Genomic DNA, 230,686 nt, shown 5'->3' on the forward strand with positions numbered 1-230,686 from the left:
CACATAATAAAACTTTTCTATATGGTAATTCTAAAAGTTGTAAAATTTTTTCTGCATGATTAGTTAAAATTTCTAACGTTTGCATAGATAATTCTGGTTTAACAATTTGTATTAGTTCTACTTTATCAAATTGATGTAAACGAATTAAACCTTTAACATCTCGTCCATAAGAAGATGACTCTGATCTGAAACAAGGCGTACAAGCAGTTAACATAATAGGTAAACTTGTTTCATTTAATATTTCATTTCTAAATAAATTAGTTAAAGGAACTTCTGCAGTAGGTATTAATATATATTTCTTTTTATCTATAGAATTAACATGAAATAAATCATTACTAAATTTAGGTAATTGTCCGGTACCGTACAAAGCATCATAATTTACTAAATAAGGTACATATGTTTCAATATAACCATGTTCGTTAGTGTGTATATCTAACATAAATTGAGTTAATGCCCTGTGTAAAAGTGCAATTTTTCCTTTCATTACAACAAATCTCGATCCAGATATTTTAGATGCTTCTTCCCAATTTATTTGATTAAAATTTTTTCCTATTTGTATATGATCTCGAATGATAAAGTTATATTTTTTCTTTTCACCCCAATATTTTATTATTTTATTATTACTGTATCCGGTTCCTCTAGGAACATCTTCAGATGGTATATTAGGTATAGACATAGAAAAATTATGAATTTTTTCTTTTAAAAGGTTTAATTTATTTTTTAAAATATCTAAATTTTCTTTAGATCTAATAATTTTATTTTTTAAAATATCATTATTTTCTTTTAAAATTTTTGATTTTCTAAATAAATCAGATAATAACTTATGTTTATATTGTAAATTTTCAGTTTGTACTTGTAATTTTTTTCTTTCGTTTTCCATTTTAGACATTAATGAAACATCTAAATTGAAACACTTTTTTGATAATTTTTCTGAAACTAAAAGTAATTCTTTTCTTAATAAATAAGGGTTTAACATAATATTTATATCTTTTAATAAAATAATAAAAATTTTTAACTATTGTGGATTATGCTTTATAATTAACGATTTAATTACATTAATCAAATAAATATTCAAAAAATTTTTATATTTATTATTTATTTTAAAAAATAAACAAAAGTAAGAATTAAATTTAATAGTAAAAATTTTAAAATTATTAATTATTCATAATATTTTAAGCATAAATATAGTGATATGTTTAATATTTCAAAATATTCTTCTAAGGAAATCAATATGAATATTGTAAAACACAACAAAGTTATTATTTTAGGATCAGGTCCTGCTGGATATACTGCTGCTATATACACAGCGAGAGCTAATTTAAATCCTGTACTAATTACTGGAGATAATAAGGGAGGTCAATTAATGAATACTAATGAAATTGAAAATTGGCCTGGAGATAAAAATCGAATTACTGGTTTAGAATTAATGGACCGTATGTATGAACATGCAATAAAATATCAAACACAAATTATATCAGATAAAATTATTTCAGTAGAATTCAATAAAAAACCATTTCTTTTATTAGGAGAAAAAAATACATATACTGCTGATTCAGTGATTATTGCTACTGGTTCCAATCCACGTCAATTAGGTCTTAAATCAGAAAAAAAATTTCAAGGAAAAGGAGTTTCTACTTGTGCAATATGTGATGGTTTTTTTTATAAAAATAAAGATGTTGCAGTAGTTGGAGGAGGAAATACAGCTATTGAAGAAACACTATACTTATCAAATTTCGTAAAAAAAATAAATTTAATACATCGTAAAGAACATTTTAAGGCAGAAAAAATACTAGTTAACCGATTACTAAAACTAGTAAAAAATAAGAAAGTGATACTTCACTGCAACCATTATATAAAAGAAATATTAGGAAATGAGTCAGGTGTTACAAATCTATTAATTAAAGATGTAAACTCATCTAAAAAAAACATAAAAAAAATTATTGTTTCTGGTCTATTTGTTGCAATAGGACATATTCCTAATACAAATATATTTATAAATCAATTAGAAATAGAGAATGGGTATATCAAAATTAAACATGAAAAACATGGAAACTATACACAAACGAGTATTCCAGGTATTTTCGCTGCAGGTGATGTAACAGATCATGTATATAAACAAGCAATTACATCTTCTGCCAGTGGTTGTATGGCAGCAATAGATTGTGAACGTTATTTAAATTCTATTTGTTAAAAATAAGATTTTTTTATTTCATCAAAAACATACTAGTCAAAATGACTAGTATCGGTTATAATTTAAACATAAAAATTTTTATTCTTATCTATTATTTTAGAGAAAAAAATGCCTAAAGAAGATAATATTGAAATGCAAGGAACAGTTATTGATACATTACCAAATACAATGTTTCGTGTAGAATTAGAAAACAAACATATTATTACTGCACATATTTCAGGAAAAATGCGAAAAAACTACATTAGAATATTAACAGGAGACAAGGTCACTGTTGAATTAACACCATATGATTTAACAAAAGGCAGAATTATTTTCAGAAGTCGCTAATTTAAATAAATTGTAATTATATTTAACAAATCTCAATTTAATAAAAAATTTATGAATCTACTATTTTTATTAAAAATATAATAATTTCCTAAAATTTTTTTAATTATCTCTTCTAAAAAATAATTGTTAATATAAACTGTTTTTAAGAAGATATTATTAAAAATAAATTTTACAGAGAATGTATGCGCACTAAATATTGTGGAAATATTAGAATTATTGATTTAAACAAATCTTTAATTTTATCTGGTTGGGTAAATAAAATAAGAAATTTTGGTCAATTCATTTTTGTAGACATGAGAGATTGCACTGGTATTGTACAAATTATTTTTGAATTAAAAAATGATGCTATTTTTAAAAAAGCATTAAGCTTAAAAAATGAATCATGTATTCAAGTTGTAGGAACTGTACGAAAAAGAAATAGTAAAAATTTAAATTTAAATACTGGAGAAATAGAAGTATTAGCTAATAAACTAAAAATTTTTAATATTTCAAAATCACTCCCGTTAGATTATTCAAATACTAATAGTGATGATTTAAGATTAAAATATCGTTATTTAGAACTTAGAAAATCTATTTTATTTAAAAATTTAAAAGTTAGAAGCCAAGTTATTTGTTTGATAAGAACTTTCATGACAAAGAAAAATTTTTTAGATGTTGAAACACCATTATTAACAAAATCTACTCCAGAAGGAGCTAGAGATTATTTAGTTCCTAGTCGAAACTATCCAGGCAAATTTTATGCTTTACCGCAATCACCTCAATTATTTAAACAATTATTAATGATATCTGGAATTGACAGATATTATCAGATAGTAAAATGTTTTCGTGATGAAGATTTAAGATCTGACCGACAACCTGAATTTACACAAGTCGATATTGAAGCTTCCTTTTTAAATGCAATACAAGTTCGAAAAATTATAGAACAATTAATAAAAAAAATTTGGCTTAAAATACTAAATTATAATTTAAATAAATTTCCTGTTATATCTTTTAAAGAATCAATGGAAAGATATGGATCAGATAAACCTGATTTACGTAATCCTATAGAAATAATTGACGTATTTGATATTTTTAATAAAAAAGAATTTTTTAAATTTTTTGAAATTAATACGTCTAAAAAAAATAGAATAGCTTTATTGTGTTTTTCTGAAGGAGAAAAAATAAGTCGAAAAAAAATTGAAAAATATTGCAATTACGTAAATAAATTTGGTGCTAAAAAACTATTTTATATAAAAATAACAAAATATGAAATAGGTCAATCAAATATTCAAAGTTCAATAAAAAAGATTTTAAACAACACTCTCTTGAATAAAATTATAAATAAAACGAATGCTAAAAACGGAGATATTTTATTTATAATGGCAGATAAAGAAGATATTGTAAATAAATCTCTTGGAATGTTACGTATAAAATTAGCAAATGATTTTAAAATTTTTGAAGAAAATATTTGGAAACCAGTATGGATTATCAATTTCCCAATGTTTAAAAAAGATAAATTTAAAAAATTATCTTCAGTTCATCATCCTTTTACTGCTTTTAAAAAAAATCATGAAAAAAAATACAATAATAATTTAGATAAAGCAATGTCAGATAGTTATGATTTAGTTATTAATGGATATGAAATTGGTGGCGGTTCTGTTCGTATTCATAATGCAGAAACACAAAAAAAAATCTTTGATATTATTGGTATAAATGAAAAAGATCAAACAGAAAAATTTGGATTTTTAATAGAAGCGTTAAAATATGGTGCTCCACCTCATGCAGGTATAGCTTTAGGATTAGATAGAATAATTATGTTATTAAGAAATACAAATAATATTAGAGATGTAATTGCTTTTCCTAAAACAACATCTGCATTGTGCCCAATGACTAATGCTCCTAGTATATTAAAAAAAGAAAACTTAAAAGAGTTAAGTATTAAAATCGTTAAAAAATGATAAACATCATATTTTTTTAAAAAAATTTTTTATGATACTTAACAAATAGAGAAAAGAAGAAAATAATACAATTGATGGACTTGTGGGTGTGTTAAAAAAAAGTGCTAAAATTATTCCTCCTGTAACAGAAAAAATACTGACTATAATACCAATTATTACCATTTTTTCTGGTGAATTAGCAAAATATTTTGCAGTAGCAGGGGGTATAACTAATAAAGAAGTAATTAATAACGCACCTACAAATTTAATTGAAATAGAAATAGTTAAAGCTGTTGTTAACATCAAAATTAAACGTGTATAAAAAATATTTATACCATCAATTTGAGCTAACTCTGGATTGATTGTTACTAATAAAATTGAATTCCAACGAATAATTAGAATAATTAAGACTATAATACTTCCTAAAAAAATAGTAATTAAATCAGATTTAGTGACAGTTAATAAGTCACCAAATAGATAATTATTAAAATCTATTGGTCGTGAAGTAGAAATAAAACTAATTAATACTATTCCCAAAGAAAGTGAACTATGAGATATTATACTTAATATGGTTTCCAGTGGAATTGGTAGTATTTTTTCTAACCATGCTAAAAAAATAGCAAGAAAACTTATAAAAATAAAAATAACATAAAAAGAATTAGTATTAAATGCTACAGATATCGCTAATCCAAGTAAAGAAGAATGTGATAATGTATCACCAAAAGATGACATACGACGCCAAACTATAAACGAACCTAAAGGTCCTGTAGCAAAAGAAAGAAAAATTCCTGATAACCATCCAGTAAAAATTGATTCAAACATAATATAAAAATACTCTAAAATTTTATTTTGTATATTTAATATTGATGGATATGATCATGATGATGATGATAAATTGCTATTTCTTGAATGCGATCTAAACCAAACATTGAAATAAATTCTAAATTTTTAAATACTTTTTTAGGACTGCCGAAACAACAAATATGTTTGTTTAGACAAATTACATGATCAGTATGAGCCATAACAAAATTTAAATCATGAGAAACTATTAAAATAGTACAATTTAATTCATTACGTATACAATGGATTAAATTATATAAATCTAATTGACCCATTACATCAACTCCTTGTACTGGTTCATCTAAAACAAGTAAATCTGGATTATTTAATAAAGCTCTAGCTAAAAGAACACGTTGTATTTCACCACCTGACAACTTTTGCAAAGACAAATATATTAGTGATTCTGCCTTAACACGTGTTAAAATTTTTAAAATATTTGTTGTTTTTTTATATCGAGATAATTGCATAAATCGTTCTACTGTAATAGGTAATAAATTATTAAGATATAATTTTTGTGGTACATAACCAACAGATATTCCATCTGTACGGAAAACCACTCCGGACGTAGGTTTTATTAATCCTAAAATAACGCGTATTAAAGTAGATTTTCCAGCTCCGTTGGGACCAATTAATGTAATTATACGATTAGAATTTAAAGATAATGAAACATCATGAAGAATTAAACGATTAGAGAGATTTACATACACATTTTTTAAAACAACCAATTCAGACATAATCAAATATTTTTTTATATTATTTTAATATTCTTTGATTATAAAATATTTTTATAAAAATGAATATCAATTTTATTCTAAAAATAAAAGAAAGTATTTAAATAGTAAATATGAATAATATTAAATTTATTTTTTAAAACATTCTAATGTCTTAAAAATATTTAATAAAAATAATTTAAAGAAATATTATCTAAGTAAATATAACAAATAAACAGTAAAAAGTACTTTACAAAATATTAATAAAATTCATAATATAACTAAAACAAACAAAAATAATAATAATTATTTGATTTTTTATATTTAATATACTAATCATATTTATGATAATCAAAAAATTTTATATACTAATAAACAAAGTTAAATATTACATAATTTTTCAAGAAATATAATTTAATTGGAAATATTATTAATCCTACAATACAATAGACAAAAATATAAATACAAATTTATAGATACAAATATATATATCTAACTTTTATTAATTTTATTTTTAATTAATGTATTAAGCTGCTTCAAACATTTAAGGAACAAAAAATGCAGCATATTTATAAACAGATTTATTTATATTTCAATTGTATATTTATATTTTTTATAAGAATCTCTTTTATTTCTATAATATTATCAAGTTGCACTATTATATCAGAAGAAAAAAAAATATTATTTAATCAAGTAATTTTTAAAAAAAATCATAATATTTCAAATAATGAAGAAAAAAAAATTATTTTATATAAAAAAAATACAAAAATTAAGTATAAAAACTTAAAAAATCATCAAAAAATTAAAAATTTATTTGATTTAATTCTAGATCCTTCAAAAAACAAATTTACACAAAAAATAATTCATATTAAAAAAAATTCTAATTTTTTTAATAGTGCATATGCATCAAAACTAAATTTATCTGATATTAACACTATTATTAAAGCAATAGAATGGCAGGTAAGTTTTCGTAAAATTAATGTCAACAGTACATTTCATTTAATTTATTTAAAAAAGAAAACAAATTCAAAAAAAAATAAAAATATATTATTAGGTATAAAAGTAAATAATTTAGATAAAACATATTATGCCATACGAGCACCTAATGGTAATTTCTATGATGAAAATGGTGTTAATAAATCAAAAATAATTATGAATTTTGCATTATTAAAAAAATATCGAATTTCTTCTCATTTCAATTTACATAGGTTTCATCCTGTTACTCAGCGTATCAGTCGTCATTTAGGAGTTGATTTAGCAATGCCTAAAGGAACCTTAGTACTTGCTACTAGCAGTGGTAAAATAATTAAAACAGGATTTAATAATATCTCAGGTTTTTATATAGTTATAAACAATCAAAACCAATGTATTACTAAATACATGCATCTCAAAAAAATTTTAGTAAAAGCAGGTGAAAATATACAAATAAATCAAAAAATTGCATTATCTGGAGATACTGGAAGAACAACAGGTCCCCATTTACATTATGAGATTTGGATAAATAAACACGCAATTAATCCAATATATGCTCAATCTTTTTTCGTTAACGAACTTACAAAAAAAGAACGTATTGCATATTTTAAAATATCTAAAATAATTTTATCAATATTAAAATAATATTTTTTTAAATATGTTTACTCAATATTAATAAAAGAACTTAAAAATAATTTAACAAACAACTTTTAAAATTCTACTAGTATTTGTTTTTCCTGTTTTACCCATTATATCACCTTGAGTAATAATAACTAAATCATTATGAAATAGAAAACCTTTTTTACATAATAAAATTATAGCTTCATTAGCCGCCTCAACTCCATCGTGTTTACTATCAAAATAAATAGGCACTACACCTCTATATAGAGTTGATAAATTCAAGGTTTTTTTGTGTTTTGATAAAGCATAAATAGGAAGTCCAGATGTTATTCTAGAAGTCATTAAAGCAGTTTTACCAGACTCTGTCATTGTAATAATTGCTGTAATACCATTTAAATGATTTGCTGCATACATAGCTGACATAGCAATAGCTTCTTCTATATCATTAAATTTTATATTAATACGATGTCTAGATACATTAATACTAGGTATTTTTTCCGCTCCCATACAAACTTTTGACATATTTAATACAGTTTCAGATGGATACTTACCTGAAGCAGTTTCAGCAGATAACATAACAGCATCACTTCCATCTAATACAGCGTTTGCAACATCCATGACTTCTGCACGAGTAGGTGACGGATTTAAAATCATAGATTCCATCATTTGAGTAGCAGTAATAACTACTTTGTTTAATTTTCGTGCACTTCTAATTAAATTTTTTTGGATACCTACAAGTTCTGCATCTCCAATTTCAACACCTAAATCTCCTCTCGCAATCATAATAGCATCTGAAGATAATATTATATCTTCAATAGAATCTTGATCTTTTACTGCTTCTGCTCGCTCTATTTTAGCTATAATTTTAGCTTGACTACCTGCTTTATTTAATAAAAATCTTGCTTTTTTTAAATCTTCGCCACATCTAGGAAAAGATACTGCTAAATAATCTACATCTATTTCAGAAGCAAGTATTATATCTTTTTTATCTTTTTCTGTTAAAGCATTTGCTGATAATCCCCCACCTAATTTATTAATTCCTTTATTGTTAGATAAAACACCTCCTATAATTACTTTAGTAAATATCTCAAAATTTGTAACTTTAAATACTTTTAGTTGTATTTTACCATCATCTAACAGTAAAATATCATTAACTTTTAAATCTTGTGGTAATTTTTTATAATCAATGCCAACTCTTTCTTCATTACCATTACTATCTTTTAAATTTGAATCTAATATAAAAATTTTATTTTTATCAAGAAAAATACTATTTTTTTGAAATTTGGAAATTCTAATTTTAGGTCCTTGTAAATCACCAAGTAAAGCAATATTATAATTTAACTCCAACATTATTTCTCTTGCTTTTTTCGCTCTTTCTTTATGTTCATCAGAAGTGCCATGAGAAAAATTTAAACGAAGTACATTTACTCCAGATTTAATGATGTTTTTAAGATTATTTCCTTTATCTGTAGAAGGACCTAAGGTAGCAACAATTTTAGTTCTTCTTAAACGAGTTAACATAAAACCTCCGCAATTTTATTTAAATAAAATATTATTAAATATAATATCTATTTTTTTAAAATATAGTGTAAAAATATTAAATATTTATTTATATTTATTTAGTAAAATTAATAAAATAGTTATAATTTTATAATACCTGATATCGAATAAAAAATCTTAAACAATATTTATTTTATTAAAATTATCTAAAAAAATTATCATATTTTTAAAAAATATATAAAAGAAAAATTTACCTTCAAAAAGAGAAAATTTATCATGAAAGAAATAATTCAAGCTTGTGATTTAGTTATTTTTGGAACAAAAGGAGATTTAGCTAGAAAAAAACTATTCCCTGCTTTATATAAGTTAGAAAAGTTTAAAAAAATACATCCAAATACGCGTATAATTGGTGCAGGTCGTGCTAATTGGACTCAAGAGGAATATATAAAAACAGTAAAAGAATCAATTAATAATTTTTTAAAAGAAGAAATTAATGAAAATATTTGGAATAAATTCAGTTTACGTTTATCTTTTTTTAATATTGATGTATATGAAGAGACTCAATTTTTAAAATTAAAAAAAATATTAGATCAAACACAAAATATTTCAATTTATTATTGTGCTGTTCCTCCAAATACGTTTAATTCTATTTTTACAGGATTAGGAAAAGTTAATTTAAATTCGTTACCATCAAGAATAATAATAGAAAAACCCTTGGGGGTATGTTTACAAACATGTAAAAAAATAAATGATCAAATTTCTAAATATTTTTTAGAACCACAAATTTTTAGAATTGATCATTATTTAGGAAAAGAATCAATCTTAAATCTTCTATCTTTACGTTTTGCTAATTCACTATTTTTTAATAATTGGAGTAATAAAACTATTGATCATATTCAAATTACTGTTTCTGAAGAAGTAGGCATCGAAAATAGATGGAACTATTTCGATGGAATGGGACAAACAAGAGATATGGTTCAAAATCATCTTTTACAAATATTAACAATACTTGCAATGAATCAACCAAAAAATATTTTACCAGAAAATATTAGAAATGAAAAAATAAAAGTTTTACGTGCACTGCAAACTATTAATTTAGAAAACATAAATAAAAAAACTGTACGAGGTCAATATATTTCTGGGCAGATTAATGGTATAAAAGTACCTGGTTATTTAGAAGAATTTGGTGCAAATCCAAAAAGTCAAACTGAAACATTTGTATCTATTAAAGCTGATATTAAAAACGAACAATGGTTTGGTGTACCTTTCTATTTAAGAACAGGTAAAAGATTAGCACATAAATATTCAGAAATAGTAATTGTATTTAAAAAAATGTCAATAAATTTATTTAAAGAATATTATTACGATTTATCTCCAAATAAATTAATTATACGATTAGATCCTAATGAAAATATTAAAATAAATTTTTTAAAAAAATCACCAGGATTAAGTGAAATATATAAATTAAAAAATGATAGTATCCAATTAAATTCTTCTATAAAAACTACTAATAACCAAATTGATGCTTATGAAAGACTTTTGTTAGAAGTTATGAAAGGAGTACAATCTTTGTTTGTATGTCGGGAAGAGGTAGAAATGGCATGGAAATGGATTGATCCAATTATAGAATCTTGGGGAAAAACCAATAAAAATACGCTTTACTTATATAAAGCAGGTACATGGGGGCCGATAAAATCAGATGAAATAATTATAAATGATGGCAGATATTGGAATAAATTTGATTAAAATATTTATAATAAAATCATCTATCTTGACTTAATTAAGAAAACTATGTTAGTTTAAAAATATTTTTTAAATATTTAAATTGAAAAGTAATATCTAAGTTTAAATTATTTTGTATAACTATTATTTTTAAATTAATTTCCAAAAAAATACTATTTTGTCTGAATTGAGGAAGATAATATCTTATGATACGTATTATTCTTTTCTTATTAACTAATTTAGCAGTAACATCAACATTCGCTTTAATTCTTACTTTAACTGGAATTAATTCTGATAGTATTTATGGCATATTGATTATTTCTAGTTTATTTGGATTTAGTGGATCGCTTGTATCGCTTTTAATTTCTAAATGGATTGCATTACGTTCCGTAAATGGTAGGATTATTAAATGTCCTAATAATGAAATAGAAATATGGCTTACTCAGACTATAAAAAAACAAGCAAAACAAAAAGGAATAAAAACACCTCAAATTGCAATATATGATGCTGTTGATATTAATGCTTTTGCAACAGGTGCTCGACGTAATTCAGCATTAATTGCAGTTTCCTCAGGATTATTAGAAAAAATGACTAAAAATGAAGCAGAAGCAGTCATTGGTCATGAAATTAGTCATATTTCTAATGGTGACATGATTACAATGAGTCTAATACAAGGAGTAGTAAACACTTTTGTTATTTTTATATCTCGTATTATATCTCAAATATTAAATAATATATTATCTAATAATCGTGATGAAAATAATGAAAATGAAAAATATTCATTCATACCATTTATCATTTCAACAATATTAGAAATAATATTTGGCATGTTAGCAAGCATTGTAACTATGTGGTTTTCTAGACATCGAGAATTTTATGCTGATGCTAGTTCTGCAAAATTAGTAGGTCGTGAAAAAATGATTTCTGCATTAAATAAATTAAAATCAAGTTATGAACCTCAAGAACCTGATAACGTTATTGCATTTTGCATTAATGGTAAATCTAAATCAATTATAGAATTGTTTGCATCTCATCCTTCTTTAGATAAAAGAATACAAGCATTAAACAATAAAAAATACATGTAAAAATTACTATAAAAGAAGTTTCTTCTCTTAGTAGAAATAGATCTATTAAGAGAAAAATATTGGATAAAATTTATTTTAGCTGTTTTTTTAAGCTTGTTTTTTAATAGAAAAAAGATTATAATTATCGTTGAAACATATAGTTGAAAAAAGCAACAATTCTGTTTATGAGTGTCATTTTAACATTACAAAATTTTTTAGAGTAGAAGGCGTTAAAAACTTTTCTTGAAAAAATCTTAAATTCATGCCTCATGCAGTAATGTTTCTAATTTCTGAATATGAAAAAGTTAATAATTTTAAAGGTAAAAAAATGAGTAAGATTAAAGGTCAAGTAAAATGGTTTAACGAATCTAAAGGTTTTGGTTTTATTACACCATCAAATGGAAGTAAAGATGTTTTTGTGCATTTTTCATCTATTCAAGGAAATGGTTTTAAAACATTATCTGAAGGACAAAACGTTGAATTTGAAATTCAGGACGGTCAAAAGGGTCCATCTGCAATTAATGTATGTTCTATATAAAGATAAATAAAATTAAAAATAAGTGAAATCTTTTTAAAAGACCTCTGTTAAATATCAGAGGACTTATTTTTTAAATATCAATGTGCTCAAACAAAACCGTCAAATAATCAATAATCCATAAAATTAAATATATTCAAGTATATGATATTTTAACTTCACAGATAAATTCTCTCAAAAATCTGTTCATTCAAATACATTATCTAGTTATATCTAAATTATTTTTAATCTTTTCAAAAAAAAATAATATTCATATATTTTAGATAAATTAAATATTATGCTGTCCTATTTTCTTTTACGGAGTTTTTCTGATGGATTTTTTTTTAGAACCGTCAACTTGGGCCGGCTTATTAACACTGGTTGTTTTAGAAGTAGTTCTAGGAATTGATAATTTAATATTTGTAGCAATTTTATCAGAAAAATTACCACCCAATCAAAGAGATAAAGCACGTTTAATTGGATTAAGCTTCGCATTAATAATGAGGTTAGGATTGTTATCATTCATATCTTGGGTTGTAACTTTAACTACTCCTATTATTCATAACAAATTTTTTGATTTATCAGTACGTGATTTAATTCTACTTATTGGTGGTTTATTTTTATTATTTAAAGCTACAATTGAACTTCATGAAAGATTAGAAAATGAAGATCATGAAAATACAGAAAATAAAAATTATGCTGGTTTTTGGGCTGTAGTTATTCAAATTGTTATATTGGATGCAGTTTTTTCATTAGATGCAATTATTACAGCAGTGGGAATGGTAAATCAGTTATTAATTATGATGATTGCAGTTATATTAGCTGCGATACTTATGTTATTAGCTTCCAAAGCATTAACTAACTTTATTAATTTACATCAAACTGTTGTAGTTCTATGTCTTAGTTTTTTGTTAATGATTGGATTTAGCTTGGTTGCAGAAGCATTAAAATTTTATATACCTAAGGGTTATTTATATACAGCAATAGCATTTTCAATTTTAATTGAAATTTTCAATCAAATAGCTCGACATAATTTTATGAAAAACCAATCTAGAAAACCTATGAGACAAAGAGCGGCTGAAGCAATTCTTCGACTAATGGTTAGAGAGAAAAACAAACATATAAACATAAAAAAAACACAAGTAGATAATAATAAAAAAATATCTATTATACCTTCATTAGAAACTGAAACATTTAAAGATGAAGAAAAATATATGATTAATGGAGTTCTTACATTGGCAGGAAGATCAATTAAAAGTATTATGACACCAAGAAGTAATATATCATGGGTTAATACAGAAAATAATACTAATGAAATTCGCAATCAATTATTAGATACACCTCATAGTTTATTTCCAGTTTGTAAAGGTGAATTAGATGAAATTATTGGTATTGTTCGTGCTAAGGAATTATTAGTAGCTATTGAAAAAAATATTGATGTTTACAAATTTTCATCTCAAATACCACCTATAATTATACCTGATACTCTTGATCCTATTAATCTTTTAGGAGTTTTACGTCGTGCTCAAGGAAGTTTCGTGGTTGTTAGTAATGAATTCGGGGTAGTACAAGGTTTAATTACTCCATTAGATGTTTTAGAAGCTATAGCTGGAGAATTTCCAGATGCTGATGAAACTCCAGATATAATAAAAGAACAAAATAGCTGGTTAGTTAAAGGAGAAACAGATTTACATTCATTACAACAATTACTTAATACAAAAGAACTTGTGAAAGAAAATGATTATGCTTCTTTAGGTGGTTTATTGATAGCTCAAAATGGTCAATTACCTATACCAGGAGAAATAATTAATATCAATTCCTTTTCTTTTCATATTGTTAAAGCAACAGAATATCGCATTGATTTAGTTCGCATTATTAAAAATATCAATTAAATTAAAAACTATAATTATTATAATAAAAAAATAAATTTTTAATACTGAGAAAATTATGTCTAATATAATTTTAGCAATTGATACTTCAAGTAATTATTGCTCAGCAGCTATATATATAAAAAAAAAAATATATACATTATGTGATAATTGTAATAAAAAACACACTATAAAAATACTACCAATGATTCAGAAATTACTGTTAACTGCAAATATAACACTTAAAGAAATTAATTATATAGCCTTTTCAAAAGGACCTGGTTTTTTTTCTGGAATACGAATTGGAATGATTATATCACAAAGTTTTGCTTTAAGCTTAAAAATTCCTATTTTAGGTGTTTCAACATTATCTATTATAGCAGAAAAAGCATGGCGAAAATACCAAAAAAAAAAATACTAATTGCAATGCATGCTAAAACTGATAAGGTGTATTGGGCAGAATACATTAAAAATGAAAAAATGTTGTGGATTGGAGAAAAAACAGAGTCTTTACTTCACGTTTCAGAAGTTGAAAAAAAAATAAAAAATTTTAAAAATAACTGGTTACTTGTTGGAAATGGATGGGATAAAATTAATCATATAAATTTGTTAAAGTTTGAAAAAATAAAAATTTTATATCCTAATGCAAAAGATATTATACCATTTTCTTTATTTAACATAAAAAATAATAATTTTTTAAATTCCACTGAAGTTACTTCAAATTATTTAGACAATATTTTTTAAAAAATGTATTTTGAATACTAAAACGTCAATACTGAAATACTAAATATACTTCAGTATTGATTTAATTATCATATATTAATTTTGATAAATTATTTTAATTTTTATTTAATTGTTTAAAATTATCAATCTGGTAAAACAACATTTAACTCTAGTATAGAAATTTCTTCATTTTTTTGTTCTAGCTGTATTGTTACCATATTTGGATCGATATTTACATATTTACAAATTACAGAAAGTATTTCACGTTTTAATTGTGGAAAATAATCTGGTTCACTTTGAAATTTTCTTCGTTCTGCAACAATAATTTGTAATCTTTCTTTAGCTACATGAGCAGTATTTTTGTTCCGGGATAAAAAAAAATCTAATAAAGCCATGTCTATCTCCCGAATAAACGTCGTAAAAAACTTTTTTTTTCTTCTTCAATAAAACGAAATTTCTGATTTTCACCTAATAGTCGATATACTGTATCGAAATAAGCATGTCCTGCATTAGAAGTATTATCTAAAATTACAGATTCTCCTTGATTTGACGCTCGCAATACAGCAGTATCTTCAGGAATTACACCAATAATAGGTATTTGCAATATTTCTAAAACATCATTCATACTTAGCATTTCACCATTTTTAACACGAGTAGGATTATAACGAGTTAATAAAAGATACTCTTTAATAGGAGTATTATTTTGCTCTGATCTTTTTGATTTTGATGATATAATCCCTAATATTCGATCGGAATCTCGAACTGAAGAAACTTCTGGATTTGTAGTAATAATAGCTTCATCTGCAAAATATAATGATAAAATAGCTCCTTTTTCAATTCCAGCAGGTGAATCACAAATAATAAAATCGAAATCCATTTTAGTTAGCTCATTTAAAACTTTTTCAACACCTAAATATGTAAGAGCTTCTTTATCTCGTGTTTGAGATGCTGGTAAAATAAATAAATTTTTTGTTTTTTTATCTTTAATCAAAGCTTGATTAATTCTAGCCTCACCTTGTATAACATTAACAAAATCATATACTACTCTACGTTCACATCCCATAATTAAATCTAAATTTCTCAATCCTATATCAAAATCTATAACAACAGTCTTTTTCCCTTTTTTTGCTAAACCAGTTGCAATAGCAGCACTTGAAGTAGTTTTACCTACACCTCCTTTCCCTGAAGTAACTACAATAATCCGTGTCATATAAAAATTTCCTAAAAATACACTTAACTAAGAGAATTTATAGTTAAAACTTTATTACTTAAATAAATTTGAGCTGATTTTCCAATAAATTTTAATGGTATTTGATCTGATAACCAATATTGACCAGATATTGATAGCAATTCAGCAAATAACGCCGTACAAAATATGTTACTTGTAATATCTCCATTAGCTCCTGCAAGCACTCTACCTCTAACTGTTCCATAAATATGAATATTTCCATCAGCAACTAATTCTGCCCCAGCACTTACATTATTTATTACTATTAAATCAGAATATTTAGCATATATTTTTTGACCTGAACGAACAGGTGTATTTATAATGTGAGTTCTATTTGTTTTTTTTGTTGTTTTTTTATTAACTATATTTTCAAAATTATGCTTATTATAAAAAAAATTAATATCTTGATTTACACTCTTTTCTGTATTTTCTATTTTTTTCCCTTCTAATAACACAGGTAAACCTGAATTAATAATAATTTTTTTAAAATGATTATCTTTACAACCAGTTACTCCTACAATGAAAAAATTATGTGAAATAATAACTTCTCGTATTTTTTTCCAATTTATTTCATTTAATGATAAATGTGATACATTAAGAATAACAGGTGCATTTTTAAAAAAATGAGGATATTCTTGAATTTTTTCATTTAGTGACTGATTAATTAAGTCTATATTATTACTTTTTATATACAATACTAATAATGTAAAGTTACTACCTTTTATTTCAATAGACGTTTTTTGCATATATATTGCTCAATAATTTATATTTATATGCATATTAAATGTACATGTATTATACTTTAAAGACATTAATAATAAATTTAATTAAATTATAATATAAATATCATTTGATAACAATTTCTATTTTTCAGATTTTTTGAATAATCCGTAATATTTAAATACAATTAATATAATATAAATCTAATAAAAAATTTATAATTAGCATTATAATTCAAGAAAATATTAATTATTTAAGCAATAAAATCAACTAATAAGGAAAATTAAATTTTGTTGTTTTCTAAAAATAGTCAACTGATATTACGTTATGCAAATGTTTTTAAAAATAAAAAAATTTTTTTTTCAGGTAATATACAAGATCATTTGCCAATATATTTATCTAGCATAAAAACAACTCTACACATTAGTAGAAAAAATAATTTTTATATAAATCAAATAAATACTAACAAAATTTATATATATTATAATTTACTTGTTTCGAAAGAAATTGTAAAAAATTACAATACATTAATTTACTATTGGCCTAAAGATAAATCAGAAGCAATATTTCAATTATGTAATTTATTATCTTGTTTTTCTATCGGTACGGAGGTGTTTATTGTAGGTAACAACTTAAGCGGGGTAAAAAGTGCAATAAAAATATTATCAAAGTGGATTAAATTAAATAAGTTAGAAAATGCAAAACATTCTATTTTATTTTCAGGAATTCTTGAAAGTAAAACAACGTTTATATTAAAAAATTTTTTTAAAACACATATTTGGGAAAATTTATATATAAAATGTTTACCAGGAGTTTTTGGATATAAAAATATAGATTTAGGAAGTAAATTACTTGCTTCTACTTTTTCTAAAAATATGAAAGGTGAAATATTAGATGTAGGATGTGGATCAGGAATTCTATCAGCATATTTGCTAAAAAAATCACCAAATTCTTTTTTAACTATGATAGATAATAAAGAATCTGCAATACTTTCAAGCCGAGAAACTCTTTATGCTAATAATTTAAAAGCAAACGTTATATTAAGTGATATTTACTCAAATATAGAAAATAAATTTGATTTAATTATATCTAATCCACCATTTCATAACGATTTAAAAGTAAGTTTTAGTATTATTAAAAGTATTATCACTAATTCTGTAAAATATTTAAAAAGAAATGGTGAGATAAGATTTGTAGTTAATAAATGTTTTAATTATGATTCTATTCTAAAAATAAAATTTAAAAAATACAAAATTATAGAAACAACAAATTTATATAAAGTATATCAAGGTTTATTAAATTGATTTTAAAATGGTACCCGGAGCGGGACTTGAACCCGCAAAGCTTTTAAAGCCGAGGGATTTTAAGTCCCTTGTGTCTACCAATTTCACCATCCGGGCTTTTATATTAGGCGTATCCCGGAATCGAACCGGGTTATACGGATTTGCAATCCGCTACATAGCCAATCTGTCAACACGCCTTTACTATACATATTATTATAGAAAAAAAAAAACAAAATTACAAATAAAATTTAATAAATATAAAAATATTCATACAAAAAGTTTTAATAAAATAAAAAAATTATCTTTACATTCAGCAATATAATGTTTTAATATTATAAACATTCTATAAATTACTTAATTTTATATTAAGTATTCTTAAATTATGGAGAGATGGCCGAGTGGTTTAAGGCAGCGGTCTTGAAAACCGCCGATGAGCAATCATCCGAGAGTTCGAATCTCTCTCTCTCCGAAAAAGTGCTAAATATATAAATAATTAATAATTTCACTCCAAAACTTTTAAATTAAAAATTTTTATTGATCAGCAGAAACCTCAATTTCTACACGACGATCAGGTGCTAAGCAACTAATTAATAGTGATCTACTTTCTATATCTTTGCATACTTGATCGGTTATAGGATACTGATTACCCATTCCTTGAATATTTATTTTATTTTCAGAGATCCCATGAGAAGTAAAATAATTTTTAATACTATATGCACGCTCTTCAGATAATTTTTGGTTATATTCTTTATTACCTAATCTATCTGTATGACCTGAAAGTGTAATATAAATATTTTTTGATTTAATATTATTTATTTCATTATCAATCTTTTTTAATTTATCATAAGATATAGGTCTTAATTCTGTACTATTAAAAGGGAAATTAATATTTTCATTTAATGCAATATATTGTTTATTAGGCGTTGTTTCTGGAGAGTATGTGTTAAACATATCATTAATATTAGATTTGCCAAATTTCCATGCAAATGAAATAACTGCATCTCCTAAAGTAGGTTTAGATAAATTCATAAGATTTTCAACACTGCTTTTCCATGTGTAATCGAATCTAGTAATAAATTCATCATTAAAAATATATTCAGCACCTAAAGAAAAACTAGGAAATAATAAACTATGTCTACTAAAAACATTTGTTAAATCTTGTTTAGAAGTCAAGTTTTCCCAAAACATCATTCCTCCTAATCGAGTATATACTCGAAAATCATCTGTAATAGGATAAGATAGTTTTGTTGAAATTTGAACGTTGTTAGCTTGTATATTTTCTTTAGATTTCTGAAACATTAAATGAGGAGTAAAACCAGTAGTATCATTTTCTATTTCTAAACCAAAATAAGGATTAAATTCATATCCTAAAAATAAACCAAAAACAGGTGCATTTATATTTTGATCGTGTTTTAAAGATTGAAGTTCTGTATATTTTAAAAGATTGAAATTAGACCAACCAACTTTAGCACCTAAATACCATCCATCATTACTTTTTGATTGAACATTACTGACTAAGCTTACTAATAGAACTAGAATAGTAATAGCTCGTTTTTTCATTTGAAAACTCCATTTTTAGATAAATTATAAATAATTAAAAAGTGCAAATATTTTTTTAGAAAAATAAAATATAATTTTTATTATATAATAAATATTATATTAATAATATAAATCAATATGAATAGTATAAATCAATACAATTATTTTATATTATTTATATAATATATAATTGTTTATAATTTACATGAATTATAATTTTTACTGTTATTTAAATGATTTAAATAAAGATATTCCTAAAAAATATAAACTAGTCAAATAAATTATTCCAGTAATAAATAAAATTGTAAACAAACGCATTATTTTGCTGAAAAGAGAACTTATATCATATATAGGAAAAAAATATAACATAAAAATTAAAATAAATATCATAGAAAGTATTGCAATAAATAAACGGTAAATAAAAATTAATTCATTAAAATTCAAACAAATTAGCTTTTTTTGATATAATTTCCAATATAATAAAAAAAAATTTATCCATCCAGATATACTAAAAGATAAAGCTAAACCTGCATGTTGAAAATAAAAAATTAAAAATGGATTTAATATTTGCGTTATAAACAAAGTAAAAAGTGCAATACGTGTTGGGATATTTACTTCTTGAGATGCATAAAAAGCTGCAGATAAAATTTTAACTAAAACAAAAGCAACTAAACCAATAGAATATAATTCTAATGCTTTTTGTGTCATTAAAACATCAAAACTTGTAAATTTTCCGTATTGAAATAAAATAATAATTAGGGGTTTAGAAAGAACAAATAATATAATACAGCTTGGCAAAGATAAAATTAAACCTATACGAAAACCCCAATTAATTAATTTTTTATATTCTTTTAATCTATTTTGAGAATAACTTTTTGATAAATATGTAAATAAAACTGTACTTAAAGAAACACCTAATATACCTATTGGAAATTCAATTAATCTATCGGCGTAATACATCCAAGATATAGATCCTGAACTTAATAATGAAGTAAATATAGTATTAAAAATTAAAGAAATTTGATTTGCAGATGCGCCAATAAGAGATGGTCCTATTTTTTTTAAAACTTTTAATAGACCAATATTTTTAAAATAAAAATTTGGAGTTATAAGCATATTTATTCTTAATAAATATGGAAATTGATATATCAATTGAATCATTCCACCTATAATAACAGACCAAGCCAATATAAGAATTGGAACTTTAAAAAAACTATTTAAAAAAATAGAAAAAATTATAATAGTAATGTTTAAAATACTTGATGCAAATGCAGGAACAGAAAAATAATTCCAACTATTTAAAATAGAGGAATATAAGGAAGACATTGAAACTAATAAAATATAAGGAAACATAATTTTCAACAAAGTACAAGCTATTTGAAATTTTTGAATCGATTTAGTAAAACCAGGTGCACTAAATTTAATTAAATCTTGAGAAAATATAATTCCTAATATTATTAAAATTGATAAAAATATAATAATTAAACCTAATAAAGAACCAATAAAATCTTTTACATCTTGTATTTTTTTATTTGATTTATAATATATTAAAACAGGAATAAAAGATTGAGAAAAAGCACCTTCGAAAAACAATCTACGTAATAAATTCGGAATTTTAAAAGCTACAAAAAAAGCATCAGTATAAATAGAAACACCAAAAATATGAGCAATTACAAGATCTCGAAAAAAACCTAATATACGTGATATTAATGTCATAAAACTAAGAGAAAATAAAGATTTCAAAAGATTCATGTTAAACTAACCTAAAAACGGTTAAAGACTATAATTTTAATTTAAAAAATACTTTATTTTCAATATTAATAAAATTTTCTTGATTATAAAATATTTAACATGTTATAAAACAACTCTAAATAATAATTATTCTTTATAAATAAAATAAATATTTCAAAAATGTCATCTTTAAAAAAAATTAAAATAATTAAACCTGATGATTGGCACGTTCATTTAAGAGACCAAGATATTTTAGAAAAAGTAATAAAATATACTCAAATGTTTTATCAACGTGCAATAATTATGCCTAATCTCAATGAACCAATTATAGATTGTAAAAAAGCGATTGCATATAAGAATAGAATTATAAATTTATCTAAAAACAAACAATTTACACCACTAATGACGTGTTATTTAACAAAAGATACTTCTTTAAAAGAATTACAACATGGTTTTACTGAAAAAATATTTATAGGATCAAAATTATACCCAAATCAATCTACAACAAACTCAAAAACAGGTATTAATAAAATTAGTGAAATTTTTCATATATTAGAATTAATGCAAAAAATAAAGATGCCATTACTAGTTCATGGGGAAGAAAATAATAATAACATTGATATTTATGATCGAGAAGCGAAGTTTATTGAAAAAACACTAGAACCATTACGAAAAATATTTCCAGAACTAAAAATAATATTAGAACATATTACTACTAAAGAAGCTGTATCATATATTGAAGAAAATAATTCACCATATTTAGCAGGAACTATCACACCACACCATTTAATGCTTAACCGAAATAATATGTTCGTGCATGGAATTCAACCAAATCTTTATTGCTTACCTATTTTAAAAAGAAAAATACATCAAAATGCTCTAAGAAAAGCTATATCTAACGGAAGCACAAAATTTTTTTTAGGAAGTGATAGTGCTCCGCATATTCAAAAAAACAAAATAAATCAAATAGGGTGTGCTGGAATATTTAATGCTCCATCATCTCTATTGTGTTATATTACTGTTTTTGATGAAATGAAAGCATTAAAATATTTTGAATCATTTTGCTCAAAAAATGGACCTAATTTTTATAATGTACCGATAAATAAAGAAAGTATTACATTAGTAAAAAAACCTTATAAAATCTTAGAAAAAGTTTCTATCGGGAAAGATTTTATTAAACCTTTCTTATCTGGTGAAACATTAACATGGTCTGTTCTTTAAATATTCTAAATAAAACATTAATCCTCTAAATTTCCATTACTATTATAGATAGTATGATTTTTATAAGATTTACAAAAATTTAAAAATTTTTGATTTATATAAAATTTATGTTGCATAAGATCTTTATTTTTGAGATTCATTTTATTTAAAACTATACATTTTTTTCTTATTCTATTTGAAAAATAGTTTAGTTTATCAAATTTTAAATAAGGTGCATAAATATTATAACTTTTTTCAAGAGATAATTGTATTTTTTTTTTATAAGCTAATTTATTTAATAAATAATTTTTTTTTTCTATTAACGAAAATAATTTTTTTATATTAACTTTAGATTCTAATAAATTTACATATTCTTTATGTATTATTTTGTGTAGTAAAAAAAGAATTTTATCCATCTCTTGAAAAATATCAATCAACTCGTTCATCTTTAAACCCTCTATTTATAGAAAATAATATGATTAACTTTATAAAATTACAACAATTTCTCCAATTTCATTAATTACTCCACTAACTACCTTTCCATTTTCTATTTGAACACGTATTTTTTCTTTAATACTACCGTTTTCTAACGCTCTTCCAATCGTAATAATTTCAAAACTAACACCTTTAAATTTTATAGTTACTTTTTGATTTATTTTAATTATCCAAAATTTATGCGTTATGAAAGATGTAATAGGTTGAAATGGCAAAATATCACGTACATTTATACGATTTATTACATCTTTTTTTTCTAAATAAGTACCATTGGGTAACTTGTCTAAACGCCCTGTTATTCTTATTAAATCTGACTTATTTATTTTTGTACCTCGAATAATTTTTTTATTTGCAACTACATATTTTCCTATAGCTTCTAATTTTATTTTTAAATGTTCATGTTGTTTACCACAAATATATAAAATATCAAATAAACCAAAATGATAAAAATTATGTGATAATAAAAAAGATGATTTTTTACAAATTTGTTTTCTTGTGAATGAATTATCCATTATTATTCTAAAATTATTTATATTAAAAGAATATTCTCTTTTAAAAAATATATTTAAATGACTTATTAAATCATTAGCATTAGTTTCATAAGCAAAATTAAATAATAAAATAAAAAATATTTTTGCTAATTTCATTGTTTCCCTTGTTGAATAAAGTATTAAATAATATTCAATTTATTAAGATTAATTAATAAGTATAATATATTTTAAATTATTTTTTTAAGAGAAGATATTTAATAAAATTTAAAATTTTCATAAAGTTATAATATAATCATAATTTACTAATTTAAATATTAAATAGATTTTTAAATATTAAATATTTGATATTGAAAAAAAAATAGAATATAACAATATTATTATTTTTAAATAATTTAATATAATTTTATTTATAAGGATAAATATATGTTTGAAAAAATAAATACAATGTTTAATTTAAATCAAAATTTATTAAATTTGTATGCTAAAAGAGAAGAAATTTTATCGTCAAATATAGCTAATTCTGAAACACCTAACTATAAATCAATGGATATTAACTTTAAAGATACATTCAAAAAAATATTAAAAAATAATATTAATTTTTCTAAAATTACATTACAACGAACTTCAGCGAACCATTTATTGCCGAAAATAAAAAAAAATAACATGTCTCTATTTACAATTCAACCAATTAAAACTCATACTATTAAAGTTGATGGAAATACAGTAGATATGGATAGAGAACGAATAGAATTTATTAAAAATACTTTAAAATATGAAGAAAATTTAATATTCATTAAAAATGAAATCAAAAATATAATGCATGTATTAAAAGGATAAAGAATTATGTCTTTGTTTAATATACTTGATATCTCAGGTTCTGCGATGACTGCACAATCAGAAAAAATTAATATCATTGCTAAAAATTTAGCAAATTCAGAAAGTATAATATATAAAAATGGAAAATATTATCCATATATTGCAAAAAGAGTTGTTTTAACATCATGTCGTTCAAACAAAACAGGAATAGGTGGTGTAAAAGTTGCAGCAATAATAAATGATAAAAATCCAATTCAAATAATATATGACCCTAATAATCCATTATCTAATAAAAAAGGATATGTTTTAAAATCTAACGTTAATCCTATTAGTGAAACAATAGAACATATTTCTGCTTCAAGAGCTTATCAAGCTAATATAGAAGTATTAAAAACTGCTAAATACATGATATTAAAAACATTATCTATTGGTGAATAAGGAAGAAAAAATGAGCAATATTAATATTAATTCTTCTATAAATAATAACATTATTCCTAAAAACACTAACAATTTAAATGATACTCATAATCCATTAAATTTACAAAATAATTTTTTAAGTTTATTAATGGCACAAATTAAAAATCAAGATCCTACCGATCCTATTAAAAATACTGAACTAACATCACAATTAGCTCAAATTAATACAGCAACAGGAATTGAAAGATTAAATAATACTGTAAGTAATTTTTCTGATAAAATAAATCAAAACCAAAATATACAAGTATCTTCATTAATTGGTCATCGAATTATGATACCTAGTTCTCAAGTTGTACATACTAAAGATATTAGTACAGAATTTGGAATAGATTTAATTAGTCATGCAACATCAGTTGAAATAAAAATATTAGATGAAAAAGGTAATCCTATATATATAAAAACAATAAAAAATGTTCAACCTGGTGTATATAGTTTTATATGGGATGGTTTAGACATAGATAATAATACTGTTCCTACTGGAAAATACAATGTTAGTGTAATCGCTAAAAATCAAGATAAAGATGTTCCTGTTCAATTTTTATCTGAAGCATTAGTAAATAGTATTATTACTTCTTCTATAGATCCTATAATAGACTTGGGTGCAATGGGGACTACAACATTATCAAAAATTTATAAAATTTTTAAGTAATACTATACACTTAAAAAATTTTAAACATTAATATAATTAAGGAATAAATAATATGTCAACTATGGAAGCAATTAGCGGATTAATGGCTAATAGTAATAATATAGATGTTGTATCAAACAATATAGCTAACGCTTCTACAATTGGATTTAAATCTAGTACCCCTTCTTTTTTTGATATAGTATCTAATTCATTTTGTTCAAATAAAATAATTGGATCTGGTGTTGGGATTTCTAATATAAGACAAAATTTTAGCAATGGAATCTTAATTCAAACAGGACGGAATTTAGATCTAGGCATTGTACAAGATGGATTTTTTAGAGTCTTAAATCCTAAAGGATATATATATTATACAAGAAACGGTCAATTTGTATTAGATAAAGATAAAAATATTGTTAATATGGAAGGAATGTATTTAACTGGTCAAAATCGATTTGATTTAAAAAATGATTTAAACAATATATCTAAATTAGAACCTATTAATTTAAAAAAATCTGAAATTCTTAAAACAAAACCAACAAGTATAATTGAATTAAATGCAGATTTAATTGAAAAAGCCAATTCTACTAATACTATAACAGGTTCAGATGATGATATATCAAATACAGAAATAAACAATATAACTATTTATGATCAAGATGGAAAAGATAAAAACATAAATATTTCTATTAATAAAAGTGATAATGAATGGATTTTAAAAGTTGAATCAAATGATGAAAATAGTGCAGATAATGAAAAAATTAATGAAAAAATTCATTTAAAGTTTAATTCTGAAGGCAAATTAATTTCTGATTCAAGTGTACCAATTAAATTAAAAAATTTTAAAAATCTTGCTTTAGATATTAAATGTAATCTTAAAAAATCAGAAAATAGTGATAATACAATAGAACTTTCTCAAAATGGATATCCAGAAGGTTTTCTGAAATCTTTTGAAATTTTAAACAATGGTGAAATTATTGGAGAATATACTAACCAAAGGACGGAAAAAATTGGTCAAATATTTTTGTCAAAATTTGTCAATCCAGAAAAACTAAAACCAGAAAGTGGAAATATTTGGTCTGCAACTCAAGAAGCTGGAAATGAAAATATTGGAATAGCAGGAGACAAAGGATTTGGAGTAATGATTTCAAAAACTTTAGAATCATCTAACGTCGATTTAAATAAAGAACTAATTAACATGATCGTAGCACAACGTAATTATCAATCAAGTGCTCAAGCTTTTAAAACAGAAGATAAAATAATTAGTACATTAGTTAATTTAAAATAATTTTAATAGTTAAGGATTTTAATGGAAAATATAATTTATCAATCAATGAAAGCTGCTATTCGAATATTAGAAAATCAAAATGTTATTGCAAATAATTTAGCAAATATTTCTACTACTGGTTTTAAAGAAACATTTAATCTAACAATAAAAAATGAAAACGTAAAAAATTTATACAAAACTCAAACACAAAAATATTATAATTTTTCAGAAGGTATACTGACTAATACACAAAGAAAACTAGACTTAATTGTTAAAAAAGATGGGTGGTTCGTAATAAAAGATATTAATGGAACAGAAGCATATACAAAAAATGGACATTTACAAATAAACTCACAAGGACAACTTACTATTCAAAATCATAAAGTAGTTGGAAATAAAGGAGATATAAAAATACCAAATAATATAAATGTAAAAATTTTGTCTAATGGTGTAATTAAAACAATAGATGAAAAACAAAATAAAAATTTTGAAAAAGAAATAGGATCATTAAAATTAGTACGTTTTCCAAAAAATAATTTAATTCAAAAATCTAATGGATTTTTTTATTTAAAAAATAAAGAAGTTGATCAATATTCAACAATTCCACATGATAATACTGTTCGTGTACAATCGGAAGTATTAGAAACAAGTAATGTTAATCCAACTAAAAATATGATTGATATGATATCCAATGCACGACAATTTGAGATGAATATGAAAATGATATCAATGTATGATCAAAATATAGAACATGCAAATCAGTTACTTAATGTTAATAATTAAAAGGATAAAAATATGATTCCTTCATTATGGATTTCTAAAACAGGTCTAGATGCTCAACAAATTAATATGAATGTTATTTCTAATAATTTAGCAAATGTTAGTACAAACGGATTTAAAAGATCTAGAGCAGTTTTCGAAGATTTAATGTATCAAACAATACGACAAGCAGGAACAAATTCATCTATTGATACAACATTACCATCCGGGTTACAAGTAGGTACAGGGGTAAGACCAGTAGCTACTGAAAGAATTCATAGTCAGGGAAATTTGTCTAAAACAGAATCTTCAAAAGACGTGGCAATAAATGGAGCTGGTTTTTTTCAAGTACAATTACCTGATGGGAATATAGCTTATACAAGAGATGGATCATTTCAATTAGATCAAAACGGTCAATTAGTAACTAATAGTGGATTTACTGTTATACCTGAAATAAATATTCCACCTAATTCAACAAATATCAATATAGCAAGAGATGGCATTGTAAGTGTAACTATACAAGGACAAACACAACCAATTTCTATTGGACAACTAAACTTAGTCAATTTTATTAACGATTCTGGATTAGAAAGCTTAGGAGAAAACTTATACCAAGAAACACAAGCATCTGGAAGCCCAATAGATACTACACCAGGATTAAACGGTACAGGTTTATTATATCAAGGATATGTTGAAACATCTAACGTTAACGTTGCTGAAGAATTAGTTAATATGATTCAAACACAACGAGCATATGAAATTAATAGTAAATCTATAAACACTTCAGATCAAATGTTGCAAAAATTATCTCAATTATAATAATTGAACTTTGTAGTAAAAATAAATTTAAAAATTGATATATTAAAATTTTTTTATTAAGGATCATGTTTCCGTGGTAAAGTTATTTAGTTGTAAAATTAAATATTATTTAACTACTCTTGCTTTATTAGCTATTCAAAGTTGCGCTTCTATTGAAAATCAACCCTTAGTGAGTGGAATTACTACATCTATAGTAGCTCCAAATATTTCTTCTAAAACTATAAATGGTTCTTTATTTCAAGAAAATATACCTGTTAATTATGGTTATCAACCACTATTTGAAGATCATCGATCTCATAATATTGGAGATACAATAACTATTGTATTACAAGAAAATATAAGTGCAAGTAACAGTTCTTCTTCTAATATGACTCGGAATGGTAGTACAAATTTAGGTATGACAATTACACCAGGACAACTAAATCCTATATTAGGATTTAATATTAATGAAAGTAAAACAGGGTTTGATAGTATAGGTAAAAATGATTTTTATGGAAAAGGAAGTCATTCTGCTAAAAATACTTTTACTGGACTCATCACAGTTACAGTACAAAGAGTACTACCAAATGGAAATTTACAAGTAGTTGGTGAAAAACAAGTTGCTATCAATGAAGGAATAGAATTTATTCGATTTTCAGGTGTAGTTAATCCTCATAATATTACTAAAAATAATTTAGTTGCTTCAACTCAAATTGCAGATACACGTATTGAGTATGTAAGTAATAGTCATATTAATGAAAATCAAAAAATGGGTTGGTTGCAACGATTATTATTAAAAATTTCTCCTGTTTAATATTTAAAATTATAAAAATAAAATTCTCAATATTATATAAACTCATAAAGGATTTCAAAAAATCCTTTATGAGAAAAGACTTCATATAAAACTTATTAAATTATTTATAAAAAATATATTATATATTGTATATATAATATATATTTAAGAAATAGAATTAATACAGTAAATGCAAAAGGTATTTTATGTTCAAGATAATATCGTTATTAAAATTTATTATTTGTATTTTAATAAGTTTTTATTCTTTTGCTCATGCGGAAAAAATACGTGATTTAACTAGTATTGAAGGTATAAGAGATAATCAATTAATTGGTTATGGATTAATAGTAGGTTTAGATGGAACTGGTGACCAGTCAACACAAGCTCCATTTACTAATCAATCCTTGTTTAACATGCTTTCTCAATTAGGTGTTACTATTCCACCAGATACTAATATGCATTTAAAAAATGTAGCAGCTGTCATAGTTACAGCAAAATTACCTCCATTTAGTCACGCAGGGGAAAAAATAGATGTAGTAGTTTCATCTATGGGTAATGCAAAAAGTCTGAAAGGTGGTACATTATTAATGACACCTTTAAAAGGAACAGATAATCAAATTTATGCTATTGCTCAAGGAAATATATTAGTATCTGATGTAATTGATTCTCAAAAAAAAAACAATCCTATAAGACTTAATCAAGTAAACTCAGGTAGAATTAACCATGGAGCAACAATTGAAAAAGAAATAAACACTGATTTTGGAAAGAAAAAAATAATTAATTTACAATTAAATCAAGAAGATTTTAGTATTGCACAAAAAATAAGTGATATGATCAATATGAAATATCCAGATACAGCAACAGCAATAAATTCTAAAACAGTTCAATTGAACACTTATGCTAATAATACGATACAAGTTCATATGCTTTCTAATATTCAAGATATAGATATTGCTATGCCTGAACAAGAAGCAAAAGTTATAGTTAATCCTAGAACTGGGTCCATTGTAATGAATAAAGAAGTAAAACTAGGAACATGTATTGTTGCTCATAAAAATTTATCTGTCATAATTAATAAAATAATTAATCAAAATGATCATTTAAATTTTTTACGATCACTATCAAATAATAAAAAAAATTTATTAAAAAATATTAATAATAAAAATTATCTTGAAATGGAAACATTAAATAGTGAAAGTTTAAATCATATAATACGAGCATTAAACTCTTTAGGAACAAAACCTGATGAATTAATATCTATTCTTCAATCAATGAAAATTGCAGGTTGTCTTCATGCTAAATTGGAAATAATTTAATGCAAAATAATTTATCTTTATTTAACGTAACAAATTATAATACTAAATTTATTAATGATTTAAAATATCAGGTTAAAAACAATCCTAAAAAATACGCATTAGAAACAGCTAAAGAAGTCGAAGGTATATTTATTCATATGTTATTAAAAAGTATGAGATGTTCTATTACAGAAGGAAATTTATTAGATAATAATCAAAGTCGTTTATATACAGAAATATATGATGAACAAATTTCAAAAGAATTAACTAAAAAGGGTCTTGGATTAACAACTATTATTTTGCAACAAATTGAACAAAAAAACTATATTTATAATAATTTTTAAGGGGAGCCATATGAGTTCCATATTAACTTCTACTATTTCTAGCCTTGATGCTATAAAAATATTAATAGATAATACATCGGAAAAAATTTTAAATCCAAAACATAGAAATGTATCAGAACGTATTGCAATAGAAAACAATACAAATGATGACAATGCAAATGCAGGAGTAAAAATACAAAAAGTATACGATAATTATAATGATTTTATTGAAGAAGAAAAACGAAAAACCAGTGAACGTATAGAAAATGAAGAAACAAAAATTGAACAATATTTAAAATTAGAAAGTTTATTTGTTAATAAAATGAATCTTTTTAATAATTTAATAAATAAATTGTTCTCTTCTATAGAAGAAAATATTGTTAATAAAAATCAAAATGTATTCAATGAAGAAATTGAAAGAAATTTAAAAAATGTTATATTTGAGTTGAAAGATTTTAATAATAAACTAACTGTTTTAGAATATGATATTAAGAGTAATATATCAGAAAAAATAAAGAAAGCAAATATTTTAATTAATAAGATTTACGATCTTAATGCCGATATTCGTTATTTTCCAGTAAAACAAGTACCTAATGGTATATATAAATATATTGATGAAAGAGATCAATTAGTTAATGAATTAAATGATATAATTGGTGTCACAGTAATTAAAAATAATAATAGTGTTGAAGTTCGTTTAAATAATGGAATGTGTATTATTAATGATAATAAAAAAACAAATTTAATTGTATTAACATCTAATACTGATGATAAATATATTAGTGTAGGTTGTTGGGATGATAACGAAAAGAAATTAAAAAAAATAGAACATATAATTCGGAGTGGATCTTTAGGCGCTCTTTTTACATTTCGAAGAGAAGATTTACAAAACGCTAGAAATAAACTTGGACAACTCACTGTAAATTTTGCTGATAGCATTAATGAACAACATACATTGGGATATGATATAGTTGGCAATCTTGGGGAACAAGTATTTAATATTAGTACACCAGAAATCATATCTAGTTCAAATAACAAATCATATCCTTTTACTAGTATTAAATGGATGTCTACTGCAAATGCAAAAGACACAAATTATGTAGTATCTATGGAAAATAATCGGTGGATAGTTAAAAGGTTAAATGATCAAACAACATTCGAGCCAGAAATATATCAAAATAGCAATAATACATATCTTACTTTTGATGGAATGGAATTAAAGATTGAGGGAAATAATAACGAAGGTAATATGTATATGATTAAACCATATAATAAAATATTAGATGAACTAGAACTATTAGTTGTAAAAAACACTTCATTTGCATTTTCTTCAACAGATGATATTAGTCAGCAAAACAAAAATAATGCAATTAAAATCTATAATTTAAATAAAGATAAATTAGTTGATAAAAAAGAAACTTTAGGCGAATCCTATCTAAAATTTTTAAAATCTATATCTTATAAATGTAATGATCTTGAAGAAAAAGTTCCTTTTAAACGTCAGATGCTTAGAATATTAAAAGATAAAAAATTATCAATATCTGATGATATAAATGAAGATTATAACAAGCTTAGTTATGAACAAAAATGTTACATTGCTAATGTTAAAGTATTAAAAATGGCAGAAAGCATTTTTAACGATATTATTGAATGTTATAGTTAATATTTGAATACGCTCTAAAAATAAAAACTTACTTTAAAAAGTAAGTTTTTATTTTTCATATTTATTTTTTATAAATAATTAATGTATTTTAAAATATTTAACATAAAATTAACTGATAAAAAACAATCTTATTCAGTTTTAGTAACAGGTGAATTAGAAAAATTAGTTGCAGAATGTGCTCCAGCGGAATTCTTTTTTTTATTTAATTTTCTTTGTAAAATAGAAGATTTAATTATTTTTTTATTTTTACTAAATAATGTATCATCAATAATTTTAGTAATAGGTGCAAAAGCTTGATTTTTTATATTTTCTTTATTTAAAAACTGATTATTTAAAAATTTTTTTTCATTTGATATTAATATATTGTTTTTTTTAAAAGATAGATTTAAGTTATTTCTTTCTTGAATTAAATTTTGTTTTTTAAAATTTTTTTTAATTTTATAAAAATAATATTTTTTATTTTCTTTAAAATTGTTAATTTTTTTTAATAATATACGTTTTTTAATAATCGTATTTTTTTTTAAAATAGATGAAATATTTATTTTTTTTTTAATAACTAAACTATGATTGTTATTTGTGGTATTTACTTTTTTAAATGAGTTTTTAGTATAAATTTTTGTTAATAGAAACTCTAGTGAATGAATAACATCAATATTAATAGATTTTGAAAACTGAGTAGAATATAGATTAAATAACTGATTTCTTAAAAGCATTAAATTTTTATAATTAGATTTTTTATAAATTTGCCAAATAATAAAAGAATTGTTTTTAATTAAATAATTATATTCATTTAAATATTTAGAATTGTTATTTTTTTGAGAAACAATGTCTTCAAACAATAATTTTTTTTTAAAAAAGTTATTATTTTTAATATAGTTTGTGTTTTTTTTAAAAAAATCAAATTGTTCGATATAATTAATAATATTAATTTTTTTAAAGTATTTATTATAATAAAATAAATTATATTTTTTTTTAACAAATAATTTAGATTTATTATTAAAACAATTTTGATTTTTAATTATGTTATTTTTAGATATAATTTTAACATTATTAGTATTTCGAATTGAAAAATTATTTTCTTTTTTAAAAAAAATATTATTTTTATACTGAAAAATATTTTTTTTTAGTATTCCGCTTTTAATGAAAATATTTTTTATAAATAAAGATTTTTTTATCCAAGAGATAAAGTTAATAAAAAAGTTATTTGGAAAATTTTTTTTACAAACTGTTTTTGAAACAACATTGTCTGGATTAATAGAATAATCAAATAATGTGCTTTTTTTTAAAAATGGTTTAGATTTTATTTTTTGTTCTATCACTTCCTGTTTAATATTTTTTAAATTTTTATTATTTTTAATATTAGAAAGATAATAACTCATCGATGGTATCTGCTCTCCTTTTCTAATTCTAGAAACGAGATAATGAGGAGTTTTCATATTTTTATTAGGTACAATAATTGTCTTTCCACCTGCTTGTCTTTTTTCAATTGCGTGTACTGCATTTCTTTTTTCGTTTAATAAATAACAAGCAATTTCTATAGGAACAATAGCATGTACTTCATATGTATTTTCTTTTAATGCCTCCTCTTCAATTAAACGCAATATTGATAGGGATAATGACTCGTTATCTCTAATAGTACCTGTTCCTGTACATCTAGGACATATATGATGACTAGATTCACCTAAAGATGAACTTAATCTTTGTCTTGACATTTCTAATAAACCGAATCTAGAAATATTTCCAATTTGAATACGAGCTCTATCTTCACGTACAATTTCTCGAAGCTTGTTTTCCACAGTTTTTTGATTGATTATAGATGTCATGTCTATGAAATCAATGACTATTAATCCACCTAAATCTCTTAATCTCAACTGTCTAGAAATTTCTTCAACTGCTTCTAAATTAGTATTAAATGCAGTTTCTTCAATATCAACACCGCGTGTTGAACGGGCTGAATTAATATCAATGGCGGTTAAAGCTTCTGTAGTATCAACTATAATCGACCCACCAGAGGGAAGTCGCACTTTTCTTTGAAAAGCAGAATTTATTTGAGATTCAATTTGATAATAACTAAATAAAGGAGTTTCTCCAGTATAGAGTTTGATTTTATTAATAAAATCTGGACGACCTAAAGCAGAAATATGTTCTCGAGCTGTGTTTAGTATTTTAGGATTATCAATTAAAATTTCACCAATATCTTGACGTAAATAATCTCTAAATGCACGAAAAATGACATTGGTCTCTTGATGAATTAAGAAAGGTGCAGATTTACTTTCTGAGGCTTTTTTAATAGCATCCCAATGTTTTAATCTAAGAGATAAATCCCATTGCAATGATTTTATAGATTTTCCAACTCCAGCTGTTCGAATAATTATACCCATGTCTTTAGGCAATTTTAAAGATACTAATAAATCTTTTAGTTCAGTCCGATCATTTCCTTCAACTCTTCTTGATATACCAGTAATATTAGGATTGTTAGGCATTAAAACTAAATAACTCCCTGCTAATGTAATAAAAGTTGTTAAAGCTGCTCCTTTATTTCCTCGCTCTTCTTTATTAATTTGAACTATAAGTTCCTGTCCTTCTTGCAAAATATTTTTAATATTTAAAGGTATATTAACATTGTATTTTTTTGGAAAATATTTTTTTGCAATTTCTTTTAAAGGTAAAAAACCATGTTTTTCTATTCCATAATTTACGAAAGCAGCTTCCAAACTAGGTTCTATTCGAGTTATTTTCCCTTTATATATATTCGATTTTTTTTGCTCTGATCCAGAATTTTCTATATCAAGATCATATAAACGCTGACCATCAACAAGAGCTACACGCAACTCTTCCTGCTGAGTTGCGTTGATTAACATTCTTTTCATTATAACATTTTCTCTCTTATTTTTATAAATAAGTAAATACATCAACAGGAAATATGTACTTTTAAAAAAATAATATTTTATTATCTAACTATGATTTTTATTTAAAATATATATAAAAATAAGTTGTTTTAAAATAGCATAAAAATAACTTAAAAATTAATAAATAAAATTTTTTAAATAATTACAAAATATTATTTATACTAATAATTTAAAATTTTAAATAATTTAATTATTGATACTAATATATTTATATATTTAATTATATTATAATTAATAAAAATTAAAAAAATTACTTAATTATAGAGATTTTTTTAATGACATATAAAACATTGTCTGCATCTATTATATATATTAATGAAGATATGATAAATCAACGAATTGATAATTTTTTGAAAAAAAAATTTAAAAATACACCTAAAAGTATGATTTATCGTATTATTAGAACAGGAAAAGTTCGAATTAATAAAAAAAGAATTAAACCAAACTATAAATTAAAAATTGGAGATTATCTAAAAGTTCCATCAATTAAAGTATTAATTCAAGAAAAAAAATATTTCAATGTTAAAAATTATGAAAAAAATTTATTAAATAACATTCTTTATGAAGATGATCATTTGCTAATAATAAACAAACCCTCTGGTATTGCAGTACATGGCGGAAGTGGTCTTAATTTTGGAGTTATAGAATATTTTCGAAACGTTCGGCCGTTAGAAAAATTTCTTGAACTTGTACATCGTATTGATCGAGATACATCAGGTATATTAATTTTAGCAAAAAAAAGAACATCGCTTGTAAAAATGCATCAACAAATCAGAGAAAATAAAATAAAAAAAGAATACATAGCATTAGTACATGGTTTATGGCCACATAATTTAAAAAAAATATCACAACCTTTATTAAAAATTACTTCAAATAACAAACAAAAAAAAGTTATCATTAACGATAATGGAAAAATTTCAGAAACTTATTTTCAGATAAAAAAACAATATTCTTTTACAACATTAATTTCTGTTTTCCCAAAAACAGGTAGAACGCATCAAATACGAGCACATACATCACATGTTGGTTGTCCAATATTATTTGATAAACGTTATGGAAATTTAGATTTAGATAAACTAATAAAAAACAAAGAAAGTTGTAATAGACTCTTATTACATGCTATTTCTATTAATTTTATACATCCTAGTAATGGTAATATATTAAATATAAAAGCACCACTAGATATGAATATTAGAAATTTTTTACAAACTCTTGTATGATATGTTTTAAAAACATTAAAATAAAATGATTTATTTTTATATAAATATTATATAGAGAGGGAAATTAAATGGCTGTACAAAAAAATAAACCAACTCGCTCTAAAAGAGGTATGAGACGTTCACATGATTCGCTAAAAAATATAACATTATCCATAGATAAAGTTTCTGGAGAAACACATATTAGACATCATATGACTCAAAAGGGATTTTATAAAGGTAAAAAAGTTCTTTAAAACAAATAGAAGCGGTATTTTTTAAAAGTACCGTTTTATAAAAAATTATTTTCGAAATACAATATTATTTATTTCAATAAATTTTTTGTTTAATAAAAAGGTTGTTTTAATGTGTTTATTTGCTATGTTATTTCCAGGTCAGGGTGTTCAATATATAAATATGTTGTCTTCTTACTTAAAAAAAGAAAAACTTTTTCAAAATACTTTTAAGGAAGCTTCAGAATATATAGGATATAATTTATTAAAATTAATAAAAGAAGGCCCTTTAAAAATACTTAATAATAGTCAATATACACAACCAATAATATTAACTTCATCAATTGCAATTTATAGATTTTGGAAACAATGCAATGGAAAAAATCCATCTTTAATGTCTGGACACAGCCTAGGAGAATATTCTGCGTTAGTTTGTTCTAATTCATTAGAATTTAGTGATGCATTAAAAATAGTGCATATGCGTGGTAAACATATGCAAAAAATTGCTTTAAATCAATCATGTTTAGTAAAAGCAATAATTGGTTTAGATCAAAATATTGTAAGAAAAATTTGTCAAAAATATACATCAAAAACAGTTTCTGTTGCAAGCATTAATTCTGATAATCAAATAATTATTTCAGGCTCTCAATTAGATGTCTATCAAGCTAGTTTAGATTGTAAAAAAAATGGAGCTAAGTTTATATTTGATATCAATCTTAATATACCAATACATAGTTATTTGATGCAACCAGTTGCTAAAAAAATTGAATCTATATTAAAAAATATTAAAATTAAACAACCTAAAATACCAGTTATAAATAATGTAGATGTAAAATGTGAAAAAAATAGTAATAAAATTAAAAATGCTTTAATAAAACAAATATATAAAACGGTAAGATGGAAAGAAATAATAGATTTTATACAAGAAAAAAATATTTTTATTATGCTAGAAATAGGACCAAATAAAATTTTAACAAATTTAAATAAAAAAAATATTAATCTAGTTTCTTTAAATACAAGTAATAAAAAATATTTTTTAGAAGCTTTTAAAAAAATTAATTTAAAATCATGAAAATTAAACAACGAACAGCTTTAGTAACCGGTGCAAATAAAGGAATTGGCAAAGCAATAGCCATAAAGTTATTAAAAAAAGGAATTAAAGTCATAGGAACATCTACTAGTAAGAATGGAGTAAAAACAATAAATGAATATTTAAAAAATAATGGATTCGGTTTTATTTTAGATTTAAAAGATACTGAATCTATTACAGAAAAAATAAAAGAAATTTACAAAAATAAATGTTCTATCGATATATTAATTAATAATGCTGCAGTTAAAGCAGATAAATTATTAGTTCAGATGAATAATAAAGAATGGGAAGATATAATAAAAATTAATTTAATATCTATATTTTATATTTCCAAAGCTGTTATTCCTTCTATGATTAAAAAGAAAACAGGACGTATTATAACAATTGGTTCTATAATCGCTTATATAGGAAATAAAGGTCAAGCTAATTATAGTGCTTCAAAATCAGGTCTTATTGGATTTCATAAGTCATTAGCATTAGAAGTTGCTTCTAAAGGAATAACTGTTAATATAATTGCACCAGGACTTATTAAAACAGACTTTATTAAAGATTTAAATAAAATACAGTACAAAAAATATTTATCTTATATTCCAATGAAAAGATTAGGAACAGTAGAAGAAATTGCAAATGCAGTAATATTTTTATCTTCTACGAATGCATCCTATATTACCGGACAAACACTACATGTCAATGGTGGCATGTATATGTAAAAAAATATATTAATTTATAATAAACACTTTAAAGTGAGTAATATAATATGAACAACATCGAAAAAAAAGTAAAACAAATTATTTCAAAAAAATTAGATATAAAAATAGAAAATATTGATATTCAATCTTCATTTTTAGAAGATCTTGGAGCTGATTCTTTAGATATTGTCGAATTAATTATGACTCTAGAAGAAGATTTTAATATAGAAATATCTGACGAAGAGGCAGAAAAAATAAAAACAGTAAAAAATGCCATTGATTTTATTAGTACTAAACTAAAAGATTAAAATTAGTTTAAATTAGAAATTTAAAAATAATGATAAAAAATAAATTTATTGTAGTTGAAGGATTAGAAGGAGCAGGGAAAACGCATGCGTGTACTTATATAAAAGAAATTTTAAAAAAAAATAACATTAAAAATGTTATATTAGTTCGACAACCAGGAAGTACACCTGTTGCAGAAAAAATAAGAAAATTAATTAAAATGTACCATACCGAAAAAATTATAAAAGAAACAGAACTACTTTTGATGTATGCTGCAAGAATACAACTTGTTAAAACAATTATCAAACCAGCATTGAAAAAAGGATATTGGGTAATTTCAGATCGTCACGATTTATCTTCTTTAGCTTATCAAGGTGAGGGTTTAGGTATTAACAAAAATATTATTAATCAATTAAAATATTTATTTTTAGAAAATTTTATTCCAGATTTAACTTTATATTTAGATGTTATACCTGAAATTGGTTTACAACGAGCATTAAAACGTAGTTCGTCGTTAGATAGAATCGAAAAAAGATCTTTAACATTTTTTCAAAAAACCCGGAAAGGTTATTTAAATAATATAAAATCAGACACGAAGACCATTAAAATAGATGCCAATTTAAACATTGAAAAAGTTAGTAAAAATATTAAAAAACAATTCTCAAAATGGCTTCAAAAACAATTCATATGAAATATTATCCTTGGTTAGTAAATCCATACAAAATAATTATTAAGCAACATCAAATAAAAAAACCACATCATGCATTACTAATTAAAACTACAAGAGGATTAAAAGTATTTAAATTAATTTGGTATATAAGTAAATGGTTACTATGTAATGAAACAGATGGAATGAAATTTTGTAATAAATGTCATAGTTGTAAATTAATGTCATCAGGAAATCATCCAGATTGGCACCAATATACAAAAAATAAAAATGAAATAATCACTGTCGATCACATTAGAGAAATTAATGAAAAAATATTTAAATATCCACAACAAGGAAAAAACAAAATAATATTTTTACCAAATATTCATAAATTAACAGAATCTGCAATAAATGCATTTTTAAAAACATTAGAAGAACCACCAGGAAATACTTGGTTTTTTTTAATAGATTATAATAATAACGTAACAATAAATTATACAATATATAGTCGTTGTTTAATATATAAATTATTTCCTCCACAAGAAAAACATGGTTTAAATTGGTTACATGATCAAAAATTGTCAAATAAAATATCTAATTTAATATCATTACGTACTAACCAGGGGTCACCAATATCTGCTAAAAAATTTATTACTAATGGGCTTTGGGAAGAAAGAAAAAATTTATTTATATATTTTTTAAAATCCATAAAAAGTAAAAACCTACTAAAAATATTACCAATCTTATCTATTAATAATACTTTAGTAAAAATAGATTGGATTTGTCTATTATTATTTGATTCTATAAAAACCTATTTTAATCAAACAAAACAATTAACTAATTTTGATCAATTAGAATTAATTAAATTTTTTTCTAATAATTATAATTATTTTACTTTAAATAAAAGTATTAAAATTTGGAATAAATGTCGATATAGATTATTTAACACACCGAGTGTTAACAACGAATTATTATTATTAGAACAATTGCTTAAATGGGAAAAAACTTTAGGTTTTATTTTTTAATCTTAATTTTATACTAATAGAGATAAAGTTATGTTTTTAATTGATTCTCACTGTCATCTTGACCAATTAAATTACAATTCATTACATAAAAATATAGAAGATATGATTAAAAAATCACATGAAAATTATGTGAAAAAATTTTTAACAGTATCCACTTCTATTAATAACTTTTATAATATACAAAAAATATTTGATAAATATAATTTTATTTTTTATTCCTGTGGTGTTCATCCCTTACATTGTCAAAAAGAAAAAAATTTAAATCAACTTAAATTATTATCAATGAATCAACGTGTCATTGCACTAGGAGAAACAGGATTAGATTATTATTATTCACCTGAAAATAAGAAGATACAACAATATTTTTTTCGAGAACACATACGCATCGCAATACAATTAAATAAACCTATTATAGTACATACAAGAAACGCTATAAACGATACAATAAAAATATTAAAAGAAGAACATGCAGAAAAATGTGGAGGTATTTTACATTCATTTACTGAAAATGATAAATCAGCATTTAAATTATTAGATCTTGGTTTTTATATTTCTTTTTCTGGAATAATAACTTTTAAAAATTCAATTGAATTAAGAAATACATTAAAAAAAATACCATTAGAAAATTTACTAATAGAAACAGATTCTCCATATTTAGCACCAATTCCGCATAGAGGAAAAGAAAACCAACCAGCATATTTACTTGATATTGCAAAGTATATTTGTTTGATCAAGAAAATATATTTAGAAGAATTTGCTGAAATTATAAAAAATAATTTTTATACATTATTTAAATTTTAAAAATAAAATATATTATTTAAATTAATTTTATATTTTATATATACCTAGGAGTTTTTCAATATGTTTAAAAATGTATTTGCAAGCCTTCAAAAAATTGGAAAATCACTTATGTTACCTGTATCTGTATTACCGATTGCAGGAATATTACTTGGTGTAGGATCCGCTCATTTTAGTTTAATACCAGATACTATGTCCGAAATTATGGCTCAAACTGGAGGGTCTGTTTTTTCAAATATGCCATTAATTTTTGCGATTGGGGTTGCTTTAGGTTTTACTAATAATGACGGTGTAGCAGCATTAGCTGCTGTTGTAGCATATAGTATTTTAATTAAAACACTATCTGTAATTGAACCAAACATATTGCATATAAATATAAACACAATAAAAAATAAAAGTTTATATGATATAGGAATATTAGGAGGTATTATAGCAGGTGCGGTATCTGCTTATATGTTTAATAAATTTTATAAAATACAATTACCTGAATATTTAGGATTTTTTGCAGGCAAAAGATTTGTTCCTATCATTTCAGGTTTATCAGCAATATTTATAGGATTAACATTAGCTTTTATTTGGCCATCGATTGCAAAAAAAATTCAAATATTTTCACAATGGGCTGCTTATCAAAATCCCATTTTTGCTTTTTCTTTATATGGTTTAGTAGAAAGAGCATTAGTACCATTTGGTTTACATCATATATGGAATGTTCCATTTCAAATGCAAATAGGAGAATATACTAATTCTATTGGACAAGTATTTCATGGGGATATCGCAAGATATATGGCAGGAGATGTTACTGCTGGAAATTTATCAGGTGGATTTATTTTTAAAATGTATGGACTTCCAGGAGCTGCTTTAGCAATTTGGCATACAGCAAAAAAAGAAAACAGAAATAAAATAGGTAGTATTATGGTTTCTGCGGCTTTGACAGCGTTTTTAACTGGCATCACCGAACCAATTGAATTTTCATTTATATTGGTTGCTCCGATACTATATGTCGTACATGCTTTATTAGCAGGTTTATCTTTTCCATTATGTATTTTTTTAAATATGCGCGCTGGGACAAGTTTTTCACATGGATTTATCGATTTTATAGTATTAAGCGGTCATAGTAATCAATTATTTCTTTTTCCTATTGTAGGTATTTTATACGGTTTATTATACTATATTATATTTTATTTTTTAATAATTACATTTGATTTAAAAACTCCAGGTAGAGAAAATAATAAAAATAAAGCTATAATAAAAAACAATATTGAAATAGCACCTTATATAATTGAAGCTTTAGGTGGAAAAGAAAATATCAAAAATTTAGATGCTTGTATTACTAGATTACGTATTACAGTATTAGAAGTATCAAAAGTAAATAAAATTGATTTAAAAAATCTTGGAGCAGCAGGAGTAGTAATATCGGGATCAGGAATACAAGCTGTATTTGGTACTAGGTCTGAAAACATAAAAACAGCAATGGATGAATGTATAAATAAAACATAAATTAAAAGGGGGTGAGTAAAAATTAACTCGCCCAATAATTCACATTATATATAAAAATATAAATACAAGAACTTTATTATGAATAAACATTCAATATTTCAAAAAATTATAAAGAAAGAAATTCAAGCAAATATTTTATATCAGGATAAAATAGTAACTGCTTTTGATGATATATATCCAAAAGCACCAGTACACATATTAATTATACCAAACAATATAATTAAAACTGCAAATGATATCAATATAAAAAATAAAAGTATTATCGCCCATATGTTTTTTATTGCTGTACAAATTGCTAAAGAAAAAAAAATTAGTCAGGATGGGTATAAAATAATTGTTAATTGTAATAAACATGGAGGACAAAAAATAGATCATTTACATATGCACCTATTAGGTGGTGCTAAATTAAAAGCATTATATTAATAAATATATTTTTTTAAAAGGTAATAATTTGAATAAAAATATAATATTTTTCTTGATTATTTTGTTATATATTAATAGTTGTTCATTTTTAAAACAAAACAAAAGTTATTTAAAAAAAAATAATAATTCTGAAAAAAACAAAAATCTTATTTTTTTAAATTTTGATAATGCGATAGAAAATATTATTTTAGAAATGTCTCATGATCAGAATATATTTTTTTCTAAAAAAATATTGCTATATATTAATATATTAAAAAATGAAAGTAATATTTTTTTAGAAAACAAAAAATTAACCAATTCTATAAGAGAAAAAATTAAAAAAATAAATAAAATTACTATTATTAATAGTAATCAAATTAAAAAAACAAAAAAAGAACTAGGATTATCTGAAAATAATAAATTTTTGAATACAAGTACTGCTATTTTAATAGCTCGTAAAAATAATGCAACATACTATCTTGATAGCAAAATTATTAAAAATAATAAATTACTAATATTAGAAGTTAAATTAATATTTGTAAAAACAGGAGAAATTATATTTCATAAAATAAAAAAATTTTTTATTTTATAAAATAAATGTTAAATATATTTAATATAGTAGATCTTTCTACTAAAATTTATATTATAAAATATATATTTTTAATGTTTCAATAAAAAGTATATTTTATTAATTATAAATCAGTAGAAAGTTCTAGTTCTTAATTTTTATTATTAAGATTTTTAAAAAATAATTTAGTATAAAAGTTAAAATTTATAAACTAAACCAGCACCGATAATATTGTCTGTAGAAATTTTATTAGTTTTAATAAAATCATTTTCTTTTAATAAGTTGATTTTATAATTCATATATGTTGAAATATTTTTATTAAATTCATAACGAGTAGAAATATTAATTTGCTTTGCCAAGCCTAATTCACTTTTATCAGCACCTCTAATATTATAACCTTTAGAATCTAAATAGCTCAAAGAAGGGCAAAATCCAGATTTAAAACTATATTCTGCTATTGCTTCAATGTTTTGTGTTTCATTTATATAACTATTACTATGAATATCATGCGGTGTTAAATTTCTTGCCGCACCATAAAAAGCAGCAATATATACATTATTAGCATCATATTTAAAACCTAATCCGTACGAACTTACAGATTCATTTTTTAACATTTTATCTGATGTTGATTGGATAGGTCTTTCAGATGTAAAACAAGAACCAATCGCAGTTAATCCTGATTTGCTCTCATATTTTAACGATGCACCCCAACCTACATTGTTTTTTTGATTTAGGCTTCTATTTTTAGTTTCATTTTGATATTGCAATGCAAAACTCATTCCATTAACTAAACCAAAAATATTATCATTCCTATAAGTTAATAGACTATTGTTTCTACTTACCATATAGTTATCATTATATGCAAACACGCTATTATTCGTAATATATGGAGTATGATTAGTTAAAGATTCCACATCATGGATAACACCATAATTTCTACCATAATCTAGAGATCCTAAATTACCATATTTTAAACCAGCATATCCTAAACGTATAGTACTAGGTTGCTGTTGGTTTCTTAATTCCTCAGGCATAAAAAAATCAGTTTTATATTCAATTTTTGCATAACTAGAAAGTTTATTAGTAATATTAATTTTTCCTGATAATCCTAAAATAGCATTTGTATTATCATCTTTCGAAGTTATTTTTGTAGATAAAAATCCATTAGAAAATTCATGATTAGGATTAATACTTCCATATAATTCTAATTTATTCCCATTTTTGTTGAAAATTTCTGCAGCTGTAACTGTACTTGTAGTTGCAAACAATATTGGTATTAAAATTGATAAAGATTTTTTTTTGTTCATAATTTTTTAAATTACCTTATTAGTAAATTTAATATAAATTAAATAATTATAAATAATTTGATGTAAAAGTTTATTTAGAAATGAGAACTTTTAACAGTACGAGGAAATGGAATAATATCTCTTACATTAGAAACTCCTGTAATATAAGAAATTAACCTTTCGAAACCCATTCCAAATCCTGAATGCTCAACAGTTCCATAACGTCGAAGATCACGATACCACCAATAATCTTCTTTTTTTAAACCAAATTCAGACAAACGTGAATCTAATATTGAAATACGTTCTTCCCGTTGAGAACCGCCTATTAGTTCGCCTATTCCTGGAACTAAAAGATCTATTGCTGCAACAGTTTTTTTATCATTATTTAATCGCATATAAAATGGCTTTAATTCTTTAGGATAATCAGTTATTATTACAGGTTTTTTAAAATATTTTTCAACAAGAAAACGTTCATGTTCAGTATTTAAATCAATTCCTAAAAAAACAGTTTTTTCGAATTTATTTTCAGAATTTATTAAAATATTTATAGCATCAACATATTTTATACGTATAAAATCGAATAATAAAATATTTTTGAGCCGATTTATTATATCACTATCAATATAATTTTTAAGAAAGTTGATATCTGTTGTGCAATCTTTTAAAACATATTTACAAATATATTTTAACATTTTTTCTGAAAATTTAGATATCTGATCTAAATTTGTAAAAGAAGACTCAACTTCTAACATCCAAAATTCTGCTAAATGACGAACAGTATTAGAATTTTCAGCCCGAAAGGTTGGTCCAAAAGTATATACTTTTGATAAAGAACAAGCATATGTTTCTAAATTAAGCTGTCCCGAAACAGTTAAAAAAGATTCTTTTCCAAAAAAATCCTTTTTAAAATTAACGGAACCATTCTTTTTCTTTGGAATATTTTTCATATCTAATGTCGAAACATTAAACATAGCACCAGCACCTTCAGTATTAAGACTAGTAATAATGGGTGTAGGAATCCAACAGTAACCTTTTTTATATAAAAATTTATGCAATAATTGAAATGTATAATTTCGTATTCTTGATATAACTCCAATTAAATTTGTTCTACTACGTAAATGTGCTACTTCTCGTAAATATTCTAGACTATGTTTTTTTGCAGAAATAGGATAAGTATTCGGATTTTCTACCCATCCTAATACTCGAACTTGTGTTGCTTTTATCTCATATTTTTGTTTTTCACCTAAAGACAAAACAAGATTACCACTAATTGATACAGAGCAACCAATAGTTAAATGAAGTATTTCTTTATCATAGTTACATAAAGTATTATTGGCAATAATTTGTATAGAATCAAAACATGAACCATCATATACTGTAATAAAAGAAAATCCAGATTTTGAACTTCTACGACTTCTGATCCATCCATATACAGTAATAGTAGTATTTAACATAACATCGTTTTGATATATTTTTGATATTGATACTACATGCATAATTTTTTCTCTTATATCTTATTTCTTTAACAATATTTATAGAAATAATTTTAATTAAAATTTTAAATATTATTCCATATTTTTAAAAGGTAAATTAAATGCTTGAAATAAAGAGTACATAAATTTTGGATCTATACAAAACATTTTTCCAGGACTATCAGAGATTTTTGCTACTGGTTTTCCATTACATTTAACTAATTTAATCACGATATTTAACGGTTTTACATTCGGAATATCACAAGTTAATTTTGTTCCAATACCAAATATAACATTAATTCTATTATTAAATTTTTCATATAAAGTTATAATTTTTGAAAAGTTTAAATTATCTGAAAATAACAATGTTTTAGTAGAAGGATCAATACCTAAATTTATATAATGTTTTAAAGCTTTTTCACCCCATTGTATTGGATCACCTGAATCGTGCCTAATACCTTGGTATGATTTAGATAAAGATAGATCAAAATCACGTAAAAATGAATCCATAGTAATACAATCTGTCAAAGCAATACTTAAATGTTTTTTATATTGACATAACCATATTTTTAATGCTAAAGATTGACTATATTTTATATTAGAACTAATTTGTTGATGTGCTTGAAACCATTCATGTGCTTGAGTTCCTACTGGAGATAGTTTTAAAATACGAGAAATATGATAATTACTTGATCCAACTAAAAAGGGAAACTTTTCTTTTAATCTTTTAATAATAGAATATTGTACATCATATGAGAATCTACGTCTTGTTCCAAAATCAACAATTTTTAAACGAGAAAGATCGAGATGTTTAGTATCCTTAAAAAACCTTTTTAACTTTAAATTTAAATAATCTACTGCAATGTTTGGAGTAATATTGGGATAATTACTTTTATGAAAAATTTCACTAATTAAGGATAAAATGGGTACTTCCCATAAAATGACTTCTTTCCATAGTCCTGTAATTCTAATATTTAATTCACCATAGCAGTTATTTACTTGTACTTGCGTAATGTTATAACGAAAATTTTTTAACCAATGCAAGTATTCTTTTTTAAAAAATGGAAAAGAATTCATATATAAATATTCTTCATTACTAAGAGATAAAGATTCCATCATATTAATCTGATCTAATAAAATATGTACATATGTTCCTAAAATATTAGGACCTCTACAGATAAATTCTGCAACAACATTTACATTTTTATAGCAAAAAAATACAGCTTGCTGCATGTGCAGTTTATACGCATCAGTATCTAATAATGTTTTTATTATCGGATAATTATATTTTTTCATAGTATATCTATTTTTATGCTACTGTCTTATATATTATGACGATTATTACATAATTTCATATATAAAATTTATATAAAAATATAACATAAATAAAAAAGTTATCAATTTTTCAAAATATTTGTTTATTATAACTTAATCACAATATTATTTTTTTTAATTTTTATAAAAATTATAACAAAACAATTACTATTTTTAATATATTACAAAAAAATAATTTAAAAAATATATATTTTCTTCAGTAATAAAAAGGAATTATAATGTTTTACTATTTAATTCGTAAACTTTTATTTTTAATAGATCCCGAAAAATCACATACATTGACACTAAAATATCTTAATTCCAAACATATTCAAACATTAATGGATTTATTTTTAAAACCTATTTCATCAATACCAACTAAATGCATGGGATTAGAATTTCCAAATAAAGTTGGTTTAGCTGCTGGAATGGATAAAAACGGAGAATATATAAATTTTTTTGATAAATTAGGATTTGGTTTTATTGAATTAGGTACAGCTACTCCATTACCTCAACTAGGAAATACAAAACCAAGAATGTTTCGAATACCTCCGATAGAAGCGATTATTAATAATATGGGATTTAATAATCTTGGAATAGAAAATCTTATTAATAATATTAAAAAATCAAATTTTAACGGTATAATTGGAGTTAATATAGGAAAAAATAAAAATACTTCTATTGAAAATGCAATAAATGATTATTTAATATGTATAGAAAAAGTATATTGTTACGCTAATTATATTGCTATTAATATTTCTTCTCCTAATACAAAAAATTTAAGAAATTTACAAAATGGAATATTATTTAAAAACTTATTAAAAAACATAAAAAAAAAACAAAAAGAAATGTATCGTAAATATTTAAAATATGTACCAATAGCAATTAAAATTTCACCAGATCTATCAAAAAATGAAATAATTTATATTTCTAATCAATTAATTAAATTTAAAATAGATGGAGTTATTGCAACTAATACTACTTTAGATCATTCTGTAATATTAAAAGAAAATAAAATTGAGGGCGGCTTAAGTGGATTACCTTTACAAAAAAAAAGTACTAATGTAATTTCAATATTATATAAACAACTTAATAATCAAATTCCTATAATTGGTGTAGGAGGAATTAATTCTTTAAATTCAGCTCAAGAAAAAATTGAATCAGGAGCAAATTTAATACAAATATACTCTGGGTTAATATATCATGGACCAAAATTCATTAGAAATATAATTAAAAATTTATAAAATATTATATTTTCAAAAATTTTAACCTAAAAAATTAACATTATATTTTTTAGAAAATAATTTACAAAATATTAAAGATAAATTAAAAATGAACTATTTATATGCTAGTACAAACTTAGGATGTGAAAAATTATTAGAACGTGAACTAATTTATTTAGGAGCAAAAAATTTAAATGTCATTAAAGGAGGTGTTTATTATGAAGCTGAAGAGTTGTTAATATATAAAAGTTTAATATGGAGTAGAATCGCTTCAAGAATTTTTATGTGTATAAAAAAATTTGTTATTAAAAATAGTAATGACTTATATCATAATATTTACCAAATTGATTGGAATAAAATTTTATTTTTAAATAAAACTTTCTTAGTAAAATTCAGTGGAAAAAATAATATTATTAGAAATAGTTTATTTGGAGCATTAGTTATAAAAGATGCTATTGTTGATCAATTTTATAAAAAAAATTTTATGCGTCCTAATATTAATCTTACTAATCCTGATATTCGAATTCAAGCCATATTAGTTCGTAATACGATAGAAATTATGTTAGATTTAAGCGGTAATTCTTTAAATCAAAGAGGATATCGTAAATTTTGTAATGTTACACCTATTAAAGAAAACTTAAGCGCTGCAATTGTATTAACTTCGACATGGAAAAAAAATTTTCCTTTAATAGATCCAATGTGTGGATCAGGTACATTACTGATTGAAGCTGCAATGATTTATTTAGATAGAGCTCCAGGATTGAAGAGAAAAAAATGGGGCTTCCAATCTTGGAAAGGATATAATAAATTTTTATGGGATATAGCTATTAAAGAAGCAAATAAAAAATTTGAAATTGGATTAAAAAAATCTATAAAAAACTTATTTATAGGTTACGATTGCGACAATAAAATTATAGAACAAGCTAAAGAAAATGCACGAAATGCAAATGTATTAGATATTATTAAATTTTTAACTTGTGATTTAAATAAACTTAATAATCCATATAAAAATAAAGAAACTGGTGTGTTATTAAGTAACCCACCATATGGAGAAAGATACAATACTGAAAATAGACTAGTAGCTTTATATGTTCAAATGGGATTTATATTTAAAAAATATTTTAAAAATTGGAAATTATCAATATTTTCTTCATCAAAATTTTTATTAAATTTTTTACAAATGCAATCATATGAAGATTTTTTTTTTAAAAATGGAGCAATAGATTGCTTATTGAAAAATTATGTAATATTTTCAGAAAAAATAAATCAAAAAAATGAAGAATATGAAAATAGATTAAAAAAAAATATTCAGAAATTAAAAAAATGGGACGACTTTGAAAAAATAGATTGTTTTCGTATATATGATAAGGACATACCTAATTATAATATTGTTATAGATATTTATAAAAAATGGCTAGTAATTCAAGAATATCAAACATCAAAAAAAATAAATACACATATCTCCCATAAAAGATTATGTTATGCAATTTACACTACTAAAGAAATATTATCTATTCCAATTAATAATATAGTATTAAAAATAAGAAAAAAACAAAAAAATAAATTACAATATTACAAATTTTATAATAGTAATAAATTTTTTATCATTAAAGAATATAATGCCAAGTTATTAATAAACTTGATTGATTATTTAGATACTGGATTATTTTTAGAGCACCGAGGTGTAAGAAAATTAATTTATACAATGTCTGAAGGTAAAGATTTTTTAAATCTATTTGCATATACTGGTAGTGCTAGTGTTTATGCTGGACTAGGAGGTGCTAATAGTACAACTACCATAGACATGTCAAATACATATATAAAATGGTCAATAAAAAATATGTCAATTAATAATTTAATAGGAAAACAGCATTCTTTTATTCAATCAAACTGTTTAGATTGGATTGCTTTAAATGATCAAATGTTTGATTTAATATATCTTAATCCACCTACTTTTTCAAATTCTAAAAGAATGAAAAAAGTTTTTGAAATAAAAAAAGACTATCTTAGTTTAATAAATAGTTTAAAAAAAAATTTACGAAAAAATGGTTATATTATATTTTCAAGTTCGACAAATAATTTCAAACTTAATTTTGATAAAATTAATAAGATGAAATTATATGTTAAAAATATTACTAATTCAGTAAAATCAAAAGATTTTATAAATAAAAAATATTATTCTTGGTTAATAAAACATATGTAAAAATTTTAAATGAGAAAATTATGAATTTAATTAGTGTAAAAAACGCTTATTTATCATTTAGTAATTTAGAAATATTAAAAAACGCTTCTTTTGATATAAATAACAATGAACGCATTTGTTTAACTGGTAAAAATGGAGCAGGTAAATCCACTTTATTAAAAATAATTAATAAACAACAAGATTTAGACCAAGGTTTAGTAATTTATAAAAAAAATATTAAAATTTCATATTTAAAACAAGAAAATTTAAAGAATTTAAATATTTCTATTTTTGAATTTATTAAACAGAAGTTTAAAAAAACAAATACCAATGAAATTATAAAAATAAAAAAAATTATCGAATTATTAGAATTGAATAAAAATAGCTTGCTTTCAGAAGTATCAGGTGGAATTTTAAGAAAAATTGCTTTAGGATCAGTTTTAGTTAAAAAACCTGATATATTAATACTTGATGAACCAACTAATCATTTAGATATTAGTACAATTATATGGTTAGAAAACTTTTTAAAAAAATTTAATGGAAGTATTGTATTTGTATCACATGATATATCATTTATTAAAAATATATGTACAAAAATTATTGAGCTTGATAGAGGTACACTAACATCTTTCCCAGGCAATTATACAAAATTTATTCAACTAAAATATAAAAATAATCAAATTGAGAAAATTAACAAAAAATTATTTGACCAAAAATTACAAAAAGAAGAAATTTGGATTAAAAAAGGTGTTAAAGCACGTACTACAAGAAATGAAGGAAGAGTAAGAAATTTAGAAATACTAAGAAAAGAAAACGAAAATTATCAAAAAATAGAATCTTTGAAAAACATTCAAATCAATGAAATTAAAGAATATTCTGGAAAAATAATTTTTGAATTAAAAAATATAAAATTTTCTATAAATAATAAAAATATCATTAATGATTTTTCTTCAATTATACAATACGGTGATAAAATAGGACTTATTGGGAATAATGGATCAGGTAAAAGTACTATGGTTAAAATACTCACAGGAGAATATAAAATTCAAAAAGGAAATTTTTACTCAGGAAAAAACTTAAAAATAGCATATTTTGATCAAAATAGATCAATATTAAATTCTCAAAAATCTATTTTAGATAATATAAATGAAGGAAAAGATAAAGTATCAATTAATGGTAAAGAACAACATTTAATAGGATATTTAAAAAAATTTTTATTTAAATCAAATGAATTAAAACGTTTAGTAAAAACTTTATCTGGTGGAGAATGCAATAGATTACTTTTAGCTAAATTATTTTTAAAAAAAAATAACGTATTAATTTTTGATGAACCTACAAATGATTTAGATTTAGATACTTTACAATTATTAGAAAAAATTATCATTCAATATTCTGGCACTGTTTTAATAGTCAGTCATGACAGAAACTTTATTCAAAATACAATGAATGAATTTTGGTTATTTGAAGGAAATGGATTAATTACTAAACATTTAGGTCCATATAACAATTCAATAGATAAAATAATTAAAAAAAATAAAACTGAAAAAAATGTATGTCTTTTAAATATAAATAAAAAAGAAAAATTATTAAATCAAAACAAACTTAAAAAAGAACTAAAAAATACATTAAATCAAATTGAAAAGATAGAAAAAAGTATTAAAGTTTTGCAAGATAAAATTAATGAACCTGGATTTTTTAAACAAAATATTATTAATCAATTACCTATATTAACGCAATTAAATTTAGAAGAAAAAAAATTAGAAAAAAAAATAATATCTTGGGAAAATTTAGAAAAAAAACAAATAAAAACTTAAATAATTAATTGTAAATTGAATATATTATTTATCACTAAATATTATATATATTTCATACAAGTAAAAGAACAACAATTTTTAAAATTAATTTGACAATTATGACATTGAATAAATAATACATGACATAAATTAAAAGCACAATTTACATAATCGTCTGAAGGTTGATTACATTGTTTACAAGAAGATATTACATCTTTTGATATTTTTTCTTTCATACGGTTGTCAAATACAAAATTACTTCCTTTAAATAAAATAGGTAATTTATTTTTTTTTGCTTGATTTACATATCCAATTATTCCACCTTCTATGTGATATACATGTTTAAAACCATTAAAAATCATCCAAGATGTAGCTTTTTCACAACGAATTCCTCCTGTACAATACATTACTATATGTTTATTTTTAGCATAATGCATTATTTTTACTACATTTTTTAATTGTTCTCGAAAAGTTTTACTTTGAATTTCTACAGCATTAGGAAAATGTCCTATTTTATATTCATAAGAATTCCTCATATCAATAAATATTGTTTTTCCATCATTTAACATTAAATTTACTTCACTAGCATTAATATATGTACCAATATTTTTAAATTTAAATAAAGGATTTTTAATACCATCATTTACAATATATTTTTTAACTTTTACTGAAAGCACCCAAAATACATTTATATTATTAATATTAAATCGTACATTAATACGTAAATTATTTAATGCTGGGTTAAATGTATACAAAAAATTTTTGAATTTTATATACATACAAGTAGGAATGCTAATTTGAGCATTTATTCCTTCATAAGATACATAAACCCTACCTAAAATGTTATATTGCGAAAAATTTTTATAAATTTTATCTCTAAATTTTTTAGGTTCTAGAATATGAAAATACTTATAGAATGAAAGGATTAAACGAGATTCATTCTTTAAAAATATATTTTTTTTTAATTCTTTTTTAGAAATTTGATTATGTAAAATTGACATGATCAACCTATACTATTTGAAATAAATATTATATTAATATGAATAAAAATTATTATGGATTTTCACAAAAAAAATTATTAAAGGTTTCTATTTGTGTAGATAATTTTAAATATACTTCATTTAAATTTTTTAATTTTTCTTTTTCTTTCTGAATAATATGTTCGGGGGCATAACGTAAAAAATTTTTATTTAAAGTTTTTTCTTCTATGAACAAAATTTTTAATTTTATATTTTTTATTTCTTTATTTAATCTTTCTATTTCAGTTTTTTTATCTATTATTTTATCTATAGGTATTAAAATTTCCACTTCATCAATTATTTTTTTTATAGAAAAAACAGATTCTTTCTGATATTTAGAAATGATTTCAATCTTATCTAAAAAAGCTATTTTTTGTAATAAAAATAAGTTTTCCTGAATAATTTTCTTTTTATCAAAAGAAACATTTTTTAAAAATAAAGATAATGATTTTTTAGAACTAATATTCATTTCAACTCTAATGCTTCTTAAAAAAGTTACTAGTTTTTTAATCCATTTCATATCCAATAAAATTTTTTCATTAAATAAAAAATCATCATATTCTGGAAAAGATTGAAGCATAATAGTTTTTTCTTTAATATTTTTAATTTCTTTAATACGTTGCCAAATAGTTTCAGTAATAAAAGGAATAATCGGATGTAATAGTTTTAAAAGTTGTTCTAAAATATGAACTAAAATATTTTTAGTAAAATATATATCTTCAGATGAACCAAATTTTATAATTAATTTTACAAATTCTAAGTACCAATCACAAAAGTTATTCCAAGTAAAATCATATAAAATATTTGCTGAAATATCAAATCGATAATTATCTAATGAACTTCTATATAATTTTATTACATTATTAAATTTTGTTAAAATCCATTTGTTCACAAATAACATTTTTTCATTTTTTTGGAAATCAAAATAATGATGATCTTTTACATTCATTAAAACAAATCTACTAGCATTCCAAAGTTTATTACAAAAATTTCTATACCCTTTTAATCTACTCATATCCCATTTTATATCTCGTGTATTAGAAGCTAAAGCACAAAAAGTAAAACGTAATGCATCTGTACCTGTCGGATTAATTCCATTTGGAAACTGATTTATAGTTCGCTTTTTAATTTGATCAGATAATTTTGGTTGAAATAAATGTTTTGTTCTTTTTTTAATTAAATTATCTAATGAAATCCCATCTATCATATCCAATGGGTCAATTACATTTCCTTTTGATTTTGACATTTTCTTACCTTCTTCATCACGTATTAAACCTGTAATGTAAATGTTTTTAAAAGGTATTTGAGATAATCCAGAGTCATCTTTAACAAGATACATAGTTAACATTATCATTCTAGCAATCCAAAAAAAGATAATATCAAAACCACTAACTAATACATCTGTAGGATGAAAAACTTTTAAAAATTTTGTTTTTTCAGGCCAACCTAATGTAGAAAAGGTCCATAATCCAGAAGAAAACCAAGTATCTAAAACATCTTCATCTTGAATTAAGATCGTATCATTTGATATATTATGTTCTTTGCGTACTTCTTTTTCATTATGTCCAACATATATATTTCTTTTTAAATCGTACCATACTGGAATACGATGTCCCCACCACAATTGACGAGAAATACACCAGTCTTCAATATTATGCATCCAAGATAAATACATAGTTTCATATTGAGATGGAATAAAATTAATTTTTTTATTTTTAACTGCAGAAATAGCCAAATTAGCTAACTTTGATGTTTTTAGATACCATTGATTTGTTAACATAGGTTGAATGATTACTCCACTTCTATCACCATGTGGTGTAAGAATTTCACATTCTTCAATTTTTTCTAACAGTCCTATTTTTTTTATTTCTTTAATAATTTTTGCTCTTGCAGAAATAATATCCAAATTTTGAAATTGAATTGGCACTAATGAATTATATATATTAGAAACTACACCTTTATAATCATAAACATCAAAATTCACTTTAATTTTTCCATTGAAATTAAAAATATTAATCATTGGTAACTTATGACGCAAAGCTACTTGATAATCATTAAAATCATGTGCAGGAGTGATTTTCACACAACCTGTTCCTTTTGTAATATTTGCATATTTATCCCCGATAATAGGTATAATTCTATTAACTAAAGGACACATAACAAATTGTCCAATCAATTGATTATAGTTTTTATCTTTTGGATTCACAGCTAAAGCTGTATCTCCTAATAAAGTTTCAGGTCTAGTTGTAGAAACTATCAAATATTTTATTTGATTGTCATTTTTTTTTTTGTTATAAACAATTGGATATCGAATAAAGCATTTTTTGCTTTTTATTAAATGATGTTCTACTTCTAAATCTGAAATCACTGTTTCTAATTTTGAATCCCAATGTACTAATCGCTTTTTTTGATATATTAAATTATTTTTATAAAAAACGATAAAAGCTTCTTTAACAGAAGAACAAATATCAGGATCTAAAGTAAATTTTTCGCGATTCCAATCGACTGAATTACCTAAACGTCGTATTTGTTTTTTAAGAATAGAATTATATTTATTTTTCCACAACCATATTTTGTTAATAAAATCATCTCTATGATAATCTTTCTTAGTTTTATTTTCTTTAATATATATATCACGTTCAACTAAAATTTGTGTTGCTATCCCAGCATGATCTGTTCCAACTTGCCATAATGTATTTTTTCCTTGCATTCTATTGTAACGAATTAAAATATCCATAATAGTCTGCTGAAATGCATGTCCCATATGTAAATTACCAGTAATATTAGGAGGTGGCATCATAATACAAAACGATGGTTGAGTTGAATTATTATTAGGTTTAAAATATCCATTCTTTTCCCAAAAATCGTATAAAGGTTCTTCAATATCTTTAGGGTTATAAGTTTTTTCCATTTTATTTAATCATTTTTGTTTAAAAAGCTAATATTGAAAATTGAATGTAAAATATTTAAATATTAATTAACATTTAATATTTTGATTTATTTAATAAAAATTGACATAAAAGCTCAACAGGACGTCCTGTAGATCCTTTATTTATACCAGATTCCCAAGCAGTTCCAGCAATATCTAAATGAGCCCAGTGATATTTTTTTGAAAATTTTGATAAAAAACAAGCAGCTGTTATCGCTCCTGCTCCGTTATTCCCAACATTTGAAAAATTAGCAATATTTGAGTTTATATCTTTTTCATATTCCTTAAACAAGGGTAATTGCCAAATCTTATCGTCTGTTTGTACAGCAGCTTTTTCCAAATCGTTAACTAAATCTTCATTATTTGAAAATAAACCAGTCACATAATGACCTAATGCAACAACACAAGCTCCAGTTAAAGTAGCAATATCAATAACTATATCAGGTGAAAAACGTTCTACATATGTTAAAACATCGCATAAAACCAAACGACCTTCAGCATCAGTATTCAAAACTTCTACTGTTTTTCCCGACATAGTATGTAAAACATCTCCAGGTCTAAAAGAATGACCTCCAGGCATATTTTCACATCCAGCCAGAATTCCTATAATATTTAAAGGTAAATTTAATTCAGCAGCTACAATTAAAATTCCATAAACAGAAGCTGCACCACACATATCATATTTCATTTCATGCATATTTTTTGATGGTTTGATAGAAATTCCTCCGGAATCAAATGTTAATCCTTTTCCTATTAATACAATAGGTTTTTTATTGATAGCGTTAAATCCAGAATATTGGATAACAGACATATACGGTTTGTTTTTAGATCCATTACCTACAGCTAAATAAGCATTCATACCTAAATTTTCCATTTCATTCATATCGATAGATGTTACACTAATATTATCTTTATATTTTTTAGACAATTTTTTTGCTTTCAAAGATAAATATAGTGGATTACAAATATTAGGAGGCAAATTGCTTAATTTTTTTGCTGCAGTAAGACCTAAATCAATCGCTAAAGAATGTTTTAGACCTTTTTCAGCTAATGAAATAAATTTTTCATCTGTAATATTAAATGAAATAGTATTTAAATATATATCTTTTTTCAAAAATGTATTTATATTAAAAATTTCTTTCTTAATAGAACCAATTATTTTACGAAAAAACCAGTATAAACTATCATTACAGATATTTAATTCAGTTAAAGAAAAAACAACATTATGAATAGATGATTTATTTAATATTTTAATACTACTTTTAATGATTTGTTCAATAGAACATAAACTAAAATGTTTTTTTTCCCCACATCCTACTAATAATATTCTCTTAGATATAATATTTGGAACATCATATAATAATAAATTACTTCCTATGTCTCCATCAATGTCTCCTTTACTCATTAATGAATGAATATAACCATTACTATACTTATTTAAAATATCAGCAGAAATCGTTAATTCAAAATATTTAAAAATACCAATAATCAAACAATCTGTTTTTTCTTGAGGTAAAAAAAAATTTTTTATAAAAAATTTCATAACGTATCTCTATAATTTTATTTTTTTAAAAATTGTTATATATTATTAACTTCAAATGAAAAGAAATAAAAAAATTAAACATAACAAAAATATCATATACTATAATATTATTAAAATCTTAAATTCTAATTATATTTATTTTTAATTTTGTTTTATATATTCATATAGATAAATTTTTCAAATTTACAACTAATTTAAAGAGAAATAAAATGATGAATTATTTTTATCAACGTGATTTTTTAAGATTATTAGATTTTTCTAATATAGAATTAGAAAATATTATCATATTATCTCAAAAACTAAAAAAAATAAAAAAAAATAATCAAGAAACCCAATTATTGAAAAGAAAAAATATTGCATTAATTTTTGAAAAAGAATCAACTCGTACAAGGTGCTCATTTGAAGTTGCGGCATTTGATCAAGGTGCTCATGTAACTTATCTTGGACCAGGTAGTACTCATCTTGGAACAAAAGAATCAATTGAAGATACAGCAAAAGTTCTGAGTCGTCTATATGATGGGATTGAATATAGAGGCCATAATCATGAAATAATAGAAATTTTAGCAAAATATTCAAACGTACCTGTATGGAATGGATTAACTGAAAAATTTCATCCAACACAAATAATTGCAGATTTATTAACAATGAAAGAAGTTTATCCAAAAAAGAAATTTTATGAAATAAAGTGTGCATATATTGGTGATTCTCATAATAATATAGCAAATACTTTAATAGAAGCTGCATCTATTTTAGGAATAGATCTACGTTTAATTTCTCCTAAGCAATATTGGCCTGAAAAAAATATTTTAAATACGTGCCAAGAAAAAGCTAGAAAAAATAAAACACAAATAACATGTACTGAGAATATTCAAAATGGAGTAAAAAATGTAGATTTTATTTATACTGATATTTGGGTTTCTATGGGAGAACCAGAACAAACATGGAAAGAAAAAATAGAATTGTTAAAAAACTATCAAGTTAATGAAAATATAATTAATATGACTAACAATCCTTCTGTAAAAGTATTACATTGTCTTCCTGCACTACATGACAAAAAAAATAATATAGTAAAATCAATATTAAAAAAATATAATTTAACAAATGGAATAGAAATTACAGATAGTATATTTCAAAAAAATGAAAAAATTATTTTTGAACAAGCAGAAAATAGATTACATACTATAAAAGCTATTCTTATAGCTACTCTTATTAAGACAATAAATTTTTAAAAAAATATTTATTAACTGTTTCTCATCTTTGTATACAAAATAACGCTAATTACTTTTTATCTATAGTTAAGGAATTTAGAAGTTGAGAAACTCTTTATATAAAAAAAATATAATTTCAATAAACGATCTTAAACGTGATGAATTAGAACTAGTATTAAAAAAATCTGCTATTCTAAAAAAAAAATCAGCACCTGATTTATTAAAAAATAAAATTATTGCTAGTTGTTTTTTTGAAGCATCGACTCGTACACGTTTGTCTTTTGAAACAGCAATTTATCGACTAGGTGCTTCAATAATAGGTTTTTCTGATGGAAATAATATCTCTTTATCCAAAAAAGGAGAAACATTAGCAGATACTATTTCAGTAATTAGTTCATATGTAGATGCTATTATTATTCGACATCCACAAGAAGGGTCTGCACGTTTAGCTGCAGAATTTTCTAATAATGTACCTATATTTAATGCTGGAGATGGATCAAATCAACACCCAACTCAAACACTTTTAGATTTATTTACTATTCAAGAAACGCAAAATCGACTAAATAATTTAAATATTGCAATGGTTGGAGATTTAAAATATGGTAGAACTGTACATTCTTTAACACAAGCGTTAGCTAAATATAAAAAAAACAAATTTTTTTTTATTTCACCTGATGTATTAACAATGCCTAATTATATTAATAATATGCTTTTAGAAAGGGGGATTAGCTATAGAAGATGTCAACATATAGAAGAAGTTATTTCTGAAATTGATATTCTTTATATGACACGTGTTCAAAAAGAAAGACTTGAATCTACTGAATATGCAAATGCTAAATCAAAATTTATATTATCTACTAAAAGTTTAAAAAATGCACGTAGTAATTTAAAAATACTACATCCTCTTCCTCGCATAGATGAAATTGATCATGATGTTGACTATACTCCTTATGCTTGGTATTTTAAACAAGCAGCAAATGGTATTTATGCGCGTCAAGCAATACTATCATTAGTATTAATAGAAAATCATTTCTAATAAGAAAAATATGCAAATAAATAAACTTCAAGTAGAAGCTATAAAGTGTGGTAGTGTAATCGATCATATTCCTTCTCAAATCGGTTTTAAACTATTATCTTTATTTAGATTTACAGAAACAGAAAAACGAATTACGATTGGTTTAAATTTGCCTTCGAAAAAATTAGGTAAAAAAGATATTATAAAAATTGAAAATACTTTCTTAAGTGGGGATCAAATTAATCAATTAGCAATTTATTCACCTTGTGCTACAGTTAACTACATTGATGAATATAATTTAGTTGGTAAAATATTTCCAACATTACCAAGAAAAATAGATCGTATTTTAATTTGTCCAAATGGTAATTGTATTAGTCATAATAACTGTATAAATTCTAGCTTTATTTTTATTAAAAAACCAAATAATAACATGAATTTAAAATGCAAATATTGCGAAAAAGAATTTTCTAAAAACATAGTATTATCATAAAAATTCAATTAAATAATGGTGTTATATGAAAATTATTGATACAAAAAATGCCCCAAAACCTATTGGACCATATTCACAAGCTATACAATTTGACAATTTTTTAATTACATCAGGTCAAATTCCTATTGATGTAAAATCTGGTAAAATACCAGAAAATATTGATGATCAAACATATACAGTATTAAAAAACATAAAATACATCCTTAAAAAAGCAAACTATGAAGTAACCGATATCATTAAAATAACTATTTTTACTGTAGATTTAAAAAAAATTCAAATAATTAATCAAATATATGAAAAATTTTTTTTTACAAACAAAGCATATTTTCCTACAAGATCTTGTGTAGAAGTACAAGCACTACCAAAAAATGTACAAATTGAAATGGAAGCCATTGCATATAAAAAATAAAAATTAAATTTATTTAAATCACTTATAAATATTCAATATGCCGCAAAGCGGCATAAAAAATTACACATTTTTACGACGGAAAAAAGATGGTTTAACTTCATTTTTACTAGAATAAGATTTATTAAAACGATTTTCAGAAAAACGACGATTAGTATTTATATCTTTATTTAAAATAGATCGATTATATAATTTATTTTGATAATTTCTAGTATCTCGTAACAATTTGATATTTATTGGTTTATTTAAAATTCTAGTTTTTGTCAGATGTAGTAATAATTCTTTAGATAAACCTTTAGGTAATTCAATAATAGAATAAGAAGAAAATAATTTTATATTTCCAATGCTACGACTATTTATATTCCCTTCATTTGCAATAGCACCAACTATATGACGTACTTCAATACCATCATTACGACCAACTTCAATGCGATATAAATCTATCTCTTTTATATCTTTTCTATCACGACGATTACGATTATTTCGATTTTCTTCACGTCTTCGATCATCTTTATAAAAAGATTCTCTAGTAGGACGTTTTAATAAATCTTTTTTAATAATTAAAGGACGACCTCCCTGAGCCATTTTTAATAAAGCTGCTGCAAAAGTTTTTATATCTAAATCGTCAGAGGAATATAATTTATCTAATAAAGCTATATATTCATCTAAATCTTTACTTTCGAGTTGTTGTTGAACTTTTTTTGCAAATTTCTGAATACGTTTTTCACATAATAACTCAATTTTAGGTAATTGAATTTCTGGAATCGATTGATTAATTGTTCGCTCAATATTACGTAATAGTCGACGTTCACGATTTTCAACAAATAATAATGCTCTACCAGCTCTTCCAGCTCTTCCAGTACGTCCAATACGATGTACATAAGATTCAGAGTCCATTGGAATATCATAATTAATTACAAAGCTAATTCGATCAACATCTAAACCTCTAGCAGCTACATCTGTAGCAATTAAAATATCTAATCTACCATTTTTCAAACGTTCTAATGTTTGTTCTCGTAGGGCTTGATTCATATCTCCATTTAATGCTGCACTATTATATCCATGTTTTTCTAAAGCTTCAGATACTTCTAAGGTAGCGTTTTTTGTTTTTACAAAAATGATTGTAGCAGAAAATTCTTCTACTTCTAAAAAACGGATCAAAGCATCAGTTTTTCTACCATATACCATCCAATAACTTTGTTTAATATCTGGACGTGTAGTTATATTAGATTTAATTTTTATTTCTTTAGGATCTTTCATAAATCTTTTGGAAATACGTCTTATTGCTTCTGGCATTGTAGCTGAAAATAAAGCAGTTTGATGTTCTTTTGGTATTTTTGACATAATCGTTTCTACATCTTCTATAAAACCCATTCTTAACATTTCATCGGCTTCATCTAAAACTAAAGCATGTAAATTTGAAAGATTTAGAGTACCTCTTTTTAAATGATCTAATAAACGTCCTGGAGTTCCTACAACAATTTGAGGTCCTTGTTTTAATGCACGTAATTGTAACTCGTATCTTTGACCTCCATATAAAGGTAATACATGTATGCCTACTATATATTTAGAAAATACTGAAAAAGCCTCAGCAACTTGTACAGCTAGCTCTCTTGTAGGAGCTAGTACTAAAATTTGAGGTGCTTTTAAAGTAACTTTTAAATTATGTAATAACGGTAATGAAAAAGCAGCTGTTTTACCACTACCAGTCTGAGCCATACCCAATACGTCTTTACCTTTTAAAAGTAATGGAATACATGCTAATTGAATAGGAGATGGTTTAACATATCCCATTTCATCTAAAGATTGAATAATAAACGAATTTAAACCAAGAAAAGAAAATGTTTTTTCAGTATGAGTCATGCAATAGATATGCCTTTTAAGTTACAGTGGCCAGTCTACATAGCTCATTATGAAAATATATATATTATTTATTCTCATTGAAAAGTGTGAACCGGCTCCAATTAAATAATCTAATAAATATAATACTAAATAAATGATATTTATTGCTTAATGATTGATAAAATACAACATTAGACAATAATTAAAAATTTAAAAAATAAAGTATTTAATTATTAGAGAAGAAAAATTAAGTAAAATGAATAATAACATTATTACTTATATATTATATTTAATATATAATATTTTTTTAAAAATATAAATTTATGTTGTTTTACAAATAAAATTTTTTTTTATTAAAAATAATTAATTCTAAATAATTATATCAGATATAAATATTATTTATAGATTTATTAGATATAATAGAATCTTTTACTTCTTTAATACTTAATCTTAATCGACCTTGTCGATCTATTTCTAATACTTTCACAGGAATAATTTGATCTAATTTTAAATGATCTGAAACCTTTTCTACTCTTTTATCGGCAATTTGAGAAATATGCACTAATCCTTCTTTACCAAATCCTATTGTAATGAAAGCACCAAAATCAACAATTCGAGTTACTTTCCCTGAATAAATGCGTCCTACTTCTATTTCAGCCGTGATTTCTTCAATTCTACGAATTGCATTTTTTGCTTTTTCTCCAATTGTAGCAGATATTTTTACTGTCCCATCATCTTCAATTTCAATTATAGTTCCTGTTTCCTCAGTTAACATTCGAATAACAGATCCTCCTTTTCCTATTACGTCTTTAATTTTTTCAGGATTAATTTTAATTGTATGAATTCTAGGTGCAAATTCAGAAATTTCATTTCTAGGTTTACTTAGTGCTTTTTGCATCACATTTAAAATATGTAATCTAGCAGCTTTAGCTTTGTTTAAAGCAATATGCATAATTTCATTAGTAATTCCTTCTATTTTTATATCCATTTGTAAAGCTGTAATACCTTCTTTAGTTCCAGAAACTTTAAAATCCATATCTCCTAAATGATCTTCATCGCCTAAAATATCTGAAAGTAATACATAATGATCACCTTCTTTTACTAAACCCATGGATATTCCCGCTACTGCAGATTTAATTGGCACTCCTGCATCCATTAAAGCCAAAGATGCACCACATACAGAAGCCATAGATGAAGAACCATTTGATTCAGTTATTTCAGAAACAATCCTAATAGTATATGGAAACTGATCAATTTTAGGCATTACTGCTAAAAGACTTCTTTTAGCAAGACGACCATGTCCAATTTCTCTTCTTTTAGGTGAACCAACTATACCAATTTCTCCAACAGAATAGGGTGGAAAATTGTAATGAAATAAAAAGTTATCTGTTTTATCACCTAACAATTCATCTAAATTTTGTGCATCTCTAGATGTTCCTAACGTTACAGAAACTAAAGATTGTGTTTCACCGCGAGTAAATAAAGCAGAACCATGGGTACGGGGTAAAACACCTGTTCTAATATCTAATGCACGAATCATATCTTTTTCTCTACCATCAATACGGTACTCATTATTTAATATACGTTGACGTACAATATTTTTTTCAATTTTTTGAAAAATTTCATCAATTTCACTTATATCAATACTTGGATTTTCACCTAAAATTAATTTTATTACATAGTCTTTAAGAAAGTTTAATTTTTCATATCTTTCTTGTTTGTTAAAAATCAAATAAGCATTGCTTATATCTTTTTCAATTAACTTAATAAGTCTAGATTCTAAATTAGTATTTATTTCAGGATAAGATATGGTCCAAGGTAATTTACTAGCTTCATTTGATAATGAACGAATATTATTAATGACTACTTGTTGTTGTTGATGTCCAAAGATAATTGCCCCAAGAACTTTTTCTTCACTTAATATTTTAGATTCCGCTTCTACCATAAGTACAGCATTTTGAGTACCTGATATAACTAAATCTAAAAAACTAGATTTCATATCTTCAGTTGTAGGATTTAAAACATATTGATTGTTAATTAGACCTACTCGAGCAGCTCCTACTGGGCCATAAAATGGAATACCAGATAAACTTAAAGCTGCTGAAGCGCCAATGATGGAAATAACATCAGGATTTATTTGTGGATTAACTGATACTACTGTGGCAATTATTTGCACTTCATTAAAAAATCCCTTAGGAAATAAAGGGCGAATTGGTCTATCAATTAACCGAGCAGTTAATATTTCACTTTCATTTGGGCGACCTTCTCTTCTAAAAAAACCTCCAGGTATTCGACCTACAGCATAGGTTCTTTCTTGATAATTTACTGTTAGAGGAAAAAATTTTTGGCCAGGATGAATTGTTTTATCTGCAACAACAGTAACAAAAACAGCAGTGTCATCCATACTAGCCATTACTGCTGCTGTTGCTTGTCTTGCCATGATACCTGTTTCTAATGTAATTGTATGTTGGCCATATTGAAATTTTCGTACAATAGGATTCAGCAAAATAATACCCTTAATATAAAATGAGTTTTTTGTTAATTATTAATTAATTTTTAAAATAAAAATTATATATAAATTATTAGTTAAATATTTATTTAATAATAAATTAATTTTACTCCTTTATTAATAAAATATTTTAATAAGATTGTAAAAAAAGGGCCAATCAAGCCCTTTATAAAAAATACATCCAAAAAAAAATCAAAATATTATCATAATTTTATGATATAAAAAATTATTTACCGTCTTAAATTTAGATTTTCAATTAATATGTTATAACGAGATATATCTTTTTTCTTAAGATAATTTAACAACTTACGACGTTTAGAAACCATATTTAACAAGCCTCTACGACTTGAATGATCTTTTTTATGCTGAGAAAAATGTAATTGCAGATGATTAATTTGATGTGTTAATAATGCAACTTGAACTTCAGTAATTCCGCTATCTTTATTATTTTTCCCATATTTTATAATTTTTTCTTTTGTGGTTGTTATACTAAGAGACATTTAATACCTCATATATTTTTAATTATATTAAACTAATATTTTAGTAAAATTATTTAAAAATAATATCACGCTACTCTTAAATTTAATAGAAAATAACTTAATTAGTACACATAGAAATTAATCGATATGGAATTAATGTTTCTTCAGTATTAATTTTTCCTAATCCAAGAAATAATTTTTTTTCTTTTTTTAAAACACGTACTAAACTATTTTTAATGTAAGATTTAAAATGAATTATTTGTCCTAATTTAAAACTCAAAGATTGATTTTCAGAAAGATACACTTTTGGTAAAAAATAAACAGGCGTGTCAACTGGCATTAATAAATTATTTAATTGTTTAATATTTTTTTTATTTAATAGTTCTTTTAAATAAGGTATTGTAACCAATTTAGAATAAGAAAATAATCCTACTTGTATTCGACGCAGTGAAATAACATGTGCACCACAACCTAATTTTTCTCCTAAATCATCAATTAATGATCTAATATACGTTCCTTTTGAACAATGTACATTTAATTCAATGAAATTATTTATATGTGCAATAAGAATTAATTTATATATTTTAATATGTCTTACATCCCGTTGAATATTCACACCCTTTCTTGCATATTTATATAGTGGAACACCTTTATACTTTATAGCTGAATACATTGAAGGGATTTGATTAATCAAACCAGTTAATTCTTTTAAAGATTGATTTAACTGAATACGTGTAAATGAAACTGTTCTTTTTTTTATAACCACACCATCAGAGTCAAATGTAGATGTTTTTTCACCTAATTTAGCAATAACATTGTATTTTTTATCTGAATTATTTAAATAACAAGAAAACTTTGTACTTTCTCCAAAGCAAATTGGCAACATTCCTGTAGCTAGAGGATCTAAAGTTCCAATATATCCAGCTTTTTTTGCATTGAAAATACTTTTTACTTTTTGTAAAGTATTATTAGAAGAAATTCCCATAGGTTTATCTATTAATAAAAATCCATTAATATTACGTGTTTTATAAAAAGGCATTTAACTATCCTTTATTCTATGACATTACCTTGCTTTAATTTATTCAATAATAAAGAAATTTTATTACCTTGTGAAAAAGAATTATCATAATAAAAAACAATATTTGGTATAATTCTTAATTTTACTTTTTTACATAATATTTTTCGAATATAACCAGATGCTTTATTTAATAAAATTAATAGTGTTTTTTTACTTAAATCATTATTTGATTTTAAAAAACTAATAAATACTTGAGCATGAGATAAATCTTTAGATAAAATAACTTCAGATATTGTTATAATTATTTTAAAACGTGGATCTTTAAGAAAACATTGAATAATAATTGCAATGTTTTTTTGTAATTCTTGAGCTATTTGAGAGCATCGACTAAATGATTTTTCCATATTTTATTACCAATGTTTTATATATTTTATAAACATAAATTTATTTATAAACGTTAATTTATAATATTCTTTTTACCTCCTTCATTTCAAAAACCTCTAAATTATCTCCGATTTTAATATTATTATAATTTTTTATTCCAATACCACATTCCATTCCATTTCTTACTTCATTTACATCTTCTTTAAAACGACGTAAAGATTCTAATTCACCTTCATATATTACTATATTATCTCTTAGTACACGAATTGGATTGCTTTTTTTAATAATTCCAGTAATTACCATACATCCTGCAATTAATCCAAACTTAGGTGATTTAAATGTATTCCTTACTTCTGCTAATCCAATAATATTTTGTTGATATTCAGGGGATAAAAGTCCTGCCATAGCATATTTTACTTCATCAATCAAATCATAAATAACAGAATAATAGCGAAGATCTAAACGTTCTGAATCAATTATTTTTTTAGCAGCTATATCTGCTCGAACATTAAAACCTAAAATAATGGCATTAGATGCTAATGCTAATGAAGCATCTGTCTCTGTAATACCACCTATACCTAAACTTATTATATTAATTTTTACTTCATTAGTTGATAACTTTAATAAAGCCCCAGAAATAGCTTCTAAAGAACCTTGAACATCTGATTTTATGATTACTTTTAATTCTGAAAAATTTGATTTTTTAATATTATCAAACATATTTTCTAGACTAGATCTATTTTGATTTGATAATTTTAATTCACGTGACTTATTTTTTCGATAACATGCAACTTCTTTGGCTTTTTTTTCATCACGAACTACAGTTACTTTATCACCAGCAGAAGGAACTTTAGATAAACCTAAAACTTCAACAGGTATAGATGGTCCTGCATTTTTTAGTAATTTTCCAGTTTCATTACGCAATGATTTAATACGACCGTATTCTAATCCACACAATATTACATCTCCTTTTCTTAAATTTCCTTTTTGAACTAATACAGTTGCTATTGGCCCTCTTCCTTTATCAAGAAACGATTCTATTACAACACCTTCTGCCATTCCTGTAGATATTGCTTTCAATTCTAACATTTCTGATTGTAATAAAATTGCATTTAATAGTGTATCTATACCTTTTCCAGTTTTTGCCGATATATAAACAAATATATTTTCACCACCCCATTCTTCTGAAATAATATTATGTTTTGTTAAATCATTTTTAATTTTATCTATATCAGAATCTATTTTATCTATTTTATTAATAGCTACAATAATGGGAACATTAGCTTCTTTAGCATGTTGAATAGCTTCAATTGTTTGCGGTTTTACGCCATCATCAGCTGCAACTACTAATACAACAATATCAGTTATTTTAACACCACGAGAACGCATTCCAGTAAAAGCAGAATGACCTGGAGTATCTAAAAAAGTAATCGATCCTGAGTCTGTTTTAACATGATAAGCACCAATATTTTGAGTAATACCACCTGCTTCATTAGAAGCTATTTTAGTAGAACGAATATAATCCAATAATGATGTCTTTCCATGATCCACATGTCCCATAATTGTAACTACTGGAGACCTTATAAAAGAAGTACAATTACCTAAATCACGATCCTTCATTATTGATTCTTCTAATTCATTTTCCTTATATAAAGTTACTTTGTGACCCATTTCTTCTGCTACTAATTGAGCAGTTTCTTGGTCTAAAATATGATTAATTGTAGCTATTATACCAATATTCATCATTGTTTTAATAACTTCAGAACTTTTAACCGCCATCTTATTAGCTAAATCAGATACTGTGATAGAATTACTAATAATTATATCTCTATTAATAAAAGATTCTGGTTTTTTAAAAACTTGTTGTAATAAAACGGATTTTTTTATTTGTTTAACATTTTTTTTGTTTTTGGAAATTCGAATTTCTTCTTTTTTATTTTTTATATTAATATTCTGTCTATTATTTTTCTTTTGACGATAATTTTTTAGGTTTCGATTGTAATTTCGTTTATTTTTTTCAATTTCAATGTGATTTTCATCATTTTCTATACTTCGAGTATGAAAAAATGTATTTAAACGATAATCTTTTTTTTCTTCTTTAAATTTTTTGTTTTCTAAATTTTCTTTTATTGTTTTTTTTGTATTTGAAGGATATTTATTTAAAACTACATTTTTTTTTACAATTTTATTATTTTCGTTGTTTTTCAAAATATCAATATTTTTAAATTGATTTAATTTATTTATAGGATTTTTATCAGATTGATTTTTTTTTATAATATTAAGACTTTCTGTAAAATTTTTTTCTTTATTTTGAGATAATATTTTATTTTTTAATAAAGATGAATTTTCTGATAAAATATTTTTAGTATATGTTCTTTTTTTTCGAACTTCTACTTGAACAGATTTATTTTTACCTCCAGCTAAAGCAACATTTAAAGTACTACGAGTTTTTCTTTGTAAAATAAACGTATTTTCAGAAATATTTTCTTTCTTTCTTAAATGTTTTAATAAAACTTTTTTTTCTGAAGAATTAATCAAATCATTTTCATTTTTTGAAATACCAATTTCAGAAAAATTTTTTATTAATTTTTTTACTGATATTTTAATCTCATCAGATAAAATCTTTAAACTCATATTAATCATATTATTTTTCCTATTATTAAACTTTACTACCAAACCAACAAATATTCCGAGCAGTCATAATTAACAAACCAGCTTGTTCAGAATTTAAATTTTCAATATCAGTTAAATCATCTACTCCTTGATCAGCTAACTCTTCTAAAGTAAATATATTTTTTTCAGCCAATTTTAATGCTAATGTTTCATTCATTCCTTGCATATTTAATAATTTTTTTTCTATCTTTTTGTTATTTATATTTTTTTTTTGATCCATTTCAATAAGATATAATCCATTTTTTGCACATTCTTGAACTAATTTTACTTCTTCTTCTGTTAAATTTTTGATTAAAGATAATTCACATAGTGGTATATATGCTAATTCTTCAAGTGATGTAAAACCTTCTTTAACTAAAATTGTGATAATTTTTTCGTTAACATTTAAATATTTTTTAAAAATATTCAAAGCTGCAGATGCTTCTTCTTTATGTTTGATACGTAAATCTTCGGTTGTCATAACATTTATTTCCCAACCGCTAATTTGAGAAGCTAAACGAACATTTTGACCATTTCTACCAATAGCTTGTGCTAAATTATTTGTATCTACAGCAATATCCATTGTATGATTGTCTTCATCAACTATAATAGAAGTAACGTCCGCAGGAGCCATTGCGTTGATAACAAATTGAGCTGGATTATCATCCCATAAAATAATATCAATACGTTCTCCACACAACTCACTAGATACTGCCTGTACTCGTGCTCCTCGCATTCCTACACACGCACCTACTGGATCAATTCGTTTATCATTAGTTTTAACTGCAATTTTAGCACGCGAACCAGGATCACGTGCAGCGGCTTTAATTTCAATAATTTCTTCACCAATTTCAGGAACTTCTATACGAAATAGTTCTATTAACATTTCAGTTTTGGAACGACTTATAAATAATTGAGAACCACGAGCTTCTGGATAAACTCCATATAAAATACCACGAATGCGATCTCCAGGACGAAAATTTTCCCGAGGTAACATGCCTTCTTTCAAAATAATAGCTTCTGCATTGTTTCCTAAATCCAATGTAAGATTGTCTCTATTAATTTTTTTAACAATACCTGTAATAATTTGTCCAATATGTTTTCGAAATTGATCAACTAACATAGCTCGTTCTGCTTCACGTACTTTTTGTACAATAACTTGCTTTGCAGTTTGTGTTGTGATTCTATCGAAATTTACAGAATCAATTTTGTCTTCTATATAATCGTTAATTGCAACTTTATCACCTTCAAAACATGCTGCTTCTAAAGTAATTTCTTTTGTTGGATGATTGACAACATCTACTACCATCCACCGCCTAAAAGTACTAAAATCACCAGTTTTTCGATTAATACTAACTCTAACATCAATTTCTTGTTCATGTTTCTTTTTTGTAGCTGTTGCTAATGCAACTTCTAAAGCTTCAAAAATCTTTTCACGTGGTAATGATTTTTCATTAGAAACAGCTTCTACAACAGCTAAGATTTCTTTATTCATCTTAGTAAACCTCTGAATAAATATTTTTAAATATTCTAATAAAAAACCCCGAGAATTCGGGGTTTTAGGTAATGCCACCCTGTAATTTTATATACTTTTAAATACAAGATTTTATTAATATCTTATATAAAAAATATATTTTTATTGTAAAAAATACAATAATACCGAGGATGGGATTTGAACCCATAAGCCTTCAGGCACTATCCCCTCAAGATAGCGTGTTTACCAGTTTCACCACCTCGGTGTATAATTTTTATTATATTATTAATATTAAATTTTTTAATAAGCAAAAATTTTAAATTAATGAGGTATTTCAGTATTTAACGTTTCATTTTTTTTAGAATTTAATATTTTTTCGTTTAATATATTATCATTATGATTCTCAAAAAAGTTTATATTCATTTTTTTATCATTAATATTACATAAAATAAGACTAACTATTAAAAATAAACATGCAAAACATCCAATGATATTTGTTGAAAGACTACTATTTCGAAAACTATTAAATAATTTAATATTATTTGATGTATTTGAATACATCATATCATTAACATTTTTACCTGGTTTTAATAAAATTAAAAAATTCAAAAAAATAGAAATAAAAATTAAAAAAATTAAAAAAAATAAATACATAAAAAATATTTTTCCTTTTTTTTGTATAAAAACAAAATAAAACTATTTTATTAAAAATTTTATTAAAATTTATATAAATATTTAAAAAATTAATATTTGAAAATTCATATTTTGTATAACTTAAATTAACTCATTGTATTTGAAATTTTATAGGCTATTTTTTTTATTTTATTATAATCTTTATCTTCTATCATAATTCTCAGATAAGGTTCAGTACCAGATTTTCGTATGAAAATTCGACCGTTTTTCCCTAAAATATTTTTTGATTCTTCAAGAATAGATTGAAATTTTACATTTTTTTTAAAATCTTGATTTTTTTTTAATGAAATATTTAATAATATTTGAGGAAATAATGTTACTTGATTAGATAAACAGTATAAAGATGCATTATTTTGAATCATACTTGATAATATTTGCAAACTAGCTATAATCCCATCACCAGTAGAATGTTTATCTAATAAAATAACATGTCCTGATTGTTCAGCACCAAGTATCCAATTTTTTTGTTTAATTTTTTTATATATAGCACGATCTCCTATTTTTGTTGCAAAAAATGGTATACCAATCTTTTTTAAACTAAGAATAAGCCCCATGTTGCTCATTATAGTTCCGACAACTCCACCATTTAATTGATTATTTTCTAAATACTGTTTTGCAATTATATAAATAATTTGATCTCCATTTACTTCATTTCCTAAATGATCTACCATAATAACACGATCTCCATCACCATCAAATGCTAATCCAATATCAGCTTTATTTAAAATAACTAATTTTTTTAATTCAATAGTATTAGTAGATCCTGAATTTTTATTAATATTAATTCCATTTGGATAAATATAAGAAGTTATTACATTAGCTCCTAAATCTTGAAAAATTTTAGGTGCAACGTGATAAGTTGATCCATTTGCACAATCTAATACAATGGTAAAATTAGATAAATTTATATTTTTAGAAAAAGTATTTTTACAAAAACTAATATATTTTTTTTTAGCATTACAAATGCTTTCAGAAAATCCAAAATTTTTTACGTAAGAGGAATCATAAGAAGGATCATTTAATGATTTTTCAATCAAAATTTCTATATCTCTAGTTATTTTAGACCCATCTTTTAAAAATATTTTTATTCCATTATCATGAAAAGGATTATGAGAAGCTGAAACAACAATTCCAGCTGAAGCATTTAAAGATTTCGTTAAATATGCAACTGCAGATGTGGGTATACAACCGGCTAATAAAGTAGAAACTCCTTTGGATAAGATTCCAAATTCCAAAGAATACTGTAGCATACATCCTGAAATACGTGTATCTCTTCCTATAACAATTTTTTTTTATCTTTACCCAAAATTGTACCAATAATTTGACCTAATTTTAACATAAATTCTGGAGTAATGGGTGGTATTCCTACTTTTCCACGTATTCCATCTGTTTTAAAATATTTAAAATCTTTCATGAAAATTTATCTCCATATTCAAATGAATTTATTAAGTGTAAATATAATATTTAAAAAATTTATTTTAAAAAACAAGATGAAGTTATGATATATACTTCATCTTATTTCAGTATAATATTAAAATATAATATTAATTATATTAAATTTATAGATTATTTAATATACAATATAATTGTTATATTTTATATAGAACAATAACATTAATAATACATTTTAATTTTTATTAGTTTCAGCCCATCCCTGTGGAGTTCTAACTTCTTTTCTTTCCATTAAATCATTAATTTGAAAAGCATCAATTGTTTCATATTTTATTAAAGCATCTTTCATAGCATGTAAAATATCAATATTTTGATTTAAAATATTTCTAGCACGATTATAATTCACTTCTATAAGTGACTTTACTTCTTCATCAATAATTCTAGCAGTTTCATCAGACATATGCTTCGCTTTAGCTACTGTTCGACCTAAAAATACTTCACCTTCTTCTTCAGCATATAATAAAGGACCTAACTTATCTGAGAAACCCCATTGAGTCACCATATTTCGAGCTAAATTTGTAGCTACTTTAATATCATTAAAAGCACCAGTGGAAACTTTTTCAGAACCATAAATAATTTCTTCTGCTAAACGACCACCATATAAAGTAGATATTTGACTTTCTAATTTTTGCCTACTAATACTAAATGTATCTGACTCTGGTAAAAAAAAAGTAATACCTAATGCTTGACCTCTTGGAATAATCGTCACTTTATGAGCAGGATCATGATCTGGAACTAATCTTCCAACAATCACATGACCAGCTTCATGATACGCAGTAGATTCTTTTTGAAAGTCACTCATTACCATTGATTTTCGTTCTGAACCCATCATGATTTTGTCTTTTGCTTTCTCAAATTCGTTCATAGAAACTATACGATTATTTAATCTAGCTGCAAAAAGTGCTGCTTCATTTACTAAATTAGCCAAATCTGCACCTGAAAAACCTGGCGTTCCACGGGCGATAATTATTGGATCAACATCTTTAGATAATGGAACTTTACGCATATGAACTTTTAAAATTTGTTCTCTTCCTCGAATATCTGGAAGTGCTACAATTACTTGACGATCAAATCTACCCGGTCTTAGTAAAGCTGGATCTAATACATCAGGTCTATTAGTAGCAGCTATTAAAATAACACCTTCATTTCCATCAAATCCATCCATTTCTACTAACATTTGGTTTAGGGTTTGTTCTCTTTCATCATGACCACCACCTAATCCAGCACCTCTTTGACGACCTACTGCGTCAATTTCGTCGATAAATATAATACAAGGTGCAGACTTTCTAGAATGTTCAAACATATCTCTTACTCTAGATGCACCGACTCCAACAAACATTTCGACAAAATCAGAACCAGAAATTGTAAAAAATGGAACTTTTGCTTCTCCTGCAATAGCTTTTGCAAGTAATGTTTTTCCTGTTCCAGGAGGTCCTACCATTAATATACCCTTAGGTATTTTACCCCCTAATTTCTGAAATCTACTCGGTTCTTTCAAATATTCAACTAATTCACTTACTTCTTCTTTAGCTTCATCACATCCTGCAACATCATCAAAAGTAGTTTTAATTTCATCTTCTGACAACATACGAGCTTTACTTTTACCAAAAGACATAGCTCCTTTTCCGCCACCCATCTGCATCTGTCTCATAAAAAAAATCCAAACACCAATGAGTAATAACATTGGAAACCAAGAAATAAATATAGAAAATAAAATACTCGGCTCTTCTGGTACTTCTCCTATAACTTTGACATTTTTTGTTATAAGATTATCTAATAACTTGGGATCATTCATAGGTATATAGGTAGTATATTTATTGCTATCTTTTTTAGTAACACTAATCATCCGACCATTAATATATACATCACGTATCTGATCTTGATTAACTTCTGATAAAAAAGTAGAATAATCTACCCTATGATTATTTGAATCATTATTATTAAAGTTTTGAAAAACAGACATTAAAATCACTGTAATTACTAACCAAAATATCAGGTTTTTAACCATATCACTCAAGGGAGCAACCTCTCATTACATCTATTTTAAAAAACAACACAGACTTAAAAAATCTAGAAATATATAAAATAATATTCTTATCTGGTTGCTAGAATGAATATTTCTCGTGATCTTGATCGAGAAGTTTTTGGTTTACAAATTTTAATTGTTGAAAACGATCTTTTAATTTCTGTAAAAAATTCATTGAAACCTTCTCCTTGAAAAGATTTTACTAAAAAAATACCATGTTTTGATAATAAATACTTAGATATTTTAAAAGCTATTTTACAAATTTCTATAATTCTTGGCATATCAATTGACCAACAACCTGTAATATTAGGCGCCATGTCAGACATAACTACATCAAAAATACTATTAGATAAATGATCTAATATAAAACTCAATCTATTTGGATTTAACAAGTCTACTTGTAAAAATTTAACTCTTGATATTTTTTCCATAGGTAATATGTCACATGCTATAACAGATCCTGTATTTCCAATTTTATTAATAGCGTATTGCGACCAACCTCCTGGAGCAGCACCTAAATCAATAATATTCATACCCGATTTAAATATTTTATTAATTTTATCAATTTCTTCTAATTTAAACCAAGATCTGGATCTAATATTATTTATTTTTGCTGCTTTAACATATTTATCTTTGAAATGTTCTGATAACCAACGTTTAGAACTATTTGATTTATTTTTAATAATCATAATTATATTAATTATTTTATAAGTAACAGATTTACTATTAATATAATTATTTTTTTTAAATAAATCTTGTTCATTTAAATATAATCTATTTTTAAAATTTTATATTCAATATTACCAGAAGGTGTAAATATGGTAGTGATAGTATTAACAGTTTTTCCAATCAAACCTCTTGACATCGGGGAATTAATTGAAATTAAATTTTTTTTAAAATCAGATTCATCATCACCGACAATTTGATAGGTAAATATTTCATTATTTTTTATATTTAATATAGTTACTGTTGAACCAAATACAACTCTTCCATCATTAGGTATTTTAGTAATGTCTATAATTTGGCAATTAGATAATTTTAATTCTATTTCTTTTATCCGTCCCTCACAAAAACTTTGTTCTTCACGAGCTGAATGATATTCAGCATTTTCTTTTAAGTCACCATGTTCTCTAGCTTTTGCTATTTCAAGAATAATACGAGGACGTTTTACATTTTTTAATTGTTCGAGTTCTTTACGAAGTTTTTCAGCACCTCTTACAGTCATTGGAATCAAATTCACCATATAACACACCTCATTTTTTTCTAAAGAATATAATTAATTGTTAATTTAAAAAATATTAAATTTTTTATATAATTTTTTTAAAATATATTTTTAAGAAAAAAAATTCAATTTTAATTAAATATTTAAAAAAATTAAATAATTAGCATTTTAAATAAAATAATTACAAGAAAAAATATAGTAATATTAATTTATCATTGATAATATCCAATGTATAAAAAAAATTAAAATTTTTAATAATTATACTTATAATATAATTTATTTTATGCTTAATAAATTTATAATTTTTTTGAAAATATTAATTTTTTATTTCAATATTAACTAAAATAATCATATCTATTTTAATGTAAAAAATAAAATTTATCAAAAATTTCAATTTTATAAATTTAAAATTTTCATAAATATTTTCTAAATATCAAAAACATATTTTAAACACATTTAAAATATTCATTTTTCACAAAAACAATATAAAGTATACTTAAAATGAACAATGAAAAAATAACATCAATATTAAATAAAAAACTTAATTTAGATAAAATATATGTTACAGGAGATTATAATCATATAAAAATAATCGCTATAGGAGATGTATTTAAAAATATTAATCACGTAAAAAGACAACAAATAATTTATGCCCCTTTGATCAATACAATTACAGAAAAAAAAATTCATGCGATATCTATAACAACATATACAAAAGAAGAATGGAAAAAAACAAAAAAATAATCATAAAAAATATTTAAGATAATTATAGAGATTCAGTACTAAATGAATAAATTATACATAGAAGGTAACAAAAAGTTAAATGGTAATGTATTAATTTCTGGATCTAAAAATGCAGCTTTACCTATTTTATTTATGACAATATTAACAAAAGAAAAAATTAAAATAAGTAATATCCCTCAATTAACAGATATTAATATAGCAATTAAATTACTTAAATCTTTAGGAACTAAAATAGTAAATAAAAATAAAATTTTATATATTGATCCAAGTACACTTAATACGTTTTCACCTCCATACTATTTAGTTAAAAAAATTAGAGCATCAATCTGGATGTTAGGTCCTTTATTAACACGATTTGGAAAAGCCAAAATATTTTTTCCAGGAGGTTGTAAAATAGGTTTAAGACCTATTAATTTACATTTAAATGGTCTTGCAAAACTAGGTGCTAAAATTATTAAAAAAGATAATTATATTATTGCATCTATTGATCAGCCTTTAATAGGAAAATATATCTATATGGAAAAAATTAGTGTAGGAGCTACAATTACTATTATGAGCGCTGCTACTTTATCAATAGGAATGACAATAATTGAAAATGCTGCAAAAGAGCCAGAAATCATTGATGTTGCAAAATTTTTAAATACTTTAGGTGCTGAAATAACTGGTGCAGGAAGTAATAAAATATATATAAAAGGAGTATTAAAATTACATGGTGGATATCATAAAATTATACCAGACCGAATTGAAACAGGTACATTTTTAATAGCTGCTGCGATTTCTAGAGGATTAGTTACATGCCATAATACTGAACCAAAATATTTAACGAATATATTAAAAAAACTATCTGAAGCTGGAGCTAACATAAAAACTGGAAAAAATTGGATACAATTAGATATGAAAGAAAAAAAACCAATGGCTGTAAATATTTCAACATCTCCATATCCAGGATTTCCAACTGATATGCAACCCCAATTTGCTTTACTAAATAGTATTTCTAAAGGAAAAAGTGTTATCATTGAAAATATCTTTGAAAATCGTTTTGCTTATACTTCTGAGTTAATTAAAATGGGAGCTAAAATAGAAATTAAAAAAAAATATATTATTTGTAACGGTGTTTCAAAATTATCTGCTGAAAATCTGATTGCTACTGACTTAAGAAGTTCTGCTACATTAATATTAGCAGGTTGCATTGCAAAAGGAATCACAGTAGTTAATAATATTCATCATTGTAAAAGAGGATATGAATCATTCCCAATAAAGTTAAATAAATTAGGTGCAAACATTCAACACATGCAATAATTAGTTTTTTAATTATATAACATATCTTTAAGTTGGAAAATATTAAGGAACTAGTAGTATTTTATAATTGAAGAATAAAAAAATAACTGGAGTTTTATATGTATGCAGTTTTTTTAAGTGGTGGAAAACAATATCGTGTTCAAAAAAACCAAACAATTCAACTAGAAAAAATAAATAAACCAACTGGTTCAATAATCGAATTTAATAATATTTTAATGATTTCAAACCAAAGCCAAACAAAAATAGGAAAACCTTTTTTAAATGGAAGTAAAATTAAAGCTTATATTGAAAATCACGGTAGATCTAAAAAAATTAAGATAATAAAATTTAACCGTCGCAAACATTATAAAAAACAGCAAGGTCATCGTCAATATTTTACTAAAGTAAAAATCGTAGATATTTATAATCATATAGAGAACTAAAATGGCACATAAAAAAGCTGGTGGTTCCACAAGGAACGGAAGAGATTCTAATGCTCAAAGATTAGGTGTAAAACGTTTTGGGGGAGAAATAGTATCAGCAGGTAGTATTATTGTAAGACAAAGAGGAACTAAATTTCATCCCGGTAAAAATGTTGGTTGCGGAAAAGATCATACTATTTTTGCAACTATTAAAGGGAAAATAGAATTTAAAAAAAAAGGAATTAAAAAAAGAACATATATTAATGTTCTTAATTAATAAAAAATAAAAGATTATTTTTTTAAAAGCCCCTTTTTTAGGGGTATTAATTTATAATAAATAAAATATTTTTTAAAAATTATAATTATTTTAAAAAATAAGGAAATCATATGAAATTTATTGATCAAACTATTATTCAAGTAATTGCTGGTAATGGTGGAAATGGATGCATTAATTTTAGAAGAGAAAAATATATTCCTAAAGGTGGTCCAGATGGTGGAGATGGAGGAGATGGCGGAAATGTTTGGATACAATCTGATAATAATTTAAATACTCTTATAGATTTTCGATTTAAAAAAATATTTCAAGCAGAACATGGAAGTAATGGACAAGGAAAAAATTGCTCTGGTAAAAAAGGGAATGATATCACAATTTATGTTCCTATTGGAACTAAAATAATTAATTATCAAACGCGTGAAATAATAAGCGATTTAATAGAAGATAAACAAAAAATACTTATTGCAAAAGGAGGATGGCATGGATTAGGTAATACTAGATTTAAATCATCTACAAATAGAACACCAATAAAAAGAACATTAGGATCATTAGGAGAGAAAAGAGACATACAGTTAGAATTAATATTGATAGCAGATGTGGGAACACTAGGTATGCCAAATGCTGGAAAATCAACTCTAGTAAAAAATATATCTGGTGCAAAAACAAAAGTTTCAGATTATCCATTTACCACTCTTAATCCAATTTTAGGAAGTGTTAAACTAGGAGGAAAAAATTTTATTATTGCAGATATACCAGGTATAATTCAAGGTGCATCTAGAGGAATAGGATTAGGTATACATTTTTTAAAACATTTAGAAAGATGCAAAATATTGTTACATATTGTTGATTTGTGTCCTACAGATGATTCTAATCCAATAGAAAATATTAAAATTGTACTAAATGAGTTAAAAAAATATAGTTTAAAATTATATAATAAACCAAAACTTTTAATCTTAAATAAAATAGATCTATTATCACATGTACAAATAGATAAACTGATAAAAAACATTAAAAATAATTTTAATATACAAGAACCTTATTATTTTATTTCTTCTCTAAAAAAAATAGGAACAAAAAAATTATGTTCCGATATTTTATCTTACTTAAATAAATAATTTTATTTTTTTAAAAAAAGTATAAAAATTATGAAAAAATTAATAAAAGAACTCGGCTTATTATAAAAAACCAAGTTCTTTTAAATTTGATTAATTAAATTTAACGTTTAGAAAATTGTATACGTTTTCTGGATTTGCGAAAACCTACTTTTTTTCGTTCTACTTGTCTAGAATCACGTGTAACAAATCCAGATTTTCTTAATTCAGATCGTAACAATTGATTGTAATTAATTAAAGCACGAGTAATTCCTTGTCGAATCGCACCGGCTTGACCAGAAATGCCTCCTCCTTTAACTGTGATATAAATATCAAAATTATTTGTCATATCTGTCAAGATTAACGGTTGACGAACAATCATACAAGAAGTTTCTCGTCCAAAGTAATCATTTAATAAACGTTTATTTACGATTATTTCACCTGTTCCAGGTCTAAGAAATACTCTAGCAGAAGAACTTTTACGACGACCTGTTCCGTAATTTTGAATTTTCATCATGTATTTTTTAATATACCCTTATTAAATGTTTAAAAATTGAGGACATTGTGCTGTATGATTATGATTTTTATCTGAAAAAACTTTTAATTTTTTAAACATAGAACGACCTAAAGGTCCTTTAGGCAACATTCCTTTAACTGCTGTTTCAATAATTTTTTCAGGATTTTTTGACATAATTTCTTCAAAATTAAATTTTTTTATTCCACCAATATAACCTGTATGATGATAATAAATTTTATTATATTTCTTTTTTCCTGTAACTAATATTTTAGAAGCATTTAAAACTATAATATAATCACCCACATCAAGATGCGGGGTATATTCAATCTTATGCTTGCCTCTAAGACGCATAGCTAAAGCACTAGCAAATCTTCCTAATACCTTGTTAGTAGCATCTACATAAAACCAACCTCGATTTATATTTTTTTCCTTAACTGAAAAAGTTCTCATTGAATAACTCACTTATAAGATTAATATACATATAAAAAAGAATACTATGATTAGAATTAATAAGATATAGTAATTATATTAATACCTATTACATATATTAATACATTTTAAAGATTTAAAATTAATCTATCTAAATAAAATTTTTTATAATTATTTTGTTTAAATATAATGAATAATGTTTTAAACAACAAAGGAACTTTTATAATTTAAAAATAGTATTATATAATTTGTTATTATTTTTTACATTTAAAAAACTAAATATTAAGTAAATAAAAATATTTTATTATAACATGAAACATATTAGATATTTGATAGGTAAAATAAACCATGATGTTCAAAAATGATTTATTAAGTTTTCGTAATGAAATTAATAATATTGATAAAAAAATAGTTACATTACTGGCAAAAAGAAAAAAATTAGTCTTAAATATAGCTCAATCTAAAATACAAAACAATCAACCTATACGAGATATAAATCGTGAAAAAAATTTATTGGATAAATTAACTATTTTAGGAAAAAAGAAAAATTTAAATCCAAATTATATAACACGTTTATTCGAACTAATAATTGAAGAGTCTGTACTTATTCAAAGTGAGCTATTAGAAAAACATCAAAACCATAAAAGCACAAATAAAAATATTTTTGCTTTTCTAGGACCAAAAGGATCTTATTCATATTTTGCTGCATTTGAATATGCAAAAATAAATTTTAAAATACTTATTGAAAAAGAATGTTTGAATTTTGAAGAAGTGATTCAATCAGTTTTAAACGACGAATCAAATTTTGCTATTTTACCCATAGAAAACACTTGCTCAGGTCCTATCAACGAACTATTTGATATATTAAAAAATATAAATTTGTTTATTGTTGGAGAAGTTAGTATTCATATAGACCATTGTTTGCTAGCAATAAAAAATGCCGATCTTAGTATTATCAAAAAAATATATAGTCATCCTCAACCATTTAAACAATGTAGCAATTTTATTGATCAATTTCCAAATTGGACAATTAAACATACTAATAGTACAAGTGATGCAATTAAAAAAGTTATTAAATATAATCAAATCACTAATGCTGCTTTAGGAAGTGAAATAGGAAATCAAATTTATGGATTAAAAGTTTTATCTAAAAATATATCAAATCAAAAAAATAATATAACTAGATTTATTTGTTTATCAAAAACACCTGCTAAAATTTCTTATAATACAGCAGTCAAAACAACAGTAGTATTTTTTCTAGAAAAAGAATCAAAAGAGCTTTCTAAAATAATTTTTAATCTAAAAGAAAATAGAAAAATTATAACAATATTAACTTTTTATAATATTAATTATAATAAAAAAGAAAAAATATTTTATCTTGATATTAAAGAAAGTTTATCATCTAATATAACACAAAATATTATTAATAAAATTCAAAAAATTACTAAATTCATTAAAATATTAGGTTGTTATCCTATTTGAAATATTTATGAAACTAAAATATTATTCATTTAAATATTTTAAATACTTTCATAATAATTTATAAAAGAGTAAAAAATATGTTTAGTAATTTAACTGAACGTCTTTCAAAAAGTTTACGTAATATCGTTAATAAAGGAAGATTAACAAAAGAAAACATTGAAAACACCATAAGAGAAGTAAGAAAAGCGTTATTAGAAGCTGACGTTACATTATCAGTAATCAAAACATTTATAAAAAATGTTTCACAAAAATCAATTGGTTCCGAAATCAATAAAAGTCTTACACCTGGTCAAGAATTTATAAAAATTGTTCGAAACGAACTAATTATTGCTATGGGTGAACAAAATAATGATTTGAATTTATCTATTCAACCACCAGCAATTATATTGATAGTGGGTTTACAAGGAGTTGGAAAAACAACTACTGTAGCAAAAATAGCTAAATGGATACAAAATAAATATAAAAAAAAAATACTTGTTACATCTACTGATGTTTATCGTGCTGCTGCTATAAAACAACTGGAAGTTTTGTCTAATCAAATCAATATAAATTTTTATTCATCTAATATTAATCAAAAACCAATTGAGATAACAGAAAAAGCAATTAAACATGCTAAATTAAAATTATATGATATTTTGATAATAGATACAGCAGGACGTTTACATATTAATGATACAATGATGAATGAAATAAAAGAAATACAAATATTATCGAAACCTATTGAAACATTATTAGTAGTAGACTCAATGATGGGTCAAGATGCAATTAATATGGCAAAAGTTTTTAATGAATATTTATCTATATCAGGTATTATATTAAGTAAAACTGATAGTGATTCTAGAAGTGGAATTGCATTATCTATGCGTTATATTACTGGAAAACCTATTAAATTCATAGGAACAGGTGAAAAATTAACAAATTTAGAAATATTCAATCCAGAACGTATGGCTGATACAATTTTAGGAATGAATAAAGTTATATCGATTATTAAAGATATTGAAGAAAAAATCAATAAATCTAACATACAAAATTTAAGTAAAAATTTCAAAAAAGGTCATGATTTTAATTTAAATGATTTTTTAATTCAAATAAAAGAAATAAAAAAAATGGGTGGATTAAATTATTTTATAGAAAAATTTTCAAGTAATAAAATGATAGCTAATAATCCATTATTAGGAGGAAACAATAAAAACGATTTAAATAAAATAGAAGCAATAATATACTCAATGACTATACAAGAAAGAAATAACCCAATAATTATTAAAGGATCTCGAAAGCGTAGAATTGCCTTAGGATCCGGAACACAAATTCAAGATGTAAATAAGTTATTAAAAAATTTTGATAATATGAAAAAAATAATGAAAAAAATTAAAAATAATGGAATTGGTAAAATTATTCGTAACATAAAAAATATATTACCTAAAAATTTTTAAAAAACATAACAGTAATTATATATTGATTTAATACAGAAAAAATAATTTTTTATTTTAAAAATTAAAGGAAAAACGAAATGGTAAAAATTAGATTAGCTCGACATGGAAATAAAAAACGACCATTTTATAAAATGGTAGCATCAGATAGTCGTTTTGCTAGAGATGGTCGTTTTATCGAACAATTAGGTTATTTCAATCCACTTTCTAAAAACATATCTACTGCAATAAAATTAAATATTGATCGTATTATATATTGGCAAAAAAATGGAGCACAAATTTCAGAACGATCAAAGAATTTAATTAAATTGTTTAGAAAAAATAAGGAAACATTATAAATATTAAATCAAATAAACTAATTGAGCCCATTTTAGTAGGAAAAATTGGAAAAGTTTATGGAATATTAGGTTGGCTCAATTTTTTTTCATTTACAGAAAATAAAGATAAAATATTTAATTATCTTCCATGGTTTATTTTAAAAAACAAAAAATGGGAAATTATTCAATTTCAAAAATGGAAAAAACACAAAAATCATTTTATTATTCAAATTAACAATATTATAGATCGATCAATTGCTCAAAATCTCGTTAATACAGATATTTTTATAGATAAAAATCAACTTCCAAAACTTGAAAAAGATGAATATTATTGGAATGATATTATTCAATGTAAAATATTTAGTACAAAAAAAAAATATTTAGGTCTAGTAATCAATTTAATAAGTAATGGATATAATGATATTCTTGTTGTACGAAATGACTTACAAAAAAAAATAATGATTCCATTTATTATAAAAAAAATAGTGAAAAATATAGATATTAAAAACAAAGTTATAATAGTCAAATGGAATTAAAATATGATATATAAATTTAAAAAAAAAATAATCAAACGTTAGCATCGTTTTATATAGTTACCATATTTCCAGAAATGTTTTATGCTTTCTCAAATTATGGAATAACAGGAAAAGCAATTCAAAAAAAAATTATTAATCTTAATTATCTAAATCCGAGAGATTTCTCTGAAAATAAATATAAATCTATAGATGATCGTCCTTATGGAGGAGGACCTGGAATGTTAATGAGTGTCAAACCATTATATTTATCAATACAACATGCTAAATCTTTACTAAAATCTGCAACAGTGATTTATTTATCTCCACAAGGAAAAAAGTTAAATCAAAATAATATTTTTAAATTAATTAAGAAAAAAGAAATTATTTTTGTATGCGGAAGATATGAAGGAATAGATGAAAGAATTATTGATTCTTTAATAGACGAAGAATGGTCAATAGGAGATTATATACTTACTGGTGGAGAGCTTGCAGCAATGGTAATAATAGATTCTATTGCTAGATTTATTCCAGGTGTTGTAAAAACAAAATCAGTAGAAGAAGAATCTTTTTACAATGATTTACTTGACTATCCAAACTACACTAGACCAAAAACAATTTACAACATGAAAGTTCCAGATATATTACTTTCTGGTAATCATAATAAAATTCGTTTGTGGCGTTTGCAAAAATCTTTAGAAAAAACTTTAAAAAAAAGACCAGATTTATTAGACGGAAAAAAATTAAAAAAAGCAGAACAAATAATTTTAAATATTGTCAAGAAAAATAAAAAATAAAAATATTATTAATTTATAATGATTTTATATAGAGGTAAAAATGACAAATATAATTCAAAAAATAGAACAAGAACAACTCAAAAAAAATATACCTAATTTTAGGCCTGGAGATACAATAGAAGTAAAAGTATGGGTAATTGAAGGAACAAAAAAACGTTTACAATCTTTTGAGGGAATAGTAATTGCAATAAAAAATAGATCTTTAAACTCTTCTTTTACTGTTCGAAAAATTTCAAATGGGGAAGGTGTAGAACGAGTTTTTCAAACTCATTCTTACAATATTGATAATATCATTATTAAAAGAAAGGGATTAGTTAGAAAAGCAAAATTATACTATTTAAGAGCACGTACTGGAAAATCTGCTAGAATTAAAGAAAAAATTAAATAAATTATTTGTTAAAATAATTAATATGCAGTCACGACGTTATTCTTGACTGCACTAATATTTTTTTATATTTTTATTTGCTTAAAATACTAAATAGTGCCACCTATAGTTAATTTATCTATTTTTATAGAAGGTTGTCCTATTCCAACAGGAATATTTTGACCTTCTTTACCACACATCCCCATACCTTGATCCATTTTTAAATCATTACCAACCATAGATATTTTTTGCATAACTTCTAAACCAGATCCTATTAACGTAGTATTTTTAATTGGATTCAAAATTTTTCCTTGTTTTATTAAATATGCTTCTGAAGTTGAAAAAACAAATTGACCTGAAGTTATATCTACTTGACCACCTGAGAAATTAATGGCATATATTCCGTAGTCGATACTTTTGATAATATCTTCTATTTTTGACTTACCAGATAACATATATGTATTAGTCATTCTTGGCATTGGCAAATGCGAGTAAGATTCACGACGGCCATTACCAGTAGATTGAGTACCCATTAGACGCGCATTGAGTTTATCTTGCATATATTTTTTTAAAATTCCATTCTCAATCAATATATTGTATTGTCCAGAAACCCCTTCATCATCAATGTTTAATGATCCACGCTGATTTTGTATGGTTCCATCGTCAATGATCGTACATAATTCTGAAGTAACTTTTTTTCCTATCATATTAGCAAATACTGATGTTCCTTTTCTATTAAAATCACCTTCTAAACCATGTCCTACGGCTTCATGTAATAAAACACCAGGCCAACCAGACCCTAAAACTACTGGAAAGGTTCCAGACGGCGCTTCTTTTGAAGATAAATTTAACAAAGCTATACGAACTGCTTCTTTAGTCCAAAAATCAATTCTAATTTGTTCTAACGATTTATCTTCATCTAAGAAAAAATTATAATTAGTACGACTTCCTCCTCCACTTCTGCCTCGTTCTACTTTACCGCGTTCTTCTACTACAACACTTACTGAAAACTCAACTAATGGTCTAATATCTGTATCTAAATTACCATCAGTAGAAACAACTAAAATTTTTTCATAAGATCCACTTAAAGTAGCATTCACTTGTACTACACGATGATCACAATTACGAGCAATATGATTTACTCTATAAAGTAAATTTATTTTTTCATTAGAAGTAAATTTTTTTAATGGATTTAAAATATCATAGAAAAAATTTTTCTTTTGTTCTGTAAATATTTTCTTTTTTATTTTTTTTTCTTTACTATCAAGGATACTTTTTGCTATTTTAGCATTTTTTCTTAAAGCTTCTATTGATATCTGATCTGTATATGAAAATCCTGTTCTTTCACCAGAAATTGCTCTAATTCCAACACCTTGATCTAGATGATAAGTTCCTTCTTTAATAATACCATTTTCTAAAGACCAAGATTCACAAATACGTGATTGAAAATATAAATCTCCATAATCTAAACTATGATCAGAAATATCTTTTAATATTTCAAATAAATCTTGACGATTTATTTTGTTTGCAGTTAATAAAGATTCACTAACTAATTCCAACGTCATTTGAACTCACTTATAATTTAAAATATTATGATATTTATATTATAAAATATAAAAATAAAAAATAAAAAATATTTTTCATAAAAATATTATATAATTTTAAAAAGTTATTATAAAATAGAATTTTAAATTTTTTAAACTAATTTGATTACTATTGAGTGAAAAATGAACAAAAAAATAAATGTTTTACTAATAAATGGACCTAATTTAAATCTTTTGGGTACTAGAGAACCAAATATATATGGAAATAGTACTTTATTAGATTTAACAAATAAATTAACAAAAAAATCAAAAGAATTAAATATATCATTAAATCACATACAATCTAATGCAGAACATATATTAGTTGAAAAAATACACTCTGCGAAAGAAGATAATATTCATTATATAATAATTAATCCAGCAGCTTTTACACATACTAGTATAGCAATTAGAGATGCTTTAATTGCAGTTTCTATACCATTTATTGAAGTTCATATTTCAAATATCTATAGTAGAGAAAACTTTCGTTCTCATTCATGGTTTTCTGATATTTCTCAAGGTGTAATCACAGGGTTAGGTTTGGAAGGTTATTATTGGGCACTTAAAACAATACATAAAAGATGTCTAATCAAAAAATAAAATTTATTTTATTAATTGTAATTTGCACCTTCTTTATTCTGAATTTATAGAAAGTGCAATTAAATTTAAAAATTAATTCATACCATATTTTTTAAATTTTTTCCTAAATTACTACTATTTATACCTATCATAACAGCATCTTTAGTTTTATTGTTACGTGTATATTGTATAATTGCATTTAATAATAATCCTTCAAGTTAAGACAATATTAATAAAGATAAATTATTAATATATTCTATATTATCTAAATTTAATAAATAATTTTCTAAATATTATTTAACTAATAAACACAACGCTTTTCGTATGAAATTTATTTTAATTATTTACAGTATAGTTCACTCAAAAATTTTTATCTATTAAATCTTCTGACATAAAATTATCAACTCTTTAATCTTCTTATGTTTTAATTAAAGTTAAGATTATTAAAAATAAAAAAATATTTTTTTAAAACCAATAAAATATTTTAGAATAGCTATTCTAAATCTAAAATAATATTTTTCATATCATTAGGTAAATCAATTTTCCAGCTCATTAACTTTTTATTAGTAGGATTTACAAACTCAATATAATGAGAGTGTAGTGCTTGACGAGGAAAAAAAATATTTTTATAAATATATTTTTTATCAAAATTATTATAAGAATAATTAATTCCGCTATATAAAGGATCGCCTAACAGCGGATATCTGATATGTAACATATGAACACGAATTTGATGTGTTCTACCTGTTTCTAATCTTAACAAGATATGTGTATGAAATTTAAAACGTTTAATTATTTTATAATGTGTAATAGCAGTTTTTCCTAATGGATGTGCTATCATACATATTCTTTTAGTAGGATGTCGCATTATAGGACAGTTAATAGTTCCACCAGAAATTATATTTCCTTTCACAATAGCTTGATATTCTCGAATAACTTTTCTAGATTTTAATAAATTTACTAAATAATAGTATGCAAAAATTGTTTTTGCTATAACCATCAAACCACTTGTATTTTTATCTAAACGATGAATAATTCCACAACGCGGTAAATATTTACTATTTTTATAACGATATAGTAATGCATTTAAAACTGTACCACCATTATTTCCAGCTCCAGGATGAACAACTAAACCAGGGGGTTTATTTATAATTAATAAATTATTATCTTCATAAATAATATTTAAAGAAATATTTTCTGGTAAATCCAATATTATTTTTTTAATAATTGGATAAATAGTAATTATTTCACCTCCTAGTATTTTTTTATCGGGCTTATTTTCTATTTTTCCATTAATATATACATGATTCATAAGAATCCAATATTTTATGGAAGAACGTGAATATTGTATTAAAATTTTAGAAATAGTTTTATCTAATCTTTTTCCAGAAGCTGTAGTATAAGGAGCTAATATACTTAATTTTTTATTCAATGATAAAAACCCTTATTTTTTAAAAAATATTTATTTAATCTAAATTTTCAATTTATATAAAATATAATATTCTAATACATGTTAATAAAATAAATATTATTAATATAAAATTTCATTAAATTATAGAAAACATATATTATGATAAAAAAAAATATTTTAATCGTTTTGATACTGTTTATATATTCTTCAGCATATTCTCAAAATGTACAAAAAAACAAAATAATTGGAGAAAAAATATTTTATGAATATTGTAGAAAAAAATTAAAAAACAATGAATTTAATAACGCAATATTTTATCTAGAAAACATGCAAAAAAAAAATACTTCTAATATATACTTTGATAAAATTCAAATTAATTTAATTTATGCCTATTATAAAATTAAAAATTATAGTATGGCTCAAAAAAATATAGAGGAATTTATACAACTATATCCGAAACATCCAAATATTGATTATGTTATTTATATAAAGAGTCTAATATATATGTCACTGGACAAAAACATTTTTTTAAATATTTTAAACATAAAAAATTACAAAAGTGATCCTATTTATGCAAAAAAAGCTTTTTTTGAATTGAAAAATTTTTTATATTTTTATCCAAAAAGTATATATATTATAAATGCTAAAAAAGATTTATTTAATTTAAAACAACGTTTATCAAAATATGATTTTGAAATATTGAAATACTATTTCAATCATAAACACTATATAGCAGCGATTAATCGTGGCGAAGACATACTTAAAAAGTATCCAGAAACTTCAGTTGCAGTAGAAACACTAAAATATATTAAAAAATCTTTTGTCGAATTAAAAATATTCAATGCTGCTGAAAAAATATCTAAGATTATTTCATTAAATAAAGTTTAAAATACTTATATTAAATATAATATAAAAATTTTTTATATTATAATTTATAATTAAAATAATTTTAATTTTTAATAATTAAATTTTATTTTCAAAACACTTTGATAGTTTAAACGTTATTTTTAAAAAAATTAAAAACATGAAAAATACAACAAATGAAATACGACAAAAATTTTTGAAATTTTTTGAAAAAAAAGGACATACTATTCTTCCAAGCAGTTCTTTAATTCCAGCAAATGATTCTACATTACTATTTACTAATGCAGGTATGAACCAATTTAAAGATTTTTTTTTAAATACCGAAAAAAAAAAATATTCTCGTATTACTACTGCACAACGTTGTTTAAGAACAGGTGGTAAACATAATGATTTAGAAAATGTTGGATATACTGAAAGACATCATACATTTTTTGAAATGCTTGGAAATTTTAGTTTTGACGATTATTTCAAAAAAGAAGCAATTATGTATGCATGGGAATTATTAACTTCTAAAGAATGGTTTAATATTAATAAAAACAAATTATGGATTTCAGTATATAAGGATGATGAAGAAACATATAATATATGGCTTAATGTTATTAAAGTTCCCGCTGAACGTATTATTAGAATAGGTGATAAAAATAATACTAAATATAATTCTGAAAATTTTTGGCAAATGGGAGATACTGGACCATGTGGTCCATGCACTGAAATATTTTATAATTATAATATAAAAAAACATTATAATAGTAATGATTTTTTAGAAAATAAAAACGAATATTTTATTGAAATCTGGAATATTGTTTTTATAGAATATAATCGTATTTCTTCTACAAAATTAATACCACTAAAATATAAATCTATAGATACAGGAATGGGGTTAGAAAGAATTGCTTCAGTGTTACAAAACGTCAAATCAAATTATGAAATTGATATTTTTCAAAAATTAATCCACAATATATCTCATTTTAGTAATATAAAAAACTTAAATAATATATCTTTAAAAATAATTTCTGATCATATCAGATCTTGTATATTTCTTATATATGAAAACATAATTCCATCAAATGAACATAGAGGATATATTTTAAGAAGAATTATTAGAAGAATGTTAAGGCATGCTTACAAAATTGGAATAAAAAAAAATTTTTTTTACAAAATCGCACCTGTTTTAATTGAAAAATTAAGTGAAAATTTTAAGTTTTTAAAAGAAAAAGAAAAAAAAATTAAAGAAATATTAAAAATAGAAGAAATTCAATTTTCTGAAACTCTTGAAAAAGGTTTAAAAATATTAAACACAGAAATAAATAAAACCTCTAATAAAAAAATTTCTGGAAAAACTGTTTTTCATCTTTATGATACATTTGGATTTCCTGTAGATCTAACATTAGATATTTGTCGTGAAAAAAAAATCAAAGTTGATCTTAATAGTTATTATTTAGAAAAAGAAAAACAAAAAAAACAATCAAATATAGGAAATAAATTTTATGAAAATTATAATAATATAATAAATATTAATGATAACTGTATTTTTGAAGGATATAAAAAAAATATAATTACAGCATCAATAAAATATATTTATGTAAATAAAAATTCAGTTTCATCAATATCAGAAGGAGAAGATGGAATAATTTTTCTTGATAAAACATCTTTTTATCCAGAATCCGGTGGTCAAATAGGTGACATCGGTGAATTATATTATAAAAATTCACGTTTTATAGTTGAAAATACGAAAAAATATGGAAATACAATTGGACATATCGGTAAGGTTATTATAGGAACATTTAAAATTAATAACGTTTTATATACTAAAATTAATAAATTACATAGACATCAAATTCAAATTAATCATTCTGCTACTCATTTGCTCCATTCTGCGCTACGCAATATACTAGGAGAGGTAGTTGCCCAAAAGGGATCATTAGTAACTAATACACGTCTAAGATTTGACTTTTCTTATCCTAAAATTTTAAATTTATCTGACATACAAAAAATTGAAAATATTGTAAATACAGAAATACAAAAAAATAATTTAATTAAAGCTCAAAATTGTAGCTTAGAAGAAGCAAAAAAGAAAAAAGCAATAGCATTATTTGAAAATAAATATGATTCTATTGTTCGTGTCGTATTTATTAAAAATTTTTCAATCGAACTATGTGGTGGAACACATACAACACGAACAGGCAATATTGGATTATTTAAAATAATAGAACATTCAAGTATATCCTCTGGAATTAAAAGAATAGAAGCAATAACAGGATTTAAAGCAATAAAATTTCTTCATGATCAAGAAAACAATATAAAAAATATATCTATCTCTTTAAAAACCAAAAGTACTAATATTAAAGAAAAAATAGAAAAACTAATAATAAAAATTAAATATTTAGAAAATAAAGTAAATATGTTACAAGCAAAAGAAAACAGATATCAAATTAAAAAAATGATTAAAAATATTGAAAATATAAAAGGAGCAAAATTATTAATTAATACATTTAAAAATTATGATTATCAATCATTAAGATCCATAATTGATCAATTAAAAAAAGATTTAAAAAGTGCAATTATTATACTTATAAATAAAAATAATGATAATTTTAATATAATTACTGGAGTAACTAAGGATTTAATCGAACAGATAACTGCATTAGAAATCATTAAAAATTTTATTCAACATACTAATGGAAAAGGAGGTGGTAAAAAAGAAATTGCTGAAGGTGGTGGCTGTCTTAATATAATTAATTTATCTAAAATTTTAAAAATTATTAAGTCATGGATTAATTCCAAACTAAAAAATAAAAACACTTAGTTTAAAACTACATTAATATATTCTTTGATATATATCAATATAGTATAATAACATATTATTTAAAATATTTAATAGTCTATATTTGGCTCTGTATTATTTTAATTTTAAGAATCAGATAGGATGAACTCTTTTATTTCAAGGAACAAAGAATGCTTATTCTAACTCGTCGAGTTGGCGAAACATTGATAATTGGCGATGAAATAACTGTAACAGTACTAGGAGTAAAAGGTAACCAAGTTCGAATTGGTGTAAATGCTCCTAAAGAAGTTTCAGTTCATCGTGAAGAAATATATCAACGTATTCAAGCGGAAAAAAAACAACAAAAAAATCAATAATAAATACTGCATCTTACTATTTTTAAGTAAGATGCATTTTTTATTAATATAAAACAATTTATTATTTATCTTAAAAAAAAATTGACTTATATTTAAAAAAAAGTAAAATTATATAATAAAAAACAGGTGAAGTGGCCGAGAGGATTAAGGCGCTCCCCTGCTAAGGGAGTATGTAGAAAAACTCTGCATCGAGGGTTCGAATCCCTCTTTCACCGAAATCATATTGCATCCGTAGCTCAGTTGGATAGAGTACTCGGCTACGAACCGAGCGGTCGGAGGTTCGAATCCTTCCGGATGCAAAATAACTAATTCTAACCAAGTATTTATCATCCTAAATAATAAAAAGTTTTTTAAAATTAATTAAAAATTAAAACTTAGGAGAAAAAATTGATAGAGGATATCTCAAAAAAAATTAATTGGCTAGAAAAAAATTCATTTATATTAAAATACATTAATCGAGGCATTGAACGAGAAACTTTAAGAATTAAAAAAAATGGAGATTTTTCTAATACTCAACATCCACATAACATTGGTGCTGCATTAACACATAGATGGATTACAACTGATTTTTCTGAAAATTTATTAGAATTCATTACTCCTGTAACTAATAATATAGATTATTTATTAAACTTTTTAAAAGATCTTCATTCTTTTGTAGCATTTAAAAACCAAAAAGAACTAATGTGGCCTTTTAGTATCCCATATATTTATAAAAAATCAACAAATATACAAATAGCAAAATATGGAAAATCCAATTATGGAGCACTTAAAACTATTTATCGAAAAGGTTTGAAAATAAGGTATGGTGATTTAAAAAATACTATTTCAGGTATACATTATAACTTTTCATTACCAAAAATATTTTGGAAAAAAGATAATATAGATAATATATCATCTGGTTATTTAAATTTAATTCGTAATTACTATCGATTTGGTTGGATTATTCCATATTTATTTGGATCATCACCTGCAATATCAAAATATTTTTTGACAAATCAAAAATATACATTTCAAAAAAACAAAGAAGGTTTATTATATTTACCTTGGGCAACTTCTCTCCGTATTAGTGACATGGGATATACTAGTACTTCTATTACTGATTTAAAAATAACATTCAATGATTTAGATTCATACATAAAATGTTTAAAAAAAGCAATGAACACTCCCTCAAAAAAATTTGCTGATTTAGGATTAACTGATAAGTTAGGAAAATTACAACAATTAAATACTAACATATTACAATTAGAAAATGAACTATATACACAAATTAGACCTAAAAGAACAATTAATTATGGAGAATCACTTCTAGATGCGTTAAAAAATAGAGGGATTGAATACGTAGAAATACGTTCTTTAGATATAAATCCATTTTCATCAATTGGAATCAATAAAAATCAAATACTTTTATTAGATTTATTTTTAATTTGGTGTGCTTTAATTGAAGCCCCAAAAAACAAAAAGACAGATTTTCACTTTATTGATAAAAATTGGAAAAAAGTTACTTTTGAAGGTAGAAAACCAAATCAAAAAATTTATATTAATAATAAAAAATACAAACTAAAACAAATTGGAGAACGAATATTTAAAGATTTAAAAAAAATTGCTATTATCTTCGATAATCAACAAAAAAATTCAGAATATCAACAAGTATGTGATAAAAAAATACTTTTCTTCAAAGATCCAGAATTAACTTATTCAGCTCAATTTTTAAAGTTATTTATTACAACAAATAAAATAAATAAAATAGGATTAAATTTAGCTAATACATATCATAATCAACTAATTAATGAATTCAATTATAATACACACATAAAAAATTTTGAACATGAAACTATTAATTCTCATAAAAAACAAATAGAAATAGAAGAAAAAGAAATATTATCTTTAAAAGATTATTTGAAAAAAAGATAATTTATTATCCCATGCTAAATTAACATGGGAAATTATTAATAATTTGATAATTTAATATAATTATTCATGTTAGTATTAAGACACTAAAAATATTCTTAAAAATAGATATGAAATATCTATAAAAATTTTACTGAGATAACTCATCTACTTTATCTAATTTTTCCCATGGAAATTCTTCTCTTCCAAAATGTCCATAAACAGACGTTTGCAAATAAATAGGTTTAAGTAAACCAAGCATTTTAATTAATCCATATGGTCGTAAGTCAAAAATATCTCGAACTAAATTAATTAATGCTTTATTACTAACTTTGCCAGTTTGAAAAGTTTCAATCATAATGGAAGTAGGTTTAGCAATTCCAATTGCATATGATAATTGAATTTCACAACGATCAGCTAAACCTGCAGCTACAATGTTTTTAGCTACATATCTAGCAGCATATGCTGCAGATCGATCTACCTTGGAAGGATCTTTTCCTGAAAAAGCCCCTCCTCCATGTCTGGACATACCACCATATGTATCTACGATAATTTTACGACCTGTTAAACCGCAATCTCCCATCGGACCTCCAATCACAAATCTTCCGGTAGGGTTAATAAAAAATTTAGTATTTTGTGTTAACCATTTTTTCGGTAAAACTGGTTTTATAATTTCTTCCATTACAGCTTCTTTTAAAATATTCTGACTAATATTTTCCTCATGTTGAGTTGAAAAAACAACTGTATCAATTCCTACTATATTCCAATTTTTATATTTAAATGTTACTTGACTTTTAGCATCAGGTCTTAACCAAGGTAAAATATTTTTTTTTCTTAATTCAGACTGTCTTCTAACTAATAAATGAGCATAAGTAATAGGAGCAGGCATTAAAACATCTGTTTCATTAGTAGCATATCCGAAAATAATTCCTTGATCTCCAGCACCTTGTTCTAGGGGATCAAAACGATCAACTCCTTGATTAATATCAGGTGATTGTTTCCCTATAGCACTTAATATTGCACAAGAATTTGCGTCAAAACCTGTATCAGAATTAACATAACCAATATTATTAATAGTATTCCGGGTGATTTCTTCAACGTCGACCCAAGCAGTAGTAGTAATTTCACCACCAATTAAAACCATTCCTGTTTTCACATAAGTTTCACAAGCAACTCTTGCTTTAATATCTTGCTTTATAATTTCATCTAATAAAGCATCTGAAATTTGATCAGCAATTTTATCTGGATGACCTTCTGAAACAGATTCAGAAGTAAAAAGATATTCATTCATTATATTTTGTATTCCTTTTCATTTAAAAATCTATTAAAATTAGTAAAAATACATTTAATTTAATATTTTTTATATAAAATATTTAAGTTAAAATGTATGCTAATATATATATTATTTTAAATATACTTATTTAAAGTAATACTTAAATAAAGTGTTTTAAAAATAAATAATTAATACCTTATAAATATAATTAACAGTACAAAAACATGATAAAAAAAATATTTCTTATCCTAATTAGTATATTTTTTTTTTAATTATAATTAAAAAAAACAATGTTAAAAAAAATAATGTAAAAAATTTTCAACAAGCAAAAATTTTAGCAATTAAAATACATAAAAATGCTCCTGGAACATTTTATTGCGGATGTAAAATTATTTGGAAAAACAAAAAAGGTATACCCAATTTATCATCATGTGGTTATAAAATTCGAAAAAATAAAAATCGAGCCACAAGAATTGAATGGGAACATGTTGTTCCAGCATGGAAATTTGGGCATCAAAAAAAATGTTGGAAAAAGGGAGGTAGAAAAAAATGTATTAAAGATAGAAATTTTCAAAAAATTGAAATTGATTTGCATAATTTACAACCTTCTATAGGAGAAATTAACGCAGATAGATCTAATTTTATGTACACTGAATTAAATAGTAAAATTCAACAATATGGTAAATGTAGCATGAAAATTGATTTTAAAAAAAAATTAGTAGAACCACCTAAAATAGCTAAAGGTGCTATAGCTAGAACTTATTTTTATATGAGCAAAATATATAATATTAAATTATCTAAAAAAGAAAAAAGACTATTTAACAAATGGAATATAAATTTTCCAGTAACCAAATGGGAATGTATAAGAGAAAATTTAATATTTAAAATACAAGGTAATCACAATAACTATGTTTACAAAAAATGTCATAAATAAAACATTATTTTTATAAGAAAATGAAAAAACGTATTCCACGTGTTTATATTGATAAACATTTTAAAATCAATGAAACAATAATTTTAGATTCATCTAATACACACTATATAATAAAAGTATTACGTATGAATTCACAAGATATATTAGAAATATTTAATAATACAAATTATATTTTTTTATCTAAAATTATCAGTATACGAAAAAATATAGCAACTATTTTAATTTTAGATAAAGAAAAAAAAAATATCGAATCACCATTGTTTATTCATTTAGGTTTAGTTATTTCGAAAAATAAAAAAATGAATTTTGCTATTCAAAAATCTGTTGAATTAGGCGTTAATATAATTACTCCAATATTTTCAAGATATTCCAATGTTAGTAAAAGTAAAAAAAATATTTTAAAAAAAAATATTTACTGGAAAAACGTGATAATTTCTGCATGTCAACAATGCAAACGTAATATTATTCCACAAATTAATAATGCAGAAGAAATTGATATATGGTGTGAACAATCTAATAAAAAAGAAATAAAAATTGTTTTAGATCCAAAATCTACTAAAAATATCAACCAAATTTATAAAAATGTCAATTGTGTTAGATTACTAGTTGGTTCTGAAGGTGGTTTTTCATTATTAGAAATGGAAAAAATAATTCAATATAAATTTATTCCAATTAAATTAGGACCAAGAATTTTAAGAACAGAAACAGCAGCGATTGCAGCAATAACTGCTTTACAAATAAAATTTGGTGATTTATAAAAAATTAAAATATAAAAATATTTAAAAAACTTATTTCAAAATAAATATTTATAAAATACATTTAAATAATTTAAATATAGATGATTTATTTTTTTATAATTTTTACACCATTATTTGTACCCATTAATACTATATCTGCACCTCTTAAAGCAAATAAACCAACAGTGACCACTCCTGGTAATAAATTAATTTTTTTTTCTATTGAAATAGGATCATGAATATTTAAATTATATATATCTAAAATTATATTTCCATTTTCTGTAATAACATTTTTTCTTATTTTTGGATGTCCACCTATTTTAATTATTTCATTTGAAATAAACGATGAAGCTATAGGAATAACTTCAATAGGTAATGGAAAAGTGCCTAAAACATCTACTTTTTTTGTTTTATCTATAATACAAACAAATTTTTTAGCAATAGCAGCTATAATTTTTTCTTTAGTTAAAGCTGCACCTCCACCTTTTATCATTTGCATATTACTATTTATTTCATCAGCACTATCAATATAAACTTCTAATGAATTAAAAGTATTTAAATTTAAAATATTATTAATTCCTTTTTCTTTTAATAATAATGTTGAAGCATTTGAACTGGAAATTACTCCAGATATTAAATGTTTTATTGTACTTAAGGCTTCAATAAAATAAAATACAGTACTTCCTGTACCCACTCCAATGACTGTACCTGGTTTAATATAATTTAATGCAGCCCATGCTGCTTTTTTTTTAAACTCATTTAAATTCATAATATAAAAACCTATTTTATTTTACATAAATATTCTAAAATAAAAAGATCATAAATTTTTAAATATAAAAAAATATTATTGTCAAAAAATATAATAAAACGATACTAAATTTAAATAATTTATATTTATTAGAAATTTAAAAAAGAATTATTTAGATGGCTGGGGTACCTGGATTCGAACCAGGGATGCCGGTATCAAAAACCGGTGCCTTAACCACTTGGCTATACCCCAAAAAAAGGAAAATAATTTAAATATACGGGAGGCGAGATTTGAACTCGCACACCTTTCGGCGCCAGAACCTAAATCTGGTGCGTCTACCTATTTCGCCACTCCCGCATAATAATAAAACTTTAATTTATAGCTACGACGGGATTTGAACCCATGACCCCAGCGTTATGAGTGCTGTGCTCTAACCAAACTGAGCTACGTAGCTATATAAAATAAATAAAATATTATTTTATTTTTCGAATTAATTATTTTTTTATTTTATAATAAATAGAATGAATTATCAATATAATTATTAATTTAAAATTTTCTCAAATAAAATATTTATTTTTTAATTATATTTGTAAACAAATTAGATTGTAGGAAAAAATGAAAAATAAAACTAAAAAATATAGTAATAATTTTATTCATAATATAATAGAAGAAGATTTTAAAAAAAACAAATGTGTATTACTACATACTCGTTTCCCTCCAGAACCAAATGGATATCTTCACATTGGACATGCTAAATCAATATGTTTAAATTTTGAACTAGCAAAATTATACAATGGGTTTTGTAATCTTCGTTTTGATGATACTAATCCAATTAAAGAAAATGTTAAATATGTAAAAGCAATTAAAAATGACATTAAATGGTTGGGTTACCAATGGAATAAAAAAATTTATTATACTTCTGAATATTTTTCAAAATTATATAAATTTGCAAAAGAACTAATTAAAAAAAATTTAGCATATGTTGACCAATTAACAAAAGAACAAATACGTGAATATAGAGGTACATTAATTACTTCTGGTAAAAATAGTCCTTATAGAAATAGAAGTATTAAAGAAAATTTAAGATTATTTAAAGAAATGAAAAAAGGCTATTTTAATGAAGGAGAAGCTTGTTTACGTGCTAAAATCGACATGAGTTCTCCATATATTATAATGCGTGATCCTGTATTATACCGAATTATTTTTTCGCAACATCATCAGACAAAAAATCAGTGGTGTATTTATCCTATGTACGATTTTGCACATTGTATTTCTGATTCTATAGAAGGCATTACACACTCTTTTTGTACTTTAGAATTTCAAGATAATAAATGTTTGTATAATTGGATTTTAAAAAATATTAGTGTTACCAATCATCCAAAACAATATGAATTTGCTAGATTAAATCTCAAGTATTCAATTTTATCAAAGAGAAAAATAAGCACACTTATTGAAAAAAAAATAATTAACAATTGGGATGATCCGAGGATACAAACCATTTCAGGATTAAGAAGAAAAGGATATACACCATCATCTATTCGAAAATTTTGTGAAAAAATTGGTATTACTAAACAAAATAATTTAATTGAGTTTTCTATGTTAGAATATTGTATTAGGAATGAGTTAAATGAAGAAGCTATACGCACTATGGCTGTCTTAGAACCAATAAAATTATATTTATACAATATTGATGATCAATATCAAGAAACTTTTGTTGTTCCGAATCATCCTAAAAGACCAGAATTAGGTACTCATGAAATTATTTTTACTAACACCATATATATTGAAAAACAAGATTTTAAAGAAACATATGATCAAAATTATAAAAGATTAAAAATTGGAGAAGAAATACGTTTAAGATATGCATATATAATTAAAGCAGAAAAAATAGAAAAAGATAAAAATGGAAATATTACACAAATTATATGTTTTTGTGACTTAAATACATTAGGTAAAAAACCAATTAATAAAAAAAATCCTGCAGTAATACATTGGATTTCAAAAAATAATTCATTTGCTTCAGAGTTTAGATTATATGATAAATTATTTAATATAGACAATCCTGAACAAGAAAAAAATTTTTTATCTTTTTTAAATCCTAATTCTATAGTTATTAAACATGGATTTATCGAAAAAAAAATAAGTGAAAAAATACAAAAAAAAATAAAAAGTTTTAAAATACAACAAACAAATTTATTTTTTCAATTTGAAAGAATTGGATATTTTTGTATAGATTTAATTGATTCCAAAAAAAACAAATTAATATTTAATAGAACTGTTAGTTTAAGAGATAAATGGAAAATAAAAAAAGAAAAAAATAACTAATAAAACCTTTATATTTTTAAAAATTATATAGGCTAATATAACTAATCAATCATTCATACACATAATTCAATTAAAGATTTTAATCTTTAAATTACTTCTTATTTTAACTAATATTTTTACATTTAGAATGACTAAAAATTATATTTTCATCACTGGTGGTGTAGTTTCATCTTTAGGAAAAGGTATTGCAGCAGCTTCTTTAGGAGCTATATTAGAAGCTAGAAATATTAAAATAACAATTATGAAGTTAGATCCATATATTAATGTTGATCCAGGTACCATTAGTCCAATACAACATGGAGAAGTATTTGTTACTGAGGATGGCGCTGAAACTGATTTGGATTTAGGACACTACGAACGATTTATTCGAACAAAAATGACCAGTTTAAATAATTTTACAACAGGTAGTATTTATTCTGAAGTATTAAAAAAAGAAAGAAGAGGAGATTACTTAGGTGCTACTATTCAAGTAATACCACATATTACTAATGCGATTAAAGAACGAATTAGGTTATGTTCTAAAAATAGCAATGTTATTCTTGTAGAAGTAGGTGGTACAGTTGGAGATATTGAATCTTTACCATTTTTAGAAGCAATTCGACAAATAGCGGTTGATATTGGTCGAAAAAACGTTATTTATATACACTTAACTCTTGTACCTTATATTCAAACAGCTGGAGAAATTAAAACTAAGCCAACACAACATTCTGTAAAAGAATTATTATCTATTGGAATACAACCAGATATTTTGATTTGCAGATCTCAAAAAGATATACCATTAAATGAAAAAAAGAAAATAGCTCTTTTTTGCAATGTACCAGTTAATGCTGTTATATCATTAAAAGATGTTAGTTCAATATATACAATTCCAAAATTACTAAAAGACCAAAAGTTAGATAACTACATTTGTAAATATTTTAAATTAAATGTGCCTGAAGCTAATCTAACAGAATGGGAAAAAGTTATCTACGAAGAAAAAAATTCTAAAAATACAATTTTAATTGGTATTGTTGGTAAATATATTAAATTACCTGATGCATACAAATCTGTGATAGAAGCATTAAAACATGCCGGTTTAAAAAATAAAATTAAAGTAAACATACAATTAATTAACTCTCAAGAAATAGAAAATAAAAACTTTCAATGTTTAAAAAATCTTAATGGTATTTTAATTCCTGGAGGTTTTGGAGATCGCGGGGTAACAGGTAAGTTATTATCAGTTCAATATGCCCGAGAAAATCATATTCCATACTTTGGAATTTGTTTAGGAATGCAAATAGCAATTATAGAATTTGCACAAAATGTCATAGGAATTGAAGATGCAAATTCTACAGAATTTGATCCTAAATGTAAGTTCCCAGTAATTGATTTAATCAAAAAACAAAATAATGATATAAAGTATACAATTAATAATAAAACAAGAAGCTATTCTAATTTAGGAGGTACTATGAGATTAGGTAGTCAACCTTGTAAATTAACTTTTAACAGTTTATCACGAAAATTATATAAAAAAGATATAATTGTAGAAAGACATCGTCATAGATATGAAGTAAATAACATTTTATTAAAGAAAATTGAAAAATTTGGATTTAAAATTGCAGGACGATCAGAAACTACTAACGTAGTAGAAATTATAGAAATATCTAATCATCCATGGTTTCTTGGTTGTCAATTTCATCCTGAATTTACTTCTACTCCGCGTGACGGACATCCATTATTTATAGGATTTATAAAATCAGCCGAACAATACAAAAATAAACATAACAAAAACATAAAGGTAAAAAATGTCTAAAATAATAAAAATTATAGGTCGCGAAATTATAGATTCTAGAGGTAATCCTACAGTCGAAGCTGAAGTACATCTAGAAGGAGGATTTATTGGTTTAGCATCAGTACCTTCTGGTGCTTCTACTGGATCTTTAGAAGCTTTAGAATTACGTGATAAAGATAAAAATCGCTTTATGGGAAAAGGTGTACTCAAATCAATTGAATTAATTAATAATAATATTTATAATGCTTTAATAAACAAAAATGCTTGCGACCAGAATTATATTGATCAAATTATGATTGATTTAGATGGTACTAAAAATAAATCTAAATTAGGTTCTAATTCAATTTTATCTGTATCTTTAGCAGTAGCAAAAGCAGCTGCATCCTTCAAAAAAATGCCTTTATATCAACATATAGCAGAACTCAATAATTCTTCAGGTATTTTATCAATGCCGCTTCCAATGATTAATATTATTAATGGTGGTAAACATGCTAATAACAATATTGATCTTCAAGAATTTATGATACAACCTATCAGTGCGAAATCTATTAAAGAAGCTATACGTATAGGTTCAGAAATATTTCATTCGTTAGGAAACTTATTAAGAGATAAGGGAATAAGTACAACTGTTGGTGACGAAGGTGGATATGCACCTAATTTAAAATCTAATGAAGAAGCTTTAAATATAATTCAAGATGCTATAAATAGAACTCAATATAAATTAGGCAAAGATGTTACATTGGCTATAGATTGTGCGGCTTCCGAACTATATAATAAAAACGATAAAATATATCATTTCAATGGAGAAGACACAAAATTTAGTTCTGTAGAACTAACTCATTATTTACAAAAATTATGTAAAAAATATCCTATTGTTTCCATTGAAGATGGTCAAAATGAATCTGATTGGGAGGGATTTTCATATCAAACTAAAATCCTAGGAAAAACTACACAATTAGTCGGTGATGATTTATTTGCTACGAATACAGAACTTTTAAAAAAAGGAATACAACAAGGAATTGGAAACGCTATTTTAATAAAATTAAATCAAATTGGAACATTAACTGAAACTATTAAAACTATAAAAATGGCTAAAAAAGCTAATTATAGTACTATTATTTCTCATCGTTCTGGTGAAACTGAAGATACTACAATAGCAGATTTATCTGTAGGAACAGCATCTGGACAAATTAAAACTGGTTCTATGTGTCGTTCTGATCGAACAGCTAAATATAATCAATTGATTAGAATCGAAGAAACTTTAGGTACCAAAAATGCTCCTTTTTATGGATTAGAAGAAGTTAAAAGATCTTTTTTATAATTATAAATATTTTTAAAGAAAGAGAATCAGGTATTCATAAAATATACCTGTTTCTCATTAATTTTAAATTTAACAATTAATTGATGAATATAACAATGTATTATCCAGTAAACGAAATTTTTCAAAGTATACAGGGTGAAGGTTACTACACTGGTACACCTTCTATTTTTATTCGACTTCAAGGATGCCCAGTTCATTGTAATTGGTGCGATACCAAATATACATGGATCTGTTCTGATAAAGATCGTACTTCTGTAGAAGAAGTAATAAATAAAAATCAAATTAGTAAAAAATGGAGTTTTATATATATAAAAGATATATTAAAAATATTTAAAAAATGGACTGCTAAACACGTAGTTATTACAGGAGGCGAACCATGTTTATATGATCTTGTAAATCTTACAACAAAATTAGAAAAAAGTGGTTATCACTGTCAAGTAGAAACTAGTGGAATAAAAAATATAAAATGTTCTTTAAATACTTGGATTACTATTTCTCCTAAAAAAAATAAAAGACCAACACATGAATCGATTATACGTTCTAATGAAATAAAATTTCCAATTTTAAAAAAAGAAGATATATTATATATATATGATATTTTATCAAATATAAAGGATAATAAAAAACGTATTATTTGTTTACAACCTGTTAATCAAAACAAAGAAGCACTAAGTATATGTATTGATTTATGCACAAAAAAAAATTGGAGATTATCAATACAATTACATAAATATCTTAAAATTGAATAATAAAATTTTTAATTATTTAAATTTCTTTGTATCTACATCCAGATGTACATGTTTCTTTAACCATAACCGAACTTAACATTGATAAATTAGGTTTTAAACGATCCCATATCCATTTAGCTAAAACTTCACTAGTAGGATTTTCTAATCCAGAAATATTGTTCAAAAAATGATGATCAAGCTGTTCATAAATAGGTTGAAATAATAATTTTATTTCTTTATAATCCATAATCCAACCTTTATCTTTATCAACTTCTCCTTTAATTTCTATACGAACAAAGAAAGAATGACCATGTAATCTTCTACATTTGTGTTGTTTAGGAAGATTTGGCAAATAATGTGCAGCTTCAAATTGAAAATCTTTAAATATAGTAGTATTTGTCATATTTTTATAAATCTGATATATAGAATCAATTAAACATTCAGTTTTTTTTAAATTTTATACTGGGAAATAAACTTAATAAATTAACCGAATTACCTTTCAATCTTACTTCAAAATATAACCGTGCTAAATTATTTTTTGATAATCCCATGGTAGATATTTTTTGATGTGCATATACTTCATCATTTAGTTTTACAAAAATATTCTTATTAAATCCATACATACTCAAATAGTTGTTATTATGTTTAATAATAATTAAATTTCCATAATTTTTAAAAAAATCACCAACATATACCACTGTACCTTTACAAGATGCAAAAACAGATTCTCCTTGAATACCAGCTATTTCAATTCCTTTATTATTAATAGAATAATTATAAAAAAATTGTGCACGTAAATTTTTTAAAGGCCAATACCAATGATTATAAAAAGTACTTTTTCTTAAAACATTATAATTTGTATTGTAAAAAAAACATATTTTAGTTAATGATTTATTTCTATTTAAAATATTTAGAATGTTTAATTTATTTTTAAAAAAATTGCTATATAAAATATTTTTTTTATATCGATCACTATAAATTATATAATTTATTTTTTTATTATTAATTACAGAAATATTATTTACTAATATTTTTTGACCAATTAATAATTTATAAGGTTTATCAAAATTATTATATTTTAATAATGTTTTAAAATTATAATTAAAGCGTTTCGAAATGGAATATAAAGTATCATTTTTTTTTACAATATAAAATATATTAAAAGTATCATTATTTAAAAATCCAATATAATCTGCATTTTTAATAATAACTTGTTGTTTTTTAATATATTTTTTATTTTTGTATAAAAATAAAAAACATTCTTTTTTTTTTGATTTTTTTTTATATTATTTTTAACATCTATAGATTTTTTATCATTTAAATAAATATTTTCTTTTTGTTTAAATAAATTATTGGCAAATATATATTTGTTATAAAAAAAAAGCATAAATATTAATAAAAATAATTTACTTTTAAGAAAATTAAATTGCATTAAGCTATACCATTTGATTATATAAATAATAAAATTTAATGTCATATATAACTATTTAAAATTAAAAATTCTACTTATTTTTTAAAAGCATTACAATAGATTGACATGCGATCCCTTCTTTTCTGCCAATACATCCTATTTTTTTAGAGGTTGTTGCTTTAATACTAATATTATTTATTGTGGTATTTAAATCGTTAGATAAATTTAATTTCATAAATGAAATATAAGATAACATCTTAGGAATTTCAGTAATAATAGTACTATCTGTATTACATACGTAATAATTTTTTAAATAAATTTTTTTCCAAATACATTTTAATAAAACTCGACTATCAATATTTTTATATTTCTTTTTCGTACTTGGGAAAAAAGTTCCAATATCCCCCATAGCAACTGCACCTAATAATGCATCTATTAAAGAATGTACTAATACATCGCCATTAGAATGAGCAATTAAACCTTGATGATTAGGTATGTTGACACCACCAATAATTAATGGTTTTGAACTCCCAAATGCATGTACATCAAAACCATATCCAATTCTCATATTATAAATATATCCTTTAAATATTAGATAATTTTTTTAGATAAACTTCAGCAAAAATAAGATCTTCAGGAAAAGTGATTTTAATATTTTTATAACTCCCTAAAACTATAGAGGGATGATATCCACAATATTCTAAAGCTGAAGATTCATCTGTTACATCTATATTATCTCGAATAACCTTTTTTAAACAAAATAATAATAAATTTCTTGGAAATATTTGAGGAGTTAAAGCATGCCACAATTTTTTTCTGGAAATAGTGTGTGATATTTTTTTAGTTTGACTAATAATATATTTTATAGTATCACATGTTGGACGTGCTAAAATACCACCTATTTTATTTTTTTTAACAACAGATATTAAATTTTCTAAATCTTTATAACTTAAACAAGGCCGAACAGCATCATGTACTATTACCCAATTTGCATTTTTTGGAACAACAACTAACCCTGATAAAACTGAGTTGATTCTTTTATGACCACCAATCACAGAGGTTATTCGAATATTAGATGCTATAGATAAATTATGAAAATAATGATCTTTTTTATGTAAGCTTACAATGACATGAACTATACTAGGATGTGATAATAATGTCATTAAAGTATATTCAAGAATAGTATGATTTTGAATTTTTATATATTGTTTAGGAATATCTAACAACATTCTTTTGCCTATTCCAGCAGCTGGAACAATAGCTACAATTTTTATTTCGGAACTATTCTGAAAAGCCATTTTCTACCTGAATATATTGGTTTGAAATATGATTTTATAAAAATAAACAATTTTTAACTATTCATTTTATTGTTTAAATCTTGAATTTCTAAAATTAATTTATTATTTTCAACATCAAGATTTTTATTTATTTTTTTTTGAACTATAATTTTTTTATAAACTTTAATATAATCTAAAACACCATTTTTACCAATCCAAAGAGAATATTGCAACCAAATAAATAATAAAAATAAAAACATTTTTAATGTTCTCATATAATTACTCTAAATAATTTTATTTCAATTAAAAATAATTTATTAATTATGTAGAAAAAAAAATAACATTATTTGTATATAATATTTTTACTAATTTTTTAATATTTTCTTTTAAAGAATATGTTCCATCTAAATAAATATCTGGTTTTTCTGGAAATTCATATAAAGAATCTATACCAGTAAAATTTGATATTTTATTAGAACGAGATTTTTTGTACAATCCTTTAGGATCTCGTTCTTCGCATATATGAAGAGGAGTATCAACAAATACTTCTATAAAATTGTTTTTTCCTAAAATATTAGAAGCTAATAATCGTTGTTGTCTATATGGCGAAATAACAGATACTAGAACAATAATACCTGCATCTAACATTAATTTAGCTACTTCTGCAATGCGTCGAATATTTTCATTGCGATCAATAGAAGAAAATGTTAAATCTGAACATAATCCAGATCTCATGTTATCTCCATCTAATATATATGTATTAATATTATTTTTAAATAAAATTTTTTCTAACATGTTAGAAATAGTAGATTTGCCCGATCCAGACAATCCTGTAAACCATATTACTTTAGATGTATAACCATTTTTGTTTTCTCGTTTTATACGAGTTATTTCATACTTTTGAAAAATAATATTTTTTTTAAAGTTATGCTTCATTTTAATAAAAACCTATTATTTATTTCTTTATATCCCAATGTGGAAAATGTTTTAAAATTAAATTATATAAATCTAATTCAAAACTTTTTATGCTACTTTCGATAATAGTATTTGTATTTTTTAAATTCTTTTTAATCATACCTGCTCCTACTGTAGTATTATTTAAAAAATCAATAAAAATTAAATTACCTGTAAATTTATTTTCTTTATAATCATCAAATAACATGGACTCGCTAAATTTAATTTTAATTCTACCAATAGCGTTTAATTCAAGTGAGTTAGATTTATTTTTAACTAAAGTGTTGATATTTATTTGAAATAAAATATCTTCAATATAAGCACGTGTTTTTTTTCCTGATAGTTTTATATTATATGATTTACCTATTTTTAAAGGATCATCAGACATCCAAACTATATCAACAATAGCTTCTTGAGAAGCTTGTAAATTCGAATTAATATTTACAAAAAAATCACCACGACTAATATCTACTGCATCTTGTAAAACTATTGTAATTGCTTGTCCAACACTAGCAGTTTTTAAATCTTCATTAAATGTTAAAATACGTGAAATACGTGAAACAATATTAACAGGTAATATTTTTATTAACTGGCCTACCTGAATTGTTCCAGAAAATAAAGTACCTGAATAACCTCTAAAGTTTGAATTTGGACGGTTTACATACTGAACAGGAAACCTGATTTCTTTTGAATCAACATTATCTTTAATTTCTATTGTCTCTAAAAGTTTTAATAATGTATTATCTTTATACCAACTCATAAATTTACTTTTAAAAACTATATTTTCACCTACTAAAGCAGATATAGGTACAAAAAAAATTTTTAAATTTTTGGGAAGTTTTTTAGAAAATAAAAGAAAATTTTTTTTTATATATAAAAATATTTCTTCATTATAATCAACTAAGTCCATTTTATTCACTGCAACGACTAAATATTTTATACCAAGTAAAGCAGAAATAAAACTATGACGATATGTTTGTTCTGAAATTCCTTTTTTTGCATCAATTAAAATTATAGATAAATCGCAAGTAGAGGCACCTGTAACCATATTACGTGTATATTGTTCATGACCCGGTGTATCTGCTATGATAAATTTTCGTTTTTTAGTTGAAAAATAACGATATGCGACATCAATTGTAATACCTTGTTCACGTTCTGACTGTAATCCATCAACTACGAGAGCAAGATCAATATTTTCTCCTTGTGTTCCATGACGTTTACTATCTTTTTTTAAAGAAGATAATTGATCATCATAAATCTGCTTAGTATCATGTAACAAACGGCCAATTAATGTACTCTTACCATCATCTACACTGCCACATGTTAAAAATTTTAATAACGTCTTTTTTTCATTTGAATATATCCAATTTTCAAATTGATCAAAAAAATTGATGTTTTTTTTATTAATATTAGTATTCATTTTTTTAAATTCAACCTATATTAAACATATTTTTAAAAGTAACCTTGTCTTTTTTTAAATTCCATTGAATTTTTTTGATCATAATCAATAGATCGACCTGTTCGCTCACTAGTTTTAGTTACTAGTGTTTCTTTAATAACATCTTGAATAGTTTTAGCATTAGATTCAATTGCACTAGTTAAAGGCCAACAACCTAATGTTCTAAAACGAACCATTTTATGACTAATTTTTTCATTTTTACCTATTTTAATGCGTTGATCATTAATTACTAAAAGAAGACCATTTCTTTTTAAAACTGGACGTATAGCAGCAAAATAAAGAGGAACAATTTCAATTTTTTCTAAAAATATATACTGCCAAATATCTAATTCTGTCCAATTTGATAATGGAAAAACACGGATATTTTCTCCTTTATTTATTTGACTATTATAATTCCACCATAATTCTGGACGTTGTTTTTTTGGATCCCATTGATGAAAAGAATCACGAAATGAATAAATACGTTCCTTAGAACGAGATTTTTCTTCATCTCTTCTCGCACCGCCAAAAGCGGCATCAAATTTGTATTTATTTAAAGCTTCTTTTAATCCTTCTGTTTTCATAATATCAGTATATTTTGAACTATTATCTTTAAAAGGATCTAGACCCAATAATTTTCCTTGTGCGTTATAATGTACAATTAGTTCTAAATTATTAGTTTGAGCAACATTGTCTCTAAAAGTATACATTTCTTGAAATTTCCAACCAGTATCTATATGTAATAATGGAAATGGCAAACGCCCAGGATAAAAAGATTTTTTTGCAAGATGTAACATAACAGAAGAATCTTTTCCAATTGAATAAAGCATTACAGGATTTTCAAATTCTGCTATTACTTCTCTAATTATGTATATACTTTCAGATTCTAATTGACGTAAATGAGTAGCATTTTCACTTAACATTATCTTTTCTCATATATTTATTATAGAAGAATTGTTTTTAATATTATTAAAATTAATAGCACTTTTAAACCATTCTAATTTTTTATGCAATAAAACTACTTTTCCAATAATTAGTAAAGATGGACTTATAGAAAATTTAAATATTTTATGAATTTCATCTAAACGTCCTATAATAACATTTTGATTTAAAGTTGTACCTTGACTAACAATTGCTATTGGAGTAGATTTTAAACGACCATGTAAAATGAGTTGTTTAGAAATTTCTGAAGCTTTTAAACTAGCCATGTAAACTACTAAAGTATAAGAATCATCAGATAAAATTGACCAATTATTTGCAATATTATCAACACGCTTACAACCAGTAATAAATATTACTCCTTGAGAATAATATCTATGTGTTAATGGTATACCAGAATAAGCAGAAACACCAATTCCAGCAGTAATTCCAGGAACAACTTGGATATTGATATTTTCATTTTTTGCAGCTTCTAACTCTTCACCTCCACGACCGAATATAAATGAATCACCACCTTTTAAACGAACAACTCTTTTACCTTGTTTTGCTAAAAAAATTAATAATTTGATAATTTTTTCTTGTGTAATGCTTTTAAGACCAGCACGTTTACCAACATAAATACATTTTGCATCTCGACGAATCAAATTTAATACATCTTGAGAAACTAAATTATCATATAAAACTACATCAGCTTCTTGCATAACTTGTAAAGCTCTTAAAGTTAATAAATCACTGTTTCCAGGACCAGCTCCCACTAAAATAATTTCTCCTATTAATTTATTAGGATTTTTTATCATTTTTTTTAAATGAGAAACTGCTTTTTCTTTTTTACCATTAATAGCATATTGGACAAAAATACTATTAAATAAATTTTCCCAGAAACGTCTTCTTTCTAAAAGATTAAAAAAATATTTTTTAACTGTTTCTCTCCATTTTTCAGCAATTTTAGCTACATTACCTAATCTTATTGGAAGTATACCTTCAATTTTTTCACGTAATAAACGAAGTAGTACTGGTGCTGTACCTCCAGAGGATATAGCAACTACTATAGGAGATCGATCAACAATAGAAGGAAAAATAAAAGAACATTTTGATTTATCATCGACTACATTAACTAATATTTTAAATTCGCTACATTTTTTAAAAATTTTTTTGTTTAATTTAGTATCATTTGTAGCTGCAATAACTAAATAAACATTTCTTAAATAGGATGTTTTAAACTCTTGATCAAGCCAAAATGCTTTTTTTTGATTCAATAAATATTTAATTTCTGAACAAATATCTTTAGCAATAATATTAATTATTGCATGTGCACGTACTAATAATTTAATTTTATTAAAAGCAATATTACCAGCACCTACTATTAGTATGTTTTTATTTTTTAAATCTAAAAAAATAGGTAAATAATCCACGTTAATCCTGCTAAATATAATTTTAAAGAATCAATATTTTAGAAGTAAATAAAATATTTAATAAAAAAATTTACATTAATATTTCAAATACTTTATAAGAAGCATTTATGAAATATTAATGTATAAAATTAAATATTGAAAATTTTTATTATTTACTATTATGCAATCCACATTCACGTTTTAAACCAAAAAATCGTGTTTCTTCTTCGAGCATACCAGATTTAAATTTTTCAGTAGTATGAATATCTCCTACAGATATATAACCATTTTTTAATAAAGGGTGCTCATCTAATTTATTTTTTTTTATATATTCATCAACTTCATATTTTGACCAATCTAAAATTGGAAGTATTTTAAATACTTCTTTTTGAATAGAAATATATGACAAATTACTTCTACTTTTAGATTGTTCACGACGTAATCCTGCAAACCATGTTTGTACTGATAATGTTTTTAAAGCAATATCCATTGGTTCTATTTTGTTTATTTTATTGTATAAATTAATTCCTTTTAATCCTTGTTCCCATAATTTTCCATATCTTGCTTCCTGCCATGCTGGAGAAATATTTGATCGAAAAATTTTTAAATTTAAATTCATTTTTTTTTGTAGTCTATCAATAAAATGATAAGTTTGAGGAAATAAATATCCTGTATCAATTAATATAATAGGAATATTAGGTTTTTGTTTAACTACAAGGTGTAATAATACAGTTGACTGGATACCAAAACTAGATGACATAATATGTATGCTAGGTAATTTTTTTAAAGCCCAGGATATACGTTCTTCTGCTGAATATTTTATCATTAACATATTAGATTTAGATACAAACTCTTTTTTTTTTTCAAAATTTAACAAATTTATATTTTTATAATCAAAATTAGACATTTTTTCTCGCTATTAATTCCAAAAATCATGAATAGGATTGATAACTTCTTTAACAATTTTTTTTCTAATAACAAAATCACCGAAATCTTCATTTTCTTTACGATAAATTGACCAATTTTTTATTAAAAATTCTAAATGTACTAAAATTTCTTTTTCTGTAATATTTTCTTTATATATTTTTGGAATTCTACTACCTATTCTATTTCCACCTATATATAAATTATACCTACCTATAGATTTTCCAATTAAGCCAATTTCAGCTAATAAAGATCTCCCACAACCATTAGGGCATCCTGAAATACGTAAAATAATTATTTCTTTTTCTACACCATATTTTAACATGATATTTTCTACTTTAGTAATAAACAAAGGTAACATACGTTCTGCTTCTGCCATTGCTAAAGGACAAGTTGGAAAAGAAACACATGCCATGGAATTTTCACGTAATTTGGTGGATTTTTTAATTAATCCATGAGATAAAGCTATTTTTTCAATTTTAGTTTTATTTTCATTAGATATTTCTGAAATAATTATATTTTGATTAGATGTTAATCTAAAATTTCCATTATGAATAGTTGCAATTTTCAATAATCCTGATTTTAAAAATTGATTATTATTGTCACATATACGTCCATTCTGTACAAATATTGTCAAACTCCAATTATTATTAATATCTTTTTTCCATCCTATTTTATCACCTCTAGTATTAAATGAATAAGGACGAACCGCTTCAAAAACTATATTAGATCTTTTTTCAACTTCTTTTTTAAATACATTTAACCCTACGTTTTCTATAGTATATCTAGTTTTTGCATTTTTCCGATTAGTTCGATTCCCCCAATCCCGTTGTACTGCAACTATAGATTCAGCAATAGATAAAGTTTTTTCAACACTAATATAACCTAATTCTAACGCAAGAAAAGGCCAAGTTTCTTTATTTCCATGTGTAATTGACAAGCCTCCTCCTATTAATACATTAAAACCGACTATTTTATTTTTTTCTATAATAGCGACAAAATTCATATCATTCGCATATAAATCTACATCATTATGAGGAGGTATTACTACTGTTGTTTTAAATTTCCTTGGTAAATATGTTTTGCCAAGTATAGGTTCGTGATCAGTACTAAAAATTTTTTTTTGATCTAACCAAATCTCTGCATATGCTTTTGTATGAGGTAATAAAAAATTAGAAATTTTACAAGCCCATTCATAGCATTCTTGATGAATTATAGATTCCATTGGATCAGATGTACATAGTACATTTCTATTAACATCATTTGCAGTTCCTAAAGAATCCAAACCTATTTTATGTAATATTTGATGAATATCCTTTAAATTTTTTTTTAAAATACCATGTAATTGAAAAGTTTGACGATTAGTTAATCGAATAGTTTTATACAAAGTGTGATTGGTTGCAAATGAGTCAATTTTCAACCATTGTTTTGATGAGATAATTCCACCAGGTAATCTACAACGTAACATCATTGCATAACGAGGTTCTAATTTTTGTTCATTGCGTTCTACACGAATATCACGATCATCCTGTTGATACATACCATGGAATCGAATTAATGAAAAATTATCTCCGCTAAAACCATTAGTAATTTCATTCTTTAAATCATTAACAATAGTCCCACGAAGATAATTGCTATTGTTCTTAATATGTTCTTCTTTAGTAAGAGGTAAAGATGATTTTTTAAAATTTTTTTTCATTAATATACGTCTCTTTGGTAACGTTTATTTAAACGCAAATTATCTAAAAATTCATTTGAATCTTCCAAATTCATTTTTCCATTTTCGACAATAACATCCAATAGTGCTTTTTCGACATCTTTTGCCATCTTAGACGCATTTCCACACACATATATATAAGCATCATTATTAATCCAATCCCATATCTCTTTGCTATTTTCTCTTATTTTATCTTGTACATATATTTTTTCTTTTTGATCTCTCGACCAGGCTAGAGTCATTTTAGTAAGCAACTTGTTTTTTAAATACTTTTGCCACTCTATTTGATATAAAAAATCTTCTGTAAAAGTAGGATTTCCAAAAAAAATCCAATTTTTACCAGCAGATTTATCATTATCTCTCTGTTGTATAAAAGATCGATATGGAGCTATGCCAGTTCCTGAACCAATCATAATAATTGGTTTATCTGTATTGGAAGGTAATCTAAAATTATTATTTTTTTCTATAAAAATTTTTATTGAATCATCAATATTTAATAATTCAGATAAATATCCTGAAGCACCACCTAAATGTAGCTGACCGGATACAATTCTTTTTACCACACTTACTGTAATATGAATTTCATTATTAGTTTCAGCTTGTGATGAAGAAATAGAATATAATCGAGGTGTCAAAGGACGAAGAATATTAATAAGTTCTTGAGCAGAAATTTTTTTGGGATGATCATTAATCATATTAATTAATGGAGTGTTTTTTACATAATTATCTAACTCTTTATCATCTAATATAATTTTTTTTAAAAATTTATTTTTTGTAATATTTGCATATTTTTTTACAATATTTTTAGTATTATTAGTTAATTCAAAATGATTTTTTAAAGCATTAAAAATATTTATATTTTTGCTTTTAATATAAATTACGTCAGATTTGTTAATAGATAGTAATTCTAATACTTTTTTTATTAAATCATGATTATTTTCATACCATACTCCTAATGCATCGCCAGGGATATAATTAATATTTAAATCTGTAATATCTAATTCAATATGACGAATATCTTTAGTTGAATTCCTACCAGTAATTTTCTGATTGCTTAACACAGTTGCTATAGCAGGATTATATTTAGTATAATTACTAATTTGATTAGAACTAGCTTCTTTATTTAAAAAAATAGCAGGAGATAAAGAAAGATTTAATTTGTTAATTAATAATAATAATTCTTTAGACCATTTAATGTAGTCATTTTCATATTCAATATCAGCATCTAATCGATTAAGTAATTTTTTAGCTCCTAACTCATGAAATCTTTTATCAAAATCTTTTCCAGCTTGACAAAATTGATCATAAGAACTATCTCCTAATGCAAATACACTATACTGAAGATCATTTAATTTAGGAGCTCTTTTAGACATAATAAACTTATGCAAAGATAAAGCTTCTTCAGGAGGTTCACCTTCACCTTGAGTAGAAATGATTAATATTAAAAATTTTTCATTTTTTATTTTTTTAAAATTATAATCAGAAGCATTAATTAAATAAGATTTTTGATTATTATCATTTAAATACTTATTAAGACGTTCTGAAAGTGATCGTGCATTACCAGTTTGAGAAGCTGATATAATGGTAATTATATTGTTTTCTATTTTTTTTTTATCTAAAAATAATGTATTTTGAGAGATTTTATTAGATACATCTTGATTAGCTAAATGCCAAAAATACCCTGAAAGCCAAGCAAATTGAACGTTTGAGCAGTTTTTTTCAAAAATTTTCAAAAGATCTATTTGCTCTAGGCTTAATGGAAACATAGAATCAAAAGGATTTTTTTTGTTCATTATACTAAATACCTAAATTTCATTAAATTAAAAATAAATACAACTAATTTAATATAATTTACAGAAATTATTAGATTATATCTACTAAACTAATAAAAAAATCAAAGTTTTAATATAAAAAAGTTATATTTTATTTTTTTTTAATTCAATTAACTTTAATTTTGCATTTTTTATTACGATATCTGGAATTCCAGATAATGAAGCTACTGATATGCTATAGCTATCTTTTGATATTCCATTTTTAGACTTATATAAAAATACTACACTACCTTTATACTCAACTGCAGAAAAATAAATATTTTGAATATTTTTATAAAATAATTCTAATTTTGTAAGTTCAATAAAATGAGTTGAAAATAAAACCATTGATTTATTTTGAGAAATAAGATATTCAGAGCATGACCAAGCTATAGCTAATCCATCATTAGTAGATGTTCCTCTGCCCAATTCATCTATTAAAACTAAACTAAAAGAAGTTGCATTATTTAAAATATTAGAGATCTCTATCATTTCCATCATAAATGTTGAGTATCCATTAGTTAAGTCATCTCCAGCTCCAATACGTGTGAAAATTTTATCAACTGGTCCAATAGATGCATACTTCGCTGGAACAAAACTACCAATACAAGCCATAATAACAATAATAGCTATCTGTCTCATATAAGTACTTTTACCCCCCATATTGGGTCCAGTAATGAGTAACATTCGTTTTTTTTTTGATAATAAAACAGTATTACTTATAAATGGATTGTTTGAATAATATTCTACAACTGGATGACGACTATCTAATAAAGAAATACCATATTTAGATGTCATTTTAGGACATACATAGTTTAAAGATATGGCACGTTCAGATAAATTTGTTAATACATCTAATTCTGATAATGCTAAGGCGCTATTTTTTAGCTTACTTAAAAAGGGTTCTATAATATCAAATAATTCGAAATATAATTTTTTTTCTAAAGCTAGAGACTGAAATCTTGCATGTATCACTTTTTTTTCATATTCCTTTAATAATGGAATATTATAACGTTCTATATTTTTTAATGTTTGTATTTTAATATAGCATTTTGGAACTAATGAAGTATGACGTTTGCTTACTTGGATATAATATCCAATAATACTATTATAACCAACTTTAAATGACTCAATCATTAACTTCTTTTTTTCTTCGCTCTCAAAATTTTTTAAATATTTCTGTGAATTTTCTTTTAAAGATCGCAAATTATCAAGTTCTTTACTATAATAAGATGCTATTACATTTCCATCACGAATAGATGCAGGTGCTTTTAAATTAATAGATTTTTTTAACAAAATTTTTATTTTTTCAAAATTTCCAATATTAATACGTATTTTTTTAACATATTTACAATTTATTTTTTTTAATATTAAATTTAAATCAGGAAGTACATCCAATGTAGAACTAAGACGTATAAAATCCCTAGGTAGTGCAGTACGTAAAGCTAATCTTGAACATATTCTTTCTAAATCACTGACTTGATGAAGCAAAATTTGTATTTCTTGATAGTATGGTTTAAGTAATTCAATTATTTTTTGACGACTTTTAACTAACTTATAGTTTTTTAATGGAGCTTTTAACCATCTATTTAATAATCTACTACCCATAGCAGTTACTGTTTTATTTAATACAGAAAATAAAGTATTATTAGTTTCACCTAAAATATTTTCAGTAATTTCAAGGCTTTTTCGAGTACTAAAATTTATATCAATATCATCTTTCATATAATTAAATTTTATTTCTCGAATATGTGGTAAAAGATTTATATGCATTAATTTAATATATTGTAATAAACAACCAGCTGGACGTATTATAAAACTATTTTTTTTAATACCAAATCCATCTAAGCTACAAGTTTTAAATTGTAAATTCAATAATTTATAAGAGGTGTTTAAATCAAAATCAGATCTTGGTCGTTTACGTGTACAAATTTTTTTTGAGATTATTTGAATATCATCAAAATCATCAGGATATAGTAATTCTTTAGGATTTGTACGATGAATTTCTGAAAGTAAAGAATTTATAGAAAAATGCTCAGAAACACCAAAAAAACCTAAAGAAAGATCTAAAATAGCATATCCAAATTTATTATTTTCTTTCCAAATTGAACCAATAAAATTATCTTGATTATCTTCAAGAAAAGCTTCATCTGTAATAGTTCCTGGTGTAATTATCCGAACTACTTTTCGATCAATTAATTTATTTTTAGAACATTTATCTTTAATTTGATCACATATTACAATAGATTCACCTAGTTTGATGAGTTTTGAGAGATAATATTCAGCAGTGTGACAAGGAATACCAGCCATAGGTATAATGTTATTATTTGAATATCCTTTTTTTGTTAATGTAATTTGCAAAAGTTTTGAAATACGTTTTGCGTCATCATAAAATAACTCATAAAAATCACCCATCTGATAAAATAATAGCATATTAGGATATTTTGATTTTAAAGATAAATACTGTTTTATCATGGGAGTATGCTTATTATTTTCAGAAATAAAATTATTTTTTGTCATATTATGTTTTATTAATATTAAAATTATTTAAAATCAATCTTGATTAAAAAAAAAAAATTAAGTTAAACTATTTAATAGTATATAAAAATATTTTTTTTAATACATTATTTTAAATAATATTTATTTGCTAAAAAATTAAAAAAATAAATTCGGACCATAAATGAAAAAAATATTAATTTTTTTATTTGGTATAATTTTTTCTTATACTACTTTAGCATTGGAATTTACTAACTCAAAAGAATACAATATAAGAAATAAACATATTTCTAAAACCCCTAATATAATGAGATTTTTTTCTTTTTTATGTCCATATTGTTATAAACTTGAAAAAATATATAATATTAGAAATTTAATACAAAAAAAAATAGACAAACATATAAGTATAAAAACTTATCATGTTGATTTTTTAGGAGGAGAACTTGGAGAAATTTTAACAAAAACATGGATTATAGCAGAACAAATGGGAGTTGAAGAAAAAATAATAATGCCTATTTTTCAAGGTATTCAAGAAACTCATACAATCAATAATATTGATAATATCAAAACTATTTTCTTGGAAAAAACAGGCATTAGCATAAAAAAATATAATCAATTTTGGAATAGCTTTGTTATACACATGTTAATTCAAAAAAATAAAAATGATATAAAAAAAGTACAATTAAATTATGTTCCTACCATGTTAATAAATGGAAAATATATAATTGAATATTCTAAATTAGAAATGTTATTTAAAAAAAATTTTTCAAAAAAATACATACAACTAATTAAATTTTTATTATTTAAAAAATAAAACTATTTTTAAAATTCATATATTCTTTGCATAATTTAGTAAGGTACAAATGTATTATATAAAAAAAAAACCAGTAATCATAATAGATGGAACGTTATATTTATATAGATCATATTTTACATTTCAATATTTTAAAAACGATCAAGAAAATCCATATGGAGCAATATATGGCATATTAAAAACAATAAAAAATATTTTAATGAAATATTATAATTCAAGTAAAATTATCGTTATATTTGATTCATCTAAAAAAACATTTAGAAATAAAATATTTGCTGCGTATAAAAACAATAGACCTAAAATGCCTAATGCGCTTTATATTCAAATAAAACCCCTATTTCATATATTAAAAGAAATTGGGATTAAAACATTAAGTATTCCTGGAATAGAAGCGGATGATATCATCGGGAGTTTTGCTCATAAATTAGAAAAGTCTGGAGAAAAGGTTCTAATTGTAAGTCATGATAAAGATATGATACAACTATTAACTAATAATATTAATATATTAAATATAAGTAAAAATGAAATTATAACTCCCAAAAAAATACACGAAAAATATGGTATTTATCCTCAAGAATTTATTGATCTTTTAGCGCTCATGGGTGATAAATCAGATAATATTCCAGGAATCCCAAAAATAGGAATAAAAACCGCATTATTTTTATTACAAAAATTTTCAAATATTCAAAACATTTATAACAATATTGAAAAAATACAATTTTTATCTTTTAGAAATGCTATAAACATTTCAAATCAATTAAAAATTTATAAAAATGATGCTTTTCTTTCATATGAATTAGCTAGAATTAAATTAGACATTCCTATACATATAAATTCTAATGACATTATTTTACAAAAAATATGTTTAAAAAAAATATCTAATATGATTGAGATATACAATATCCAACAAAAAAAAATATAAAAAATTATCCATATTCTTTATACCAAATATTTAATTGAGATTGTAATTTTTTAATGCCAATTTTTTTAAATGATGAAAACAGTTGTATATGAAATTCTTTTAAAAAAAACTTTAATTTTTTATGGACAATTTGAAATTGAATTTTTTGCTGGCTTGATGTAAGCTTATCACATTTAGTTAACAGTATCAAAATAGGTATATTTTTTTCTAAAGCTATATTAATAATATGTTTATCATAAAATTTTAAAGGATTTCTAATATCCATTAAAAAAACTAAACCTTTTAAAGGTTTTCTTTTTTTTAAATAACTGTCTATTAACTTCTCCCATTTTAATTTTATTGATATTGGACATTTAGCATATCCGTAACCAGGAAGATCGACTATTCTAAAATTATTAACTACTTCAAAAAAATTGATCAACTGAGTACGACCTGGTGTTTTACTAGATCTGGCTAATTTTTTTTGGTTTGTTAAAGAATTAATAGCACTAGATTTTCCTGAATTAGAATATCCAATAAAAGCAATTTCAACTCCATATTCAATATTTATGTCAGAAATTTGAGAAACACTTTTTAAAAAACAAGTTTTGTTATAATTTATAATATTCAAAATTTAACCTTAATTTTTAAAATTAAAATTTATTTAAAATACTTTAATTAAAAATACATTTTTTGTTACTTAATATTATTTAGATAATAATTTTTAAAATTTTATTTAAAATTTTATTAAAACGCCTAAATTATATATTCATATTCTAAAAAATGAAATTTTAAAGGTAAAAAAATGCATCAAAATATAAGAAATATTGCTATTGTAGCACATGTTGATCATGGAAAAACTACCTTGGTTGATCAACTTTTACAACAATCTGGTACTTTTAAGAAACATGAAGAAAAAACTGAACGGATCATGGATTCTAACGAGTTAGAAAAAGAAAGAGGAATTACAATATTATCTAAAAACACTTCTATTAAATGGAAACAATATAAAATAAATATTGTAGATACTCCTGGTCATGCTGATTTTGGTGGTGAAGTAGAACGAGTAATGTCAATGGTTGATTCTGTTTTATTAGTAGTCGATGCTTTAGATGGGCCTATGCCACAAACACGATTTGTTACTAAAAAAGCATTTAAATATGGATTAAATCCTATTGTAGTTATTAATAAAATTGATCGAAAAAACGCTCGTCCTGATTGGGTTGTAGATCAAATACTTGATTTATTTATTAATCTTGATGCTAATGATACGCAACTAGATTTTCCTATTATATATACATCTGCAATATTTGGAACTTCTGGTGTTAATTATCTTAAATTAGAAAAAAATATGACACCATTATATGAAACCATTATTAAATATGTACCTGCTCCTAATGTAAATCCGAATGAAAAATTTCAAATGCAGATTTCACAACTTGATTATGATAATTATTTAGGTTTAATAGGAGTTGGTAGAGTCAAACAAGGATGTATAAAAAATAATGAATTAGTTACTGTTATTGATTGCCTAGGTAATCATATAAATGGAAAAATTAATAAAGTACTAAATTATTTCGGAATACAACGAATAGAAGTAGATAAAGGAGAAGCTGGTGATATAATAGCTATTACAGGTATTAACAAATTAAATATTTCCGATACGATTTGTCATCCAGAAAATTTAAAACCTCTTCCAAGGTTAAATATTGATCAACCTACCGTAAATATGTTTTTTTCAGTTAATACCTCCCCTTTCTCTGGAAGAGAAGGAAAATATATTACATCACGTCAAATATTAGAACGATTAAAAAAAGAAACTATGCATAATGTTGCTTTGCAAATAAAAGAAACAAAAGATGCTAATATTTTTTCTGTCTGCGGACGAGGCGAATTACATCTATCTATACTTATCGAAAATATGCGTCGTGAGGGATTTGAATTAGAAGTATCTCGTCCAAAAATAATTTTTAAAGAAACTAATGGTGTTATAAAAGAACCTTTTGAATATTTACACTTAGATATTGAGGAAAAACATCAAGGTAATATTATGCAATTTATAGGAGAAAGAAAAGGTGAATTAAAAAATATGATTGTAGATGAAAATAAAAGAGTACGTCTCGAATATATTTTATCAAGTCGAGCACTCATAGGATTTCGTTCAGAATTTATGAATATTACTTCAGGAACAGGGATATATTGTACATCTTTTAGTCATTATGAAAAAAATCAAGCAAATGAAATTGGACAACGAAAAAACGGTGTTTTAATTTCCAACGGAAATGGAATAGCTGTAGGATTTGCTTTATTTAATTTACAAGAAAGAGGTAAATTATTTTTAGGACATGGTTGTGAAGTATATGAAGGACAAATAATAGGACTACACAATCGATCTAACGATTTAACTGTAAACTGTTTGACAGGTAAAAAACTAACTAATATGAGAGCTTCAGGTACAGATGAAGCTATAGTTTTAACAACTTATAAAAAATTTACTCTAGAAGAAGCATTGTCTTTTATAAATGATGATGAATTAGTTGAAATAACCCCTAATTCAATACGTTTACGAAAACGATATTTAAAAGAAAACGAACGTAAAAAAATAAATCGTAATAAAAACAATTTAATTAATTAAAAACATTAAATCTTATAAATTTTTATTAATTATATAATTCTATTTTATCAATAGAATTATATAAATAATTTTAAAATGAAAAATATGTTTATATAAATTAAAAAAACTATTTTTTTAAATAATTTATATTTTATAAAATTAACTATTCAATAATTGAGAAATTAAAATGTTATGTTTTTTCTTTTGATGAAATAAACATAAATGTTCGGCAATAATAATAGTTTTCAGATCATTTATAGCTTTTTCAAAATTATCATTAATAATTAAATAATCATATTCTGAATAATGAGCCATCTCATCTACAGCTTTTTCCATTCTTTTTGAAATTACTATGTCACTATCTTGACCTCTTTCCCTTAATCTTTTATATAATACATCTTTAGATGGAGGTAATAAAAAAATACTTTTTACATTAGGTATTTTATATCTAATTTGATTAGCTCCTTGCCAATCAATATCAAGAAAAACATCTATTCCAGATAGTAACATTTTTTCAATAAATTCACGTGAAGTTCCATAGTAATTATTAAAAACTTTCGCATATTCTAAAAAAGACTTTTGTTCAATCATGACTCTAAATTCTTTTTTAGATATAAAATAATAATGCTTTCCATGAGATTCACCGGGTCTCATAATTCTAGTAGTATGAGATATAGAAACTTGAATATTACACAAACATTTAGTTTCTAATAATCCTTTAATTAAAGTTGATTTTCCTGTTCCGCTAGGTGCTGAAATAATAAAAAGAATACCTTGTGACATGATATTTTAAAAAGTATATTCTAAATTTTTAATAAGTGATTTTATAAATATAAAAAATATTATATAGATTATAAAATTTTTATAAAATAAAATATTTAAACAGTACTAAGATTGAATTAAAAAAATATTTTCAAATCCACTAACTCTAAAAATATTTTGAATATTTATAGATTGATTTAGCACTGCTTGTATCCAAATTTCGTCAGAAAAAACATGAACTATAGATAATAAAAAACCAATTCGAAACCATTTTGCTAATTCTTTTGTTTCGATAATTGAACCAATTTTAGGGTTAATTTCTCCTTTACTTGATAATAAATATAATCCATGTTTATTTAAATTTTTATAAAAAACACGAGTTATTATTTCTTGTCCATAATAACATCCTTTATTAAAGCTTATAGCTTGGAGTTGGACTAAATTAAGAGATTGAGGCAAAAATTTTTGAGACATGGTTTTTCCGATGATTGGATATCCTGCTTCAATATCGAGTGAAATCCACTGCTTACTATTGTTAAATAAAATTTTTTCATTAATTTTTTGTTTTAATAATAAAAAATTTTTTAAAGATAAAATTAATAAAAATCGTTCACATGGATTTAATAGACGAAGTATAGTTGTTTCATCCTTAGAAATAACCAAATTATTATTGTATTCTATATCTGAAAATTGATTTGATAAAAACAATTTACAATCTTTTCCAGATAATCCTAATAAAAAAACATTATCTAATTGATATATTTTAATTTTTAAAAAAATAGCATATTTTTTAAATTCTTGAATTTGTAAATCACATAAGCTTCTTCTTATAATACAAGCATAGCCTTTTCTATAATGTAATATCAACATAGTACTATATACTTTTCCATTTAAATTACAATAAGCACCGATTTTATATTGTTTTTTTCTTAGTTCATTCATATCAATTGTTAATTGATTTTGGAGAAATTTTTTACTATCCGAACCTTCTATATAAATAACAGTCCATTTTTCAAGAGAAATTAATGTTAAAGGTAATTGATTTGATTTATAAATAGTATTTTTTGGAAAACTAAATGATGACATTGTTTCTCCCAAACATAGGTAAAATATATTAAGCAAAAACAAATACATTTGTATAATTAAATATATAATAAAAAGTAAATTAACTATAAAGTTAAAAAATTTTTATAAATTATTATGTATAATAAATTTTTAGAAGAATAATAAAATTATGATAGATATTAATATAATTAGTAATCAAATTAAAACATTAAATCATCGAAAAAATGATTTGAAGAGGTATCTTTGACTACAACACAAAAAAATTAAGAATTTTAGAAATAAATTTAGAATTGTTAACACCTGAAACATGGAAAACAAAACAATCTATATATCAATTAAATAAAGAAAAAAACTCATTAAACATGATAGTTGAAAAAATTGAAAAAATTGAAAAAAAAATAGAAGAAACATCCATTTTTATAGAATTAGCTCAAGAAACAAAAGATTACACAATCATAAAAGATATTATTATAGAAATTGAAAAAATAGAAGAAAAAATTAAAAAACTTGAATTTTATCGCATGTTTTCTAAAAAACATGACAATTGTAATTGTTATATTGATATACAATCTGGATCTGGTGGAACAGAAGCGCAAGATTGGTCAAAAATATTATTAAAAATGTATTTAAAATGGTGCGATAAAAAAGGATTTAAAACCGAAATTATTGAAGAGTCTATCGGTGAAATAGTAGGCATTAAATCTGCTACAATTCAAGTATTTGGGGAATATGCTTTCGGATGGTTAAGAACTGAAACTGGAATTCATCGCCTTATTAGAAAAAGTCCATTTGATTCAGGAAATAGAAGACATACTTCATTTAGTTCAGTTTTTATATATCCAGATATAGAAGAAAAAATAAACATTGAAATTTCTTTATCTGATTTAAGAATAGATGTATATAGAGCTTCTGGTGCGGGCGGACAACATGTAAATAGAACAGAATCCGCAGTTCGAATTACTCATATTCCTACTAATCTTGTTACACAGTGTCAAAGCAATAGATCTCAACATAAAAATAAAGAACAAGCAATTAAACAAATGAAATCAAAATTATATGAATTGCAAATTCAAAAAAAACGAAAAGAACAAAAAAAAATAGAGAATAATAAATTAGATATCAGCTGGGGAAATCAAATACGTTCTTATATATTAGATCATTCAAAAATTAAAGATCTTAGAACTGGAATAGAAAAACATGATATTCAATCAATATTGAATGGTGATTTAGATGATTTTATTGAACAAAGTTTAATATTAGGATTATAGAGGTTAAAATGTTTAAAGAAAAAAATACACCTATAAATATGAGTAACGAAAATAAAATAAGAAAAGAAAAATTAGCAAATATGAAAAAAAATGGGTTTGATTTTCCAAATAATTTTAAAAAAACTATAAGTTCTATGAAAATTCATAAATTATATGGAAATAAAACAAATAATGAACTCAAAATACAAAATATCCAAATTTCTGTTGCTGGTCGTATGATACAAAGAAGGATTATGGGTAAAGCTTCTTTTTTTATACTTCAAGATATAGAAGGTAAAATACAAGTATATATAACAGAAAAATCAATTACATCTAAATTTTATTATGATAATTTTAAAAAATGGGATATTGGAGATATTTTAGGTGTACATGGTTATTTATTCAAAACGAAAACAAATGAATTATCTATTTATGCTCAAAAAATTATAATACTTACTAAATCTTTAAGAGCTTTACCTGATAAATTTCACGGTTTATCTAACCAAGAAAAACGTTATAGACAAAGATATTTAGATTTAATTAGTAACAATCAACTTTTTAAAATTTTTAAAAATCGAGCAAATATTATTCAATTAATTCGAAAATTTATGATAGAAAATCATTTTATAGAAGTAGAAACACCTATGTTACACAACATTCCTGGTGGTGCTTCTGCACGACCTTTTGAAACCTATCATAATGAAATTAGTAAAAAAATGTACTTACGAATAGCACCTGAACTATACTTAAAAAAATTAATTATTGGAGGATTTGAACGTATTTTCGAATTAAATCGAAATTTTAGAAATGAAGGCGTCTCTGCACGACATAATCCAGAATTTACTATGATGGAAGCATATGTTGCTTATTCTGATTATCAATATATGATGAAATTTACAGAAAAATTGTTAAAAAATATAATAAGTTGTCTATTTAATAGCAATATCATCCAGTATAAAACATATGATCTAAATTTTAAAAATTCATTTTCTCAGTTAACCATGAAAGAAGCTATTTTAAAATTTAATTCTAATATTTGTTTATCTGATTTAAAAAATTTAAAATCTCTACAAAAAATTGGAAATAATATTGGTATAGAAATAAATAAAGAGTGGAAAATCGGTAAAATAATTAACGAAATTTTTGAAAAAACAGTGGAAAAAAATTTAATACAACCAACGTTCATTACAGAATATCCAGTAGAAGTTTCTCCGCTAGCTAGACGTAATAATATTAATCCTGAATTTACTGATAGATTTGAATTATTTATTGCAGGATATGAAATAGGTAATGGATTTTCTGAGTTAAATGATGCAAAAGATCAAAAAAATAGATTTTTAGAACAAATAAATACGACAGAAAAAGAAAAAGATAAAAATATATTTTATGATTCAGATTATATAGAGGCACTAAAATATGGATTACCTCCTACTTCTGGATTGGGAATTGGAATTGATCGTTTAATTATGATATTAACTAATCAAAAAAGCATTAGAGAAGTAATTTTATTTCCAACTTTACGTCCATCTTTAAAATAAAAATCATATTTTTAAATATAATTTCATTATAAACTACACAGAATGGAATATAGAATGCTTAAATCAATTAATACAACTAAAAGTAATTTGAATCTTAAAAATATTAAATTACTCATTAAAAAATATCAATCTCCATTTTGGGTGTATGATGCAAACATCATTCGAAATAAAATTCGATTATTAGAAAAATTTGATATTATTAGATATGCTCAAAAAGCTTGTTCTAATACTCATATTTTACGACTAATGAGAAAAAATAATTTAAAAGTGGATGCTGTATCATTAGGAGAAATAGAACGAGCTTTATTGGCTGGTTTTAAAAAAAATAGTAATGAAATTATTTTCACTGCAGATTTATTCGATCAAGAAACATTATATAAAGTCATTGAATATAATATTCCAGTTAATGCCGGATCATTAGATATGTTAACACAATTAGGAGAAAACTCTCCAGGTCATCGTGTTTGGTTAAGAATTAATCCTAAATTTGGTTATGGACATAGTAAAAAAACAAATACTGGTGGGGAAAATAGTAAACACGGTATTTGGGATCCTAATCTAGCAATACCTATTATAAAAAGACATAAATTAAAACTAATTGGTTTACACATGCATATTGGTTCAGGTGTAAACTATAAACATTTAAAAAAAGTTTGTCAAGCTATGGTAGAAAGTGTAGTACAAATAAATGAAAAAATACAATTTATTTCAGCAGGTGGTGGACTTCCAATACCTTATCAATCCAATGAAAAACCTATTGATACAATTAAATATTATACTTTGTGGAATGAAGCAAGAAAAAAAATTTCAAAATTTTTAAATAAAAAAATTCAATTAGAAATTGAACCAGGTAGATTCTTAGTAGCAGAATCTGGGATATTAGTTGCTCAAGTCAGAGCCGTTAAAAAAATGGGTAATAAAAATTTTGTTCTTGTAGATGCTGGTTTCAATGATTTAATGAGACCTACGATGTATGGAAGTTATCATCATATATCTGTAATACCTAAAGATGATAGAAAAGTTGAAATTAATGAAACAATTGACACAGTAGTAGCAGGACCACTATGTGAATCAGGGGATATATTTACCCAAGAAGAAGGAGGAAATATACAAACCAGAAAATTACCACATATAAAAATAGAAGATTACTTAATTTTTCATGATACAGGCGCATATGGTTCATCAATGTCATCTAATTATAATACTAGACCACTTATTCAAGAAATATTAATAGAAAATGATGGTTTTAAAGTTATTAGAAGAAGACAAAAAATTAAAGAATTATTAAATTTAGAAGAGTAATTAAATATTAAAAAACTATTAATTGTAAAAGCGAATAAAAAAATATGTATATTCATTTCCCAAAATTTAATCCTATTATTTGTTCTATTGGTCCTTTCTCTGCACATTGGTATGGGTTTATGTATGTTATTAGCTTTATTTTTGCTATTATTTACGGGAAAAAATTAATAAAAAAAAAACAAAAAAATTCAAGTGGAATCATTTTTATATACTATTTTTTTAGGTTCTTGCATCGGTGGTAGAATAGGATATATAATTTTTTATAATTTCTCATATTTTTCACAACATATACTATGTTCATTTCATATTTGGGAAGGTGGAATGTCATTTCATGGAGGTTTAATAGGAGCAATTATTAGCATGTATTATATTTCTATAAAAAATAAAATCAATATGTTAATTGTTTCAGATTTTATAAGTCCTCTTATACCTTTTGGTTTAGGTGCGGGTAGATTAGGAAATTTAATTAATGGAGAATTATTCGGACGTTTTGCACCTAACTTTCCATATGCCTTTCTTTTTCCAAATACAAAAAATCAAGATTTAGCATTAGCATTTAAATATCCTCAATTACAACCAATTATAGAAAGATATGGAGCGCTACCTAGACATCCTTCTCAAATATACGAATTAATTTTAGAAGGTATTTTACTTTTTTTAATCATTTATTTATTTGATAAAAAAAATACACCAATAGGTATTACTAGTGGTGTTTTTTTAATTTTTTATGGGGTATTCAGAATTATTGCTGAAATATTTAGAGAACCTGATGCTCAAATTGGATATATTCAAAAATATTTTACAATGGGTCAAATACTATCAATTCCAATGATTATATTTGGCTTCATCATTATATTTTTTTCTTTTTATAAAAAAAATAAATTTTGAGAAGTTATGAAAAAATACTTACAATTAATACAAAAAGTAATTAAACATGGAAAACCTAAAAAAGACAGAACTGGTACAGGAACATTATCTATTTTTGGACATCAAATAAGATTTAATTTAAAAAAAGGTTTTCCTCTTGTCACTACCAAAAAATGTTATATACCAGCTATTATTCACGAACTTTTGTGGTTTCTTCAAGGAGAAACCAATATTAAATATCTTAATGAAAATAAAATATTTATTTGGGATAATTGGGCAGATAAATTTGGAAATTTAGGACCTATTTATGGCAAACAATGGAGAAGCTGGAATGCATCAGATGGTAAAAAAATTGATCAAATGAAAAATATAATAAATCAACTAAAACAAGATCCAGATTCTCGTAGAATATTAGTATCTAGTTGGAATGTTGGAGAGTTGAATGAAATGTCCTTACCTCCTTGTCATCTATTATTTCAGTTTTATGTCTTTAAAAATCGATTAAGTTGTCAATTATATCAACGTTCTTGTGATGTTTTTCTCGGATTGCCATTTAATATAGCAAGTTATGCAATTCTTATACATATGATAGCACAACAATGTAATTTTGAAGTAGATGAATTTATCTGGACAGGTGGTGATATTCATTTATATACAAATCATATTAAATTAGCAAACAAACAACTTCTTAGAAGTCCTCGTAAATTACCAAAATTAATAATATCAAATAAACCTAATTCTTTATTTAATTATTCTTTTGAAGATTTTAAAATTATTAATTATAATCCATATCCTTCAATTCACGGAAAAATATCTATATAAAATTTTTTAAAAAATTAGTTTTTCTATTTAAATCAAATATTATTTGAATAATAACTAGGATTAATACAATTAAACAAATGAAACAAACATACATTAAAACTTGGGGCTGTCAAATGAATGAGTATGATTCATCAATGATAGCAAAATATTTAGAAAAAACAGGACAGTATTCAATGACTACAAATTCTGAAAAAGCAGATATTTTAGTATTGAATACTTGTTCAATTAGAGAAAAAGCTCAAGAAAAAGTTTTTCATCAATTAGGTAGATGGAAAAAATTAAAAAATAAAAATCCTAATGTTATAATTGCTGTAGGCGGCTGTGTTGCAACACAAGAGGGTGAAGAAATCTTTAAAAGATCTAAACATGTAGATATTATATTTGGCACTCAAAGTTTACATAAATTGCCTAAAATGATTTCTGAAATAGAAAAAAAACGTAAATTTTTAATTGATATTAGCTTCCCAGAATTAGATAAATTCAATTGTTCTTTGCCAGTTCAGAAAAAAGGATATACAGCATCTGTTTCAATAATGGAAGGATGTAATAAATACTGTACATTTTGTATAGTTCCATACACAAGAGGTAAAGAAATTAGTAGGCCATCTGATGATATTTTATTTGAAATTTCAAATTTAGCTGAAAATGGTATTAGGGAAGTAAATTTATTAGGTCAAAATGTAAACGCATATCAAGGACCAACTTTTAATGGAAAAACTTGTTTTTTTTCTGAATTATTAAGATTAATTTCAGAAATCGATGGTATTGATAGAATTCGTTTTACTACAAGTAATCCACTTGAATTTACTGACGATATTATTGAAGTATATAAAGATACCCCTAAATTAGTTAGTTTTTTACATCTGCCTGTACAAAGTGGATCTAATAAAATATTAAAATTAATGAAACGATCATATACTACAGAAAAATATGAAAAAATTATTGAAAAACTTATTGAAGCACGTCCAAATATTCAAATTAGTTCTGATTTTATTGTAGGTTTTCCAGGTGAATCAAAAGAGGATTTTCAACAAACTATAAATTTTATAAAAAAAATAAATTTTGATATGAGCTATAGTTTTATATATTCAAGTAGACCAGGAACCCCCGCTTCAGAAATGAAAGATGAAATTAATCTTAAAGAAAAAAAAGAACGTTTATATATATTGCAAAATTATATTAATAAACAAACGATGTCTTGGAGTAGAAGAATGTTAGGAAGTATACAATCCGTTTTAGTAGAAGGTATATCAAAAAACAACCCTATGGAGCTTTATGGAAAAACAGAAAATAATAGAATTGTAAATTTTTATGGATCATCAAAAATAATTGGAAAATTTGCACAAGTTAAAATCAATAAAGTACATACTCATAATTTAAAAGGTACATTATTATAAAAAATATGAATATAAAAGATTGCTTTATTTTAAACATACAAATAAATTGCAATAATAAAGAAAAAATACCATCAAAAAACATGTTTAAGAAATGGATAGGAAGAGTTTTAAATAAAAAAAAACACTAAAATTATTACAATTAGAATTGTAGATGAAACAGAAATAAAAAATTTAAATTTAAAGTACAGAGGAAAAAATTATTCAACAAATATTTTATCATTTAAATCAAATATTTTTATAGAAAAAAATATAAAATTATTAGGGGATTTAGTTTTATGTAAGAAAATTATAGAAAAAGAATCTATAAAATATAATAAAACATTAGAATCTCGTTGGGCACATATGATTATACATGGAACACTTCATTTAATAGGATATGATCATAAAAATTTTATTGAACAAAAAATTATGGAGAACATAGAAAATAACATCATGCTATCTCTAAATTATAGAGAACCATATTTTTTTAAAAACTAACAATTATTCATAAAATTATTTTAACCTAAGATTTTATAACATAGAATAATAAAATATATTTTAACAAAGATAACTAATATTATGAGTGATAAAGATGCGAAAAGTTCAGAAAAAATTAACAAAAAAGGTTTTTTTTCTATTTTATTAAATCATATTTTTCATGATGAACCTAAAAATAGAGAAGAATTGCTCGCATTAATTCGAGATTCAGAACAAAATGAACTTATTGATCAAGATACATGTGATATGTTAGAAGGTGTGATACAAATAGCCAAGAAAAAAATCAAAGAAATAATGATACCTAGAACACAAATGATAACATTAAAATTAAATTATAATTTAAATAAATGTCTTGATATTATTTTAGAATCTGCACATTCACGATTTCCGGTAATGAATAGTGATAAAAATTATGTAGAAGGATTTTTAATTGCTAAAGATTTACTACCTTTTATGAAAAACTCAAACAAAAATTTTCATATAAAAAACATCTTAAGACCTGCTGTTGTTGTTCCTGAAAGTAAATATGTAGATAGAATGTTAAAAGATTTTCGTTTAAAAAGAACACATATGGCAATAGTAATAAATGAATTTGGAGCTGTTTCGGGATTAGTAACTATAGAAGATATACTTGAACTAATAGTTGGTGAAATTGAAGATGAATATGATGAAGAAGAACAAATAAATATCCGAAAATTACAAGAACATGTATTTTCTATTAGAGCTCTAACAGAAATAAGAGAGTTCAACGATTTTTTTAAAACTTGTTTCTGTGATGAAGAAGTAGATACTATTGGAGGATTGGTGATGAAAGAATTCGGACATCTACCAACTCGTGGAGAACATATTAATATTAATGGATATAATTTTAAAATATCTTCAGCAGATAGTAGAAAAATTATACAAATACATGTAACTATTCCAGAAAATAAAATTATAGAAAAAATATAAAAAATAAAAATATTTTTTAAAAAATGTATTTATGTTTTTATGAAATAAAATATTTAAAATTTTTATTTATTTTTAAAAAAATTAAAAATTATTATAGAGAAAACTATGGAACAAGAGTATTGTCCAAAAGATATTGAAAAATATGTACAAACATATTGGGAAAATAATAAAACCTTTCATGTTTATGAAGATGAATTAAAAGAAAAATATTATTGTCTTCCAATGCTCCCATATCCTTCTGGAAAACTACATATGGGTCATGTTAGAAATTATACTATAAGCGACGTAATTGCAAGATATCAAAGAATGTTGGGGAAAAATGTTTTACAACCTATAGGTTGGGATGCCTTTGGATTGCCTGCAGAGGAAGCAGCTATTAAAAATAATATAACACCATCATGTTGGACATATAAAAATATAAAATACATGAAAAAACAACTTAAATCACTAGGATTTAGTTATGATTGGAGCAGGGAAATAACCACATGTGAACCAGAATATTATAAATGGGAACAATGGTTTTTTATACAATTATATAAAAAAAAATTAGTTTATAAAAAAAATAGTTTAGTTAACTGGTGTCCACATGATAAAACTGTATTAGCTAATGAACAAGTAATAAATGGATGTTGTTGGAGATGTCAAAGTACTGTAATAAAGAAAAAAATACCACAATGGTTTCTAAAAATTAGAAACTATGCTGAATGTTTACATAATGATTTAAATCAATTAAAAAATTGGCCTGAAAAAGTTAAAAATATGCAAAAAAATTGGATTGGAAGATCAGAAGGATTTGAAATATCTTTTAATATTAAAAATAGTAATAAAAAAATAAAAATATTTACTACTAGACTAGATACAATAATGGGAGTCACATATATTGCTATATCTCCACTTCATCAATTTTCTGTATCTCTTTCAAAAAAAAATAAAATATTAAAAGAATTTATTCAACAACAAAATTATGAAAATTGTTCTATAGAAGAAATTGAAAAAATAAAATTTAATGGAATAAATACTAACATATTTGTTAATCATCCTATCACAAAAAAAAGCATACCGATCTGGATAGCAAATTTTGTAATAAACGACTATGGAACAGGAGTAGTTATGTCAGTCCCTGGACATAATGAAAATGATTGGATTTTTGCTACAAAACATAATTTAAAAATAAAATATGTGATTCATCCATTTAATATAGAAAATATGAATTTAGTTAAAAAAAATTTTTTATCTGAAAAAGGAATATTAATGAACTCTGGAGAGTTTAATAAACTTGATTATTACAATGCTACTAAAGAAATAAAAAAAAAACTATCAGAACAAAATAATATAAAAATTAAAATTATTTATAAATTAAAAGATTGGTGTATATCTAGACAACGTTATTGGGGTACACCCATTCCTATGGCGACAACAAAAAATGGAGAAATTGTACCAATACCAGAGAAAGATTTACCTGTATTATTACCAGAAATAAATAATTATTTAGATCTATTCAAAAAACCCTTAAAAAAACAATCTAATTGGTCTAACACTGAAATTAACAATCAATCTGCTAACCGAGAAATAGACACATTTGACACATTTATGGAATCTTCTTGGTATTATGCAAGATATACTTGTCCTAATTTTAAAAAAGGTATGATTAATCCTATAACATCAAAATATTGGTTACCTGTTGATCAATATATTGGAGGAATAGAACATGCTATTATGCATTTAATGTATTTTAGATTTTATCATAAACTACTACGAGATTTTAAATTACTACAATTTGATGAACCAGTAAAAAACTTAATATGCCAAGGAATGGTTTTATCAGAAGCATTTTATCAAATTGGAAAAGACAATAAACGAAATTGGATTAGTAAATCTAATGTATATATTGAGAAAAATAATCGAGGAGAAATTGTTAAAGCATATGATAAAAAAGGTAAAAAAGTTACATATGCAGGAATGATTAAAATGTCTAAATCTAAAAATAATGGAATTGAACCAGAACTAATAATTAATGAATATGGAGCTGATACTATTCGATTATTTATTATGTTTGCTGCCCCTATAGAATCATCATTAGAGTGGAATGAATCTGGATTAAAAGGAATTTACCGGTTTTTGAAAAAATTGTGGAAATTATCTTTTAGTTATATTCAAATACAACATAAATATAAAAATATAGATTTAAATCTTTTAAACAAAAAACAACGAACAATGTATCATTTATTACATAAAACAATTGCTAAAGTTTCTGATGATATTGGCCGTAGAAAATCTTTTAATACCGCTATTTCTGAAATTATGAAATTAGTGAATATTCTTGTAAATTTTAAATTAGAAAATGAAGAAGATAAATGTATTATGAAAGATTCATTAATATCAATTATCAAAATGCTTTATCCATTTACACCACACTTCTCTTTTATATTATGGAAATATTTAAATAAAAACTGTTTCATAGATAATGAGAAATGGCCTGTTTTTGAAAAAAAATTTTTACTAAAAATAAATAATATATTAATTGTTCAAATTAATGGCAAAAAAAAATGTATCATAGAAATTCCAAATAATTTAACAAAAGAAGAAATTTTATCTTATGTTAAAAACAGCACGCTATTACAAAAAAAATTAAACAATGAAAATATACATAAAATTATTTATATTCCTAATAAAATAATTAATTTTATCATATAAAACATTTAAAAATGGTATTTTTATTCATATGAAATTTATATATACAGAAGAACTAAAAAAAAAATAATTGAAAAATTAAATTTTTTTTATATCCTTTTAGGAGAAGATTTAATATTATTAAATAAAAATAAAAAAATAATATTAAACTTTGCTAAAAAACAAGGTTTTATAGAAATTTACATGATTAATATTGAAAAAAGCACAGATTGGAATAGAGTAATTAATTTTTATCATTCAAATAATTTATTTTTTCAAAAAAAAGTTTTAATTATAAATTTAATTTTAAAACAATCAAATTTTTTATTAGTAAAAAATATAAAAAAAATATTTTTTTTAAAAAATTTAGATATATTAACAATATTTCAAATTAATCAGTTATCTAATCATTTTAAAAATTACTTATTAAATGAAAAAAATATATTAAAAATTGATATTATATGGTGTTTTACACCATATGATGTAAATTTTAAATACTGGTTAAAATGTGAAATAAAAGAAAAAAAAATAAAAATGACCCAAAATGCTTTTTTATTATTGTATAAATATTACGAAGGAAATACTCTTTTTGTAAACCATGTATTAAATATGATAATACTTATATGGAATAATAAAAATATTACATCAGAAAACATAAAAAAAATTATCTATAAATTTGCTATTTTTGATCCTTTAGATTGGATCAATAAAATTTTTCAAAATAATATGAAAAAAGCTTTATATATATTAGATGCTTTTCAAAAACAAAAATACAACCCTCTTGTTTTAATACGATTATTACAAAAAGATTTATTAATATTATTGAATATGAAACGTCAAAAAGAATTACATACAAATGTATTCTTTAAGCAAAAAAATGTTTCTTTAAATAGAATTAAATTTTTTAATTACGCAATTAAATCAATTAATTTTAATAATTTCTTAAAAGTCATCAGAATTTTATTACAAATGGAAATAAAAATTAAAATAGAATATAATTCTGATGTTTGGATCGATCTAAAAACAATAACATTGTTATTATCTTCAAAAATATAAAAAGACAAAAATACAATAAAAAAATGAAAGAAATATATGCAATCTTCGGAGGTAATTTTGATCCAATTCATTATGGACATATTATCTCTGCAGAAAAATTAGCGAAAGAAATTTCAATAAAAAAAATAATATTACTACCTAATCAAAATCCTCCTCATAGACCTAAAACTAAAACATCTTTAAAACATAAAATAAAAATGATTAAATATGCAATTAAAGGTAATAATTTATTCGAAATAAGTTTATTAGAAACAAAAAAAAAATTTTCTATACTATAGAAACATTAAAAAAAATCAGATTAAAAATTGGTTTTTTAAAACCGCTCTGTTTTATAATAGGAGAAGACAATTTAAATAATTTTAATCTTTGGAAAAATTGGAAAGAAATATTATTATATGCTCATTTATTAATTCTACCAAGAATCAGCATTAAAACAAATAACATTGAATTAAAAAAATGGATTACATTACATACTATCAAAAATAAAGATTGTCTGCGTCAAAAACCATTTGGATTTATTTTTTTTTCATCTATACCTATTATAAAAATTTCTTCTACACAAATTAGACAAAATTTTATTAATGATAAAACTTCACACAAGTTATTACCAATAGAAGTAGAAAAATATATTTTATTAAAAAAATTATATTAAAATCTAAACTATTTTTAATAACATGAAAACATTCCATTTATATAATATGAAAAAAATAAACATAATGTTAAATTTAATTGGACTTAGATGTCCAGAACCAATTATGATCATTCGAAAAAACATTAGAAAAATAAAAAAAAATGAAACTATTTTAGTTTTATCAGACGATCCATCTACTAAAAGAGATATTCCACATTTTTGTAATTTTATGGAACATCAACTGATCGAGTGTTTAACTAGTATTAAACCTTATCGTTATCTATTAAAAAAAGGGATTTATTAAAATATTATACAATTAATTAAAACTAGTATTTTAAAAAATAAAAAAATTTTAATATACACACCATGTGTGTATATTAAATAAATATTTGATAAAATGTTAAAAAAATAATTTAAATATTAATTAATAAATTCAACATCCTTCTTAGAGGTTCTGCAGCACCCCATAACAACTGATCTCCAACAGTAAAAGCTGAAAAATATTTATTACCCATACTAAGTTTTCTCAATCTTCCTACTGGTATTCTTAATGTACCACTTATTGCAGATGGAGTTAATTTACATATTGTTTCTTCCATATTATTTGGAACAAAATCAACCCATTTATTATGATTAATTAATATTTCTTCTATATTTTTTTTTGAAAGATTTTTATTTAATTTTATAAAAAATGATTGACTATGACATCTTATTGAGCTTATTCGAACACATGTTCCATCTATTATTATTTTATTTTCTGATCCTAATATTTTATTTGTTTCAAATTGTCCTTTCCATTCTTCTCGACTTTGACCATTTCCCATATCAACATCTATCCAAGGTATTAAACTTCCAGCTAATGGTACAGAAAAATGTTTTAATGGAAAATTATTATTTTGGATTTGAGTTATAACTTTTTTTTCAAGATCTAAAATTGAAGAAAGATTATTTGATAAATCATTACATACAATATTATATATTGCACCCATTTGTTTTAATAATTCAATTACATATTTAGCACCTGCACCTGATGCTGCCTGATAAGTAGAAACAGAAATCCATTCTATTAAATTTTGTTCAAATAATCCTCCTAAGGCCATTAACATCAAACTTACAGTGCAATTACTTCCTACAAAAGTTTTAATTCCACTATCTAAAGCATTTTGTATAACTTTTAAATTGATGGGATCTAAGACAATAACAGAATCATTGTTCATTCTTAAAGTTGAAGCAGCATCTATCCAATAACCTTTCCAATTATTTTTACGTATTTTAGGATAAATAGAATCAGTATAAGATCCTCCTTGACATGTAATAATAATATCCATTTCTTGCAATAAATTTAAATTGTAAGCGTCTTTTAAATCTTTAAATAATGTATTATTTATAATAGGACCATTTTGACCAGATTGAGAGGTTGAAAAAAAATGAGGAATAATATTTGAAAAATCATTTTCTTTTATCATTCGATTTAATAAAACTGAACCTACCATACCACGCCATCCAACAAAACCTACAGATTTCATCATTAATAAATATACGGAGTTTTTACAAAAGATAATTTTATTTTATAAAATTAAAAAAATTTCAGCAAAAACTTTCCGACCTCCAAATAAACATAATTATTGTATAAATTTTATGAAAAATAGTTTTTTTAAAAATATCAAATTTTATTAAAAATTTTAATATACTATAAAATTATAAAATTTTCTTAAAAACAACATTTTTATATAAATTAAAGAAATAATATTAAAAATTTATATAGTGTAAAAAATTCATAATATTTTATATATATGTTATATAGTTAAAAAATATATCTTTTTACAAGGACATAATAAATTAAAATGACTGAAATAATCTCTACAACTATATTATTAATTTTAATAATGGATCCTTTAGGTAATCTGCCTGTTTTTATGACGATATTAAAAAATTTAAATGCAAAAAGAAGAAGAATAGTAGTTATACGAGAAATGATTATAGCTTTAATTGTTATGCTATTATTTTTATTCCTTGGAGAAAAAATACTGAATATTCTTAATTTAAAAACTGAAACAGTATCTATATCTGGTGGAATAATTTTATTTTTAATCGCTATTAAAATGATTTTCCCATCGGAAGATAATAATGGAATATCTTCAAATGAAGAACCTTTCTTAGTTCCACTAGCAATTCCATTAGTTGCAGGACCATCTTTATTAGCCACATTAATGTTATTGTCACATCAATATTTACATCATATGTCATATTTAGTAGGATCTTTACTAATAGCATGGTGTTTTACTATTATAGTACTATTATTATCAGGTTTTTTTTTAAAATTGTTTGGTTCTAAAGGTGTAAATGCTTTAGAACGATTGATGGGTCTAATATTAATTATGCTTGCGACTCAAATGTTTCTAGACGGAATTAGAACATGGTTCCAAAATTAATGTATTTATTCTTGCACTTAATTTTTTAAAAAAATAAATTATTATAAAATTTTATATCACCTGTTATTATAAATAACTGATAACAGGTCTAAAAAAATTTTAAAATTATAAAAAAATATACAGGTATTCTATGAAAATTAAAAATGTAAACGAGATAGATATAACAGGAAAAAAAGTATTAATAAGATGTGACTTAAACGTACCAATTAAAAATGGAATTATTCAATCTGATGCTAGAATATTAGCATCTCTTCCTACAATTGAATTAGCACTTCGGAAAAAAGCAAAAGTTATTATTATGTCTCATTTAGGAAGACCAAAAAATGAATGTTACGAAAAAAAATATTCATTACTTCCTATATTTGAATATTTTAAAAAAAAAATAAATTATACTAAAGTATATTTTTCTAACGATTTTTCAAATATTCTTCCGATTAAAACAGGTGAATTATTAATTTTAGAAAATGTTCGTTTTAATTCAGGGGAGTTAAAAAACGATGAAATTTTGTCTAAAAAATATTCTAATTTATGTGATATTTTTATTATGGATGCTTTTGGTAGCGCACATAGAAAACAAGCATCAACATATGGAATTGGGAAATTTGTAAATATTGCATGTGCTGGTCTCCTTTTCATGTCTGAAATTAATAATCTTAAAAAAGCACTAAAAAATCCAAAACGTCCTATGGTATCTATAGTAGGAGGAGCTAAAGTTTCCACTAAATTTAATATATTAAATAAATTGTGCAATATTTCAGATACTGTAGTAGTAGGTGGTGGAATCGCAAATACTTTTTTAGCAATTAATTATAATATTGGTAAATCATTACATGAACCAACATTTATATCAAAAGCAAAAACATTAATTAATAAATATAATAATATTATTATACCAATTGATTCACGTATAGGAAAAAATTTTTCTCAAAATGAACCATCTATAATTAAACTACCATCAAAAATTCAAAAAAATGAAGAAATTATGGATTTTGGCGATGAATCTATAAAAAAAGTCGTTAAAATAATTGAAAAAGCAAAAACAATAATCTGGAATGGTCCTGTAGGAGTATTTGAATTTCCTAATTTTAGAAAAGGAACAGAAACAATTGCTAAAGCAATAGCAAATAATACATCTTTCTCAATAGCTGGTGGGGGTGATACACTATCTGTTATTGATATGTTTTCTATTAAAAATAAAATTTCTTATATTTCAACAGGTGGTGGTGCATTTCTAGAGTTTATTGAAGGTAAAAAATTACCTGCAATACACATGTTAGAAAAACATTTTTCTCATTAAGTACTAAAAAATATCTTTTAATTAAATAAAATTTAAATAGGAAATAATTTGAATAATTTAAACTCCATCAAACCTGGTGTTGTAACCGGTGATGAATGCCAAATGATATTTGAATTAGCTAAAAAAAAACAATTTGCAATACCAGCAGTAAATTGTATAGGTACTGATTCAATAAATAGCGTATTACAAACAGCTTACAAAATACAATCTCCTGTTATTATACAATTTTCTTATGGAGGATCTTATTTTATTGCAGGTGGTAAAAAAATATTTAAAAAAGATTATGAACAGGCTATTAAAGGAGCTATATCAGGAGCCCAACATGTACATTTAATGGCAAAGCACTATAAAATTCCAGTAATACTGCATACTGATCATTGTCATAAAGAAATATTACCATGGATCGACGGTTTAATTAAAGAAGGAGAAGAATATTATAAAATTTATAAAAAACCTCTTTTTACATCTCATATGATTGATTTATCTAAAGAATCAATAAAAGAAAATATTTTAATTTGTAGCTCATATTTTAAAAAAATCAAAAAAATTAATATGATGTTAGAAATTGAATTAGGATGTACAGGAGGAGAAGAAGATGGCATAGATAATAATAATATAAAAAAAGAATTGCTTTATACAGAACCTAAAGATGTTAACTACGCATATGAAAAATTAATCAAGATTAGTAAAAATTTCACTATAGCAGCTGCATTCGGAAATGTACATGGAGTATATAAAACTGGGAATGTTAATTTAAAACCCAATATTCTAAAAAAATCACAAAAATATATTAGCATTAAACATAATTTAGAAAAATTACCATTAAACTTTGTATTTCACGGTGGATCAGGTTCAGATTTAAAAGAAATCCAAAAATCTATTAAATATGGCGTAGTTAAAATGAATATTGATACAGATGTACAATGGGCTGCTTGGAAAGGTGTATTAGATTTTTATAAAAAAAACAAAGATTTTTTACAAAACCAACTAGGCAATAAAGAAGGAAAAAATCAACCTAATAAAAAATATTACGATCCAAGAACATGGATAAGAAAATCTCAAGAATCAATATCTATAAGATTAGAAAAAACATTCCAACAATTAAATGCTTTAAATATTTTAAAATTATAATAAATACTTTATATTATAATCCGGGGAATAAATAAAAATATTCTCCGAAAAAATTAAACAATAATTATATATTATAAAAAATATATTTTACATAATTTAGATGTTTTTAAATTACATACTTACTTTTTAAATTATATATAAAAAAGAGATTAAAATGGATGAACTAAATGTAGTAAGTGATATTAATCATGCAGGTAATTGGTTGATACGAAATCAAGAGCTATTATTTGGATATATCATTAATTTAACATCATCAATTGTTATTTTAATTACAGGTATGTTTGCAGCAAAAATAATATCTAATGGTGTTAATAAAATACTAATTACTCGACGTATCGATGCGACTATCGCAGGTTTTCTTTCTGCGTTAATGAGATATATTATTATTACTTTTACATTAATTGCCTCACTAGGAAGAATAGGGGTTCAAACTACTTCTGTGATTGCTATATTAGGCGCTGCAGGAATGGCTATCGGATTGGCTTTACAAGGTTCTTTGTCTAATTTTGCAGCTGGTGTATTATTAGTAACACTAAGACCTTTAAAAACAGGAGAATATGTTAATTTAGGTAGTGTAGCAGGAACAGTTTTAAATATTCATATTTTTTATACAACTTTACGTACTTTAGATGGTAAAATTGTAGTTGTTCCAAATAACAAAATAATTTCTGGAAATATTATTAATTATTCAAGAGAACCAGCTAGAAGAAATGAGTTTTGTATTAGTGTTTCATATAATACAGATATTGACTTAGTTATAAAAGTTTTAAGACAAGTGATAGAAAAAGAAGATAGAGTTATAAAAGATAGAGATATTATAATTGGTTTAAGTGAATTAGCACCATCTTCTTTAAATTTTATCGTTAGATGTTGGAGTAATACCGATGAATTAAACTCAGTATACTGGGACTTAATGTCAGAATTTAAAAAAGCATTAGATAAAAATAATATTAATATTCCTTATCCACAAATAGACGTACATCTTTATAAAAAAAATAAACATTAATTTAAAAAATTTATAATTTTAAAAAAGGTTTTTTATGTTTTATTTATATAAATTTAATCAACTAAAAATACTATGTTTAAAAATATGTAAAATTATTCAAAAAGATCCACTTCATTCTATTTTTGAGAAAGAAATTATTATCCATGATAATGAAATATTATTCCAGTATTTAAACATATTTACAGCTAATTATACGGGTATTTCAGCAGATTTTAAATTAATCCACCCAAATAGATTTATCTGGAAAATATTTAAAAAAATTATTCCAGAAAAAAAAATAAGTGAAATCTTAAAAAAAACAACTAACATTTGGAAAATAATTAAAATTATTGAAGAAAAAGATTTTATTAAATATATTAAAAAAAATGATAGCAAAATAAAAAAATTTGAGTTTGCATCACTAATGGAGAATTTATTCCAAAAATATATTCTATATAGACCCAAGTGGGTTTATCAATGGAAAGAAAAAAAAAACAAAACATTAATAATTAATTCAGAAAAATCATGGCAAATAAAGCTATGGAATGAGATTATAAATGACAATAAAAAACTTAATCAATCAAATAACAATTTTTCAAATTTATTTTATACATTTAAAAACATAATTAAAAAAAAAACAAATTACCAAAAAGAGTTTTTATTATTTGGTCTATTTCTATAAATCCATCATATATAGAAATATTTCATAAAATAAGTAAATATTGTGATGTGTATTTTTTATATTTAACAAGCTGTCAAAATGATATAATTATTCATAAAATTAGTTCATATAATAATATATATAATACAGACTCAAAAAATGATTTTAATAATAAATTAGAATTATTATGGGGAAAATATGAACATATTTATTTACTTTTCATACAAAATCTTAAAAATATTCAAATCAATCATTTCTTTAATAAACATTCTAAAGATAATTTATTAAATAATATTAAAAATAATATTTTAAACTTTAAAATAAATAAAAAAATACCCAAAAAAACTATAAATTATAAAGATAATTCAATAGCTATTAATATTTGCTATAATAAACAGCATGAAATTGAAGTTTTATATAAAACATTAATAAAAATTCTAAATACAAATAAAAATATAAAACCTCATGATATTGTAGTCACTTGTTTTTCATTAGAACATTACGTAACATATATTAATTATATATTTAAATCAAAAAATAAAGATAAAAATATACCTTTTTATATTTCTCATAAAAATTGTAAAAATAAACACAAAATATTATATATTTTTAATAAAATATTAAATTTATCTAATATTCGATTTAACAATGAAGAAATATTAGAACTACTTAATATTCCTACTATAAGAAAAAACTTTAATATATCAGAAGAAGAAATAAATATTTTACATAATTGGGTAGAATGTACAAATATTAGATGGGGTATAAATGAAAAACATAAGAATGATTTAGGTTTTCTAAAAATTGATCAAAATACTTGGTTTTATGGGATTGAAAAATTACTATTAAGTTATGCAATAAATAAAAAAAATAAAATTTGGAATAATATTGCATCACCGATTTATATTGATTTTTCTAAATCAGAATTAATAGGAAAACTATTATATGTAATTAATATACTAAATAAATGGCGTATAAAATTATCAACATCAAAAAAAATTAAATACTGGAAATTATTATTTAAGCATTTTGAAAACGATTTTTTTAATAATATAACAAAACCAGATAAAATTCTTAAAGTCATGCATAAAAATTGGGAAAAAATGATAGACGAAATTATATTATCTCAATATGAAAGAAAAATATCTATTAATGTTTTACAAAAAAATTTTTTATCTTTTATAAATTATACAAGTATAAAAAAAATAGAAATAGGATCTATAAATTTTTGCCATCCTTCTCTAGTATGTTATATTCCATTTAAAGTAATGTATATTATAGGATTAGACTATAAAGAACCGATGAAAAAAAATAGTATAGATCATCATATTAATCTTTTAAAAAAATATCCATTAATAACTGATATTAATATGTACGACATGACATATTATTTATTTTTACAAAATCTTGTATCTGCTACAGAATATTTTTATATTAGTTATATTGGGTATTCACTAAAATATGAAACTAAAATATATCCATCTATATTAATTGAACAACTAATAAATTATATAACATTATATTTTTGTTTTAAAGGAGATGAAAATTTAAAAATAAAAGAAAACATAAAAAAAATATCTCAACATATTTATAAAAAACATACAAAAGAACATATTTATAATAGTTTTAAGATAAAAAAATCAAAAAATACAAACAAAAACAAACTTAAAAATATTCAAAAATTTTTTTTTACGAAAATAATTAAATTAAATTCTTTCAAAAAACCAAGTTCTTTGATTAATTTAGAAGATCTAATACTATTTTGGAAACATCCAATACGATATTTTTTTAATTTTATATTAAATACAAAATTTTCAATAAAACAAAAACTATCTATAACAGAACCATTTATAATTCACCAATTAGAAAATTTTAAAATAAGTAACCTTTTACTGGATAAAATGATAAAAAAAGAAAAATTAAAAAATACATTAGAAAAAATAAAATTATCTGGAACATTACCATTTTCAGGTTTTGGAGAAATAGCTTTAAAAAAAAAATATAAAGAAATATTAGAAATAGAAAAAACAATTAATCAATACAGAATATTTCCTCAAGAAAAAAGTTTTGATTTTAAAATAGAACAATATCATTTCAAGGGAATTTTAAAAGAAATACAAGATACTGGCTTACTTCGATGGAAAGCAACTTCAATTAACTATTCTGATCGCATGTCATTATGGTTAGAACATTTAGCATACTGTGTTTTAGGAGGTATAGGAGAAAGTAAAATTATAGGACAAAAAAAACAAATATTTGCATTTCATTCTTTACCATATAATATTGCATATAATTATTTATTAATATATATCAAAGGATATATCAATGGTATGAAAAATCCTTTATTGTTAACAAAATCAGGTGCTGCTTGGCTGGATAAAGTATATGATATAAAAAATCATTGTATTTATAAAGATTCTAATATAAAAAAAGAAGCATATAAAACATTATGCAATACATGGATAGGAAATTCTTATATGAAAGGAGAAAAAGAAGATATTTATATAAAAAAAATTATTTCAAAACTAGATGTAAAAAAAATCTGCAATATTTCTAAAAAATGGTTGTCTCCATTATTAAAGTATAAAAAAAATAATGAAAAAAAAATTAAATATATTTAACATACCATTTAATAATATAAATTTAATTGAAGCGTCTGCTGGAACTGGTAAAACTACTGCAATTGTATTAATGTATTTACGTTTATTATTAGGAATAGGAAATAAAAAAAATACCAAACCTTTATTAGTACAAGAAATATTAATAGTAACTTTTACTAATTTTGCAAAAGAAGAAATACATAAAAGAATTAAAAAAAATATTGAACAATTATACTCGTTTTGTATTACTAAAAAAACTAATAACCTTATTTTAAAACCATTTTTAGAAAAAATTAAAAATATAGAAGAAACTATATGTATTTTAGAAAAAGCAAAAAGAAATATAAATCATATGTCTATTTATACAATACATGGATTTTGTAAAGATATTTTACAACTATATTTTTTGAACGTTAATAAAGAAATAATTAAAAATGAAGAACTTTTATTTTTACAATCTATAGAAGACTTTTGGAGATCTTATTTTTATAAATTACCCGAAAAAATAATTAATATAATTTCTCAATATTATAAAAATCCAGAATCGCTTTTAACTGAATTAAAACCAATATTTAATTGTAGTAAAGTATATTTCACTGAAAAATTTAATAAAAATAATAATGATATTATAAAATATCATGAAAAAAACATTCAAATCATAAATATTTTTAAAAAAAAATGGCTATGTTATAATGTAGTAATTTTAAATTTAATAGAACAATTAAAACCTAATAAAAAAATATATAATGAGTCAAATATATCTAGATGGATAAAAAATATTACAAATTGGGCAAAATCTGAAACTGAAAACTATCAAATACCAACTTCATTAAAATATTTTTCAAAAGAAATAATCATAAAAAATATAAAAAACCAAAAAATTCCATATCATATTTTTTTTGAAAATATTGAAGAAATACTGAAAAAAAAACTTTCTTTAAAAAATATTATTTTATTTCAAGCTATTAAAAAAATAACTAAAATTTTAAAAAAAGAAAAAAAGAAAAAACTTTTATTAGGATTTAATGATTTATTAGATACTCTTTTAAAGCATATTAAAAAAGAAAAAGAACTAAGAAAAATAATTATTAAAAAATATCCAGTAGCTTTTATTGATGAATTTCAAGATACTGATATTAAACAATATCAGATTTTCAATATTTTATATAAAATAAATAATAAAAACACAGCATTATTTCTGATAGGTGATCCAAAACAATCAATATATAGTTTTAGAGGAGCAGATATTTTTTCTTATTTAAATGCTAAATCAAAAATTAAAAACCATTATTATCTTGATACTAATTGGAGATCTGCAAGTAATATATGTAAATTTATAAATTATTTATTTTCACGTAATAAATATCCATTTTTTTTTAAAAATATTTCATTCGAAAACATTGTTTCGTGCAATAATAAAAACATGCAATTTAAAATACGAGGAATAATTCAAAAATCTATTAGTTTCTTTTTTAAAAAAAAAGAAAAAACATATATTGAAGAATATCAAGATTGGATTGCAAAACAGTGCGCTAATGAAATTTGTTATTGGCTGACATGTGCCAAAAAAGGAGAAGCAACGCTAATTAATCAAAATACAGAAACAGTTTTAAAAGCAAGTGATATTGTAATATTAGTAAGAAATAAAAAAGAAGCTGGTATTATTAAAAATGCATTAAAAAAAGTTAATATCCAATCTTTTTATTCATCATCTAATAAAAATATATTTCAAACTAATGATGCATATGAACTTCTTATTATACTTCAGTCTATCTTACAACCAACTAATATACAATTGTTAAAACAATCTATTTTTACTCATATTTTTTACCAAATTTTATTGGAAGGTGAAAAGGAAATAAATAAAAAAACATCACATTTTATAGTAAATAAATTATATGAATATCGTAACATATGGAAAAATATAGGAATTTTCTGTACTATTAAAAACATTATACTAGACTATCAAAAATATTCTAAAAATTCAGATAAATTTCAATATTATCAAAAAAATATAAATTTTTTACATATAGCAGAACTATTAGAAAAACAAGCTACATATTTCCATCAAAAATCATCTTTAGTAAGATGGTTAGAAAAAAAAATATCAGAAAAAAAAGATATATCAGAAGATGAAAACATTAGATACTTTAAACAATCAGAAGTCATTAAAATAATTACCATACATAAATCTAAAGGCCTAGAATATCCCATAGTTTGGATTCCTTTTGCTGGAACATACAAAAAATCAAAATTATATTTATATCATGATAAAAAGACTTTCAAAATGTTTTTTGACTTATCTCAAAATAAAGAAACTCAAAAAATAGTAGAAAATGAAAGATTATCTGAAGACTTGCGTTTTTTATATGTTGCTATAACTAGATCTATTTATCATTGTTGTTTAGGAATGGGAGATGTTATTAATAAAAAAAATCAAAAAAAGAACAAAAATCATAAAAGTGCATTGGGATATATTATACAACGTGGATGTTATATGGATTATAACAGTCTATTAAAAGAAATAAATTTATTAAACATAAAATCATATATTGCAATTAAATATGATTCAATGAACATTGATCGACCTTACATTAAAAAAAATATATACTTATTATCTCCGCCTGAATTTTTAATTAAAAAACCACAAAATTATTTCCAAATAACCAGTTTTACCAAATTAAAAAAAGAAAGCATTTGTCTTGATCAAAATCAAAATTTTAATATAAATAATATTTTTGATTACAAGGAAAATAATAAAAAAGAAATAATATTTAAAAACTTTCCTAAAGGAAAAAAAAGTGGAATTCTTATTCATTATATATTAAATAAAATTAATTTTATAAAAAAATTAAATATTAATTTTTTTTATCAAGTTTTAAAAAAATATGAATTTTCAGAAGAATGGGCCCCAATATTAATGTCTTGGATAAATAATATTATTAATGTAAAATTTAAAAAAATAAACTTTAATTTATCTATGTTAAAACCCAATCAATATATAAAGGAAATGAATTTTTTTTTACCGATACAAAAAACGTTAAATAGTATAGATCTTAATAAAATTATTCAATCTTTCGATCCTATTTCTTCTTTAACTCCTAAATTTTCTTTTAATCCAATTAATGGAATTCTAAAAGGATCTATTGATTTAGTATTTCTATGGAACAAAAAATATTATATAATCGATTATAAATCTAATTATCTGGGTGATGATAAAAATTATTACTCTTCAAAAAATATAAAAAAAGAAATAATAAAAAATCGTTACGATCTTCAATATCAAATATATACAGTAGCATTACATCAATATCTAAATAAAAAAATCAAAAAATATAGTTATGAAGATAATTTTGGTGGCATTTTTTATATGTTTTTAAGAGGAATAGACAATATAAATAAAACTAATAGTATTTTCTATACCATGCCAAATTATTTATTAATTAAACATTTAATTGATTTATTGATAATAAAAAATTAAATAATATAATTCATATGAAAAAATTACTACAAGAACTAGTAAAAAAAAAAATTATACGTATGATTGATTTTGTTTTTTCACAATTTATATCTAAAAAAAACAACGTTATTATGTTAGTAGCAGCATGTGTAAGTTTTGAAAGTAATAATGGATGTATTTTTTTATCTCTTAAATATTTCGAAAAAAATAATTTTTTTTCTACTGGTGACAAGAAAATTATTAAAAAAATATTATTTATTTTAAATAACAAAAAAATAAATTGGTCATTGGAATTATTAAAACATCATGCTTTTGGTAATGGAAATACTATAACACCATTAGTTTTATTAGAAAATCAAGTATATCTTTATAAAATATGGAAAGCTGAACAAAATATTTTAAAAATTTTATCTAAAAAAAAAATAAATAATGAATTTAACTTAATAAAAACTTGTAATTTATTAAAAAAATTGTTTCCTAATAAGGAATATAATGCCCAAAAAATAGCAGTAGCATTAAGCTTAATTAATCAAATAACTTTTATTTTAGGAGGTCCTGGTACTGGAAAAACTACTACAATAATAAAAATTATTATCGTATTAATAAAAAATACAAAAAAAAATATTAAAATACAATTATCATCACCGACAGGAAAAGCTACTGCACGTTTGATTGAAATATTAAACAATTATAAAATACTTAATTCACATCTCTCTGAAAAAGAAAAAAAAATTTGCATATTAAAACCTGTTACTATACATAAATTATTAGGAATATCAAAAATATCTAATACAATTTTTTTTAATAAAAATAATCGTTTGAATATAGATGTTTTAATAATTGATGAAGTATCTATGATAGATATTTTAATGATGAATAATATATTTTCTTCTATTGAGAAAAATGTTAAAGTTATTTTTATTGGAGATCATAATCAATTATCGCCAATAGGAGCAGGATCTATTTTAAAAAAAATTTATAATTATTCATATTATGGATATAGTTTAGAAACTATATCTATCTTGAAAAAAATTACAAAGTATTCAAAATTGTACAACAAAGAAAATAAATCTAATAAATATTTAATAAGTGATAAAATATGTATTTTAAAAAAAAACTATAGATTTAAAGAAGATTCAGGAATTTGTATATTATCAAATGCAATTTATGAAAATAAAAAAGATATTTTTAATCAACTTTTTAATAATTTTATAAAAAATGTTATATTTTACAATATTAATTGTGAAATACAATATAAAAAAATGATAAATAAAATCATTTTTTACTACCAAGGATATTGGGACAAAATTATACAAAAAAAAAATATCGAAACTATTATAAATACATTTCAAAAATATCAGGTATTATGTGTTGTACGAGATGGTTTATTTGGAATTAATAATATAAATTATATTTTAGAAAAAATGATGTACAAAAAAAATATTATTAAAAAATATTTTTATATTAACAACCAAATATGGTATGTAGGAAAACCTATTATTATAACTAAAAATAATAAATATTTAAATTTATCGAATGGTGATATAGGAATTACTAGTTTAAATAAAGATAAAGAACTACAAGTATATTTTTTAATAGGAAAAAAAAATATTAAAAATATTCCTATTAATCTATTAGAAAATTATGAAACTGCTTGGTGTATTACTGTTCATAAAGCACAAGGTTCTGAATTTGATCATACAACATTAATACTTCCGAATCAAAACTTAGAAATATTAAATAAAGAAATTTTATATACAGCAATCACAAGATCTAAAAAAATGTTAAGTATATTTTCAAATAAAAAAATATTTATTTCAGCAGCAAAAAAACAAAAAAAATTTGAATAAATTAAAATAAATCCATCATTAAAACTTTTGAACAACGTTGATAATTATACATTTTTTGTTTGCTTTCAGGTAGCATGTCAACATTAACAATAATAAATCCTCTTTCTTGAAACCAATGAATACTATGAGTAGTAAGTACAAATATTTTTTTTAAATTCATTTTTTTAGCATTTAATTTAATTGTTTTTAATAACCAATCGCCTCTAGATGAATTACGATAATCTGGATGAACTGCAACACATGCCATTTCTCCTAAACTTTCTTTAATAAAAGGATATAATGCAGCACATCCAATAGTTAAATTATCACGTTCAATAATTGTGAATTTATCTACTTCTATTTCTAACTGTTCTCTTGATCTACGGACTAGAATTCCTTTTTTTTCTAAGGGACGAATTAACTCTAAAATTCCGCCAATATCATTAATATTAGCTTCTCTAATTTTTTCAGCAGATTCCATTACAATCTGTGTTCCAATGCCATCTCTAGAAAATAATTCTTGTAACAAAGCACCATTTGTATGGTAACTAATTAAATGACTTCGATTTACACCATTTTTACAAGCTTTTATAGATCCTTTTAAAAAACGTACTGTTGAAGAAATATAATCCCCATTTTTTTCTAATTGCATAATTTTACTGTTTATATCATCAGGTAATAATTCAGAAATAGTTTTTCCTTGATTATCAAGTACACCTTGATTATTGCAAAATCCTATCATTTTTTCTGCTTTTAATTTAATACTAACTTGAGTAGCAATTTCTTCAGAAGTTAAATTAAAACTTTCTCCTGTAACAGAAACAGCAACAGGCCCAATTAAAACTATAGCATTATTTTTTAATTGACAGTCGATAGCTTTTTTATCAATCCTTCTAATACGTCCAGTATGTGCATAATCTACGCCTTCATCTATTCCTAACGGTTGTGCGATGATAAAATTTCCACTTACAACATTAATATTTGCACCTTGTAATGGAGTATTACTTAAACTCATAGAAAGACGCGCAGTAATATCAAGTTGTAATCTTCCTGCTGCTTGTTTTACTTGTTCTAAACATAATAAATTAGTGACACGTATATACTTGTGATATGTTATTTTAATTTTTTTTTCATTCAAATTTGAATTGATTTGAGGACAAGCTCCATATACAACAACTAAACGAATACCTAAACTATGTAATAAACCAATATCATTAATAATACCAGTGAAATTTCCATATTTAATTGCTTCACCACTCATCATGATTACAAATGTTTTTCCACGATGAGCATTAATATAAGGAACACTATGGCGAAAACCCTGAACTAATTCAGTAGTACGCTCTTGCATGATAATCCTCTTGATTTTTTACTTGAATCTATATATTATTTTGAAACTAAACTAATAATTTACATTATTTAAATTAAAATCCATTATGATAAATTTTAAAATATCATAATAAAAGCGAAATTTTGGAAGATTTTTTTTAAAGATGGGATGTATTTTTTGGTTGCGGGGGCCGGATTTGAACCAACGACCTTCGGGTTATGAGCCCGACGAGCTACCAGACTGCTCCACCCCGCTTTAGTTAATAAAGGATACATCTTTAATAAAAAAAATGCAATCTTTTTTTAAATATAATTTAAAAAATTTTTAAAAATAATTTTTTAAAAATCAATTTAATAAATATTAAACAACATTACTATAATTAATAGTAATATTTTAAAAATTTAAAATAATATAAATATGCAAAAAATAATAATAAATTTAATGCTTATATTTGTAATTTCATGTAATAATTATGATTCTACAAAAGGACAACAATATAAGAAAAAATTGATTAAAAACTTTACTGAAATAAAAAAAATAGATATTAAAAATAAATTAATTAATCAAGAAGATTTTCTTATACAATTAGAAAAAATTAAAAAATTTTCTCCAAATTTATATTCAAAAAATTTATATCTTTATAACAATCTTAAAAAATGGTTAAAAAAACCAGATTTTAATACATTAAATAAATTTGGAATTAAAATATATCAAATGAAAGGCGTAGATAATTATGGAAATATTAAAATCACTGGATACTATACACCTATATTAAAAGCAAGAAAAACAAAGCAAGATAACTTTATATATCCAATATATCGAACACCATCTAATTTAAAGAAAAATAAAATTTTTCCACAAAGAAAAGATATATATAATGGTATTTTAAAAAAAAAATATATTTTAGCTTATACTAGATCTTTAGTAGATAACTTTATTATGGAGATCCAAGGAAGTGGTTTTATAGACTATGGACATGATAATCCATTAACTTTTTTCAGTTATTCTAGTAAAAATAATTGGCCATATACAAGTATAGGAAAGATTCTGATAGAACGAGGTGAAATAAATAAAAAAGATATTTCTATGAAAAGTATTAAAAATTGGTGTAATAAACATACAAAATTAGAGGTTCAAAAGTTACTTGAAGAAAATAAATCTTTTGTTTTTTTTAAAGAAACTAAAAAAACAGAAGTATTTGGATCTAGTTCTGTACCATTAGTTAAAAAATCAGCAATAGCAGTAGATAAATCTATAATAAAAAATGGAAGTATTTTGCTAGTTCAAATGCCTTTACTTAATAAACAAGGTATATTTACTCATAAATATGAAATACGATTATTATGTGCTCTAGACGTAGGAGGAATGATTAAAGGACAACATTTCGATATTTACCAAGGAATTGGAGAAAAAGCCGGTATACAAGCAGGTTTTTATAATCATTATGGATATGCTTGGATATTACAAACACATTTGAAAAACAACTAAAAATTTTAAAAAATGAATATTATTCAATCAGGCATTACAAACGAAACAGCATCTATCGCTATTATTATTTCTAGATTTAATCAATTTATTAATAATCACTTATTATCTGGAGCATTAGATACATTAACTAGAATAGGTCAAATAAAAGAGGAAAATATTTTAAAAATATATGTTCCTGGCGCACATGAAATACCTATAGTGGCAAATTATATCGCAAAATTTAAAAAATATAATGCAATTATTGCTATAGGCACAATAATCAAAGGTAATACAGACCATTTTAAATATATTGCAAATGATACATATAAAAATCTTTCTAAAATTAGTATAAAATATTTAATACCAATTACAATGGCAATATTAACTACAAACAATCTAGAAGAATCTATTGAAAGATCAGGTTTAAAAATGGGAAATAAAGGCTCTGAAGCTGCACTAGCAGCATTAGAAATGATTAATGTTATAGAAAAATTAAAAAATAACGATTAAATCATGAAATATAATGAATTTGAAATTATTTCTAATTTTTTTAATAAACATCAAAAAATAGATAAAAATCTTATTAAAGGTATTGGGGATGATACTGCCTTAATAAAAATACCAAAAAAAAATGTACTTGCAATTAGTACTGATACTTTAGTAGAAGGTACTCATTTTTTTAAAAATATACATCCAAAAAATCTAGCATACAAAACAATAGCTGTAAATTTAAGTGATTTAGCTGCTATGGGTGCACTTCCAAAATGGATGACATTATCTATTACCATGCCTAAAGTAGATAGTGAATGGTTAAAATGTTTTAGTCAAAGCTTTTTTCAAATTTTAAATCAATATAAAATTACACTAATAGGTGGTGATACTAATTGTGGGCCTTTAAGTATTACACCAAGTGTTTATGGATTAATTAAAGGAAGCAAAACATTATTACGAAAAAACGCTAAAGAAGGAGATTTAATATATGTTACAGGATATCTTGGAGAAAGTGCTGCTGGTTTTTTTTTACTTCAAAAAAAGAAATATCCAATAAATATTAAAGTAAGAAATTATCTTATACGAAAACATTTAAACCCTACACCCCGAGTTTCTGAAGGCATAATCCTAAGGAATTTTGCTAATTCAGCAATAGATATATCAGATGGATTAATTTCTGATCTAGGACATATACTAGAAGAAAGTCAATGTGGAGCTGATATTGAACTAAATAAATTACCTATTTCTAAAAATTTAATAAATAATTTTAAAAAAAATAATTATTTTAACTGGTCGTTATACTTTGGAGAAGATTATGAATTATGCTTTACAATATCTAAAAAAAATATTAAAAAATTAAATTCAGCTATTAAAAATAAATTAATTCAATGTAAACACATTGGTTATATCACTTCAAAAAAAAGAGGCTTTAATTTAATGCAAAATAAAAAAAAGATAAATTTTAAAAAAATTGGTTTTAATCATTTTGATGTAAATAATTTTTAACATTTTTGGAAAAATATGAAAAATATATTTTATATGAGAAGAGCAATACAACTTAGTAAACTAGGAGAGTTTACAACTGCTCCAAATCCTAATGTTGGCTGTGTAATTGTAAATAACAACGATATTGTCGGAGAAGGATGGCACAAAAAATATGGCGATCATCATGCTGAAATTAATGCATTAAATATGGCAGGCAATAAATCAAAGGGAGCAACTGCATATATCACATTAGAACCATGTAACCATTTTGGAAAAACTCCTCCATGCTGTGATGCCATTATTAATTCCGGTATTAATCATGTAATAATATCTAATTTAGACCCAAATCCTAAAGTATCCGGTAAAGGAGTGATCTATCTTAAAAAAAATGGTATTTCTGTAGAAACAGGATTACTTGCAAAAGAATCTCAAAAATATAATCAAGGTTTTTTAAAACGTATGAAAACTGGATTGCCATGAATACAACTTAAATTAGCAATGTCAATAGATGGAAGAATTGCAATGAAAAATGGTGAAAGTAAATGGATTAGTTCTAAAAGTTCTCGTCAAGATGTGCAAATATTTCGAGCAAAAAGTTCCGCAATATTAAGTACCAGTAAAACAATTTTATATGATAATTCTCAATTAACTGTACGTACAAAAGAATTTAATAAAAAAATACTATCTAAATTTCCTAAAAAAGATTTTAAACATCCAATAAGAATTATTATAGATAGTAAAAATAGAATGAAAAAAACACATAAAATAATGCAAACAAAAGAAAAAATTTTATTGATAAGATTAAAACCAGACAATGAATTATGGCCAGAAAACATAAAGCAAATTATAATAAAACCAAACGAAAAAAAAATTGATATTATATCTACATTAAAATTTATAGGAAATTTAGAAATTAACAACCTATGGATAGAAGCTGGTAGTAATTTTTCTGGTCATTTATTAAAGATGCAGTTAATAGATGAAATAATTATATATATAGCACCTAAAATATTAGGTCATGAAGCAAAACCATTATTTTTTTTAAAAAATAATTTAACATTATTTGAATGTATAAAATTTAATTTTTTAGATTTCAGAAAAATAGGACCAGATATAAGATTAATATTAAAGCCTCAAAAAAAATAAAAAACTAGGAATATTTATGATAAATCCATATTTTCGCAGAAAAGCACGTGCATGTGCTTTACAAATGCTTTATTCTTGGGAGATTTCACAAAACAATATTCAAGATAATGTAATAGAATTTTTAAAAGAAAAAAATCAAAGAAACATTGATCTAAAATATTTTTATGATTTGATTTTAGGAATAACTAATAACTGTAAAAACATAGATGATTTAATGAAACCATATTTGTTTCGTTCATTAAAAAAATTAGGACAAGTAGAAAAAGCAATTCTAAGAATTTCATTTTATGAACTATATAAAAGAAATGATATACCATATAAAGTCTCTATTAATGAAGGTATCGAATTAGCAAAATTATTTGGATCAGAAGATAGTCATAAATTTATTAACGGAGTTCTGGATAAGGCTGCATTAAAAGTAATAAAGAAAAAAAGATAGTAGTGTTTTTTACTTTAGTATACAAAATATTTAATTTATTTAAAAAAAATTATATCATAAAAAATATTTTAATATTTAACATGATGATGAAATCCAAGAAAAAATTTTTTTTTCAATCCCATCAGCATCTAACTCGTAACAATGTCTGATTTCTTGTTGAGTACCTTGAGAAATAAATGTATCTGGTAGTCCAATATTTAAAACTGGAAGAAAAAGTTTTTTTATCATAATAAATTCATTTACTGAACTTCCTGCACCTCCTGAAATAATTCCTTCTTCAATGGTTACTAAAAATTGATGTTTATAAGATAATTGAGTAATTATATTAGTATCTAATGGTTTTACAAATCGCATATCAACCAATGTTGCATTTAAATTGTTCGCTGCTGATAAAGCAGCTTCTAATAAAGCACCAAAATTTAAAATTGCTATTTTATGACCTACTCTTTTCAAAATAGATTGACCTAACGGTATTAAATTCATAGGTTTTAATGGTACACCTATGCCTTCACCTTTAGGATATCTTACTACCGTGGGACCTATTTTATACATATATCCAGTATATAACATTTGTCTACATTCATTTTCATTACTTGGTGTCATAATAATTATACCAGGAATACATCTTAAATAAGCCAAATCAAAAAGACCTTGATGTGTTGGTCCATCATTTCCAACAATTCCTCCTCTATCAATAGCAAATAAAATAGACAGCTTTTGCAATGCGACATCGTGTATAATTTGATCATAAGCACGTTGTAAAAAAGTAGAATATATTGAAACTACAGGTTTATAACCAGCAACAGCTAAACCAGCTGCAAAAGTAATTGCATGCTGTTCAGCAATAGAAACATCAAAATATTGATTAGGAAATAAACGAGAAAAATTTAACATACCTGAACCTTCACACATAGCAGGTGTAATCGCTATCAATTTTTCATCAATACTTGCCATATCACAAAGCCAGGAACCAAATACTTCAGAATAAGTAAAAATTTTTTTATTAGAATATGAAAAATTATTTTTAGGAACAGTATGCCATTTAATTGGATCTAGTTCTGCTGGGGGATAACCTTTACCTTTTTTTGTAATCAAATGCAACAAACAACTCCCTTTTTTATTTTTTAAATTTTTTAAAACTTTAACTAAATTAAATATATCATGACCATCAAATGGTCCAAAATATTGAAAAGATAAATTTTCAAAAAATGAATTTTTTAATAGATGATTAAATTCAATATTTTTTAAATTTTTCAAGTGTTTATTTAAAGCACCTACATTTTTAGAAATAGACATTTCATTATCATTTAATATTACTAGTAAATCAGATTGTATTTCGCCAGCATGATTCATAGCTTCAAATGCCATACCAGATGTTATTGCTCCATCACCAATAACACAAACAGTTTTTCTATTTTTTCCTTCTTTTTGAGCTGCTATTGATAATCCTAAACCTGCACTAATTGATGTTGAAGAATGACCTGTACTAAAAACATCATATTTACTTTCTTCACGAAATGGAAATGGATGCAATCCATCTTTTTTTCTAATACTAACTATTTTTTTTGCTCTACCAGTTAATATTTTATGAGGATAAGATTGGTGTCCAACATCCCATAATAAATTATCAAATGGTGTATTATAAACATAATGTAAAGCCACTGTCATTTCAACGACACCTAAACCAGATGCACAATGTCCTTCAGTAATAAAAATTATGTCTAACAAATATTTTCTCAGTTCTATACATAATTGAGGTAATTTTTTAATTGGTAAACATCTCAAATTTTTAACTGAATGAACCCAAGACAAAATTGGATATTTTTTTACATCAAAATTCATTAGGAACTCATTATTAAATTTATTGTAAACGTTGTATTATAAAATCTGTTAATAATTCTAATTTATTAGTAATAAAAAAATTTTTTTTTAAAAAAGCCAAAATAGATAATGCTTCTTCATGTAAAATTTTTATTTTATTTTTAGATTGTTTAATTCCAATTAAATATGGATATGTTTTACATATATTATCACTTTTATAATTTTTTATTTTTTTAAAGTCATTTTCATAATCAAAAATATCATCTTGAATTTGAAAAGCTAAACCAATAGAAATAGAAAAACGATCTAATAATAATAATATTTTTTTAGAACAAAAATTTGCAGATAAATATGACAAACGAACAGAGGATCTAATTAAAAATGCAGTTTTATATAAATTAATTTTTTCTAATTCAGTGATATCAAGTTCTTTTGTATCTTTTTGCAAATCTAATGTTTGTCCAATACACATACCAGCGCATCCAATAGAATTGGATAATTCAGAAATAATTTTCAAACGACTTTTATGAGAAACCCCAGGCATAATATGTGTAGATAAAATATTAAATGCTAAACTTTGCAACGCATCTCCAGCGAGTAGAGCAAAATTTTCACCGTATTTTATGTGACAAGCAAGTTTTCCTCTTCTAAGAGAATCATCATCAATACATGGTAAATCATCATGAATTAAGGAATAAGCATGAATTAATTCAACTGCTATAGATATAGCATCTAATGTAATAATATTTACTTTAAACATTTCTCCAATGACATAAATTAAACATGGACGTAATCTTTTACCTCCCATCAAAGTTCCATATTTCATTGATTTAATAAGAATTGAATTTTGAAAAGGTAAATTGTTTAATATATTAAATAGTTTTTTATTTATACGATTTTGATAAAAATTAAAAAAATTCACATTTAAATACCTAAAAAATTAAAAAAATAATATAAATTTTTATTAATTATACCGATAAACATTATTTTTTACAAAAACAATTAAATACAAACCATATAAAAACTAAACATACTTCACAGAAGAAAATTTTTGAAACATTTAAACAACTATACAACCATCCATTTAAAATTCCCCCCAAACATATTCCTAAGTATTGACTAGTAGAATAAATACTCATAATACGACCTTTATAATTATTAATAGATATTTCCCTACTTAAATATGAAGGCAAAAATACTTCTAATATATTAAAAGCAATAAAAAATATTTGTAACGACAATATTAAATATATTAAATGATTATCAAAAAATAAAAAAATTAATGATGACAAAAAAATAAAAAAAATACATATCTCAATAATATTTTTAAAAAATAAATAAAACTTACTATAAAACATTATGAAATATAAAATAAAAAATGAAAATATTATTGTTATTAAATAAACAACCCAATGATAATTAAATTTTACTCCAGAAAGCTCTAATTGATTAGGTATAATTAAAAAATGCATTGTTAATAAAAAATGTAAGGAAAAAATACTAAAATAAAATCTACAAAATTTTTTATTAAAAAGATATTTAATATTTTTTTGATGAAAAATTTTTATGTCTTTTTCAAATTTTATATTTTTACTATTAGGCACAATAAATAAAATAATTAAAATACAAAGAATTGAAAATATAGCAGAAAACCAAAAAATAAAAGAAAAACTAAATTTTTCAATAATAAACGAACCAAAAACAATAGAAATCAAAAAAGAAACAGCAAAACTTGCACCTATAGCAGAAATAGATTTAATATGATTTTCCTTTCTAACTAAATCAGATAATAAAGCCATAGAAACACCAGAAATAGCCCCTGCACCTTGTATAGCTCTACCAATAATTAATCCCCAAATAGAATTTATATTTGCAGCTATAATACTACCAATTAAAAAAACAAAAAGACCAAATATAATTATTTTTTTTCGATTAAATCTATCAGATAAAATTCCAAAAGGAATTTGAAAAATCATTTGCGTAGTAGCATATACACTAACAGATAATCCAATTAAAAATTTATTTCCTCCAGCTAAATATAATCCATATTTACTTAATGCTGGAATAATAGAAAATACACCTAACATACGCAGTAAAAAAATAATACAAAAACTTAATGTTACTTGTAATTCAAAAAAATTCATTTTATAATTTTTCATATTTAACTCAATATTTTTTGTAAACTTTTTATATTATAAAAAATTATGTCAATAATAAAAAACTCTAAAAAACATTTAAATTACGAAAAAATAGAAAAAGATTTAGAAGGTTATTTAAAAAATAACAAAGATTGGAATACTTCCTTAGCGAAAGAAATTGCAAAAAAAGAAAATATTATACTTACATATGAACATTGGGAAATAATATATTTTATAAGAAATTTTTATTTCAAGTACAATATTACACCATCAATGCGTATGCTAATTAATAGCATGAATAAAATACTAAGTAAAAAAATTCATAGCGTTTATTTATTTCAATTGTTTCCTAAAGGTCCAGCAAAACAAGCCAGTAAAATAGCTGGAATACCGAAACCTTCACAATGTTTATAAAAAATATTAAAATCTAAAATCAATTGAAATTAATATATTAAAAAATAAAATAACTAAAATCGATAAATAAAATATTTGACTAGAGTATTTAAGAGATTTTTTCTCTTTAATATTCAAATATGATACATATAACCAATAAAAATTTAAAACAGAAGTAAAAAATAAAAAAATAGCACCCAAATATCCTAAGAATGTTAATACAAAACTAGATAATATAAAACATATTATATAATAAAAAATATGTTTCTTTGTTTTTGAAATACCTTTTATTATAGGAAAAACAGGTAAATTAGCATTTTTATAATCTTCTATATAAATTAGAGAAATAGCATAAAAATGAGACATTTGCCAAAATATAAAAACAATAAATAATATAACACAAACTATATTAATAGTATTATTAGCAGCAGTATAACCAATTAAAGACGGAATCGAACCTGAAAAACTTCCAATAAAAGTAGAATATATTGATGTTCTTTTTAAGAAAGTATACATAAAAACATAAATAATAAATCCAATTATTGATAAAGACATTGATAAAAAATTGACTAACAACCCTAATATAGATATACCTAACGTTCCTAAAACAATTCCAAAAATACAAGCTGATATAGGTTTGAGTCTTTTTTTGACTAACGCTCTATTTTTTGTTCTAATCATTTTTGAATCTATTTCTATATCAATTAAATTATTAAAAACACAACTAGAAGCAATAATTAAAGATGTTCCCAAAATAGTAAATACAAATAAAAAAAAATTAAAAGAAAAATGAGATGAAAATAAAAAACCACCAACTAATAAAATTATATTTCCTAAAATAATACGAGGTTTTGTTATTTCTAAATAATATTTTAACATATAAATATATTTTCAAATGATTTTACATCATAATATGATGATTTAAATTTAACATAATCCATATAGAACCAAAAATGACAATAAATATAATGATTATTATGAATAATAAAGACGTTAAATACCAATAATGCTTTTTAACACTATTTAAATGTAAAAAATATATAAAATGAATAATTATTTGAATACAAGAACAAAGAATAATAATTAACCGATTTAAAGTGTTAGAAAAATATTGATTTTTAATAATAAAAAATGGAATTATAGTTAATAGTATAGAAAATAAAAAAGTATATATATAAGATTGTATCTGTTTATTAAAACAAACATTGAGTTTAAAACATTTGCGCATTAAATCACTCCATTTAAATAAATAAAAGTAAAAATACAAATCCATATAATATCTAGAAAATGCCAAAATAAACTAAAACATAAGATGCGAACTTGAACATTATAAGTTAGTCCTAATTTAAAAATCTGATAAATAATTGATAATATAAAAACCAAACCAAAAATAATATGAATGCCATGTGTTCCAATAATTGTGAAAAAAATAGAGAAAAAAGCATGTTTATTAGGCATATAGTTTTCTATAAATAAATTATAAAATTCATTGATTTCCATCACAAGAAAAACCATACCTAAAAAAAAAGTAACTATAAAATAAAAGTAAATCATTTTTATATTTTTTTTATTTTGTTCTATAGTCAACATGGCACATGTTAATGAACTTAATAATAGAATAAATGTTTCAAATAAAACATAATATAAATTAAAAATTTTATGACTAATAAAATTTAAAGGTAAATTGTTAAAAATAATTGCATATACAGCGAATAAAACAGCGAACATAATGCAATCACTCATTAAATATATCCAAAATCCAAACAATTTATTACTTTTTATGTGTTCATCTTTTTTTTTTAAAAAAGGATATAATATTTGACTATTTATTTTTTTTGTCATTTTAAACCTACTTTTTAATTTTTAAAAACTTTTGTTTTTCTATTTTTTCAATTTCTTTTATAGAAACAATATAATCGTTATCTTCATTTACACTTTTTATAATTAAACTTATGACTATCAATAAAAAAGAAATTGAACATAACCAAAAAATATGCCAAACAGCAGAAAAACCAAATATTAAAGATAAAAAACCAATAAAAAACCCTGATTCTGTATTCTTTGGCATATGAATCGAGTGATAATTAATATTTTTTAGACATTTACTTTGTTTTTTTGTTTCCCAAAAATCATCTTTACTTTTAATATTAGGAATAATTGCAAAATTATAAAATGGAGCAGGAGAAGAAGTAGACCATTCTAAAGTTCTTCCGTCCCATGGGTCACCAGTAACATCTAAATTATCATTTCGATTTTTTATTGAAACCCAAAATTGAATTACTTGACATATAATACCTATACCAATAAAAATAGCACCTATAGCAGCAACACATAATAAAAAATGAAACTCTAAATCAATATTTTGACTTAAACGACGAGTCATACCCATAAAACCTAAAAAGTATAAAGGCATAAAAGCAGTAAAAAAACCTGTTATCCAAAACCAAAATGCACGTTTTCCCCAAGTTTCATTTAAAATGAAACCAAATAATTTTGGAAACCAATAATTAATTCCAGCAAAACAACCAAAAACAACACCACCAATGATAACATTATGAAAATGAGCAACTAAAAATACACTATTATGTAAAATAAAATCAACTGGAGGAACAGATAACAATACGCCAGTCATTCCACCAATAGAAAAAGTTAACAAAAAACCAATAGTCCATAACATTGATGAATGCATATGAACACGACCTTGATACATAGTAAATAACCAATTAAAAATTTTTACACCAGTAGGAATTGCTATAATCATCGTAGTAATTCCAAAAAAAGCATTAACATTTGCTCCTGCACCCATAGTAAAAAAATGATGTAACCAAACAATAAAAGATAAAATAGTAATAGCTAATGTCGCCCATACCAGAGAAACATACCCAAACAAACGCTTTTTTGAAAAAGTAGCGACTACTTCTGAAAAAATACCAAATACTGGAAGAACTAAAATATATACCTCAGGATGTCCCCAAATCCATATTAAATTAATATACATCATAGCGTTTCCACCAAGATCATTAGTAAAAAAATGAAAATTAAAATAACGATCTAGAGTTAATAAAAAAAGAGTAATAGTTAATACTGGAAAAGATATAACTATTAATACATTTGTACATAATGATGTCCATGTAAATACAGGCATTTTAAATAAACTCATTCCAGGAGCTCTCATTTTTAGAATAGTTACTAAAAAATTAATTCCTGTTAAAGTTGTTCCAACTCCAGAAATTTGAAGACTCCAAATCCAATAGTCTACTCCAACTCCAGGACTATATTTAATACCAGATAATGGTGGATAAGCTAACCAACCAGTTTGTGCAAATTCACCTACTCCTAAGGAAATAGTTAATAATATAGCACTGCTTACATTTAACCAAAAACTCAAGCTATTAAGAAAAGGAAAGGCTATATCACGGGCGCCAATTTGCAATGGAACGACTAAATTCATTAATCCGATAACAAGAGGCATTGCTACAAAAAAAATCATTATCACACCATGTGCGGTAAATATTTGATCATAATGATGTGAAGGTAAAAAACCATGATTTCCTGAAGATGAAATCACTTGTTGAGCACGCATTAATATTGCATCTACAAATCCTCTGAACAACATAATAAAAGATAATATCCCATACATGATAGCTATTTTTTTATGATCAACAGTAGTAAACCATTCTGACCATAAATATTTCCATTTTCCATAATAAGTAATACCTAAAGTTAAGCACAACCCAATCAAAATAATAAAGAAATACGTTATCATGATGATAGGTTCATTGTAAGGTATAGCATTTAATGTTAATTTTCCAAACATATTTTTCTAATCCTGTATTTATTCAAAAAATTATAGTAAATATTTATTTTAACAATATTAATGAATTATTTTACTCAATAATGTTTTATCAACATGCGAAAAATATTCTACATAATGATTTTCGTTAGGAGAAGATACTTTGTTAAACATTTTCATGGTATTTAACTTTTTTGGTGAATTTTTTACTTTGTTAATCCAATTTATAAATGTTTTTTTATCTGGTAATGAGATTACAGTAAATTTCATATTAGAAAACCCTTTACCACTATAATTAGAAGATATTCCTTTATATTTTCCTGAATCATTAGAAATTAAATTTAGTTTTGTTACCATTCCAGGCATAGCATATATTTGACTGCCAAGTGATGGAATAAAAAAAGAATTCATAACAGAGTTTGAAGTGATACGGAACATCACTGGTTTATTTGTAGGAAAAGCTATTTCATTTATACTTGCAATACCATATTCAGGATAAATAAATAACCATCTCCAATCTAATGCAATAACATCTATTTTGATAGGTTTATATTTCGAGGATATAGGTTTTTGAGGATCTAATATATGACAATAATTCCATGTTAAAAGTGCTAAAAAAGAAATTATCAAAATAGGAACAATCCAAACTATAATTTCTATTATTTTAGATTCAGACCAATTTGGTTTGTATATTTCATTTATATTAGATGCACGATATTTAACTGAAAAATATATTGTCATAAAAAACACAGGAATGATAACAAACATCATCATTACAAATGATATCAAAATTAATGAATATTCTTGTTTAGCAATTATGCCATGTTCAGTTGAAAACATATTATTACAACCATTTAATATAAAAATAATTGAAGTTAACAATAATATTTTAAAAAATTTGTTAAAATTTATATATATCATTTTTTAAAACCTCAAAATTTACTAATTTAAAATTTTTTATCATTATTTTTACTTAATTACAATTTTCAAATATCCAAAAGAGTAATAATTTTTGAAATAATTGAATTATTTTTCAAAAATTGATAAAATTTAAATAAAAAATATATTTATATTAAGTATTTTATTATAGTTAAAGAAACTTTTATTACTTGCAAAAATATATTTTATAAAAACTGAAAAAAAATTTTATAAGTATTTTTTCAATTAGGAAATCAAATTAATTCTATGTGTTTAGAAAAAATAAAAAAATATTTAACATCAAAAATTAATATCAAAAATATTAAAATTTATAATGATAGTAAATTTCACAGACATACTAAAAATACTCTCACACATTTAAAAATAATTATTATTAGCAATGATTTTATAAATAAAACAACAATTGATAGACATCGTTTAATTTTTGAAAAATTAAATGAAATATATAAAAAAAATATATATTCAATTACATTATATACTTATACTTTACAAGAGTGGAAATATAAAAAATATAAACAAATTAATTCAATAAATTGCTTTAAAAAAATACAATAAAAAATACCATACTCGTATTACAATAAATAACTTTAATATGTTTATTTCAAATAAAAATATTTTGTATAATAAAATTATAAAAAAATCACGTATAATTTTTTATACAATACTCCAAAAATATCAAAAATTTTGTCGTTATAAAAAATAAAAAATATAAAATATTTAAAACTCACTGATAAATGTAATTTTTAAGGTAATAAGATGAAATTTCTTATGGAAAAAAATAAAGATGCAGGTCATCGTGTTACAATCAATATTCCGAAAATAACAATCGATAATACTCTTCTAAAAGAATTTACTAAAATTAATAAAAAAACAAGTATTAATGGTTTTAGAAAAGGGAAAGTACCTATTAAAATAATACAGCAAAAATATGGAAATAGTGTTTATTATGATGTATTTAATAAACTAATGCAAAAATTTTTTTTTGAATTTTTAAATACACAAAAAATTAACATTATTGGTCAACCTAAATATTATATAAATGAAAAAGAAGAACAAAATGAACATTTTAAATATTCTGTTGATTATGAATTATACCCTGAAATTAAAATAAAAGAGCTTAGTTTAATTCAAGTAGAAAAAATTGTTGTTAATATCAATGATGAAGATATAAAAAAAAACATATTAAATAATCAAAAAAAACTAAATATATGGAATCCAGTTAATAGAGCTATTAAAATTAATGATCGAGTAACAATTAGTTATTCATTATTTGAAAATGATACTAAAATAAAAGAATTTGATACAAAAAATATTCAATTTATTGTTTTTAAAAATTATTTAATAAATGAATTAAATAATAAAATAATTAACCATTACGTTAATGATATTATTTTTATAAAAGTATTTTTTTCTTCATTCCATCCAGAAAAAAAACTTAACAATAAAAATATTATATTAAAAATTAAAATAATAAATATTGAAGAGGAAAAAAGTGAAGAATTAAATAAAGCTGTTAAAAATTTTAATTTTAATAAATTCAACTTAGAATCTATAAAAGATAGAACAATTAAAGATATAAACAAATTAACTCAAAATTATTTAAAAAATCAAATTATACAAAAATTAATAAAAGAAAATCCAATTAAAATACCCCCTGTTTTACTAAAAGAAGAAACTAAAATATTACATAAAAAATTAATAAAAGAATATAAATCAGAAGTTAAAAATATTTTATATAAAAAATATCATACTAATCTTTTAGTAGAAGCTAAAAAAAGATTATGCGCTAAATTAATTTTAGAAAAAATTATTAACGATAATAAAATTTTAGTAGATACAAAAAAAATAGAATCAACAATCAAAAAAATATCTTTAAAATATAATAAACCATTAGAAATTATTAAAATATATAATAGAAATGAAACATTAAGAAAAACAATACAAAATTTGGAATTAGAAAAAGAAGTTATAAGATTTTTAAAAAGAGAAATTAAAATTATAGAAAAAAAATATACTTTTAATGAATTTGTAAATTATAACTTAAGTTGTACAGAAACATTATTTTTTTGAAAAACAATAATTATTAATAATTGTATATTATATAATTTTTTAAAAATATTTAAATAAAAAAAATTTTAATATCTTGATTTATAAATTTATCTTTTCTTATTGAGAGAATACTAAACAATGTCTAATTCGATATTAATTCCAATGGTTGTTGAACAACATTCAAGAGGAGAACGTTCATATGATATATATTCAAGATTATTAAAAGAACGTATAATATTTATGAATGGTACTATAGAAGATAATATGGCTAATAGCATTATAGCTCAAATGCTTTTTCTAGAAGCTGAAAACCCAGAAAAAGATATATTTTTATATATTAATTCACCCGGCGGTGTGATCACTTCAGGCATGTCTATTTATGATACTATGCAATTTATTAATCCAGATATAAGAACTATTTGTATAGGACAAGCATGTTCAATGGCAGCATTTTTATTAGCATCTGGTGCTAAAGGGAAAAGATCTTCTTTGCTCAACTCTAGAATTATGATTCATCAACCATTAGGTGGATTTCAAGGTCAAGCATCAGATATTGCTATTCATGCAAAAGAAATTATAAAAATGAAAAAAAAACTAAACCAATTGTTTTCTTTACATACTGGTCAGTCTATTAAACAAATAAATAAAGATACAGAAAGAGATTGCTTTTTTTCAGCGCATGAATCTATTCAATATGGACTGATTGATTTAATCCTAACTGATCGAAAATAAAAAATTTTTATAAAATATTTTTTTATACTAAAAAATCAAATAGAATCAATTTACTCAAAAAATCAATAAATAGTAAATAAGAGGTTAAAAATATGACAGATAAGAGTAAAGATGATTCTAAAAAATTACTTCATTGTTCTTTTTGTGGAAAAAACCAAAAAGAAGTAGAAAAATTAATAGCTGGCCCATCGGTATGTATATGTAATGAATGTATTAAATTATGCAATAATATTATTGAAGAGACAAAACTATCAAAAGATATTCCAAATGATGATTTAAAAAATTTACCTACGCCATGTGAAATAAAAAAATATCTTGATAGTTATGTAATAGGACAAGATCACACAAAAAAAGTTTTATCAGTAGCTGTTTATAATCACTATCAACGTATTCGAAATATTCATAAAGATTCTGAAAAAACTGAACTTGGTAAAAGTAATATTTTATTAATTGGACCTACTGGAAGCGGAAAAACTTTATTAGCGAAAACATTAGCAAAACTATTAAATGTACCATTTAGTATTGCAGATGCTACTACTTTAACTGAAGCAGGATATGTAGGAGAAGATGTTGAAAATATTATACAAAAATTATTACAAAAATGTAAATATAATATAAAAAAAGCCGAATTAGGAATTATATACATAGATGAAATTGATAAAATTTCAAAAAAGTCCGACAATCCTTCTATAACTAGAGATGTATCAGGCGAGGGAGTACAACAAGCTTTATTAAAGTTGATTGAAGGAACTTTAGCATCTGTACCTCCTCAAGGTGGTCGAAAACATCCACAACAAGAATTTTTACAAATTGACACTTCAAATATATTGTTTATATGTGCAGGAGCATTTTCAGGATTATCTAACATTATTTCAAAAAGAATTAATATAAATACTGAAATTGGATTTAATGCAGCAATTGATAATAAAAATCAAAAACAATCAGAAAAACAATTATTAAAACAAGTTGAACCAAAGGATTTAATAAAATTTGGATTAATTCCAGAATTTATTGGTCGTTTGCCTATTATTACAATAGTTAATGAATTAACAGAAAATGCACTTGTTGAAATATTATGTAAACCTAAAAATGCTTTAATTAAACAATATCAAACATTATTTAATTTAGAAAAAGTAAAATTAGAATTTGATAAAAAATCAATTAAAGCAATTGCAAAACAAGCAATGTTTAAAAAAACGGGCGCAAGAGGATTAAGATCTATTATTGAAAAAGTTTTATTAGATATTATGTATGAATTACCATCAATGCAACATGTAAACAAAGTATTAATTAATGAATCAGTAATACATTCAAAATCATCACCTAAAATAATATATGAAAAAAATAAATCAAAAAAAGCATCTGGTGAATAAAGAAATCTGGATAATGTTTTATTTTAAATTAATTTTTTAAAGTAAAATAAATATTACATATAAAATGATTATTCATATAAATTAAATCAATTATAAATATAACTGTATATTTTTTATATATCTTGCAGTTTTCAAATTTACACACAGTATCGGAAATTCAACTAAAGAGAGAGCTCTATGAATTCTGAGCGTTCTGAACGCATTCAAATTCCTGTTTTACCATTGAGAGATGTAGTTGTGTATCCTCATATGGTTATTCCATTGTTTGTAGGTCGTAAAAAATCAATTAAATGTATTGAAACATCTATGAATAATGATAAAAAAATTATGCTAATTGCACAAAAAGAAGCATCAAAAGATGAACCAAATACAAATGATTTATTTAATATAGGTACTATTAGTTCTATTTTACAAATGTTAAAACTTCCAGATGGTACAGTAAAAGTATTAGTTGAAGGTTTACAACGTGCATCTATTATAAATTTAATTAATACTGGAGAACATTATATAGCTGAAGCAAAATTAATTAAGATATCTAATATCTTAAATAAAGAAAACAAAGTATTAATTAGAACAACAATTAATCAATTTGAATCTTATATTCAACTTAATAAAAAAATTCCATCAGAAATACTAAATACTCTTAATAATATAACAAATTCAGAAAAACTAGCAGATACTATTGCAGCTCATATGCCATTAAAATTAATTGATAAACAATCAGTCCTTGAAATAAACAATGTAAGCAAAAGACTAGAGTTTTTAATGGCTATTATGGAATCAGAAATAGATTTATTACAAGTAGAAAAAAGAATTAGAAACCGTGTTAAAAAACAAATGGAAAAAAGTCAAAGAGAATATTATTTAAACGAACAAATTAAAGCTATACAAAAAGAACTTGGTGATATGGATGAAATTCCTGATGAAAATAAAATTTTAAAACGGAAAATTAAATCTTTAAAAATGCCCAAGGAAGCCAAAGAAAAAACAGAATCAGAATTGCAAAAACTAAAAATGATGTCGCCGATGTCTGCAGAAGCTACTGTAGTAAGAAGTTATATTGATTGGATGTTACAAGTACCATGGAATACAAAAACAAAAATTAAAAAAGATATTCAAGAAGCTAAAGAAATTCTTGATATTGATCATTTTGGACTTGAAAAAGTTAAAGAAAGAATACTAGAGTACCTAGCTGTACAAAGTAGAACAAATAAAGTAAAAGGCCCTATTCTATGTTTAATTGGTCCACCGGGTGTAGGTAAAACATCATTAGGAAAATCTATTGCAAGATCTACAGGTAGAAAATATGTACGTATGGCATTAGGTGGAATCAGAGATGAAGCAGAAATTAGAGGACATCGTAGAACATATATAGGATCGATGCCAGGAAAAATCATTCAAAAAATGATTAAGGCAAAAGTAAAAAATCCATTATTTTTACTTGATGAAATCGATAAAATGTCTTGTGATGTTAGAGTAGATCCAGCTTCTGCATTATTAGAAGTTCTTGATCCAGAGCAAAATATTAATTTCAACGATCATTACTTAGAAGTAGATTATGATCTTTCTGACATAATGTTTGTAGCAACATCAAATTCCATGAATATACCTGCTCCATTACTTGACAGAATGGAAATTATTAGATTATCTGGATATACAGAAAATGAAAAACTAAATATAGCAAAAAACTATTTATATCCAAAACAACTTGAAAGAAATGCTTTAAAAAGAAAAGAACTAACAATTACCGATTGCGCTATCATGCATATTATTCATTATTACACACGAGAAGCCGGCGTACGTGGTTTAGAACGTGAAATATCTAAAATATGTAGAAAAGTAGTAAAAAAATTAATCTTAAATAAATCTTTAAAACATATTGAAATAAACAAAAAAAATATAAATAATTTTTTAGGAATTAAACGATTTGATTATGGAAAAACAAATCATTTAAATCAAATCGGACAAGTAGTTGGATTAGCATGGACTGAAGTAGGTGGAGAACTTCTAACAATTGAAACAGCATGTGTTTCAGGAAAAGGAAAACTTACTTATACAGGTTCTCTAGGTGAAGTAATGCAAGAATCAATTCAAGCTGCACTAACAGTAGTTCGATCACAAGCTAAAAAACTAGGAATAAAAAAAGATTTTTATGAAAAATGTGATATTCATGTTCATGTTCCCGAAGGTGCCACTCCAAAAGATGGTCCTAGCGCAGGTATTGCAATGTGTACTGCAATAGTATCTTCTTTAACGAAAAATCCTGTAAGATCTAATATTGCTATGACAGGAGAAATTACTTTACAAGGAAAAGTACTTACTATAGGAGGACTAAAGGAAAAATTACTAGCAGCGCACCGAGGTGGTGTTAAAACAGTTTTAATACCATATGAAAATCAACGACATTTAGAAGAAATACCAAAAAATATTATTGATGGATTAACAATACATCCAGTTAAACATATTGAAGAAGTTTTAAAATTATCGTTAGAAAATATTCCTTATATATAAAACGTATTTATATAAAATAAATTTGGCTGGCAAAAAGTTGTCAGCCTTTATAATATGGATAAAAAAATTATAAAATTATAATGTAAAATTTAAAATATTTAGGATCATTGTATTATGATAATATTCTCAAAATTACAATCAAAAAAAATTGTAATTAAATGTATTTTAGGAATAATTATTTTATCAATAATATTTGGCACTTTAAATAATTATATTCATAAAGAAAAAATAAAATATGTAGTAAAAGTTAATGAAGAAAAAATTAGTTTTGACACATTAAAAAACATGTTTAATATTGAATTAAATAAACAGAGAAAAATATTAGGAAAAAATTTCAATATAGTTAGTCACTACAAAACACTTAAAGAAAAAATATATAATTACGTATTATCTCAACTAATAAATAATATTTTATTAGAACAATATACAAAAAAAATTCAATTTAATCTCAATGATAATGAAATTAAAAAAATAATATTAAATTCTAATATGTTTCAAGAAAACAATACATTCAGTAATAAAAAATACTTAAAATATTTAGAATCAGTTAACTTAACAAATTATGAATATATAGAATTAATTAAAAAAAAATTAAATACAATAAATTTAATTAACACTATTGCAGAAACAAATTTTATATTAGATGGGGAAAAAAATCATATAATTAATTTATTATCTCAGAAACGAACAATAAAAAAAGTCATCTTTAAAGTTAACTCTATAAAAAATCAAAGTGTAAATAATTTAGAAATATTAAATTATTTTAATAAAAATAAAAATAAATTTTATAATCTCGAAAAATTCAAAATTAGTTATATTCATATACAACCAAATAAACTAAATGTGAAATGTAACGATAAAGAAATTAAAAATTGGTATAAAAAAAATATTGATAAATATTCCACAGAAGAAAAAAGAAATTATAGTATTATTCAAATAAAAACTAAAAAAGAAGCAAATTTAATATTATTAAAATTAAAAAACGGAGAAAAATTTTCAAAATTAGCAAGAGAAAAATCAATTGAACCCATGTCTTCTAAAAAAGGAGGAAATATCGGATGGATACCAATTAATTTGATACCTGAAGAAATTAAAAAATCTAATTTAAATCAAGCTAATCAAATTTCTGATATTATTGAATTTAATAATGAATTTCTAATTGTAAAACTAAATAAAATATTATTTAAGAAAATAAAAAAAATAAATGAAGTATATCATATAATTCAATCTGAAATAAAACATAAAAAAGCTTTAGATGAATATTATAATACTAAAAAAAATATTTTAATTTTATCTAAAAAACATAAAGATCGATTTGATTTAATTGAAAAAGAATCTAATATTAAATCTATAGAAAGCAAGTGGTTTGATAAAAATTCTGTTCCAAAAATATTTGAAAATCCTATTTTAAAAAAAATAATTTTTAAATCAGGATTATTAAATAGAGAAAACAAAATGAAATCACATTCAGGACTAATTGAACTAAAAAATAATCAACTATTTTTATTAACTATAAAAGATTTTAAAACAAAAAAATTTAAAAAATTAGAAGAAGTTAAAAATAATATTATAAATATTTTAAAATATAAAAAAGCATTTATAAAAACTAAAGAAAAAGTTAAAAAAATTTTATTTGAGTTAAATAATGGAAATAAAGAAATATTTAAAAAAGAAAATTTAATATTTAATCATTCAGAAACATTGTCTAGATATGATCATAATCCAATAATATCTAAAATTTTCTCTATGTCATGTAAAAATAACAGTAAAAAAATTTATACTATGTACCAAGACAAAAATAAAAATTTTATAATTGCATATATATCAAAAGTGTATAATGCAGCATTCTCAAAAAATGAAGAAGAAATGATTAGTAAATATTTAGAAAAAAATAATATAGAAAAAATATTTAATTGTATACTTGAAAATCTTCATAAAAAATCAAAAATTGTATATAGCAAAATGAAAAAAATATAAATATCTTTCGATGCTTATTTAAATAAAATATGTTTTAAATATATGAATAAGATATAATTAATTATAAAAATCAAATTTATCTTTTAATTTTTTCATATAATATGAAGGATTAGATTTCCATTTGTTAAATCCTTCATATCGAATAATACATGCTCGACATTGACCACATCCATTTCCTATTATACCTTTATAACAAGTAACTGTATGATTAAGAATAAATTTACTTAAATTCCAATAATCTGATAACGACCATATCTCCGCTTTACTTAAATTCATTAAAGGAACTTTAAAGCTAATTTGACAATCCATTCCAATTTGAACAACATGATTCATTGTTTTAATGAATTCATTTCTACAATCAGGATAACCAGAAAAATCAATTGTATTTACACCTAAAACAACAAAATCAATTTTATGATTGAAAGCATACATAGAAGATAAAGTTAAAAATAAAATATTTCGACCTGGAACGAAAGTACTAGGCAAAGATAGATTTAATGGATGGTTATTATAAATTGAAATATTTTTATTTGTTAAACTACTTTTAGAAAGATTCTTTAAAAATCTAACATCTATAAATATATGTTTTTTTACTTTAAAATATTTAGATATAAAACGAGAAGCATTAATTTCAGATTTATGCATTTGATCATAATCAAAAGTAATACAATAAACTTCTTTATATAAATTAGCATAATGTATTAGACAAGTTGTTGAATCTTGTCCACCGCTAAAAACTATTAGTATTTTTTTGATTTTTTTATTCATATTTTTATATTTAACTTCTGAAAAAAATTTTTAATTAATATTATATATTATTATATAAAAAAATGTTTTTAATTTATTAATTTTAAAAATAAAATTTAATCAAAAAGATATAATATAAAAATACACATTTTCAATATTTACATTTTAGGATTATTTTGTGAGATTGTTTAACCAATTAAAATGGTACTTTGTACAAGAATGGAAACGTTATTTAGGATCTATTATTTTATTAGTAACAATAGCATTTTTACAATTAATACCACCTAAAATAATCGGAATTTTAATTGACTTGATTATTAAAAAAAAAATGAGTGGAATAAAAATATTACCATGGATTTCAATTATTTTTTTAATTGCAATTACTGTATATATATTAAGATATTTATGGAGAATTCTGTTATTTGGAGCGTCTTATAACCTTGCAACGGAATTACGAGTCAAATTTTATTCGCATCTTAGCAATCAAAGTCAAATATTTTTTTTAAAAAATCGAACTGGAGATTTAATTGCTAGAGCAACGAATGATGTTGATCGTGTTGTATTTGCAGCAGGAGAAGGCGTTTTAACACTTATAGATTCATCTATTATGGGTTTATCTGTATTAATAGTAATGATTACTCAAATTAGTTCTTTATTAACAATAATTTCTCTTATACCAATGCCAATTATGGCTATTTTAATCAAAAAATACGGAAGAGAATTACATGATAGATTTAGAAATGCACAAAATTCATTTTCTTTATTAAATAATCAAACACAAGAAATATTAACTAGTATTCGTATGATTCGATCATTTGGATTAGAAAAATATCAATTAAAAAAATTTAATAATATTGTTAATGAAGCTGGTAAAAAAAATATGCAAGTAGCAGAAATAGATGCACGTTTTGATCCTGTAATTTACTTGTCAGTAGCTTTTTCTAATTTATTAGCTATAACTATAGGTGGATATTTGGTATGGAATCAAAAAATCACAATAGGACAGCTAACAAGTTTTATTATGTATTTAGGTTTAATGATTTGGCCAATGTTAGCACTAGCATGGATGTTTAATATAGTAGAAAGAGGAAGTGCTGCATGGGAAAGAATTTATTCAATTATTAATAAAAAACTATATATTGAAGATGGCAACAAAACAACATCTAATATTGCAAAAATTATACATGTTGATATTAATACTTTTTTCTATCCAAAACGAAATACACCGTCTTTAAAAAAAATCAATTTTACTCTTTTACCAGGTAAAACTTTAGGTATTTGTGGACCTACTGGTTCTGGAAAAAGTACTTTGCTAAAGCTTATTCAAAGACAATTTAAAATTACTAAAGGAGAAATAACTTACAATTCAATTTCATTATTGCAATTAAAGATTGATTATTGGAGAAGTAAAGTTTCTGTTGTCAATCAAACTGCATTTTTATTTTCAGATAATATATATAATAATATTGCTTTAGGAAGACCTAGTGCATCTAAAAATGAAATTGAAGAAGCAGCACGATTAGCAGATATACATAAAGATATCATACGATTCCCTCGGGGATATCAAACACAAGTTGGTGAAAGAGGTGTAATGTTATCAGGTGGTCAAAAACAAAGAATTTCTATAGCTAGAGCACTATTGTTAAATTCAGAAATATTAATTTTAGATGATGCGTTATCTGCAGTAGATGGAAGTACTGAAAATAATATTTTGAATAACTTATACCAATGGAAAAAAAAAGGACACTCTCTAATAATTGTAGCACATCGTTTATCTGGATTAATAAATGCAGATGAAATTATTGTAATTGAAAAAGGTATAATTATTCAAAAGGGTAATCATAAAACATTAATAAAAGAAAAAAATTGGTATCAATCTATGTATTATTACCAACAATCAGAAAAAAATGAGGATTATTAGAATAGATGAGAAATTTATAATATGAATCGTTTAATAGAATTTTGGCCAATTTTAAAGCGCTTAATAAAATATGCAATACCTTACAAAAAAAAAATTATTTTATCATTTTTTTTACTTATAAGTGGTGCAACTGCTGAGGTTTTAGGACCTATATTAATTAGTTATTTTATTAACAATATTTTATCTCAACATAAATTTTATCTTCAAGTAATACTGATAATTGTAATTACATTTATTATATTACAGATATTATCTGTTTTTTTTAATTATTTTCAAAGTATTTATTTTAATAAAATATCTGTAGGAATAATTAATAAATTACGTCATGATGTTATGAATTCAGCAATAAAACAACCGATTTATCAATTTGATTCGCAACCGATTGGTCAAATTATTTCTAAAGTAACAAATGATACTGAAGCAATTAAAGAGTTATATGATACTGTTGCTCCTACTTTATTTCGAAGTGTAACATTAATTGTTATTATATTATGTGCAATGTTCACTCTTGAATGGCATATGGCAATAATTGCAATGTTTATTATTCCATTAGTAATAATTATTATGTCGATTTATCAATATTATAGTACTCCATTACTTAGAAAAGTTAGATACTATTTAGCAAATATAAATAACAAATTTAATGAAACAATTAATGGTATGAACGTTATACAACAATTTAGGCAGCAAAATAGATTTAAAAAAAGCATTCAAAATAGTAGTCAATTACATTATTTAGCACGAATGAAAATATTAAAATTAGATGGATTTTTATTACGTCCATTATTAAGTTTAATATCAGCTTTAGTTTTATGTAGTTTTATTTTATCATTTAGTTGTTTAAAACATGAAGTATTTGAAGTAGGTATATTATATGCTTTTATTACATATCTTGGACGTCTTAATGAACCTTTAATTTCAATTACTATTCAACAATCCATACTACAACAAGCAATCGTGGCTGGAGAAAGGATATTTTCTCTTATCGATTCACAAAAACAAGCATATGGAAAACATAAAAAAAGGTTAAAAACTGGAAAAATAAATATAAAAAACCTAAGCTTTAGTTATTTAGAACCTCAAAAAAATATACTTGATAATATTAATATAGATATTCCATCTAAAAGTTTCGTTGCATTTGTAGGTCACACGGGTAGTGGAAAAAGTACTTTAGCTAATTTATTAATGGGATACTATCCAATTAAAAATGGAGAGATATATCTTGATAATAAACCCATTAAATCTATAAGTCATTGTATCTTAAGAGAAAGTATATTAATGGTACAACAAGATCCAATAATTCTCGCAGATACTTTTCTTTCTAATATTGCATTAGGAAAAGAAATATCAGAAGATAAGATATGGGAAACATTAAAAATAGTTAATCTTGATTCACTGGTAAAATCTATGCCACGAGGTTTATATTCAATTTTAGGAGAGGAAGGGAACACTTTATCAGTTGGACAAAAACAACTACTTTCTATTGCTAGAATACTCGTAAAAAATCCCAAAATACTTATATTAGATGAAGCAACTGCTAATATTGATTCTGGAACTGAACAACTAATTCAAAAAACTTTAACTTTAATTAGAAAAAATACCACATTAATTATTATAGCACATAGACTTTCTACAATAATTGATGCAGATGTGATTGTAGTTCTAGATAAAGGGAAGATTGTAGAATGCGGAAATCATAAAACATTACTACAAAAAAATGGTTATTATTCAAAAATGTATAATTTTCAATTATTTAAACATTAAATTTAAAAGATTCTGTTAGTTTTAACAAAACACCTGTATTAATTGATATAGCTGCTTCTTTCCAGACCTGACTCATTTTTCAATTTAACAGTGTTCAGGACTAACAGAATCTTTTTTATTATATTTTAATATAAGAAAATTGCATTTCATATTCTATACACTAAATGTATAATTTACAACTAATATTTTAAAAAATTTTTTAATATTTAAATAAAATTAACATTATAATAACATTATAAAAAATATGAATTATCAAATATTAGCAAGAAGATATCGTCCTCAATATTTTAAAGAAATTATTGGTCAAAAACACATTATAACTTCTATATGTAATGCAATTTCTATGGGAAGAATTCATCATGCATGGTTATTATCTGGAAGTAGAGGAACAGGTAAAACTACTCTTGGTCGGTTATTAGCTAAAAGCTTAAGTTGTCAAAAAAATATTACTTTACTACCTTGTAGAAAATGTATTACTTGTAAAGAAATAGAAAAAGGATCTTGTCTTGATTTTATTGAAATAGATGCTGCTTCAAAAACAAAAATAGAAGACATGAGAGAAATTTTAGATAACATTTATTATGCTCCAATTAAAAGTAGATTTAAAATATACTTAATTGATGAAGTTCACATGCTTTCTAGACACAGCTTTAATGCACTTTTAAAAACACTGGAAGAACCACCTTCCCATATTAAATTTATTTTAGCAACAACAGATATAGAAAAAATACCTAAAACTATTATATCTCGTTGTTTATATTTTAAACTAAATATATTATCTGAAGAAAATATTTTTAATTATTTAAAATTTGTTTTAAATAATGAAAATATTAATTTTGACGAAAATGCTTTAAAAAAAATATCTACATATGCTAAAGGTAGCATGAGAGATGCATTAAATTTAGCAGAACATGCTATAAGTTTTAGTAAAAATAAAATTAATTTAAAAAATGTAAATGAAATGCTTGGGATACCAAGCGATAAAAATATATATTTATTAACTAAATTTTTATTAGAAAAAGATATTAAACAAATAATGTTTTTATTAAAAAAAATGAATAAAATAAATATAGAATGGGAAAATATTTTAATAGAAATGTTACGTATTTTACATCATATTGCTATGATCAAAACATACCCATTAGAATGGAGTGAAAATATCTATAAAAATTACCAATATGATATACAAAAAATAGCAGATCAAAAAAATATAAAAGATATTCAAATATGTTATAAAATTTTACTAGCTGGAAGAAAAGAACTAATTTTTACACCTAATCATAAAATTGGTGTAGAAATGATTTTACTTCTAGCAATTACGGAAATAAATAAAGAAGAATTATAAAAAATAAGTAATAAATTTAATTCTTATCAAAATATTTTTAAAATTTTAAAAAGTGAGAAAACTATGTTTAGTAAAGGCGGATTAGGAAATTTAATGAAACAAGCTCAACAAATGCAAGAAAAAATGACACAAATACAAGAAGAAATCGCAAAAATGGAAGTGACGGGAGAAGCTGGTGCTGGATTAGTTAAAGTAACTATTAATGGAGCTCACAATTGTAGACGTGTAGAAATAGATCACAGCTTGTTGAAAGGTGAGGATAAAGATATGCTAGAAGATTTAGCAACTGCTGCATTTAATGATGCAACCAGAAGAATATCTGAAGTTCAAAAGAAAAAAATGTCTGCCATATCTTCAGGTATTCCAATTCCTACAGGATTCAACATTCCAACATAAAATATAAAATTTTTATTTTTTAAACCAAATATTTAAAAGATATTTTAATTTATTACAGGATTTTCTATGAATATACAAAAAAAAGAAACACATAGTTTTCAATCTGAAGTAAAGGAACTTCTACATTTAATGATTCATTCTTTATATTCAAATAAAGAAATTTTTTTAAGAGAATTAATATCTAATGCATCAGATGCAATAGATAAAATACGATTTGAATCGATATTATCACCAGAACTACAAAAAATAACACCAAAAATTCAAATTTCTATTAATAAAGCTCAAAGAACATTAATTATCAATGATAATGGCATTGGTATGACGAAAAAAGATGTCATTGAAAATTTAGGAACAATTGCAAAATCAGGTACTAAATCATTTTTAAAATCTTTAGAGAATAAAAAAAATAGCATAAAAAACGAATTAATTGGTCAGTTTGGAGTAGGTTTTTATTCATCTTTCATAGTTTCAGATAAAGTATTAGTTAGAACAAAATTTGCCAAAAACACATCTAACGAAGGAATATTATGGGAATCATCAGGAGAAGGTGAATATAATATAACAAATATTATAAAAAAAACACAAGGTACTGAAATTATACTATTTTTAAAAAAAGAAGAAGATGAATTTTTAGAAACATGGAAAATTAAAAATATTGTTAATAAATATTCAGATCATATTACAGTACCAGTAGAAATACAAATATATGATGAAAAAAATAAAACATATCTTTGGGAACAAATAAATAAAGCTCAAGCATTATGGGTAAAAAATCAATCTTCTATTAGTGATCAAGAATATCAAGAATTTTATAAGTATCTCACTAATGATCAAAACAATCCCCTTGTTTGGAGTCATAACCGTGTAGAAGGAAATCATGAATATATTAGTTTATTATACGTACCAGAAAAAGCAGCTTGGGATATTTGGAATAGAGAAAATAAACATGGTTTAAAATTATATGTCAAACGTGTATATATTATGGATAATTCTCAAGAATTTTTACCAAATTATCTTAGATTCATTAGGGGTATAATAGATTCGAATAATTTACCTTTAAATGTTTCAAGAGAGATATTACAAAATAATTCTATCACACAAAATTTAAAAAAAGCATTAGTAAAAAGATCATTAAAAATGCTAGATAAATTATCTAAAAATGATAATAAAAAATATCAATCTTTCTGGAATCAATTTGGATTAGTTTTAAAAGAAGGGCCCGCAGAAGACAGTGAAAATTTAAATTTAATTGCTAATCTTTTACGTTTTACATCAATAAATAATAAAATTGCAGAACAAACAATTTCATTAAAACAATACATATCTAATATGCATGAAAAACAAGAAAAAATATATTATATAACTGCTGATAGTTATATATCTGCAAAAAACAGTCCTCACCTTGAATTATTTAAGAAAAAAAATATTGATGTTTTATTGTTATCAGATAGAATTGACGAATGGATGATGAATTATCTTGTTGAATTTGAAGGTAAGAAATTCCAATCTATTAGTAAAGAAGATTCTTCATTAAATAAACTTGTAGAAGAAAAATCAGTAAATACAGAAGATACATCTAAAGAAATAGTTGATTTTTTAAATAGAGTTAAAAAAGTATTAGGTAGTAAAGTAAAATCTGTCAGATTAACTAATAGATTAACAGAAACTCCATGCATTGTTTTAAGTGATTCAAATGAAATGACTACTCAAATGGCTAAACTTTTCACTGCTGCAGGACAACCTGTTCCAGAATTAAAATATATATTTGAAATTAACCCAAAACATGAATTAATCAAAAAAATATCTAAAATAAACGAAAGCGATAATTTTGAAGAATGGATAAAATTATTATTAGATCAAGCATTATTTGCTGAAAAAGGAAATCTAGATAATCCACACAAATTTATTTCTAGAATGAATAAATTATTTATACAAATATAAAAAAATGATTACTACTTACTTATAGTAGTAATCTGAACTTTAAAATACTTTAATAAACATAAAAATAATCATGCATATTATTTTATTAGGTGCTCCAGGTACTGGGAAAGGTACTCAATCTAAATTCATTATAGAAAAATATCAAATACCACAGATCTCTACAGGAGATATATTAAGAGATTCTATTAAATTAAAAAATAAAATTGGGAAAAAGATATATAAAATTTTAAAAAATGGTCAATTAGTTTCAGACGATATTGTTTGTAATCTTGTTTATGAAAGAATAAAAAAAGCAGATTGTGCTAATGGTTTTTTATTAGATGGATTTCCTAGAACAATTAAACAAGCAAAATATATATCATATTTAGGTATTAAAATAAATTTTGTTTTAGAATTCATTGTTCCAGATGATTTAATATTAAAAAGAATATCAGGTAGAAGAATACATCCTGAATCAGGTAGAAGTTATCATATCTATTTCAACCCTCCTAAAGAAGAAGGAATCGATGATATAACGAAGGAAAAACTTATTACTAGAGAAGATGATAAAATAAAAAGTGTTAAAAATAGACTTGAAAATCATAAAAAAAATATTGACTTATTAACTAAATATTATTTAAACCAAGAAAAATTAAAAAATTTAAAATTTTTTAAGATTGATGGTACAGAAAAACCAGAAATTATTCAAAAAAAAATAAAAATAATTTTAGAAAAAAAAGAATAAATTATGATTGTTTTATGCGTTCTACAGGATTCGAACCTGTGACCTACGGCTTAGAAGGCCGTTGCTCTATCCATCTGAGCTAAGAACGCATTACTCAATATATAATATGAAATTTATAACATTAAAATAATATATATGCAACTAAATTAACATTATATTAAAAAATATATTAAATACTAATAATTTTAAATCATATTGAAAAAATTAATCGAGTTACTAAAAATGTCCGCAATAATTATAGATGGTAAAAAAATAGCTAAAAATTTAGAAATCAATATTGCAAAAAAAATAGAAAAAAGAAAAATAAATGGAAAAAGAATTCCAGGATTAGCAATGATTTTAATAGGAAGTCATTCTGCATCTGAAATTTATGTAAATAGAAAAATATTAGCTTGTGAAAACGTTGGATTAATTTCTAAATATTGGAAATTTTCTAATAATGTAGATGAAGAAAAAATATTAAATCTCATTAATAAATTAAATAATGACATTAATATAGATGGTATTTTAATTCAATTACCTATTCCTAAAAAAATCAACCATTTCAAAATATTCACAAGTATTAGACCAGATAAAGATGTAGATGGATTTCATCCATATAATACTGGGTTATTATGCCAAAGAAATCCTACTTTAAGAGCATGTACTCCAAAAGGGATAATTACTATGTTAAATTATATGAAAATTAAAACACATGGGCTTAATGCAGTTGTAATAGGTGCTTCTAATATAGTAGGAAGACCTATGAGTATGGAATTATTATTAGCAGGATGTACAACAACTATCACGCACAAATTTACTAAAAATTTAATAAGTCATGTAAATAATGCTGATTTATTAATTGTTGCTGTTGGAAAACCAAAATTTTTAAATGGAAATTGGATTAAAAAAAATGCTATTGTTATTGATGTAGGTATCAATAGATTAAAAAATGGATCTATAGTTGGAGATGTTGATTTTAAATCTGCATCTATAAAAGCTTCTTATATTACTCCAGTTCCAGGTGGTGTAGGACCTATGACTGTAGTAACATTACTTCAAAATACTTTAGAAGCTTGTGAAAAATATCATGATATTTAAGTATTTAAACTTAAACTAATTATTTTTTATATTTCCAAAATGTTTTATTTATAGAATCTTCTAAAATTACATCTAATTTCATTATTTCATTTCTTAATTGATCTGCTTTTTTCCATAATTTTAAATTTCTAAAAATATTTCTTTTTTCGATTAATCTTTCTATTTCATTTATTTTTTCTTTACTAAAAAAAGATTTTTTTTGTAAAAAATCTTCAGGTTTTTCTAATAAAAAATTTAAAATAATCGCTAATTTTTTTAATCTATAAGCAAATAAATTAGATTGATATAAATCATAACTTTTAAAAGAATTAATTTTACGAGCTATTTTAATCAAAATAACAAAAGCTTTCGGAGTATTAAAATCATCATTTATAGCATCATAAAATAATAATTCTAAATCTATACCAGCGGTAGAATTAGGAATGGGATTTGTATTATACAATGCATTATATAAATATCTTAATGAGATTTCTGCTGCTTTTAAATTTTTTTCAGAATAATAAATAGGATGACGATAGTGAGTAGATAATAAAAAGTAACGTAAAACTTCAGGTTGATATCTTAATAAAACATCTCTTAAAAAATATACATTACCTAGAGATTTAGACATTTTTTGATCATTTATTATCACCATACCAGAATGCATCCAAAAATTAATTTTAAAATTATTATTAAAGCATCGTGATTGCGCAGCTTCGTTTTCATGATGAGGAAATAAAAGATCAGAACCACCTCCATGAATATCTATATAATTTTCAAAAGAAAAATTTGTAATAGCTGTACATTCGATATGCCATCCAGGTCGACCTTTTCCCCATGGAGATTCCCAAAAAAATTTATCTTTTTCTTGAGACCGTTTCCATAGCACAAAGTCTAATGGATTTTTTTTTATTCCATTTAAAATAGGACGTGTTCCGGAAATTAATTTTTTTAAAAATTGACCGGATAAAGAACCATAAAACATATCACTATCTATTGAAAAAACAACATCACCTTGACTATTTATATATGCATTTTTATTTTTAATTAAGATTTTAATAATCTGAATTATATAATTGATATATTCTGTAACTTTTGGTTCTTGATTAGGAAAATCAATACCTAATCGAAAAAAATCTTGATTCATTTCATGTATCATTTGTTCTGAAAAAGTTTTAATATCTAGATTTTTTTCTAATGATTTAGTAATAATTTTATCATCAACATCTGTAATATTTCTTACATATTTTACTTGAAAACCTAAAAATTTTAAATAACGTACTATCATATCAAAAACAACAAAAGTACGTGCATGACCAATATGACAAAAATCATAAACAGTAATACCACAAACATATAAATTAACTTTTTTGCTTTTAATAGGTTTAAATTTTTCTTTTTTTCCAGTTAATGTATTAAAAATTTTTAACATAATTTTCCTATAAAAATTTTAAAAAAATAATATAAAATATATTATTTTCTATATTGTCAATATGATAAACTAATTAAATTAGTCATCATTTTAATATTTTAAAAATTTTAAAATATATAAAAATATTGCAATATACATTAATTGTTTAAATAATTATATATTATTTATAGAATATTTTATAAAACTTATTAATAAAAAATAAAAATTTTATAAAAAATAAAACCGGGATTAATTAATGAAGACAAAATTACGAGAAATGTTAAAGTTCCCTTGTTTTTTTACTTATAAAATCATTGGTTTAGCACAACCCGAACTTATTGATCAAATAATAAAAGTCATTCAAATTCAGATTCCTGGAGATTATACACCTCAAGTAAAATCAAGTAACAGAGGAAATTATGTTTCTGTTTCAATTACAATATGTGCTAAAAATTTTAAACAAATTGAAACATTATATCATGATATTAGTCGAATAAATATGGTTAGAATGGTTTTATAAAACAACTTATAATCATCATAAAATATATTTCATATAGTACAGCTCGATAAAGAGCCGTACTAAAAAACATTTATTATATATATTTATTTTTCATGTTAAAAATAAAAAATAAAATATTCTATAAACTAGTAACATTTGCAGCAGATGGTCCTTTTGCTCCTTCAGTAATTTCAAACTCTACACTTTGACCTTCTGCTAAAGTTTTAAATCCGTTACTTTGTATAGCTGAAAAATGAACAAATACATCTTTACTTCCATCTTCTGGAGTAATAAAACCAAAACCTTTAGATTCATTGAACCACTTAACATTACCTTTAATCTTGGACATCTATATTACCTTCACATAAAAATATACTAAATTAAAAAAAGAACTAAAATAATTATAAATGATTTTTATCATAAAAAAATAAAAAATCAAAAATAATAGAAAATTTTTAATAGATTAACACGTAAATCTATTATTGGCTATAAAGCAATTTATTTTAAAAAAATTATTTTTATTTTAAATAAATTAAATTTTTTTTATAATATATGAAATATTTTTATAATTACTTATTTAAAATATTTTTTTTAAGTATAAAAAAACCCGAAAAAATTTTTTCGGGTTTTTTTCAGCCTGGAAATTACCTACTCTCACACGGGGAGACCCCGTACTACCATTGGCGATGAAGCGTTTCACTTCTGAGTTCGGAATGGATTCAGGTGGTACCACTACACTATTTTTACCAGGCATTTCAATTTTATAATGCTATTATAATATATATATATATTAATACAACAATAAATTCAGTAAAACAAGCTTTTATTAAATTTATTTAATTTCAAAAACACCTCTGGTGTTGTAAGGTTAAGCCTCTTGGGTCATTAGTACTAGTTAGCTCAACATATTACTATGCTTACACATCTAGCCTATCAACGTTGTAGTCTTCAACGTCCCTTCAGTAAACATTTCTGTTTCAGGGAAGATTAATCTTGAGGCAAGTTTCGTGCTTATATGCGTTCAGCACTTATCTTTCCCGCATTTAGCTACCGGGCAATGCCATTGGCATGACAACCCGAACACCAGTGATGCGTCCACTTCGGTCCTCTCGTACTAGAAGCAGCCCCTCTCAATCTTCCAACGCCCACGGCAGATAGGGACCGAACTGTCTCACGACGTTCTAAACCCAGCTCGCGTACCACTTTAAATGGCGAACAGCCATACCCTTGGGACCTGCTTCAGCCCCAGGATGTGATGAGCCGACATCGAGGTGCCAAACACCGCCGTCGATATGAACTCTTGGGCGGTATCAGCCTGTTATCCCCGGAGTACCTTTTATCCGTTGAGCGATGGCCCTTCCATACAGAACCACCGGATCACTAAGACCTGCTTTCGCACCTGCTCGCATTATCATGCTCACAGTCAAACTGGCTTATGCCTTTGCACTAAACTCACGATGTCCGACCGTGATTAGCCAATCTTCGTACTCCTCCGTTACTCTTTGGGAGGAGACCGCCCCAGTCAAACTACCCACCAGACACTGTCTCTACACCGGATAACGGCGTTAGGTTAGAATACCAAATTTCAAAGGGTGGTATTTCAAGATTGGCTCTATCAAAACTGGCGTTTTAATTTCATAGCCTCCCACCTATCCTACACATTCAAATTCAGAATTCAGTGTCAAGCTATAGTAAAGGTTCACGGGGTCTTTCCGTCTTGCCGCGGGTATACTGCATCTTCACAGCAATTTCAATTTCACTGAGTCCCAGGTGGAGACAGCCTGGCCATCATTACGCCATTCGTGCAGGTCGGAACTTACCCGACAAGGAATTTCGCTACCTTAGGACCGTTATAGTTACGGCCGCCGTTTACCGGGGCTTCAGTCTAGAGCTTCAAGTTACCTTTAACTCCTTCGATTAACCTTCCGGCACCGGGCAGGCGTCACACCGTATACTTCCACTTTCGTGTTTGCACAGTGCTGTGTTTTTAATAAACAGTTGCAGCCAGCTGGTATCTTCGACTAGCTTTAGCTTAAGGAGTAAATCCTTTTACCTAAACTAGCGTGCCTTCTCCCGAAGTTACGGCACTATTTTGCCTAGTTCCTTCACCTGGGTTCTCTCAAGCGCCTTAGTATTCTCTACCTAACCACCTGTGTCGGTTTAGGGTACGATTTAATTTTATCTGAAGCTTAGAGGCTTTTCTTGGAAGCGTGGTATCAGTTACTTCATCACCTTAATGATTCGTTTTCATGCCTCAGATTAAAGATAACCGGATTTACCTAGTTATCATACCTACACATTTAAACCAGGATAACCGTCACCTGGATAACCTAACCTTCTTCGTCCCCCCATCGCAATAAAATTAAGCACAGGAATATTAACCTGTTGTCCATCGACTACGCTTTGCAGCCTCGCCTTAGGTGTCGGCTTACCCTGCCCCGATTAACGTTGGACAGGAAACCTTGGTTTTTCGGCGAGCAGGTTTTTCACCTGCTTTATCGTTACTCATGTCAGCATTCGCACTTCTGATACCTCCAACATATTTTACAATATATCTTCAACGGCTTACAGAACGCTCCCCTACCCAGCAAAAAAAATTAATTTCCGCTGCCGCAGCTTCGGTGCATAGTTTTAGCCCCGTTACATCTTCCGCGCAGGCCGACTTGACCAGTGAGCTATTACGCTTTCTTTAAATGATGGCTGCTTCTAAGCCAACATCCTGGCTGTTTATGCCTTCCCACATCGTTTCCCACTTAACTATGACTTTGGGACCTTAGCTGGCGGTCTGGGTTGTTTCCCTTTCCACAACGAACGTTAGCACCCGCTGTGTGTCTCCCGTGATAGCATTCTACGGTATTCGGAGTTTGCATCGGATTGGTAAGCCGGGATGGCCCCCTAACCGAAACAGTGCTCTACCCCCGTAGATGAATTCACGAGGCGCTACCTAAATAGCTTTCGGGGAGAACCAGCTATCTCCCGGTTTGATTGGCCTTTCACCCCTAGCCATAGGTCATCCGCTGATTTTTCAACATCAGTCGGTTCGGTCCTCCAGTTGGTTTTACCCAACCTTCAACCTGCCCGTGGCTAGATCACCGGGTTTCGGGTCTGTACCCTGCAACTTAACGCCTATTTAGGACTCGGTTTCCCTTCGGCTCCCTTATTTAGTTAACCTTGCTACAGAGTACAAGTCGCTGACCCATTATACAAAAGGTACGCAGTCACATTTCATATTTCCAAATGCTTCCACTGCTTGTACGTACACGGTTTCAGGTTCTATTTCACTCCCCTAACCGGGGTTCTTTTCGCCTTTCCCTTACGGTACTAGTTCACTATCGGTCAGTCAGGAGTATTTAGCCTTGGAGGATGGTCCCCCCATATTCAAACAGGATTTCTCGTGTCCCGCTCTACTTTTCGAACTCACAAAATATTTTATTTCGTATACTGGGCTATCACCATGTATCGCTGAATTTTCCAAAATCATTCTACTATAAAATATTTTGATTATAGTTCTGGGCTTTTCCCCTTTCGCTCGCCACTACTAAGGGAATCTCGGTTGATTTCTTTTCCTCAAGGTACTTAGATGTTTCAGTTCCCTTGGTTTGCTTTATTAATCTATTTAATTCAATTAATAATGATACAAAAATGTATCGGGTTTCCCCATTCGGATATCGACGGTTATATCGCTTCATATCAGCTTACCGACGCTTTTCGCAGATTAGCACGTCCTTCTTCGCCTCTGACTGCCAAGGCATTCACCATGTACGCTTATTTGCTTAACCTTACAACCCACAGGTGTTTTTTGCAAAATAAAAATATATGCTTGTTTTCCGAATTTTTAAAGAGCTTTAATTTATATACGTTTTAACATTTTTTAAAGAATAACATAATAATTTAAATTAGTATATAATTAATTTTAAAAAAATTATTTTTATTTCGTCCCCTAGGGGATTTGAACCCCTGTTGCCGCCGTGAAAGGGCGATGTCCTAACCTCTAGACGAAGGGGACTGTTATATAAAATTGCTATCTTAAAAAAAATATTATATTAAATAATACAGATCGAAAAAAAAGAGTCAAGTATTTTCTTTAATATTACATAAATATAAAAATTTTATTAATAAATTTTAAATATTTTTAAAATTAATTTATATTAAAAAACTACTTTTTATTAAACATATCAATAATGTAGTCTGTTTTAGGAAAAACACCATGCCATTGTAAAAATGAATGAGCAGCTTGAAATACTAACATTCCTATCCCATCTGAAACATATTTAAAACCCATTTTCAGACACCAATTTATAAAAGATGTATTTTCAAAACTATAATTCATATCATAAAAAAAAGTTTTAGAAGAAAATAAATGCAATGGAATATAAGTTTTACTGTTATATTGAATATTTCTAGATACAGCATTAATCACTAAATTAAAACACTTATTTTTTAAATCATGTTCTTCAAATATTTTGATATTTCCATAACATTTAAACTGATCAACTAATTTTTTAGCATTTAAAGTAGTTCTATTTAAAATATAAACTGAACATCCTAATAATAAAATTGATAAAAGAATGCCCTTAACCGCACCACCAGCTCCTAATATTAATAAAGAAAAATTTTTTTCTATAAATTTTAATCTATTTAAATCAGATAATAATCCAATACCATCAGTATTATCTCCTAAAATACATTTATTATGTATTTTTTTAAATGTATTTACAGATTGAGCAATTTGTGCTCTTTTAGTTAATTTATCAGAAAAAAAATATGCTTCTTTTTTAAAAGGAGAAGTAATATTGGCGCCTTGAATATTATTTTTGAAAAATTTAGAAACTAATAAAGAAAATTTATCTAATGGGACGTTAATAGCTTCATAAATATGTAAAATACCTGTTTGTTTTGAAAAAAAATCATGAATTTGAGGAGATTTACTATGATTAATAGGATTTCCAAATAAAGCATAATTAAAATTTTTATTTTTAAATTTAAGCATAACGAATTAACTTTCCATTCATAATATTAATTATTTTCGAGGGATTTTTTTCACTTCCTATATCACCATTCAGTAATGGAAAATCTTTTCCAAAATTCTTCAGAACACTTTCTTTAGTCCGACATGGGGGCATATTTGCAAAATTAGCGCTGGTCGATATTAATGGCTTGCCAAAAATAGTGCACAATTTAACTATACTGAAATGATTACTAATACGTACTGCTATAGTATTAAAATTGCCAGTTAACCAATTAGGAACTAAAGGTTTTGGTGGTACTAAAAAGGTAAAATGACCTGGCCAATAATTTAACATACTTTTTTTCTGCTCTACTGAAATTTGAGTTTCATCAATATATGCCTTTATTTGTTTGTAATTAGAAGCTACTAATATAAAACCCTTGTTGATACTTCTTTTTTTTAAATCTAACAATTTTTTTACAGCTGTTTTACTATCAGGATCACATCCCAATCCAAACATAGACTCTGTCGGATATGCAATAATATTTTTACAATATAATTTTTGTATACAACAAACTAATGAATTTAAATAAAAATCTTTAATCATCAAATAATTCTCATATTAAAAAATATTATTTATTTTAAAATTAATGTATTATTTCTGTTGTAAAATTAAATAATAAATTTTCAAGCTTCTTATAAACTATTTCACACCCAGAAACATTAAATAAAACAATTAAAACAATCCATTTTAAATCTTCTAGATTTAATTCATTAATTTCTAAAGCCATAACTCTTTCAATAATCATTTCACGTGTATCTAAAGTTAATATTTCTAGTTGTTCTAAAAAAAGTATAAAACCACGACAATCAGCGTTTAACTTTAGTAATTCTTCTTGATTATAAATTCGTGTAGAAATTTGATCTGAAGATAAACTAATAGATGTAACATTACTTTTTTTATAATAAGATAAATTTTTTAACCAACGTAATGCATTATAAATATCTTTTTCTTGGAAACCCATATCTGATAAATCATTTGTTAGAATTTCATAATCAATAGATATTGCTGATTCATTATGAACATAAGTTTCAAATAAATATATTAATATTTCAAACATTATATCCTCAATTATATATTAAAAAAATTTAAATATTTAATAAGATATTTTACATATTAATTTTTATAAATATTTTAACTATATAATATATAAAATTTTATAATATACTAAAAACTAATAAATTATTTTAACAAACATTAGTTTTATATTTTAATAAAAATTAAAAATTTTAAAAAGTACTAAAAGTTCACTTTTAATTATATTAAAAGCGTTTATACTATAAAATTAAACAATTTTACAATAACTAATATAATTAAATATATGTCTGTTTTAACAATATTACAATACCCTAATCCAAGATTAAGAATTATTGCTAAACCCATCAACATAATTAATAAAGAAATTAAAATACTAGTTTCTAATATGTTAGATACTATGTATGTAAAAGAAGGAATTGGTTTAGCAGCAACACAAGTTAATGTTCAATTACAAGTTATAGTAGTTAACACAAACCAGATTAAAAAAGAACATTTAATACTTATTAATCCAGAAATTATTGAAAAAAAAGGAAATATTAGCATTGAAGAAGGATGTTTATCTATTCCAGAATACCGCGCTTTTATACCACGTTCAGATTATATAAAAGTAAAGGCAATAAATTTATCTGGAAAAGAAATAGAAATAGAAGCGAAATCAATATTATCTATTTGTATACAACATGAAATTGATCATTTAAAAGGAAAATTATTTATAGATTATTTGTCGTCATTGAAAAAAGAAAGAATCAAAAAAAAATTAAAAAAACAAATAAAAAAAATGAAATATTTCGAAAGGATATAAATTAATTTGAAAAAACTAAAAATTATTTTTGCTGGAACATCCAATTTTTCTGAAAAATATTTATCTGCCTTAATAAAATATCAATATAATATACAAGCTGTTATTACTCAACCAGATCGTCCATCTGGAAGAGGACAAAAAATAGTTTTTTCTCCTGTAAAAAAAATAGCTATTACAAAAAACATCCCTATTTTCCAACAATTACAATTAAATGATAAAACATTTCAAAAAATAATATCAAAATTTTCTGCAGATATTATGATAGTAGTTTCATATGGTCAAATAATACCTGAAAAAATATTATATATGTTTCCAAAAGGATGCATTAATGTTCATGCTTCATTATTACCTAGATGGAGAGGACCTTCACCAATTCAGTCCGCAATTTTATCTGGAGATAAAAAAACTGGCATTAGTATTATTAAAATGAATAATAAAATTGATGCTGGAAATATTATAATGTCAAAGGAATGTACAATATCTCCTGAAGAAACATCATCTACATTATCCGAAAAACTAATTAAAATTGGTATCAAAGCTTTAATAGAAACTTTAAATCAAATAAAAGATAACATTACTTTAGAAATTCAACAAAATGAAAAATATGCAACTTTTTCAAAAAAAATTTTTAAAAAAGATGCATTATTAAATTGGAATAAAAGTGCTGATTTTTTAGAGCGACTAATTCGAGCCTTTAATCCCTGGCCAATATGTTATTTTATTATAGATGACATACCTATCAAAGTATGGCAAGCAAAAGTAATTCAAAACACTATTTACTATAATAATTCAATAGGAAAAATTATTTCTATTGATAAAAATGGATTACAAATAAATACAAAAAATAAAATATTAAATATTGAAAAAATACAACTACCTAGTAAAAATATTGTAAATATTAAAGAAATAATACTTTCAAAAAAACACAACTTTAAAGTTGGAAAAATATTATTATAAAAATAATTTTAATTTTTTAATAAAAACAAAATAGCAAACGGGAATTTTCCGTTTGCTTAAATATATTCAAGTTAATAAAATTTAAATTAGCTAAATATTAACTTTTAATCTTTTTAATATTGTTATCTTTTGTATCGATTTTTTTAACACGATCAACTAATTCAATATAAGCCATAGGGGCTTTATCTCCAGATCTAAATCCACATTTTAAAATACGAGTGTATCCACCATGCCTATTAGAAAATATAGGACCTAGATTTTGAAATAATTTAGCAACTACTTCATTATTTCTAATTCTGGAAAATACCAATCTTCTACGAGCAACATTATCTATTTTCGACAAAGTAATCATAGGTTCAACAAACCGACGCAATTCTTTCGCTTTTGCTAAAGTAGTTTTGATAATTTCATTAATAAATAATGAACATGCCATATTTTTAAATATAGCACTACGATGACTACTATTACAATTCAACTGACGACCAATTTTACGGTGTCTCATGATTTTTATACCTTTACAAAAAATACGAATAAGTAATATAAAAAATTTACCAATAAAAATTACTCTTCTAAAATATTCAATGGAGGCCATTTTTCTAATTTCATTCCAAGAGATAAATTTCGTGAAGCTAATATATCTTTGATTTCAGTTAGTGATTTTTTTCCTAAATTAGGTGTTTTTAAAAGTTCAACTTCAGTTTTTTGTACTAAATCACCTATATAATGTATAGCTTCGGCCTTAAGACAATTAGCAGATCGTACAGTTAGTTCTAAATCATCTACAGGGCGTAATAAAATAGGTTCAAACTCAGGTTTTTCTTCTTTTATTTCAGGTTCTTTTACATCTCTTAAGTCAACAAATGCTTCTAATTGTTCTGATAAAATAGTTGCCGCACGTCTTATAGCTTCCTCAGGATCAATGGTTCCATTTGTTTTCATTTCAATAATTAATTTGTCTAAATCTGTTCTTTGTTCAACTCGTGCTGCTTCAACATTATAAACAATACGATTTATTGGACTATAACATGCATCTACTAATAAACAACCTATGGGTCTTGAATCTTCTTCTATATGTACTCTAGACGAAGCTGGAATGTAACCTCGTCCACGTTGAACTTTAATTCTCATTTGAATAGATGCATTATGATCAGTTAAATTACAAATAACATGATCTGGTTTTATGATTTCAACATCATTATCATGTATAATATCTGCAGCGGTAACACAACCAATACCTGATTTTTTAAGAGTTATAAAAACTTCATCTTTTCCATGTAATTTCACTGCTAATTCTTTCAAATTTAATAAAATTTCTAAAATATCCTCTTGAATTCCTTCTTTAGTACTATATTCATGAAGAACACCATCAATTTCCACTTCTGTTACAGCACAACCTGGCATAGATGATAATAAAATTCTTCGTAATGCATTACCAAGTGTATGTCCAAAACCTCGTTCTAGTGGTTCTAACGTAACTTTAGTATGAGTTGGAGTAATTTGTTCAATATCAACTAAACGTGGTTTTAAAAAATTTATAATAGAATTCTGCATAATAAACCTCTATATCTAATAGTAAACTTATCACTTAGAATAAAGTTCAACAATCAAATGTTCGTTAATTTCTGCAGATAAATCTGAACGTTCAGGGAAATTTTTAAAAACCCCTTCCATTTTAATAAAATCTACTTCAATCCAAATTGGTTTTTCTCGTTGTTCACTAATTTCTAAAGCAGCTTTAATTCGAGATTGATTTTTTGATTTTTCTTTAATAGATATACGATCATTAGGAGAAACTTGGTATGATCCAATGTTAACAATACGATTATTAACTTGAATAGACTTATGACTAATTAATTGTCTTGCTTCAGAACGTGTACATCCAAATCCCATACGATAGACTACATTATCTAGTCTTCTTTCTAAAATTTGTAATAAGTTTTCTCCAGTATTACCTTTTAAACGTGAAGCTTTTTGATAATATATTCTAAATTGTTTTTCTAAAACACCATAAAGACGACGCACTTTCTGTTTTTCACGTAATTGAATTGCATAATCGGACAACCTAGGTTTACGAATACCATGTTGTCCAGGTGGATGTTCTAATTTACATTTTGATTCTATTGAACGGAAGCCAGATTTTAAAAATAAATCAGTTCCTTCACGTCGACTTAATTTTAATTTAGGACCTAAATATTTTGCCATTTTGTTCTCCAATAATTCCTAAAATTTAAACACGACGTTTTTTAGGAGGACGGCAACCATTATGAGGAATAGGTGTTACATCAGTAATATTTGTGATACGAAATCCAGCAGCATTTAAAGCTCTAATAGTAGACTCTCTACCTGGACCAGGACCTTTTACCATAACCTCTAAATTTTTTATACCATAATCTTTTACTATTTCAGCACAACGTTCAGCTGCAACTTGAGCTGCAAAAGGAGTAGATTTTCTAGAACCTCTAAAACCAGAACCTCCAGAAGTTGCCCAACCTAAAGCATTACCTTGTCGATCAGTAATAGTAACAATTGTATTATTAAATGACGCATGAATATGTGCTATACCATCTGTTATTTGTTTTTTTATACGTTTACGATTTCGAACAACTTGATTTTTTACCATAATTTAAATTACCTAAATTATTTTTTTATAGCTTTTCTAGGGCCTTTGCAAGTACGAGCATTTGTTTTAGTTCTTTGCCCACGAACAGGCAGATTTTTTCGATGACGTACACCACGATAACAATTAAGATCAATTAATCGTTTAATATTTAAAGTTTTTTCTCTTCTTAAATCACCTTCAACAACATATTTAGAAACATTTTCTCTCAATAATTCAATTTCTGATTCTTTTAAATCTATAATTTTGACAGTTTCTGAAATATTAGATTTATTACAAATAATTTTAGAACGTTTTTTTCCAATTCCATATATTGCTGTTAATGCAACTATAGTATGTTTATTTTCAGGAATATTAATACCTGCAATACGTGCCATTCTATATAATCCTTAAAATTCATTAAAATAGATGAAGATAATAAATGTATCAATATATATTATTGATAATATTTGTAAAATTTATAAAATTTAACCTTGACGTTGTTTGTGTTTAGGATCATTACTACAAATCACTCTGACAACGTTATTACGTCGTATAATTTTACAATTTCGACACAGTGTTTTAACAGAAGCCTTTACTTTCATTAAGATTACCTTTGACTATTAATAAAAAATATTTAATTTAATTTAGCTTTTTTTAGGATAGAATCATATTTACTAGACATTATTAAAGTTTGAATTTGTCCAATAAAATCTATAATTACTACAACTACAATTAATAATGATGTACCACCAAAATAAAATGGAACATTCATAGCACTTCTCATAAATTCTGGTACTAAACAAATAAATGTAATATATACAGAACCAAATAATGTTAATCGCAACATAATTTTATTAATATATTTAGCTGTTTGTTCACCTGGTCTAATACCTGTAATAAAAGCACCTGATTTTTTTAGATTATCTGCTGTTTCACGAGGATTAAAAACTAATCCAGTATAAAAAAAACAAAAGAAAATAATAGAAATTATATATAATATTAAATATAAAGGTTGATTAGGTTGAAAATAAAATGCAATTTTTTTTAAAAAAATATATTTTTTATCTATACCAAACCAGGATATAACAGTAGCTGGAAATAAAACAACACTAGAAGCAAATATTGCAGGTATAACACCAGACATATTTATTTTTAAAGGTAAATGAGTACTTTGTGCCGAATAAATACGACGACCTTTTTGACGTTGAGCATAATGAACAATAATTTTTCTTTGACTTCGTTCAATAAAAACAACTAAAAATACCACTAAAAAAATCAATATTAAAACACATAAAAATAATAAAAAATGTAAATGTCCTTGTCTAGTTTCTTCAATTGTATGTATAATAGATGAAGGTAAGCCTGCTATTATACCAGTAAAAATTATAATAGAAATACCATTACCAATACCGCATTCTGTAATTAATTCACCTAACCACATTAAAAACATAGTACCAGTTACTAATATAATAATTGCAGTAAAATAAAAATAAAAATCTGCATTGATAATAATAGGTCGTACACTAGATATACTAGACAAACTTGTAACAACTCCAATTGATTGAAAAAAAGCTAATATTAAAGTAGCATATCTCGTATATTGATTAATTTTATAACGACCACTTTCTCCATCTTTTTTTATTTCAGCAAAAGAAGGAATTATTAATGTCAATAATTGAATGATAATAGATGCTGATATATAAGGCATAATACCTAATGCAAAAATAGAAGCACGATTAAGAGAACCACCAGAAAACATATTAAACATTTCAAAAATAGTACCTTTTTGATTATTTAATATTCTAGATAAAATTGTAGTATCAATTCCAGGTATAGGAATAAAAGAACCAATACGAAAAATAATCAATGAAATAATTACAAAAATAATTCTACTTTTTAATTCATTGATACTTTTTTGAGAATTTTTAAATTTCATTCCTAATTTATTAATCATTATTTACTAATTATCCTTCAATTTTACCACCATGATTTTCAATGGATAAACGTGCACCTTTAGTTACACGTAAACCACGTAATATTAAAGGCACTTTTAATTTTCCTGCAAGAATAATTTTTACATGTTTAATATTTTTATTAATAATATTTTTTGCTTTTAAAAATTTTAAATCAATTACTGTATTTGATAAATCTGATATTTGAGATAATCTTACTTCAGTAGTAATCTTTTGTTTCTTAGATTTAAATCCAAATTTAGGTAATCTTCTATATAAAGGCATCTGTCCACCTTCAAAACCACGATTTATACTACTACCAGATCTAGATTTTTGACCTTTATGTCCTCTACCAGCAGTTTTACCAAAACCAGATCCAATACCACGACCTAATCGTTTTCTATTTTTTTTAGATTTAAATGATGGGGATAAAGTATTTAAATGCATAAATTATGTCTCTTGTATTTTTAAAATATACGATACTTTTTTAATCATACCTCGGACTGAAGGGGTGTCTTGAAGAATAATAGTATGTCCAATATAACGTAATCCTAAACCAGATAACGTTTTTTTATGCTTAGGAATTCTTCCTATTGAACTTTTAATTTGAGTAATTTTAATAGTCTTCATTGATTAAAATTTATCCTCCTAATATATATTCAATAGACTTATTTCTCTTTGCTGCTATCATTTCTGGAGATTTCATATTAATTAAACCATTTATAGTAGCACGAACTACATTTATAGGATTAGTCGATCCATATGTTTTAGCTAATACATTATGTATACCAGCAACTTCTAAAACTGCTCGCATAGCACCACCTGCAATAATACCAGTACCATCTGAAGCCGGTTTCATAAAGACATTAGATCCAGTATGTGAACCCTTGATAGAATGTTGTAAAGTTTTATTAGATAAGGGTATACTAATCATATTTCGTTTCGCTTTTTCCATTGCTTTTTGAATTGCTGCTGGAACCTCACGTGCTTTTCCATATCCAAAACCAACTCGTCCATTACCATTACCCACTACCGTTAAAGCTGTAAATGAAAAAATACGACCACCTTTAACAGTTTTTGAAACACGATTAACAGTAATTAGTTTTTCCTGTAATTCATTATTATTTTTTTTTTCAATATTAGCCATTTTATATTTCACCTTAAAACTTTAATCCAAAATTTCGAGCAGAATCTGCTAATACTTTTATACGACCATGATATTTAAAACCAGAACGATCAAAAGAAATATTAGATATTCCTTTTAATAAAGCTCTTTTAGCAATAGTTTTTCCAATAATTTCTGCAGATTCTTTATTACCAGTATATTTTAAACTACATTTTATTTTTTTTTCTACAGTTGATGCACAAACTAAAACTTTTGATTCAGCAGAAATTATTTGAGCATACATGTGACGAGAAGTACGATGTACAACTAGACGAATTACCCCTAATGATTTCATTTTACAACGTGATTTTTTGAATCGACGTATACGAGAGTTTATTTTGGAATTTTTAGAAACAATCATGTTATTTTTTCTTAGCCTCTTTTACACGAACAGTTTCATCTGAATATCGAATGCCTTTTCCTTTATAAGGTTCTGGTTTACGATACGATCTTAAATTAGCAGCAACTTGTCCGACTAGTTGTTTATCTATTCCTTTAATTATAATCTCTGTAGTAGACAAACATTCTACTTCAATATAAGGAGGTAAAGAGTATAAAATTGGATGAGAATATCCTAGTGACATATTAATAATATTATCTTTTGTCATTGAAACACGATAACCTACTCCAGAAAATTGCAATTTTTTGCTAAATTTTTCTGAAACTCCTACAATCATTGAATAAACAAGAGCCCTAGATGTACCAGCTTGTGCCCAGCCATCAGAAAATCCTAAACGTGCTGAAAAAATAATTGTATGATTTATGTATTTTACTTCAACTGCATCATGAATAGTACGTGAAAGACAACCATATTTCCCTTGAATAGATATAAACTGATCATTTAATTCAATTTTAATATCTTTAGGAATAGAAATGGGACGTTTAGCAATACGAGACATGTTTTCTCCTTTAAGCTACATAACATATAACTTCGCCACCAAAACCAAGTTTACGAGCCATATGATCTGTCATAATCCCATGAGAAGTTGAAATAATAGCTATTCCCAATCCTGCCATGACTTTTGGTAAATCATTCTTTTTTTTATATATTCGTAAACTTGGACGGCTTACTCGTTGAATTTTTTCTATTACAGATTTACCTTTGAAATATTTTAAAATAACTTCCAATTCTAATTTATTTTTACCTTTTACAATATAATCATTAATATAACCTTCTTTTTTTAATAATTGTATTATAGAAGTTTTTAATTTAGAAGCAGGTATCTTAACAGAATATTTGTTAGCTGATTGACCATTTCTAATACGTGTTAACATATCAGCTACTGGATCTTGCATACTCATTTTAAACTCCTAAAAAATATTACCAACTAGCTTTTTTTAAACCAGGAATTTCACCTTTCATAGCTGCTTCTCTAACTTTAATACGACTAAGACCAAACTTTCTTAAAAAAGCGTGTGGACGACCTGTTTGACGACATCGATTTCTTTGTCGAGAAGGACTAGAATCACGAGGAAAAACTTGCAATTTAAGTACAGCTTCCCAACGTTCTTCTTCTGATAATTTAATATTATTAATAATATTTTTAAGTGCCATACGTTGTGCATAAAATTTATTAGCTAATTTTATACGTTTTATTTCACGTGCTTTCATTGATTGTTTAGCCATTAGATTACCTTAAATTATATTAATTTATTATTTACGGAAAGGAAAATTAAAAGCAGATAATAATAAATGACCTTCATGATCTGATTTAGCAGTCGTAGTAATAGTTACATCTAAGCCACGAACACGATCAATTTTATCATAATCAATCTCAGGAAAAATAATTTGTTCACGTATTCCTAAACTATAGTTGCCTCTACCATCAAAAGAATTAACTGACAAACCTCTAAAATCTCTAATACGTGGAATAGCAATACTAATGAGACGTTCAAAAAAATCCCACTTTCTTTTACCACGTAATGTTACTTTACAACCAATAGGATAACCTTTTCTAATTTTAAAACCAGCTACAGATTTTCTTGCTTTTGTAATGATTGGTTTTTGTCCAGATATTACAGTTAAGTCTAAAAAAGCATTGTCTAAAATTTTTTTATCTGAAGCGGCAGATCCTACACCCATATTTAAAACAATTTTATCAATTCTAGGTACTTGCATAATAGAACTATAATTTAATGTTATCATAAGTTTTTTAACTACTTGCGTTTTATAATAACTATATAATTTAGTCATCAATTACTCCAAAAATATCGTATCTATTTTTTAACTATTTTTCCATTTGATTTAAAAAAACGAATTTTTTTACCTGCTTCAAATCTGAAACCAATACGATCTGATTTTTTAGATTCTGGATTTAAAATAGCAACATTTGAAATGTGTATTGGTGCTTCTTTTTCAAGAATACCACCGTTTATATTTTGAGAAGGTACAGGTTTCTGATGTTTTTTTACTAAATTTAAACCTTGAACAATTACTTTATTAGGAAATAAAATATTTTTAATAATACCTTTTTTCCCTTTTTCTTTGCCTGTCAAAATAATTACTTCATCATTTTGACGTAATTTAAATGCCATTTTATATTCCTTTAATTTTTTTTATAAAACTTCCGGAGCTAATGAAATAATTTTCATAAATTTTTCATTTCTTAATTCTCGAGTAACAGGACCAAAAATACGAGTTCCTACAGGTTGTTCATTGTTATTTAAAATCACACAGGAGTTGCTATCAAAACGAATAATTGAACCGTCAGATCTTCTTACACCTTTTTTTGTTCTAACGACGACTGCTTTTAAGACTTCTCCTTTTTTTACTTTACCTCTAGGTATAGCTTCTTTTACTGTAATTTTAATGATATCACCAATTTTAGCATAACGACGGCGAGATCCGCCTAATACTTTAATACACATAGCTGAACGTGCACCAGAATTATCAGCTACATTTAAAATAGTTTGTTCTTGAATCATATTTTATTATTCCAAATAAATCACAGTATATAATATTATTATATTAATAGTGATTTTCTATTAATAAAAAACATGAACAGACCTAAGTTTGATCATGTTTTAACATGTTTTTTAAAAGATAGTTTTTTCAACAATACGCACTAAAATCCAAGACTTAGTCTTAGAAATAGGTCGAGATTCTCGAATTTCTATTAAATCACCTGTAGAACATTGATTTTCTTCATCATGAATATGAAGTTTTGTAGTTTTTTTAACAAATTTTTTATAAATTTTATGTTTTACAAAACGTTCAATCGCAACAACAGCTGATTTATTCATTTTATTGCTTATAACACGACCTTGTAAAGTACGAATTTTTTCCATTATTTAATATACTCCTTTTCAGTTAATATCGTTTTTACTTGTGCAATATCTCGTCTCACTTTTTTTAGCAAATGTGATTGTTTTAATTTTCCAGACGCACATTGCATACGAAGATTAAATTGTTCTCTTAATAATTCCAAAAGTTCTATATTAAGATCTTTTAAGTTTTTTTCACGAAGTTTTGATAAATTCTTCATTACATTACCATTTTAGTTACAAAAGTAGTTTTTATAGGTAATTTCGATGCAGCTAACTTAAAAGCTACACGAGATTCTTCTTCAGAAACTCCATCTAATTCATAAAGAATTTTACCAGGTTGTACTAAAGCAACCCAATATTCAACATTCCCTTTTCCTTTGCCCATTCTAACTTCTAATGGTTTTTGTGTTATAGGTTTATCAGGAAAAACACGTATCCAAATTTTACCTTGCCTTTTAATACAACGTGTTATAGCTCGTCTTGCAGATTCAATTTGTCGAGCTGTCAAACGTCCGCGATCAACAGCTTTCAATCCAAAAACACCAAAATTAATGTTAGTGCTCATGGAAAGTCCACGATTTCGACCTTTATGCATTTTACGAAATTTAGTACGTTTTGGCTGCAACATTAATAAATTCTCCTACTTTCGATTTTTACGATGTTGCTTTTTTAATTGAGTAGATGGTTTTTTTTCTAATTGTTCTATAGCAGACATACCACCTAATATCTCACCTTTAAAAATCCAAACTTTTACACCGATAACACCATATGTTGTATGAGCTTCTGAAATACTATAATCAATATTTGCACGAAGAGTATGCAAAGGAACTCTTCCTTCTCTATACCATTCTCTACGAGCTATTTCAGCTCCACCTAAACGACCACTCACTTCTACCTTAATACCTTTTGCACCTTGCCGCATCGCATTTTGAACAGATCTCTTCATAGCTCTGCGGAACATTACTCTTCTTTCTAATTGAGATGTAATACTATCGGAAACAAGTTTAGCATCTAACTCAGGTTTTCTCACTTCTGCAATATTAATTTGAGCTGGAACACCAGTTATTTTTGCAATAAAAATTCTTAATTTTTCGACATCTTCACCTTTTTTACCGATTACAATGCCTGGCCGAGATGTATAAATAGTGACACGAATACTTTTCGCTGGTCTTTCAATTACAATACGAGATACTGATGCTTTATTTAATTCTTTCATTAAAAACTGTCGAACTTTATAATCACTATCTAAATGATCTGCAAACTCTTTAGTATTTGAAAACCATACAGAATTCCATTTTTTAATTATACCCAATCGCATGCCATTAGGATGAACTTTTTGACCCATTATATTCTCCAAAACATTAACAATCAGAAACAATTACAGTAATATGACTAGTACGTTTTAAAATACGATCAGCCCGTCCTTTAGCACGAGGCATCATTCGTTTCATTGTAGAACCTTCATCTACAAATATATTTTTAACTTTTAATTGATCGATATCAATACCATCATTATGTTCTGCATTTGCTATAGCTGATTCTAGTACCTTTTTAACTAAAACTGCTGCTTTTTTATTATTAAAATTTAATATATTCAATGCTTTTGGTACTTTTTTCCCACGAATCAAATCTGCAATTAAACGAAGTTTTTGAGCAGAAGATCGTGCTTTTCGATATTGAGCTAAAGTTTCCATTTATTCCTCTTTTATTTAACGTTTTTTTACTTTTTTATCAGCAGTATGTCCTCTATAAGTACGAGTTAAAGAAAATTCACCTAATTTATGTCCAACCATTTCTTCAGTAATAAAAATAGGAATATGATTCCGACCATTGTGTACAGATATTGTCAAACCAACCATATTTGGAAATATTGTTGAACGTCTAGACCAAGTTTTTAAAGGTTTTTTATCATTTAATTTTACTGCTTTTTCTACTTTTTTTAATAAACTAACATCAATAAAAGGACCTTTTTTCAAGGAACGTGGCATAAAATTATTCTCTAAAGTTATTTATGACGATGACGTAAAATAAATTTCTCCGTACGTTTATTTTTTCTAGTTTTCTTGCCTTTTGTTTGAATGCCCCAAGGTGTTACTGGATGTTTTCCAAAATTTCTACCTTCACCACCACCATGAGGATGATCCACTGGATTCATAGCAGTACCTCTAACAGTTGGCCGAATTCCAAGCCAACGTGAAGAACCAGCTTTTCCTAGAACTTTTAACATATGTTCTGCATTTCCTACTTCACCAATTGTACCTCTACAATTTGATTCGGTTTTTCTCATTTCACCAGATCTTAATCGCAAAGTTGCATAATCCTTATCACATGCTACTAATTGAACATAACTTCCTGCAGATCTGGCAATTTGACCTCCTTTTCCTGGTTTCATTTCTACATTATGAATAAATGAACCAATAGGAATATTTTTAATAGGCAAAGTATTTCCTATTTTTATAGGAACATTTAATCCTGATGCAACAATATCACCTACTTTTAAACCTTTAGGAGCTAAAATATAACTTCTTTGTCCATCTTTATACAATATCAAGGCAATATTAGAGGATCGATTAGGATCGTATTCAAATCTTTCTATTACAGCATCTATATTATCTTTATTTCGTTTAAAATCTATAATACGATATGCTCTTTTATGTCCACCACCAATATGTCGAGTTGTAATCCTACCATTATTATTACGTCCTCCAGTTTTATTTTTTTTTTCAATAAGTGAAGAATATGGTCTTCCTTTATACAATTCCTTATTGACAACTTTAATAACATGACGTCGACCAGGAGATGTGGGCTTGCATTTAACAACTGCCATTTTTTATTTCCTCTAACTACTCTATATTACTTATAAAATCTAAATTTTGACCTTTTTTGACTTTAACATATGCTTTTTTCCAATCACTTCGAAAAATAATCCGATTAGATTGACGTTTGTTTTTTCCTTTAATGCGTACTGTTTTTACACTATCAACTCGTATATTAAATAATTTTTCTACAGCATATTTAATTTCATGTTTAGTGGAATCTTTCAAAACTTTTAAAACAACAGTATTATATTTTTCTGTTAATATAGATGATTTTTCGGAAATATGTGGAGAGAGTAATATTTTCAATAAACGTTCTTCAAAAATCATGAAAGTATTTCCTCTATTTTTTTTAAAGCATCAACAGTAATTAAAACATATTCAAATGCAATTAAACTAACTGGATCTATAGAATACGCATCTTTTACATCAACTGAATATAAATTTCTAGATGCAAGAAATAAATTATTATCTAACTTTTTTGTAATAATAAGAACATTCTTTAAATTTATTTTTTTTAATTTTTCAACTAATAGTTTAGTTTTAGGTAAATTTAATGAAAAATTTTCAAAAATAATTAATCTTTTTTGACGTATTAATTCTGAAAAAATACTTTTTAATGCACCACGGTACATTTTTTTATTAATTTTTTGAGAATATTGTTTTGGTTTTGCAGCAAATGTAACTCCTCCTGAACGCCAAATAGGACTTCTAAAAGAACCTGCTCGAGCACGTCCAGTTCCTTTTTGACGCCATGGTTTTCTACCTGAACCAGAAACATCAGCACGACTTTTTTGTGCTCTCGTACCTTGACGAGTAGACGCTGAATAAGCAACAACCACTTGATGAATTAGAGCTTCATTAAAATCTCGAGCAAAAATGATTTCAGAAACACTAAGAAGGTTTTGCACGTCTTTAACTACTAATTCCATGCTTAATTCCTTATTCCTCAAATCTTAATAGCTGGTTTAACAATAAGATCACTACCTGTAGGTCCCGGAACCGCACCTTTTACTAAAAGTAAATTGCGATGTTCATCAATACGTATTATATTTAAATTTTGTACCGTAACCCGTTTATTTCCTAATTGTCCCGCCATTTTTTTTCCTTTAAATACTCTGCCGGGGGTTTGATTTTGACCAATAGAACCTGGAACCCTGTGCGATAAAGAGTTTCCATGCGTTGCGTCTTGAGTACGAAAATTCCAACGTTTAACCGTACCTGAAAAACCTTTTCCTTTAGAAGTACCTGTAATATCTACTTTCTTAATATCATTAAAAATATTAATTTCAATATTTTGACCTAACTGAAATTTTTCATTTTTATCGATTTTAAACTCCCACAAACCACGACCAGGAACAACGCCAGCTTTTAAAAAATGACCTGATTGTGGTTTTTTAAGCCTATTTAATTTTTTGATACCTGTTGTAAGTTGAATTGCACGATATCCATCAATTTTCATATCTTTTATCTGAGTTATTCGATTTTCTTCAAACTTAATTACAGTTACAGGAACTGAATATCCTTCCTTGGTAAAAATACGAGTCATACCAAGTTTTTTACCAATTAAACCAATCATTTTAAAAACCTTATATGTCTATCTAATTAACCTAAACTAATTTGAACATCTACACCAGCAGCGAGATCAAGTCGCATAAGTGCATCAACAGTCTTTTCAGTAGGTTCTACTATATCAATTAATCGTTTATGTGTTCGAATTTCATATTGATCACGTGCATCCTTATTAACATGTGGAGAAATTAAAATAGTAAACCGTTCTTTTCGAGTAGGAAGTGGAATAGGTCCACGAACTTGTGCACCAGTTCTTTTTGCTGTTTCAACAATTTCTGTAGTTGATTGATCAATTAATCGATGATCAAATGCTTTCAAACGAATACGAATTCTTTGGTTCTGCATTATACCAGAACTCCAATTTATTAAAAAATAAAAATTTTACCTTCTCTCTATTTTTTAGAGATTAGATGTAATTAATAAAAAATACTATATAACTCCTATATTAGGAGTATTTTAAAATATTTAAAATAAAAAACGTTTTTAAATCTTTAAACTATTTTATTTAAAAAAAATAACCTATAATAATTTGAATACCAAGAAAAGAGCATTGTATACTCTTTTCTTAATAAATTCAACTAAGTACAATATAAAATAAACATCAAACTAATACTTTAGAAACAACTCCAGCACCAACGGTTCTACCACCTTCACGTATTGCAAATCTTAATCCATCTGCCATAGCAATAGGATGAATTAAAGTGACAGTCATTTTTATATTATCTCCTGGCATTACCATTTCTATACCTTCAGGTAATTCGATAGAACCTGTTACATCAGTAGTTCGAAAATAAAACTGAGGACGATATCCTTTAAAAAATGGAGTATGTCGACCGCCTTCTTCTTTTGATAAAACATATACTTCAGACTCAAATGTTGTATGTGGATGAATACTACCGGGTTTTGATAATACTTGTCCTCTTTCGATTTCATCACGTTTTGTACCGCGAAGTAAAACACCTACATTTTCTCCAGCACGACCTTCATCTAATAACTTCCTAAACATTTCAACACCAGTACAAGTAGTTTTAGTTGTTTTTTTAATACCTACAATTTCCACTTCTTCACCAACTTTAATAATTCCTTTTTCAACTCTTCCAGTAACAACTGTTCCTCTTCCTGATATAGAAAAAACATCTTCTATAGGCAATAAAAAGGGTTGATCAATAGCTCTTTTCGGTTCAGGGATATAGCTATCTAAAAATTTAGATAATTCTAATATTTTAGACTCCCACTCAGGATCACCTTCTAATGCTTTTAAGGCAGATCCGCGAATAATAGGAGTATCATCTCCTGGAAAATCATACTGAGTTAATAAATCACGAACTTCCATTTCTACTAATTCTAATAATTCTTCGTCATCTACCATATCACATTTATTTAGAAATACAACAATGTAAGGTACACCAACTTGTCTGCCAAGTAAAATATGTTCTCGTGTTTGAGGCATAGGTCCATCAGTAGCAGCAACTACTAAAATAGCACCGTCCATTTGAGCTGCTCCAGTAATCATATTTTTAATATAATCCGCATGACCTGGACAATCAACGTGTGCGTAATGTCTTAATTCTGTATCATATTCTACATGAGAAGTGTTAATAGTAATACCCCTTGCTTTTTCTTCTGGAGCATTATCTATTTGATCAAATGCACGTGCAGATCCACCATATTTTTTTGATAATACAGTGGTAATTGCAGCAGTTAATGTTGTTTTACCATGATCTACATGACCAATAGTACCAACATTAATATGAGGTTTTAAACGCTGAAATTTTTCTTTTGACATTTTCTTGTCCTTTATATTTACAATAATAAAAGTTTTTAAAAATAATTATTTAGTTTTCTTTTGAATAATTAACTCAGAGATGTTAGAAGGTGCTTCTACATATTTCAAAAATTCCATAGAGTATGAAGCTCTTCCTTGCGTCTGAGAACGTAAATCAGTAGCATAACCAAACATTTCAGATAAAGGCACACAAGCATTAATAATTTTACCTATAGATAAATCTTGCATACCTTCAATAATACCTCTGCGACGATTTAAATCACCAATAACATCACCCATGTAATCATCTGGAGTTTCTACTTCTACTTTCATTATAGGTTCTAACAAAATAGGATTTGCTTGTTTAAAACCACTTTTAAATGCTAAAGAAGCGGCAAGTTTAAATGCTAATTCTGAAGAATCAACATCATGATATGAACCAAAATAAAGGCGTACTCCTATATCTACCACCGGATAACCTGCTAAAGGTCCATATTTTAGTTGTTCTTGAATACCTTTATCAATTGCAGAAATATATTCATTAGGTATTACACCACCTTTAATATCATTAATAAAAGAATATCCTAAACCTCCTGGTTCTAATGGAAATAATTCTATAACAACATGACCATATTGTCCTCTACCACCAGATTGTTTAATATGTTTACCTTCAATATTAGTAACTTTATTTAAAATCGTTTCACGATATGCTACTTGTGGTTTACCAATATTAGCATCAACACTAAATTCTCTTTTCATTCGATCAACAATGATTTCTAGATGTAACTCACCCATCCCAGAAATAATTGTTTGATTAGATTCTTGATCAGTATGAACTTTGAAAGATGGGTCTTCTTTAGCTAATCTACTTAATGCTATACCCATTTTTTCTTGATCAGCTTTTGTTTTAGGTTCTACTGATATTGATATTACTGGATCTGGAAATTCCATACGTTCCAATATAATGGGTTCATTTAAATCACATAATGTATCTCCAGTAGTAACATCTTTAAGTCCAATTGCTGCAGCTATATCACCTGCATATACTTCCTTTATTTCTTCTCTTTTATTAGCATGCATTTGAACAATTCTACCAAATCTTTCACGCTGAGATTTTACAGAATTAAATACAGTGTCTCCTGATTTTACTATTCCTGAATATACTCGGAAAAATGTTAGATTACCGACAAATGGATCACTAGCAATTTTAAATGCTAAAGCTGAAAATGGAGCATCATCATTTGATAATCTAATAGCTGGAGTATTTTTTTGATTATTTGAAACACCCTTAATATCTTGTATATCATTAGGAGCAGGTAAATATTCAATTATTGCATCTAATAATGCTTGAACTCCTTTATTTTTAAAAGCTGAACCACAAGTTATTAGTGTTATTTCATTATTTAAAGAACGTTTTCTTAATTCCAATTTTACTTCTTTCTCAGATAATTCTATTCCATTTAAATATTTTTCCATAAGATTTTCATTAGATTCAACAGCTGATTCAATTAGATTTTGATGCCATTTTTCAGATAATTCCAACATATCTTTAGGAATATCTCTATAAGTAAAAGTAATTCCTTGATCAAAATCTTGCCATTCAATTGCTTTCATTTTAATTAAATCTATTACACCTGTAAAAGATTCTTCTGAACCAATAGGCAATTGTAAAGGTACGGGGTTACCTCCTAATCGTGTTTTTATTTGTTTCATGGATTTCAAGAAATTTGCACCCATACGGTCCATTTTATTTATAAAAGCTATTCGAGGCACATTATATTTATTAGCTTGTCTCCAAACAGTTTCAGATTGAGGTTGAACACCACCTACTGCACAATAAACCATAACTGCACCATCTAATACACGCATAGAACGTTCTACTTCTATAGTAAAATCTACATGCCCAGGAGTATCAATAATATTAATTCTATGAGATTTAAATTGTTTTCCCATACCACTCCAAAACGCAGTAGTGGCAGCAGACGTAATTGTTATTCCTCTTTCTTGTTCTTGAGCCATCCAATCCATTGTAGCTGCGCCATCATGTACTTCGCCAATTTTGTGATTAATTCCAGTATAAAAAAGAATTCTTTCTGTAGTAGTAGTTTTTCCAGCGTCTATATGAGCACTAATTCCAATGTTTCGATATCGAGAAATAGGTGTTGTACGAGACATAATAAGTTTTTACTTTTAGTTTTTTAAAGGTTATTTAAAGAAAAATTAAAATATTCAATTAATATAAATTATTAAATTTTTTAAAAAAACAGTTACCAACGATAATGAGCAAATGCTTTATTTGCTTCAGCCATACGATGAACTTCTTCTCTTTTTTTAACAGAAGCCCCTTTATTTTCAAGTGCATCATATAACTCATTTGATAAACGTAAAGCCATGGATTTATCCGCTCTTTTACGAGCTGAATCTATAATCCATCGCATAGCCAATGCATTTCGACGTATTGGACGTACTTCAATAGGTACTTGATATGTAGAACCACCAACTCGACGCGATTTAACTTCGACAGTAGGACGTACATTTTCTAAAGCAATTTCAAATGCTTCTAATTCTTTTTTTTCTGTTCGTTTTGATAAATTTTTTAAAGCACTGTAAACAATAACTTCAGCAATAGATTTTTTTCCATCTATCATTAAAATATTAATAAATTTAGCCAATAACTCTGAGGAAAACTTTGGATCTGGTAAAATTTTTCTAGCAACAATAACACGACGACGAGGCATATAAAATCCTTAGAATTTAAATAATTAAACTTTTACTTTTTTAACACCATATTTAGATCGACCTTTTTTGCGTTCTTTAACACCTGCACAATCTAAAGAACCTCTAATAACATGATATCGAACTCCAGGTAAATCTTTAACTCTTCCACCACGTATTAAAATTACAGAATGTTCTTGTAAGTTATGTCCTTCTCCACCTATATACGCTGTAACTTCAAATCCGTTAGTTAATCTTACTCGACATACCTTACGTAATGCTGAATTAGGCTTTTTAGGAGTAGTTGTATAAACTCGAGTACATACACCTCTTTTTTGAGGACTATTCGATAAAGCAGGTACATTAGTTTTTATTACTTTTCGCAAACGAGGTTTACGGACCAATTGATTAACTGTGGCCATATAATTTCCTATTGATAATTAATTTTCTGAGTAATTTTAACATAATAAAAAAACGAGACATATTATAATGTAGAATTTTAGGACTGGATATATAAATCAAAATAACCAGGTATATTTTACCAAGTCATTTGTGTTTTATTTTTAAGTGTTAATGAAACGAAATGAATATAACTAACTAATATGAAATTATGAGATATATTATTTATAATACCTCTCGCATAAACGTCTTCTTTTATAAGATATAAGTTCGCTGAAGAGGAAATAATACTATCTAAAAAAATATTATCAGTTAAAGCAATTAAAACACCATCTTGTAAAGCCAAAAAATCATCTGTCTTTTTTAAAATTTTGATAAGAAGAGATATATTACTTGAATAAGGTGATTGTATTAAAGTATGTAACATAATAAATTTACCTTAAAAATTAATAATTGCATCATGATTATCTAATTTCAAACGTAAAAAATATGAATTTAATATATTAACTTTTAATATAAATTCAGTATTAAAATTCAATCCTCTTTCAACTAAAGATAATTTACAACAATAAAAATTTTTTATTTCATACGAATATAAAAAAGAAAATAAAGAAGTATAATTACGACTATAAATTCTTTCTGATTTATAATTTTTTAACAATTGAAAAACACCATCACCAATGAAAAATAAACTGATTTTTTTTAAAACAGCTGAAACCCCCAAAACTGCATCTAATCCTTCTTTTCCGAAAGTTGTTCCATGTGGTGCGTGAGAAAAAATAAAAGCAATTTTTTTCATAAAATTATTACATTAAATTAAAGTTATAGATCAAAATTGTATTATACGATCTGAAATATTTATAGAATTTCCTAATTCTAATAATCCACTAAATTTAAAAAAAGGTGCTAAATTTCCCTTCTTAAATTGAAGTATAGTATTATCTTCTACAATACCTCTCCTTAAAGCAGCACTAGCACATACATATAATTGAACATTGTATTTTTTATGTAATTTTTGCCAACCTTCAACTAAATCAAATTCATCAACAGGTACTTTATTTATAATATTAGCATTAAGCACACCATCACAATAAAAAAAAATACTATTTAATGTTTGATTCATTTTAATTAATGATTTACAAAATAAAAAAGCTGTACTAGCATTTTGCGTTCCATATAAAGAACCTGTAACTAAAATTGTATATTTCATTATTATTTATTTTAAAATATTAATTATTTTTTGCATCAATTAAATCTATTTCAAAAGTTAAAGTGGAATTTCCTGGGATTCCATTTAAACTCATATTTCCATATGCTAAATAAGGAGGTATAACTAATTTAATTTTTCCACCTTTCTTAATATATTTTAAACCTTCTTGCCATCCTAGTATTACATCTTTTAACATAAATACAACGGGTTTTCCTCTATTATAGGAGTTATCAAATTCAAATCCATTAGTTAAATATCCTTTATAATGAACAGTTATTTCTGTATTTTCTGTAATTTCTTCACCTTCACCTGGTTTTTCTATAATATACATTAATCCACTTTGAGTTTTATGTACGCCTTGCATTTCAGAAAATTTTTGCATGTATATTTTACCTTGAATTAAATTTTCTTTTTCATCTTTTTTAATTTGAATTTTAGTTGCATCTTTAATTTTCTTTTCTAATTTTTCAAGAATTTCAGAAATTTCTTGATTAGATAATTGTAAATTATTTGAAATAGCATCTTGAATACCTGACAAAAGACTATACTTATCTAGTTGAATTCCTAATTTTTGTTGTTTTTCAAAAGATTGATTCACATAATTACCTAAAGAAACTCCTAGTGCATAACCTACTTTCTCATTTTCATTTTTGAAAATTTTTTTATTTTCTACATAAGTTTTAATTTGATTGTTTGATTGTTGTTCTGAATATGAAGTAGGAATATAAAATAAAAAAAATAATAATATAATTCTTTTTAGACGAAAAAAAATCATTTATTGCTCCATTAAATAAATTTCTATTTTTTAAAAATTTTATATTAAATAATCTTTCTTAAATCTAAATTATTTAATATAATATGTTGTCAAACCAAAAAAATAAAAAACTTTATATTAAAATTAAACAAGTTAAAAAAATGCAAAATAAAACAAAAAAAATTTATAATCAAAAAAAACACATTAATGAACTTAAAAAAAAAATTTTGTTACATCAAATAGAAATTAAAAAAATTCACGAAACCATATGTGATTTATCGAAGCAATTAAATTATATGAAACTATATATTAATCAGTTATTAGCATCACAACGACCTCCGCATTATTAATTATACTATTAATTGATTTAAATAAATTTTAAAAAATTATAAAATCTTTTCTAAAGCACAACAAAAACGCTTCATACCTTCAATAATATCAATTTCGGTAATAATTAACGAAGGAGCCATCCTGATTACATTATTGCCTGCAGTTAAAAAAATCACACCTTCTAAAAAGGAAACATATAAAATCTCATATATTTTTTTAATAAATTTTTGTTCTAACACGATACCAACAAGCAAACCCATACCTCTAATTTCTTTAAATAATTTAAAACGTTCATTAATAATATTTAATTCAAAAATAATTTTACTTAATTTTTTTTGAACACCAGATAAAACTTCTTTCGTATTAATAATATCAATTGTTGCTTCAGCAATAGCACACGCAAGCGGATTACCTCCATATGTTGTACCATGAATGCCGGGTTTAATAACAGATTTGACTTCGCTTGTCGTTAACATTGCGCTAATTGGAAATCCACCACCTAAAGATTTAGCAATTGTTAAAATATCAGGTTTTATTGAATAATGCTCATATGCAAATAATTTGCCAGTTCTACCTATACCTGTTTGTACTTCGTCAAAAATTAATAATGCATTATATTTGTTACATAGTATTCTAAGTTCTTCAAGAAAAGGTTTTGAAGCTGGAATAATCCCTCCTTCACCTTGAATTAATTCTAAAACTATTGCACAAGTATTTTTATTAATTAACTTTCTTACACTTTCAATTTTATTAAATTCTGCATGTTGAATACCTGATGGTTTCGGTCCAAAACAATCAGAGTATTTTGCTTGACCACCAACAGATACTGTAAAAAATGTTCTACCATGAAATGAATTATAAAAAGAAATAATATTATTTTTTTTTAAATGATACTTTTTCGCAGCATAATAACGTGCTAATTTAAATGCTGCTTCATTTGCTTCAGCTCCTGAATTAGCAAAGAAAACATAAGATGCAAAACTTGATAGAATTAATTTTTTAGCTAATCTTAAAGATGGTTCGTTTGTAAAAATATTACTAGTATGCCATATTTTTTTACTTTGATAATTTAAAACTTTATTTAATATAGGATGACAATGACCTAATGATGTAACTGCAATTCCACCAGAAAAATCAATATATTCTTTTCCCTCTTGATCCCAAATACGACTACCTTGACCTTTTACCGGAATAAAATAAGAAGGTTTGTAAAAAGGTAAAATTAAATCATCGAAATTATTTCTTGTAACTGATGTATTTTTTAATATCATTAAATTTCCTAAAATATATATTTATTAAATTAATAAATTTTTTAAAAAATATATTTTTAAAATATTTAAGAATTTACAAACAATCAAAAATTTTTTAAATAAAAAAATTTAGATTAATAAAATTAAAATATACATGATATTTTATTAAATTTAAACTTATTTTATTAATAAAATAGTAAGTAAATAGCTTTTATATATCGAATTTTAAAAACATTTTAGATTTTTAATACCTTAATATCATTATGTATTGTTAAAAATAATATATTAAATAAAGATAAAAAGATTTTAATATTTTAAAAATTTTAAAATTTACAAAAACAGGTGAAAAAAGTGAAAAACATTAACCAAATAGGACTTACATGGATTAGTTTTTTTTCATACGCTTTCACAGGTGCATTAATTGTAGTTACAGGAATGATAATGGGAGATATTGCTAATTACTTCGATTTATCTATATCGGAAATGAGTAATATTTTTACTTGCTTAAATGCAGGCATATTATTTTCAATCTTACTTAATTCTTGGTTGATTAACATAATTTCATTAAAAAAACAATTAATATATGGATTTATATTTTCTATAATTTCTATTTTAGGAGTCATATTTTCTAAAAATATATGGTTATTTTCTGTCAATATTTTTATTCTAGGACTAGTAAGTGGTATTACTATGTCAATTGGTACACTTATTATTACAATGTTATATTCTGGACCAAAAAGAGGATCACAACTTTTACTAACTGATTCTTTTTTTAGCATGTCTGGAATGATTTTTCCTATTATTGCAGCATATTTATTAGAGAACAAATTTTTATGGTATTGGATATATGTATGTATAGGAGCTATTTATTTTATAATTTTCATCTTATCAATTAATTTAAATTTTCCAAAATTAAAAGAAAAAACAAATAATATAAATATAATAAAAGAATGGAATTTTAATATATTTTTACTATCTATATCTGCATTATTATATATTTTAGGACAATTAAGTTTTATTTCTTGGGTACCTCAATACGCAACAGAAAATATGCATATTAACATAAAAAAAACAGGAAATTTAGTTAGTGATTTTTGGATGGCATATATGATTGGTATGTGGTTCTTTAGTTTTATAATAAAATTTTTTAATTTAAAACATATATTTGTTTTTCTATCTGGTATTTCTGCAGTACTAATGTATGTATATATACATAATTCTAACTATTTAATAATGAAATACATTATTATTAGTTTAGGTTTTTTTTCCAGTGCTATTTATATTATAATTATTACATTAGCTTCATTGCAAACAAAAAAACCATCTGCAAAATTAATAAATATAATTCTTTTTTTTGGGACTGTTGGAACATTATTAACATTTATTATTACTAGTCCGATTGTTAATCAAAAAGGACTATACGCAACTTTAATATGTTCGAACATATTATATGGAATAGTATTCTTCTTATCTTTAATAATTTTAATAAATAGAAAATATTGCATCTATTTTGAAAAAATAAAAACTACTATAATTAAAAAATTTTTTATGTAAAAAATTAGTATTCATATAATAAATAAACTAGAATATAATTATTTCTGGTTTATTTATTTAATTTATTTTATAAAACTACTACATTCCAATAATAGAATAAACTTTTTTCAAAGTTTCTTGAGATTTTAAACGCGCTTTAATTGCTCCATTTTTAATAATTTTCTTTAAAAAAATTTCATCTTTTCGGTAATTAATATAAGATTTTTGTAATTTTAATAAAAATTTAGATATGCTATCAGCAACAATGTTCTTAAATTCACTATACATAACACCACTTAATTCTTTTTCTAAAATATCAATTTTTTTATTAGTTATTGCAGAAAGAATTTCTAATAAATTCGAAATACCTGATTTTTTATTAGAATCGTAATATATTTTTGGAGGATTTTCTGAATCTGTAAGGCAATGTTTTATTTTTAAAAAAATAGAAGAAATATCTTCTAATAAAAAAATCACATTACTTTGATTTGTATCAGATTTAGACATTTTTTTAGTAGGATCTAATAAAGACATAATTTTAGCACCATTTTCATTGATAATTGCTTCAGGTATAGTAAAAATATTTCCATAGAATACATTAAACCGATGAGCTATATCACATGTTAATTCTAAATGTTGCTTTTGATCTCTCCCTACTGGAACAAAATTTGTTTGATATAATAAAATATCTGAAGCCATTAAAATAGGATAGTTAAATAAACCCATATTAATATTTTTAGTATAATTTTGTGTTTTTTTAACTTTAAACTGATTCATTCGAGATAATTCACTAAATTGACTGAAACAACTTAAAATCCAATTTAATTGACTATGTTGATGAACTTGCGATTGAACAAAAATAATACTTTTTTCAGGATCAACACCACAAGCCAAATATAATGCTAAAGTATCTAATATTGAATTTTTTAAATTTTTTTTTTATTAATTGTAGTTAATGCATGTAAATCAGCAATACAATATAAACATTCATATTTTTCCTGCATGTTTGACCAATGACGCATAGTACCAATATAATTCCCAAGAGTTAATTTACCAGAAGGCTGTATAGCACTAAATAATATTGGCTTATAATTAGTAAACATAAATTTAAAATCCTAAATAAAAAATATTAGTGAATAGATTTAAAATAAGAATATTTTAATTCTTGGCGAATATTTTTAATAATCTTTTGATGATCAGGATAGTCAAAAATTCCAGAACCAATTACAAATACATTTGCTCCAGAATAAGCTATTTCAGAAACATTTTCTAATTTCACTCCACCATCTACTTCTAAAAAAATATCTAGTGAATTTAAATCAATCAATTTACGTACTTCACGTAATTTATTAAATGTAGATGGTAAAAAAGATTGATTACTAAAACCAGGATTGACTGACATTAATAAAATTAAATCTAATTTATCTATTATATAATCTAAAAAATTAAGAGAAGTAGATGGATTAAATGCTAAACCAGCTTTACAACCATTTTCTTTAATTAAATTTAATGTACGATCAATGTGTTGTGTTGATTCTGGGTGAAATGTGATAAAGCTAGCACCTGCTTTGGCAAATTGAGGAATTAAATTATCCACTGGTTTTGTCATTAAATGTACATCAATAGGTACATTGATATTATAATTACGAAGTGATTTTAAAATCATAGGTCCCATTGTTAAATTAGGTACATAATGATTATCCATAACATCAAAATGTATCCAATCACAACCTGCATCAATAACTTTTTTTGATTCTTCCCCTAAACATGCAAAATCTGCAGATAAAATGGATGGAGCTAACAAAAAATTTTTCATATTAATTTTCCTATTTTAAATTAGATAGATAATTAATAATAAAAAAATAAATTTTAGAATTAAAATATATAAAATTAATTTAAAAAATGATATATCATTAATTTTTAAATAATTATTTGATATAAAATATTAAAAATTTTTACTTTTTAAAACATAAAGTAACTTAAAAAAAATTTAAAAATATCTTATAGTATATAAAAATTTATTGAGAATCTTTTATTGCACTTAGTATGATATTTTTATCAATTCCAGAAAAAACTTTTGCTTTTCCTATAGAAATAGGAAGTACTAATCTCATTTCACCTGAAATAACTTTTTTATCACGCATCATATATGGTAAATATGAAACTGCAGACATATTTTTTGGACCTTTAATAGGTAATCCAACTTTTTTTAATAAAGTAATTATTCTTTTATAATCAATTTTCTTTAAATAACCAAGCAACTCTGATGTACGAGATGCCATAACCATACCTACCGATATTGCTTCACCATGTAACCAACTACCATAACCAGCATGTGCTTCAATAGCATGACCATATGTATGACCAAAATTCAACAATGCTCTAAAATTTTTTTCTCGTTCGTCAAGAGAAATAATTTTCGATTTTAATTCACAACATTTTCTAATACAGAATGACATAGATTTTTGATCTAATAACAATATTTTTTCAATATTTTCTTCTAACCAATTAAAAAATATTTCATCAAAAATAATAGCATACTTAATAATTTCAGATATTCCTGAAATCAATTCGTTATGAGGTAATGTTTTCAAAAAGTTAATATCTATAATAACTGAAGAAGGTTGCCAAAAGGAACCTATCATATTTTTACCTAATAAATGATTTACGCCTGTTTTACCTCCAACAGAAGCATCTACTTGTGATAAAAGAGTAGTCGGTATTTGAATAAAACGAATACCTCTTTGATAAATAGATGCTGCAAAACCAGTTATATCACCTATTACACCTCCACCTAATGCAATTAATGTAGTATCACGAGAATGTTTTTTTTCAAGTAATGCAGAAATTATCATTTCTATTTCATTCAATGTTTTAAATTGTTCGCCGTCTGAAATAATTACTTGATCTATTTTTATTCCTGATTTTCTTAATTGAAAAAATACTTTGTCTTTTAAAAGATTAGCTAATGTTTTATTTGTTACTAACATAGCTTGATTGCCTGGTTTTAAAGGAAAGAAAATATCATCATTTTCAATGATACCAGATCCAATAGTAATTGGATAACTACGTTCACCTAAAATAACTTTTAATAATTCCATGATTATTACACTCTAAAAAGATATTATAAATATTTATTAATGCTATATTTTTTCTAACAAACGAATTATATTATATGCAACAGACTTAGCGCTTTGAGTATCAGTATGAATTTTTAAATCAGCAATTTCTTCATATAATGGGTTTCTTTCAAAAGCTAACTTTTCTAATATAATTCTATTTGATATATTTGTTTGCAGTAATGGTCTTTTTTTATCTCTTTTCGTTCTTGATAACTGTTTTTCAATTGTTGTTTCTAAATATATAACAATACCGCGAGCAGATAATATATTTCTAGTTTCTTTAAATTTGACTGATCCTCCACCAGTAGCAAGAATAATTCCTTGTTTTTGTGTAATTTCATTAATGACTTTAACTTCTCTTTCTCGAAAACCATTTTCACCTTCAACATCAAACACCCAACTTATACTAGCACCAGTGCGTTTTTCGATTTCTTGATCAGAATCAAAAAATTCCATATTAAGTTGTTGAGATAATTGACGACCAATGGTACTTTTTCCAGCACCCATAGGTCCAATTAAAAAGATATTTCTTTTTTCTGCCATATTTTTATTACTAAAATAATTCGTTAAAACCACTCATGCTGAACATATTAATATTAGCAAGAGATGACACGTTAAAAATAGAATAATTAAATTTGAATTATATTATTTTTAATTTTTTAATTAATAAAAAATATTTAATAAATATTCTAAATTAACGTAGCTAGAGTATTTGCAAAAACAATATTATAAATATTTTGTAATTTTTATAAATATTTCATAAATTAATTCATCCTTATATTTAATAAATCATTTTCAAAATAACATATTTAAAACAAACATTTTAAAAAATCTAAGAATAAATATATATTCTATCAGAGTAAAGATGACTTGTTCTATATTTCTTTATAATTTTATGATAAATATTTTATAAATTAAAAACTTGACGTTATTTATTTTTTCAGATCTAATATAACAAATATATTTTCAAGTATTTAAAAAATTATTTAAAAGGTGAGGTGTCCGAGAGGCTGAAGGAACACGCCTGGAAAGCGTGTATATGGAAACGTATCAAGGGTTCGAATCCCTTTCTCACCAAAAAAATCTAAACCAATAAAGCAGTTTCTAAAGATAAAATAATCATATCATTAAAACTAGATTCTCTATCTTTTGAAGAAACAGACTCTTTTTTAGAAATATGATCAGACACTGTACACATAGATAACGATTGTACTTTAAATTCAGATGAAACAGCGTATATTCCTGCTGTCTCCATATCAATTCCGATAATATTATACTTATTTAAAATACTTAACATTTTTGAATCAGTATCAAATGAATCAGTAGTAAAAAAATTACCAATATGAATTTTTAAATTCATTTTTTTTGAAGCTATAAATACATTATAAGCCATATTAAAATCCGCAATAGCTGCATAATCGTGACTATTAAATCGTATTCTATTAAATTTTGAATCTGTAGAAGCGCCTAATGCAATAGCAATATCACGTAATTTTATATCATCTCGTACAGCACCACAAGTTCCTATTCGAATAATTTTTTTAACATTATATTCTGTTATTAATTCTCGCACATAAAGAGCAGCAGATGGTATTCCTATTCCATGACTCATAACAGAAATTTTTTTATTTTTATAATATCCTGTATAAGCTAACATTAATCGTGTTTTATTGATTTGTTTAAAATTATTTAAATAATTTTCAGCAATATATTTTGCTCGTACAGGATCACCAGGCATTAAAACTATATCTGAAAAATCGTTTTTTTTACTGTTAATATGGAAAGTAGACACTTGTTTTTTCCTTATTTTTAAAATAAATACTTTTAAAACATATCTTTACCATATTTCATTTCTGACAAAGAAAAATATTTTGCAATTGTTTGTCCTATATCAGCAAATGTTTTTCTATGGCCTAAAAATTTTGATTTTTTACTAGGAGAATAGATGAGTATAGGGATATTTTCTCTAGTGTGATCGGTTCCGATCCATGTAGGGTCACATCCATGATCTGCGGTAATAATAAGTAGATCTTTTTCTCGAATTAAATTAAGTACATTGGGTAGTTGTTTATCAAAAAATTCTAAACCCTTTGCATATCCAAAAACATCACGTCGATGCCCCCAAATAGAATCAAAATCGACAAAATTAGTAAATATTATAGTGTTATTTTTTGCTAATTTTATTTCTTGAATAGTTGTATTAAATAACTCTTTTAATCCAAATGATTTTATAGTTTTAGTAATTCCGACACCTGCATAGATATCTGAAACTTTTCCTACTGCAATTACTTTGCCTTGTTTTTCATTTATTAATTTTTCCATGACAGTTGTAGAAGTTGGTCTTAGTGATAAATCCAATCTATTTTTTGTTCTATGGAAATTTAATTTATTATTTCCAATAAAGGGTCTTGCAATAACTCGTGCAATTTTGTATTTATTTTTATTTAATATAGTACGTATAATATGACATAATTTATAAAGATTAGACAAACCAAATATATGTTCATGACATGCTACTTGAAAAACAGAATCGGATGATGTATAAAAAATTGGTTTTCCTGTTCTGATATGTTCTTCACCTAATCTCATAATTATTTCTGTTCCGGATGCATGACAGTCACCAAGAATACCAGGTAATTTAAAATTTTTAATAATTTTATCTATTAAAATATTTGGAAATGAATTATGAACTTTTTTAAAATAATGCCAATCATCTAAAACTGGAACTCCAGCTATTTCCCAATGACCAGAAGTAGTGTCTTTTCCTGAAGAAATTTCACTAGCAAAACCATAACTAGCAATAATCTTATTTGGTGTATATTTATCATTATCAAAACCTATTGGATATTTATTTGTTGAAGCTTTATACGCTTCAAATATTCCTAGTTTTTCTAAATTAGGAATTTTTAAATATCCCCCTTGTCCATTATTTGATTTTCCTAAAAAACATTGTTCTGCTATATGTCCAAATGTATCTGCACCATGATCATTGAATTTATCAGCATCAATACTAGATCCAATTCCAAAAGAATCTAAAACCATCAAAAAAACACGTTTCATTTTTAAATACCTAAAAATAAATTAAAATATATTTATATTTACTGTTCTCTTGTTTTATTAAAATTAATATCAACATATCGAGAAGTAATAATATTTAAGTTTGCTTGATTAGGTGCTAAATATGTTAAATTATTTAAATTATCTAACGCTAAATAAGATCTATTTTCATTTAAAAACATATCAATGCTATTTTTATTGCTTGATGTAACCCATCGAGCGAGTATAATATTAACTTTTTCATATATTGCATCTATTTTATACTCTATTTTTAATCTTTGAATAACTACATCAAACTGTAAAATACCAATCGCCCCTAAAATTAAATGGTTATTATTAATAGGATAAAAAACTTGTATTGCACCTTCCTCTGATAATTGCATTAAACCTTTTCTTAACTGTTTTTGTTGCAAAGGATTTTTTAAGAAAATACGACGAAATATTTCTGGTGCAAAACTAGGAATACCAATAAAGTTAATATCTTCTCCTTCTGTAAAAGAATCTCCAATTTTTATTGTGCCATGGTTATGTATTCCAATTATATCTCCAGGATATGCTGTTTTTATAGAAAACCTATCACCTGCTATAAAATAAAATGCATCAGAAATAATAATATTTTTCTTTATTCTTACATGTTTTAATTTAATACCTTTTCTATATTTTCCAGATACAATTCTAATAAAGGCTATACGATCATGATGTTTTAAATCCATATTAGCTTGAATTTTAAATACAAAACCTGTAAAATTTTTTTCTTCCGGTTGTACTGTTCGTTTATTACTATTCCGATAAATGGGAGAAGGTGCCCATTTTATTAAACTTTCTAATACATGATTAACGCCAAAGTTAGCTAATGCGCTACCAAAAAAAATAGGTGTAATAATACTTTTTAAAAAATCTCTTTTATTAAAATCCGAATATATGGAACTAATTAATTTTAATTCTTCATAAATTTGTATACTTAAATCTGAACCAATATTTTTTTTTAATAAAGATTTATTTAAATAATTAAAATTATTTTTAAAAACATGATTTTTTTTTAATTTGTCATATAAATAAATTAATTTTTTATCTAGATGAAAAACACCTTTAAAATTTCTACCACAACTAATCGGCCAAGTAATAGGAATACAAGATAATTTTAATTCTTTTTCAATTTGATCTAAAATTTCTATTGGTTCTAGGCTATCACGATCTAACTTATTAATAAATGTAATAATAGGAGTATTATGTAATCGACTTACATCCATTAATTTTTTTGTTCGTTCTTCAATACCTTTTGATGCATCAATGACTAATAAGCAACAATCTACTGCAGTAAGAATACGATATGTATCTTCAGAAAAATCTTGATGACCTGGGGTGTCTAATAAATTAATTAAAATATTTTTGTATTCGAACTGCATCACAGATGTTGTAATAGAAATCCCTCTATCTTGTTCAATTTTCATCCAATCTGATTTAGCATATTTTCCACTTCCTCTTGCTTTTACTGTGCCAGAAATACGTAGTACTTTCCCTAAAAGTAACATTTTTTCTGTAATAGTTGTTTTACCTGCATCAGGATGAGAAATAATAGCAAAAGTACGTCTTTTTTTAATTTCTGATTGATGATTTGAATTACACATATATACTCTAATTGAAAGATTTTATTCTTATAAAAAATTTTATCAAAAATAATCTATTAAAAAACATATTTATTGAAATTATATATTTTAAAAAATTGAAAAATATTTTTAAAATAAATGAATGGGTACAAATTCAATTATATGTAATAATAAAAATATTTATAATTAAATTATAAATAAGAACAGAGTTACTGTAATGAAAAAAAAAATTATATATATTGCATATACAGGCGGAACTATTGGAATGAAAAAATCACATAATGGATATATTCCTATAGCTGGTTATTTTCAAAAACAATTAATGAAAATGACAGAATTTCACAATTCAGAAATTCCAAATTTTGTTATTAAAGAATATAACCCACTAATTGATTCTTCTAATATGAGTCCAATAGAATGGCAAAAAATTGCAGATGATATTAAAAAAAATTATTATAAATATGATGGATTTATTATTTTACATGGAACAGATACCATGTCCTATACTGCTTCAGCATTATCTTTTATTTTAGAAAATTTAAAAAAACCAATTATTATTACTGGTTCTCAAATACCTATATCAGAAATTCGATCAGACGGACGACAAAATTTATTAAATTCATTATTAGTAATAGCAAAGTATCCTATTAACGAAGTCACTTTATTTTTTAATCATAAATTGTATCGCGGTAATAGAACTACTAAATCAAACGCTAACGGCTTTAATGCATTTTCATCCCCTAATATGAGTCCTTTATTAGAAGTAGGAATTAACGTTCGTTATTTATATAAAAATGAATATTCTATACAGAAAAAAAAATTAAAAGTATATAAAATTCAACCACAACCTATTAGTATTATGAGTATATATCCAGGAATTTCTGGAAAAATTTTAAAAAATTTTTTGTTATATCCAGTAAAAGCGTTAATTTTATGTACATATGGAGTAGGTAATGCTCCGCAAAATAAAGATTTTTTAAAAGAACTATACACAGCTACTAAAAAAAATATTATTATAATAAACTTAACACAATGCGTCTCTGGAAATGTGAATATGAACGGATATGCAACAGGTAATTCACTTAAAAAAATTGGAGTTATTAGTGGCCATGATTTGACAATTGAAGCAGCTTTAACTAAATTACATTTTTTACTTAGTCAAAATATTTCAATAAAACAAATTGGTATACAAATGCAAAATAACTTGCGTGGAGAATTAACAAATTATTCGAGTATTTTATAATTATATTTGACAATTTTTAAAAAATTAAAGTTTTTTAATAAAAAGAATGATGACCATGAAAATGTTGTGTTTGATCAATTACTTTTTTAATTTCAGGAAAAAAAGATAACATTTTTTTTTCAACCATTTCTTTCAAAGTAACTCCTATCATTGAACAACCGTTACATCCTCCGCTAAATTCTATTAGTGCAGTTCCATTATCAGAAATATTAATTAAATTTACTTTTCCACCATGCAATAATAATTGAGGATTAATTTCTATGTTTAAAAAATTTTTTATTTTTTCTTCTAAAGATACTTTTTTATGTAAAATATTTTTTTTAGCATATGGGGCTTTAAAGGTAAGCTGAGAATTTAATTTATCTACTATTAAATTAATTTCAGAGTCTTTTAAAAAATGAATAATAGATTTTTCGATATAAACAAAAAAATTATTATATTCTAATTTAATATCAGAATCTTCTATTTCATCAGAAGCGCAATAAGCTACTTTACATTCTGCGTTAGGCATTCCTGGATTGATAATAAAAACACGAATTTGAGTGCCCTTTGGTTCTTTAGATAAAAGTGATACAAAATAATCCTGAGCTTCATTGGAAATTTTAATTATAGTCATTAATTTAGTTTTTTATTTTAATTTAAATGGTAATTTTTAAATACATTAATTTTACTAATTAATTATTTTAAACACAAGATAATTCTGTAATTTTAGTTTAATATTTTAAAAAATACTTACAAAAATTTAAAAATGAAAAATTTTACTTGGGCTGTAAAAGGCAGCGGAAATGTTAATCTAATTATATTAAATGGATGGGGTATTAATTCTAAAATATGGTTTTTTATTATTAAAAAACTTAGTATATA

217 protein-coding genes, 13 tRNA genes, 2 rRNA genes, 1 other RNA gene and 8 pseudogenes (2 of these 241 cut by a window edge) are annotated in these 230,686 nt (G+C 24.3%); 115 read left to right on the forward strand and 126 right to left on the reverse strand.

Annotated features, from left to right (window positions below; all coding sequences use genetic code 11):
* Positions 1-976: the 5' portion of a serine--tRNA ligase gene (gene serS, locus D9V64_RS01590; RefSeq protein ID WP_158366663.1), read on the reverse strand. Its footprint begins 308 nt before the window's first position; 976 of the gene's 1,284 nt are visible here — the first part of the coding sequence; its start codon is at positions 974-976; its stop codon lies beyond the left edge, outside the window.
* 255 nt (positions 977-1,231) lie between these two features.
* Between serS and trxB the strand changes: the two genes are divergently transcribed.
* The 3 genes from trxB to aspS all read left to right on the forward strand — a co-directional run bounded on the left by trxB (position 1,232) and on the right by aspS (position 4,455).
* Positions 1,232-2,191 carry a thioredoxin-disulfide reductase gene (trxB, locus tag D9V64_RS01595; RefSeq protein ID WP_158366665.1) on the forward strand — a complete coding sequence of 320 codons (960 nt, stop codon included), beginning with the start codon at positions 1,232-1,234 and terminating at the stop codon, positions 2,189-2,191.
* A gap of 108 nt (positions 2,192-2,299) precedes the next feature.
* The gene (infA, locus tag D9V64_RS01600; RefSeq protein ID WP_158366667.1) at positions 2,300-2,518 is read left to right on the forward strand and encodes a translation initiation factor IF-1; all 219 of its coding nucleotides are present in this window, start codon (positions 2,300-2,302) and stop codon (positions 2,516-2,518) included.
* Between the two features lie 182 nt (positions 2,519-2,700).
* Positions 2,701-4,455 (forward strand): aspartate--tRNA ligase, encoded by a 1,755-nt coding sequence (aspS, locus tag D9V64_RS01605; protein ID WP_158366669.1) that lies wholly within the window; start codon positions 2,701-2,703, stop codon positions 4,453-4,455.
* A gap of 6 nt (positions 4,456-4,461) precedes the next feature.
* On the opposite strand, the gene znuB is transcribed toward aspS, so the two are convergent.
* Positions 4,462-5,256 carry a zinc ABC transporter permease subunit ZnuB gene (znuB, locus tag D9V64_RS01610; RefSeq protein ID WP_158366671.1) on the reverse strand — a complete coding sequence of 265 codons (795 nt, stop codon included), beginning with the start codon at positions 5,254-5,256 and terminating at the stop codon, positions 4,462-4,464.
* 35 nt (positions 5,257-5,291) lie between these two features.
* Complete coding sequence (znuC, locus tag D9V64_RS01615) at positions 5,292-6,008, reverse strand: zinc ABC transporter ATP-binding protein ZnuC (protein WP_158366673.1); 717 nt, start codon at positions 6,006-6,008, stop codon at positions 5,292-5,294.
* A 534-nt stretch (positions 6,009-6,542) separates the two neighbouring features.
* Between znuC and D9V64_RS01620 the strand changes: the two genes are divergently transcribed.
* Entirely contained in the window at positions 6,543-7,601 is a 1,059-nt protein-coding gene (locus D9V64_RS01620) for a peptidoglycan DD-metalloendopeptidase family protein (RefSeq protein ID WP_158366675.1), read from the forward strand.
* A 51-nt stretch (positions 7,602-7,652) separates the two neighbouring features.
* On the opposite strand, the gene pyk is transcribed toward D9V64_RS01620, so the two are convergent.
* On the reverse strand, positions 7,653-9,098 hold the full coding sequence (gene pyk, locus D9V64_RS01625) for a pyruvate kinase (RefSeq protein WP_158366677.1): 1,446 nt from the start codon (positions 9,096-9,098) through the stop codon (positions 7,653-7,655).
* A 252-nt stretch (positions 9,099-9,350) separates the two neighbouring features.
* On the opposite strand from pyk, the gene zwf reads away from it, so the two are divergent.
* The 6 genes from zwf to D9V64_RS03240 all read left to right on the forward strand — a co-directional run bounded on the left by zwf (position 9,351) and on the right by D9V64_RS03240 (position 14,989).
* Positions 9,351-10,823 carry a glucose-6-phosphate dehydrogenase gene (gene zwf / locus D9V64_RS01630; protein WP_158366679.1) on the forward strand — a complete coding sequence of 491 codons (1,473 nt, stop codon included), beginning with the start codon at positions 9,351-9,353 and terminating at the stop codon, positions 10,821-10,823.
* 182 nt (positions 10,824-11,005) lie between these two features.
* The gene (gene htpX / locus D9V64_RS01635) at positions 11,006-11,884 is read left to right on the forward strand and encodes a protease HtpX (protein ID WP_158366681.1); all 879 of its coding nucleotides are present in this window, start codon (positions 11,006-11,008) and stop codon (positions 11,882-11,884) included.
* 307 nt (positions 11,885-12,191) lie between these two features.
* Complete coding sequence (cspC, locus tag D9V64_RS01640) at positions 12,192-12,401, forward strand: cold shock-like protein CspC (protein ID WP_158340076.1); 210 nt, start codon at positions 12,192-12,194, stop codon at positions 12,399-12,401.
* A gap of 308 nt (positions 12,402-12,709) precedes the next feature.
* Complete coding sequence (locus D9V64_RS01645) at positions 12,710-14,269, forward strand: TerC family protein (RefSeq protein WP_158366683.1); 1,560 nt, start codon at positions 12,710-12,712, stop codon at positions 14,267-14,269.
* Between the two features lie 55 nt (positions 14,270-14,324).
* Positions 14,325-14,666: a tRNA (adenosine(37)-N6)-threonylcarbamoyltransferase complex dimerization subunit type 1 TsaB gene (tsaB, locus tag D9V64_RS03235; RefSeq protein ID WP_261979773.1), complete on the forward strand. Its 342-nt coding sequence runs from the start codon at positions 14,325-14,327 to the stop codon at positions 14,664-14,666.
* Positions 14,636-14,989: a hypothetical protein gene (locus D9V64_RS03240; protein WP_261979774.1), complete on the forward strand. Its 354-nt coding sequence runs from the start codon at positions 14,636-14,638 to the stop codon at positions 14,987-14,989. Before tsaB ends, D9V64_RS03240 begins: the two co-directional genes overlap by 31 nt.
* A 122-nt stretch (positions 14,990-15,111) precedes the next feature.
* Here the strand turns inward: D9V64_RS03240 and minE are convergent, their stop codons facing one another.
* The 3 genes from minE to minC are packed head-to-tail and all read right to left on the reverse strand — an operon-like array spanning position 15,112 to position 16,942.
* Positions 15,112-15,363 (reverse strand): cell division topological specificity factor MinE, encoded by a 252-nt coding sequence (gene minE / locus D9V64_RS01655; RefSeq protein WP_158366685.1) that lies wholly within the window; start codon positions 15,361-15,363, stop codon positions 15,112-15,114.
* A gap of 2 nt (positions 15,364-15,365) precedes the next feature.
* Positions 15,366-16,178 carry a septum site-determining protein MinD gene (minD, locus tag D9V64_RS01660; RefSeq protein WP_158366687.1) on the reverse strand — a complete coding sequence of 271 codons (813 nt, stop codon included), beginning with the start codon at positions 16,176-16,178 and terminating at the stop codon, positions 15,366-15,368.
* Between the two features lie 23 nt (positions 16,179-16,201).
* Positions 16,202-16,942 (reverse strand): septum site-determining protein MinC, encoded by a 741-nt coding sequence (gene minC / locus D9V64_RS01665; protein ID WP_158366689.1) that lies wholly within the window; start codon positions 16,940-16,942, stop codon positions 16,202-16,204.
* 264 nt (positions 16,943-17,206) lie between these two features.
* Between minC and rsmC the strand changes: the two genes are divergently transcribed.
* Positions 17,207-18,220: a 16S rRNA (guanine(1207)-N(2))-methyltransferase RsmC gene (gene rsmC / locus D9V64_RS01670; RefSeq protein ID WP_158366691.1), complete on the forward strand. Its 1,014-nt coding sequence runs from the start codon at positions 17,207-17,209 to the stop codon at positions 18,218-18,220.
* Between the two features lie 8 nt (positions 18,221-18,228).
* On the opposite strand, the gene D9V64_RS01675 is transcribed toward rsmC, so the two are convergent.
* Together D9V64_RS01675 and D9V64_RS01680 are read right to left on the reverse strand one after the other, a co-directional pair.
* Positions 18,229-18,316, reverse strand: a tRNA-Leu gene (locus tag D9V64_RS01675).
* A gap of 9 nt (positions 18,317-18,325) precedes the next feature.
* Positions 18,326-18,396, reverse strand: a tRNA-Cys gene (locus D9V64_RS01680).
* Between the two features lie 187 nt (positions 18,397-18,583).
* Between D9V64_RS01680 and D9V64_RS01685 the strand changes: the two genes are divergently transcribed.
* Positions 18,584-18,668: transfer RNA gene (locus D9V64_RS01685), tRNA-Ser, on the forward strand.
* Between the two features lie 62 nt (positions 18,669-18,730).
* On the opposite strand, the gene D9V64_RS01690 is transcribed toward D9V64_RS01685, so the two are convergent.
* Positions 18,731-19,759 (reverse strand): OmpA family protein, encoded by a 1,029-nt coding sequence (locus D9V64_RS01690; protein WP_158366693.1) that lies wholly within the window; start codon positions 19,757-19,759, stop codon positions 18,731-18,733.
* A gap of 204 nt (positions 19,760-19,963) precedes the next feature.
* Positions 19,964-21,490, reverse strand: coding sequence for a murein biosynthesis integral membrane protein MurJ (gene murJ / locus D9V64_RS01695; protein WP_158366695.1), 1,527 nt, complete (start codon positions 21,488-21,490; stop codon positions 19,964-19,966).
* A 159-nt stretch (positions 21,491-21,649) separates the two neighbouring features.
* On the opposite strand from murJ, the gene pyrC reads away from it, so the two are divergent.
* On the forward strand, positions 21,650-22,690 hold the full coding sequence (pyrC, locus tag D9V64_RS01700; protein WP_158366697.1) for a dihydroorotase: 1,041 nt from the start codon (positions 21,650-21,652) through the stop codon (positions 22,688-22,690).
* A gap of 17 nt (positions 22,691-22,707) precedes the next feature.
* Here pyrC and flgN read toward each other — a convergent pair whose 3' ends face one another.
* Positions 22,708-23,115 (reverse strand): flagellar export chaperone FlgN, encoded by a 408-nt coding sequence (gene flgN / locus D9V64_RS01705; protein ID WP_158366700.1) that lies wholly within the window; start codon positions 23,113-23,115, stop codon positions 22,708-22,710.
* Positions 23,116-23,154: 39 nt separating this feature from the next.
* Entirely contained in the window at positions 23,155-23,811 is a 657-nt protein-coding gene (flgA, locus tag D9V64_RS01710; RefSeq protein WP_158366702.1) for a flagellar basal body P-ring formation chaperone FlgA, read from the reverse strand.
* A 267-nt stretch (positions 23,812-24,078) separates the two neighbouring features.
* Here flgA and flgB point away from each other — a divergent pair, with 267 nt between their 5' ends.
* The 10 genes from flgB (at position 24,079) to D9V64_RS01760 (ending at position 32,471) form a co-directional block, all read left to right on the forward strand.
* A complete protein-coding gene (gene flgB, locus D9V64_RS01715; protein WP_158366704.1) occupies positions 24,079-24,492 on the forward strand; it encodes a flagellar basal body rod protein FlgB in 414 nt (137 codons plus the stop codon).
* Between the two features lie 6 nt (positions 24,493-24,498).
* Positions 24,499-24,909, forward strand: a complete 411-nt coding sequence (gene flgC, locus D9V64_RS01720) for a flagellar basal body rod protein FlgC (RefSeq protein ID WP_158366706.1) — start codon at positions 24,499-24,501, stop codon at positions 24,907-24,909.
* 10 nt (positions 24,910-24,919) lie between these two features.
* Positions 24,920-25,597: a flagellar hook assembly protein FlgD gene (locus D9V64_RS01725; RefSeq protein WP_158366707.1), complete on the forward strand. Its 678-nt coding sequence runs from the start codon at positions 24,920-24,922 to the stop codon at positions 25,595-25,597.
* Between the two features lie 52 nt (positions 25,598-25,649).
* Positions 25,650-26,861 (forward strand): flagellar hook protein FlgE, encoded by a 1,212-nt coding sequence (locus D9V64_RS01730; protein WP_158366709.1) that lies wholly within the window; start codon positions 25,650-25,652, stop codon positions 26,859-26,861.
* Between the two features lie 21 nt (positions 26,862-26,882).
* Positions 26,883-27,623 (forward strand): flagellar basal-body rod protein FlgF, encoded by a 741-nt coding sequence (gene flgF, locus D9V64_RS01735; RefSeq protein ID WP_158366711.1) that lies wholly within the window; start codon positions 26,883-26,885, stop codon positions 27,621-27,623.
* Positions 27,624-27,635: 12 nt separating this feature from the next.
* Positions 27,636-28,418: a flagellar basal-body rod protein FlgG gene (flgG, locus tag D9V64_RS01740; protein ID WP_158366713.1), complete on the forward strand. Its 783-nt coding sequence runs from the start codon at positions 27,636-27,638 to the stop codon at positions 28,416-28,418.
* Positions 28,419-28,491: 73 nt separating this feature from the next.
* The gene (locus tag D9V64_RS01745) at positions 28,492-29,211 is read left to right on the forward strand and encodes a flagellar basal body L-ring protein FlgH (protein ID WP_158366715.1); all 720 of its coding nucleotides are present in this window, start codon (positions 28,492-28,494) and stop codon (positions 29,209-29,211) included.
* Positions 29,212-29,396: 185 nt separating this feature from the next.
* The gene (locus tag D9V64_RS01750) at positions 29,397-30,506 is read left to right on the forward strand and encodes a flagellar basal body P-ring protein FlgI (RefSeq protein ID WP_158366717.1); all 1,110 of its coding nucleotides are present in this window, start codon (positions 29,397-29,399) and stop codon (positions 30,504-30,506) included.
* Positions 30,506-30,829 (forward strand): rod-binding protein, encoded by a 324-nt coding sequence (locus D9V64_RS01755; protein WP_158366719.1) that lies wholly within the window; start codon positions 30,506-30,508, stop codon positions 30,827-30,829. Before D9V64_RS01750 ends, D9V64_RS01755 begins: the two co-directional genes overlap by 1 nt.
* A gap of 10 nt (positions 30,830-30,839) precedes the next feature.
* Entirely contained in the window at positions 30,840-32,471 is a 1,632-nt protein-coding gene (locus tag D9V64_RS01760; RefSeq protein ID WP_158366721.1) for a FlgK family flagellar hook-associated protein, read from the forward strand.
* A 128-nt stretch (positions 32,472-32,599) separates the two neighbouring features.
* Here D9V64_RS01760 and rne read toward each other — a convergent pair whose 3' ends face one another.
* Positions 32,600-35,341 (reverse strand): ribonuclease E, encoded by a 2,742-nt coding sequence (rne, locus tag D9V64_RS01765; RefSeq protein ID WP_158366723.1) that lies wholly within the window; start codon positions 35,339-35,341, stop codon positions 32,600-32,602.
* Positions 35,342-35,655: 314 nt separating this feature from the next.
* Between rne and rluC the strand changes: the two genes are divergently transcribed.
* From rluC to D9V64_RS01820, 11 genes are all read left to right on the forward strand, one after another.
* On the forward strand, positions 35,656-36,600 hold the full coding sequence (gene rluC / locus D9V64_RS01770) for a 23S rRNA pseudouridine(955/2504/2580) synthase RluC (protein WP_158366725.1): 945 nt from the start codon (positions 35,656-35,658) through the stop codon (positions 36,598-36,600).
* Positions 36,601-36,668: 68 nt separating this feature from the next.
* Positions 36,669-36,833, forward strand: coding sequence for a 50S ribosomal protein L32 (rpmF, locus tag D9V64_RS01775; protein WP_158366727.1), 165 nt, complete (start codon positions 36,669-36,671; stop codon positions 36,831-36,833).
* A gap of 109 nt (positions 36,834-36,942) precedes the next feature.
* Entirely contained in the window at positions 36,943-37,881 is a 939-nt protein-coding gene (fabD, locus tag D9V64_RS01780) for an ACP S-malonyltransferase (protein WP_158366729.1), read from the forward strand.
* Entirely contained in the window at positions 37,878-38,609 is a 732-nt protein-coding gene (locus D9V64_RS01785) for a beta-ketoacyl-ACP reductase (RefSeq protein ID WP_158366731.1), read from the forward strand. The genes fabD and D9V64_RS01785 overlap by 4 nt, the downstream gene beginning before the upstream one ends.
* Before the next feature lie 47 nt (positions 38,610-38,656).
* Positions 38,657-38,896, forward strand: coding sequence for an acyl carrier protein (gene acpP, locus D9V64_RS01790; RefSeq protein ID WP_158366733.1), 240 nt, complete (start codon positions 38,657-38,659; stop codon positions 38,894-38,896).
* Positions 38,897-38,925: 29 nt separating this feature from the next.
* Positions 38,926-39,564 (forward strand): dTMP kinase, encoded by a 639-nt coding sequence (tmk, locus tag D9V64_RS01795; RefSeq protein WP_158366735.1) that lies wholly within the window; start codon positions 38,926-38,928, stop codon positions 39,562-39,564.
* Positions 39,540-40,547: a DNA polymerase III subunit delta' C-terminal domain-containing protein gene (locus D9V64_RS01800; protein ID WP_261979775.1), complete on the forward strand. Its 1,008-nt coding sequence runs from the start codon at positions 39,540-39,542 to the stop codon at positions 40,545-40,547. The genes tmk and D9V64_RS01800 overlap by 25 nt, the downstream gene beginning before the upstream one ends.
* 30 nt (positions 40,548-40,577) lie before the next feature.
* Positions 40,578-41,348: a YchF/TatD family DNA exonuclease gene (locus tag D9V64_RS01805; RefSeq protein ID WP_158366737.1), complete on the forward strand. Its 771-nt coding sequence runs from the start codon at positions 40,578-40,580 to the stop codon at positions 41,346-41,348.
* Between the two features lie 60 nt (positions 41,349-41,408).
* Positions 41,409-42,842 (forward strand): PTS glucose transporter subunit IIBC, encoded by a 1,434-nt coding sequence (ptsG, locus tag D9V64_RS01810; RefSeq protein ID WP_158366739.1) that lies wholly within the window; start codon positions 41,409-41,411, stop codon positions 42,840-42,842.
* A 78-nt stretch (positions 42,843-42,920) separates the two neighbouring features.
* Complete coding sequence (locus tag D9V64_RS01815) at positions 42,921-43,265, forward strand: HIT domain-containing protein (RefSeq protein WP_158366741.1); 345 nt, start codon at positions 42,921-42,923, stop codon at positions 43,263-43,265.
* Positions 43,266-43,293: 28 nt separating this feature from the next.
* Positions 43,294-43,836, forward strand: a complete 543-nt coding sequence (locus tag D9V64_RS01820; protein ID WP_187308558.1) for a hypothetical protein — start codon at positions 43,294-43,296, stop codon at positions 43,834-43,836.
* Between the two features lie 173 nt (positions 43,837-44,009).
* On the opposite strand, the gene D9V64_RS01825 is transcribed toward D9V64_RS01820, so the two are convergent.
* From D9V64_RS01825 to pncB, 3 genes are all read right to left on the reverse strand, one after another.
* Positions 44,010-45,119 carry a porin gene (locus tag D9V64_RS01825; RefSeq protein ID WP_158366745.1) on the reverse strand — a complete coding sequence of 370 codons (1,110 nt, stop codon included), beginning with the start codon at positions 45,117-45,119 and terminating at the stop codon, positions 44,010-44,012.
* A gap of 74 nt (positions 45,120-45,193) precedes the next feature.
* Complete coding sequence (gene asnS, locus D9V64_RS01830) at positions 45,194-46,594, reverse strand: asparagine--tRNA ligase (RefSeq protein ID WP_158366747.1); 1,401 nt, start codon at positions 46,592-46,594, stop codon at positions 45,194-45,196.
* A gap of 69 nt (positions 46,595-46,663) precedes the next feature.
* The gene (gene pncB / locus D9V64_RS01835; protein WP_158366749.1) at positions 46,664-47,866 is read right to left on the reverse strand and encodes a nicotinate phosphoribosyltransferase; all 1,203 of its coding nucleotides are present in this window, start codon (positions 47,864-47,866) and stop codon (positions 46,664-46,666) included.
* A 257-nt stretch (positions 47,867-48,123) separates the two neighbouring features.
* Here pncB and pyrD point away from each other — a divergent pair, with 257 nt between their 5' ends.
* The 3 genes from pyrD to D9V64_RS01850 all read left to right on the forward strand — a co-directional run bounded on the left by pyrD (position 48,124) and on the right by D9V64_RS01850 (position 53,103).
* Positions 48,124-49,128, forward strand: coding sequence for a quinone-dependent dihydroorotate dehydrogenase (gene pyrD, locus D9V64_RS01840; RefSeq protein ID WP_158366751.1), 1,005 nt, complete (start codon positions 48,124-48,126; stop codon positions 49,126-49,128).
* 88 nt (positions 49,129-49,216) lie between these two features.
* Positions 49,217-51,310: a bifunctional 23S rRNA (guanine(2069)-N(7))-methyltransferase RlmK/23S rRNA (guanine(2445)-N(2))-methyltransferase RlmL gene (rlmKL, locus tag D9V64_RS01845; RefSeq protein ID WP_158366753.1), complete on the forward strand. Its 2,094-nt coding sequence runs from the start codon at positions 49,217-49,219 to the stop codon at positions 51,308-51,310.
* A 20-nt stretch (positions 51,311-51,330) separates the two neighbouring features.
* Positions 51,331-53,103 (forward strand): ATP-binding cassette domain-containing protein, encoded by a 1,773-nt coding sequence (locus D9V64_RS01850; RefSeq protein ID WP_158366755.1) that lies wholly within the window; start codon positions 51,331-51,333, stop codon positions 53,101-53,103.
* A 41-nt stretch (positions 53,104-53,144) separates the two neighbouring features.
* Here D9V64_RS01850 and D9V64_RS01855 read toward each other — a convergent pair whose 3' ends face one another.
* From D9V64_RS01855 to D9V64_RS01865, 3 genes are all read right to left on the reverse strand, one after another.
* Positions 53,145-54,083, reverse strand: coding sequence for a rhodanese-related sulfurtransferase (locus tag D9V64_RS01855; protein WP_158366757.1), 939 nt, complete (start codon positions 54,081-54,083; stop codon positions 53,145-53,147).
* Positions 54,084-54,135: 52 nt separating this feature from the next.
* A complete protein-coding gene (locus D9V64_RS01860) occupies positions 54,136-57,012 on the reverse strand; it encodes a valine--tRNA ligase (RefSeq protein ID WP_158366759.1) in 2,877 nt (958 codons plus the stop codon).
* A gap of 73 nt (positions 57,013-57,085) precedes the next feature.
* Positions 57,086-58,573 carry a leucyl aminopeptidase gene (locus tag D9V64_RS01865; protein WP_158366761.1) on the reverse strand — a complete coding sequence of 496 codons (1,488 nt, stop codon included), beginning with the start codon at positions 58,571-58,573 and terminating at the stop codon, positions 57,086-57,088.
* Between the two features lie 212 nt (positions 58,574-58,785).
* On the opposite strand from D9V64_RS01865, the gene argF reads away from it, so the two are divergent.
* The 4 genes from argF (at position 58,786) to D9V64_RS01885 (ending at position 61,695) form a co-directional block, all read left to right on the forward strand.
* On the forward strand, positions 58,786-59,802 hold the full coding sequence (gene argF, locus D9V64_RS01870) for an ornithine carbamoyltransferase (RefSeq protein WP_158366763.1): 1,017 nt from the start codon (positions 58,786-58,788) through the stop codon (positions 59,800-59,802).
* An 82-nt stretch (positions 59,803-59,884) separates the two neighbouring features.
* Positions 59,885-60,817, forward strand: a complete 933-nt coding sequence (pyrB, locus tag D9V64_RS01875) for an aspartate carbamoyltransferase (RefSeq protein ID WP_158366765.1) — start codon at positions 59,885-59,887, stop codon at positions 60,815-60,817.
* A 10-nt stretch (positions 60,818-60,827) separates the two neighbouring features.
* The gene (gene pyrI, locus D9V64_RS01880; RefSeq protein ID WP_158366767.1) at positions 60,828-61,286 is read left to right on the forward strand and encodes an aspartate carbamoyltransferase regulatory subunit; all 459 of its coding nucleotides are present in this window, start codon (positions 60,828-60,830) and stop codon (positions 61,284-61,286) included.
* Between the two features lie 25 nt (positions 61,287-61,311).
* Positions 61,312-61,695: a Rid family detoxifying hydrolase gene (locus D9V64_RS01885; protein WP_158366769.1), complete on the forward strand. Its 384-nt coding sequence runs from the start codon at positions 61,312-61,314 to the stop codon at positions 61,693-61,695.
* 60 nt (positions 61,696-61,755) lie between these two features.
* Here the strand turns inward: D9V64_RS01885 and D9V64_RS01890 are convergent, their stop codons facing one another.
* The 14 genes and pseudogenes from D9V64_RS01890 to greA all read right to left on the reverse strand — a co-directional run bounded on the left by D9V64_RS01890 (position 61,756) and on the right by greA (position 77,464).
* Positions 61,756-63,555 (reverse strand): DEAD/DEAH family ATP-dependent RNA helicase, encoded by a 1,800-nt coding sequence (locus D9V64_RS01890; protein WP_158366771.1) that lies wholly within the window; start codon positions 63,553-63,555, stop codon positions 61,756-61,758.
* Between the two features lie 361 nt (positions 63,556-63,916).
* Positions 63,917-66,040: a polyribonucleotide nucleotidyltransferase gene (pnp, locus tag D9V64_RS01895; RefSeq protein ID WP_158366773.1), complete on the reverse strand. Its 2,124-nt coding sequence runs from the start codon at positions 66,038-66,040 to the stop codon at positions 63,917-63,919.
* A 233-nt stretch (positions 66,041-66,273) separates the two neighbouring features.
* On the reverse strand, positions 66,274-66,543 hold the full coding sequence (gene rpsO / locus D9V64_RS01900; RefSeq protein ID WP_158366776.1) for a 30S ribosomal protein S15: 270 nt from the start codon (positions 66,541-66,543) through the stop codon (positions 66,274-66,276).
* Positions 66,544-66,640: 97 nt separating this feature from the next.
* On the reverse strand, positions 66,641-67,561 hold the full coding sequence (gene truB / locus D9V64_RS01905; RefSeq protein WP_158366778.1) for a tRNA pseudouridine(55) synthase TruB: 921 nt from the start codon (positions 67,559-67,561) through the stop codon (positions 66,641-66,643).
* A gap of 11 nt (positions 67,562-67,572) precedes the next feature.
* A complete protein-coding gene (gene rbfA, locus D9V64_RS01910; RefSeq protein ID WP_158366779.1) occupies positions 67,573-67,944 on the reverse strand; it encodes a 30S ribosome-binding factor RbfA in 372 nt (123 codons plus the stop codon).
* Positions 67,945-68,002: 58 nt separating this feature from the next.
* Positions 68,003-70,384, reverse strand: a pseudogene (gene infB, locus D9V64_RS01915) (translation initiation factor IF-2); the annotation flags it as partial.
* A 45-nt stretch (positions 70,385-70,429) separates the two neighbouring features.
* Positions 70,430-70,567: pseudogene (locus D9V64_RS03275) on the reverse strand (translation initiation factor IF-2 N-terminal domain-containing protein); the annotation flags it as partial.
* Positions 70,568-70,583: 16 nt separating this feature from the next.
* Positions 70,584-72,071: a transcription termination factor NusA gene (gene nusA, locus D9V64_RS01920; RefSeq protein ID WP_158366783.1), complete on the reverse strand. Its 1,488-nt coding sequence runs from the start codon at positions 72,069-72,071 to the stop codon at positions 70,584-70,586.
* Between the two features lie 162 nt (positions 72,072-72,233).
* A tRNA-Leu gene (locus D9V64_RS01925) sits at positions 72,234-72,315 on the reverse strand.
* A gap of 56 nt (positions 72,316-72,371) precedes the next feature.
* Complete coding sequence (secG, locus tag D9V64_RS01930; protein ID WP_158366785.1) at positions 72,372-72,704, reverse strand: preprotein translocase subunit SecG; 333 nt, start codon at positions 72,702-72,704, stop codon at positions 72,372-72,374.
* A gap of 125 nt (positions 72,705-72,829) precedes the next feature.
* Positions 72,830-74,157 (reverse strand): annotated as a pseudogene (gene glmM / locus D9V64_RS01935) (phosphoglucosamine mutase).
* A 213-nt stretch (positions 74,158-74,370) separates the two neighbouring features.
* On the reverse strand, positions 74,371-76,203 hold the full coding sequence (ftsH, locus tag D9V64_RS01940) for an ATP-dependent zinc metalloprotease FtsH (protein ID WP_158366788.1): 1,833 nt from the start codon (positions 76,201-76,203) through the stop codon (positions 74,371-74,373).
* A gap of 86 nt (positions 76,204-76,289) precedes the next feature.
* Positions 76,290-76,910 (reverse strand): RlmE family RNA methyltransferase, encoded by a 621-nt coding sequence (locus D9V64_RS01945; protein WP_158366790.1) that lies wholly within the window; start codon positions 76,908-76,910, stop codon positions 76,290-76,292.
* A gap of 74 nt (positions 76,911-76,984) precedes the next feature.
* Positions 76,985-77,464, reverse strand: a complete 480-nt coding sequence (gene greA, locus D9V64_RS01950) for a transcription elongation factor GreA (protein ID WP_158366792.1) — start codon at positions 77,462-77,464, stop codon at positions 76,985-76,987.
* Positions 77,465-77,944: 480 nt separating this feature from the next.
* Between greA and D9V64_RS01955 the strand changes: the two genes are divergently transcribed.
* From D9V64_RS01955 to cgtA, 5 genes are all read left to right on the forward strand, one after another.
* Entirely contained in the window at positions 77,945-78,187 is a 243-nt protein-coding gene (locus D9V64_RS01955; protein WP_158366794.1) for a BolA/IbaG family iron-sulfur metabolism protein, read from the forward strand.
* A 42-nt stretch (positions 78,188-78,229) separates the two neighbouring features.
* Positions 78,230-79,486 (forward strand): UDP-N-acetylglucosamine 1-carboxyvinyltransferase, encoded by a 1,257-nt coding sequence (gene murA, locus D9V64_RS01960; protein WP_158366796.1) that lies wholly within the window; start codon positions 78,230-78,232, stop codon positions 79,484-79,486.
* A 98-nt stretch (positions 79,487-79,584) separates the two neighbouring features.
* The gene (gene rplU, locus D9V64_RS01965; RefSeq protein ID WP_158366798.1) at positions 79,585-79,908 is read left to right on the forward strand and encodes a 50S ribosomal protein L21; all 324 of its coding nucleotides are present in this window, start codon (positions 79,585-79,587) and stop codon (positions 79,906-79,908) included.
* Between the two features lies 1 nt (position 79,909).
* A complete protein-coding gene (gene rpmA, locus D9V64_RS01970) occupies positions 79,910-80,164 on the forward strand; it encodes a 50S ribosomal protein L27 (RefSeq protein ID WP_158366800.1) in 255 nt (84 codons plus the stop codon).
* Positions 80,165-80,274: 110 nt separating this feature from the next.
* On the forward strand, positions 80,275-81,276 hold the full coding sequence (gene cgtA, locus D9V64_RS01975) for an Obg family GTPase CgtA (RefSeq protein ID WP_158366802.1): 1,002 nt from the start codon (positions 80,275-80,277) through the stop codon (positions 81,274-81,276).
* A gap of 100 nt (positions 81,277-81,376) precedes the next feature.
* Here cgtA and rpsI read toward each other — a convergent pair whose 3' ends face one another.
* Entirely contained in the window at positions 81,377-81,769 is a 393-nt protein-coding gene (rpsI, locus tag D9V64_RS01980) for a 30S ribosomal protein S9 (protein WP_158366804.1), read from the reverse strand.
* A 21-nt stretch (positions 81,770-81,790) separates the two neighbouring features.
* On the reverse strand, positions 81,791-82,219 hold the full coding sequence (gene rplM, locus D9V64_RS01985; protein ID WP_158366806.1) for a 50S ribosomal protein L13: 429 nt from the start codon (positions 82,217-82,219) through the stop codon (positions 81,791-81,793).
* A gap of 330 nt (positions 82,220-82,549) precedes the next feature.
* Between rplM and D9V64_RS01990 the strand changes: the two genes are divergently transcribed.
* The 6 genes from D9V64_RS01990 (at position 82,550) to rplS (ending at position 87,124) form a co-directional block, all read left to right on the forward strand.
* The gene (locus tag D9V64_RS01990; RefSeq protein ID WP_261979776.1) at positions 82,550-83,680 is read left to right on the forward strand and encodes a chorismate mutase; all 1,131 of its coding nucleotides are present in this window, start codon (positions 82,550-82,552) and stop codon (positions 83,678-83,680) included.
* A gap of 77 nt (positions 83,681-83,757) precedes the next feature.
* A complete protein-coding gene (ffh, locus tag D9V64_RS01995) occupies positions 83,758-85,113 on the forward strand; it encodes a signal recognition particle protein (RefSeq protein ID WP_158366810.1) in 1,356 nt (451 codons plus the stop codon).
* Positions 85,114-85,190: 77 nt separating this feature from the next.
* On the forward strand, positions 85,191-85,448 hold the full coding sequence (gene rpsP / locus D9V64_RS02000) for a 30S ribosomal protein S16 (protein ID WP_158366812.1): 258 nt from the start codon (positions 85,191-85,193) through the stop codon (positions 85,446-85,448).
* Positions 85,449-85,477: 29 nt separating this feature from the next.
* Positions 85,478-85,963, forward strand: coding sequence for a ribosome maturation factor RimM (gene rimM, locus D9V64_RS02005; protein WP_261979807.1), 486 nt, complete (start codon positions 85,478-85,480; stop codon positions 85,961-85,963).
* Between the two features lie 53 nt (positions 85,964-86,016).
* Entirely contained in the window at positions 86,017-86,736 is a 720-nt protein-coding gene (trmD, locus tag D9V64_RS02010; RefSeq protein WP_261979808.1) for a tRNA (guanosine(37)-N1)-methyltransferase TrmD, read from the forward strand.
* A gap of 40 nt (positions 86,737-86,776) precedes the next feature.
* Entirely contained in the window at positions 86,777-87,124 is a 348-nt protein-coding gene (rplS, locus tag D9V64_RS02015) for a 50S ribosomal protein L19 (protein WP_158366814.1), read from the forward strand.
* A gap of 86 nt (positions 87,125-87,210) precedes the next feature.
* Here rplS and tldD read toward each other — a convergent pair whose 3' ends face one another.
* Complete coding sequence (tldD, locus tag D9V64_RS02020) at positions 87,211-88,665, reverse strand: metalloprotease TldD (RefSeq protein ID WP_158366816.1); 1,455 nt, start codon at positions 88,663-88,665, stop codon at positions 87,211-87,213.
* 162 nt (positions 88,666-88,827) lie between these two features.
* Between tldD and aroQ the strand changes: the two genes are divergently transcribed.
* On the forward strand, positions 88,828-89,283 hold the full coding sequence (gene aroQ, locus D9V64_RS02025; protein WP_158366818.1) for a type II 3-dehydroquinate dehydratase: 456 nt from the start codon (positions 88,828-88,830) through the stop codon (positions 89,281-89,283).
* A gap of 472 nt (positions 89,284-89,755) precedes the next feature.
* Here the strand turns inward: aroQ and rluD are convergent, their stop codons facing one another.
* A complete protein-coding gene (gene rluD / locus D9V64_RS02035) occupies positions 89,756-90,694 on the reverse strand; it encodes a 23S rRNA pseudouridine(1911/1915/1917) synthase RluD (protein WP_158366820.1) in 939 nt (312 codons plus the stop codon).
* Positions 90,695-90,832: 138 nt separating this feature from the next.
* Here rluD and D9V64_RS02040 point away from each other — a divergent pair, with 138 nt between their 5' ends.
* The 6 genes from D9V64_RS02040 (at position 90,833) to gshA (ending at position 96,589) form a co-directional block, all read left to right on the forward strand.
* Entirely contained in the window at positions 90,833-91,561 is a 729-nt protein-coding gene (locus D9V64_RS02040; protein WP_158366822.1) for an outer membrane protein assembly factor BamD, read from the forward strand.
* Positions 91,562-91,697: 136 nt separating this feature from the next.
* On the forward strand, positions 91,698-94,343 hold the full coding sequence (alaS, locus tag D9V64_RS02045) for an alanine--tRNA ligase (RefSeq protein WP_158366824.1): 2,646 nt from the start codon (positions 91,698-91,700) through the stop codon (positions 94,341-94,343).
* A 149-nt stretch (positions 94,344-94,492) separates the two neighbouring features.
* Positions 94,493-94,678, forward strand: coding sequence for a carbon storage regulator CsrA (csrA, locus tag D9V64_RS02050; protein WP_158366826.1), 186 nt, complete (start codon positions 94,493-94,495; stop codon positions 94,676-94,678).
* A 125-nt stretch (positions 94,679-94,803) separates the two neighbouring features.
* A tRNA-Ser gene (locus tag D9V64_RS02055) sits at positions 94,804-94,893 on the forward strand.
* 10 nt (positions 94,894-94,903) lie between these two features.
* Positions 94,904-94,977: transfer RNA gene (locus D9V64_RS02060), tRNA-Arg, on the forward strand.
* Positions 94,978-95,065: 88 nt separating this feature from the next.
* Entirely contained in the window at positions 95,066-96,589 is a 1,524-nt protein-coding gene (gene gshA, locus D9V64_RS02065) for a glutamate--cysteine ligase (protein ID WP_158366828.1), read from the forward strand.
* 127 nt (positions 96,590-96,716) lie between these two features.
* Here the strand turns inward: gshA and metK are convergent, their stop codons facing one another.
* Positions 96,717-97,856, reverse strand: a complete 1,140-nt coding sequence (gene metK, locus D9V64_RS02070; protein WP_158366830.1) for a methionine adenosyltransferase — start codon at positions 97,854-97,856, stop codon at positions 96,717-96,719.
* A 241-nt stretch (positions 97,857-98,097) separates the two neighbouring features.
* Here metK and D9V64_RS02075 point away from each other — a divergent pair, with 241 nt between their 5' ends.
* Positions 98,098-98,772 (forward strand): endonuclease, encoded by a 675-nt coding sequence (locus tag D9V64_RS02075; RefSeq protein WP_158366832.1) that lies wholly within the window; start codon positions 98,098-98,100, stop codon positions 98,770-98,772.
* A 20-nt stretch (positions 98,773-98,792) separates the two neighbouring features.
* The gene (locus D9V64_RS02080; RefSeq protein ID WP_158366834.1) at positions 98,793-99,530 is read left to right on the forward strand and encodes a 16S rRNA (uracil(1498)-N(3))-methyltransferase; all 738 of its coding nucleotides are present in this window, start codon (positions 98,793-98,795) and stop codon (positions 99,528-99,530) included.
* Positions 99,531-99,615: 85 nt separating this feature from the next.
* Here the strand turns inward: D9V64_RS02080 and rpiA are convergent, their stop codons facing one another.
* The 4 genes from rpiA to D9V64_RS02100 all read right to left on the reverse strand — a co-directional run bounded on the left by rpiA (position 99,616) and on the right by D9V64_RS02100 (position 100,711).
* Positions 99,616-100,278: a ribose-5-phosphate isomerase RpiA gene (gene rpiA, locus D9V64_RS02085; protein ID WP_158366836.1), complete on the reverse strand. Its 663-nt coding sequence runs from the start codon at positions 100,276-100,278 to the stop codon at positions 99,616-99,618.
* A gap of 156 nt (positions 100,279-100,434) precedes the next feature.
* Positions 100,435-100,509, reverse strand: a tRNA-Gln gene (locus D9V64_RS02090).
* A 23-nt stretch (positions 100,510-100,532) separates the two neighbouring features.
* Positions 100,533-100,614 (reverse strand) — tRNA-Leu (locus D9V64_RS02095).
* Positions 100,615-100,636: 22 nt separating this feature from the next.
* A tRNA-Met gene (locus D9V64_RS02100) sits at positions 100,637-100,711 on the reverse strand.
* A 161-nt stretch (positions 100,712-100,872) separates the two neighbouring features.
* On the opposite strand from D9V64_RS02100, the gene glnS reads away from it, so the two are divergent.
* The 4 genes from glnS (at position 100,873) to queE (ending at position 106,423) form a co-directional block, all read left to right on the forward strand.
* On the forward strand, positions 100,873-102,582 hold the full coding sequence (gene glnS / locus D9V64_RS02105) for a glutamine--tRNA ligase (RefSeq protein WP_158366838.1): 1,710 nt from the start codon (positions 100,873-100,875) through the stop codon (positions 102,580-102,582).
* 127 nt (positions 102,583-102,709) lie between these two features.
* Positions 102,710-104,374, forward strand: a complete 1,665-nt coding sequence (locus D9V64_RS02110) for a CTP synthase (RefSeq protein ID WP_158366840.1) — start codon at positions 102,710-102,712, stop codon at positions 104,372-104,374.
* The gene (eno, locus tag D9V64_RS02115) at positions 104,367-105,674 is read left to right on the forward strand and encodes a phosphopyruvate hydratase (protein ID WP_158366842.1); all 1,308 of its coding nucleotides are present in this window, start codon (positions 104,367-104,369) and stop codon (positions 105,672-105,674) included. The genes D9V64_RS02110 and eno overlap by 8 nt, the downstream gene beginning before the upstream one ends.
* A gap of 95 nt (positions 105,675-105,769) precedes the next feature.
* The gene (gene queE / locus D9V64_RS02120) at positions 105,770-106,423 is read left to right on the forward strand and encodes a 7-carboxy-7-deazaguanine synthase QueE (protein ID WP_187308559.1); all 654 of its coding nucleotides are present in this window, start codon (positions 105,770-105,772) and stop codon (positions 106,421-106,423) included.
* A 16-nt stretch (positions 106,424-106,439) separates the two neighbouring features.
* Here the strand turns inward: queE and queD are convergent, their stop codons facing one another.
* The 13 genes from queD to mutS all read right to left on the reverse strand — a co-directional run bounded on the left by queD (position 106,440) and on the right by mutS (position 120,784).
* The gene (queD, locus tag D9V64_RS02125) at positions 106,440-106,805 is read right to left on the reverse strand and encodes a 6-carboxytetrahydropterin synthase QueD (RefSeq protein ID WP_158366844.1); all 366 of its coding nucleotides are present in this window, start codon (positions 106,803-106,805) and stop codon (positions 106,440-106,442) included.
* A gap of 37 nt (positions 106,806-106,842) precedes the next feature.
* Positions 106,843-107,628: a peptidoglycan DD-metalloendopeptidase family protein gene (locus D9V64_RS03260; RefSeq protein WP_315984432.1), complete on the reverse strand. Its 786-nt coding sequence runs from the start codon at positions 107,626-107,628 to the stop codon at positions 106,843-106,845.
* Positions 107,629-107,904: 276 nt separating this feature from the next.
* Positions 107,905-108,381 carry a 2-C-methyl-D-erythritol 2,4-cyclodiphosphate synthase gene (gene ispF, locus D9V64_RS02135; RefSeq protein ID WP_158366848.1) on the reverse strand — a complete coding sequence of 159 codons (477 nt, stop codon included), beginning with the start codon at positions 108,379-108,381 and terminating at the stop codon, positions 107,905-107,907.
* A 16-nt stretch (positions 108,382-108,397) separates the two neighbouring features.
* The gene (ispD, locus tag D9V64_RS02140) at positions 108,398-109,111 is read right to left on the reverse strand and encodes a 2-C-methyl-D-erythritol 4-phosphate cytidylyltransferase (RefSeq protein WP_158366850.1); all 714 of its coding nucleotides are present in this window, start codon (positions 109,109-109,111) and stop codon (positions 108,398-108,400) included.
* Between the two features lie 53 nt (positions 109,112-109,164).
* Positions 109,165-109,365: a septum formation initiator family protein gene (locus D9V64_RS02145; protein ID WP_158366852.1), complete on the reverse strand. Its 201-nt coding sequence runs from the start codon at positions 109,363-109,365 to the stop codon at positions 109,165-109,167.
* 46 nt (positions 109,366-109,411) lie between these two features.
* Positions 109,412-110,026, reverse strand: a complete 615-nt coding sequence (gene cysC / locus D9V64_RS02150; protein ID WP_158366854.1) for an adenylyl-sulfate kinase — start codon at positions 110,024-110,026, stop codon at positions 109,412-109,414.
* Positions 110,027-110,045: 19 nt separating this feature from the next.
* The gene (cysN, locus tag D9V64_RS02155) at positions 110,046-111,464 is read right to left on the reverse strand and encodes a sulfate adenylyltransferase subunit CysN (protein ID WP_158366856.1); all 1,419 of its coding nucleotides are present in this window, start codon (positions 111,462-111,464) and stop codon (positions 110,046-110,048) included.
* A gap of 32 nt (positions 111,465-111,496) precedes the next feature.
* Positions 111,497-112,405 (reverse strand): sulfate adenylyltransferase subunit CysD, encoded by a 909-nt coding sequence (gene cysD, locus D9V64_RS02160; protein ID WP_158366858.1) that lies wholly within the window; start codon positions 112,403-112,405, stop codon positions 111,497-111,499.
* 9 nt (positions 112,406-112,414) lie between these two features.
* Positions 112,415-113,833: a siroheme synthase CysG gene (gene cysG / locus D9V64_RS02165; protein ID WP_158366860.1), complete on the reverse strand. Its 1,419-nt coding sequence runs from the start codon at positions 113,831-113,833 to the stop codon at positions 112,415-112,417.
* Between the two features lie 148 nt (positions 113,834-113,981).
* Positions 113,982-114,719, reverse strand: coding sequence for a phosphoadenylyl-sulfate reductase (locus tag D9V64_RS02170; RefSeq protein ID WP_158366862.1), 738 nt, complete (start codon positions 114,717-114,719; stop codon positions 113,982-113,984).
* Between the two features lie 12 nt (positions 114,720-114,731).
* Complete coding sequence (gene cysI, locus D9V64_RS02175; protein ID WP_158366864.1) at positions 114,732-116,435, reverse strand: assimilatory sulfite reductase (NADPH) hemoprotein subunit; 1,704 nt, start codon at positions 116,433-116,435, stop codon at positions 114,732-114,734.
* Positions 116,435-118,246: an assimilatory sulfite reductase (NADPH) flavoprotein subunit gene (locus tag D9V64_RS02180; RefSeq protein ID WP_158366866.1), complete on the reverse strand. Its 1,812-nt coding sequence runs from the start codon at positions 118,244-118,246 to the stop codon at positions 116,435-116,437. The genes cysI and D9V64_RS02180 overlap by 1 nt, the downstream gene beginning before the upstream one ends.
* A gap of 123 nt (positions 118,247-118,369) precedes the next feature.
* Entirely contained in the window at positions 118,370-120,784 is a 2,415-nt protein-coding gene (gene mutS / locus D9V64_RS02185; RefSeq protein WP_158366868.1) for a DNA mismatch repair protein MutS, read from the reverse strand.
* A gap of 160 nt (positions 120,785-120,944) precedes the next feature.
* Between mutS and D9V64_RS02190 the strand changes: the two genes are divergently transcribed.
* Together D9V64_RS02190 and D9V64_RS02195 are read left to right on the forward strand one after the other, a co-directional pair.
* The gene (locus D9V64_RS02190; RefSeq protein WP_158366870.1) at positions 120,945-121,574 is read left to right on the forward strand and encodes a DsbA family protein; all 630 of its coding nucleotides are present in this window, start codon (positions 120,945-120,947) and stop codon (positions 121,572-121,574) included.
* A 49-nt stretch (positions 121,575-121,623) separates the two neighbouring features.
* Positions 121,624-122,496 (forward strand): 5'-3' exonuclease, encoded by an 873-nt coding sequence (locus D9V64_RS02195; RefSeq protein ID WP_158366872.1) that lies wholly within the window; start codon positions 121,624-121,626, stop codon positions 122,494-122,496.
* A gap of 4 nt (positions 122,497-122,500) precedes the next feature.
* Here D9V64_RS02195 and yihA read toward each other — a convergent pair whose 3' ends face one another.
* Positions 122,501-123,106, reverse strand: a complete 606-nt coding sequence (yihA, locus tag D9V64_RS02200) for a ribosome biogenesis GTP-binding protein YihA/YsxC (RefSeq protein ID WP_158366874.1) — start codon at positions 123,104-123,106, stop codon at positions 122,501-122,503.
* 174 nt (positions 123,107-123,280) lie between these two features.
* Here yihA and typA point away from each other — a divergent pair, with 174 nt between their 5' ends.
* On the forward strand, positions 123,281-125,110 hold the full coding sequence (typA, locus tag D9V64_RS02205; RefSeq protein ID WP_158366876.1) for a translational GTPase TypA: 1,830 nt from the start codon (positions 123,281-123,283) through the stop codon (positions 125,108-125,110).
* A gap of 138 nt (positions 125,111-125,248) precedes the next feature.
* On the opposite strand, the gene gmk is transcribed toward typA, so the two are convergent.
* Complete coding sequence (gmk, locus tag D9V64_RS02210) at positions 125,249-125,872, reverse strand: guanylate kinase (RefSeq protein WP_158366878.1); 624 nt, start codon at positions 125,870-125,872, stop codon at positions 125,249-125,251.
* 105 nt (positions 125,873-125,977) lie between these two features.
* A complete protein-coding gene (gene ygfZ / locus D9V64_RS02215) occupies positions 125,978-126,937 on the reverse strand; it encodes a tRNA-modifying protein YgfZ (RefSeq protein ID WP_158366880.1) in 960 nt (319 codons plus the stop codon).
* Positions 126,938-127,085: 148 nt separating this feature from the next.
* On the opposite strand from ygfZ, the gene prfB reads away from it, so the two are divergent.
* The 12 genes and pseudogenes from prfB (at position 127,086) to tusA (ending at position 140,178) form a co-directional block, all read left to right on the forward strand.
* Positions 127,086-128,184, forward strand: a protein-coding gene (prfB, locus tag D9V64_RS02220; protein ID WP_187308561.1) for a peptide chain release factor 2 whose coding sequence is annotated in 2 segments (ribosomal slippage) — positions 127,086-127,160 and positions 127,162-128,184 — 1,098 coding nt in all. Because the reading frame shifts where the segments join, the coding sequence is not laid out codon by codon here.
* Between the two features lie 8 nt (positions 128,185-128,192).
* Positions 128,193-129,701: a lysine--tRNA ligase gene (gene lysS, locus D9V64_RS02225; RefSeq protein ID WP_158366882.1), complete on the forward strand. Its 1,509-nt coding sequence runs from the start codon at positions 128,193-128,195 to the stop codon at positions 129,699-129,701.
* Positions 129,702-129,755: 54 nt separating this feature from the next.
* Positions 129,756-131,003: a diaminopimelate decarboxylase gene (gene lysA, locus D9V64_RS02230; RefSeq protein ID WP_158366884.1), complete on the forward strand. Its 1,248-nt coding sequence runs from the start codon at positions 129,756-129,758 to the stop codon at positions 131,001-131,003.
* A 44-nt stretch (positions 131,004-131,047) separates the two neighbouring features.
* Positions 131,048-131,891 (forward strand): annotated as a pseudogene (lgt, locus tag D9V64_RS02235) (prolipoprotein diacylglyceryl transferase).
* A gap of 6 nt (positions 131,892-131,897) precedes the next feature.
* Positions 131,898-132,692 carry a thymidylate synthase gene (gene thyA, locus D9V64_RS02240; protein ID WP_158366886.1) on the forward strand — a complete coding sequence of 265 codons (795 nt, stop codon included), beginning with the start codon at positions 131,898-131,900 and terminating at the stop codon, positions 132,690-132,692.
* A gap of 77 nt (positions 132,693-132,769) precedes the next feature.
* Positions 132,770-134,089 (forward strand): tRNA (N6-isopentenyl adenosine(37)-C2)-methylthiotransferase MiaB, encoded by a 1,320-nt coding sequence (gene miaB, locus D9V64_RS02245; RefSeq protein WP_158366888.1) that lies wholly within the window; start codon positions 132,770-132,772, stop codon positions 134,087-134,089.
* A 162-nt stretch (positions 134,090-134,251) separates the two neighbouring features.
* A complete protein-coding gene (gene ybeY, locus D9V64_RS02250; RefSeq protein ID WP_261979810.1) occupies positions 134,252-134,566 on the forward strand; it encodes an rRNA maturation RNase YbeY in 315 nt (104 codons plus the stop codon).
* Between the two features lie 81 nt (positions 134,567-134,647).
* Entirely contained in the window at positions 134,648-135,517 is an 870-nt protein-coding gene (gene corC, locus D9V64_RS02255; RefSeq protein ID WP_158366892.1) for a CNNM family magnesium/cobalt transport protein CorC, read from the forward strand.
* Positions 135,518-135,622: 105 nt separating this feature from the next.
* Positions 135,623-138,211 (forward strand): leucine--tRNA ligase, encoded by a 2,589-nt coding sequence (gene leuS / locus D9V64_RS02260; protein ID WP_158366894.1) that lies wholly within the window; start codon positions 135,623-135,625, stop codon positions 138,209-138,211.
* Positions 138,212-138,349: 138 nt separating this feature from the next.
* Complete coding sequence (holA, locus tag D9V64_RS02265; RefSeq protein ID WP_261979811.1) at positions 138,350-139,243, forward strand: DNA polymerase III subunit delta; 894 nt, start codon at positions 138,350-138,352, stop codon at positions 139,241-139,243.
* A 23-nt stretch (positions 139,244-139,266) separates the two neighbouring features.
* A pseudogene (gene nadD / locus D9V64_RS02270) lies at positions 139,267-139,895 on the forward strand (nicotinate-nucleotide adenylyltransferase).
* 46 nt (positions 139,896-139,941) lie between these two features.
* On the forward strand, positions 139,942-140,178 hold the full coding sequence (tusA, locus tag D9V64_RS02275) for a sulfurtransferase TusA (protein ID WP_158366896.1): 237 nt from the start codon (positions 139,942-139,944) through the stop codon (positions 140,176-140,178).
* 109 nt (positions 140,179-140,287) lie between these two features.
* Here tusA and asd read toward each other — a convergent pair whose 3' ends face one another.
* Positions 140,288-141,400, reverse strand: a complete 1,113-nt coding sequence (gene asd / locus D9V64_RS02280; protein ID WP_222836970.1) for an aspartate-semialdehyde dehydrogenase — start codon at positions 141,398-141,400, stop codon at positions 140,288-140,290.
* A 318-nt stretch (positions 141,401-141,718) separates the two neighbouring features.
* On the opposite strand from asd, the gene D9V64_RS02285 reads away from it, so the two are divergent.
* The 8 genes and pseudogenes from D9V64_RS02285 to recD all read left to right on the forward strand — a co-directional run bounded on the left by D9V64_RS02285 (position 141,719) and on the right by recD (position 154,290).
* Positions 141,719-142,306, forward strand: a complete 588-nt coding sequence (locus D9V64_RS02285; protein WP_158366900.1) for a YhgN family NAAT transporter — start codon at positions 141,719-141,721, stop codon at positions 142,304-142,306.
* 130 nt (positions 142,307-142,436) lie between these two features.
* Complete coding sequence (locus D9V64_RS02290) at positions 142,437-143,603, forward strand: phosphoglycerate kinase (protein WP_158366902.1); 1,167 nt, start codon at positions 142,437-142,439, stop codon at positions 143,601-143,603.
* A 48-nt stretch (positions 143,604-143,651) separates the two neighbouring features.
* Positions 143,652-144,734, forward strand: coding sequence for a class II fructose-bisphosphate aldolase (fbaA, locus tag D9V64_RS02295; protein WP_158366904.1), 1,083 nt, complete (start codon positions 143,652-143,654; stop codon positions 144,732-144,734).
* 154 nt (positions 144,735-144,888) lie between these two features.
* Complete coding sequence (gene mscS, locus D9V64_RS02300; RefSeq protein WP_158366906.1) at positions 144,889-145,740, forward strand: small-conductance mechanosensitive channel MscS; 852 nt, start codon at positions 144,889-144,891, stop codon at positions 145,738-145,740.
* Positions 145,741-145,774: 34 nt separating this feature from the next.
* A pseudogene (locus D9V64_RS03265) lies at positions 145,775-146,634 on the forward strand (exodeoxyribonuclease V subunit gamma); the annotation flags it as partial.
* 1,125 nt (positions 146,635-147,759) lie between these two features.
* Positions 147,760-149,001 carry a hypothetical protein gene (locus tag D9V64_RS03245; RefSeq protein WP_315984433.1) on the forward strand — a complete coding sequence of 414 codons (1,242 nt, stop codon included), beginning with the start codon at positions 147,760-147,762 and terminating at the stop codon, positions 148,999-149,001.
* A complete protein-coding gene (gene recB / locus D9V64_RS02310; protein ID WP_158366908.1) occupies positions 148,976-152,461 on the forward strand; it encodes an exodeoxyribonuclease V subunit beta in 3,486 nt (1,161 codons plus the stop codon). Before D9V64_RS03245 ends, recB begins: the two co-directional genes overlap by 26 nt.
* A gap of 14 nt (positions 152,462-152,475) precedes the next feature.
* The gene (gene recD, locus D9V64_RS02315; protein ID WP_158366910.1) at positions 152,476-154,290 is read left to right on the forward strand and encodes an exodeoxyribonuclease V subunit alpha; all 1,815 of its coding nucleotides are present in this window, start codon (positions 152,476-152,478) and stop codon (positions 154,288-154,290) included.
* A 1-nt stretch (position 154,291) separates the two neighbouring features.
* On the opposite strand, the gene argA is transcribed toward recD, so the two are convergent.
* Complete coding sequence (gene argA, locus D9V64_RS02320) at positions 154,292-155,620, reverse strand: amino-acid N-acetyltransferase (RefSeq protein WP_158366912.1); 1,329 nt, start codon at positions 155,618-155,620, stop codon at positions 154,292-154,294.
* A 157-nt stretch (positions 155,621-155,777) separates the two neighbouring features.
* A tRNA-Met gene (locus tag D9V64_RS02325) sits at positions 155,778-155,854 on the reverse strand.
* 162 nt (positions 155,855-156,016) lie between these two features.
* Between D9V64_RS02325 and mltA the strand changes: the two genes are divergently transcribed.
* The 5 genes and pseudogenes from mltA to nusB all read left to right on the forward strand — a co-directional run bounded on the left by mltA (position 156,017) and on the right by nusB (position 160,127).
* Positions 156,017-157,087, forward strand: coding sequence for a murein transglycosylase A (mltA, locus tag D9V64_RS02330; RefSeq protein ID WP_158366914.1), 1,071 nt, complete (start codon positions 156,017-156,019; stop codon positions 157,085-157,087).
* 12 nt (positions 157,088-157,099) lie between these two features.
* Positions 157,100-157,576, forward strand: a complete 477-nt coding sequence (ribE, locus tag D9V64_RS02335; RefSeq protein WP_158366916.1) for a 6,7-dimethyl-8-ribityllumazine synthase — start codon at positions 157,100-157,102, stop codon at positions 157,574-157,576.
* Positions 157,577-157,579: 3 nt separating this feature from the next.
* Positions 157,580-158,563: a thiamine-phosphate kinase gene (thiL, locus tag D9V64_RS02340; RefSeq protein ID WP_158366918.1), complete on the forward strand. Its 984-nt coding sequence runs from the start codon at positions 157,580-157,582 to the stop codon at positions 158,561-158,563.
* A 33-nt stretch (positions 158,564-158,596) separates the two neighbouring features.
* Positions 158,597-159,688, forward strand: a pseudogene (ribD, locus tag D9V64_RS03250) (bifunctional diaminohydroxyphosphoribosylaminopyrimidine deaminase/5-amino-6-(5-phosphoribosylamino)uracil reductase RibD).
* Between the two features lie 19 nt (positions 159,689-159,707).
* Complete coding sequence (nusB, locus tag D9V64_RS02355; protein WP_158367289.1) at positions 159,708-160,127, forward strand: transcription antitermination factor NusB; 420 nt, start codon at positions 159,708-159,710, stop codon at positions 160,125-160,127.
* 75 nt (positions 160,128-160,202) lie between these two features.
* Here nusB and dxs read toward each other — a convergent pair whose 3' ends face one another.
* From dxs to D9V64_RS02370, 3 genes are all read right to left on the reverse strand, one after another.
* Entirely contained in the window at positions 160,203-161,969 is a 1,767-nt protein-coding gene (gene dxs, locus D9V64_RS02360; RefSeq protein ID WP_158366922.1) for a 1-deoxy-D-xylulose-5-phosphate synthase, read from the reverse strand.
* A 19-nt stretch (positions 161,970-161,988) separates the two neighbouring features.
* A complete protein-coding gene (locus D9V64_RS02365; protein WP_158366924.1) occupies positions 161,989-162,870 on the reverse strand; it encodes a polyprenyl synthetase family protein in 882 nt (293 codons plus the stop codon).
* Positions 162,871-162,931: 61 nt separating this feature from the next.
* Positions 162,932-164,107, reverse strand: coding sequence for an MFS transporter (locus tag D9V64_RS02370; protein ID WP_261979778.1), 1,176 nt, complete (start codon positions 164,105-164,107; stop codon positions 162,932-162,934).
* 51 nt (positions 164,108-164,158) lie between these two features.
* Here D9V64_RS02370 and D9V64_RS02375 point away from each other — a divergent pair, with 51 nt between their 5' ends.
* Complete coding sequence (locus tag D9V64_RS02375) at positions 164,159-164,500, forward strand: TusE/DsrC/DsvC family sulfur relay protein (RefSeq protein WP_410051771.1); 342 nt, start codon at positions 164,159-164,161, stop codon at positions 164,498-164,500.
* 6 nt (positions 164,501-164,506) lie between these two features.
* On the opposite strand, the gene cyoE is transcribed toward D9V64_RS02375, so the two are convergent.
* From cyoE to cyoA, 5 genes are read right to left on the reverse strand one after another with little or no spacing between them, the layout of a single operon-like run.
* Entirely contained in the window at positions 164,507-165,358 is an 852-nt protein-coding gene (cyoE, locus tag D9V64_RS02380) for a heme o synthase (RefSeq protein WP_158366928.1), read from the reverse strand.
* A gap of 22 nt (positions 165,359-165,380) precedes the next feature.
* A complete protein-coding gene (gene cyoD / locus D9V64_RS02385; protein WP_315984431.1) occupies positions 165,381-165,752 on the reverse strand; it encodes a cytochrome o ubiquinol oxidase subunit IV in 372 nt (123 codons plus the stop codon).
* Positions 165,707-166,321 (reverse strand): cytochrome o ubiquinol oxidase subunit III, encoded by a 615-nt coding sequence (gene cyoC / locus D9V64_RS02390; RefSeq protein ID WP_158366932.1) that lies wholly within the window; start codon positions 166,319-166,321, stop codon positions 165,707-165,709. Before cyoC ends, cyoD begins: the two co-directional genes overlap by 46 nt.
* A gap of 7 nt (positions 166,322-166,328) precedes the next feature.
* Positions 166,329-168,296, reverse strand: coding sequence for a cytochrome o ubiquinol oxidase subunit I (cyoB, locus tag D9V64_RS02395; protein WP_158366934.1), 1,968 nt, complete (start codon positions 168,294-168,296; stop codon positions 166,329-166,331).
* A 57-nt stretch (positions 168,297-168,353) separates the two neighbouring features.
* Positions 168,354-169,193 (reverse strand): ubiquinol oxidase subunit II, encoded by an 840-nt coding sequence (gene cyoA / locus D9V64_RS02400; RefSeq protein ID WP_158366936.1) that lies wholly within the window; start codon positions 169,191-169,193, stop codon positions 168,354-168,356.
* A gap of 264 nt (positions 169,194-169,457) precedes the next feature.
* On the opposite strand from cyoA, the gene D9V64_RS02405 reads away from it, so the two are divergent.
* The 6 genes from D9V64_RS02405 to D9V64_RS02430 all read left to right on the forward strand — a co-directional run bounded on the left by D9V64_RS02405 (position 169,458) and on the right by D9V64_RS02430 (position 177,853).
* The gene (locus D9V64_RS02405; protein WP_158366938.1) at positions 169,458-169,766 is read left to right on the forward strand and encodes a BolA family protein; all 309 of its coding nucleotides are present in this window, start codon (positions 169,458-169,460) and stop codon (positions 169,764-169,766) included.
* A gap of 201 nt (positions 169,767-169,967) precedes the next feature.
* Positions 169,968-171,281, forward strand: a complete 1,314-nt coding sequence (tig, locus tag D9V64_RS02410) for a trigger factor (protein WP_158366940.1) — start codon at positions 169,968-169,970, stop codon at positions 171,279-171,281.
* Positions 171,282-171,398: 117 nt separating this feature from the next.
* Positions 171,399-171,992 (forward strand): ATP-dependent Clp endopeptidase proteolytic subunit ClpP, encoded by a 594-nt coding sequence (clpP, locus tag D9V64_RS02415; RefSeq protein WP_158366942.1) that lies wholly within the window; start codon positions 171,399-171,401, stop codon positions 171,990-171,992.
* A gap of 92 nt (positions 171,993-172,084) precedes the next feature.
* Complete coding sequence (gene clpX / locus D9V64_RS02420; RefSeq protein ID WP_158366944.1) at positions 172,085-173,365, forward strand: ATP-dependent Clp protease ATP-binding subunit ClpX; 1,281 nt, start codon at positions 172,085-172,087, stop codon at positions 173,363-173,365.
* A gap of 177 nt (positions 173,366-173,542) precedes the next feature.
* On the forward strand, positions 173,543-175,876 hold the full coding sequence (lon, locus tag D9V64_RS02425) for an endopeptidase La (RefSeq protein WP_158366946.1): 2,334 nt from the start codon (positions 173,543-173,545) through the stop codon (positions 175,874-175,876).
* A gap of 114 nt (positions 175,877-175,990) precedes the next feature.
* A complete protein-coding gene (locus D9V64_RS02430) occupies positions 175,991-177,853 on the forward strand; it encodes a SurA N-terminal domain-containing protein (RefSeq protein ID WP_158366948.1) in 1,863 nt (620 codons plus the stop codon).
* A gap of 57 nt (positions 177,854-177,910) precedes the next feature.
* On the opposite strand, the gene queC is transcribed toward D9V64_RS02430, so the two are convergent.
* Positions 177,911-178,621, reverse strand: a complete 711-nt coding sequence (gene queC, locus D9V64_RS02435; RefSeq protein ID WP_187308563.1) for a 7-cyano-7-deazaguanine synthase QueC — start codon at positions 178,619-178,621, stop codon at positions 177,911-177,913.
* Between the two features lie 157 nt (positions 178,622-178,778).
* On the opposite strand from queC, the gene D9V64_RS02440 reads away from it, so the two are divergent.
* Both D9V64_RS02440 and D9V64_RS02445 read left to right on the forward strand, forming a co-directional pair.
* Positions 178,779-180,521: a SmdA family multidrug ABC transporter permease/ATP-binding protein gene (locus tag D9V64_RS02440; RefSeq protein ID WP_158366951.1), complete on the forward strand. Its 1,743-nt coding sequence runs from the start codon at positions 178,779-178,781 to the stop codon at positions 180,519-180,521.
* Positions 180,522-180,542: 21 nt separating this feature from the next.
* Positions 180,543-182,285, forward strand: a complete 1,743-nt coding sequence (locus tag D9V64_RS02445) for a SmdB family multidrug efflux ABC transporter permease/ATP-binding protein (protein ID WP_158366953.1) — start codon at positions 180,543-180,545, stop codon at positions 182,283-182,285.
* 10 nt (positions 182,286-182,295) lie between these two features.
* Here the strand turns inward: D9V64_RS02445 and ffs are convergent.
* Positions 182,296-182,391, reverse strand: an RNA gene (ffs, locus tag D9V64_RS02450) — signal recognition particle sRNA small type.
* Positions 182,392-182,529: 138 nt separating this feature from the next.
* On the opposite strand from ffs, the gene dnaX reads away from it, so the two are divergent.
* The 4 genes from dnaX (at position 182,530) to adk (ending at position 186,691) form a co-directional block, all read left to right on the forward strand.
* A complete protein-coding gene (gene dnaX / locus D9V64_RS02455) occupies positions 182,530-183,630 on the forward strand; it encodes a DNA polymerase III subunit gamma/tau (RefSeq protein ID WP_158366955.1) in 1,101 nt (366 codons plus the stop codon).
* Between the two features lie 63 nt (positions 183,631-183,693).
* A complete protein-coding gene (locus tag D9V64_RS02460; RefSeq protein WP_158366957.1) occupies positions 183,694-184,026 on the forward strand; it encodes a YbaB/EbfC family nucleoid-associated protein in 333 nt (110 codons plus the stop codon).
* A gap of 66 nt (positions 184,027-184,092) precedes the next feature.
* Positions 184,093-185,967: a molecular chaperone HtpG gene (gene htpG / locus D9V64_RS02465; RefSeq protein ID WP_158366959.1), complete on the forward strand. Its 1,875-nt coding sequence runs from the start codon at positions 184,093-184,095 to the stop codon at positions 185,965-185,967.
* Positions 185,968-186,037: 70 nt separating this feature from the next.
* A complete protein-coding gene (gene adk, locus D9V64_RS02470) occupies positions 186,038-186,691 on the forward strand; it encodes an adenylate kinase (protein ID WP_158366961.1) in 654 nt (217 codons plus the stop codon).
* Positions 186,692-186,706: 15 nt separating this feature from the next.
* On the opposite strand, the gene D9V64_RS02475 is transcribed toward adk, so the two are convergent.
* Positions 186,707-186,780, reverse strand: a tRNA-Arg gene (locus tag D9V64_RS02475).
* Positions 186,781-186,913: 133 nt separating this feature from the next.
* Between D9V64_RS02475 and folD the strand changes: the two genes are divergently transcribed.
* Positions 186,914-187,771 (forward strand): bifunctional methylenetetrahydrofolate dehydrogenase/methenyltetrahydrofolate cyclohydrolase FolD, encoded by an 858-nt coding sequence (folD, locus tag D9V64_RS02480; RefSeq protein WP_158366963.1) that lies wholly within the window; start codon positions 186,914-186,916, stop codon positions 187,769-187,771.
* Between the two features lie 19 nt (positions 187,772-187,790).
* On the opposite strand, the gene cysS is transcribed toward folD, so the two are convergent.
* Complete coding sequence (cysS, locus tag D9V64_RS02485) at positions 187,791-189,182, reverse strand: cysteine--tRNA ligase (RefSeq protein ID WP_158366965.1); 1,392 nt, start codon at positions 189,180-189,182, stop codon at positions 187,791-187,793.
* 235 nt (positions 189,183-189,417) lie between these two features.
* On the opposite strand from cysS, the gene ybeD reads away from it, so the two are divergent.
* Positions 189,418-189,681 carry a DUF493 family protein YbeD gene (gene ybeD / locus D9V64_RS02490; RefSeq protein ID WP_158366967.1) on the forward strand — a complete coding sequence of 88 codons (264 nt, stop codon included), beginning with the start codon at positions 189,418-189,420 and terminating at the stop codon, positions 189,679-189,681.
* A gap of 118 nt (positions 189,682-189,799) precedes the next feature.
* On the opposite strand, the gene cspE is transcribed toward ybeD, so the two are convergent.
* The 7 genes from cspE to D9V64_RS02525 all read right to left on the reverse strand — a co-directional run bounded on the left by cspE (position 189,800) and on the right by D9V64_RS02525 (position 195,729).
* Positions 189,800-190,009 (reverse strand): transcription antiterminator/RNA stability regulator CspE, encoded by a 210-nt coding sequence (cspE, locus tag D9V64_RS02495; protein ID WP_158366969.1) that lies wholly within the window; start codon positions 190,007-190,009, stop codon positions 189,800-189,802.
* A gap of 286 nt (positions 190,010-190,295) precedes the next feature.
* Positions 190,296-190,411, reverse strand: a 5S ribosomal RNA gene (gene rrf / locus D9V64_RS02500).
* Positions 190,412-190,524: 113 nt separating this feature from the next.
* Positions 190,525-193,439: ribosomal RNA gene (locus tag D9V64_RS02505) — 23S ribosomal RNA — on the reverse strand.
* A gap of 155 nt (positions 193,440-193,594) precedes the next feature.
* Positions 193,595-193,666 (reverse strand) — tRNA-Glu (locus D9V64_RS02510).
* A 150-nt stretch (positions 193,667-193,816) separates the two neighbouring features.
* Positions 193,817-194,650: a shikimate dehydrogenase gene (aroE, locus tag D9V64_RS02515; protein ID WP_158366971.1), complete on the reverse strand. Its 834-nt coding sequence runs from the start codon at positions 194,648-194,650 to the stop codon at positions 193,817-193,819.
* Complete coding sequence (locus D9V64_RS02520; protein WP_158366973.1) at positions 194,643-195,215, reverse strand: Sua5/YciO/YrdC/YwlC family protein; 573 nt, start codon at positions 195,213-195,215, stop codon at positions 194,643-194,645. Before D9V64_RS02520 ends, aroE begins: the two co-directional genes overlap by 8 nt.
* A 40-nt stretch (positions 195,216-195,255) precedes the next feature.
* Positions 195,256-195,729, reverse strand: a complete 474-nt coding sequence (locus D9V64_RS02525) for a DUF494 family protein (RefSeq protein WP_158366975.1) — start codon at positions 195,727-195,729, stop codon at positions 195,256-195,258.
* Between the two features lie 261 nt (positions 195,730-195,990).
* Between D9V64_RS02525 and def the strand changes: the two genes are divergently transcribed.
* A complete protein-coding gene (gene def, locus D9V64_RS02530; protein ID WP_158366977.1) occupies positions 195,991-196,509 on the forward strand; it encodes a peptide deformylase in 519 nt (172 codons plus the stop codon).
* Between the two features lie 6 nt (positions 196,510-196,515).
* Positions 196,516-197,466 carry a methionyl-tRNA formyltransferase gene (fmt, locus tag D9V64_RS02535; protein ID WP_158366979.1) on the forward strand — a complete coding sequence of 317 codons (951 nt, stop codon included), beginning with the start codon at positions 196,516-196,518 and terminating at the stop codon, positions 197,464-197,466.
* A 97-nt stretch (positions 197,467-197,563) separates the two neighbouring features.
* Here the strand turns inward: fmt and rplQ are convergent, their stop codons facing one another.
* The 36 genes from rplQ to fkpA all read right to left on the reverse strand — a co-directional run bounded on the left by rplQ (position 197,564) and on the right by fkpA (position 217,701).
* A complete protein-coding gene (rplQ, locus tag D9V64_RS02540; protein ID WP_158366981.1) occupies positions 197,564-197,968 on the reverse strand; it encodes a 50S ribosomal protein L17 in 405 nt (134 codons plus the stop codon).
* Positions 197,969-198,027: 59 nt separating this feature from the next.
* Complete coding sequence (locus tag D9V64_RS02545; RefSeq protein ID WP_158366983.1) at positions 198,028-199,017, reverse strand: DNA-directed RNA polymerase subunit alpha; 990 nt, start codon at positions 199,015-199,017, stop codon at positions 198,028-198,030.
* A 30-nt stretch (positions 199,018-199,047) separates the two neighbouring features.
* Positions 199,048-199,668: a 30S ribosomal protein S4 gene (gene rpsD, locus D9V64_RS02550; protein ID WP_158366985.1), complete on the reverse strand. Its 621-nt coding sequence runs from the start codon at positions 199,666-199,668 to the stop codon at positions 199,048-199,050.
* A 25-nt stretch (positions 199,669-199,693) separates the two neighbouring features.
* Positions 199,694-200,086: a 30S ribosomal protein S11 gene (rpsK, locus tag D9V64_RS02555; protein WP_158366988.1), complete on the reverse strand. Its 393-nt coding sequence runs from the start codon at positions 200,084-200,086 to the stop codon at positions 199,694-199,696.
* A 17-nt stretch (positions 200,087-200,103) separates the two neighbouring features.
* Entirely contained in the window at positions 200,104-200,460 is a 357-nt protein-coding gene (rpsM, locus tag D9V64_RS02560) for a 30S ribosomal protein S13 (RefSeq protein ID WP_158366990.1), read from the reverse strand.
* A 90-nt stretch (positions 200,461-200,550) separates the two neighbouring features.
* On the reverse strand, positions 200,551-200,667 hold the full coding sequence (gene rpmJ / locus D9V64_RS02565; protein ID WP_071880116.1) for a 50S ribosomal protein L36: 117 nt from the start codon (positions 200,665-200,667) through the stop codon (positions 200,551-200,553).
* Between the two features lie 32 nt (positions 200,668-200,699).
* Entirely contained in the window at positions 200,700-202,019 is a 1,320-nt protein-coding gene (gene secY, locus D9V64_RS02570) for a preprotein translocase subunit SecY (RefSeq protein WP_158366992.1), read from the reverse strand.
* 10 nt (positions 202,020-202,029) lie between these two features.
* Positions 202,030-202,464, reverse strand: coding sequence for a 50S ribosomal protein L15 (gene rplO / locus D9V64_RS02575; protein ID WP_158366995.1), 435 nt, complete (start codon positions 202,462-202,464; stop codon positions 202,030-202,032).
* Between the two features lie 3 nt (positions 202,465-202,467).
* On the reverse strand, positions 202,468-202,647 hold the full coding sequence (gene rpmD / locus D9V64_RS02580) for a 50S ribosomal protein L30 (protein ID WP_158366997.1): 180 nt from the start codon (positions 202,645-202,647) through the stop codon (positions 202,468-202,470).
* Between the two features lie 10 nt (positions 202,648-202,657).
* Positions 202,658-203,164: a 30S ribosomal protein S5 gene (gene rpsE / locus D9V64_RS02585; protein ID WP_158366998.1), complete on the reverse strand. Its 507-nt coding sequence runs from the start codon at positions 203,162-203,164 to the stop codon at positions 202,658-202,660.
* A 13-nt stretch (positions 203,165-203,177) separates the two neighbouring features.
* Positions 203,178-203,543 carry a 50S ribosomal protein L18 gene (gene rplR / locus D9V64_RS02590; RefSeq protein ID WP_158367001.1) on the reverse strand — a complete coding sequence of 122 codons (366 nt, stop codon included), beginning with the start codon at positions 203,541-203,543 and terminating at the stop codon, positions 203,178-203,180.
* Between the two features lies 1 nt (position 203,544).
* Positions 203,545-204,081: a 50S ribosomal protein L6 gene (gene rplF, locus D9V64_RS02595; protein WP_158367003.1), complete on the reverse strand. Its 537-nt coding sequence runs from the start codon at positions 204,079-204,081 to the stop codon at positions 203,545-203,547.
* Between the two features lie 10 nt (positions 204,082-204,091).
* A complete protein-coding gene (gene rpsH / locus D9V64_RS02600; RefSeq protein ID WP_158367005.1) occupies positions 204,092-204,484 on the reverse strand; it encodes a 30S ribosomal protein S8 in 393 nt (130 codons plus the stop codon).
* Between the two features lie 19 nt (positions 204,485-204,503).
* A complete protein-coding gene (gene rpsN, locus D9V64_RS02605; protein ID WP_158367007.1) occupies positions 204,504-204,809 on the reverse strand; it encodes a 30S ribosomal protein S14 in 306 nt (101 codons plus the stop codon).
* 27 nt (positions 204,810-204,836) lie between these two features.
* Positions 204,837-205,376, reverse strand: a complete 540-nt coding sequence (gene rplE / locus D9V64_RS02610) for a 50S ribosomal protein L5 (RefSeq protein ID WP_158367009.1) — start codon at positions 205,374-205,376, stop codon at positions 204,837-204,839.
* 23 nt (positions 205,377-205,399) lie between these two features.
* Entirely contained in the window at positions 205,400-205,717 is a 318-nt protein-coding gene (gene rplX / locus D9V64_RS02615; RefSeq protein WP_158367011.1) for a 50S ribosomal protein L24, read from the reverse strand.
* A gap of 21 nt (positions 205,718-205,738) precedes the next feature.
* Positions 205,739-206,107 (reverse strand): 50S ribosomal protein L14, encoded by a 369-nt coding sequence (gene rplN, locus D9V64_RS02620; protein WP_158367013.1) that lies wholly within the window; start codon positions 206,105-206,107, stop codon positions 205,739-205,741.
* 111 nt (positions 206,108-206,218) lie between these two features.
* Entirely contained in the window at positions 206,219-206,470 is a 252-nt protein-coding gene (gene rpsQ / locus D9V64_RS02625) for a 30S ribosomal protein S17 (RefSeq protein ID WP_158367015.1), read from the reverse strand.
* Positions 206,470-206,667 (reverse strand): 50S ribosomal protein L29, encoded by a 198-nt coding sequence (rpmC, locus tag D9V64_RS02630; protein WP_158367017.1) that lies wholly within the window; start codon positions 206,665-206,667, stop codon positions 206,470-206,472. Before rpmC ends, rpsQ begins: the two co-directional genes overlap by 1 nt.
* On the reverse strand, positions 206,667-207,077 hold the full coding sequence (rplP, locus tag D9V64_RS02635; RefSeq protein WP_158367019.1) for a 50S ribosomal protein L16: 411 nt from the start codon (positions 207,075-207,077) through the stop codon (positions 206,667-206,669). The genes rpmC and rplP overlap by 1 nt, the downstream gene beginning before the upstream one ends.
* 12 nt (positions 207,078-207,089) lie before the next feature.
* Entirely contained in the window at positions 207,090-207,794 is a 705-nt protein-coding gene (gene rpsC / locus D9V64_RS02640; protein WP_158367021.1) for a 30S ribosomal protein S3, read from the reverse strand.
* Positions 207,795-207,810: 16 nt separating this feature from the next.
* Positions 207,811-208,143 (reverse strand): 50S ribosomal protein L22, encoded by a 333-nt coding sequence (rplV, locus tag D9V64_RS02645; RefSeq protein WP_158367023.1) that lies wholly within the window; start codon positions 208,141-208,143, stop codon positions 207,811-207,813.
* Positions 208,144-208,158: 15 nt separating this feature from the next.
* Positions 208,159-208,437, reverse strand: a complete 279-nt coding sequence (gene rpsS / locus D9V64_RS02650; RefSeq protein WP_158367025.1) for a 30S ribosomal protein S19 — start codon at positions 208,435-208,437, stop codon at positions 208,159-208,161.
* Positions 208,438-208,454: 17 nt separating this feature from the next.
* Positions 208,455-209,276, reverse strand: coding sequence for a 50S ribosomal protein L2 (rplB, locus tag D9V64_RS02655; RefSeq protein WP_158367028.1), 822 nt, complete (start codon positions 209,274-209,276; stop codon positions 208,455-208,457).
* 16 nt (positions 209,277-209,292) lie between these two features.
* A complete protein-coding gene (rplW, locus tag D9V64_RS02660) occupies positions 209,293-209,595 on the reverse strand; it encodes a 50S ribosomal protein L23 (RefSeq protein WP_158367030.1) in 303 nt (100 codons plus the stop codon).
* Complete coding sequence (rplD, locus tag D9V64_RS02665; RefSeq protein ID WP_158367033.1) at positions 209,592-210,197, reverse strand: 50S ribosomal protein L4; 606 nt, start codon at positions 210,195-210,197, stop codon at positions 209,592-209,594. The genes rplW and rplD overlap by 4 nt, the downstream gene beginning before the upstream one ends.
* A 17-nt stretch (positions 210,198-210,214) precedes the next feature.
* Positions 210,215-210,844 (reverse strand): 50S ribosomal protein L3, encoded by a 630-nt coding sequence (rplC, locus tag D9V64_RS02670; RefSeq protein ID WP_158367035.1) that lies wholly within the window; start codon positions 210,842-210,844, stop codon positions 210,215-210,217.
* A gap of 26 nt (positions 210,845-210,870) precedes the next feature.
* The gene (rpsJ, locus tag D9V64_RS02675; RefSeq protein ID WP_053940444.1) at positions 210,871-211,182 is read right to left on the reverse strand and encodes a 30S ribosomal protein S10; all 312 of its coding nucleotides are present in this window, start codon (positions 211,180-211,182) and stop codon (positions 210,871-210,873) included.
* 256 nt (positions 211,183-211,438) lie between these two features.
* Entirely contained in the window at positions 211,439-212,623 is a 1,185-nt protein-coding gene (gene tuf, locus D9V64_RS02680; protein WP_158367037.1) for an elongation factor Tu, read from the reverse strand.
* A 45-nt stretch (positions 212,624-212,668) separates the two neighbouring features.
* Positions 212,669-214,777 (reverse strand): elongation factor G, encoded by a 2,109-nt coding sequence (gene fusA, locus D9V64_RS02685; RefSeq protein ID WP_158367039.1) that lies wholly within the window; start codon positions 214,775-214,777, stop codon positions 212,669-212,671.
* Positions 214,778-214,869: 92 nt separating this feature from the next.
* Entirely contained in the window at positions 214,870-215,340 is a 471-nt protein-coding gene (gene rpsG, locus D9V64_RS02690) for a 30S ribosomal protein S7 (RefSeq protein ID WP_158367041.1), read from the reverse strand.
* 24 nt (positions 215,341-215,364) lie between these two features.
* Entirely contained in the window at positions 215,365-215,739 is a 375-nt protein-coding gene (gene rpsL, locus D9V64_RS02695; RefSeq protein ID WP_158367043.1) for a 30S ribosomal protein S12, read from the reverse strand.
* 116 nt (positions 215,740-215,855) lie between these two features.
* Entirely contained in the window at positions 215,856-216,143 is a 288-nt protein-coding gene (tusB, locus tag D9V64_RS02700) for a sulfurtransferase complex subunit TusB (RefSeq protein WP_158367045.1), read from the reverse strand.
* A 12-nt stretch (positions 216,144-216,155) separates the two neighbouring features.
* Complete coding sequence (gene tusC / locus D9V64_RS02705; RefSeq protein ID WP_158367047.1) at positions 216,156-216,515, reverse strand: sulfurtransferase complex subunit TusC; 360 nt, start codon at positions 216,513-216,515, stop codon at positions 216,156-216,158.
* A 30-nt stretch (positions 216,516-216,545) separates the two neighbouring features.
* The gene (gene tusD / locus D9V64_RS02710; RefSeq protein WP_158367049.1) at positions 216,546-216,926 is read right to left on the reverse strand and encodes a sulfurtransferase complex subunit TusD; all 381 of its coding nucleotides are present in this window, start codon (positions 216,924-216,926) and stop codon (positions 216,546-216,548) included.
* Positions 216,927-216,945: 19 nt separating this feature from the next.
* Entirely contained in the window at positions 216,946-217,701 is a 756-nt protein-coding gene (gene fkpA, locus D9V64_RS02715) for an FKBP-type peptidyl-prolyl cis-trans isomerase (protein WP_158367051.1), read from the reverse strand.
* Positions 217,702-217,784: 83 nt separating this feature from the next.
* Here fkpA and D9V64_RS02720 point away from each other — a divergent pair, with 83 nt between their 5' ends.
* Positions 217,785-218,030: a hypothetical protein gene (locus D9V64_RS02720; RefSeq protein ID WP_158367053.1), complete on the forward strand. Its 246-nt coding sequence runs from the start codon at positions 217,785-217,787 to the stop codon at positions 218,028-218,030.
* 36 nt (positions 218,031-218,066) lie between these two features.
* Here the strand turns inward: D9V64_RS02720 and D9V64_RS02725 are convergent, their stop codons facing one another.
* Positions 218,067-219,281: an aspartate aminotransferase family protein gene (locus D9V64_RS02725; protein WP_158367055.1), complete on the reverse strand. Its 1,215-nt coding sequence runs from the start codon at positions 219,279-219,281 to the stop codon at positions 218,067-218,069.
* Positions 219,282-219,611: 330 nt separating this feature from the next.
* Between D9V64_RS02725 and tsgA the strand changes: the two genes are divergently transcribed.
* Positions 219,612-220,814 (forward strand): MFS transporter TsgA, encoded by a 1,203-nt coding sequence (gene tsgA, locus D9V64_RS02730; protein ID WP_158367057.1) that lies wholly within the window; start codon positions 219,612-219,614, stop codon positions 220,812-220,814.
* 78 nt (positions 220,815-220,892) lie between these two features.
* Here the strand turns inward: tsgA and trpS are convergent.
* From trpS to aroK, 4 genes and pseudogenes are all read right to left on the reverse strand, one after another.
* Positions 220,893-221,896, reverse strand: a pseudogene (trpS, locus tag D9V64_RS02735) (tryptophan--tRNA ligase).
* Between the two features lie 26 nt (positions 221,897-221,922).
* Positions 221,923-222,609 (reverse strand): ribulose-phosphate 3-epimerase, encoded by a 687-nt coding sequence (gene rpe / locus D9V64_RS02740; protein WP_158367059.1) that lies wholly within the window; start codon positions 222,607-222,609, stop codon positions 221,923-221,925.
* 202 nt (positions 222,610-222,811) lie between these two features.
* The gene (gene aroB, locus D9V64_RS02745; RefSeq protein WP_158367062.1) at positions 222,812-223,894 is read right to left on the reverse strand and encodes a 3-dehydroquinate synthase; all 1,083 of its coding nucleotides are present in this window, start codon (positions 223,892-223,894) and stop codon (positions 222,812-222,814) included.
* Positions 223,895-223,936: 42 nt separating this feature from the next.
* Positions 223,937-224,458 carry a shikimate kinase AroK gene (gene aroK / locus D9V64_RS02750; protein WP_158367064.1) on the reverse strand — a complete coding sequence of 174 codons (522 nt, stop codon included), beginning with the start codon at positions 224,456-224,458 and terminating at the stop codon, positions 223,937-223,939.
* A gap of 449 nt (positions 224,459-224,907) precedes the next feature.
* Here aroK and D9V64_RS02755 point away from each other — a divergent pair.
* Positions 224,908-224,992 (forward strand) — tRNA-Ser (locus D9V64_RS02755).
* A 7-nt stretch (positions 224,993-224,999) separates the two neighbouring features.
* Here D9V64_RS02755 and deoD read toward each other — a convergent pair.
* The 3 genes from deoD to D9V64_RS02770 are packed head-to-tail and all read right to left on the reverse strand — an operon-like array spanning position 225,000 to position 228,600.
* Positions 225,000-225,707, reverse strand: a complete 708-nt coding sequence (gene deoD, locus D9V64_RS02760) for a purine-nucleoside phosphorylase (RefSeq protein ID WP_158367066.1) — start codon at positions 225,705-225,707, stop codon at positions 225,000-225,002.
* A 32-nt stretch (positions 225,708-225,739) separates the two neighbouring features.
* On the reverse strand, positions 225,740-226,975 hold the full coding sequence (locus D9V64_RS02765) for a phosphopentomutase (protein ID WP_158367069.1): 1,236 nt from the start codon (positions 226,973-226,975) through the stop codon (positions 225,740-225,742).
* 38 nt (positions 226,976-227,013) lie between these two features.
* Positions 227,014-228,600, reverse strand: a complete 1,587-nt coding sequence (locus D9V64_RS02770) for a peptide chain release factor 3 (RefSeq protein ID WP_158367071.1) — start codon at positions 228,598-228,600, stop codon at positions 227,014-227,016.
* Between the two features lie 196 nt (positions 228,601-228,796).
* Here D9V64_RS02770 and ansA point away from each other — a divergent pair, with 196 nt between their 5' ends.
* The gene (gene ansA / locus D9V64_RS02775) at positions 228,797-229,822 is read left to right on the forward strand and encodes an asparaginase (RefSeq protein ID WP_158367073.1); all 1,026 of its coding nucleotides are present in this window, start codon (positions 228,797-228,799) and stop codon (positions 229,820-229,822) included.
* 34 nt (positions 229,823-229,856) lie between these two features.
* On the opposite strand, the gene D9V64_RS02780 is transcribed toward ansA, so the two are convergent.
* A complete protein-coding gene (locus tag D9V64_RS02780; RefSeq protein ID WP_158367300.1) occupies positions 229,857-230,432 on the reverse strand; it encodes an NfuA family Fe-S biogenesis protein in 576 nt (191 codons plus the stop codon).
* A gap of 138 nt (positions 230,433-230,570) precedes the next feature.
* On the opposite strand from D9V64_RS02780, the gene bioH reads away from it, so the two are divergent.
* A protein-coding gene (gene bioH, locus D9V64_RS02785; RefSeq protein ID WP_158367075.1) for a pimeloyl-ACP methyl ester esterase BioH crosses the window boundary here: on the forward strand, positions 230,571-230,686 show its start. Its footprint extends 661 nt past the window's final position; the window shows 116 of its 777 coding nt (coding positions 1-116); it begins with the start codon at positions 230,571-230,573; its stop codon lies off the right edge, out of view.

This window comes from Buchnera aphidicola (Aphis nerii) (assembly GCF_005083105.1).
Classification (GTDB): domain Bacteria; phylum Pseudomonadota; class Gammaproteobacteria; order Enterobacterales; family Enterobacteriaceae; genus Buchnera; species Buchnera aphidicola_AS.

What these genes read in the sequence shown, in the direction of transcription:
- cyoE (WP_158366928.1), bottom strand. Translation starts at nt 165,358, where the DNA reads ATGTTAAAATATTATTTAGAAATAACAAAACCTCGTATTATTTTAGGA.
- aspS (WP_158366669.1), top strand. Translation starts at nt 2,701, where the DNA reads ATGCGCACTAAATATTGTGGAAATATTAGAATTATTGATTTAAACAAA.
- tldD (WP_158366816.1), bottom strand. Translation starts at nt 88,665, where the DNA reads ATGACGTTGGAATTAGTTAGTGAATCTTTATTAACTGCAAACAAAATA.
- rpsM (WP_158366990.1), bottom strand. Translation starts at nt 200,460, where the DNA reads ATGGCACGTATTGCAGGTATTAATATTCCTGAAAATAAACATACTATA.
- D9V64_RS02145 (WP_158366852.1), bottom strand. Translation starts at nt 109,365, where the DNA reads ATGAGAACATTAAAAATGTTTTTATTTTTATTATTTATTTGGTTGCAA.
- metK (WP_158366830.1), bottom strand. Translation starts at nt 97,856, where the DNA reads ATGAATGAATATCTTTTTACTTCTGAATCTGTTTCAGAAGGTCATCCA.
- thyA (WP_158366886.1), top strand. Translation starts at nt 131,898, where the DNA reads ATGAAAAAATACTTACAATTAATACAAAAAGTAATTAAACATGGAAAA.
- rpmD (WP_158366997.1), bottom strand. Translation starts at nt 202,647, where the DNA reads ATGAAGACTATTAAAATTACTCAAATTAAAAGTTCAATAGGAAGAATT.
- rpsH (WP_158367005.1), bottom strand. Translation starts at nt 204,484, where the DNA reads ATGAGTATGCAAGATCCAGTAGCTGATATGTTAACACGTATTAGAAAT.
- cysD (WP_158366858.1), bottom strand. Translation starts at nt 112,405, where the DNA reads ATGTTAAGTGAAAATGCTACTCATTTACGTCAATTAGAATCTGAAAGT.
- D9V64_RS01805 (WP_158366737.1), top strand. Translation starts at nt 40,578, where the DNA reads ATGTTTTTAATTGATTCTCACTGTCATCTTGACCAATTAAATTACAAT.
- pyrI (WP_158366767.1), top strand. Translation starts at nt 60,828, where the DNA reads ATGCAAATAAATAAACTTCAAGTAGAAGCTATAAAGTGTGGTAGTGTA.
- lysA (WP_158366884.1), top strand. Translation starts at nt 129,756, where the DNA reads ATGCTTAAATCAATTAATACAACTAAAAGTAATTTGAATCTTAAAAAT.
- rluC (WP_158366725.1), top strand. Translation starts at nt 35,656, where the DNA reads ATGACATATAAAACATTGTCTGCATCTATTATATATATTAATGAAGAT.
- rpsJ (WP_053940444.1), bottom strand. Translation starts at nt 211,182, where the DNA reads ATGCAGAACCAAAGAATTCGTATTCGTTTGAAAGCATTTGATCATCGA.
- ybeD (WP_158366967.1), top strand. Translation starts at nt 189,418, where the DNA reads ATGAAGACAAAATTACGAGAAATGTTAAAGTTCCCTTGTTTTTTTACT.
- htpG (WP_158366959.1), top strand. Translation starts at nt 184,093, where the DNA reads ATGAATATACAAAAAAAAGAAACACATAGTTTTCAATCTGAAGTAAAG.
- secG (WP_158366785.1), bottom strand. Translation starts at nt 72,704, where the DNA reads ATGTATTTATTTTTTTTAATTTTTTTAATTTTTATTTCTATTTTTTTG.
- D9V64_RS01855 (WP_158366757.1), bottom strand. Translation starts at nt 54,083, where the DNA reads ATGTCAATTTTACATAATCAAATTTCTAAAAAAGAATTAAAAAAAAAT.
- clpP (WP_158366942.1), top strand. Translation starts at nt 171,399, where the DNA reads ATGTCTAATTCGATATTAATTCCAATGGTTGTTGAACAACATTCAAGA.
- mutS (WP_158366868.1), bottom strand. Translation starts at nt 120,784, where the DNA reads ATGACAAAAAATAATTTTATTTCTGAAAATAATAAGCATACTCCCATG.
- rpsN (WP_158367007.1), bottom strand. Translation starts at nt 204,809, where the DNA reads ATGGCTAAACAATCAATGAAAGCACGTGAAATAAAACGTATAAAATTA.
- asd (WP_222836970.1), bottom strand. Translation starts at nt 141,400, where the DNA reads ATGAAATCTGTAGGTTTTGTTGGATGGCGTGGTATGGTAGGTTCAGTT.
- typA (WP_158366876.1), top strand. Translation starts at nt 123,281, where the DNA reads ATGCATCAAAATATAAGAAATATTGCTATTGTAGCACATGTTGATCAT.
- D9V64_RS02190 (WP_158366870.1), top strand. Translation starts at nt 120,945, where the DNA reads ATGAAAAAAATATTAATTTTTTTATTTGGTATAATTTTTTCTTATACT.
- flgF (WP_158366711.1), top strand. Translation starts at nt 26,883, where the DNA reads ATGGAAAATATAATTTATCAATCAATGAAAGCTGCTATTCGAATATTA.
- D9V64_RS02545 (WP_158366983.1), bottom strand. Translation starts at nt 199,017, where the DNA reads ATGCAGAATTCTATTATAAATTTTTTAAAACCACGTTTAGTTGATATT.
- secY (WP_158366992.1), bottom strand. Translation starts at nt 202,019, where the DNA reads ATGATTAATAAATTAGGAATGAAATTTAAAAATTCTCAAAAAAGTATC.
- D9V64_RS02285 (WP_158366900.1), top strand. Translation starts at nt 141,719, where the DNA reads ATGACTGAAATAATCTCTACAACTATATTATTAATTTTAATAATGGAT.
- rpsL (WP_158367043.1), bottom strand. Translation starts at nt 215,739, where the DNA reads ATGGCCACAGTTAATCAATTGGTCCGTAAACCTCGTTTGCGAAAAGTA.
- flgA (WP_158366702.1), bottom strand. Translation starts at nt 23,811, where the DNA reads ATGAAATTAGCAAAAATATTTTTTATTTTATTATTTAATTTTGCTTAT.
- D9V64_RS01755 (WP_158366719.1), top strand. Translation starts at nt 30,506, where the DNA reads ATGCAAAATAATTTATCTTTATTTAACGTAACAAATTATAATACTAAA.
- rpmA (WP_158366800.1), top strand. Translation starts at nt 79,910, where the DNA reads ATGGCACATAAAAAAGCTGGTGGTTCCACAAGGAACGGAAGAGATTCT.
- znuB (WP_158366671.1), bottom strand. Translation starts at nt 5,256, where the DNA reads ATGTTTGAATCAATTTTTACTGGATGGTTATCAGGAATTTTTCTTTCT.
- D9V64_RS01825 (WP_158366745.1), bottom strand. Translation starts at nt 45,119, where the DNA reads ATGAACAAAAAAAAATCTTTATCAATTTTAATACCAATATTGTTTGCA.
- recD (WP_158366910.1), top strand. Translation starts at nt 152,476, where the DNA reads ATGAAAAAATTACTACAAGAACTAGTAAAAAAAAAAATTATACGTATG.
- rlmKL (WP_158366753.1), top strand. Translation starts at nt 49,217, where the DNA reads ATGAACTATTTATATGCTAGTACAAACTTAGGATGTGAAAAATTATTA.
- htpX (WP_158366681.1), top strand. Translation starts at nt 11,006, where the DNA reads ATGATACGTATTATTCTTTTCTTATTAACTAATTTAGCAGTAACATCA.
- argF (WP_158366763.1), top strand. Translation starts at nt 58,786, where the DNA reads ATGAATTATTTTTATCAACGTGATTTTTTAAGATTATTAGATTTTTCT.
- queD (WP_158366844.1), bottom strand. Translation starts at nt 106,805, where the DNA reads ATGACAAATACTACTATATTTAAAGATTTTCAATTTGAAGCTGCACAT.
- fabD (WP_158366729.1), top strand. Translation starts at nt 36,943, where the DNA reads ATGTGTTTATTTGCTATGTTATTTCCAGGTCAGGGTGTTCAATATATA.
- acpP (WP_158366733.1), top strand. Translation starts at nt 38,657, where the DNA reads ATGAACAACATCGAAAAAAAAGTAAAACAAATTATTTCAAAAAAATTA.
- flgG (WP_158366713.1), top strand. Translation starts at nt 27,636, where the DNA reads ATGATTCCTTCATTATGGATTTCTAAAACAGGTCTAGATGCTCAACAA.
- csrA (WP_158366826.1), top strand. Translation starts at nt 94,493, where the DNA reads ATGCTTATTCTAACTCGTCGAGTTGGCGAAACATTGATAATTGGCGAT.
- rplM (WP_158366806.1), bottom strand. Translation starts at nt 82,219, where the DNA reads ATGAGAACTTTTTCAGTTAAGGAAAAAAATATAAATCGAGGTTGGTTT.
- cgtA (WP_158366802.1), top strand. Translation starts at nt 80,275, where the DNA reads ATGAAATTTATTGATCAAACTATTATTCAAGTAATTGCTGGTAATGGT.
- queE (WP_187308559.1), top strand. Translation starts at nt 105,770, where the DNA reads ATGTATTATCCAGTAAACGAAATTTTTCAAAGTATACAGGGTGAAGGT.
- alaS (WP_158366824.1), top strand. Translation starts at nt 91,698, where the DNA reads ATGAAAAATACAACAAATGAAATACGACAAAAATTTTTGAAATTTTTT.
- D9V64_RS02725 (WP_158367055.1), bottom strand. Translation starts at nt 219,281, where the DNA reads ATGATATTAAAAAATACATCAGTTACAAGAAATAATTTCGATGATTTA.
- ribE (WP_158366916.1), top strand. Translation starts at nt 157,100, where the DNA reads ATGAATATTATTCAATCAGGCATTACAAACGAAACAGCATCTATCGCT.
- D9V64_RS02110 (WP_158366840.1), top strand. Translation starts at nt 102,710, where the DNA reads ATGACTAAAAATTATATTTTCATCACTGGTGGTGTAGTTTCATCTTTA.
- D9V64_RS01750 (WP_158366717.1), top strand. Translation starts at nt 29,397, where the DNA reads ATGTTCAAGATAATATCGTTATTAAAATTTATTATTTGTATTTTAATA.
- minE (WP_158366685.1), bottom strand. Translation starts at nt 15,363, where the DNA reads ATGGCTTTATTAGATTTTTTTTTATCCCGGAACAAAAATACTGCTCAT.
- tuf (WP_158367037.1), bottom strand. Translation starts at nt 212,623, where the DNA reads ATGTCAAAAGAAAAATTTCAGCGTTTAAAACCTCATATTAATGTTGGT.
- D9V64_RS02765 (WP_158367069.1), bottom strand. Translation starts at nt 226,975, where the DNA reads ATGAAACGTGTTTTTTTGATGGTTTTAGATTCTTTTGGAATTGGATCT.
- D9V64_RS02405 (WP_158366938.1), top strand. Translation starts at nt 169,458, where the DNA reads ATGTGTTTAGAAAAAATAAAAAAATATTTAACATCAAAAATTAATATC.
- D9V64_RS02040 (WP_158366822.1), top strand. Translation starts at nt 90,833, where the DNA reads ATGATAAAAAAAAATATTTTAATCGTTTTGATACTGTTTATATATTCT.
- D9V64_RS01730 (WP_158366709.1), top strand. Translation starts at nt 25,650, where the DNA reads ATGTCAACTATGGAAGCAATTAGCGGATTAATGGCTAATAGTAATAAT.
- ptsG (WP_158366739.1), top strand. Translation starts at nt 41,409, where the DNA reads ATGTTTAAAAATGTATTTGCAAGCCTTCAAAAAATTGGAAAATCACTT.
- D9V64_RS01865 (WP_158366761.1), bottom strand. Translation starts at nt 58,573, where the DNA reads ATGAAATTTTTTATAAAAAATTTTTTTTTACCTCAAGAAAAAACAGAT.
- infA (WP_158366667.1), top strand. Translation starts at nt 2,300, where the DNA reads ATGCCTAAAGAAGATAATATTGAAATGCAAGGAACAGTTATTGATACA.
- cspE (WP_158366969.1), bottom strand. Translation starts at nt 190,009, where the DNA reads ATGTCCAAGATTAAAGGTAATGTTAAGTGGTTCAATGAATCTAAAGGT.
- znuC (WP_158366673.1), bottom strand. Translation starts at nt 6,008, where the DNA reads ATGTCTGAATTGGTTGTTTTAAAAAATGTGTATGTAAATCTCTCTAAT.
- D9V64_RS01725 (WP_158366707.1), top strand. Translation starts at nt 24,920, where the DNA reads ATGAGCAATATTAATATTAATTCTTCTATAAATAATAACATTATTCCT.
- D9V64_RS01785 (WP_158366731.1), top strand. Translation starts at nt 37,878, where the DNA reads ATGAAAATTAAACAACGAACAGCTTTAGTAACCGGTGCAAATAAAGGA.
- ftsH (WP_158366788.1), bottom strand. Translation starts at nt 76,203, where the DNA reads ATGGTTAAAAACCTGATATTTTGGTTAGTAATTACAGTGATTTTAATG.
- dxs (WP_158366922.1), bottom strand. Translation starts at nt 161,969, where the DNA reads ATGAATTTTGATGTAAAAAAATATCCAATTTTGTCTTGGGTTCATTCA.
- D9V64_RS01645 (WP_158366683.1), top strand. Translation starts at nt 12,710, where the DNA reads ATGGATTTTTTTTTAGAACCGTCAACTTGGGCCGGCTTATTAACACTG.
- pncB (WP_158366749.1), bottom strand. Translation starts at nt 47,866, where the DNA reads ATGAAAAAATATAATTATCCGATAATAAAAACATTATTAGATACTGAT.
- rplV (WP_158367023.1), bottom strand. Translation starts at nt 208,143, where the DNA reads ATGGAAACTTTAGCTCAATATCGAAAAGCACGATCTTCTGCTCAAAAA.
- D9V64_RS02770 (WP_158367071.1), bottom strand. Translation starts at nt 228,600, where the DNA reads ATGTGTAATTCAAATCATCAATCAGAAATTAAAAAAAGACGTACTTTT.
- pyrD (WP_158366751.1), top strand. Translation starts at nt 48,124, where the DNA reads ATGTTTTACTATTTAATTCGTAAACTTTTATTTTTAATAGATCCCGAA.
- greA (WP_158366792.1), bottom strand. Translation starts at nt 77,464, where the DNA reads ATGGTGAATTTGATTCCAATGACTGTAAGAGGTGCTGAAAAACTTCGT.
- cspC (WP_158340076.1), top strand. Translation starts at nt 12,192, where the DNA reads ATGAGTAAGATTAAAGGTCAAGTAAAATGGTTTAACGAATCTAAAGGT.
- pyk (WP_158366677.1), bottom strand. Translation starts at nt 9,098, where the DNA reads ATGTTAACTCGTTTAAGAAGAACTAAAATTGTTGCTACCTTAGGTCCT.
- rplW (WP_158367030.1), bottom strand. Translation starts at nt 209,595, where the DNA reads ATGATTTTTGAAGAACGTTTATTGAAAATATTACTCTCTCCACATATT.
- leuS (WP_158366894.1), top strand. Translation starts at nt 135,623, where the DNA reads ATGGAACAAGAGTATTGTCCAAAAGATATTGAAAAATATGTACAAACA.
- corC (WP_158366892.1), top strand. Translation starts at nt 134,648, where the DNA reads ATGAGTGATAAAGATGCGAAAAGTTCAGAAAAAATTAACAAAAAAGGT.
- def (WP_158366977.1), top strand. Translation starts at nt 195,991, where the DNA reads ATGTCTGTTTTAACAATATTACAATACCCTAATCCAAGATTAAGAATT.
- flgC (WP_158366706.1), top strand. Translation starts at nt 24,499, where the DNA reads ATGTCTTTGTTTAATATACTTGATATCTCAGGTTCTGCGATGACTGCA.
- trxB (WP_158366665.1), top strand. Translation starts at nt 1,232, where the DNA reads ATGAATATTGTAAAACACAACAAAGTTATTATTTTAGGATCAGGTCCT.
- D9V64_RS02170 (WP_158366862.1), bottom strand. Translation starts at nt 114,719, where the DNA reads ATGTCTAATTTTGATTATAAAAATATAAATTTGTTAAATTTTGAAAAA.
- rplX (WP_158367011.1), bottom strand. Translation starts at nt 205,717, where the DNA reads ATGGCATTTAAATTACGTCAAAATGATGAAGTAATTATTTTGACAGGC.
- rplU (WP_158366798.1), top strand. Translation starts at nt 79,585, where the DNA reads ATGTATGCAGTTTTTTTAAGTGGTGGAAAACAATATCGTGTTCAAAAA.
- ispF (WP_158366848.1), bottom strand. Translation starts at nt 108,381, where the DNA reads ATGAGAATTGGATATGGTTTTGATGTACATGCATTTGGGAGTTCAAAA.
- tusC (WP_158367047.1), bottom strand. Translation starts at nt 216,515, where the DNA reads ATGAAAAAAATTGCTTTTATTTTTTCTCACGCACCACATGGAACAACT.
- D9V64_RS01945 (WP_158366790.1), bottom strand. Translation starts at nt 76,910, where the DNA reads ATGATTATTAAAAATAAATCAAATAGTTCTAAACGTTGGTTATCAGAA.
- rplE (WP_158367009.1), bottom strand. Translation starts at nt 205,376, where the DNA reads ATGACTAAATTATATAGTTATTATAAAACGCAAGTAGTTAAAAAACTT.
- cysS (WP_158366965.1), bottom strand. Translation starts at nt 189,182, where the DNA reads ATGTTAAAAATTTTTAATACATTAACTGGAAAAAAAGAAAAATTTAAA.
- cysN (WP_158366856.1), bottom strand. Translation starts at nt 111,464, where the DNA reads ATGAATACTAATATTAATAAAAAAAACATCAATTTTTTTGATCAATTT.
- ansA (WP_158367073.1), top strand. Translation starts at nt 228,797, where the DNA reads ATGAAAAAAAAAATTATATATATTGCATATACAGGCGGAACTATTGGA.
- ffh (WP_158366810.1), top strand. Translation starts at nt 83,758, where the DNA reads ATGTTTAGTAATTTAACTGAACGTCTTTCAAAAAGTTTACGTAATATC.
- ygfZ (WP_158366880.1), bottom strand. Translation starts at nt 126,937, where the DNA reads ATGTCATCATTTAGTTTTCCAAAAAATACTATTTATAAATCAAATCAA.
- D9V64_RS01990 (WP_261979776.1), top strand. Translation starts at nt 82,550, where the DNA reads ATGTTCAAAAATGATTTATTAAGTTTTCGTAATGAAATTAATAATATT.
- D9V64_RS02080 (WP_158366834.1), top strand. Translation starts at nt 98,793, where the DNA reads ATGAAAAAACGTATTCCACGTGTTTATATTGATAAACATTTTAAAATC.
- D9V64_RS02370 (WP_261979778.1), bottom strand. Translation starts at nt 164,107, where the DNA reads ATGAAAAATTATAAAATGAATTTTTTTGAATTACAAGTAACATTAAGT.
- glnS (WP_158366838.1), top strand. Translation starts at nt 100,873, where the DNA reads ATGAAAAATAAAACTAAAAAATATAGTAATAATTTTATTCATAATATA.
- tusA (WP_158366896.1), top strand. Translation starts at nt 139,942, where the DNA reads ATGAAAAAAATAAACATAATGTTAAATTTAATTGGACTTAGATGTCCA.
- aroQ (WP_158366818.1), top strand. Translation starts at nt 88,828, where the DNA reads ATGAACAAAAAAATAAATGTTTTACTAATAAATGGACCTAATTTAAAT.
- D9V64_RS01955 (WP_158366794.1), top strand. Translation starts at nt 77,945, where the DNA reads ATGAACAATGAAAAAATAACATCAATATTAAATAAAAAACTTAATTTA.
- rplF (WP_158367003.1), bottom strand. Translation starts at nt 204,081, where the DNA reads ATGTCTCGTATTGCTAAACGTCCCATTTCTATTCCTAAAGATATTAAA.
- minD (WP_158366687.1), bottom strand. Translation starts at nt 16,178, where the DNA reads ATGACACGGATTATTGTAGTTACTTCAGGGAAAGGAGGTGTAGGTAAA.
- ispD (WP_158366850.1), bottom strand. Translation starts at nt 109,111, where the DNA reads ATGGCTTTTCAGAATAGTTCCGAAATAAAAATTGTAGCTATTGTTCCA.
- folD (WP_158366963.1), top strand. Translation starts at nt 186,914, where the DNA reads ATGTCCGCAATAATTATAGATGGTAAAAAAATAGCTAAAAATTTAGAA.
- rplN (WP_158367013.1), bottom strand. Translation starts at nt 206,107, where the DNA reads ATGATTCAAGAACAAACTATTTTAAATGTAGCTGATAATTCTGGTGCA.
- D9V64_RS01620 (WP_158366675.1), top strand. Translation starts at nt 6,543, where the DNA reads ATGCAGCATATTTATAAACAGATTTATTTATATTTCAATTGTATATTT.
- D9V64_RS02430 (WP_158366948.1), top strand. Translation starts at nt 175,991, where the DNA reads ATGATAATATTCTCAAAATTACAATCAAAAAAAATTGTAATTAAATGT.
- mltA (WP_158366914.1), top strand. Translation starts at nt 156,017, where the DNA reads ATGCAAAAAATAATAATAAATTTAATGCTTATATTTGTAATTTCATGT.
- D9V64_RS02720 (WP_158367053.1), top strand. Translation starts at nt 217,785, where the DNA reads ATGTTGTCAAACCAAAAAAATAAAAAACTTTATATTAAAATTAAACAA.
- rpmJ (WP_071880116.1), bottom strand. Translation starts at nt 200,667, where the DNA reads ATGAAAGTAAAGGCTTCTGTTAAAACACTGTGTCGAAATTGTAAAATT.
- rplD (WP_158367033.1), bottom strand. Translation starts at nt 210,197, where the DNA reads ATGGAATTAGTAGTTAAAGACGTGCAAAACCTTCTTAGTGTTTCTGAA.
- rpiA (WP_158366836.1), bottom strand. Translation starts at nt 100,278, where the DNA reads ATGAATTTAAATGAGTTTAAAAAAAAAGCAGCATGGGCTGCATTAAAT.
- cyoA (WP_158366936.1), bottom strand. Translation starts at nt 169,193, where the DNA reads ATGATATATATAAATTTTAACAAATTTTTTAAAATATTATTGTTAACT.
- rpsQ (WP_158367015.1), bottom strand. Translation starts at nt 206,470, where the DNA reads ATGGAAAAAATTCGTACTTTACAAGGTCGTGTTATAAGCAATAAAATG.
- mscS (WP_158366906.1), top strand. Translation starts at nt 144,889, where the DNA reads ATGGATGAACTAAATGTAGTAAGTGATATTAATCATGCAGGTAATTGG.
- lysS (WP_158366882.1), top strand. Translation starts at nt 128,193, where the DNA reads ATGTTTAAAGAAAAAAATACACCTATAAATATGAGTAACGAAAATAAA.
- tsaB (WP_261979773.1), top strand. Translation starts at nt 14,325, where the DNA reads ATGTCTAATATAATTTTAGCAATTGATACTTCAAGTAATTATTGCTCA.
- rpsK (WP_158366988.1), bottom strand. Translation starts at nt 200,086, where the DNA reads ATGGTAAAAAATCAAGTTGTTCGAAATCGTAAACGTATAAAAAAACAA.
- nusA (WP_158366783.1), bottom strand. Translation starts at nt 72,071, where the DNA reads ATGAATAAAGAAATCTTAGCTGTTGTAGAAGCTGTTTCTAATGAAAAA.
- clpX (WP_158366944.1), top strand. Translation starts at nt 172,085, where the DNA reads ATGACAGATAAGAGTAAAGATGATTCTAAAAAATTACTTCATTGTTCT.
- rplC (WP_158367035.1), bottom strand. Translation starts at nt 210,844, where the DNA reads ATGATTGGTTTAATTGGTAAAAAACTTGGTATGACTCGTATTTTTACC.
- argA (WP_158366912.1), bottom strand. Translation starts at nt 155,620, where the DNA reads ATGCAAGAGCGTACTACTGAATTAGTTCAGGGTTTTCGCCATAGTGTT.
- murA (WP_158366796.1), top strand. Translation starts at nt 78,230, where the DNA reads ATGAATAAATTATACATAGAAGGTAACAAAAAGTTAAATGGTAATGTA.
- cyoB (WP_158366934.1), bottom strand. Translation starts at nt 168,296, where the DNA reads ATGTTTGGAAAATTAACATTAAATGCTATACCTTACAATGAACCTATC.
- D9V64_RS01890 (WP_158366771.1), bottom strand. Translation starts at nt 63,555, where the DNA reads ATGACTCATACTGAAAAAACATTTTCTTTTCTTGGTTTAAATTCGTTT.
- D9V64_RS02520 (WP_158366973.1), bottom strand. Translation starts at nt 195,215, where the DNA reads ATGATTAAAGATTTTTATTTAAATTCATTAGTTTGTTGTATACAAAAA.
- tusD (WP_158367049.1), bottom strand. Translation starts at nt 216,926, where the DNA reads ATGAAATATACAATTTTAGTTACAGGTTCTTTATATGGAACGCAAAAT.
- D9V64_RS02195 (WP_158366872.1), top strand. Translation starts at nt 121,624, where the DNA reads ATGTATTATATAAAAAAAAAACCAGTAATCATAATAGATGGAACGTTA.
- D9V64_RS02525 (WP_158366975.1), bottom strand. Translation starts at nt 195,729, where the DNA reads ATGTTTGAAATATTAATATATTTATTTGAAACTTATGTTCATAATGAA.
- rplR (WP_158367001.1), bottom strand. Translation starts at nt 203,543, where the DNA reads ATGATTGTTTCTAAAAATTCCAAAATAAACTCTCGTATACGTCGATTC.
- D9V64_RS02445 (WP_158366953.1), top strand. Translation starts at nt 180,543, where the DNA reads ATGAATCGTTTAATAGAATTTTGGCCAATTTTAAAGCGCTTAATAAAA.
- D9V64_RS02180 (WP_158366866.1), bottom strand. Translation starts at nt 118,246, where the DNA reads ATGAACAAAAAAAATCCTTTTGATTCTATGTTTCCATTAAGCCTAGAG.
- D9V64_RS01760 (WP_158366721.1), top strand. Translation starts at nt 30,840, where the DNA reads ATGAGTTCCATATTAACTTCTACTATTTCTAGCCTTGATGCTATAAAA.
- D9V64_RS01850 (WP_158366755.1), top strand. Translation starts at nt 51,331, where the DNA reads ATGAATTTAATTAGTGTAAAAAACGCTTATTTATCATTTAGTAATTTA.
- tusB (WP_158367045.1), bottom strand. Translation starts at nt 216,143, where the DNA reads ATGTTACATACTTTAATACAATCACCTTATTCAAGTAATATATCTCTT.
- D9V64_RS03240 (WP_261979774.1), top strand. Translation starts at nt 14,636, where the DNA reads ATGGCGAAAATACCAAAAAAAAAAATACTAATTGCAATGCATGCTAAA.
- rplQ (WP_158366981.1), bottom strand. Translation starts at nt 197,968, where the DNA reads ATGAGACACCGTAAAATTGGTCGTCAGTTGAATTGTAATAGTAGTCAT.
- aroE (WP_158366971.1), bottom strand. Translation starts at nt 194,650, where the DNA reads ATGCTTAAATTTAAAAATAAAAATTTTAATTATGCTTTATTTGGAAAT.
- murJ (WP_158366695.1), bottom strand. Translation starts at nt 21,490, where the DNA reads ATGAATCTTTTGAAATCTTTATTTTCTCTTAGTTTTATGACATTAATA.
- thiL (WP_158366918.1), top strand. Translation starts at nt 157,580, where the DNA reads ATGAAATATAATGAATTTGAAATTATTTCTAATTTTTTTAATAAACAT.
- cyoC (WP_158366932.1), bottom strand. Translation starts at nt 166,321, where the DNA reads ATGACAAAAAAAATAAATAGTCAAATATTATATCCTTTTTTAAAAAAA.
- rne (WP_158366723.1), bottom strand. Translation starts at nt 35,341, where the DNA reads ATGAAAAGAATGTTAATCAACGCAACTCAGCAGGAAGAGTTGCGTGTA.
- flgN (WP_158366700.1), bottom strand. Translation starts at nt 23,115, where the DNA reads ATGAACGAGTTGATTGATATTTTTCAAGAGATGGATAAAATTCTTTTT.
- D9V64_RS01860 (WP_158366759.1), bottom strand. Translation starts at nt 57,012, where the DNA reads ATGGAAAAAACTTATAACCCTAAAGATATTGAAGAACCTTTATACGAT.
- rpmC (WP_158367017.1), bottom strand. Translation starts at nt 206,667, where the DNA reads ATGAAGAATTTATCAAAACTTCGTGAAAAAAACTTAAAAGATCTTAAT.
- rplB (WP_158367028.1), bottom strand. Translation starts at nt 209,276, where the DNA reads ATGGCAGTTGTTAAATGCAAGCCCACATCTCCTGGTCGACGTCATGTT.
- rpsP (WP_158366812.1), top strand. Translation starts at nt 85,191, where the DNA reads ATGGTAAAAATTAGATTAGCTCGACATGGAAATAAAAAACGACCATTT.
- fkpA (WP_158367051.1), bottom strand. Translation starts at nt 217,701, where the DNA reads ATGATTTTTTTTCGTCTAAAAAGAATTATATTATTATTTTTTTTATTT.
- minC (WP_158366689.1), bottom strand. Translation starts at nt 16,942, where the DNA reads ATGCAAAAAACGTCTATTGAAATAAAAGGTAGTAACTTTACATTATTA.
- pyrC (WP_158366697.1), top strand. Translation starts at nt 21,650, where the DNA reads ATGTCATCTTTAAAAAAAATTAAAATAATTAAACCTGATGATTGGCAC.
- rpsI (WP_158366804.1), bottom strand. Translation starts at nt 81,769, where the DNA reads ATGATGAAAATTCAAAATTACGGAACAGGTCGTCGTAAAAGTTCTTCT.
- aroB (WP_158367062.1), bottom strand. Translation starts at nt 223,894, where the DNA reads ATGGAATTATTAAAAGTTATTTTAGGTGAACGTAGTTATCCAATTACT.
- rpe (WP_158367059.1), bottom strand. Translation starts at nt 222,609, where the DNA reads ATGAAAAATTTTTTGTTAGCTCCATCCATTTTATCTGCAGATTTTGCA.
- rpmF (WP_158366727.1), top strand. Translation starts at nt 36,669, where the DNA reads ATGGCTGTACAAAAAAATAAACCAACTCGCTCTAAAAGAGGTATGAGA.
- flgB (WP_158366704.1), top strand. Translation starts at nt 24,079, where the DNA reads ATGTTTGAAAAAATAAATACAATGTTTAATTTAAATCAAAATTTATTA.
- D9V64_RS02460 (WP_158366957.1), top strand. Translation starts at nt 183,694, where the DNA reads ATGTTTAGTAAAGGCGGATTAGGAAATTTAATGAAACAAGCTCAACAA.
- rpsS (WP_158367025.1), bottom strand. Translation starts at nt 208,437, where the DNA reads ATGCCACGTTCCTTGAAAAAAGGTCCTTTTATTGATGTTAGTTTATTA.
- rpsC (WP_158367021.1), bottom strand. Translation starts at nt 207,794, where the DNA reads ATGGGTCAAAAAGTTCATCCTAATGGCATGCGATTGGGTATAATTAAA.
- cysI (WP_158366864.1), bottom strand. Translation starts at nt 116,435, where the DNA reads ATGAAAAAAAATTTTAAAAAATCATCTTTACCTCTTACTAAAGAAGAA.
- rpsE (WP_158366998.1), bottom strand. Translation starts at nt 203,164, where the DNA reads ATGGCTAATATTGAAAAAAAAAATAATAATGAATTACAGGAAAAACTA.
- rpsD (WP_158366985.1), bottom strand. Translation starts at nt 199,668, where the DNA reads ATGGCAAAATATTTAGGTCCTAAATTAAAATTAAGTCGACGTGAAGGA.
- cysC (WP_158366854.1), bottom strand. Translation starts at nt 110,026, where the DNA reads ATGAAGCATAACTTTAAAAAAAATATTATTTTTCAAAAGTATGAAATA.
- D9V64_RS01815 (WP_158366741.1), top strand. Translation starts at nt 42,921, where the DNA reads ATGAATAAACATTCAATATTTCAAAAAATTATAAAGAAAGAAATTCAA.
- rplS (WP_158366814.1), top strand. Translation starts at nt 86,777, where the DNA reads ATGACAAATATAATTCAAAAAATAGAACAAGAACAACTCAAAAAAAAT.
- lon (WP_158366946.1), top strand. Translation starts at nt 173,543, where the DNA reads ATGAATTCTGAGCGTTCTGAACGCATTCAAATTCCTGTTTTACCATTG.
- asnS (WP_158366747.1), bottom strand. Translation starts at nt 46,594, where the DNA reads ATGCATGTAGTATCAATATCAAAAATATATCAAAACGATGTTATGTTA.
- rbfA (WP_158366779.1), bottom strand. Translation starts at nt 67,944, where the DNA reads ATGGAAAAATCATTTAGTCGATGCTCTCAAATAGCTCAAGAATTACAA.
- tmk (WP_158366735.1), top strand. Translation starts at nt 38,926, where the DNA reads ATGATAAAAAATAAATTTATTGTAGTTGAAGGATTAGAAGGAGCAGGG.
- D9V64_RS03245 (WP_315984433.1), top strand. Translation starts at nt 147,760, where the DNA reads ATGACATATTATTTATTTTTACAAAATCTTGTATCTGCTACAGAATAT.
- rplO (WP_158366995.1), bottom strand. Translation starts at nt 202,464, where the DNA reads ATGCATTTAAATACTTTATCCCCATCATTTAAATCTAAAAAAAATAGA.
- fusA (WP_158367039.1), bottom strand. Translation starts at nt 214,777, where the DNA reads ATGTCTCGTACAACACCTATTTCTCGATATCGAAACATTGGAATTAGT.
- D9V64_RS01690 (WP_158366693.1), bottom strand. Translation starts at nt 19,759, where the DNA reads ATGAAAAAACGAGCTATTACTATTCTAGTTCTATTAGTAAGCTTAGTC.
- aroK (WP_158367064.1), bottom strand. Translation starts at nt 224,458, where the DNA reads ATGGCAGAAAAAAGAAATATCTTTTTAATTGGACCTATGGGTGCTGGA.
- rplP (WP_158367019.1), bottom strand. Translation starts at nt 207,077, where the DNA reads ATGTTGCAGCCAAAACGTACTAAATTTCGTAAAATGCATAAAGGTCGA.
- dnaX (WP_158366955.1), top strand. Translation starts at nt 182,530, where the DNA reads ATGAATTATCAAATATTAGCAAGAAGATATCGTCCTCAATATTTTAAA.
- queC (WP_187308563.1), bottom strand. Translation starts at nt 178,621, where the DNA reads ATGAATAAAAAAATCAAAAAAATACTAATAGTTTTTAGCGGTGGACAA.
- truB (WP_158366778.1), bottom strand. Translation starts at nt 67,561, where the DNA reads ATGCCTTTTTATAAAACACGTAATATTAATGGATTTTTATTAATAGAT.
- tig (WP_158366940.1), top strand. Translation starts at nt 169,968, where the DNA reads ATGAAATTTCTTATGGAAAAAAATAAAGATGCAGGTCATCGTGTTACA.
- rpsG (WP_158367041.1), bottom strand. Translation starts at nt 215,340, where the DNA reads ATGCCTCGTCGTCGTGTTATTGTTGCTAGAAAAATTTTACCAGATCCA.
- D9V64_RS01800 (WP_261979775.1), top strand. Translation starts at nt 39,540, where the DNA reads ATGGCTTCAAAAACAATTCATATGAAATATTATCCTTGGTTAGTAAAT.
- D9V64_RS02290 (WP_158366902.1), top strand. Translation starts at nt 142,437, where the DNA reads ATGAAAATTAAAAATGTAAACGAGATAGATATAACAGGAAAAAAAGTA.
- rpsO (WP_158366776.1), bottom strand. Translation starts at nt 66,543, where the DNA reads ATGTCTCTTAGTATAACAACCACAAAAGAAAAAATTATAAAATATGGG.
- miaB (WP_158366888.1), top strand. Translation starts at nt 132,770, where the DNA reads ATGAAACAAACATACATTAAAACTTGGGGCTGTCAAATGAATGAGTAT.
- gmk (WP_158366878.1), bottom strand. Translation starts at nt 125,872, where the DNA reads ATGTCACAAGGTATTCTTTTTATTATTTCAGCACCTAGCGGAACAGGA.
- eno (WP_158366842.1), top strand. Translation starts at nt 104,367, where the DNA reads ATGTCTAAAATAATAAAAATTATAGGTCGCGAAATTATAGATTCTAGA.
- adk (WP_158366961.1), top strand. Translation starts at nt 186,038, where the DNA reads ATGCATATTATTTTATTAGGTGCTCCAGGTACTGGGAAAGGTACTCAA.
- recB (WP_158366908.1), top strand. Translation starts at nt 148,976, where the DNA reads ATGAAAAAAAAATTAAATATATTTAACATACCATTTAATAATATAAAT.
- D9V64_RS01885 (WP_158366769.1), top strand. Translation starts at nt 61,312, where the DNA reads ATGAAAATTATTGATACAAAAAATGCCCCAAAACCTATTGGACCATAT.
- cyoD (WP_315984431.1), bottom strand. Translation starts at nt 165,752, where the DNA reads ATGGATTTGTATTTTTACTTTTATTTATTTAAATGGAGTGATTTAATG.